The following is a 212,501-nucleotide window of genomic DNA, read 5'->3' on the forward strand; positions in this document are numbered from 1 at the left end:
GAGGCCGGACCCGACCGGCGCTCGCCGCCCGGGCCGTCCACTGCCTCTGACTGATCGACCTGACTGGTCACTGCCGCGGACCTCCTCGAAGGGGAGCCAGCAGCGGGCGTGAGCCGTGTGCCCCGTCCGCCTGGCGCACCAAGGGAATCCTAAGCGGGCAGAGCACCGGTGGAAGGGAACTCGCGAAGACCGCCACCGCGGGTTGACGGGCCGGTCAGGACTCCAGATACGCCAGCACCGCGAGAACCCGCCGGTGATCCTCCTGGCTCGGACCCAAACGCAATTTCTGGAAGATGTTCGACACATGCTTCTCGACCGCACCGTCGGACACCACCAGTTGCTTGGCTATCGCCGCGTTGGTCCGGCCCTCCGCCATCAGCCCCAGCACCTCGCGCTCACGGGGCGTCAGGTTCGCCAGCGTGTCCACCTGCCGGCTGCGGCTCAGCAACTGCTGCACCACCTCCGGGTCCAGCGCCGTACCGCCCTCCGCGACCCGGGTCACCGCATCCACGAACTCCCGCACCTCGGCGACCCGGTCCTTCAGCAGGTACCCCACCCCGCGGGTCGAACCCGCCAGCAGCTCACCCGCGTACTGCTCCTCCACGTGCTGCGACAGCACCAGCACACCCAGCTGCGGGTGCCGCTTGCGCAACTCCACACACGCCCGCACCCCCTCATCGGTGTGCGTCGGCGGCATCCGCACATCCGCCACCACCACATCCGGCAACGAGCCCTCCCCGTGCAGGCCGTCCACCGCCCGCAACAGCGCCTCCCCGTCACCGACCCCCGCCACGACCTCCATCCCCCGGTCCGTCAGCAACCGCGTCAGCCCCTCCCGGAGCAGCACGGAATCCTCGGCGATCACCACACGCAACATGAGACGAACCCTAGCGGGCGCAAAGGCCGGCGGGCGCGAAAGCTGGCGGGTGCGAATCCAGGGGCGCGTGGGGGTACCTCCCGGCCCGCCAGGGCTGGGGGAGAACTGCGCGACAAGCGCCGACGCAACGGTCAGGTCGCGTCCACATGCAAGCCATTGTCCCGCGTCGCGATCTTGCGGTGGGGCGCCTCCCGCTTCGGAGCCGCTACATCGTGCGGATGGCCACCGTGTCGCACAGATCCTGCAACGCCGCCTTCGCCGGCCCGTCCGGCAGCGGGCCCAGCAGCGCCCGTGCCTCCTCGGCGTAGCGCAGCGTCTCGCGGCGGGCCCGCTCCAGCGCCGGGTGCCGGCGCAGCAGGCGCAGCGCTTCCGCGTGGGCGGCGTCGTCGGACGCCAGATCGGTGTCGAGGAGCTCGCGCAGCCGGACGTCCTCGGGGTCGGCCGGGTCTACGGGCATCTGACGCAGCAGCAGGACCGGCAGCGTGGGGACGCCTTCGCGCAGGTCGGTGCCGGGGGTCTTGCCGGACTCGTCGCCGTCGCTGGCGATGTCGAGGACGTCGTCGGCGAGCTGGAACGCCGTGCCGATCCGCTCGCCGTACTGGGTGAGCAGGTCGACGATCCACGGTTCGGCGCCGGCCATCAGCGCGCCGAAGCGGCAGGAGACGGCGATCAGCGAGCCGGTCTTGCCGGACAGCACGTCCAGGTAGTGGCTCAGCGGGTCGTCCTCGGGGCTCGGCCCGACGGTCTCCAGGATCTGGCCGGTGACCAGCCGTTCGAACGCGTCGGCCTGGACCCGGACGGCGTCGGGGCCGAGGCCGGAGAGCACCTGGGAGGCGCGGGAGAACAGGAAGTCGCCGGTGAGGATGGCGACCGAGTTGTCCCAGCGGCTGTTGGCGCTGGGCGCGCCGCGCCGCACGGGGGCCTCGTCCATCACGTCGTCGTGGTACAGCGTCGCGAGGTGGGTCAGTTCGACCACCACCGCGGACGGCACCACCCCGGGCGCGCCGGGGTCGCCGAACTGGGCGGCGAGCATCACCAGCAGCGGCCTGAACCGCTTCCCCCCGGCCTCGATGAGGTGGCTGGCGGTCACCGTGATGAAGGGCACGTCGCACTTGACGGCCTCGATCAGGGCGGCCTCCACGGCCTCCATCCCGGCCTGGACGTCGCGGGTCAGATCGCGGTCCTGCACGCTCAGCCCGAAGGGCCCCACGACGGTCACGCTGACCACTCCTGTCCCTGGTCGATCCAGCGGGCCGGTCCCTCAGCGCCGCCGATGCACATACAAGGCAGCGTATCCGGTCCCGAGTGGATCACTGCACGGGCATGGGCCCTTCCGCCGCTGGTGGCGGGGCCGGGGCGGTGCCGGGCGCAGGGAGCGCAGGTCAGCGCGGAACGATCCGGGTGAGGTCGAGTTCGACCGGGAACGGCACGGCGGTGATCAACTTGCCGTGGTGCACAGCCACTCCCGGCGCGGGGGCGTACACCCCGGTCTCCTCGTCCAGGTGGAACTCGTAGACCACGGGGTCGCCGTCCTCGCCGCGCTCGACCCGCCAGAAGAACGGGATCCCCGCCTCGGCGTACATTCCGGGCTTACGGAAGCGGTCGTCGCTGCGCGAACCGTGGGAGACCACCTCGACGGCCAGCGCGACGGCCGAAACGGGGACGCACTCCAGGGTGAAGAAGTCGAGCCCGCGGCGGTCGAAGACGATCGCGTCGGGCTTGGGCACGTTGTAGGGGTCGACCATGACGCAGCGTTCGGAATTGGCTTCGTACGGATCGTGCCGAGCGAGCTCGAGTGCCACGTACAGCTTGTCCCGCACGGAATCGTGCCACTGCTTGGTCATACCGCGGACCACGATCGCCCCATCCACCAGCTCGAACTCGAAGGGCAGATCGAGGTCCTTGACCTGGTCGTAGGTCCAGCCTCCCGAGGGCGGGGACGTCCAGTCGATCGGTTCGGCAGTCATGGTCACCTCCTGTGCCCAGTTTATGAGCCGACCCTATGGCGGCCAATGGCTGCCGAATCGGTTCACCGTCGCGTCGTTCACCCTCCGAACAGCAGTCCGGCCCCCGCCGGGTGGTGGCGGGGGCCGGATCGCGAAGCGGAAGGTCAGCGGATGAAGACCGAGGCCTTGGTGGCCAGGTCGAGGAAGTACTGCGGGAGCAGGCCCAGGCCCAGGGTGACCAGGACGCCGAAGGCGATGGTGGTGGCGGTGAGGGCGCTGGGGACGGCGACCGCGGGGCCGGAGGGCTGGGGGTCGGAGAAGAACATCAGGACGATGACGCGGATGTAGAAGAAGGCGGCGATCGCGGAGGACAGCACACCGACGATGACCAGCGGGGTGGCTCCGCCACCCGCCGCGGCCTGGAAGACGGCGAACTTGCCGGTGAAGCCGGAGGTGAGCGGGATGCCCGCGAAGGCCAGCAGGAACAGGGCGAACACCGCGGCGAGCAGCGGCGAGCGGCGGCCCAGTCCGGCCCAGTGGGACAGGTGGGTGGCTTCGCCCTTGGAATCGCGCACCAGGGTGACCACGGCGAACGCGCCGAGGGTGACGAAGGAGTAGGCCAGCAGGTAGAAGAGGACGGCCGCGACGCCGCGCCGGTCGGTGGCGATCAGGCCGGTGAGGATGAAGCCGGCGTGCGCGACCGAGGAGTAGGCGAGCAGGCGCTTCACGTCCTGCTGGGTGACGGCCAGGATCGCGCCGACCACCATGGTGAGGATCGCCACGCCCCACAGGACGGGCCGCCAGTCCCAGCGGATGCCGGGGAAGGCGACGTAGAACAGCCGCAGTGTCGCGCCGAACGCGGCGGTCTTGGTGGCGGCGGCCATGAACCCGGTGACGGGGGTGGGCGCGCCCTGGTAGACGTCCGGCGTCCAGGAGTGGAACGGCACCGCGCCGACCTTGAACAGCAGGCCGACGGCGAGCATGGCCAGGCCGATCAGCAGCAGCGCGTCGTTCCGGGTGGTGACGGCGAGTGCGGGGGTGACGGGGGCGACGCCGGAGACCACGTCGGCGATCTCGCCGAGCCGGAGGGTGCCCGCGTAGCCGTACAGCAGGGCGGTGCCGAACAGGAAGAACGCGGAGGCGAAGGCGCCGAGCAGGAAGTACTTGACGGCGGCCTCCTGCGAGAGCAGGCGGCGGCGCCGGGCGATCGCGCACATCAAGTACAGCGGCAGGGACAGCACTTCGAGTGCCACGAACATGGTCAGCAGGTCGTTGGAGGCGGGGAAGAGCAGCATGCCGCCGACCGCGAACAGGGTGAGCGGGTAGATCTCGGTGGTCCGCAGGCCCTCGCGGGTGGCCTCGCGTTCCTGCTCGCCGCCGGGGACGGCGGCGGCCTGCGCGGTGAACGCGTCGATCCGGTGGCCGTTGATGCGTGGCTCCAGGCGGCCCTCGGCGTAGGTGAGGACGGCGAGGACGGCGGTCAGCAGGATGACGCCCTGCAGGAACAGCGCGGGGCCGTCGATGGCGACCGAGCCCATCGCCAACAGCCCGGCCCTGGTGGAGGCGTGGCCCTGGGCGGCGAGCACCACCACGGCGACGAACCCGCCGACCAGGCCGACCAGGGAGATGCCCAGCTGGGCGGAGGCGCGCAGCCGGCGCGGCAGGAACGCCTCGGCCAGGACGCCGGCCAGGGCGGCGCCGAACACCACGAGCATCGGCGAGAGTTGGCCGTACTCGATGTGCGGGGCGGGGATGCTCGGACTGTTGCCGCCGGCGGCGGCCAGCGCGTGGGTGGCGATCACTTCTGCTCACCTCCGTTGGTGGCGGCCACCGGGTGGGCGGGCGCGGGATCGATCCGGTGGACCTGGCTGAGGGTGTCGTTGACGGCCGGGTTCACCATCCTGGTGAGCGGCTGCGGGTAGACGCCGAGCAGCAGGGTGAGGGCCACCAGCGGGGCGACGACGGCGAGTTCACGGGCCTTCAGGTCGGGCATGCCCTGCACGGAGTCCTTCACCGGGCCGGTCATGGTGCGCTGGTACAGCATCAACGCGTACAGCGCGGCCAGCACGATGCCGAAGGTGGCGATGATGCCGATCACCGGGTAGCGGGTGAACGTGCCGACCAGGACCAGGAATTCACTGACGAACGGGGCCATCCCGGGCAGTGACAGGGTGGCGAGTCCGCCGATCAGGAACGTCCCGGCCAGCACGGGGGCGACCTTCTGCACGCCGCCGTAGTCGGCGATCAGGCGCGAGCCGCGGCGGGAGATCAGGAAGCCCGCGACCAGCATCCACGCGGCGGTGGAGATGCCGTGGTTGACCATGTAGAGGGTGGCGCCGGACTGACCCTGGCTGGTCATCGCGAAGATGCCCATGATGATGAACCCGAAGTGCGAGATGGACGCGTAGGCGACCAGCCGCTTGATGTCCTTCTGTGCGATCGCGACCAGCGCGCCGTAGACGATGCCGATCAGCGACAGCACCAGGATCGCCGGGGCGAAGGTCTTCGAGGCGTCCGGGAACAGGCCGAGGCAGAACCGGAGCATCGCGAAGGTGCCGACCTTGTCGACAACTGCCGTGATCAGCACGGCGGTTCCGGCGGTGGACTCCCCCATCGCGTTCGGCAGCCAGGTGTGCAGCGGCCACATCGGGGCCTTCACCGCGAAGGCGAAGAAGAAGCCGAGGAACAGCGCGCGCTGCGCGGTCGGGTCGATCACCAGCTTGCCGGAGGAGATCGCGTCGGTCAGCGCGGGCAGGCTGAACGTCGCCAGACCCTGGTCCGCGGCCACCACGTACAGGCCGATCACGGCGGCCAGCATGACCAGCCCGCCGAGCAGGTTGTACAGCAGGAACTTGACTGCCGCGTAGGAACGTTGGCGGGCCGACTCCGGTCCGCCGGCCCGGTCGCCGAAGCCGCCGATCAGGAAGTACATCGGGATCAGCATGGCTTCGAAGAACACGTAGAACACGAACACGTCGGTGGCCAGGAAGGACACCAGCACCATCGCCTCGACGGCGAGGATCAGGGCGAAGAAGCCCTGGGTGCGGCGCTTGGACTCGAAGGAGCCCTCGGGCGCCGCCGGGTCCGCGTCGTGCCAGCCGGCCAGCATCACCAGCGGCACCAGCACGGCGGTGAGCAGGGCCAGCACGGTGCCGATGCCGTCCGCGCCGAGCGAGAAGTTGATCCCGAAGGACCTGATCCAGCTGTAGGACTCGGTCAACTGGTAACGGGGGCCGTCGGGTTCGAAGGAGGCGGCGACCGCGATCGCCAGGCCCAGGGTGGCCGCCGAGACGGCGAGCGCGACGGCCTTGGTGGTGCGCCGCCGGGACTCGCTGGTGCCGGCCGGGAGGGCAGCGGTGAGCACTGCTCCGGCGGCCGGGACGGCACAGGTGGCGGAGAGGAGGTAGCTCATCAGACCGACCTCATCAGGAGAGTGGAGGCGACCAGCACCAGCGTGCCGCCGAACATGGAGAGCGCGTACGTCCGGACGTATCCGGTCTGGATCCGGCGCAGCCGGCCGGACAGGCCGCCGATGGCGGCGGCCAGGCCGTTGACGAAGCCGTCCAGGCCCCTGCTGTCGAACCAGACCAGGGTGGCGGCGAGCGCCGAGCCGGGCCGGACCAGGACGGCGTGGTTGAAGTCGTCCTGCAGCAGGTCACGGCGGGCGGCCCGGGTGAGCAGCGAGCCGACCGGCGGCTGCACCGGGACGGGGCTGCGGCCGTACATCAGCCAGGCCAGGCCGACGCCGGCCAGCATGCACACGGTGGTGAGCGCGGTGACGACGATCGGCGCGAGCGGGGAGTGGCCCTCCTCGTGGCCGGTGACGGGCTCCAGCCAGTGCAGGAAGGAGCTGCCGAAGGCGAACAGTCCGCCGGCGAACACCGAGCCGAAGGCCAGCACGGTCATCGGGATGGTCATGGTCTTCGGCGACTCGTGCGGGTGCGGCTCGTTGCCGTCCGCGTCGGGCTGCCAGCGCTTCTCGCCGAAGAAGGTCAGCACCATCACCCGGGTCATGTAGAACGCGGTGACGGCCGCGCCGGTCAGGGCGCACAGGCCGAGGATCCAGCCCTCGGTGCCGCCCTTCGCGAACGCCGCCTCGATGATCTTGTCCTTGGAGAAGAAGCCGGACAGACCGGGGAAGCCGATGATCGCCAGGTAGCCGAGGCCGAAGGTGGCGAAGGTGACCGGCATGTACTTCCGCAGGCCGCCGTAGTGCCGCATGTTCACCTCGTCGTTCATGCCGTGCATGACCGACCCGGCGCCGAGGAACAGCCCGGCCTTGAAGAAGCCGTGGGTGACCAGGTGCATGATCGCGAAGGCGTAGCCGATCGGGCCGAGGCCGGCCGCCATGATCATGTAGCCGATCTGCGACATGGTCGAGCCGGCCAGCGCCTTCTTGATGTCGTCCTTCGCGCAACCGACGATCGCACCGAACAGCAGCGTCACCGCGCCGACCACCACGACGACCAGCTGCGCGTCGGGGGCCAGGTCGAAGATCGCCGCGGAGCGGGTGATCAGGTAGACGCCGGCGGTGACCATGGTGGCGGCGTGGATCAGCGCGGAGACCGGGGTCGGACCCTCCATCGCGTCGCCCAGCCAGGACTGCAGCGGCACCTGGGCGGACTTGCCGCAGGCGGCGAGCAGCAGCATCAGCGCGATCGCGGTGAGCTTGCCCTGGCTCGCCTCGTCCGCCGCGCCGAACACCGGGCCGAAGGTGAACGAGCCGAACTCCGCGAACATCAGCATGATCGCGATGGACAGGCCCATGTCGCCGACCCGGTTGACGATGAACGCCTTCTTGGCGGCCGTCGCGGCGCTCGGCTTGTGCTGCCAGAACCCGATCAGCAGGTACGACGCGAGACCCACGCCCTCCCAACCGAGGTACAGCAGAAGGTAGTTGTCGGCCAGCACCAGGATCAGCATGGCGGCCAGGAACAGGTTCAGGTAGCCGAAGAACCGGCGGCGGCGCTCGTCGTGCGCCATGTAACCCACCGAGTACAGGTGGATCAGGCTGCCGACGCCGGTGATCAACAGCACGAAGGTGATGGACAGTTGGTCGAGCTGGAAGGCGATGTCGGCCCGGAAGCCGTCCACCGGGATCCAGGTGTACAGCCGCTCGATCACGGCCCGGTGCGCGGTGTCGCGGCCGAGCATGTCCGCGAACAGGGCGAGGCCGAAGGCGAAGGACAGCGCCGCGAGTGCGGTCGCGATCCAGTGCCCGAACCGGTCCAGGGCCCGTCCGCCGAGCAGCAGCAGGGCAGCGCCGGCCAGCGGCGCCGCGACCAGCAGCGGAATGAGAGAGTTCACTGAAGGGCCCTCCGCCTACAGCTTCATCAGGTTGCTGTCGTCGACCGAAGCGGAGTGCCTGGTCCGGAAGATGGCGATGATGATGGCGAGGCCGACCACGACCTCGGCCGCCGCGACCACCATGGTGAAGAACGCGAGGATCTGGCCGTCCAGGTTGCCGTGCAGCCGGGAGAAGGTGACCAGCGCCAGGTTCGAGGCGTTCAGCATCAGCTCCACGCACATGAACAGCACGATCGCGTTGCGCCGGATCAGCACGCCGGAGGCGCCGATGGTGAACAGCAGCGCGGCGAGGTACAGGTAGTTGACCGGGTTCACTCCGCCTCCTCCTTGGTCGGGGTCGGCACGGTCTCCAGCGCCTGGCGGGGTCCGGTGACCTTCGGACGGGCGGAGGACGGCCGGCCGAGCCAGTCGGCGGTGCTCTCCTCCAGCTCGGCCATCCGCTCCAGCATCTCCTGGCTGACGTCGCGGATCTGGCCGCGCTCGCGCAGGGTGCCCATCACCGAGTCCTCGGCGACGGTGCCGTCGGGCAGCAGCGCCGGGACGTCCACCGCGTTGTGCCGGGCGTACACGCCGGGGGCGGGCAGCGGCGGCACCTGGATGTTGTCCTTGACGCGCTGCGCGGCGAGTTGACGCTGCGTCAGGCGCTCGCGGATCCGCTCGCGGTGGGTCAGCACCATCGCGCCGATCGCCGCGGTGATCAGCAGCGCGCCCGTCACCTCGAACGCCCAGACGTACTTGGTGAAGATCAGCTTCGCCAGGCCCTGCACGTTGCCCTCGGCGTTCGCCTCGGACAGGCCGGTGAAGTGCGACAGCTTCGCGTTCGCCAGGCCGGCGATCAGCAGCACGCCGAAGCCCACGCCGCACAGCACGGCGGCGATCCGCTGGCCCTTCAGCTGCTCCTTCAACGAGTCCGCCGAGGAGACGCCGACCAGCATCACCACGAACAGGAACAGCATCATGATCGCGCCGGTGTACACCACGATCTGCACCACGCCCAGGAACACCGCGCCCTGCGCCAGGTAGCAGACCGCCAGCGACAGCATGGTGGCGGCCAGGCAGAGCGCCGAATGCACCGCCTTCTTCATCAGCAGCATGCCGAGCGCCCCGCCGACCGCGATCACGGCCAGCACCCAGAACTGCACGGCCTCGCCGGTGGAGGTCATGACTGCGCCTCCTTGTCGCGCGCGTGCTTCTCCTGCTGCACGGTGCCCGGCGCGGCGCCGGTGATCTCGCCCCGGTAGTAGGCGCCCTCGTCGGCGCCGGGGTAGATCGCGTGCGGCGAGTCGACCATGCCCTCGGTCAGCCCGACCAGCAGCTGCTCCTTGGTGAAGATCAGGTCCTGCCGGGTGGAGTCGGCGAGCTCGTACTCGTTGGTCATGGTGAGCGCCCGGGTCGGGCAGGCCTCGATGCACAGCCCGCACAGGATGCAGCGGGCGTAGTTGATCTGGTAGACCGCGCCGTAGCGTTCGCCGGGCGAGTACCGCTCCTCGTCGCGGTTGTCGGCGCCCTCGACGTAGATCGCGTCGGCCGGGCAGGCCCAGGCGCACAGCTCGCAGCCGATGCACTTCTCCAGGCCGTCCGGGTGCCGGTTCAGCTGGTGGCGGCCGTGGAAGCGTGGAGCGGTGGGCTTCTTGTACTCCGGGTACTGCTCGGTGAGCCGCTTCTTGAACATGGCCTTGAAGGTCACGCCGAAGCCGGCGGCCGGCCCGAGGACCGACTTCTCCGAGGATTCGTCAGACATGGTGGGGCTCAGCTCCCTTCGGAATGGTCGGCCCCGTTGAGGGCGTCCTGGAGTTGCGGGTTCCGGCGACGGCGGCGCGGGACGGGCGGCAGTTCCTGACCGGGCAGCGGCGGCACCGGGTAGCCGCCGGCCATCGGGTCGAACGCCTCGGGCGGGGCGGCGGCGGGCGGCTCCGCGGGCTTCCTCCGGACCACGTCCGCCACCAGCGCGATCAGCAGGATCGCCGCCAGCGGGGCGCCCACGTACAGCAGCACCTTGGTGAAGTCGTAGCCCTCGTTGCGCAGCGCCCGCACCGCGGACACCATCACCAGCCACACCAGGGAGACCGGGATCAGCACCTTCCAGCCGAGCCTCATGAACTGGTCGTAGCGCAGCCGGGGCAGCGTGCCGCGCAGCCAGATGAAGAAGAACAGCAGCAGCTGGATCTTCAGCACGATCCACAGCATCGGCCACCAGCCGTGGTTGGCGCCCTCCCAGAAGGTGGAGATCGGCCACGGGGCCCGCCAGCCGCCGAGGAACAGCGTCGAGGCGACCGCCGAGACGGTGACCATGTTGACGTACTCGGCCAGCATGAACATCGCGAACTTCAGCGAGGAGTACTCGGTGTTGAAGCCGCCGACCAGCTCGCCCTCGGCCTCCGGGAGGTCGAACGGGGCGCGGTTGGTCTCGCCGACCATGGCGATGATGTAGACGATGAAGGACACCGGCAGCAGCACCGCGAACCAGGTCGGCTGCTGCGAGGAGACGATCTCCGAGGTCGACATCGAGCCCGAGTAGATGAACACCGCCGCGAACGACAGGCCCATCGCGATCTCGTAGCTGATCATCTGGGCGGACGAGCGGATACCGCCGAGCAGCGGGTACGTCGAGCCGGACGACCAGCCCGCCAGCACGATGCCGTAGATGCCCACCGAGGCGGTGGCCAGGATGTACAGCAGCGCGATCGGCAGGTCGGTGAGCTGGAGCGGGGTGCGGGTGCCGAAGATCGACACCTCGTTGCCGGCCGGGCCGAACGGGATCACCGCGAACGCCATGAACGCGGGGATCGCCGCGACGATCGGCGCCAGCAGGTAGACCGCCTTGTCGGCGCCCTTGACCACCAGGTCTTCCTTCAGCGCCAGCTTCACACCGTCGGCCAGCGACTGGAGCAGCCCCCACGGCCCGTGCCGGTTGGGGCCGATCCGCAGCTGCATCCAGGCGACGACCTTGCGCTCCCAGACGATCGCGATCAGCACCGTCAGCACCAGGAAGGCGAAGCAGAACACCGCCTTCAGCAGCACCAGCCACCACGGGTCGCGGCCGAAGTAGCCGAGGGTGTCGTACGCGGCAGCGACCATCCTGGGCTGCTCCGCGGCAAGACTCAGCATGATTCCTCCGCCGGGGCGATGGTGACCAGGTGGCCGAGCGTGGTGCCGAGCGTGCGGTGCACGCCGCCGCCGGGCGTCGAGTTGAGCGGCAGCCAGACCGTGCGGTCCGGCATCGCGTCGGTGACCTCCAGCGGCAGGGTCAGCGACCCGGCCGGGCCGGAGACCCGCAGCAGCGCGCCAGTGGCGCCGATCTCGGCGGCCGTGGCGGCGGACAGCCGGGCCACCACCGGGTGCCGGGTGCCGGCCAGGTGCTCGTCGCCGTCCTGCAGCGAGCCGTTGTCGAGCAGCATCCGGTGCCCGGCCAGCACGGCCTGCCCGGTGACGGGGCGGGGCAGCGCGGCGGGGTGCGCGGCGGGCTCGGCCGGGCGGTCGCCCTGCCAGGGGGCGAAACGGTCCAGCTCCAGCCGGGCCGCCCGGACGTCGGGCAGGCCGATCGGCCGCTCCAGCGCGTCCGCGACCATCGACAGCACCCGGACGTCCGCGTGCAGGTGCCGGCCCATCAGCTGGTCGGGCTTGATGGCCGGTTCGAACATCCGCACCCGGCCCTCCCAGTCCAGGAAGGTGCCGGCCTTCTCGGCGACGGCGGCGACCGGCAGCACCACATCGGCGTGCGCCGTCACGGCGGACGGGCGCAGCTCCAGCGAGAGCACGAACTCCGCGCGCTCCAGGGCCTGTTCGGCGAGCGCCGGATCCGGCAGGTCGTCCAGGCCGACGCCGCCGATCACCAGCGCGTCCAGCTCGCCCTCGGCGGCGGCGGCCAGGATCCGGCCGGTGTCCCGGCCGGGGGCGGCGGGCAGCTCGTCGACGCCCCAGTGCGCGGCGGCCTCGGCGCGGGCGGCGGGCACCTCGACGGCCCGGCCGCCGGGCAGCAGCCCGGGCAGGACGCCCGACTCGACCGCGCCGCGCTCGCCGGCCCGGCGCGGCACCCAGGCGAGCTTCGCCCCGGTGGTGTGCGCCAGGCGCAGCGCGGCGGTCAGGCCGCCGGCGGTCTGGGCGAGCCGTTCGCCGACCAGGATCACCGCGCCCGGGGAGCGCAGCGCGTCGGCGCAGCGTCCCGCGTCGTCGGCGAGCACCTCGTCGCCCGCGAGCGCGCCGAGCCACTCGGCCTCGGTGCCGGGGGCGGCGGGCAGCAGCGCGCCGTGCAGCTTGGCGAGGCCGCGGCTGGCGTGCGAGGCGATCGAGAACACCCGCAGCCCGCTCGCCCGGTTGGCCTTGCGCAGCCGCAGGAAGACGATCGGCACCTCCTCCTCGGCCTCGAGTCCGGCCAGCAGCACGGCCGGTGCGGCCTCCAGCTCGCGGTACGTCACGCCGCCGCCGTCCACGTCCGTGCCGTGCCCGGCGACGACCGCGGCCAGGAACTCGGCCTCCTCGCCGCTGTGCGGGCGGGCCCGGAAGTCGACGTCGTTGGTGCCGAGCGCGAGCCGCGCGAACTTGCCCCAGCCGTAGGCGTCCTCGACGGTGACCCGGCCACCGGCCAGCGCCGCGGCCCGCTTGCCGCGCAGCCCCTCGGCGGCCTTGGCGAGCGCCTCCGGCCAGGACACGGCGACGAGTTCGCCGTCCTGGCGGACCATCGGCGAGGTGAAACGGTCCCGCTGCTGGGCGTAGCGGAACGCGAACCGGCCCTTGTCGCAGTCCCACTCCTCGTTGACCTCCGGCTCGTTGCCGGCCAGCCGCCGCAGCACCTTGCCGCGCCGGTGGTCGGTGCGCTGCCCGCAGCCCGCCGAGCAGTGCTCGCACACGGACGGGGAGGACACCAGGTCGAACGGGCGGGAGCGGAACCGGTAGGCGGCGGAGGTGAGCGCGCCGACCGGGCAGATCTGGATGGTGTTGCCGGAGAAGTACGAGTCCAGCGGCTGGTCCACGCCGGTGCCGACCTGCTGGAGCGCGCCGCGCTCGACCAGGTCGATGAACGGGTCACCGGCGATCTGCTGCGAGAACCGGGTGCAGCGCGCGCACAGCACGCACCGCTCCCGGTCCAGCAGCACCTGGGTGGAGAGCGGGATCGGCTTCTCGTACGTCCGCTTGACCCCCTCGAACCGGGACTCCGCGTCGCCGGTGGACATCGCCTGGTTCTGCAGCGGGCACTCGCCGCCCTTGTCGCAGACCGGGCAGTCCAGCGGGTGGTTGATCAGCAGCAGTTCCATCACGCCGCGCTGCGCCTTCTCGGCGACCGGCGAGGACAGCTGGGTGCGCACCACCATGCCCTCGGCGACCGGGATGGTGCAGGAGGCGACCGGCTTGCGCTGCCCCTCGACCTCCACGATGCACTGGCGGCACGCCCCGGCGGGGTCGAGCAGCGGGTGGTCGCAGAAGCGCGGGATCTGGGTGCCGATCTGCTCGGCGGCGCGGATCACCAACGTGCCCTTGGGGACGCTGACTTCGACGCCGTCGATGGTGAGCGTGACCAGCTCGGTCCGGGTGGACGAAGGCTCTGTGACCGTCACGCGTGCACCTCCCTCTCGGTGGCGGACTCGTGGACGGAGGCCTGGTCGGCCCAGACGGTGGAGGCCGCCGGGTCGAACGGGCAGCGGTGCTCGTTGATGTGCTGCTCGTACTCGGCGCGGAAGTGCTGCAGCGAGGAGACGATCGGGCTGGCGGCGCCGTCGCCCAGCGCGCAGAAGGACTTGCCGTTGATGTTGTCGGCGATGTCCAGCAGCTTCTCCAGGTCGCCGGGCACGCCCTGGCCGGCCTCGATCCGCTTCAGCAGCTGGACCAGCCAGTAGGTGCCCTCCCGGCAGGGGGTGCACTTGCCGCAGGACTCGTGGGCGTAGAACTCGGTCCACCGGGTGACCGCCCGCACCACGCAGGTGGTCTCGTCGAACACCTGCAGGGCCTTGGTGCCGAGCATCGAGCCGGCCGCGCCGACGCCCTCGTAGTCGAGCGGGACGTCGAGGTGCTCGTCGGTGAACATCGGGGTGGACGAGCCGCCCGGCGTCCAGAACTTGAGCCGGTGCCCGGACCGGACGCCGCCGGACATCTCCAGCAGCTGGCGGAGCGTGATGCCGAGCGGGGCCTCGTACTGGCCGGGGTTGGTGACGTGCCCGGACAGCGAGTACAGCGTGAAGCCGGGCGACTTCTCGGTGCCCAGCGACTTGAACCAGTCCTTGCCGCGGGCCAGGATCGGCGGCACCGAGGCGATCGACTCGACGTTGTTGACCACCGTCGGGCAGGCGTACAGGCCGGCGATCGCCGGGAACGGCGGGCGCAGCCGGGGCTGGCCGCGGCGGCCCTCCAGCGAGTCCAGCAGCGCGGTCTCCTCGCCGCAGATGTACGCGCCGGCGCCCGCGTGCACGGTGATGTCCAGGTCGATGCCCTCGCCGAGGGCGTCCTTGCCGAGGAACCCGGCCCGGTACGCCTCGGCGACGGCGGCGTGGAGGCGGCGCAGCACCGGAACGACCTCGCCACGCAGGTAGATGAAGGCGTGGTTGCAGCGGATCGCGTACGAGGCGATCGCCATGCCCTCGATCAGTGCGTGCGGGTTGGCGAACAGCAGCGGAATGTCCTTGCAGGTGCCCGGCTCGGACTCGTCGGCGTTGACCACCAGGTAGTGCGGTTTGCCGTCGTTCTGCGGGATGAACTGCCACTTCATGCCGGTGGGGAAGCCGGCGCCGCCGCGGCCGCGCAGGCCGGAGTCCTTGACCAGGGCGATCACGTCGTCCGGGGCCATCGCCAGGGCGGCCCGCAGGCCGTCGTAGCCGCCGTGCCGGCGGTAGGTTTCGAGCGTCCAGGGGCGGTGGTCGTCCCAGGACGCGGAGAGGACGGGGGAGAGCAGCTTCTCGGCCGGCTCGGCGGAGGTCATCACGCTTCCGTCCCTTCGTGCCGGGGGGAGACCACCTTGGCGCCCGGGGTGCCGGGCAGTGCCTCGCCCTTGGCCAGCCGCAGGCCGGCCAGCGAGGGCGCGCCGCCGGCGCCGGACTCGTCGACCGCGCCCTCGCGTTCGTCGGCGAAGCCGGCCAGGATCCGGGAGGTCTCCTTGAACGAACAGAGCTTCGCGCCGCGGGTCGGCCGGACTTCCTCGCCCGCGCGCAGCCGGTCCACCAACTCCCGTGCGGATTCCGGGGTTTGGTTGTCGAAGAACTCCCAGTTCACCATCACCACGGGCGCGTAGTCGCAGGCCGCGTTGCACTCGATCCGCTCGATCGAGATCGCGCCGTCCTCGGTGGTGCGGTTGTTCTCGATCTCCAGGTGCTGCTTCAGCTCGTCGAAGATCTGGTCGCCGCCGAGCACCGCGCACAGCGTGTTGGTGCACACCCCGACGTGGTACTCGCCGGCCGGGCGGCGCCGGTACATGGTGTAGAAGGTGGCGACCGCGGTGACCTCGGCGGTGGTGAGGTCCAACTGCTCGGCGCAGAACCGGATTCCGGTCGCCGAGACGTAGCCCTCCTCGGCCTGCACCAGGTGCAGCAGCGGCAGCAGCGCGGAGCGGGAGTGCGGGTAACGGGCGATCAGTTCGGCGGCGTCGGCGGCCAGCCGCTGCTCCACCTCCGGCGGGTAGGGCTTGGCCGGCAGCGCCGGCAGTCCGAGTTCTGTGCTGCTCACCGGTCCACGCCTCCCATCACCGGGTCGATCCCGGCCACTGCCACGATCACGTCGGCCACCTGGCCGCCCTCGCACATCGCCGCCATCGTCTGCAGGTTGGTGAACGACGGGTCGCGGAAGTGCACCCGGTAGGGCCGGGTGCCGCCGTCGCTGACCACGTGCACCCCGAGCTCGCCCTTGGGCGACTCCACGGCCGCGTACGCCTGGCCGACCGGCACCTTGAAGCCCTCGGTGACCAGCTTGAAGTGGTGGATCAGGGCCTCCATCGAGGTGCCCATGATCTTCCGGATGTGGTCCAGCGAGTTGCCCATGCCGTCGGGGCCGACGGCGAGTTGGGCGGGCCAGGCGATCTTCTTGTCGGCGACCATCACCGGTCCGGGCTTCAGCCGGTCCAGGCACTGCTCGACGATCCGCAGCGACTGCTTCATCTCCTCCAGGCGGATGACGAACCGCCCGTAGGAGTCGCAGCTGTCGGCCGTCGCGACGTCGAACTCGTAGTTCTCGTACCCGCAGTACGGGTCGGTCTTGCGCAGGTCGTGCGGCAGCCCGGTGGAGCGCAGGACCGGGCCGGTGGCGCCGAGCGCCAGGCAGCCGGGCAGGTCGAGGAAGCCGACGTCGACCAGGCGGGCCTTGAACACCGGGTTGTCGGTGGCGAGTTTGTCGTACTCGTGCATCCGGGAGCGGAGCAGCTTGACGCCTTCGCGGATCTTGTCGACCGCGCCGGGCGGCAGGTCCTGGGCCAGCCCGCCGGGGCGGACGTAGGCGTGGTTCATCCGCAGGCCGGTGACCAGCTCGAAGATGTCCAGGACGACCTCGCGGTCGCGGAAGCCGTAGATCATCAGGGTGGTGGAGCCGATCTCCATACCGCCGGTGGCGAGCGCCACCAGGTGCGAGGAGATCCGATTCAGCTCCATCATCAACACCCGGATCACGGACGCCCGTTCGGGGATGTCGGCGGTGATCCCGAGGAGCTTCTCCACGGCCAGGCAGTAGGCGGTCTCGTTGTACAGCGGAGTGAGGTAGTCCATCCGCGTCACGAACGTGGTGCCCTGCACCCAGTTGCGGAACTCCATGTTCTTCTCGATGCCGGTGTGCAGGTAACCGATGCCGCAGCGGGCCTCGGTGACCGTCTCACCGTCGATCTCCAGGATCAGCCGCAGCACACCGTGGGTGGACGGGTGCTGCGGGCCCATGTTGACGATGATCCGCTCGTCGTCGGCGCCCGCGACGGCCTCGGCGACCTCGCCCCAGTCGCCACCGGTGACGGTGAACACCCGTCCTTCGGTGGTCTCCCTGGAGCCCGCTTCGTAGTGTGTGCTGCTCATCAGGTGTACGACCTCCGCTGGTCGGGCGCCGGGATCTGGGCGCCCTTGTACTCGACGGGAATGCCTCCGAGCGGGTAGTCCTTGCGCTGCGGGTGCCCCAGCCAGTCGTCCGGCATCATGATCCGGGTGAGCGCCGGGTGGCCCTCGAAGACCAGGCCGAAGAAGTCGTAGGTCTCCCGCTCGTGCCAGTCGTTGGTCGGGTAGACGCTCACCACCGAGGGGATCCGCGGGTCCGCGTCGGGCGCGGTCACCTCGATCCGGATCAGCCGGCCGTGGGTGATCGAACGCAGGTGGTAGACCGCGTGCAGCTCCCGGCCCACCTCGCTCGGGTAGTGCACACCGCTGACGCCCAGGCACAGTTCGAACCGCAGCGCCGGGTCGTCGCGCAGGATCCGCACCGCCTTCAGCAGGTGCTCGCGGGCGACGTGGAAGGTCAGTTCGCCGCGGTCCACGACGGTCTTCTCGATCACCTCGTCCACGTCGAGGCCCTGCTCCTCCAGCGCGCCCTCGAACTCGTCCGCCACCTCGTCGAAGTAGCCTCCGTACGGGCGCTCGCTCGGGCCGGGCAGCACGATCGGGGCGTTCAGCCCGCCGAAACCCGAGGTGTCGCCGGTGCCGTGCGCACCGAACATCCCCTGCCGGGTGCCGACCACCTCGACCGGGATCTCCCGCCTGGTCGCCGGAACCTCGGCCTTCTCGTTCTCGGCCTTCTCGTTCTCGGCCTTGCCCTGCTCGCTCATCGCAGCAGCCCCCGCATCTCACTGGTCGGGGTGGCCTGCAGCGCGAGGCGCTCGGCCTCCTCCTCGGCCCGGCGGCGGTTCACGCCGAGCTTCTCGTGCTGGATCTTGTCGTGCAGCTTGAGGATCGCGTCCAGCAGCATCTCCGGGCGGGGCGGGCAGCCCGGCAGGTAGATGTCCACGGGGACGATGTGATCGACGCCCTGGACGATCGCGTAGTTGTTGAACATGCCGCCGGAGGAGGCGCACACGCCCATCGAGATGACCCACTTGGGGTTCGGCATCTGGTCGTACACCTGGCGCAGCACCGGGGCCATCTTCTGGCTGACCCGGCCGGCCACGATCATCAGGTCGGCCTGCCGCGGCGAACCGCGGAACACCTCCATGCCGAACCGGGCCAGGTCGTAACGGCCCGCGCCGGTGGTCATCATCTCGATCGCGCAGCAGGCGAGCCCGAAGGTGGCCGGGAAGACCGAAGCCTTCCGCACCCAGCCCGCGGCGGCCTCCACGCTGGTGAGCAGAAAGCCGCTCGGCAGCTTCTCCTCGATACCCATCAGTTCCCTCTCAATGCCTTCGAGTCCGGTGGCTTGTCCGCCAGTTCACAAGCGACGCAGCACAAACGGGGTCGGGGGTCAGTCCCACTCCAGGCCGCCGCGGCGCCACACGTAGGCGTAGGCGACGAACACGGTGGCGATGAACAGGAGCATCTCGACCAGCCCGAAGATCCCCAGGGCGTCGAAGCTGACCGCCCACGGGTAGAGGAAGACGATCTCGATGTCGAAGACGATGAACAGCATCGCCGTCAGGTAGTACTTGATCGGGAACCGACCGCCGCCCACGGGCTGCGGGGTCGGTTCGATGCCGCACTCGTACGCCTCCAACTTGGCCCGGTTGTAGCGCTTCGGGCCGGTGAGCGAGGCCATCACGACGGAGCCGACCGCGAACGCCGCGGCGATGGCACCGAGTACGAGGATCGGCGCGTAGGCATTCATAGCCCCCGCTCCCTCCGTCCAGTCGTCCTTGACTGCAGATCGGAACCACCAGGTCACCAGCGGTGAACCGATGATCCACTTCGTGAGATCCGGCTCCATGTGAGGCAGTTCACAAAGCCAGGTAGGAGCGCATCCTATGCCTGTCCGCTTGTGATCTGCGACACGCAGTTCCCGACGATCTTTGTGACCTTCGCCACCCGACGAACCCGCACGGAGCAGGATGGGGCACCACTGTTCGACCCAGAGCAGGCAATTGGCCACATACAGTCGCAACCCACCGCGAAGCGACCGCTGTTTGACCACGGCCTATATCAATTCTGCGGCGGAACAAGCAAATTTCGGAGTGATCGCGTTTACGTGATAGAGGACCTCACCCGCCAGGTGGACCCCGCACGGCACCCGCTTGACCCTTCATTCACAAGCTCCCGAGCACCCCCGCCCCCCGACGGCGCCAGCAGCCCCCCGGCACGCGAAACGGCGGCGGGCAGGCGATCTCCGCCTGCCCGCCGCCGTTGTTCGGCAGCCTCCCGGATCAGGCCCGGGGTGCGACCTTCGCGAGGCCGTTGATGATGCGGTCGGCGGCGTCGCCGCCGGTGGGGTCGGTGAGGTTGGCGAGGAGCTTGAGGACGAACTTCATCAGGACCGGGTGGGTGAGGCCCCGCTCGGCGGCGATGCGCATGACGCGGTCGTTGCCGATGAGCTTCACGAACGCGCGGCCGAGGGTGTAGTAGCCGCCGTAGGTGTCCTTGAGGATCTGCGGGTAGCGGGCCAGCGCCCGCTCGCGGCCCTCGGGGGTGATGCGGGCCATGGCCTGGACGATGACGCCGGCGGCGAGCTGGCCGGATTCCATCGCATAGGCGATGCCCTCGCCGTTGAACGGGTTGACCATGCCGCCGGCGTCGCCGACCAGCAGCAGGCCCCGGGTGTAGTGCGGCTGGCGGTTGAAGGCCATCGGCAGGGCCGCGCCGCGGATCGGCTCGGTCATGTTCTCCGGCGTGTAGCCCCACTCCTCGGGCATGCCGGCGCACCAGCTCTTCAGCACCTCGCGCCAGTTCAGGTCACCGAACGCCGGCGAGGAGTTGAGGATGCCGAGGCCGACGTTGGAGGTGCCGTCGCCCATGCCGAAGATCCAGCCGTAGCCGGGCAGCAGCTTCTTCTGCCCGCCGCGGGTGTCCCACAGCTCCAGCCAGGACTCCAGGTAGTCGTCGTCGTGCCGGGGCGAGGTGAAGTACGTCCGGTAGGCGACGCCCATCGGCCGGGACTCGATCCGGTGCAGGCCCATGGCCAGCGACAGCCGGGTGGAGTTGCCGTCGGCGGCGACCACCAGCGGGGCGTGGAAGGCGACTTCACGCTTCTCCGGGCCGAGCTTGGCGGTGACGCCGGTGATTCGGCCGGTGCGGTCCTGGATCGGGCCGCTGACGTTGCAGTTCTCGTACAGCCGGGCGCCGGCCTTCTGCGCCTGACGGGCCAGCAGTTCGTCGAAGTCGGCGCGCTTGCGGACCAGTCCGTAGTCGGGGAACGAGGCCAGCTCCGGCCAGTCCAGCTCCAGCCGGACGCCGCCGCCGATGATCCGCAGGCCCTTGTTGCGCAGCCAGCCGTTCTCGGCGGACACGTCGATGCCCATGTCCACCAGCTGCTTGACGGCGCGCGGCGTCAGGCCGTCACCGCACACCTTCTCGCGCGGGAACTCGGTCTTCTCCAGCAGCAGCACGTCCAGGCCCGCCTGGGCCAGCCAGTACGCGGTGGTGGAGCCGGCCGGACCGGCCCCGACCACGATGACGTCGGCGGTGGACTCCACGGCGGTCTCGGTCATTCGGCTCTCTCCTGAGCGCGTCGGGGTCACGGATGGTCGGGTCCGGACCCTCCGTCAACGGAAACGGAAACGGAGTCGGAGCGCCGAACCCTCGCAGTCTACGGGGCCTTGAAGCCGCGGTGGAGGGCCACGATGCCGCCGGTCAGGTTGCGCCAGGCCACCTTCGTCCAGCCGACCTGCTGCAACTCGGCGGCCAGCGACGGCTGGTCGGGCCAGGACCGGATCGACTCGGCGAGGTAGACGTACGCCTCCGGGTTCGAGGACACCTTGGTGGCCACCGGCGGCAGCGCCCGCATCAGGTACTCGGTGTACACGGTGCGGAACGGCGTCCAGGTCGGGGTGGAGAACTCGCAGATCACCAGCTTGCCACCGGGCTTGGTGACCCGGAGCATCTCGCGCATCGCGCCCTGGTGGTCCTGCACGTTGCGCAGCGCGAAGGAGATCGTCACCGCGTCGAACGACTCGTCCGCGAACGGCAGCCGGGTCGCGTCGCCCGCGGTCAGCGCCAGTTCGGGGTGGCGGCTCTTGCCCTCGGTCAGCATCCCGATCGAGAAGTCGCACGGCACGACGTCCGCACCGGCCTCCAGGAACGGCAGCGAGGAGGTACCGGTGCCCGCACCGAGGTCCAGGATGCGCTGGCCCGCCACGGCCTCCACCGCATCGGCCACCGCGCGGCGCCACAGCCGGGCCTGGCCCAGCGAGAGCACGTCGTTGGTGCGGTCGTACTTGGCCGCGACGTCGTCGAACATGGCGGCGACATCGTGCGGCTGCTTGTCCAGATGGGCTCGGGTCACGCCCCCATTCTTAACCCAGCCCCCGGACGACCGTCACCCGGGCTCACCGCAGCGCGCGGCGGCCCCCCTTGCGGCGCCGACGCGAGCGCTTGCCCTGGGTCAACGCGGGCATCCCCTCCGCCGCGAACGCCACCGTGAACCCGGCCGCCTCGCCCCGCCCGTCCGCCGGGTACGCCCGCTTCAGCCGCCGGATCCGGTACAGGCACAGCAGGCACAGCAGCACCGCCACCGGCACACTCGTCTGCGCCAACCCGACACCCACCGGCTGCGGATAGCGCTTCCCGCACACCCGCACCGCACCCGCGTCGTCCGCCGCCCGCTCCAGGCAGATCGAATCGCCGAGCTTCGCGTCCTCCGGCAGCCACAGGTCCGCGGCGGTCAGCTTCCGCCCGTCCGCGAGATAACTCACCTGGCTGTACGTCCCGCTGCCGCCCGGCAGTTGGGTCACCGTGCCCTCGACCCGCACCGGATGCGCGTTGATCCGGTCCGCCTGGTCCGCCTGTCGCCACCCCAGCAGACACATCGTGACGGCCACCACCGCGCTCAGCACCGCCCCCACGTACCACCCCCGGCCGGACCTGGTCCGCGGACGATCGGAGGTGGCGGGTCGCATGCGTCCTGTTCCTGGCTCGGCGAAGTACTGAACCGGGATCGTAGCCGCTGGTGGGCCATCAGGTCACGATGCGTCAGGATTTGCGACCGACGACCAGGGAAATGCTTCACCGCCTGCGGTGGAGCAGCCGCCCGCCCAGCACCGTCGCCAGACACCTCGTCCCCGACTCCACACCCTCGACGGTGCGGGCGTCGAACACCGCGAAGTCCGCCGCCCCACCCACCGCCAACGGCCGGTGCACCGCCGCCGCCGGCGACTGCCCCGCCAGCGGCGACAGCTCCCCCGGCGCCCCGTCACCCGCGATCTCGTGCAAGCCGGACCGCGCCACGGCGGTCCGCACCGACGGCCGGTCGAACGGGCCCGTCAGGGCTGTCGCCCCGAACCCGAGCATCCGCTGGAGCCCACGACGGGCACTCCCGCCCCACCGTTCCTCACTCAGCTCCCCGGACGGCAGCAGCGGCCGGTCCCCCAACTCCTCGCGCGGGTCCGGATGGTAGGCGCTCTCCAGCAGCCAGCGACCGTGCCGGTTGACCAGCCCGGGCACCAGCACGCCGCCCCACTCACGGACCCGCGCCGGCCCCTGGGCCAGCTCGGCGAACGGCCCGATCGCGGCCACGGTCGTCCCGTCGACCAGCACCGCCCCGTCCAGGATCGGCGGGGCAGTGGGATCGGCCAGCACCAGACCGGCCCGATGCAGCGTCAGCACGGAGTGGTCAGTTCGTGGCCAGGATGGTCAGCTCGGGGTGCGCCGTCCCGCCCTCGATCGCGGTGGAGGCGATGTGCGAGGCGACCCGCGGGTCCACCGGGTCGTTGGCCGGGTCGTCGAGGACGCGCAGGTGCTGGTAGGTGGTGGAGCGCTGGGCGGGCACCCGGCCGGCCGTCCGGATCAGGTGGATCAGCTCGTGCAGGTTGGAGCGGTGCTTGGCGCCGGCCGCGGAGACCACGTTCTCCTCCAGCATCACCGAGCCGAGGTCGTCCGCGCCGTAGTGCAGCGACAGCTGGCCGGCCTCCTTGCCGGTGGTCAGCCAGGAGCCCTGGATGTGGGCGACGTTGTCGAGGAACAGGCGGGCGATGGCGATCATCCGCAGGTACTCGAACACCGTGGCCTGGGTCGAGCCCTTCAGGTGGTTGTTCTGCGGCTGGTAGGTGTAGGGGATGAAGGCCCGGAAGCCGCCGGTGCGGTCCTGCACGTCGCGGATCATCCGCAGGTGCTCGATCCGCTCGGCGTTGGTCTCGCCGGTGCCCATCAGCATGGTGGAGGTGGACTCGACACCGAGGCGGTGCGCGGTCTCCATGATCTCCAGCCAGCGTTCGCCGGACTCCTTCAGCGGGGCGATCGCCTTGCGCGGCCGCTCCGGCAGCAGCTCGGCGCCGGCGCCCGCGAACGAGTCCAGGCCGGCCGCGTGGATCCGGGTGATCGCCTCCTCGATGGAGACGCCGGAGATCTTCGCCATGTGCTCGACCTCGGAGGCGCCCAGCGAGTGGATCACCAGCTCCGGGAAGCGCTCCTTGATCGCGGAGAAGTTCTTCTCGTAGTACTCGACGCCGTACTCGGGGTGGTGCCCGCCCTGGAACATGATCTGGGTGCCGCCCAGCTCGACGGTCTCCGCGCAGCGGCGCAGCACCTCGTCGAGCTCCCGCGACCAGCCCTTGTCGCTCTTCGGCGGGACGTAGAACGCGCAGAACTTGCACGCCGTCACACAGACGTTGGTGTAGTTGATGTTCCGTTCGATGATGTACGTGGCGATGTGCTCCACGCCCGCGTACCGCCGCCGGCGCACCGCGTCGGCGGCCGCGCCGAGCGCGTGCAGCGGGGCCGAACGGTACAGCTCCAGCGCCTCTTCGGCGGTGATCCGACCGCCCTCGGCCGCACGGTCCAGAACGGCCTGCAGCTGGGCGGCGGAAAGGTTCTGCTCGGACACCTGGCGGGCCTGCTTTCATCGTCGAAGGGGCGTCCCGCTCAGCCTACGCCAGGGCATTTCCGCCCCTTCCCAGCCCCGCTACTGCTTCAGCAGGTCCCCTTCCGGGTCGCTGCCGAGCTGCGCCCCGGTGACCGTCAGGCGCAGGCCCGCGCCGTTGTCCAGCACGGTGTACGTCTGCTTCTCCGACACCACGCCGCACCCGGACTGCGGACCGTCCAGCCGCTCCTGCAAGGTGATCGTCCGGGCCTCGACGGTCACCAGGGTCAGCACCCCGCGGCAGACCGTACTGCTGAACGCCGAGGCGTTGCTGGTCCGCCCGACGTCCTCACCGACCTTCCCGGCGGTGAAGGTGGCGGTGAAGGTGGACGGCAGCGGAACGACCTTGGTGGTGATGGTGCCCTTCCAGGTGCCGAGGAACGCGTCCGGAAGCGTTTTCCCGTCGGTGCGCGCGTCCTGCGCGGAACCCCTGTCGGACTGCCAGGGCAGCTTCCCGCTCACGGCCAGAGCGCCGTACAGCGCCCCCAGCAGCACCGCCCCGGCCGCCACCGCCTCCCACACCCGGCGCCGGCCGGGCGTCACCACCCTCGTCACGGCGTCCGGCCCGCCGTCCAGCGCGGTGGGCACCCGATCCGCGACGGCGGGCATCGCGGGCCCGCCGCCGGGCGCGCCGTCGGCCTCCAGGTCGAGCAGTTCGACGGCCGCGCGGCCGACCGCGGCGGCCAGCGGGCCGGGCAGCCAGGTCTCGGGGCCGACGGCGGCGGCGCCGGGGGCGAGCCGGGCGCGCAGTTCGGCGGGGGTGGGCCGGCGGTCCGGGTCCTTGGCCAGGCAGGCGGTCACGATCTCGCGCAACTCTCCGTCCAGGCCGCGCAGCTCCGGTTCCTCGTGGAGCACCCGGTAGAGCAGGACGGCGGCGCTGACGCCCTCGCCGAACGGGGCGGTGCCGGTGGCGGCGAAGGCGAGCAGGGCGCCCAGCGAGAAGATGTCGCCGGCCGGTCCGACCGGCGAACCGGCGGCCTGCTCGGGCGACATGAAGCCGGGCGAGCCGACCACGTACCCGCTGTGGGTGAGCGAGGCGGCGGCGTCCAGCGCCCGGGCCACGCCGAAGTCGATCAGCCGGGGTCCGTCCAAGGTGAGCAGGACGTTGGACGGTTTGACGTCCCGGTGCACCAGGCCCAGCGCGTGCACCTGTTCCAGGGCTTCGGCCAGCCAGGCGCCGAGGGCGTGCACGGAGGCGGTCGGCAGCGGGCCGCCGGTGTGCACGGCGGCGCCGAGCGAGGGGCCGGCGATGTAGCCGGTGGCGACCCAGGGGCGGGGGCCTTCGGTGTCGGCGTCCAGGACGGGCGCGGTCCACCGGCCGCCGACCCGGCGGGCGGCGGCCACCTCCTGGCGGAACCTGGCCCGGAACTCCGGGTCGTCGGCCAGTTCGGGGCGGACGGCCTTGACCGCCACGGTCCGCCCGCCCGCCGTCCGGCCCAGGTACACCCGCCCCATGCCGCCGGCGCCGAGCCGCCGCAGCAGCCGGTGGTCGCCGATCGTCAACGGGTCGTCAGCCGTCAGCAGCTCCATGACCGTTCCCCCTCCGGCACCGGCCGCCGCCCCTCGACGCCCCCGCCCGAACCGGTCCGATCATCCCAAAATGACGGGCGGTCCGGGGCGCCAATTCTCAGGCGGGCACGGCAGGTTGTGCCACCGCCGGTTCCAGCAGCCGGATCGCCACGTCCGGCGCGAAGCCGCTGTCGTGCGCGACCCGGCGGGCGAACTCGGCCAGGCCCGCCAACTGGCGCTCGCCCAGCGAGAAGTCCAGCGCCTCGCTGAAGTACCGCTCCAGCAGCGGCGCGTCGAACTCCTCCCAGCGGGCGGCCTGTTCGGCCACCTTGGCGGCCTCGGTCAGCGAGAGGTCGCGGGACTCCAGGAACGCCCGGTGCACGGCGGCGGTCAGCTCCGGATGCCGTTCGGCGTACTCGCGGCGGGCGGCCCAGACCGCGAAGACGAAGGGCAGGCCGGTCCACTCCTTCCACATCGCGCCGAGGTCGTGCACGGCCAGCCCCCGCCGGGGGGCCTGCTCCAGCGAGGCACGCAACGCGGGGTCGCCGATCAGCACGGCGGCGTCGGCCTCGGCGAGCATCGCGTCCAGGTCGGGCGGGCAGCTGAAGTACTCGGGACGCACCCCTTCGCGCTCCTCCAGCAGCAGCCGGGCCAGCCGGACGGAGGTGCGGCTGGTCGAGCCGAGCGCGACCCTGCGGCCACCCAACTGGTCCAACGGGAGCTTGCTGACGATCACGCAGGACATCACCGGCCCGTCGCTGCCCACCGCGATGTCGGGGAGGACCACCAGCCGGTCGGCGTTGCGCAGGTACTCCACGCAGGTGATCGGGCCGAGGTCGAGTTCGCCGGCCACCAGCCGGTCGCTCAGCTTCTCCGGGGTGTCCTTGGTGAGGTCGAGGTCGAGCAGGTTCCCCGTGCGCGCCAGCCCCCAGTAGAGGGGGAGACAGTTGAGGAACTGAATGTGTCCGACCCGCGGCCTGACCGCGGCCACCGGCCGTTCGGCGTCCCGACTGCTCACCGTGTACTCCCTTGCCGTTGGTGCTCTCCCGGCAGGGTATGCCCGCCGCTCAGAGGGGCCCGCACCCGGTGCCCGACACACCGTTCGGGGGCCCTCCGACACGCTCTCCGACACCGTCCTTGGCCCCTGGTCGGGGCCGCCACCGCGTGCTACCGTTCACACCAGTTGCAGTTTGATTCCCCTTGCAGTACTTGGAGCCTGCGGAGCATGTAACCGCAGGCTTTTTGTAATTTTTCAGCAGTATCAGGCATCAATTGAGCATTGATTGAGCACTGTGCGAAAAACTCCGGGCTCGTCCGGAGGCAGGGCGATCAGCGCAGCGGACCCGGGCGCCACAAGGTGTGGTGTCCACTACGTCCCTTGCAAGGAGAACGGTATGGCGACCGGAACCGTCAAGTGGTTCAACGCCGAGAAGGGCTTCGGCTTCATCGCCCAGGAGGGCGGCGGCCCCGACGTCTTCGTCCACTACTCCGCCATCAACGCGACCGGCTTCCGCTCGCTGGAGGAGAACCAGGCGGTCAGCTTCGACGTCACCCAGGGCCCGAAGGGCCCGCAGGCCGAGAACGTCGTCGCTATCTGACATCTCTGCACTTCTGATCGCTCACGGCCCCTCGGGTCCGTATGAGTAGAAGTCCCCAAGGGGGCCCGCCCACCGGCGGGCCCCCTGCCTTTTACCCTCGCGCATTTCCCGGCCGGCCGTTCCGTCCGCATTCCGGACGCATTTCCGGAGAATCCCCCGGCCGTCAAGGCACGGCCCCCACTCTGTGTCCCGCACCGCGGCCCGGCGGAGGGATCATCGAGACATGCACCACCTCCGATCCGCCCACCGGGCCCTCGACCGCGCGCTGCGCCGGATCGGCATCGACACCTACCTCCTGCTGCTGCTCGGCACCGTCCTGCTGGCCACCGTGCTGCCCGCCCGGGGCGCCGCCGCGAGCACCGTCTCCGGCGCCGTGCACCTCGCCGTCGGCCTGCTGTTCTTCCTGTACGGCGCCCGGCTCTCCCCGCAGGAGGCGCTGGCCGGCGCCCGGCACTGGCGGCTGCACCTGCTGATCCTGGGCTGCACCTTCGTGCTGTTCCCGCTGCTCGGCGAGGCCACCCGGCTGCTGCCCGACGCGGTGCTGCCGCCGGAGCTGTTCACCGGCGTCCTGTTCCTCACCCTGCTGCCGTCCACCGTGCAGTCCTCGATCGCGTTCACCTCGATCGCCGGCGGCAACGTGGCCGCCGCGATCTGCGCCGCGACCTTCTCCAGCCTGCTGGGCATCGTGCTGACCCCGCTGCTCGCCGCCTGGCTGCTCTCCGGCGCGTCGGGCGTCACGGTGGACGGCAGCCAGGTGCTGGACGTGGTGCTGCAACTGCTGGTCCCGTTCGCCGCTGGCCAGCTGCTGCGCCGCTGGGTCGGGCCGTGGATCGTCCGGCACCGGCTGGTGACGCGGCTGGTGGACCGGGGTTCGATCCTGCTGATCGTCTACAGCGCGTTCGGCGAGGGCGTCCGCGAGGGCATCTGGGGCCGGGTCACGGTGGGGCAGCTGCTGGCACTGGTGGCACTGTCGTCGGTGCTGCTGGCCACCGTCCTCGGCTTCACCCGCGTGGCCTCCCGGCGGCTCGGCTTCTCCCGCCCGGACCGGATCACCATCCAGTTCTGCGGCTCCAAGAAGTCCCTGGCCAACGGCCTGCCGCTGGCCGTCATCCTGTTCCCGGCCGGCTCGGTCGGGCTGACGGTGCTGCCACTGATGCTGTTCCACCAGATCCAGCTGATGGTCTGCACCGTGCTCGCCCAGCGCTGGGCCCGGCATATCCCTGACGCACCGTCAGCGACTACGCTGCACGGGTGACTTCACTGCCCGACTCCCCGCAGACCCGGGTCGGCGCCGCCGAACGGGACACCGCCGCCGAACGCCTCCAGCAGGCGTACGCCGAGGAGCGGATCACCCACGAGGAGATGGAGCAGCGCCTGCAGCAGGCGCTCACCGCCACCACCCGCGCCGAACTCGACCTGGTCACCGCGGACCTGCCTGCGGACCGGCCGGCCGCCGCCGACACCGCCACCCTCACCGCCGGCGGCGGCCGGATCGTCCGCCGCGGCGCCTGGCGGGTGCCCCGCTTCCTGAAGGTCGCCTCCGCCTTCGGCAAGATCCGGCTCGACCTGTCGCACGCGATCATCGAGCACCCGGTGATCGACATCGAGCTCGGCCTGGGCTTCGGCCGCGCCACCATCACCGTCCCGCACCACGCCACCGTCGACCTGGACGGCGTCCAGGGCGGCTGGAAGGGAACCCGCTACCGCCCGCCGCGCCACGCCACCCCGGGCGGCCCGCACATCCGCATCACCGGCACCTCCGGCTTCGGCCGTCTGCGCGTCCGCCACGCCCGCCGCCGCTGACCGGCGGCGGGCCGCTCAGAGCCGGCCGCGCTGCACTGCCCTGATGCCCGCCTCGAACCGGCTGGCGGCATTCAGCCGCTCCATGCGGGCCGTCGTACGGTCGGCCTCACGCTACTGACCGGTCCGCCGTACCCCAAGCGCTCTCACTCCAACGAGCGACGGCCCGCACCCCCCGAGAAGGGGTGCGGGCCGTCGGGCAGAAAGCCGCGTCAGGCGGCGGCCGGAACCGCGGTCGGGTGGTCCTCGGCGAGGAGGTCACCGGTGGGGCGGTTGTAGGCGGTGAGGTCGAGGGTCTTCTCGCGGGCCGAGACCAGGATCGGGACGACGACCTGACCGGCCACGTTGGTGGCGGTGCGCATCATGTCGAGGATCGGGTCGATGGCCAGCAGCAGGCCGACGCCCTCCAGCGGGAGGCCCAGGGTGGAGAGGGTCAGGGTGAGCATCACGATCGCGCCGGTCAGGCCGGCGGTGGCCGCCGAGCCGATCACCGAGACGAAGGCGATCAGCAGGTAGTCCTTGATGCCGAGGTCGATGCCGTACACCTGGGCCACGAAGATCGCGGCGAGCGACGGGTAGATCGCGGCGCAGCCGTCCATTTTGGTGGTGGCGCCGAACGGCGCGGCGAACGAGGCGTACTCGGACGGAACGCCGAGGCGCTCGGTGACGCGGCGGGTGACCGGCAGGGTGCCGACGGAGGAGCGGGAGACGAAGGCCAGCTGGATCGCGGGCCAGGCGCCCTTGAAGAAGTTCAGCGGGTTGAGGCCGCCGACGAAGCGCAGCAGCAGCGAGTAGACGCCGAACATGACGATCGCGCAGCCGACGTAGACGTCGATGGTCAGGGTGGTGAAGGGCTTGAGCAGGTCCCAGCCGTAGAGCGCGACGGCCTTGCCGATCAGGCCGATGGTGCCGAGCGGGGCGAGCCGGATGACCCACCACAGCGCGGTCTGGACGAGTTCGAGCACGGTCTCGGAGAGCTGGCGGACCGGGGCGGCCTTGTCGCCGAGCTTGAGGATGGCCGCGCCGACGACCACGCCGAGGAAGACGATCTGGAGGACGTTCACCTTCAGGAAGGCGTCGGCGATGTTGGTCGGGATGATGCCGGTCAGGAAGTCGATCCAGCTGCCGCCCTTCTCCACGCCCTTGACGCCGGCGGTGGAGATGTTCGCGCCCTTGCCGGGGTCGGTGAGCAGGCCGAGGCCGAGGCCGACGGCGACCGCGATCAGCGAGGTGGCGAGGAACCAGAACAGCGTGCGGGCGGCCAGCCGGGCGGCGTTGGTGACGTTCCGCAGGTTGGCGACCGAGACGATGATCGCGGTGAAGACCAGCGGCGGGACGGCCAGCTTGAGCAGCTGGACGAAGGTCTTGCCGACGGTGTCGAGGGTGGTCTTCAGCCACGATATGTCGCCGGACCGGGCGATCCAGCCGAGCAGCAGGCCGAGGACGAGGCCGCCGACGATCTGGACCCAGAACGGGGTGCGTCGGATGCGTCCCAGCAGGCTGGGCGCGGGCGCGGGCGCGGTGGACATGGGTGTGCGACTCCGGTGAGGTGCGGGGGTTCGGGGTGGGGGGGCGGAGGCGGCGGCACGCCGGACGCGGGCCGGGTGGGGAGACCCGGGGAGCCGACAGCGGAGCTGTCGGCGCGTCAGGAGCGGCGTGCCGCCCGCATACAGCCGCCGGAGCGACAGCGGCACGGGCCGTCCACGGCGCCGGGCAGACGCGGGCAGCGGGACATGAGCGGGGTGCTCGTCCCGGTCTGGCGCGCGGCGTCTGCGGTGGTCATGCCCCGTAGATTAGCAACAAACCTTTGAGATGTTCAAAGTACTTGTTTGAGATCGTTCCCGAACCATCCGCCCCTGACGGACCATCAGCCCGAACGCCCCACACCGGGCAGCTTTGACGCCCTTCCAGTTATACGTATAACTTGAGGCTTCACCGAGACCCCGCGAGAAGGACGCCCATGGGCTACGCCGCACTGCTCCGCGCCCCGTACGTCACCCGGCTGCTGGTCGGCACCCTGATCGGGCGGCTGCCCGCCGGCATGACCGCGCTGGTGATCGCCCTCGCCCTGCGCGAGGCCGGCACCCCGTACAGCCGGATCGGCCTGGCCACCGCCGCGTACGCGATCGCCGCCGCGATCGGCGGCCCCGTCCTCGGCCGGATCGTCGACCTCACCGGCCAGCCCCGCGTCCTGCTCGCCTCCGCCACCCTGGCCGGCGGCGGCTACGCGCTGCTCGCACTCGCCCCGGGCTCCCCCGTCGCCGCCCCGCTCGGCGCCGCGATCGCCGGCCTGTGCATGCCCCCGCTGGAACCCTGCCTGCGCTCGCTGTGGCCCGACGTCGTCGAGGAGGAGCAGCTCGACACCGCCTACGCCTTCGACTCCGCCTCCCAGCAGGTGCTGTACGTGGCCGGGCCGCTCGCCGTCGCCGGGCTCGCCGCCGCGTTCTCGCCGTCCACAGCCCTGTGGACGGCCGCCGTGCTCGGCCTGCTCGGCTCGCTGGTGGTCGCCACCACCGCCCCCGCCCGCCACTGGCAGGCCCCGCCGCGCGCCGCGTCCGCCGGACTGCTCGGTCCGCTGCGCTCCCCCGGGCTGGTCCTGCTGCTGCTCGGCCTGGCCGGCACCGGCTGGGCGGTCGGCGCGCAGAACGTGCTGTTCATCGCCTACGCCGAACGGCACCCGGGCGCCCTGCCCGGCGGCGCCGGCACCCTGCTGGCACTGGCCGCACTGGCCGGCCTGCTCGGTGCGCTCGGCTACGGCGCGGCCACCTGGAAGGCCGACACCGCCACCCGCACCTGGGTGCTCGCCCTCGGCATGGCGCTCGGCTACCTGCCGCTGCTGCTCCTGCCCGGCCCGCTGCCGATGGCCGCGCTCGCCTTCCTCTCCGGCCTCGGCCTGGCCCCGCTGCTGGCCGCCGCGTTCGTCCTGGTCGCCGAACTCGCCCCGGCCGGCACCGTCACCGAGGCGTTCGCCTGGCTGATCACCCTGTTCGCCACCGGCAACGCGGCCGGCTACGCGGTCTCCGGCGCACTGGTCGACACCTCGCTGCACGCCGTCGCGCTCTGCGCCGTGGCCGGCTCCGCCCTCGGCGGCCTGCTGCTGCTCGCCACCCGCTCCCGGCTGCGGGCCCCGCTCGCCCTGGCCGCCTAAGGACCGAAACCGCTGGCCCGCCCCGCCCGCGGACTGCTTGGATGCGCTATGACGCGCATCCAGCTGCCCGCGGGCTACACGGTCTCCACCGATCCGGCACTCCTCGACCGGGAGGCGGTGCACCGATGGCTCTCCGAGGACTCTTACTGGGCGCTCGGACGGCCCCGCGAGAAGCAGGACCGGGCGATCGAGCACTCGCTCAACTTCGGCCTGTACGAGGACGCCACCGGCACCCAGCTGGGGTACGCCCGGGTGGTCACCGACCACGCCACCTTCGCCTGGCTGTGCGACGTGTACATCGCCCCGCCGGCCCGCGGCCTGGGCCTTGGCACCGCGCTCACCGCCGCCGTCCGCGACGAGCTGGCCGGACTCGGTCTGCGCCGCCTGCTGCTGGCCACCCGGGACGCCCACGAGGTGTACGCCAAGGTCGGGTTCGCCCCGCTCGCCCTGCCGGAGAAGTGGATGCTGCTAGGCGAGCAGTGACCGGGCTCAGGCCGGGGCGGTGGACCGCCGCACCACCAGCGAGGTCGCCAACGGGGCGGCCGGCGGCGGCAGTTCACCGCCCAGCAGGGCCACCAGGGTGGCCAGGCCGGTCCGGCCGAGCTGCTCCCCCGGCAGATCGACGGTGGTCAGCGGCGGGCTGAGCAGCTCCGCGACCGGAATGTTGTCCATGCCGACCACCGACAGGTCGCCGGGAATCCGCAGCCCCAGCTCGTCGGCCGCCTGGTACAGCCCGGACGCCACCACGTCGTCGTCGCACACCACGGCACGCGGCCGGTCCGGCCCGGCCAGCAGCTCCCGGGCCGCCCGCGCCGCCTCCCGGCTGCCCTCGTTCAGACTGACCGCCCGCTCCTGCACGGCCAACTCCGCGGCCGCCGCCGCGAACGCCGCCTGCCGGACCCGGAAGGTGTACGCGGAGTGCACCGACCGCAGGTAGCCGATCCGCCGGTGGCCCAGCGCCGCCAGGTGATCGACGGCGGCCCGCATGCCCGCGGTCAGGTCCAGCTCGACGGTGGGACGGCCGGGGTTGGCCGCCGGGTCGGCGTCCAGGAACACCGCCGCGGTGTCGGCGGGCAGAGCGCCGAGTTGCTTGTCGTCCGGGGAACAGATCAGCAGACCGTCGAAACGGCCCGCGGCGGCGGCCTCGGCGAGCGTCGCCGCGTCCCAACCGCTGGAGACCACCACCGAGAGGCCGTGCCGGGCCGCCTCCTCGTGCACACCGGTCAGCACCCGGCCGAAGAACGGACCGAGCAGGTTCGGCACCGCCAGCAGCACCATCCCGCTGCGGCCCAACCGCAACTGCCGGCCGGCCGCCTGCGGGCGATAGCCCAGCTCCCGGGCAGCATCGGTGATCCGCTGCCGGGTGGCGTCCGAGACCCGGTGCCCGGCGCTGCCGGAGAACACCAGCGAGACCGTCGCCTGCGACACCCCCGCCAGCCGGGCCACGTCCCGCCCGGTCGGCCGCCGCCGCGCCCCCTCGCCGGACCCCGAGTCCGACACGCCCGTCAGCCGGCCTGCGCCTGCCGGGCGGCAGCGGCCCGGGCCGCTTCGTCCGCGTCGTCCTCGGCAGCGTCCCGGGCGACCGAACGGGCCTTGCGGCTCTCGATCCGGTTGGCGATCTGCGCCGACATCTCGTCCCGCTGCTTGCTCAGCACCACATAACTGATCGCCGACGAGGCCACCATCGCCATGGCGACCAGCAGGATCAGCCCGAGGTCGCCGACCACCGGAACCACCCCGAAATGCGCCAGCAGCAGCCCCACCAGCAAGCACGCCAGAAAGATGCTCGCCCGCAGCGAGGTGTAGCGGAGCGTCGCGTTGATCTTGCTGCTCACCGGGGATCGTCCTTCACTGCCGGGTCGCGCCGGGAAGCGCGAGGGGGTAATGGCCCTCCCAGTGAAGCACGACCTCACACCCTCGAGGTTCCAGGGGAGCCCCGCAGGAGCACGCAGCACCCCACCGCCACCGCACACAGCCCGCCCGCCGCGTACCAGGTCGCGTCGTAGTTCCCGAAGCTGTCGCGGGCCAGGCCCGCCAACCCGGCCACCATCGCCGCGCCGATCTGGTGCGCCGCCAGCACCCACCCGAAAACGATCGGCGCATCCGCCCCGAAGTACCGGCGGCACAGCGCAACGGTCGGCGGCACGGTCGCCACCCAGTCGAGGCCGTAGAAGACGACGAAGGCGAGTATCGGCGGCCGCAGGCTCTCCCCGAACAGCGAGGGCAGCAGCACCAGCGACAGACCCCGCAGACCGTAGTAGGCAATCAGCAGCCGGGTCGAGTCGAACCGGTCGGTGAACCACCCGCTGGCAATCGTCCCGACCACGTCGAAGATCCCGATCAGGGCGAGCAGCGAGGCCCCGGTGGTGACGGGCATGCCGTGGTCGTGGGCGGCGGGGATGAAGTGGGTACCGACCAGACCGGCGGTGGTCGCACCGCAGATCGCGAAGGACGCCGCGAGCAGCCAGAACGCCCGGCTGCGGGTGGCCTCGCGCAGCACCCGCAGCGAGCGGGCGATCGCCGAGCCGTCGACCACCGGCGGTGCGGGCGCCTCGGTGGCCCCGTACGGCAGCAGGCCGAGATCCGCGGGGCGTTCGCGCATCAGCACCAGGACGGGGACGGCGACGGCAGTGGCGGCGAGCGAGATGACCACCACCGCGGTCCGCCAGCCCTGGTGTTCGACCAACGCGGCCAGTACCGGCATGAAGATCAGGTTGCCCGCCGCGCCGGCGGCGGTGAGCACGCCGGTGACCAGGCCCTGCCTGGCCTGGAACCAGCGTCCGGAGATGGTGGTGGCGAACGCGCCCGCCATCGAGCCGCTGCCGAGGCCGACCAGGACGCCCCAGCAGAGGATCAGTTGCCAGGCCGCGGTCATCAGGACGGTGAGCCCGGCGCCGACCGAGATCGTCAGCAGCGCGCAGACCACCACCAGGCGGACGCCGAAGCGGTCCATCAGGGCGGCCGCGAAGGGGGCGGTGAGGCCGTAGAGGGTGAGGTTGACGGAGACGGCGCTGGAGATGGTGGCGTGCGACCAGCCGAACTCGTTGTGCAGGGCGTCCATCATCAGGCCGGGCGCGGAGCGGAATCCGGCGGAGCCGACCAGGACGACCAGCGAGACGGCGGCGACGATCCAGCCGTAGTGCAGGCGCGGGGCGGGCCGTGGCGGGGCCGGGTCGGCGACGGGTGTGGTGGTGAGTTCGTTCACCCGCCGAGTCTGCGGTTCCGGGCCCCGCCGCCACGACGGGGTTTGCTGCCATCTCCCGTCGAGATCCTGACGCGTCAGTGGCCGCCGGCGACCGGTCCGGCGTCGGGGACCCGGCGCAGGCCGCGGATGGGCGGGCTGAGCAGCAGCGCGGCGGCGGTCAGCACGGTGACCACGCCGCCGACCACCAGGACGTGCTGTGCGCCGAAGGCCTGCATGGCGGGTCCGGCCAGGGCGGAACCGAGCGGGAACATGCAGACGGAGCCGGCCACTTCGTACGCGTGGATGCGGTTGAGCACCTCGCCCGGCACCTGGGTCTGCACGCTGGTGGCCCACATGACGCCCCAGAAGCTGATGCCGATGCCGGAGATCAGCTGGGCCGTGCCGATGGCCGGCCAGGGCAGGTCGAAGGCGAGCGCGAACTGCTGGAGCGGGAAGACCAGGAGGGCGAGCGCGCCGGCCGCGAGCGGGCGGGCGGGCTTGAGCCGGATCGCGATCAGGCCGCCGATCACGGTGCCGGCGCCGAACATGCCGTTCAGGATGCCGAACACGGTGGCGCCGTGAGCGGGCACCATCAGCGAGCCGAGCAGCGGGGTGAGCGGGCCCCAGGAGAGCACCGTGAAGATCATCCAGATCAGGATGACGCCCCACATCCAGCTGCGGGAGCGGAATTCGTGCCAGCCCTCGACCAGGTTCCGCCACAGGCTGTCGCCGGGCGGCGGGGCGGGGACGGGGCCGAGCCGCAGGGCCAGCAGCGAGCCGGCGCTGATCGCGTACATCAGGCCGGCGATGACCATCACCCAGCCGGTGGAGGCGGCGGCGAGCAGGCCGGCCAGCGGCGGCCCGGCCAGGGTGGTGAGCGCCTCGGAGATGCGCAGGATGCCGTTGGCGCCCTGCACGTCGCGGGCCACCAGCGGGACGGTGGAGGCGGCGCCGGGCTGGAACATGGCGGCGGCGGTGCCGGCCAGCGCGAGCAGCAGGTACAGCTGCCAGATCTCGTCGATGCCGCGGAAGAACAGCACCGCGAGCAGCACCCGGGTGGTGAGGTTGAGCAGGTCGGCGAAGATCATCAGCCGGCGGGCGGTGAACCGGTCCGCGAGGACGCCGCCGACCAGCACCAGGCCGGCGAACGGGGCGAGCAGGAAGGCCATCGCGTAGCCGACCGTGGAGGGCGAGTGGCCGGTGGTGAGGAGTCCGGTGGTGACGGCCACGGGGAGCATCGCGTCGCTCAGCAGGCCGGCCGAGCGGGCGGTGAAGTAGAGCCGGAAATTGCCCGACCAGATGGCGGGCCCGGTGGGGGTACTGACGCGCAGGGTGGGGGCGGCGTCGAGTTCTGGTGCGGTCACGACCCACAGTTTTGGTGTAGACCACCGCCGGTTTCCAGTGCTTTTGGATCACGATGCGGCGTCCGAGCGGCAACTGACCGGACGACAGCTCGCCGCGCGCGCCCCGAGCACGGCACGGCGGGCTGTCGTCCGGGTCTGCGTCCGGGCCCTGAAGCCGTGACGCCCGGCGTCCCGATCTCGCCGAGGTTCCGGGCGGATGCGGCCAACGACCCCCTGAGTGTCGGCACCGCCCGGGCTCCCTCGGCGTCCCCTCGCAACGGAACGCCGCACCCAAGAGTGATCAGTCGGATACGTCACGTCAATGGGTTGTCCGAAATTCAGATGGATCACCGGGAGCGCGGAGAGCGCACGCGTGGCGCGCCCGGACCCGCCGTCAGGCGTTCAGCGCGCCGTGACGACCGGCTGCTCCGCCCGCTCGGACACCGCGGCCACCGGGCCGATCTCGCACCACACCCGCTTGCCTGAGCCGTCCGGGTACCAGCCCCAGCGCTCGCACAGCAGCTCCACCAGCTCCAGGCCGCGCCCGTTGGTGGCCTCCGCGTCGGCCCCGGCGTGCCGGGGGGCGGGGGCGGCGCAGCTGGCGTCCGCGACCTCCACCCGGACCCCCGGCGGGGCGTCCGGGCCGGCCGGCATCAACAGGCGCAGCACCGCCGGACAGCCGGTGTGCACCACCGCGTTGGTGACCAGTTCGGAGACCACCAGCACCAGTGTCTCGGCGACCGGCGAGTCCGGGTCGAGCCCCCCGGCCTCCAACCGGGCGCGCACCCAGCGCCGGGCCCGTGAGACCTCCGCCGGGTCCGCCTGGACCGCCAGCTGTACCTGAAGTACCTGCACCGTTCCACCACCCGCACTCGGTATTCGGCCCGCTTGATCCCGCCGGTCCGGTCGGCCGCGCCTCACGGAGGCCGCCGATCCGTACTGCCCATGGCATCGACACGAATACGCCCCAGAATGATTCCGGGACCAGGTCGCAGCAAGCGCTTCGGGCATATTCCAGCGTTCGGGGGATGTCTCGGTGCATACTGTCCCGCTCACCCTGCCGGGGTTCGCACGACCGGTCGGCGGCACCGCCGCCGCGGGTAACCCCGACCGTACTCCCCACGCCCCGTCACCACCGGGCCGCCACGAGCGAACCACCCTTCCTACAAATGTCCAGCGCTCCTCGAACGCCGGGCATGTCGTCAGGCGAACACCACGGTCCGGGTGCCGTTCAGCAGCACCCGCCGCTCGCTGTGCCACTTCACCGCGCGGGCCAGCGCCTGGCACTCGACGTCCCGGCCGAGCGCCACCAGCTGCTCCGGCGTCACGTCGTGGGTGACCCGGGCGACCTCCTGCTCGATGATCGGGCCCTCGTCCAGGTCGGCGGTGACGTAGTGCGCGGTCGCACCGATCAGCTTCACGCCCCGGGCGTGCGCCTGGTGGTAGGGGCGCGCGCCCTTGAAGCTCGGCAGGAACGAGTGGTGGATGTTGATCACCCGGCCGGACAGTTCCTTGCACAGCCCGTCCGACAGCACCTGCATGTAGCGGGCCAGCACCACCAGTTCGACCCGCTCCCGCTCGACCAGGTCGAGCAGCTGCTGCTCGGCCTGCGCCTTGGTGTCCTTGGTGACCGGTACGTAGTGGAACGGGACACCGTAGGACTCGGTCAGCGCCCGGAAGTCGGTGTGGTTGGACACCACACCGACGATGTCCACCGGCAGCGCCCCGATCCGGGTCCGGAACAGCAGGTCGTTCAGGCAGTGCCCGAACTTCGAGACCAGCAGCAGCACCCGCATCCGCTCCGCGGACTCGTGGATCTGCCAGTCCATCCGGAACGAGGCGCCGACCGCCGCGAACGACGCCCGCAGCTTCTCCGCCGTCACCGGCTGCTCGGCCGTGAAGTGCACCCGCATGAAGAACAGCCCGGTACCGGCGTCGCCGAACTGCTGGCTGTCGATGATGTTGCAGCCCGTCATGAACAGATAGCTGGAGACCGCGTGCACGATGCCCTGCTTGTCGGGACAGGACAGCGTGAGAGCGTACTGGGAGTGGGCAGTCTCTTCCATGTCGCGGGGTCCCGTTTCTCGGCTCTGGTGCGGACGGATCGCCCAGCCTGGCACAAATCCGCCCGCCGCGCGGCCACCGCCCGCCACCCGAGACCGCGCGGCACCCCCACCGCTCAGCGGTGCGCGGTCAGTTGCCGCACCTCGGCCGGCGTGGACGGCGGCAGGTCCGGATCCGTACCGTCGTTGACGGCCAGCCGATAGTGCGCCTCACGCGCCGCCCGCACCGCCTCCGGCCAGTCCGGGTGCCCGAGGTAGACGGCCGCCGGGGCGTCCTCGCCGACCTGGTGCACGATCCGCAGCACCCGCAGCACCGCCGCGTCCACCGCGACCGCCTCCGCGGAATCCCGGAACACCGAACCCACGTACTTCTCCGCCGACCAGCGATCCAGCCAGCTGTCCTCGACCAGCCGGTACACCGCGTCGCCGGGATCCCCGTAGTCGCCCTGTCCGTCCAGCCAGGCCGACTGCTGGAAGCCGGGGTCGGAGAGCATGTGCAACGCCGAACGGATCCGGGCGCGCCAGCGCCACCAAGGCAGGTCAGTCAGGGGCATGACGCCCATCGTGCTGGAGCGGCCGCCCGTTCGAGAAGAGTTTCGGGCAGAACGGTACGGAGAATCCACGCTGTCGGACACGGGAGATGATCGTACGTTCCCAGGCCGGTCGGCCTCCACACGCGTCGTCATCACACCCGCGCACTCCGTGTTCCTCCCCCGTTGGCGGACCGTTCACATCGCGTCCCTCTCACCGTGCGCGGGCCGCACCACCCTGGACCCGCCGAACCTGCGCAACGAAGCACGGGTCAGTCCCCGCAGCATGTCCAGGGAGGAACAGAGCACCATGACGCGGACCGGAACCCCCCACCCGAGACCCGCCGTCAGCGGCCGCCACCACCACCGCACCACCGGCGCCCTCGCCGCCGGCCTGGTGCTGCCCGCCCTGCTCTCCGCCACCGCGTGCGGCGGCCCGGCCGCAGCCGACGCCACCGACCGGGACGTCACTGTGATGACCTTCGCCCCGTCCGGCACCGGCGCCGCCGACCGGCCCGGCATGACGGCCCTCGCCGAAGCCATCGGCCGCGACCTGAACGCGCACGGCGGCCTGAACGGCCGCAAGGTCCACATCCTCACCTGCAACGAACACGACACCACCGAGGGCGCCACCGCCTGCGCCAACCAGGCCGCCGACGCGCACGCCGTCGCCGTGGTCGGCTCCGCCAGCCAGTACGGCGGCAACTTCATCCCCGTCCTGGAAGCCGCCGGCATCCCCTTCATCGGCGGCTACGGCCTCTCCACCCCCGAGTTCAGCAGCCCGCTGTCCTACCCCGTCAACGGCGGCACCCCCGCCCTGGTCGCGGGCAGCGGCCGCCAGCTGATCGAGGCCGGCTGCAAGCAGATCGCCCTGATCCGCCCCGACAGCCGGGCCGGTGACGCCCTGGTCAACTACCTCGGCACCGCCGTCAAGCAGACCGGCATCAAAATCACCGACGTCAAGGCCCCCGAGAAGTCCAACGACTACTCCCCCTACGCCCGGCGGGCCATCGGCGACGACCGGCCCGGCAACTGCGTGCTCTCCGCGCTCGGCGCCGAACCCACCGCCAACCTGCTCGACCCCTACCGCCGGGCCAACCCGAAGAACACCCAACTCGCCTCGGTCATCGGCTCGTTCCAGCAGTCCGTGGTCGACTCCACCGGCGGCGACAACGGCCCGCTGCGCGGCGCGTACGCCACCGGCTGGTTCCCCGCCGAGAGTTCCCCCGTCTGGGACAACCTGCGCGCCACCGCCCGCACCTACGGCAACGGCACCACCATCGACGTCACCGACCCCGGCGTCCAGACCACCTGGGTCGCCTACACCGTCCTGCGCCAGGCCGCCGGCCGCATCGACCCCTCCCGGCCACTCACCGCGAAGGCCCTCCAGACCGTCCTCGACAGCGGCGACCCCATCGACACCGGCGGCACCACCCCACCCCTCAGCTGGGGCGTCACCAGCATGCTCCCCACCGCCGACTCCCCCCGCCTGGTGAACACCTCCGTCACCTTCCAACAGGTCCAGAACGGCCGCCTGGTCGAAAAGCACCAGGGCTTCACCAACGTCCGCACCATCCTCGCAGGCTAGGAGAAGCAAGCAGGCGGGTGCGAAACCAGGGGCGCGTGGGGGTACCTCCCGGCCCGCCAGGGCTGGGGGAGAACTGCGCGAAGGGGAACGCACCCAACCGCAAGATCGCAACGCAGACAATGACTTGCCATTGATCGCGACCTTACGGACCGGCGAGCGCTTGTCGCGCAGTTCCCCGCGCCCCTGATCTCGCACCCGCCAGCTCGCGCAGCTCCCCGCGCCCCTGCTACAGCTCCGTCGCGCCCTTCTCCGGCAGCCCCGTCTTCGACGCGATCGCGCTCCACAGCTTCGACGCCTGCTCCTTCGCCGTCGTCGCGGAGCCACTCGCCGTGTTGCCGTTGCGGTAGTGGTCGTTGTCCTTCGCCTTGCCCCCGTCGCAACCCGCGACCATGTCCCCGGCCCACAGGGCGTATTCGGAGTCGGCGGTGGAGGACGCCTGCCACGCCTTCTGCAGTTGCTCCACCAGCTTGCCACCGTCGGTGAGCTGGTCCACCTTCAGGTCGCCGAGCTTCTTCAGCAGGTCCTGCCGCTGCGCGGCGGCCGCCGTCAGCGCGGCCTGCGCGTCCGGCAGACCCTGGCACTTGCCCACGGCCGTCACCGCGTTGACCACCGAGGTGCGGCTGGCACTCGCGGTGCCGAGCAGGTCGGACATCGCCTGCGCCTGCGCCTTCACCTCCGGCCCGACCGCGCCGTCCCCGCCGCCGCCACCACCGGCCGGCGCGGACGCCGACTGGCTGCTCGAACTCTTGGCCTTGGCCTGGTTCTTCTTGGAGTCGTCGCCGCCGCCACCGCCGCTGGCGAACACACCGATCAGCACCGCGATCACCGCGACACCGGCCACGCCCGCACCGATCAGCACCTTGGTGTTGGGCTTGCGACCGCCCCCGTTCGCCGACCCGCCGCGCCCGGGCTCCGGCGCCGCCTGGTACGGCTGCTGCGCCTGCGGCTGCTGCGGGACCGCACCGTACGCGCCGCCGTAGCTCGGCTGCGCGGGGGCGGGCGACGGGTACTGCTGCTGCCCGCCGAACGTCCCTCCGGCGTAGCCCTGTTGCGGGAATCCGATCTGGGTCGGCGCGTTCGGCGCGGCCGCCACGGACGGGTCGCCCGTCGGGTAGGGCGGCAGGTACTGGGTGGCCCCGGCGTCGCCCTGCGGAGCACCCGGCGCGGCGGGGGCGGCCTGCTGCGGCGCGCCCCAGTACTCGGGGCTGCCGCTCTGCCCCAGCGGCGGGACGGACTGCTGCTGCGGAACGGGGCTCGGCGGCTGCGGCTGGGCATACGGGGGCTGCGAGGCGGCCTGCACCGGGGTACCGGTGCCCTGACCGTCCGTGGCGGGCTCCGGCCGGAACAGGTCGTCCAGATTGAAGTCGCCGGATTTCGGATACGAGCGGCGCTGGCTCAACGCGATTACCTCACCTGTGCACGGCACCGGGATCCCGGGCCTTTCGGTTGCCCCGCCGGGTTGCTGACGACGGACCACAACTGCGAGGCCACGCTACCGGTTCACCGGCACAGGTGACTACGTGGGCTGCTGTTCTGTGCTATTGCTTCACGAAGCCCAGTCGCCTCACCTGTACCGGCCCGCCCCGCCCACCTGCTACGCGGCCTCCCCGTCCATCCGGGCGTGGAACTCGCGGACCGCCCGGTGGCTCCGGTACGGCTCCAGTCGGCTGCGGAAGTCGTCCAGGTACTCCACGCCCCGGTTCGAGCGCAGCCCGCTGAGCAGCCGGACCGCCTCGGTGCCGGTCTCGCAGGCGCGTTCCAGGTCGCGCTGCTGGAGCTGGGCGGTGGCGAGCAGCACCAGGTCGACGGCGCGCCGGCGGACCCGGTGCGCGGGGTGCAGTTCGAGCGCGGTGCGGGCGTAGTGCTCGGCCCGCTCGCCCTGCTGGAGGTCCCGGTGGCAGTGCGCCAACTCGTCGGCCAGGTAGGCCTCGTCGAAGTGCACGATCCAGTCCGGGTCGTCGGCGGGGTTGCGGCGCTCCATCGCGGCGAGCGCCTTCGCGGCGACCGCCTCGCAGGCGTACGCGTCGCCGAGCAGGGCGTGGCCGCGGGCCTCGGCGGCGTAGAACATCGCCATCGCGGTGGGGGTGGCCACCGCGCGGGCGCCTTCCTGGGCGGCGCGGGCGAGTTGGGCGATCTCCCGGGGGTTGCCGAGGGTCGCGGCGAGGTGGCTCATCGAGGCGGCCAGCACGTAGCCGCCGTAGCCGCGGTCGTCGGCGGCCTGGGCGAGGCGCAGCGCCTGGATGTAGTAGCGCTGGGCGAGGCCGGACTGGCCGGTGTCGACCGCCATGTAGCCGGCCAGTTCGGTCAGCCGGGCTACGGCGCCGAAGAGTTGACGGCCCGTCTCGTCGCGGTAGGAGCCGCCGAGGAAGCCGGAGACCACGCTGTTGAGGTAGTGCACCACGACGGGGCGGACGTGGCCGCTGCCGAACCGGTGGTCGAGGTCGACCAGCATCTGGGTGGTGGCGCGGATCGCCGCCACGTCGGCCAGGCCGACCCGGGTGCCGCCGGTGCGGGCGACCACCGGGTCGGGCGGGGTGATCAGCCAGTCCCGGCTGGGTTCGACCAGGGCGGAGGCGGCGACGGTGGTGCCGGCCAGGAAGTCGCGCTTGCCGACGTCGCTGCGCCACAGCTCACAGATCTGCTCCAGCGCGGTGGCCAGGCTGGGCGCGAACTGGAGTCCGACGGCGGAGCTGAGGCTCTTGCCGTCGGCCATGCCGATCTCGTCCACGGTGACGCCGCGGCCGAGCTTGCGGCCGAGGGCCTCGGCGATGACGGCGGGCGCCTGCCCGCGTGGTTGTTGCCCGCGCAGCCAGCGGGCGACGGACGTCTTGTCGTATCGCAGGTCGAGCCCGTGTTCGGCTCCGCAGAGGTTGACCCGGCGGGCCAGGCCCGCGTTGGAGCAGCCTGCCTCCTGGATCAGCTGCTGCAGACGCTCGTTCGGCTCTCGTGCGACGAGTGGTCTCGCGGCCATGGGATTTTTCCGCCTCCCCAACGCCGTCCGGACCCGACCGGAGGGCGACGACTGTGCAACACCATGCGGAATACCCACGGTGACGTACCCACTCCCCACGCGCCCTGCTGAATGCCCCTGTGCGCCCCCACTGCGCCCGTTACCGCCCCTCTCGCAACGGGGGGTTCCGACCAGGATCACCGTCCCGGGTGACAACGCGCGCCCCGTTCGAATCGTTCGTCGGCGGCCCGTAACCCCCACTCACGGACGGTAGTTGTGCTCCACGTGGACAACGCCTCCCAAGCCCCCGAACCCGACCCGACGTCACTGCTGGCCGAAGCCGTCCGCTGTGCCGAGGTCCGCCACTGGGAGGTGGTCCCCGGGGCATGGCTGGTCGACGACGGTCGCACCCGCTGCTCCTGCGGCGATCCGCGCTGCGCACTCCCCGGCGCACACCCCGTCGGCGCGGACTGGGGGCTGCTGGCCAGTGTCGGATCGGCGGTGGTCCGCGGGTGGTGGACGGAGCAGCCGCAGGCGTCGATCCTGCTGCCCACCGGCCGGGCGTTCGACGTGCTGGACGTGCCGGAGGTGGCGGGCTGCCTGGCGATGGCCCGGATGGAGCGGATGGGGCTGCAGCTCGGCCCGGTGGTCTCGGTGCCGGCCGCGGCGGGGCGGCGCGGCCGGCGGCTGCACTTCCTGGTGCTGCCCGGCGCGGTCGCCAAGCTGCCGGAGCTGCTGCGGCAGATCGGCTGCACCCCGGACGGACTGGACCTGGTGGCACGCGGCGAGGGCGACTGGGTGGTGGCCCCGCCGTCCCGGTTCGGCGGGCACGCGTCCGCGCTGTGGGCCAGGCCGCCGACGGCGCAGAACCGGTGGCTGCCGGACGCGGTGGAGCTGGTCAGCCCGCTGGCGTACGCCTGCCGGCGCGACCCGTCGGCCCCGCGCCCCGTCCTGCGGGAGGCCGCCGCGGTGCACTGAGCGGGCCCGCGGTGAGCCCGGGTGCCGCGCCGCCGGGCGTTCGGAGCGCGATCTTCCGGAAATGAGTCGTCATACCCGCAGGTCAGCGGGACAAGCCAACCGATCGGGTGACAGCGCTCAAGGATTGGCCGCGGCGACCGAGGGGATCATCCTCAGCGTCGGCACGGGGTCGATGGAGCGGAAGGAGCGGGCGGGCCGAGAGCGTGGGGGACTGCCGGGAGGGCGTTCGGTCGGGGAAGCCGAGTGCGGCAGCGGGAGGGAACCGGAGGGGATCAGGGAGGGAGTCGGGGGAGGGAGGGCGCGAGGGGCCCGGTGCGGGGACACCGGGCCCCGAAGCGTGCGCCGAGGCCCCGGGAGCGGCGCCCGTCGGCTACGGCTGGGCGACGAACACGTGCGCGGCGATCTCCTTGCCGAGCTCGGCAGCGCCGTCGCCGGTGCCGACCACCACACCACCGGCCGCCGGGGCCACCCGCACCGTCGCGCCGGGGCGGACGCCCGCGCGGCGCAGGGTGCGCATCAGCTCGCCGTCGGTCTGGATCGGCTCGCCGATCCGCCGCACCACCACGTCCGCGCCGTCCTTGCCGGCCACCGACTCCAGCGTCACCAGCCCGGCGTCGAAGCCCTCGCCCTCGGCCTTGGTGTCGCCGAGCTCGTCCAGGCCCGGGATCGGGTTGCCGTACGGGGACTGGGTGGGGTGGCCGAGCATGGCGAGCACCTTGCGCTCGACCGTCTCGCTCATCACGTGCTCCCAGCGGCAGGCCTCCTCGTGGACCTGCTCCCACTCCAGGCCGATCACGTCCACCAGCAGGCACTCGGCGATGCGGTGCTTGCGCATCACCCGCACCGCCAGCCGACGGCCCTCCACGGTCAGTTCGAGGTGCCGGTCCTCGGCGACCTGGAGCAGGCCGTCGCGTTCCATCCGGCCCACCGTCTGGCTCACCGTCGGGCCGGACTGCTCCAGCCGCTCGGCGATCCGGGCACGCATCGGGGTGATGCCTTCTTCCTCCAGCTCCAGGATGGTGCGGAGGTACATCTCAGTGGTGTCGATCAGCCCTGACATCGCCCCTGGCTCCGTTCTTCGGTGTCCTCACCGCCAATTCTGACGTACGGAGATGACAACCCGGTGCGCTGCGCGGTTGTGCCCGGGCCTGCGCGGGCCCGGTGCAGGCACCGGAGCGCCCCGCCCGACGGTTGACAGCCGGGCGCGGCAGGGGCCACCGTGCACGCCGTAGCTTTCCCCACGCGGCCCGGCCCCCGGACCGCCCGCGCGCTCGGACGGAGCACGAGATGACCGAACTGGTCGGCCGGTACCTGGACGCCGCCGTGGCCCACCTGGAGCGGATCCGCGCCGAGGAGGGCGAGAACATCGACGCCGCCGCCGAGCTGCTGGCCGAGGCGGTCGAGCACGGCCGGCGGATCTTCACCTTCGGCGCCGGGCACTCCTCGCTGGCCGCCCAGGACGTGGTCTACCGGGCCGGCGGCCTGGTGGTGATGAACCTGCTCAACGTGCCCGGCATGACCGGCGTGAACGTGATGCCCGCACACCTGGGCAGCGCGCTGGAGCGGGTCTCCGGGCTGGCCACCACCACCCTCGACCTGACGCCCGCGCGCAGCGGCGACCTGCTGTTCCTGATCTCGCTGTCCGGCCGCCAGGTGATGCCGGTCGAACTCGCCCGGCACGCCCGCGACCGCGGCCTGAAGGTGATCGGCGTGACCTCCCTGGCGTATCCCGCCGCAGTGAGCTCCAACCACCCGTCCGGCACCTACCTCAAGGACAACTGCGACCTGGTGCTGGACAGCAAGATCGCCCCCGGCGACGGCGAACTCGACCACCCCGGCGCGGGCACCCCGTTCGGCTCGGTCTCCACCATCGTCACCAGCGCGCTGATGCAGTCCGTGATGGCCGCCGCCACCGCCAAGCTCGCCGACCGCGGCATCACCCCGCCGCTGTTCCGCTCCGGCAACGTGGACGGCGGCACCGAATGGAACAACAAGGTGATCGCCGACAACGCGGAGCGCGTCCTCTACGCCTGGTGACCGCCCGCCGGACCGCCCCGCGCCCCCGGCGCAACCCCGCGCATTCGGCCAACTCCGGTGCCGGTCGCGTAAGTTCGACCGACACTGGGAAGGACTCCCGAGACCGGTGAGACGGCGCTGCGGGGGCAAACATGGCAACTGGAGCGGGGCGTTCGATCGGCTTCGTACGGGAGCAGGACCTGCTGCCGCGGCTGTTCTGGGCCGCCGACGGCGCGTCCCTCCAGGGGCAGGCCCGGGCAGTGGCGCTGTCCCGCTGGGAGCTGCTGCTACTGGTCGGCGCGGCCTTCGCCGGCTCCGCCGACGGCCCGCTGTGGGCCTGGCTCGCCGCCGTCGCCTACCTCGGCGCGCTGTTCATCGCCGTCACCGTCGCCTGGCAGAACCCGCAGCGGCTCTGGTACGACGGCCGGGCGGTCGCCGAGTCGGTGAAAACCCTGGTGTGGAAGTACGCGGTGCGCGCCGACTCCTACCAGCCGCCACCACGCAAACTCCCCGACGCCGAACGCCTCTACGACATCCAACTCGCGGGCATCCTCAGCGAGTTCGACACCAACCGGGTCACCCCGGGAGTCGCCGAGGAACTGCGCACCTGGCGCGCCCCGGCCCGGCACCCGCAGATCACCGAAACCATGGAACGGCTGCGCGACCAGCCACTGACCGTCCGCCGCGAGATCTACCTGCGCGAACGGGTGCACAGCCAGCGCGAGTGGTACCAGGCCAAGGCCATCCAGTGCCGCAACGCCACCCGCCGGGTCGGCCGACTCGCCATCGTGCTGCCCGCCGCCGGCCTGCTGCTCGCCGTCCTGCGCGCACTCGGCCAATTCAGCTTCGACGCACTCGGCGCGATCTCCGCCGTCGCCGCCTCCATCTCGGCCTGGGCCCAGCTGCGCCAGTACCGCCCACAGGCCGCCGCCTACACCCTCGCCGCCGCCGAACTCTCCAAGGTCGAAGCCCAGTTGGCGGCCGTCGACCTGTCCGCCCCGGACGCCGAGGAGAACTGGGCGAGGCTCGCCCGGGACGCCGAGGACGCCATCTCCCGGGAACACACCACCTGGCAGGCGCGCCGCGAAGTGCGCAGCCTGGACATCCCCAGCTGACCTGGAGGCACCGCGTGGCCACCCGCAGGATCGACACACCGGACGGGGGCATCCTCGCGGTGGAGATGTCCGGAGACCCCTCCGGCAGGCCGGTGTTCCTGCTCCACGGCACCCCCGGCAGCCGGGTCGGCCCCGCCCCGCGCAGCGCCGTCCTGGCCCGAATGCGGGTCCGGCTGATCTCCTTCGACCGCCCCGGCTACGGCGAGTCCACCCGACTGCCCGGCCGCCGGGTCCGCGCCGCCGCCGACGACGTCACCACCATCGCCGACGCCCTCGGCCTCGACCACTTCGCCGTGGTCGGCCGCTCCGGCGGCGGCCCGCACGCGCTCGCCTGCGCCGCCCTGCTCCCCGACCGCGTGGTCCGGGCCGCCACCCAGGTGTCCCTCGCCCCGCGCCACGCGGACGGCCTCGACTGGTTCGCCGGCATGACCCCCTCCAACGAACGCGCCTACCGCCAGGCCGAGTTGGGCCAACCCCGGATCGCCGGCCCGTTCCAGGTCCGCTCCCAGGTGATCCGCCGCGACCCCGCCCAACTCATCCGCAACCTGGTCCCCGAACTCACCCCACCGGACCGCACCGTCGTCGCCGACATCGGCATCCGCCGGATGCTCCAGTCCACCTACCGCCAGGCCTTCCGCTACGGCGCCGACGGCTGGATCGACGACGTCCTCGCCTTCATCACCGACTGGGGCTTCGCCGTCGACTCCATCCGCATCCCGGTCCGCATCTGGCACGGCGCGGACGACAAGTTCTCCCCGGTCGGCCACTCCGGCTGGCTCGCCGACCACATCCCGGGCGCACAGCTCTACCTGGAGCCGGGCGCGGCACACTTCGGGTCCCTGAAAGAGATGACGGACGCGATCCGCTGGGCCGCGAGCAGCTAAACAGAGATGCGCTGACAGGGGCGCGGGGAACTGTGAGGGTGCGAAACCGGGGGCGCGGGGAACTGCGCGCAGCGGAAGGCACCCACCCGCAAGATCGCGACGCAGGACAATGACCTGCACGTGATCGCGACCTTGCGGACGTGGTGAGCGCTTGTCGCGCAGTTCCCCGCGCCCCTGTTTTCGCGCCCACCTGTTTTCGCGCCCCTCGGCTTGCGCAGCCTAGAGCGGTTGCGGCTCCAGGTCCCGGTTGCTGCGCTGCCAGCTGCGGGCCGCGACGACGGACGGGTGCTCCTCGCCGAAGAGTTCGACGAGCGCCGCGACCGCCTGCATCCGCAGGCTCTCCGCCTCGCTGCGCCGTCCGGCCGCGCGGAGGGTGATGGCGAGGTTGGCCTGGCAGATCAGGGTGTCGGGGTGGGTGGCCCCGTAGCGGGCGGCGAGGCCGTCGTACGCGCTGCGGCCGAGCTGTTCGGCCTCGTCGAGCTGCCGGTTCTCGGCGAGCGCGTTGGCGAAGTTGATGACGGCGTTGAGGGTGAAGGGGTGGTCGGCGCCGAGCACCCGGCTGAGTCCGTCGACGGCGGAGCGGCCGTGCTGGACGGCGCCCTCGGTGTCGCCGGAGCCGCGCAGGTAGATGCCGAGGTTGTTCTCGCAGGCGAAGGTGAAGGGGTGTTCGTCGCCGAGCAGCCGCCGGTGGCCCTCGTAGGCGTCGGTGGCGATGTCGCGGGCGGTCTCCTTGTCGCCGGCGGCGCTGAAGTCCGCGGCGAGGTTGAGCCGGCAGGCGAGTGCGTCGGGGAATTCGGGGCCGTACAGGTCGACGTACCGTTCGTAGGTGCGTTCGGTGAGTTCGCGGGCTTCGGCGTACTGTCCGGCGCGGCGCAGTGAGACGGCGAGCGACTTCGCGTTGCGCAGTTCTTCGGGCAGGCCGGAGGCGTCGACCGCGGCGAAGGTCTCGGTGACTTCGCGGAGCAGTTCCGCGGAGCCCTTGTAGTCGCCCATTTCGCGCAGGTCGCGGGCCAGGTTGGACTTGGAGCTGAGGGTGTAGGGGTGGCGGGCGCCGAGGACTGCGGAGCGGCGTTCGACGGTGTCCTGGTCGAGGTCGCGGGCGGCGACGCTGTTGCCGACCAGGCGGTGGTCGATGGCGAGGTTGTTGGCGACGGAGAGGGTGCGCGGGTCGTCCTCGCCGAAGAGTTCGATGAACTGGTTGTAGGTGTCCTGGTCGAGGATGAGGGCTTCCTGGAAGCGGTTGAGGTACCGCAGGTCGGCGGCCATCGAGTTGGCGGTCATCAGGGCGTACGGGTGGTGTTCGCCGAGGAGTTCGCGCTGGCCGTCCAGGGTTTCCTGGTTGAGCGCCAGGGAGTCGTTGTAGAAGCCCTGGGAGCGCAGCACGTTGGCGACCTGGAAGCGCAGGCTGTAGATCTGCCGCCGCCACAGGCGCTGTTCGCCGGCGTCGGTCTCGGCCTCGGCCCGGGCGGTCCAGCTGATGTCGAGCTGGCGGCCGAGTTGCAGGGCCTGGTCGAGGTCCACGCGCTTCCACAGGTAGCGGACGCGGTCGATGAGCATCTCGCGGACGTCCTTCTCGTCGCAGTCCTGTGCGCGGGACGGCGAGAGGTGCGGCCAGATGGCTTCCAGGGTGGGCCAGTTGGCGGGGTCGTCGGTGTCGCCGCGGGAGGGGCGGGCGTTGACCAGGATGCGGTGCACCTGGTGCATGGCGAGGTTGCGCTCGGCCTCGTTCATGCCGCTGCGGACGACGGCCTGGACCAGCCGGTGGACCTGGAAGGAGTCGGAGCCGGCGTCGGTCTTGGCGAGGGCGTAGCGGCTGACGGCGCGCAGCACCTTGCCGAGCAGGAAGGTGTCGGTGAGTTCCTCGTCGTAGGGGTAGAGCGCGAGGCGCATCTGCTCGGAGAAGAAGAACTGCTTGAGCGAGATCGGCTCGGGGGCGAAGAACGCGCACAGCTCCAGCAGCCGGACGGCGGCGGGGGACTGTTCGCGCAGCCGGGTGATGGAGACGTTCCAGGTGAGGCCGACGGGCGTGGGGTAGTCGACGGGGGTCTCGCCGGCGGCGAGCACCTTGGTGGCCTCGGCCTTGAGCTGGTTGACGTAGGTGTCTACGGGGGTGCGGGTGGTCTCCAGCCAGGCGGCGGCGACCTCGACGGCGAGCGGGAGGTCGCCGACGGCCTCGGCGACCCGGTCGGCGTCGGCGCGGGTCAGGCCGCGGACCCGCCGGGTGAGGTGGTCGACGGACTCGGTGCGGTCGAAGACGTCGACGTTGAGCACGCCGGCCTGCCCGGACCAGCCCTGGTTGCGGGAGGTGACCAGGATGTGGCCGGGACCGTCGGGGAAGAACCGGCGGATCTCGCCGGGCTCGTCGGCGTTGTCGAAGATCAGCAGCCAGTTGGGTGTGGGCAGCCCCTGGCGGAGCGCGTCACGCGCGGACTGGGCGGCCTCGTTGACGTTCTCACCGACCCGCAGGCCGAGTCGGCCCGCGAGTTCGGCGAGGCCGACGGCGACGTTCTCGCTCTGCTCCGCGTCGATCCACCACACCAGGTCGTAGTGCGACATGTAGCGGTGCGCGTACTCCAGCGCGACCTGGGTCTTGCCGACGCCGCCGAGGCCGTACAGGGTCTGCGGCGGCGGAAGCACGGCGGTGGTGCCACCGGCGAGTTGGGCGCGCAGGTCGTCGAGAACCTTGACCCGGCCGGTGAACGAGTGGTTGCGCTGCGGTACTTCCCAGTAGGTGGGCTTGGTGCCGGGGAATCGGGGCGCGCCGGGGGTGCGGTCGGGCAGCTCGGTCTCGCTGCGGCCGAGGGCGCGCAGCAGGACAGTGGCGGCAGCCTGTTCGTCACGCCCGATCAGATCCACCGGATTGCGGCTGTTGTAGGGCGCGTTGAGCCGCACGTCCGAGACCCGGACGGGGATGAGCTGGCGGCGGGCGCCGGCCGGGTCGGCGAGCACGGTGCGGTCCCACAGCGCCTGGGCCTGCGGCGACTGCAGGTAGGCGGCGGACAGCAGGGCGACGGTGCGGTACGCGGAGTCGATGCCGCGGCCGGTGGCCTCGCGCGGGTTGGCGCCTGCGCCGAGGTCGCGCGGCACGACGCGGTAACCGGCGTCGGTGAGCAGCGCGGAGATCCAGTCCGCCCAGGCGCGGTCCTCGGGCACGTAGCTGAGGTACAGGTCGGCGGGGGCGGTGGGGCGGCGGCGGGCGAAGCCGTCGAGGTGGCGCAGCCGCAGGTCCTCGGGCATCGGCGGGAGTCCGGCGACCCGGCCCTGGGTGATCTCCCGGGTGAGGCGTTCGTTGGCGGCGAGCATGGAGCCGGGCAGGCCGGGCTGGTCGCCGAACGGGGCGAGGATCTCCTCGTACGCGTAGAACGGCCGGTAGGGGATCTCGACGCCGGCCCAGTAGCGGGCCAGGTCGGGTTCGCCGAAGCCGGCGGGCAGTCCGCCGAACTTGATCCGGGCGAGCGCCCGGCCCGCGTCGGCCTTCTCCTTCTCGCCCTCGTCGATGCGCATCGGTACGGGCAGGATGCGGATGTCGCGGTCGCCGTAGCGGTCCTCGATGACCCGGGCGATCCGGGAGGAGCCGTCGATGGACTGGTCGCTGAGGGTGAAGCAGACCACCAGGTCGTCGGGCATCTCGACGGTGCAGATGTCGGCGGTGTCGGTGAGTCCGGTGCGGCTGTCGATCAGCACGTAGTCGTACCGGCGCTTCATGTCGGCGCGCAGCGACTGGATGAAGCGCCGGCCCTGGTAACGCTCGTAGAGCAGATCCCAGTCGAGGCGGGTGACGGAGTAGTCGCGGTTCTGCTGGCCGGCCGGGACGAGGTCGATGCGGCCGCCGCCGGGGAAGTGCGGCCAGGCGAGGGAGAGCGCGTGCGGGTGGATCCGGGCGAAGTCCTCGATCCAGTCGGGGTCGCGTTCGACCGGGCGCCGGGCCTCTTCGAGGTAGTCGGCGAACAGGTCCATGATGCCGGTGGTGGCGCCGACGATCTCGGGGTTGAGGAACGGCCGGAAGAACTGGCTCAGCCCGGGGGCTTCCAGGTCCCAGTCGACGACCAGCACCCGGTAGCCGTTGGCGGCCATGATCCAGGCGGTGTTGGCCAGCGCCATGGTGCGGCCGGTGCCGCCCTTGTACGAGTAGAAGGTGACGATCCGTCCGTGGCGGTTCTCCACGGTGGCGTCGCGGCGGCGCGCCTGGATCTGCGGGCCCTTCGCCGGCCTCTCGGTCATGACGTTCCCTCCCCCGGGCCCTTGGTGCCCGTCGTGGTTCCCGCACGCCGTGCCGCCGAACGGAGTTCCGACCGTCCGGCGTCCTGCTGTCGCCCGCTCCCGCTCCGGGGGCGGCCTATGGTCCGATGCTGGGTCTGCGGTCCGTGGGCCCGTCGTCGTCGGGCCGGTCGCGGTAGTGCTGTTCGTGGGCGGTGCAGGCGCGCATGACGGCGCGTTCCATCTCGCCGCGGAACTCCTCCAGGCTGCCGGGGGCGCCGGCCGCGGCGTCGTCGCGCAGGCTGGGCTTCTGCAGGGCGCCGCGGCTGACGGCCAGCACGCTGTCGCCGAGTTCGTTGAGCATCCGTTCGTGGTCGCGGCTCTGCTGGTCCTCGCGGTTCCAGGGTTCGATGATGGCCACCGAGCCGAGGTTGCGCCGGTCCAGCCGGCGCACCGCCTCGACCCGCCGCCCGTCCAGGAACGCCCACCGGTCGACCAGCAGCACGCACGGCGCGGACGGGCGTTCGCCGGTCAGCAGTTGCTCCGATTCCTCCTCGAACTCCCGTACGGTGGGCTGGAATCCCATGTTCCTGGCGACGTCGGCGGCGTCCTGCGCGAGTGGCCGGGTGGAGTCCGGCCGGAACGGCTGCCAGTCGGTGCGCTGTTCGCCGTACCAGGCGCCGGAGCGGTTGGGCGGCAGTTCGGGCTGGTTGTAGGAGAACACCGAGATCCGGACCTTGTCGGCGACGTCCGGCGGATCGAAGGCGGACGGCTGGGACTCGAAGTCGAAGACCTGCCCGGCCGGGATGACGGTCTGTTCGGCGACGTCGACGATCCGCTGGGCGAGCCGCCACACCGCCGTGTGGTACTGCGAACTGAACGTGGTGATCTTCATCAGCGCGTACAGCCCCTCGGCGGCGTAGTCGTCGCCGAAACTGTCGTGGTTGAACTGCAGTTCGCCGGCCACCCGGGGCAGCGGATAGTGGTCCATCGGCACCCACAGCGCCGGCACTATCCCGGTCATCCGCTCGGCCGTCGGGCGACGCTGGTAGACCGACCTGCGGGTGAACAGGTGCCACTCCCGGCCGCACGCCTCGGACTTGAAGTAGCGCGGTGAGTACAGGGGCACGAACACCCGGCAGCTGGCGAGCTCCCGCGACAGCCGCTCGGCCCACTTCTGCCCCTGGTGCATGGACCGGTCCATGAACCCGATCGGATGCCCGGCCGGCAGGTCGGTGATCTGAAGTATCGCCTCGCACAGGTCCTGATAGAGCTTCGCCACCCAGAGGTTCGGATCCGCCGCACCTCTGGAGTTCACCCGCGGGGTGTGCGCGTAGCTGAGGAAGAAGTACGGCCTCGGTGCTTCCTTCCCCCGGCCCGCTGGGCTGTTCACACGCGCCTCCCCCGAGCCCGCCTGCCACCTGTTCCCCGAAAGGGACTCAAGTGTAGGAACGGCGGCCGTCCAAATGGAATAGGGCCTTGATCCGATGCCCCGTCAACTCTGCCCGCTCCTGAACCAGTTGTCCGCGAGATCGACCGCTTCGCGGATCGGCATCAGGTAGCAGTGCGCGTCGCCGAGCGGCCCGGACTCCAGCACCCCGCCGAGCCCGCCGGCCAGCACCCGGCCCATCGCCGGGAAGTGCTCGTCCTGCAGCCGAAGTCCGGTGAAGGTCCGCCAGCGCCGCTCACCGGACGGGGTGCGCACCACGCACCGGTACTGCTGCGACTGCCGGCCCGGCTGCCAGTACTCGAGCAGGTGAAGCGGGGTGCAGCACCACACCGGGACGCCGATCATCAGGCACCGCGCACCGCCTCGGTAGAGCCGGCCGGCGGGCGAGTCCTCGCCGAGGTGACTGCGCCACAGGTGGCGTTCCGTCAGCTGCCGGGCGCGCGGACCGATCGCGGCGAAGGAGGTCTGGGGGTGCCGGCTGCGCAGCGCCCCGGGCAGCAGCCGCACCTCCTCGGCGAGGCGCCCCATGGTGGGCGAGGCGGGGGTGGTGACAGCGTCCCAGGCGGGCATGGCGGCATGGTATTTGCGCAGTTCGGCGGGGGTGAGACCGGCGGTGGCGGCCCGGTAGTAGGAGGAGGTGCGGGAGTTCTCGGGTGTAGCGGTGTACACGACCAGCGTGCCGTCCGCCCCGAGCGCCTCCCGGAGCGCCCGTACCACCCCGGATGCGCCCTCCGCGACCTGGCCGACCGACCGTAGCGAGGCCTGCACCAGCAGCGTCTCCCCCGGCCGGATGCCGAGTTTGTCGAGGTCCCCGACGAGTTCGGCAACGGAGTACAACGGAACCTCCCACAGCCACGGGTCGAAGCCGCCAACCCTATCGGCCGGGTCGGCCGAATCCCGGTCCGGGATTCGCCGTTCGACGTCCGGTGGTGCGCCGGTTCCCGGATTTTGACGATGAGTTCACTCGGCCGGAGCCGGTTCAGTGCGGCCCCGCGACCGCCTCGCGGGCCTGCCACTGGGCCAGGTTCTCGGCGGCGGCTTCCCGGGCCGCAGTCTCGGCGGCGGCGCCGACGGGGACGGCGAGCCAGGGCTCCACGGCGGTCCGCATCCGGTCGGTGAAGCGGGTGCCGAGGGGGGTGAGGGCTCCGGAGTCGGCGAGAGTGGCGATCGAGGCGGCGGTGTGTGCCCGCCAGGTCGCGAGTTGGACCCGGGCGTGCTGGGCGGGGCCGTTGCGCAGCCCCTCGTAGGCCCGCACCCGGGTGACCCAGAACTCGGTCACCGCGAGGTGCGCGTACGTGCCCTGGAACAGGCCCTCCAGCGGGCGCGGATCGGGCCGCCACGGGGCGTGGAACAGCCGCTCGTCGGTCCGGTCGTAGAGGTCGTGGAAGTCCAGCACCGCGCCCAGTTTGACGTGCTGGAACTCGTGCGCGATCAGCAGCGCGAGGGTGGGGGCGGTGGCGGGCCGGGCGATGCCGACCGCGCCGAACGCCTGCCGGGCGGCGGCGGACACGTCGCGGCCCGCCGGGCCGGGCCGCAGCGGGGTGAGGGTGGACAGGCCGACCCGGATGCCGGGCGCGTAGCCGGGCAGGTCGCGGCCGATCAGTTCCCAGGCCTCGCGCAGCGCCCCGGCCCAGGCCAGGTACTCGGCGTCCGGCAGCCGGTCCTCGACCGGCCACTGGTGGCTGTCGCGCTGCGGATCGGTGTCCTCCAGCACGGGCGTCCAGCCGTCGGCGAGCGCGATCCGCCGCACCGGCTGCCAGTGCGCGTCGGCGGGGGTGTCCGGGCCGATCCGGCGGCCGCCGACGGTGAATCCCTCCGCATCACCGGTCACGACGCTCTCGCCCGCGCCGCCGACCAGCGCCCGCCCGAGGGTGGGCAGGTGGACGGCTCCGCCGCGCACCGGCAGCGGCAGCTCGAAGGCCCGCCCGGCACGCACCGCAGCGGCGGCGGCCACCTCGGCCATCCCGCCGAGGTCGGCGCGCGCGGCGTCGCCCTGCAGGTAGCGCACCGCCCAGGCCCGGGTGTACGGGTGGGCGAGCACCGCGTCCAGCGCCGGGGTGTCGCCGGCGTCCAGCGAGGTGACCAGCGCCCAGGCCGGGGAGGCCGCCCCGACGGCGGCCACCAGCCGCCGGGTGAGGCCGAGTTGGGCGCGGGCCAGGGCCCGGACGGTGTCGGCGCCGCCGTACCCGGCGGCGAGTTCGTCGAGCTGGCCGTCGGTCAGCGTGGCGCCGGGCGTGTCCTGGACGGGGAGGACAACGGCGGGGGCCATCCGGTCGCGGATGGTGGTGATCAGTCGCATCAGGTCACCGCAGTAGACGGAGGGATTACGGAAGCCGGAGCCGTCGCCCCGGTAGCGGTGGGCGTACAGGCCGCCGCCGCACGAGCGGACCACGGGGCAACCGCGGCACTGCTCGGCGAGCCCGGCCAGCCCGGACTGCCGTTCGACCATGCCGGGGTGCGCGGCGACCTGGTCCAGGGTGTGCTCGAACACCGTGAACCCGGTCTCCGGGGCCCCGTCGTAGGCGGTCTTCAGGCTGTCGGCCTGCTCGAAGCTGCCGTCGGTCTCCACCACCACCAGGTCGGCGGGGTCGAGGCCGAGCGACTCGGTGAGGCTGGAACGGCCGCGCAGCGTGCGGTGCACCGAGTCGAAGGTGCGCACCGGAACGGGTCGGCCGAGTTCCTCCCAGCGCCGGTAGACCGCCAACAACCAGTCGGCGTAAGGGGTTTCGCCGAGTCCGTCGGGGCGTTTCGGCGGCTGGTCCCAGGTGGCGTGCGGGAGGAGGAAGTCCACCCGGGGCGGTTCCAGGGCGACCAGCGCGTCCAGCACCGCGACGGGGTCGTTCTCCACGTCGATGGTGCACAGCAGGCCGGCGTACAGGTGCCGGTAGGCGGGGCGGCGCAGCAGTTCGACGGCGGCGAGCACCTTGGCGTGGCTGCTGCGGCCGTCGGCGAAGCGACGGTGCCGGTCATTGGCGGCCTTGTCGCCGTCCAGCGAGATGCCGACCTTGATGCCGTGGGTGGCGAACAGGTCGAGGAAGCGGGGGGAGAGCAGCACGCCGTTGGTGTGGATGCGCAGGTCGAGGACGCAGTCGGCGGGCAGGGCGGCGCGCAGCAGTTCGGCGGCGCGGCCGAGCAGGGCGGGCCCGGCGAGCAGCGGTTCGCCGCCGTGCAGCACCACGTGGACGGCGGGGAGCCGGTGGGTGCGGGCGTGTTCGGCGATCCGCTCGGCAGTGCGTGCGAGCACTGTCTCGTTGGTGGCGCGGGCCTTGCCGCGCCAACTGGTATCGGCGTGTTCGTACACATAGCAGTGGTCGCAGGCAAGATCACAACGGGCGTGCATCTTGATCACGTACTGCGAGAACGGCACCAGCGGGCGCGGCACGGGAATCGGGGTGACGTCGCGTCGTCTGCGCTCGGTCGACCGGTTCAGATGGAGGAGTTGAAGGCGGCGACGGCCACCTGGCCGGACTCACCGCCAGGGAGGGCGCGATAGAGCTCGGCGGTGAGCTCTTCGACACCGATGGAGGCCAGAGCTGCCAGCGAGGGAGCAGACTCCTCGACGCGCGCGCTGTCGGCGGGCTTGGTGGCGGCGACCATGATGACTCGTTTCTGCGCCTGTCGGCGCGAGACAGGCCTCGGCGTCCTGTGCCGAGAATTTCACCCGGAGCGACTGTAACGCCGCTACCCACGTTTCAGTGGTCCAAACCACTAGTTTTTTAGCCCGTCAGAGGGGCAGGTTACTCCACCTGGTTGACTTACGGGGCAGCAAACTTGACACTCCGTCAGGGGCAGAGCCGCTCCACCCGCCAGCCGCCGCCCTCGCCCTCCAGGGCGACGAAGCGGAGGCGGTCGTGGAGGCGGTTCTCGCGGCCCTGCCAGAACTCGACGGTGCGCGGGACGACGCGGTAGCCGCCCCAGAACGGGGGGACGGGGACGCCCTCGCCCTCGGGGTAGCGGGCGGCCAGGTCGGCGTAGCGCTGTTCCAGCACCTCGCGGCCGGCCACCGGGCTGGACTGTTCGCTGGCCCAGGCGCCGAGCTGGGAGCCGTGCGGGCGGGTGCGGAAGTAGGCGGCGGTCTCGTCCCGGCCGACCTTCTCCACCCGGCCGCCGATCACCACCTGGCGGGCCAGCCCGATCCACGGGAAGAGCAGGGAGGCGTTCGGGTTGGCGGCCAGGTCGGTGCCCTTGCGGGAGCCGTAGTTGGTGAAGAACACGAAGCCGCGCGGGTCGTAGCCCTTGAGCAGCACGGTGCGCGAGGACGGCAGGCCGTCGGCGTCGGCGGTGGAGACCACCATCGCGTTGGGCTCCACCACGCCCGCCTCGACGGCCTCGTGGAACCAGCGGGCGAACTGCCGGAACGGGTCCCCGGCCAGCTGGTCCTCGGCCAGGCCCTCGTGCTGGTAATGCTTGCGCATCACGGTCAGGTCCGGCACGGGCCGCTCCTCGGCCGGCGTGGACAGGGCGCTCGGGTGACTGTGGCGTTCCGCGGTAGGCACGCCAACATCATCCCGTACGACAAGCGCCGGGCGCCGCTACGTCCACGCAAACACCCGGGGACATGGCGGCGCACCGCCAAAGCCCGGCGAATCGTCCGGTTTGCGGCGGAGTGCCCAGGAAATCCGCCGGCAGCACCGGGGCGGGCGGGGGTTCGAGTGGCGTCTGGGGGAAACATCACCGTCGTGGTGTATGGCGCAATGCACTCCGTGCCTGCCACTCTGACACCGAGTGCCAACCCACCATCGGTCACCGGCGTGCCGCCCCACCACGGCCGCACGTCGTGTCGGATCACTGAAGGAGCCGTTCTACATGTCGGACTTCGTACCCGGCCTTGAGGGTGTCGTCGCCTTCGAGAGCGAGATCGCCGAACCCGACCGCGAGGGCGGCGCGCTGCGCTACCGCGGGGTGGACATCGAGGACCTGGTCGGCCAGGTCTCCTTCGGTCACGTCTGGGGCCTGCTGGTGGACGGCCGGTTCGCCCCGGGGCTGCCCGCCGCCGAGCCGTTCCCGATCCCGGTCCACTCCGGCGACATCCGGGTCGACGTGCAGTCGGCGCTCGCCATGCTCGCCCCGGTCTGGGGCCTCAAGCCGCTGCTGGACATCTCCGCCGAGCAGGCCCGCGACGACCTCGCCCGGGCTGCCGTGATGGCGCTGTCCTACGTCGCCCAGTCCGCCCGCGGCCAGGGCCTGCCGATGGTCCCGCAGCGTGAGATCGACAAGGCCGAGACCATCGTCGAGCGGTTCATGATCCGCTGGCGCGGCGAGCCGGACCCGAAGCACGTCAAGGCCGTCGACGCCTACTGGACGTCCGCCGCCGAGCACGGCATGAACGCCTCCACCTTCACCGCCCGGGTGATCGCCTCCACCGGCGCCGACGTCGCCGCCGCGCTGTCCGGCGCGGTCGGCGCGATGTCCGGCCCGCTGCACGGCGGCGCCCCGTCCCGGGTGCTCGGCATGATCGAGGAGATCGAGCGCACCGGCGACGCGGTCGGCTACGTGAAGAAGGCCCTCGACAAGGGCGAGCGCCTGATGGGCTTCGGCCACCGCGTCTACCGCGCCGAGGACCCGCGCGCCCGGGTGCTGCGCCGCACCGCCAAGGAGCTCGGCGCGCCGCGCTTCGAGATCGCCGAGGCGCTGGAGAAGGCCGCGCTGGAGGAGCTGCACAACCGCCGCCCCGACCGCGTGCTGGCCACCAACGTCGAGTTCTGGGCCGCCATCATGCTGGACTTCGCCGAGGTCCCGGCGCACATGTTCACCTCGATGTTCACCTGCGCCCGCACCGCCGGCTGGTCGGCGCACATCCTGGAGCAGAAGCGCACCGGCCGCCTGGTCCGCCCGGCCGCCCGCTACATCGGCCCCGGCAGCCGTAAGCCGCAGGAGATCGAGGGCTGGGACCAGATCGCCCACTGACACCCGATCAGGTGAACGCCTGACGGGCCATCAGCACCCGTGACACCGCCACCGGGCGTGCGTACCACCCCTGACCAGGGGCGGCGCGCGCTCCGGTGAGCGCTGTCCGGTGCCGCGAAGATCACGTCTCAGCGGCCGGACGGCCGTACAGCCGGGCAATTCGGGGCGATAGGGTGCGGGTGTGGCTCAGATTCAGATCCCCGCCGACAATCTGCCCAACGACGGCCGCTTCGGCTGCGGCCCCTCCAAGGTGCGCCCCGAGGCCTTGAGTGCCCTCGCCGCCACCGGAACCTCCCTGCTGGGCACCTCCCACCGTCAGGCCCCGGTCAAGAACATCGTCAAGCGTGTCCGCCAGGGCGTCGCCGAGCTGTTCTCGCTGCCCGAGGGCTACGAGGTCGTGCTCGGCAACGGTGGCTCCACCGCGTTCTGGGACATCGCCGCGTTCGGCCTGGTGCGCGAGAAGTCGCAGCACCTGAACTTCGGCGAGTTCTCCTCCAAGTTCGCCTCCTCCGTGAAGGCCGCCCCGTGGCTGGCCGAACCGACCGTCATCAAGACCGAGCCGGGCACCCACCCGCTGCCGGTCGCCGAGGCGGGCGTGGACGTCTACGCGCTCACCCACAACGAGACCTCCACCGGTGTCGCCATGCCGATCCGCCGCCCCGAGGGCGCGGACGCCGGCTCGCTGGTGCTGGTCGACGCCACCTCCGGCGCCGGCGGCCTGCCCGTCGACATCCGCGAGACGGACGTCTACTACTTCGCCCCGCAGAAGTCCTTCGCCTCCGAGGGCGGCCTGTGGCTGGCCACCTTCTCCCCGGCCGCCCTGGAGCGCGCCGCGGAGATCGCCGGCTCCGGCCGGTACATCCCGCCGTTCTTCGACCTGCCGACCGCGATCGACAACTCCTCGAAGGACCAGACGTACAACACCCCGGCCCTCTCCACCCTCTTCCTGCTGGCCGACCAGCTGGAGTGGATGAACGGCCAGGGCGGTCTGGACTGGGCGGTGGCCCGTACCGCCGAGTCCTCCTCGATCCTGTACGCGTGGGCCGAGAAGTCCTCCTACGCGCAGCCCTTCGTCGCCAAGGCGGAGGAGCGCTCGCAGGTCGTCGGCACCATCGACTTCGACGAGTCGGTGGACGCCGCCGCGGTCGCCAAGGCACTGCGTGCCAACGGCATCGTGGACACCGAGCCGTACCGCAAGCTCGGCCGCAACCAGCTGCGCATCGCGATGTTCCCGGCGATCGACCCGGCGGACGTCGAGAAGCTCACCGGCGCGATCGACTACGTGGTCGAGCACCTGAACGACTGACCCCCGCCCGCTCGAAGGCCCCGGTCCACGGACCGGGGCCTTCGTCGTACCGCCACACCGTTCCCGGCCCACCCTGCGGACCAGCCGCCCGCCGACGAGGGGCCGGGGCTACTTCTGCACGAGGGCGCTGATGATCACTACGGCGAGCAGCAGGACGAACGCGCCGGTCACGATCCGCATACGGGTCTTCGGGTCCACGCTTCGAGACTAGTCGGTCGCCCGAGCTACCCCTGCTCCGGCCCCTCGTTCGCCGGCTGGGCGCGGCCTCGGTACTCGCGCTGCCGGAAGACCGTCGGGGCGACGCCGACGCGGCGGGTGAACAGGCGGGTGAAGTACGCCGGGTCCTGGTAGCCGACCCGGCGGGACACCGTGGAGACGGGCAGTTCGCTGGCCGCCAGCAGGTGCTTGGCCTCGTTCAGGCGGACGGTGAGCAGGTACTCCTTGGGGCTGGTCGCGCCCTGTGCGCGCACCGCGCGGCGCAGTTCCTCCACGCCCATGCCGACCCGCCGGGCGTGCTCGGCCACCGACAGCGGCAGGCACGCGTCCCGGCGCAGCACCTCCATCACCGGCGCACCCTCCGGACCCAGGTCGGCCCGGTGCCGGTGCAGCTCCACCAGCAGCTCGTGGACCGCCGCCGACGCCTCCGGGCCGGCCGTCGGACCGCCCCGGCGGCAGACCGCGGCGATCCCGGCGATCACCCGCAGCGCGGTCTCCGCGGAGTCCAGCGGCACCACCTCGGCCTCCGGCAGCAGCCCCAGCTCGGCGTACCCGGCGGTGCCCGCGCCGGTGAAGTCCACGAAGGACTCCGCCCAGCCGTCCGCGCCCGGCCCGTAGTGGTGCGGCACCCCCGGCCGCAGCCACAGCACCGCCGGCGCCACCACCGGCAACCGCCGGCCGCCCGGCAGCGCGTACCAGCCGTGCCCCGAGCCGACCACCACCGCCACCCAGTGGTCCAGCACCCGTGGCCCGACCACCGGCAGCCGCCCGCGCTGCAGGCCCACGCCCAGGCACGCCAGGCCGGTGCCCAACTGCGCCGGCCCCGGCGTCAGGTAGTGCCACCAGCGCTCCATCGTCCTCCGTCCCCGGTCGTCTCCCGGACAAGTCCAACACGCCGCCCGGCTTTGTCCATGGTCCGGGCCGATGCCTTCTTGCAGGCTAGGAGGCATGCTCACCTACGACTCGACCGGCTTCCGCCTCGACGGCCGCCCGCTGCGCATCCTCTCCGGCGCGATGCACTACTTCCGCACCCGCCCCGAGCAGTGGCCCGCCCGCCTCGCCACGCTGCGCGCGATGGGGCTGAACACCGTCGAGACGTACGTGCCGTGGAACCTGCACGAGCCCTCCCCCGGCCGCTTCGAGCGCCTGGACGAACTCGGCGCGTTCCTCGACGAGGCACACCGCCAGGGCCTGTGGACGATCGTCCGGCCCGGCCCGTACATCTGCGCCGAGTGGGACAACGGCGGGCTGCCCGGCTGGCTGACCGCCAAGGTCGGACGCCGGGCCCGCACCAGCGACCCCGAGTACCTGGCCGCGGTCGACGCGTTCTTCGACGTGCTGCTGCCGCAGGTCGTCGAACGCCAGTGGGGGCGGCCCGGCGGCACCGTGCTGATGGTGCAGGTCGAGAACGAGTACGGCTCCTTCGGCAGCGACCGGACCTACCTCGACCACCTGGCCCGCGGCCTGCGCGAACGCGGCATCACCGTCCCGCTGTTCACCTCCGACGGCCCCGAGGACCACATGCTCGGCGGCGGCACCGTCCCCGGCATCCTGGCCACCGTCAACTTCGGCTCCGACCCCGAAGCCGCGTTCGAGACGCTGCGCCGCCACCGCCCCGAGGACCCGCCGTTCTGCATGGAGTTCTGGAACGGCTGGTTCGACCACTGGGCCAAGCCGCACCACACCCGCGACGCCGCCGACGCCGCCGACTCGCTGCGCCGCATCCTCGCCGCCGGCGGCTCCGTCAACCTGTACATGGCCCACGGCGGCACCAACTTCGGCACCACGGCCGGCGCCAACCACGAGGACGCCCCGTTCAACTCCACCGACTGGACGTACTCCCCGTACCAGCCGACCACCACCTCCTACGACTACGACGCCGCCCTCGACGAACGCGGCCTGCCCACCCCCAAGTTCCACGCCTTCCGGCGAGTCATCGCCGACTTCGCGGCCGAAAACCCGTCGCTGGTCCACTACTTGGACGACCGGGTGGCCGAACTGCCGTCCGCAACACCCGTGTTGAGCGGACGCGAGGTCGCGCTCACCGAGATCGCCGAGCTGCCGTTCGGGGACGCCGTCGCCTCCCCCGTGCCGCCACTGTTCGAGGAACTCGGGCTGGAGCACGGCCTGGTCCGCTACACCGCGGCAGTGCCCGCGATCAGCGACACCCAGCCGCTCACCGTCGAAGGCCTGCGCGACCGGGCCGCGCTCCGGATCGCCGGCAAGCACGCCGCCTCCCTCGAACGCGGCGTCCCCGCGCCGCCCGTCACCGCGACGGGCGGCGACCAGGTCACCCTGCTCGTCGAATCGCTCGGCCGGGTCAACTACGGCCCGCAGGTCGGCGAAACCAAGGGCATCACCGGCGTCCGCCACGAACGCCAGTACCTGCACGGCTGGCACGCCCAGCCGCTGGCGCTCGACCCGCAGCCCGCTGCCGCGTACGCCCCCGGCGAGCCCGGCCCGGAGCTGCTCGTCCGCGGCACCTTCGACCTGGACACCACCGGCGACACCTTCCTCGCCGTCCCCGAGGGCGACCACGGCTACCTGTGGATCAACGGCTTCCTCCTCGGCCGCTACGACCGCCAGGGCCCCCAGGTCACCCTCTACTGCCCGCAGCCGCTGCTCCGCGAGGGCACCAACACGCTCACCCTGCTGGAACTGGGGCAGACGGCGCCCTCCCGCATCGAGCTGCGGGAGGCACCCGAGCTGGGGTGACAGCAGGCGGGCGCGAGAACCGGGGCGCGCGCCCGCCGGCCGTCACCCCCGCAACGGCCACTCCTTCACCACGGTGTACCGCGCCGGTCCGAACCCCGTCTCGCTGCGCATCAGATGGATCCGCCCGGCCTCCCACTCCGTCCCCCGGAAGCGATCCATCGCGGCCGCCATCCCGCGCATCCCGCTCGCCCCGAAACGGCTGCGGGCGAGGGTGAGGTGCGGGTGGAAGGGGTGGTCGTCCGTGATGTCGAGTGCGTCGCGGACGGCGTCGGCGAGCCGTCGCAGGGCATGCGTCTCGCCCGTCACGCCGCACCAGAGCACCCGGTCGCCGAACGTCCCACCGCCGGCCAGCCGCAGGCGGTGTCTCGGGTGCGACGCCGCGACCTCCGCCAACTTGTCCGAAAGCAGCGGCACTTCGTCCGCCGGAACCTCCCCCAGGAAGGCCAGCGTGAGGTGCCACCCGGCACTCCCGCTCCAGCGCAGCCGGTCGGCACCGGGGAGCTCTCGCAGGGAGGATGCCGCGTCGGCGAGTTCCTGGATGGCGCGGGCCGGCGGGTTCACGGCGACGAAGAGCCTCATCCCGCCATCGTGCCCTACCGCCCGGCGGCCGCCACCGGATAGAAAGGAGGTCATGCGCATCCGCACCGGAGGTCCTGACTCCGCTCCCGCCCTGCTCTCTCTCATCGACGGCGCGGTCGCCTGGCTGACCGCGCAGGGCCGTACCGGGCAGTGGGGGGCGGTGCCGTGGTCGCAGCGTCCGGAGTCGGTGGCCCGGGCCGAGCAGGCGTGTCGCGAGCAGTTGGTGCGGGTCGCCGAGCGGTCGGGGGGCGGGGGCGACGCGCTGGGCATGTGCATCCTCTCGGAGGAAGCCCCGTCGTACGCCCCGCCGGTGCCGGAGCGGGAGCTGTACGTGCACTGGCTGGTCACCGACCGCGTGCACAGCGGTTCCGGCATCGGCTCCGCACTGATCGCGGACGCCCTGCGGGAGGCCCGGGCCCGCGGCATCGACCTGCTGCGGGTGGACTGCTACGCGGGCGGCGACGGCCGGCTGGTCGAGCAGTACGAGCGGCTCGGGTTCACCCGGACCGCCACGTTCACCGTCGACCGGCCGGCCGGCCCGTGGCCGGGCCAGGTGCTGGAGCAGCGCGTCCCGCAGGACTAGCAGGCCGTCGCCAGGTCGCTCTTCTGCACCACCGAGAACACCCGGCCGCGGGCCCGCACCGGGTGCAGGTCGAACCTGAGCCGCAGGCCGCTGATCCGGCCGAGCACCAGGGCCACCACACCGGCGGCTGCGGCGGAGACCAGTCCGCAGGCGAGCAGGCCGAGGCGGGGGCCGTATTCGGCGGTGATCCAGCCGACCAGCGGGGCGCCGATCGGGGTGCCGCCGGTGAAGACCAGGACCAGCAGGCCCATGACCCGGCCGCGCATCTCGGGGTCGGTGCCGAGCTGGAGCGCCGAGTTGACCGAGGTGTTGAAGGTCAGGCCGAAGATGCCGATCAGGGTCAGCAGCAGCGCGAACGTCCAGTAGCCGGGCGCGAACGCGGCCGTGATCTCCAGCGCGCCGAACGCCAGCGCCGCGAACACCAGGCGGCGCAGCCGGGGCGCGCCGCGCCGTGCGGCGAGCAGGGCGCCGGTGAGCGACCCGACCGCCATCGCGGTGTTGAGCAGGCCGTACCCGCCCGCGCCGACGTGGAAGGTGTCATGGGCGAAGCCGGAGAGCAGGGTCGGGAAGTTGAACCCGAAGGTGCCGATGAACCCGGCGAGCACCATCGGCCAGAGCAGCTCGGGGCGTTCCCGGACGTAGCTCAGGCCCTCGCGGAGCTGGCCGCGTTCGCGGGCGATCCGCTCGACGGGGCGCAGTTCGCTGCTGCGCATGGCGAGCAGGCCGCCGATGACCGCGGCGAAGGACAGCGCGTTGACGGCGAACGCCCAGCCGCTGCCGACCGCGGCGATCAGCGCGCCGGCCACGGCGGGGCCGACCAGCCGGGCGGTCTGGAAGTTGGCGGCGTTCAGGCTGACCGCGTTGGCCAGGTCCTTGGCGGGCACCATCTCGCTGACGAAGGCCTGCCGGGTCGGGTTGTCGACCACCGTGACCAGGCCGAGCAGCAGCGCGAACAGGTAGACCGCGACGGGCGTGACGGTGCCGGTGATGGTGAGCAGGGCGAGGCCGGCGGCGAGCAGGCCCATCGCGCCCTGGGTGGCGATCAGCAGGCGGCGCTTGGGCAGCCGGTCGGCGAGGACGCCGCCCCACAGGCCGAGCAGCAGCATGGGCAGGAACTGCATGGCGGTGGTGATGCCGACCGCGAAGGGGCTGCCGGTGAGGCTGAGGACCAGCCAGTCCTGGGCGATGCGCTGCATCCAGGTGCCGGTGTTCGAGACCACCTGACCGGCGAAGTAGTACCGGTAGTTGCGGATGCGCAGGGACGAGAACATCCCTCCCGGGCGGGTGAACCGGCCCGGCGAAGCGGCGGGGATCTCCGCCGCGGTGCGTTCCTCGGGGTCGTCGTCGCCGCTGCCCGGCAGGCCCGTGGGAGCGGGCGCCTGGCTCTGCGCGGCGGGGGCGCCGGTGGGCGCGGGTTCGGTGGCGGCCGTCTCGTCGGCGAACGGCTCGTCGGCGCGCTGCCCGGCGGGGCGGGCGCTGATGCGTCGGGGGTCGGTTCGGAGGTCGGTGCGGATGGTCGCGGTGCGGATCGTGGCGGCGCGTGCGGCCGGCGGTGTCACAGTGGTCTCCCCTCGACGCGCCGCGGCCGTTTCGACGGCCGCGGCGCGGTGTGTGGCGCTGGTGGATGCTGCGGTGATGCGGTTCTCCTTCGTTCGCCCTGAGACGGTCGGCCTGTCGGCTTACAGGTGGGCCAGTTTGTAGAGCACGGGCGCGGCTGCCTTCAGCCGTTCCCACTCCTCCTCGTCGAGGCCCTCGGCGAGCTCCGCCAGCCAGGCGTTGCGCCGCCTGCGGGACTCGTTGAGGATCTGCTCGGCCTGTTCGGTACTGCTGACCACCACCTGCCGGCGGTCCTCGGGGTGCGGCTCGCGCCGCACCAGGCCCTTCTCCTCCAGCATCGCGATGATCCTGGTCATGGAGGGCGGCTGGACGTGCTCCTTGCGCGCCAGCTCACCGGGCGTCGCCTTCCCACAACGGGCAAGCGTGCCGAGCACCCCCATCTCGGTGGGGCTCAGCGACTCCTCGACCCGCTGGTGTCGCAACCGCCGGGCCAAGCGCATCGCGGACGACCTCAGCTGGCTTACCGCCACCAGGTCGTCCTCGGACATCTCGGGCATGTCCTTAGCCTACGTCATTACCAAGGCTAAAGAAAATTGATTTCGATCACCCGGCCGGCCGCGCTCCCCCGGGGGGTTCAGTCCGCGCTGAGCTGAAAGCCCAGGCGGCCGAAGCGGAGGCGGTCGCCCGGGCGGACGACGGTACCGCCGGCCAGGCGGCGGTCGTTGACGAAGGTGCCGTTGCTGGAGCCCAGGTCGTAGAGCACCCAGTCGCCGCCCTCGAAGCGCAGTTCGGCGTGACGGCGGGAGACCGTCGCATCACCGAGGCGCAGGCCGGAGCCGGTCATCCGGCCGATCAGCAGGCGGCCGACGGCCGGAGCGGGGAGCTGGAGGCGGGTGAGCTGTTCGGCGTGCCAGGTCTGCCGCAGCCGGACGTTGAGCGCGGAGACCTTGGCGACGGTGCGCAGCAGCAGCCGGGAGACCGGGCCGTAGGTGCGCAAATCGCCGACCACCTCGGCGAGTTCGGCGCGGCTGCGGGCGGTGAGGACCAGTTCCATCCGGCGGATGAAGGTGTCGTGGGAGAGCCGGCCACTGCCGACGCCGTCCCGCAGCACTTCCAGCGCGCTGTCCCGCTCGCCCTGCGAGGGGCGGGCCAGCTCGGTGCCGAACTCCTGAGCGCTCATGGCGCGATTGTCGGCCGCCCGGGGCGCGGCTGTCCAGCGTGCGGCGCGCCCCTGACCGGCGCAATCCCCAACTGTGCCCGCACTGCTGCCTTTTCGGCGAATTCCCGGTCAACTCGCCTGCCCGGCAACGCCGTCCTGGCAGGATCCGGTGCAGCACGATCCGCCGCGCGAGGGAGCACCGCCATGCCCGTCATCGCCGTGACCGGACACATGGGCCTCACCCCGGCCACCGCCCGCGCGGTGCGCGCCGCCCTCGACGCCCAACTCGCGCCTTACCCGGCCGGGGAGTTGACGGGTCTTTCGTGTCTCGCCCCGGGCGCGGACACGCTCTTCGCGGACGCCGTCCTGGCCCGCGGCGGACGCCTGATCGCCGTACTGCCGGGCCCGGCCTACCCCGGCCCGCAGGCCGCGGCCGCCGAAGCCGACTTCGTCCGCCTGCGCGCCGCCGCCGACCGGGTGCTGACACTGCCCGCAGCCGTGATCGACGACGCCGCCTACGTCGCCGCCAATGCCGAACTGCTGGCGCTGGCCGACGAGTTGATCGCAGTCTGGGACGGCAGGCCGGGCAACGGCCCGGGCGGGACGGCCGACATGGTCGCCGCCGCCCGGGCCGCCGGGGTGCCGGTGCACGTGCTCTGGCCGCCCGGATCGGCCCGCACGAGCAGCTGAACCGCCCGAAGACGGCAGCCGAACTGCCCTACGGCTCCAGCCGGTTCGGGCCGCGGAACAGGAAGACCGCGTCCCGGATCGACGGCAACCCGAGAGCCAGCATCAGCACCCGGCCGAGGCCCAGGCCGAAGCCGCCGTGCGGGGGCATCCCGTAGCGGAAGCAGTCCAGGTAGCGGCCGAGCGGGCCCTCGGGGCTCGCGTCCATGCCCTTCTCCCGGGCCTGCGCGACGAGTTGGCCGTGCCGGTGCTCGCGCTGGGCGCCGGTGGTGATCTCCACGCCCTTCCACAGCAGGTCGAAGGAGTCGGTGACGGTCGGGTCGTCGGCGGGCCGCAGGTGGTAGAACGGCCGCACCGAGGCCGGGAACCGGGTGACGAACACGAACTCGTGCCCGCTCTCCTCGGCCACCAGCGCGCTGAGCAGCCGCTCGCCCTCCGGGTCCAAGTCCTCCCGGACGCCTTCCTGGTCCCAGCCGGCGGCCCGCAGTTTCGCCACCGCCTGCGCCATCGTCAGCCGGGGGAAGGGGAGTTCGGGCACCACGACGCGGGTGTTCCGGTGCTGCTCGATCTGCTCGCCGTGCCGTTCGGCGACCCGGGCCAGCACCCGGCGCAGCATCCGCTCCTGGAAGGACATCACGTCCTCGACGCTGTCGATCCAGGCCAACTCGACGTCCACGCCGGTGAATTCGGTGGCATGCCGGGAGGTGAACGAGGGCTCGGCGCGGAACACCGGGCCGATCTCGAAGACCCGGTCGATGCCACTGGCGATCGCCATCTGCTTGTAGAACTGCGGCGACTGCGCCAGGTACGCCGTCCGGTCGAAGTACCCGACCTTGAACACCTCGGCGCCCGACTCTGAGGCCGTGCCCATCAGTTTCGGCGTGTGCAGCTCGGTGAAGCCCTCCTCGGCCGCGAGCTCCCGCATCGCCTGCTCGACGGTGGTCTGCACCTCGAACACCAGCCGCCGCCCGGGGCGCCGCAAGTCCAGAAAACGCCAGTTCAGCCGCTGTTCCGGGCCGGTCTCCGCGCTGATCGGCAGGCCCGGCTCGGCGGCCGACACCACCTCGATCCGCTCCGGCACGATCTCCAGCCCGCCGAGCTTCACCACCGGGTTGGCGACCACCTTCCCGGTGATCTCCACCGCCGACTCCGGCGTCAACCCCCGCAGCACCTCGTCGAGCCGGTCTCCGCCACCCCCGCGCCGGTGGGTCACCTGCACCATCCCGGTGTGGTCCCGCACCACCACGAACTGCATCCTGCTCTGCAGCCGCAGCGTGTTCACCCACCCCTTGACCGTCACCGTCCGGTCCAGTGCGGACGGCAACTCGCCGACGAGGGTACGTACCATGATCAGCAACTCCCTGGGTTGCGGACGCGTTGTTCGCGCCACGAATAGAGCGGTAAACAGCCGCCCGAGGACGCGCCCACCGTAGCGGCCCGCCCACCTGCGACACCTCCGGTTTTCCGCCGCACTCACCCCCGCCTCGGGCCTACGATGGCCCGACTCGACTGCGGCCAGGGGGAGTTGACGGTCGATCGCAGACGCGTACGCACCTGGGGAGGTCCGTCCGATGGACGAGGACGCGTGGGAGCGGCCGGTGGCACGGGCGCAGTCCCTGGAGGGGCTGCTCAACCTGGCCGGCCCGCTGATCGAGATCGCGACGCTGCCCCGGGCGCAGACGCCCGTCCGGCAGCTGCTGGTGTACGACCCGCTCGACCGGCCGGCCGGGCGCGGGGACCTGCTGGTCGCCGTCGGCGTGGACCCGCACACCGCGGCGGCCGAGAAGCTGCTGCGCGACGCCGGGGCGGCCAAAGTGGCGGGCGTGGTGCTGCGCGAGGCCCGCGACGGCGGACGGAAGCAGGAGCTGCGGGCGGTCGCCGAACAGGCCGGAACGGCACTGCTGTTCCGCACCGCCTGGGTGGACTGGCCACGGGTGATCACCACCCTGCGGGCCGCCGCCGCCACCGGTCCCGTCCCCGGCAGCGCCAACGTGCCGCTCGGCGACCTGGGCGGACTGGCCCGCCTGATCGCCGTCCAGGTGCGGGGCGCGGTGACCATCGAGGACCCGGACTCCCGGGTCCTCGCGCACTACGCCGAGAGCGCCGACCTCGACCCGATCCGGATCCGCACCGTCACCACCGGCCAAGTCCCCGAGGAACGGCAGCAGGCGATGTCCGAGGGCGGCTTCTTCAAGGAACTCTGGTCCACGGACCGGGTGTTGCACCGCCGCGCCGAGGGCGACGTGCCGGAGCGGCTGGTCCTGGCCGTGCAGGCCGGCGGCGAACGCCTCGGCTCGATCTGGGTCGCCGCCCTGTCCGGCCAGCAGCTCCCGGACGGCGCCGCCGAGGCCCTGCAGGTCGCCGCCCAACTCGCCGCCGCCCACCTGCTGCACCACCGCTCCCGCCACCACGGCCGCAGCGAACTGCTCACCGAGGCCGCCCGCTCGGTCCTGGACGGCCGCGGCTCCGGCGCCCTGCTCGCCCGGCACAGCGGCATGCCCGCCGACGGCCACTGCGCCGTCCTCGCCGTCGGTGTGGCCGGCCCGCTCGACGACGACCTGCGGGTCCGGCTGGAACGGCTCGCCGGCTGGCACCCCGCCGGCCCCGGCCGCAGCTCCCTGCTGCTCCCCTCCGAGCGCGGCGTCCTGATCCTGCTGGCCGGCCTCGCCCCCGACCTGCCCACCGCCGAACTCCAGGTCGCCGACTTCGGCCGCCGGCTGGCCGCCGACCTGTCGGCCCGTCTGAAGACCCGCGCACTGGCCGGCCTCGGCCCCGTCCAGGACCGCCTCGACCACGCCTCCCGCTCCCGCGAATCCGCCGAACTCGCCCTCAGCGGGCTGCTGTTCGGCCGCGCCGAACTCGGCTGCGCCACCGTCGACGAGGTCGCCGACGCGGTGGCCCTGCGGCACATCGTCGAGACCCTGCGCGAGCTCCCGCTCCCGGTCCGCACCTCGGTGTCCCGGCTGGTCGCGCACGCCGACCAGAAGGGCGACCGCGCCCCGCTGGACGCGCTGCGCGCCTACCTCGACCACTCCCGCGAACTCGGCCGGGCCGCCGACACCCTGGGCGTGGCCCGCACCACCTTCGCCAACCGCTTCCACAACAAGGTCCTCAAGATCTCCGGCCTGGACGTCGACAACCCCGACGCCCGCCTGCTCGCCCACCTCCAACTCCGGCTGCTCGACCACGACCCCACCGCGCCCTGACACCGCGCCGGGCCACGAAACCGGTGCCCGGACGCGGCTTCCGCCGGACTCCCCGGCACCCGGCACCCGCCCGCACCCACCGGGCCGCCGACCGACGTCCGGAATCCCGGCCCCCGCTCCGACGCAGGCCCGGACCATCGCACCGTGCGCACGGCCACCGGCCCCACGCCGGGGCGCCCTGCCCGTGTCCTGACACCGGACCAGGCCGTCGAACCGGTGCCCGGACGCCGGTCTGCCCCCGTCTCCCCCGTCATCCGGCGGCCCGCACCCACCCGGGCCGCCCCGGCCGCCGCCCCGCACCGACCCCGGCCGAACCGTCGCACCCCGCGGTGCGCGCGGCCCACCCCGCCCGCCGAAACCCGGCGCGGCGGGCACGGACACGGCGGCACCCCGAACCGCACGCTGGAACCACGGCCCGGAACGCCACCCGGCCCGGTCCCCTTCCTGCCGACCTCGCGCGGAGCGTGCCCCATGACCGACCACCAGCCCCTGATCGGCGCCGAGCGCCGCGAACTCGTCCTCCGCGCGGCCGTCCGGCGCGGCCTGCTCGACCCGGAGGACACCCCGCTCGCCGCCTTCCTCGACCTCGACGCCGTCACCGCGACGGTGGCCGCGCTGCACGCCGCGTTCCCCGCCCGGCTCGACGTGCTGCACGCCTTCGCCGCCAAGGCCAACCCGCTCGGACCGGTGCTGCGCCGACTGCGCGGCCTCGGCATGGGCTGCGAGGTCGCCAGCCCCGGCGAGTTCGCGCAGGCCCTGGCGGCCGGCTTCGCGCCGGACCGGATCGTGCTCGACTCCCCCGCCAAGACCCGCCGCGAACTGGCCCTCGCGCTGGACCTCGGCGTCGCCGTCAACATCGACAACTGGCAGGAACTCACCCGCGTCGACGACCTGCTCACGCACCGCCCCACCACCTCCCGGATCGGCGTCCGGGTCAACCCGCAGGTCGGCGGCGGCAGCATCGCGGCGATGAGCACCGCGACCGCCACCTCCAAGTTCGGCATCCCGCTCGCCGACCCCGGCAACGTGGAGCGGCTGATCGACGCCTTCCGGGCCCGCCCCTGGCTGACCTGGCTGCACTGCCACATCGGCTCGCAGGGCGTCGAGCTGTCCCGGATGGCGGCCGGCGTCGGCGCGACCGTCGACCTCGCCGAACGCATCAACCACGAGCTCGGCCGCCGCCAGGTCACCGGCATCGACCTCGGCGGCGGCCTCCCCGTCAACTTCACCGACGACCGGATCGCACCCGGCTGGGACACGTACGTCGCCGAACTGCGCCGGCACGCCCCCGCGCTCTTCGACGGCGGCTACCGGCTGGTCACCGAGTTCGGCCGCTCCGTGCTCGCCAAGTCCGGCTTCCTCGCCTCCTCCATCGAGTACACCAAGACGGCCGGCGGCCGGGCCATCGCCGTCAGCCACGCCGGCGCCCAGGTCGCCACCCGCACCGTCTTCATGCCCGACAGCTGGCCACTGCGCATCAGCGCCCACACGCCCTCCGGCGCCACCAAGCACGGCACCCTCGTCCCCCAGGACATCGCCGGCCCCTGCTGCTTCGCCGGCGACCTGGTCGCCCGCGCCCACCCGCTGCCCCTCCTGGAACCGGGCGACCTGGTCTGCCTCCTCGACACCGGCGCGTACTACGCCTCCCACCACTTCAGCTACAACTCCCTCCCCGAACCCCCCGTGTACGGCGCCCGCACCGACACCTCCGGCGCCATCCACTTCGAAACCCTGCGCCCCGCCCAATCCATCGACAACCTGGTCACCCGCACCACCGCCTGACCCGCGCTGCCCCGCCCGGAACAACGACAACGGCCCTCCCCCGCAGCACTCGCGGGGAAGGGCCGTCGGGCGACCTGAGGTCAGAGCAGGCCGAGGGCCGGCATCAGGTAGTAGAAGGCGAAGACCGCGGCGACCGCGTACATCGGTACGGGGACGGTGCGGGCGCGGCCGGCGACCACGCGGAGGAGGCAGAAGGCGATGAAGCCGAAGCCGATGCCGTTGGTGATGGAAGCGGTTAACAGCTTGGGTAGGGTCTTGGCATGGCTACCTTCTCTCCTCGCCGCTTCGCCGGCCGCACCGAGCTGGACATAGACCCTGACCAGCTGGTTTGGATTCTCTACGCCCGTGAGTCGGAGGACTCCGAAGGTACAGGCGAGCAGGTCGAGAACCAGATGGTGGACCTGCGCGAAGAGGTCACCGGCATCGGTGGCCGGGTTCGGCGCGAGGAGCTGGAGAACGACACCTCCGCCTTCAAGAAGAAGCGCATCCGTCTCCCCGACGGCACCTTCGTCTACCGGGTGGTCCGTCCCAAGTGGGACTCGATCATCGCCGACCTGCGCCGGGGTGAGGGTAACGCGCTCGCCGTTTCCAACATCGACCGAGGCATGCGCGACCCCCGCGACCTCGAAGACCTGATCGACCTGGTCGAACGGCACGGCGTCTTCGTCATCTCGGTGACCGGGTTCCTCGACCTCACCACGGACGCGGGAATCGCCATGGCCCGCAACGAGGTGAACCAGCGCAACCTTGAGTCCCGGAACACCTCTCGCCGCATCTCCAACGGCAAGCGCAAGGCCGCCTTGAAGGGGCGGAACTCAGGCGGAGCGAATCGCCCCTATGGCTGGGAGGACGACAAGAAGACTCTCCGCCCGGCCGAGCACAAGAACATCCTCGAAGCCATTGAGAAGGTGCGGCAGAGGAAGAAGACGTCCACGGTCATCACGGAGTGGAACGGGCGCGGAGAGCTGACCGTGACCGGAAAGCGCTGGCTGACGAGGACGCTGGAGCAGATCCTCACGAACCCCCGCCTGTACGGCGCGAAGACGTACAAGGGCGAAGTCCTGTACGACGCGAACGGCGACTACGTGCGCGGCGACTGGGAGCCGGCCACCACGAAGGAGGTGTTCGACAGCATCCAACCGCTACTCCCCACCCCCGGCCCCCGGGTCAACCCCCGAGACGGCCGAGGCCACACCACCAAGTACCTGCTGTCCCCCTTCGTGCGCTGCGGCAAGTGCACCGCCCGGATGCGCGGCGGCGTCCGCGACGGCGGACACGTCTACTGGTGCCGCTCGAAGAACAACGGCGGGTGCGGAGGGTGCTCCCGTCGTGGAGCCGAAGTAGACCGCTACATCACCGAGTTGGTGATTCAGGACCATGAGCGCGCATCCCTCCGCGCGGTCGAGCAGCTTCCCCCGTGGGAGAAGGACGAGGATCTGCGGATCGTCCGCCAGAAGATCAGCGAGTCACAGGAGCAGTACCGCGCCAACAACATCAGCGGCGCCAGCTACTTTCCACTGCTGGCCGAACTGGAGGCGGACGAGCGGAAGTTGAAGAACGAACGGCAGCGGCACGAGGCTGCCCGAGCCCTCCAAATGGAGGCGATTCCCAACCTCCGCCAGCAGTGGGCCGACCCGGACTTCGCACTTGAACAGCGGCAGGCCGCCGTCGGACAGAGTCTGGTCGCGGTCGTGATCCATCCGACCGGCCCCGGAAGCCGGGTGTTCGACCCAAGCAAGATCGAACCCATCTGGAAGGAGCACCCGGCCGAACAGGGTGGTGCCTGACTGCACGATGAAGTGGCGGACCGCAGAGGAGTGCGGTCCACCACTTGCCTCGAGCCCACAAAAGCTCGCCATGGCCCTCGCGAGCACCCACAAGAAATTACGAGAATTTCACAGTCAATTTTCCCGCAACATACCTTGCCGCATCGCGAATATCCATCTCCTGGATTTCAGATCCGCAGCGAATGATGCACGGCCTGCTTTCGATCGGCCGAATCACAATCTCATCAGGGAACCGGCCATCATTTGCCTCGGCGTGGAGAAACTTGTGAATCGATGCCGGGCTGGGATCCCTAACGGACAGAAAGATCGACGGATACTCGGACTTCCTCCCCATCAATTCGCAATAGGTGTGACTATTGAATCCGAACCACAAAAGCCATTCGGGGCGACGCGATTCATTGAATACTTTGAGGAACCAAGAGTTCCCCTCCGAGTGAAGATCTGCAAGGAGCGAGAACGACCGAACATCCGGATACCCTTGCTCGGCAGAACTCCACCCCTTGCCAGAAAGTTCACGGTCAAGTGCGGCCATGAATGCAGATACAAGAGGCTTCCACATATCCAGCTTATTCTGCCAAGATGTCAACAAGCGACCTTGCACGATGTCGCGAATATAGTTGGCTGCACTCATGGACCTGACAGTGCGGCGGAGGATCTGGACGAATAGATCGTAGAGCGGGAGGATATCGCCTTCATCGCTCGCTGCCAGGCAGTCATAGTACTGACCTCGGTCAGCGCTAGACCTGACGAGCAATGGCGGGTACGAGTTTTGCGCCAGCGCCATGTTTGCAAGCAGCCTCGCCATTCGACCATTTCCATCCTCGAATGGGTGGATATGGGTAAGCCAGGCATGCACGACGGTAGCAATCAGAGCCGGATCGGCATCAGTGCCAGACCACCAATCGCACAAATCCCCCATGGCGCGCTGGGTATCCCAGTGGGGAGTAGTCTTGTGGGTCGTTCCCCCGATTTCATTATCCCCACTCTTATACTTCCCCGCATAATGCTCTCCCGCAGTTATCAGACCATGAAGCGCGCGCACCTCAAACTGTCGCGGAGTCGCACCCTGTTCGGCCCAGCTATCCGCAATCTCGTGAGCTTTATAGAGCCCTAGAGCCTGAAAAACACGAGGATCACTTCGGACAGATTCCACAATCGTGGCAGTTGGCTGGTTTAGCAGCTCACGGTGCGTCGCCACAACTTCTCGAACCTGATCTGCTGACCATTGATACCCTTCGATCATGTTGCTCTCGGCAACCAGATCGGCACGAACGGCATCAAGGTAAGGCTTAAGCAAATCATCCGCCTCCCTCTGAATCCGGTCCTGAACTTCAATTGCCTTAGTTCGAGCCAGGGATGATCTATTCTCAACAATCACAAGCCGCGATATTGCATTCGCTTCTTCTGGGATCAGATAAGGAGTTCCGGAGAGGGCAGAGTTCACGTCCGAGGTCATGCCCCGCATGCTACGGGTTCTGGGCAGAGGCCGCCGAGGAATGGTCAAACTCCCTAATATCTGCAATAGTCATCCGCCCCTCATGCCGGCCACCATCCCAAGGTGCGGAAGCTCTTGAGTCTCCCGCTAGTGCCCAATTGGGTTCACGACACTGCCAGGCCGTAGATCATGGCCACCTGCCGCCGCCACTCGGCCGACCGCTCCGGGGCGCGCTTGAGGTGTTCGCGCGCCCATTCCTCCGGGCTGGGCATTGGCGGCCGACCACCAGGTTTGGCCCTCTGCTCAGACTTCACGCCGCTTCCCCCTCCCGCTTGAGGCGCAGAGTGGCGGCGCGGTTGTCGCGGACGGTTTGGGCGAGCAGTTCTTCGCCGGGGGTGTAACCGGTGGCGAGGAAGCGCCAGTCGGAGACAACGAGGGTGGTGTCGGGATCGACGGCCGGGAGGCCGGCGCGGATGCGGGCCTGTTCGGCCTGCCAGGTGCGGCGCACGTCCCGGAGGGTGCCGAGGGTAGTGGAGTAGCGGCGGGACTTAGTGGAGAAGTGGCCGCGGAAGCCGAGCATGTGAGCCCACTTGGTGAGCTTGAGATCGGCGAAGTCAGTGACGCGGCGGCCGAGGTCCCAACAGGTGCGGATCATCTGGCGAACGTGCGCGGCAACCTTGAGGTCGGCGATGGGCTCGGCCAGGCCGGTGCCGTCGCAGGAGCGACATTCGGTGTCACCGTCGTCGGTGGGGATGCGTCCGCGCCCCTTGCACGGGGAGCAGTAGAGGGGGCGGTCGACGGTGCCGGTGCCCTCCGCGGACTTGGTGGCGTACTTGGCGACGTAGCCAGCCACGGCGGCGTCCGTGAGCGGGGTGTCGTCGCGGTCGTCCGCGTCGGGTCGGCGGATCACCCGTACGTCGAGCTGGGCGCCCCAGCGAAGGACGCGTTCGCCGATGGAGTCGCCAGTCACGGTGACGGCCACCTTGGCGGCAGCGGAGCGGACCGCGTCGGTGAGGAGGTCGGTGGTGGCCCAGGCCGGGGGCGCGGTGGTGGAGCCTTCCGGGCCGTCGAGGCGGACGATGGCGTGGAAGTGGACCAGGCCGCGCTTCTGGAACTCGGCAACCTTGGCGAAGGAGACGCGGCAGTGGTCGCGCAGTTCCTTGAGCGAGAGGCCGGCGGCGTGGGCGACTTCGCGCCGCAGGTAGGTGGTGAGGCGGGCCCAGAGGGCTCCGGCGTGCGCATTGAAAAGAACGGCCCCGGCGTAGTCGTACGTGGCCGGGTCGATCGGGGTGCCGAGGGCGGGGTGCTCGGCGGGGTGGAGGACGCCGCAGCGGCAGGGGACGAGCTTGCCGGTGCGGGTGGTGGGCCGGTTGTGGACGGGGCCGAAGGAAGGGGCGGTGAGGGTGACGAAGACGCGGGGGTGGGTGCGGACGGCATCCGGGGTGCCCTTGCCACCGGCGAGGCCCGCCCGGATCAGCTGGTAGGTGTCGGCCGCGTAGACACGGGAGCAGGAGGGGCAACGGGTGGAGCGGCGGTTCCCGCAGGCGACGAGGGTTCGGCCGAGGGGTTCAGCGGTGCTGGAGTACTGCCGGAGCAGTTCGCCGCTGGTGGTGTCGAACGTCGAGGTGCTGCCGACGAGTTGGATGGGCCGGGTGCAGCCGGCCAGACGCTCGACGGTGGCTTCGATGCGGTCGAAGTCGTCACGGTTGGCGAGGTGGATCAGGTCCCGGGCGGCCGTCGAGGCGACCGCGCGCAGGTCGAGGAGGTCGGGGTATGCGGTCATGGGTTCTGTCCTTCCGGGCAGCGCGGTGAGGCATGGGGGTGCCGTCGCGCCGACCACGAGGGGTGTGGTGTTCGCGGTCGGCGCGAGGCGGAGTGGTGGTGCGTCAGGCCGGGACGGCGGCCAGGTGGGTGTGGACGGCGTCGGCGAGAGTGGCGGGAACGCCGAGGCGGACGCGCAGTTCGGCCGGGGTGATCACGGTGCCGGTGCGGACGTGGTGGTCGTCGGCAATGCGGCGTCCGGCCGCGAGGAGCGGTGCCGGAACGCTCGGCAGGGCCGTGGGCACCAGGACCGGGGCGGGTTCCGGATCAGGTTCGCTGTCCGGCGCGAGTGCGGGTTCGGCGTCCGGGCCGGTCAGGTCAGCGGCCGGAGGCAGCGGCGGTGTGGGCCCCTGCTCGGGTTCGGTGCTGTTTGCAGGGGTGCGGGGTTCAACGGCCGGGGCGGGTTCCGCCGGGGACGCGGCGGGTACGGGGACGGGCCGATCGAGGACGGCGGGCGGGACGGGACGGAGGTCAGGAGCAACATCCTTGCTGAGACAAGTGGTTGGGCTGGCGAGGTGGTGCAGGAGGTCAGGGCCGACAACTCCCCAGCCGAGGAGAAGAACGGGGGCGACGGCATCGAGGGCAGCCCGTCCGATGTGGCCGGTGAGGAGGGGATCGGCAATGTTGAGGGCGACGGTGAGCAGGCCGCACAGGTGCATCAGCCGCTTGGCCGAGGCGAGTTGGGCCGGGCCGGTGCCGGTCAGGATGAGGTGGTGGAGGGCGACGAGGAGGCCGACGACGGACAGATCCACCATCGGGGCGATCAGGGGCGCGATCGGGCGTGGGATGCCCAGGCGGAGGGCGAGGGCCCAGACGTTGCCGAAGGAGAAGACGAAGGCCAGGGCGGCGATGACCGCCATCACCACCGTGACCGTGACGCGGGTGAACGCTCCCGGGCCGGCCAGACCGGGCGTGGCAAAGGTGGTGGCGGGCATCGCCAACTTTCCTCTCTGCTCTGCACATTGGTGCCACGGTGGTCAGGCGGTGGTGTCGAAGTCGGTGTCCTTGAACAGGCCATCCTTGAACAGGCCCGGTCCGGCCTGGAGGGTCAGCAGCTCGAAGGGGTCGGCCGTCAGGTGCGCGGAGGCTTCGGCGACGCGGGCGACGTGGTCGGGCTCGACGTAAGGCACCCGGATGCGGGTGAAGCCTTCGTGGCCCTGCCGGACCATGGACGCGACGCCGACGAAGCCGGGGCCCTGCATCGTGACGGGGTTGGCGTCGGGCCAGTTGCGGATGTCCTCACCGAGGGCGGCCACCGCGGCTTCGGTGGTCTTCTGGGCGAAGGACAGCGAGACCGGGCACACGTCGCGGATGAAGGTGGGGATGGCGTCGCCGGTCGCCTTCTGGGTGGCCAGGACGACCACGATGCCCACCGAGCGGCCCTTCTTGACCAGGTCTTCGACCAAGCGCGCGTTGTCGGCCGCGAGCTGGGCAAGGCGCTTGGTGGTGGAGTCGGAGCCCTTGTACTCGCGGAAGTAGGTGTGCGCTTCGTCGACCACCAGGACGACCAACGGCCATTCCGCGCTGGGGCCCTTGGACCACATGTTGGTGGTGCCCAGCAGCCGGCGGATCGAGGAGGAGCGTGCGCGCCGCAGCTTCACCAGGCGGCGGAAGAGCTTGTTAGCGGCTTCCAGGTCGTCACCGACGAAGGCGAACAGGCGGTTCACGACGTCGGCGTAGTCGCCTTCGTGCGCCTCTGACACCTTGCCATCGGCCACGGCGAACTGGACGGCGCCGGAGGGTGCGAGACGGGAGATCAGGCCGTTGATCAGCGAGGTCTTGCCGTAGCCGGGCAGGCCGGCCACACACACGCCGGGCACGTTGGACATGCGCAGGACGGAGGCGAGGGCGTACTCGTCGATGCCCAGGTCCCATACAGACAGGTCCGCCGGGGGCTTGCCGTCGGGCGTGAAGGCGTAGGGCTCGAAAAGGGGTTCACGGCGTACGGCGCGGATGCGGAGCTTGCCGGGGCCGTCCGGGTTCACGGAGACGCGGGTGCAGGCCCAGGCGTCCGCGAGGTGGTCGGCGCGCTTCTGGAACTCCTCCAGCCCGATCTTCGGCACCGTCTTCACGGTGACCGTGACGCCGTACGGGTCAGGCTTGGTGGAGAGGCTCGGGGTGAGGATGCGGGGTTCGGGCTTCTTGTCCCCGCTGGCGAGGGACTGGAGGAAGGTGGGTGTGCGGTCGGGGGTGACGAGCCCCAGGTTGCGGGCCAGGCGCGGCCAGGTGCGGCGCATACGGGCGGCCTGCCGAATCGAGCGGCGTGTCTCCTTGTCGGCGGACAGGAAGCGCACACCGATCACGATCAGCCAGCCGAGCAGGCCGAGGACGACGACCGCGGCAGCGTAGGGCAGCCACAGCATTGCGTCGAGCGGGCCGGTGGTGGCCATCGACGGGGCGGCGATCACGAGGTGGGGTCCTTGGGGAGGTAGAGGAAGCGGAAGAGGGCTTGGCGCAGGTTCAGCAGGTCCGGGCCGGAGGTGATCGGCGGGTAGCCGTGGGCTTCCAGCACCTTGGCGTCGTCGAAGAGCAGGCCAAGCGCGAAGCGGGGGTCGCCATCCGGGGCCGGGAGCGGATACACGGCCGGGTCGGCGGCCGGGGCCGGGCCCGTGGAGGAGAAGTCCACGGGCCCGACGATCCGGGCGGGGCGGGTGCCGGTCACGAGGCGACGGGCTCAGCGCTCTTGGCGGCCGACTTCGACGCCGGGGCCGCCGGGGCGGCGGGAACCAGGGCCTCAGCCCGGTACGCCACGCCGTTGCTGACCTGGCCGTTGAAGAGGTTCGCCCACGGGGTGGCGATCAGGCCGACCGGGCGCACGATCGCACCGGGCACGAGGCCGGCGTCGAGACCGGGCTCCGGCACGGTCACCTTGATCAGCTGAGCGGTGGCCTCGAACGTCTCCAGGAGCTGGACCGTGTAGAGGGTCGCGCCGGTCTCGCGGTCGGTGGCGACCTGCCCGGTGGCGGCGTCGGCCAGCTTCGGCACGGGCGGGACGGCGACCATGTGGGTCGTGCCGGTCAGGTCGGGGCGGATGGTGATACGGGCCATGGAGGACTCCAGGGGTGGGTGGTGGAGGGGCCGGAGAAGACCGACCCTGCTAGACCGCTAAGCGGTGCTAGGTCATTTGTAGCACTAGTGAGACTGTCACTGTCAAGCAGAGCTAGCAGTGTTGGTCCATGAATATGCCGATCGAAGGGAAATTTCGAATGAGACAGAGCTTGGGTGTGCTAGCGGGGGCTACCCTTGGGAGCATGAGCCGCAGTAACGATGAGGAGCGGGCGCCGTATCAGAAGGCCGCCGACGCCATGCGCCAGGACATCGCCGAGGGGCGCTTGAAGGCCGGCGACAAGCTGTACGCCCTCTCGGAGATCGAGAAGCGGTTCGGCATCGCCAACATGACTGCCCGCAGTGCGGTCCGAGTCCTGCGCGAAGAAGGACTCGTCTATGCCGTGCAGGGCGTCGGCACCTTCGTGCGCGCCACGCCTCAGCCGGAGCTCACTGCCAAGCAGGTTGAAACGGCCGGCGGAACCGTCGAGGTATCCGCCGCTGACTTCGCCAAGATCGTTGATCTCGTCACCGGGCTCGAAGCCCAGTTGCAGCAGCTTCGGGAAGAGCAGCAGCAGTTCCGTCAGCAGCTCGCTCGATTTGAGAAAAACGCTCGTTGAGTCGAGCCATCTCCTCGTTGAGATCGGCCAGCTGACCACCGAGCCGCGCCAGCGTTTCGAGCAGTCCCCCGATTGCGCCGTTCATTGGAATCCCTTCCCCCGCATGTCGTTCGTTTTCGGTGGCCCCACTCAACCCGCCGGAACTCACCGCTTTTCTCACCAGCCGGCCCGACCGCGCGTAACGGTTGCGTATCGGGTGCCGGTGAGAAGACTGGTGAGTTTCCAGCCGGCCTGGTGCGGCCGGTGAGAACGGCCACGCAGGCCGGTGAGTTCGGGTGCCGGGCTGGTGAGTTCCCGCACTCAACACCCCAACCCTTGGCGGATTCCTTGGCGCGGAAGCCCTGTTGGGCAACGAATCGGTAACTCCCCCCGGCAAGGTTGGCCATCAAGGTTTCGCTTGGCGGCCCACCAAGGTGAGACAGCCCCGCAGGTGAGCGACCGCCGAGATTCACGCCAGCCACCCTGGCAGCGGCCGGCATCCCCAGACGCCCTCCGAGGCTGCTTGACCCTGCATGAGGACACGTCCCGTCAGGTCCGCACGCCCCGGGGGCCCGATAAGAACCCAACCGCAAGGTGGCGGACGATTCAAACCGGGAAACCTGGAAGTCTTTTCCGGATAGAACAGCTATGAGAGATGACAGGCACCAACCGGAATCGCCGAGCAGGGCGGGTGAGCAAGTCTGGTGGCGCACATCACAGCACAGATGCAACAGTTTCCCCACCGGCCCTTCGTCTCGTCGGCCCCGACCTGCTCGGGTACATCCATCCTGACGGCCGGCCATTTCCTTGAGTGGGAGATATGACAGGTGGTAATCGCCCCTTGCACGGTAAGACGTTCGCATAAAAACCACCCGCTTCCAGAAGGCTCGAAAAATTTCCCTGTGGCGTGCACCACACACTCGGCACCACCACTTCGGCTGGCCGGACTCGGGACACGATGCCGCCATTCCGCGGTTGGGTTCGGCCGGAGATTCCTGGTAGAAGCCGTCCCGCTCGCGGTAGGACCATCCAGCCACGCACAGCCTGTGGACAGACTTCCCGGATCTCATACCCGTACCCGACATGGCCGGTTCCTCCCTGTTCGTCCCACCAGTCCGCACCGTCACAACCAGAGGCCCGAAATCCGGTGCCGGTGTGACAAGTCGGCCGAACTTTCTTCCGACCGCGCACCACCTTCGCCCCGCAGCAGCCCGACGCATCGAGCCGATCTTGTGGTAGGCCGCCACAGCGGCCAGACGGCTCGTACGGGCCATAGAGGTGCCGCAAGCGCAATCGGTGTGACACCCAACCGGCAGCCGTCGAAACAGCCTGCGGCGGAGGGGAGGGCGAAGCGGACCACGGCCGCGCGAGTGGACCGAGGTCGGGGCATGCGAAGGGCACGCGAAGAAGGGCACTGCGGATTTCCTGGTGCAGGCGGCGGATCAGTGCAGCAGCAGCCAGGAAGTTGCACGGCCGGCAGAGAGCGGCCAGAAGCAGGATGACGAAGCGGGCAGGGGGAGCGTGTTCAAAGTTTCATTACTGGATCAAGGCGGCCCGCCAGAGGCGGGCCGCGCGCCGCCGCGTTTCCGCCCGCCGCTCCTGTCTCCGCCCCGCTATGGGCGGCCCCGCTGGCGGCGCTAGGAACGGGAGGCGGTCGGTCGGCCAGGACGACCCCGGACAGGCGGTCCGGCCCCACGGGGCCCGGGTCACGGCCGATGGTTGCCCGCCGTTCGTTCGGGCCCCCCGCTGCCCGATTGTCCGGGGCGGTCGGAACCCGTCAAGCCCGCACCGCTCGCCGCCGTCGCCCCGTGCAGGTCCGTACGCGCGGCCTTGACCGAACCCGCCCGCCCCTACGACTCGGCAGCTATCGGGGGGCCCGACCGAAGTGGCGCCCCGTGTGCCGCTGCCACAGCTCCGCCCGTGATCAGGTCGGCTCCCCCGTGGCGAAGCAACGGCGGAAGCCGGCGTCGGCGTCGCGTTGAAGTCAGAAGCCCCCGTGGTCCGAGGTTCTCGGGCCGCGGGGGCTTCCTTGCTGCCACGCCTGTCACTGCCGGGTCAGACGTCGCCGAACTCGCCGACCTTGACGGCCGCGACGAAGGAGTTGAAGGCGGCCCGGGAGAAGACCAGTGCTGGCCCCGCCGGGTCCTTGGAGTCGCGTACAGGCATGTGCGTGGCAGACGCGTCGGGGGCGATTTCAATGCAGTTGCCGCCGCCACCGCTGTAACTGCTCTTCACCCACCGACTCATCGTCAGGTCAATGGTCTGCATGAAAGTCCTTCCCGAACCGCCCTGAACTTGGCCAGTGAGGCCGTAGTGGATAGGGACTCCACCTGGAGCTGATGGTAGTCCTCGACCAAGCCTGACACGGCGTCACGTCTGCGCTCGACGTAGCCGCGAAGCTGGGACTCCACATAGCCCACGGCCACTCCGCCGGGGAGGGTCAACAGGACGGTGGGAAGCCGAAACGATCGGTACTCGGCCATCTCGAACGGCGCGACCTGCAAGGTGATGTTCGGGCGGCCGGCCAGGGCCTCCAAGTGCTCCAGTTGCTCGGTCATGACTTCCCGGCCCCCGATCGGCCGGAGCAGGCAACTCTCGTCCATGACGATGTGGACTCTCGGCTCCGGCGCCCGGGTGAGGATCTCTTGCCGCTGGAGCAGGAACTTGACCCGCTCGTCGGCCTGATCCTGAGTGATCCGCCCGCGCTTCACGCCTGCGGCTTCGAACGCGGTGGCGTAGGCGGGCGTCTGCAACAAGCCCGGCACGACTCCCAGCTCGAAGGCGCACAGTCGGAGGCACCGGGCCTCGGCCTCGACGAACTCGGGGAAGCCCTCCAGGAGGCTGGCGTTGTTGTACTGCCGCCACAGCACCTGGAACCTCTCGCCGGCCCCGAATACTTCGTCGGCCTTGACCGCGAAGTTAAAACTGATCGGCTTCTTCCCTCTTTCGATGTACGAGATCAAGCCGCCCGAGCAGTGCATGCGGTCAGCCAGGTCGGTCTGCGCCCACCCTCGCCCCCTCCGCGACCTGCGAAGTTCCTCCCCGAAGCGCAAAGCAGGAGATGACGAACCGTCAACTTCTGTGAGGTCTTTCATCGTTGCCCCCCTTAACTCGCCGATCCATGAACGGACAAGACCTAGCGATCGTAGTTCCCCGCGCCCATCCTGGTTACACACCGGCGAGAGATAGGAAGCAGACGGTGACCGACAGACCTGCGCTCAAACGCGGCGACCACGTCACGTACGGCCCCGGCGAGGTGGCCCTGGAACTCATGGACGTACGAGGCGGCTTCGTCTACCTGCGTCCCCTGGCTGGCGGCACCGAGTTGGAGGTGCCCCGCAACCAGGTGCACCTGGCCGACGAAGCCGCGTAGGCCGCTGGGCCGACGGTGCGAGGCAGGGAAAGCCCTTCCGTCGCCTTCCTGCGAGACCGAAGCCGGCACCTTAACCGCTCAACTGATCCACACGACCATGGAACTGGGGTTGCGATGACAACGGGCACGGACCACGACACGGTAGAACGGGACTACAAGGCAGACCCGGAAGACGTGCGCATCGGTACTCACGTCGCGTTCCTGGTGGGGCCCGAGCAGCCCGAGGACGGTGACGCGGCCCAGGAACCGCGGCTCGTCCTGGTCTACAAGGCGGAGCTGGACCCCCCGCGTTGGGGTCTCCCGGGTGGTAGCTGGGGCGCGTACCCGGACGAGACGCCCGTCGACACCGCCGCCCGGCACCTGGGGGTGCGGCTGGGGGTTCGGTCGGACAGGTACCCGACCGTGCTCGGCAACGACTGGGTGCCGGCGGACCGCTACCCGCCGGGGCTCAACATCATCTTCGACGGGGGCACCATCACGCCCACCGAGGCGGCGCTGATGCGACCCATGCCCGGGAGCGCGTACGGGGAGGTGAAGTTCGTGCCGGTGAGCGAGATCTTCGAGGCGGAGCTCAATGACCCGGAGAAGCTCCGAATCATCCAGGCGCTGCGAGTGCTGACGGCCGGACGCGGCTTCGCCATGACCGTTCACGGCGTCCCCATCCCGACGCCGGCGCACCGGGCGCTGTAGCGCCCCCTTGAACTGCCCGCTTCGGCTGCCGAAGCGGGTGAGCAGCCCCGCTCGGCCTGGAAAACCGAGTGCTCGTCGCCCTTCTGCGAGCGACGGGGCCGTCAGCCCGGTTTACGGTTCCCGGGTCAGCGGCTGAGGAGAAGTCGGCTGCCTGCTCTGCCCCACCTGGCACCCGGGTGCCCCCCGTGTCAGGAGTGGAACGGCCGGTCCGCCGACCAGCAGAGCTGTGGGTGCTGTCCCACTGTCGCACCGGTGTCCGTCGTGCACGGAGACGGCCGTCCACTTTTGCAGCAGAGGGAAGGACGGCCGTTGCGGCAGCACCCACAGCCACCACGAGAATCCGCCTCGCCCAGGCGGTCACCGGACCAGTCACGGGGGACTGGTCCGGGAGCAACTGCCCGCCCCGGGGGCAAGGTGAGGTCATGACCGGGGCGGGCAACTATCGAGTCAGGATTGGAGTGAGAGTGAGCACCGACCGTCGAGCGCTCAGGGACAGCGCGGTGGCCGTAGTCCTGGGCGCGGGCCCCACGGTGCCGGCCGTTCTGCTCACCATTTCGGACCCCGACCACTCCCGCCGGTGGCTGTGGACGTGCGGTGCCGTGCTGGTCGCTCTGCTCGGAGCGGCGTTCGGCTCCGACTGGCTCACCTGGTGGCGCAGCCGGCACGACCGCGCTGTGCGGAGGCGGGGTGCGGTCACGTGCAAGGACGCCGTCCGGGGACGGATCGCACCGTGATCGCTGCTGAACTACCGGACCTCATAGAGGTGTTCGAGACGAGCATCCTCCCCCCAGTGCCGGCCGGACTGCCGTGGGCCCCGGGCTGGTGCTACCGGTGCCACTTGGTGCGTGACGTCGCACCAGCCGGAACGATGGTCACGAGACAGGGAATTGAGCTGGAACTCGGCCTCTGCCGCTGGCACTGGGCAGAGACGGAGCGGGACATGCTCGCCGTTGTCGAACACCACCGTTTCCCCACCTTGCGTGATCAGTTCGGCCGACTCGCCCGCTGGGCCGGAACCCTGACTCGCCTTCGCTCTTGATCTCCCGGAGCGCTCCTGCACGGTCCGGGCTTTCCCGCCGGCCCCAACAGGCATACGGCGGACGGGTGCGCCCAACACGCACCGGCGGTCGCCCTGGCTGCGGGACCAGGGCGACCGCTCCCGAATCCCGGCGGACGAGCCCAAGTTCGGCCGGGCCGCACACCCCGCCCTGGGCACGTGTCAGCTCCGTGCTCAGGGCGGACTCAGCCGCATCCCCCACTGCGGCGGTTGCTTCGAGCGTCTCCACTTCCCGGTGGAGGCGATCCCCACGACTTCTGTGTCGGTCGGTGGGGACGCTCGCCGGTCTTCGGGCGTGTGACTCCTCCCGCTTGCCGGGAGGGTCTGGTCCTGCGAGACCACTGAACCGTTCGTGTTAGACCGACCCAACAACCGAAAGGGCGAAAACGCCATGAAGGTGATGGACAACCGGTACTCGCCGGGGATGCGCAAGTGGAACCTTCGCTTCGGAATCACCTCCCGCTGCAACATCCGCTGCCAGTACTGCCTGCCCGAGGGCAAGCAGGGCGTCATCGTCCAGCCGTCCCTAGAAGAGGCCATCGAAGTCCTCCAGGCCGCACACGACATCGGGTTCACCCGCATCCACTACACGGGCGGCGAGCCGACCGTGCGCCGCGACTTCGTGGACCTGCTCCGGGCCGGGAAGGAGATCGGCTTCACGCAGCAAATCGTCACCACCAACGGCTACCGGCTGCACCACATCATCGAGGAGGCCATCGACGCCGGCCTCACCCGGGCGATCGTCAGCATCGACACCCTCGACGAGCAGCGAAACCTGTTCATCACCCGCCGCGGCTTCCACAGCGACACGCTCCGGAGCATCGAACGTTCCGTCGAGCTGCTGCCCACGCTCACCAAGATCTCGTGCGTCACCATGCGCGACACCCTGCACGAGCTGCCGGCCTTCATCGAGTACGCCCGCGAACTCAACAACCGCGGTGGGGAAGGGCAGTTGGCGATCAAGCTGAACCAGTTCTTCCCGTCGAACCCGGCCCAGCTCGGCGCCGAGGGCGAAGCGTTCTGGAAGAACCAGTTCGTGGAGGAGTCGGCCATCCTCGAATCGCTCGCCAAGGCCGGGGAGCTCCACCCGGTGCGCCGCGAGGGGATCGAGGGCGACAACCCCAGTTACAACTACTACGAGATCGGCGACACCGGGGTGAAGGTCGCCGTCCTGGCGATGTTCTCCTGGGACTACCCGTGCGGGGGCTGCTGGAAGCTCCGCATCAGCCCCAACGGCATGACGACGGTGTGCATCAGCCAGAAGAACCCGCCCGTCCTGTGGGGGATGAGCCTCGACGAGAAGCGGGAGACCTTCAAGCGTTTGACGGGCTACCGCGACAGCGAGCAGTTCGACATCGACAACCCCAACCGCAAGCACTACCGCGACCAGCTCGGCGAACTGCGCTTCGACAAGGTCGTCGGCGAGCAGAAGAGCATCGCGCACTTCCGCACCATCCTCACCCGTGAGCAGATGGAAGGCGGTATGACGGCGTGACCACCGGGCTGGAGCGCCTGTGCTTCGGTACCTCCACCTTCGTGGCAGGCCGCCTGTTCCCGCAGAAGGACTCGGGCCCCGGGATGGCCGCACTGTGCACGGCGCTCCAGTCCGGCGTCCGGCTGATCCACTCGAACCCCAACCTCAACACCCAGTGGGCCGTCCGCGAGGTGCTGGAGGGGATCGGGCCGGTCGAGGGACTCCGCCATCTCGTCAAGGCCGAGTGCCCGTTGCACGGCGACCTCGAAGCCCGTGTCCAGTCCGCCATCGAGGTCACCACCGGCCGACTCGGCATTCCCCGGATCGGCGCGCTCGTTCTCGAAATCGACCTCAAGCGCACCGAACGCACCGACCAGCTCCACCGGCCGCGAGCGCTCAGCGGCTTCTTCCGCCACGGCGCACGTGTGGCCTTCGCGTCCGGCCGGGTGGACGCGGTGTACGCATACTGCCACGGTCCCCAGGAGCTGGCCGCCGCGCTCAGGGTGGAGGCGATCGGTGCCGTCGCCGCGCAGTACCACCTCACCTCACCGTGGGCCCGCACACACCTCGCCCAGGTGGAGAAGGCCGGCAAGGCGTTCGTCGGCATGTCGCCGCTCAACCGCGGAGCGCTGGTGAACGCGTTCGCTCCCACAATCCGAGCACGGCTCCGGCCGTTGACGTGGGCACTGAGCGAACCGCGCATCGCCGCCCTCGCGGTGACCATGTCCACCCCCGACCACGTCAACGAGGTGATCGACACTGTCCTCAACTCGGAACGATCAAGGTCCTGTTCTTCCTACACTGGCCGCACCGGAATCCCAAGGAGAGAACTCCCGTGATTGACATTGCCCTGTTGCGAACCGACCCCGACCTCGTGCGTCGTACCGCACGGGCGAAGGGCTCCGACGTCAACGTTGACCGCCTGATCGAGGTGGACTCCGAACTCCGTCACGAGCAGACCAAGGCCGAGGAACTGCGTTCGCAGCAGAAGAAGCTGGGCAAGGGCACCGACATCGAGGCGGCCCGCGACCTCAAGAGCCGGGTCCAGGCCGCCCACGACCGCGTCCGCGACCTCCAGGCCGAGCGCGACGACCTGTGGGTTCGCGTGCCGAACATCTTCCCGGACGACACCCCTTTGGGTGACGACGACGAGGGCAACGTCGAGCTTCGGAGCGTCGGAGCCCCGGAGCCGACCGATGAGGCCCGCGCCCACGAGGTGATCGGCGAGCGTCTGGGCATCTTCGACCTCAAGCGCGCCGCCGAGGTCGCCGGGTCCGGCTTCTACTACTGGAAGGGAGACGGCGCGCGCCTCGCGTGGGCGATGTTCTCCTACGTCCAGGATCTGCTGGTGCAGCGCGGCTTCTCCCCGATGATGACCCCGCTGATGGCGCGCGAGCGCACGTTCTTTGGCACCGGCTTCCTGCCGTTCTTCGAGGACCAGCTCTACCGGGTGCAGGGCACCGACCTCTCCCTGATCGGCACCACCGAGCAGACCCTGATCGGCTTCTACGGCGACACCATCCTCGACCCCGAGGAGCTGCCGATCCAGGTCGCCGCGTTCTCCCCGTGCTTCCGCACCGAGGCCGGCGCGGCGGGCCGGACCAACCGCGGTGGCTTCCGCGCGCACCAGTTCCACAAGGTCGAGCAGATCGTGCTGTGCCACCCGGACCAGTCCGAGCACTGGCTCAACGAGTGCCAGCGCAACGTGGAGGACATCCTCGACGGCCTCGAACTCCCGTACCGCGTCGTGCGCGTGTGCCTCGGAGACATGGGCGCGCCCACGTACAAGAAGTACGACACCGAGGCGTGGTTCCCGTCCTTCGGCCTGTACCGCGAGACGCACTCGAACTCGAACCTGTGGGACTACCAGTCCCGCCGCTTCAAGATCCGGTTCAAGGACGGCGACGGCAAGACCGTGCTCCCGCACACCATCTCGTCCACCGGCATCACCGACCGCGCCGCCCTGGCCATCCTGGAGAACCACGTCCAGGCCGACGGCACGATCTACATCCCCAAGGCGCTCCGGCCCTACATGGGCGGACAGGAATGGATCGGCAGGCGGGATTGACCCTGACGCTGGGGATGAACTTCGGCACCCACGACGCGGCGGCGGCCATCGTTCACAACGGAACGGTGGTCGCCGCCGTCGAAGAGGAGCGCCTCAACCGGATCAAGAACACCAAGGTGTTCCCCGCGCGCGCGATCCAGGCGTGTCTGGACCTGGCGGGCGCCAGCGCCGACGACCTCGACCAGGTGGCTTTGTTCGTGGACCCGAAGCTCCACCTGCTCCTGGCCCCCTCCAACCTCCGCCACGGCACGCCGGCGTCCATCGGATCCCTGTTCTCCGACCTCGACAAGTACCGCAAGCGCCGCCGGTTGCCGGCCACCATCCGCAGCAGCGGTCTCCTACCGAAGAACCTGCCGCTGATACCCGTGCCCCACCACCAGGCGCACGCGGCCAGCGCGTACCACGTCTCCCCCTTCGACAACGCACTCGTCGTCACGCTCGACGGCCGCGGCGAGTACGAGACCGCCGCCATCTTCGACGGCATCGACGGAAAACTGATCCGTCGTCACCACATCACCTACCCGCACTCGTTCGGCTACCTGTACAGCGCACTCACCCGCTACCTGGGGTTCCGGCCGCAGAGCGACGAGTACAAGGTGATGGGCCTGGCCGCGTACGGCAGCGGCACCTACCGCGAACGGCTCGCCCGGCTGGCCCACTTCGACACCTCGGCCGGCCGCTTACGCCTGGACCTGCGCTACTTCGACCACCACCGCAGGCCCAGCGCCCAACGAACCCTGTACAGCGGCAACTTGGTCGAACTCCTCGGCCCACCGCGGAACCCCGGCGACGAGATCACCGACCGGCACCGCGACGTCGCCCACGCCCTCCAGCACCTCCACGAGCAGCTGGTGAGCGCCTACATCGCCCACGCCCAACGACTGGTGCCACGCAGAACGCTCTGTCTCGCCGGGGGCGTAGCCCTCAACTGCGTCGCCAACGCCGCGGTCATCAACTCCGGACGCTTCGACCAGGTCTTCATCCAGCCCGCAGCCGGCGACGCCGGGACGTCCATCGGTGCCGCGCTGGTCGCGGGTGCGTACAAGGAGCGCCGACCACTCCAAAATGCCTTCCTTGGCCCGGAGTTCGGCACCAAGGCCATCGAGAAGGCCCTCAGCGGCCTTCCAGCGGGCCGCTACGAGGTACGACGGACCACCGACCCCCATCGGGAGGCCGCAAGGCTGCTGCACGCCGAGCAGGTGATCGGCTGGTTCCAGGGCCGCATGGAGTTCGGACCCCGCGCACTCGGCGCCCGCAGCATCCTCACTTCACCCCGCTCGGCCGAGACCGCAGTGCGGATCAACGCCATGATCAAGCAGCGCGAGGCATTCCGCCCCTTCGCGCCGGCGGTCCTGGCCGAGCACGCCGACGAGTACTTCGACCTGTCCCCGGCCGGAGCGCTGGTGTACCCGTACATGCTCGCCACGGCCCCTGTCCGCCCGCGCCGACACGGGGAGATTCCGGCGATCGTCCACGCCGACGGGTCCGCCCGTATGCAGACAGTTGAGCGGACCGGCAACCCCGACCTCTGGAAGGTCATCCAGGAGTACCGCCAGCTGTCTGACCTGCCGGTCGTACTCAACACGTCGTTCAACGGGGCCGACGAGCCGATCGTCTGCACTCCGGACGACGCGGTCAACACATTCGTGAGATGCGGATTGGATGGTCTTGTTATCGGACCATTCGTGGCCACGCCGCACAGTCCATAAAAGGGGATCCGATAGTGCTTTCTGGAGGATGTCAGGCCAGGCGGATTGGTAGATTCCGCATGTTCATGGGCTCGGGAGCTGGATACCACTCCCGAGCTCCATCCGAAAGACCCGACCGGGCCGGGGCGCTTCACCCCTCGCTATGCGCAGGCGGTTACGGCATTCGCCTGTCCGCAACGGCCCACCACTTGCTGAAGATGAGGATCATGGTCCCCATCCAAAAGAACGACAGCGACGACCAGAGGACCAGCTGCGCTCCGACCCGGAACAGCGCGAGTCCCATCAGGAACCCGGCAGCGCCGACCCCGGACACCGCGTAGCCCCACCGCATGACAAATCGGGCCCGGGGCCCGATGGGGTGCCGTACGGGCGCGGAGACGACCGCGACCAAGGTCAGCAGTTGCATGAACGCGAAGCCGACGACAATCACTTCGCCGCCTTTCTCTCGTACGCCCGAGGGCGACAGTACGCCGCAGGGAAGTCCTGGGCCCTGCGGCGTACCAACCAATCTGTCTACTCAGCTACCGTTAGGCGTCACCGTAGGACGTGAACGAGGTGGCCTTGTCGTTAGCATCCCATCCGACGAAGGAGTTGTGGGTGGGGTCCGAGAAGAAGTTGTCACGGGCAGGCTCGAACCACAGCCGCTGGCCGCCAGGACCCCAGACCTCCACCACCGTCTTCAAGCTGGTGTTGACCCAGCCAGAGGCCTGATAGCTGAAGTTCCAGGTGTCCAGCGTCTGCTCGTAGGGGTAGTGGTCCTTCCACTGCAGTCGCCGACCACCCCAGTCGCTGTCCTGGTACAGGCAGTACCACTGATCGGTCCACCCGTAGGGGCACTTCTGGTACTGGCACGTGCCTGTGTCGTAGCAGGTTCCACTCGCCACCAGATCGACCTCTCCGGCCGCCGCCGGCCGCCGCGCGGCGTTGGGCCCAAGGGCCTTCGCACTCGTCAAGGACGCCTGCTTCTGTCCGGGAACTGGAAACTCCATGACGACGTTTCCACCATTCCAGGAGATCTCGGTAGCACTGATCTGAGTGCCTCCCGGAGACTTCCGGAGCTGGTCGTCGATCTGCGCCTGGAGCTCTGCGGCTTGAGCGACCGTCATCCCCGACACCTCAGCGCGGGCGTCGGACTGCGCCATGACGTAGGACGCGGGCTTCGGGGGTGCGGCCTGTGCCGCACCGGTGGCCGCCCCCGCCAGAAGCAGGATCGACGACGCGAGCGTTAAGAGCTTTCGCATACTTTCCACCTCGTTTGTCCGGCCAGCAACAGGGCGGCAAACAACCCCTCGAACTGTTCGCAAAACCCAGTTGCTGGTGCTCTGTCAACTGCGGCCAAGCATTTCATCAGCAGCAAACTCGGGCAGAACATTTGAGCGAAACTTGAGCTACTGAGGATGTTCGGCGAAATGATCACTGCTCGATCGGCGTAGACCGGAATTGCGGGTCCTGGTAGCGAAGAGGCGCGAATTCCCTGGTGGGAGAGGAACGTCGAGATCGCATCTGTGGAAACCGGAACCTTTACCTGGGGCGCCTGCATTGCCGCGCTGGCCGTCCCGCACCACACCGTCGGCTGTTGCCGCCCACTGCTGCCGGATCGGCACCCCGAAACGCTCCCCCCACGCTCGGCCCGTTCCGCCAAGCGTGTTGGTGGTGTGTTGGTCATGGGATCGAGGCTTGGCGCATCGTCTGGCCTGCGATGCCGAATGTGCGGCAACTATGCCGTACCCGCCCACAACGAAGGTGGCCCTGCGCTCCGAAGAGTGCAGGGCCACCTCTGGCCGTTCAGCGCGGTCAGAGCAGACCGAACGCGGGCATCAGGTAGTAGAAGGCGAAGACACCAGCCACGGCGTACAGCGCAGGCTGCACCTCGCGCCCGCAACCTGCGACGACGCGCAGGATGCAGAAGGTGATGAACCCAATACCCAAGCCGTTGGTGATTATCGAGAAGACCCTCAGCAGCCTTCCAGCGGGCCGCTACAAGGTGCGACGTACCACCGAGACCCCGCCAGGAGGCGGCGAAGCTGCTGGACGCCGAGCAAATGACCGGCTGGTTCCAGGGCCTCATGGAGTTCGGGCCCCGCGCGCTCGGAGCCCGCAGCATCCTTGCCTCGCCACGGCACCCGTATGTCCACACCGGCGCGAGGAGATCCCGGCGATCGTCCATGCCGACGGGTCTGCGCGGGTGCAGACGGTCGAGCAGGCCAGCAGCGTCGGTCTCTGGGAGGTCATCCAGAAGTACTGCCGGCTGTCGGGCTTGCCTGTGGTGCTCAACACGTCGTTCAACGGGGCCGACGAGCCGATCGTCCGCACGCCAGCCGCGCGGTGAACTCCTTTGTCGGGTGCGGGTTGGATGCCTCGATCATCAGAGGATTCGCGGTTCGTCCACTCCCAGGAGGGCGCTGCTAACGCTTCGGGGCCCTTCCCAGTTGCAGGGAAGGCCCCGAAGCGTCCCAGGTCAGTGCTGGGCGTTGGCACTCGGCGTGGTGTTCAGCCTCGACTGCACGGCCTCGGCCACACTCTGTGCGGCCAGTTCAGGATCTTCGTGCTCCCACACCCGAATGACAAGCCATCCAGCGCCACGCAGCGCCTCGTTGGTCTCAGCGTCACGGGCCTGATTCCCGGAGATCTTCTCTTGCCAGAACGCCGCGCCCTTCTTAGCGGGGCGAAGGTGTTCTGGGCACCCATGCCAGTAACAGCCATCGACGAAGACAGCGACGCGCGCCTTGGTGAAAACCACGTCGGCCGTACGGCGGAGCTCCGGCAGGGGCCTTGCTCCCACGCGATACCGCAAACCACGTTTGTGGAGTGCGGACCGCAACAGCATCTCGGGCTTCGTGTCCCGTCCCTTGTTGGCGGCCATGACGGCGTGGGAGGCGGGGGAGGACGCCCACGAGCCGGGCGGAAGGACTTCGGTGGTGACATAACCGGCGGCACGAGCCATCTCCCACGCTTGTGCGAGGTTCGCGGCGCGGGTGGCGGCGTCCACCTCGCCGACGTACCGCTCCCGGGTGTCGCCTTCCTGCGACCACCGCAGGTAGGCCCTGATGCGGCGGGTTCTGCGGTATACACGCAGAGCGATGGACGCACGCGCGTATCGGCCCTCACCGATTTCGACCGCACGTGTGAGGCGGCTGCCGGCGGCTCGGTCCTGTTCAGCCGCCCGCGTGTCCCTGGTTATCCCCGGCTTGGGCTTCCACGCCCGATCGGGGGGCATCTGATCGTTCCAACGCCCCTGCCGACCGCTCGCGGCTTCGGTCACTTCCGCTTCTCCGGGACCGACTTGAGGGCGTCGGCGACAGCCTTGGAGAAGGCCATCCCGAGCTTGACGGGCACAGCGTTCCCCAGCTGCCGCATCTTCTCTCCCCGCGGCCCGGCGAGAATCCAACGGTCCGGGAACGTCATAACTCGCGCAGTCTCACGTACGGTCATGTATCGGTAGCCAGTCCCGCCGCCGAAGTTGGCGAAGTCGACGTCGTCGAGCTTCATGACGGATTCCCCACCCGGAACACCGTGCACGCCCGCCTTCACGGTCTTCGCCGGCCGGTCCAGGAGGTTCGGAGTGTGCCCGGCGTACATACGTGCGCCAGGCCAGCCGATGTGGTCCGGGATGCCTCCAACGATGATCTTGTTCTTAACCGCTTCCTCGGAAACCGGAGGGAGCGGACTTCCCTCGTTCTCGTCGATTCCCGCGATCGCGTCACGCAGGGTACGCCACGGATCGAGCTTCAGCTTCTCCTTGACCTTCTCGTTCTCGCAGTCGAGTTCGGGAAGGTTGTCGATGACGCGCTTGCGAGCGGCGGCGTCCACCTTATGCCGGTCCCAGTAAGGTCCGCCCTCACGCATGGAGTGGATCATCGACTCCTCGGAGTGCGTAGGCTTGGGCATGAAATCAGCCCAGTCGATTTCGAGGTCAGCACGGAACGCGACGATGATGACTCGGTTCCGGATCTGAGGAACGCCGTAGTCAGCCGCGTTAACCTCCATCTCCTTGACTACATAGCGCTGCGACAGCTCGACAGAGTCGTTGGCGATCATCTTTTCAAGGACGTCGCTGTGCTCTTCCCATGTGGCGCCCTTTTCACGCTTGACGAATGGCAGGCGCATCTCGTTCAAGATGTATTCGAAGTAGGGCCTGAAAGACGGTCGGAGAAGGCCGCGCACGTTCTCGCAGATGACCGCCTTCGGCTTCAGCTCGCGGATGGCGCGGAACATCTCGGGAAACATGTTTCGCTCGTCCTCCATGCCCTTGTGGGCGCCCCCCAGACTGAAGGGCTGGCACGGCGGTCCGCCAGCGAGGACATCCACCTCGTCCTTGACATGGTCAGTGAAGTTGATGATCTCGCGCACATCGCCGGGGACGAGCGGCCAACGCTTCTCCGGCTCGCTGGGGTCCGGCGGGTTGTTCCGCAGAGACTCACAGGCTCGCGGGGCGTACTCGTTCACCAGGAGCGGGCGGAAGCCCGCGGCGTGCACAGCCATGGCGAGTCCGCCGCCGCCAGCAAACAGCTCGACGCAGGTCCCCACATCTTGGCGTTCTTCTCGCAGCTCAGGCATGGGAAAAGTGTACCGCGGACTTGGCGATCATCAAGCACATTTCACGAATGTTCGCAACTCGCGCCTCTCTCCCAACGGTTAAGGTGATCGCGATCACTCGCCCGAAGGGAGCCAGGTCGTGTCACCGGAGAACCACGCCGAGTTCAAACTGAGCATCACGCAGGCACTCGGCGATCAGCTGGCTACGGCGCTGAGGGGGTTGAGTCCGGCGCCCCTGACCGAGGAGAACATCGACCGCCTCCCGGACCACAAGGGGGTGTATCAGCTCTACCAGCACGGCGATCCCGTGTACATCGGCAAGGCTGACGTTGCTCTTGGCCAGAGGCTGAGGAAGCATTTCAAGAAGCTCAGCGGCAGAGAGAAAATCCACTTGGAGTGGATGACCTTCACGGCCCTGTCCGTGGATGAGGATTTTGCGGCCGTCGCTCCGGAAAAGCTTCTCATCGATAAGTTCCAGGGCGAGGGTCAGGCGCCCTGGAATGAGAATGGCTTCGGAATCAATGACCCGGGAGTCGAGCGCGATACTACACTCTACTCGGATGATCACTTCGATCGACTGTATCCGGCCAATCTTGATTGGGTGATACGCGATTTCGCTCCGGGCGTTCACAGTCTGGGCTCAGTCTTGAAGCACGCCAAGGCCGCACTTCCCTACACCTTCAGGTATGCATATAACCGCAACAAAACTGAAAGCGCGTACTATGACCGATACGAAGTGGTCATCGAGCAGTCGGAGATGACGGCAAATGACTTCTTTCGCTTCGTGAGTGCCCAGCTGCCGGAGCCGTGGCGAGTAATGGTGCTCCCTGGATACGCCGTCATGTATCCGAAGGAAAAGCTGGAATCCAAAAGTGCGCGGAAGTATTTTATTGCTGGAAATGAATTGCCGGGCGGGCTAATTGGCTAAAGATTGATGGGCGGCTTGGATGCGTCCCTTCGGGCCGCCCGTCGCGGTTTTGTGATTCGGGAAGCGGGGATGGTGCCGAGGCGGTCGGCCTAGAAGTCCTCCATGACCTGCTGGAGGGCGCGGGGTATCGACGGTGGGCTGAGCAGGAGCGTGACGGGAACACCCACACCCGCCCACAACGAAGGTGGCCCTGCGCTCCGAAGAGTGCAGGGCCACCTCTGGCCGTTCAGCGCGGTCAGAGCAGACCGAGCGCGGGCATCAGGTAGTAGAAGCCGAAGACACCGGCCACGGCGTACAGCGCAGGCTGCACTTCGCGCCCGCGACCTGCGACGACGCGCAGGATGCAGAAGGTGATGAACCCAATGCCCAAGCCGTTAGTGATCGAGTAGGTGAACGGCATCATCACGATGGTGAGGAAGGCCGGCATGGCGATGGTGTAGTCGCTCCAGTCGATCTCCTTGATGGAGTTCGCCAGGATCAGGAAACCGACGGTGACCAGCGCGGGGGTGGCGGCCTGGGCCGGGACCATGGTCGCCAGGGGGGTGAGGAAGAGGGCGACCATGAAGAGCGCGCCGGTGACGACGGAGGCGAAGCCGGTGCGGGCGCCCTCGCCGACGCCGGCGGTGGACTCGACGAAGCAGGTGTTCGCGGAGGAGGAGGTCGCGCCGCCGGCCGCGGTGGCGATGCCGTCGATCATCAGCACCTTGTTGATGCCGGGCAGGTCGCCCTTCTCGTCGAGCAGGTGGGCCTCGTCGGCGACGCCGAGGATGGTGCCCATCGCGTCGAAGAAGCAGCTCATCAGCACGGTGAAGACGAACAGGATGCCGGTCAGCACACCGACCTTGGAGAAGCCGCCGAACAGGCTGACCTGGCCGACCAGGCCGAAGTCGGGGGTGGCGACGGGGTTGCCGGGCCAGGCCGGGACGGTGAGGCCCCAGTGCTCGGGGGCCAGGTTCGCGAACTGCTGGACGATCACGGCGACGGCGGTCATCACGGCGATCGAGATCAGGATCGCGCCGGGCACCTTGCGCACGACCAGCGCCATGGTGAGCAGCAGGCCGGCGATGAAGATCAGGACCGGCCAGCCGTGCAGGTGGCCGCCCACGCCGAGCTGCAGCGGGACGGTGGTGTGGGCGACGTCCGGGATGCGGGAGACGAAGCCGGAGTCGACCAGGCCGACCAGGGCGATGAACAGGCCGATACCGATGGCGATGGCCTTGCGCAGCCCGAGCGGGACGGCGTTCATGACGCGCTCGCGCAGACCGGTGGCGACCAGCAGCATGATCGCGACACCGGCCAGCACCACCATGCCCATGGCGTCGGGCCAGGTCATCTTGGGGGCGAGCTGGAGCGCCACGATGGTGTTGACACCCAGGCCCGCGGCGAGACCGATCGGGACGTTGCCGATGACGCCCATCAGCAGGGTGGTCAGACCGGCGGTGAGCGCGGTCGCGGTGACCAGCTGGGCGCTGTTGAGGTGGGTGCCGTTCATGTCCGTGGCCGAGGCCAGGATGATCGGGTTGAGTACCAGGATGTACGCCATGGTGAAGAACGTGGCGACACCACCGCGGATCTCACGGGGCAGCGTGGAGCCGCGCTCGGAGATTCTGAAGAAACGGTCCAGCGCGCCCGACGAGGGCTGCGGCGCGTGCTGGGTGGGCTCGGGCGACGCGGTGGTCGACTGGGCCTGAGACATTCGGGCGTCCTCGATCGGGTGAGGCAAGGGTGGGGGGAGTGTCAAGTATGGCGATCCCCGTCGTGGACGCGCCATCTTCGCGCGTAGAGCGAGGCCCTTACGGCCAGCATCGATCGAATACGAAAGACCGGCCACGCCCCGCCCCACCGGACGGCCCGCCGGACCCGCGCCACCCGACCGGGCCCGCCCCGTAGGCTAGGCGCATGCCCAAGACCGCGCTGCGCTCCGCTCCCCCGCCGCTAGAGGCGAACGACGTCGCCATCGTCGGCACCGGCACGGTGCTGTGGTTCGTCGGTTTCGTGGCGCTGCTGCCGTTCCAGAGCTGGCTGTCCGACCACGGCCACGGCAGCTGGCCGTGGATCTGCCTGTCCGGCGGCCTGCTCGGTCTGATCGGCCTGAAGTACTGCCGGGCCCGCCGGGACGCGATCCGCCGCGCCCGCGCCGCCGAGTCGGCGGAGAACTCCGACCAGAAGGTGTGACGCTCCACTCGTCCGGCACGAAACGGCCGAGGCAGGGCGCCCCGCCCAAATCACCCACCTAGAGTCGGTGCCATGACGCACCCAGCGGAAGGCACCGCCCCTGCGAGCCCCGGCGCGCACCCCTCCGGCGCGGGCGGGTCGTACCAACCCGGCCTGACGACGGCCGAGGTCGCGGAGCGGATCGCCCGCGGGCAGGTCAACGACGTGCCGGCGCGCTCCAGCCGCTCGGTGCGGGAGATCGTCCGGGCCAATGTGTTCACCCGGTTCAACGCGATCATCGGCGTGATGTTCGGCATCATCCTGGTGGCCGGACCGATCCAGGACGGCCTGTTCGGCCTGGTCATCGTCGCCAACACGGCGATCGGCATCGTGCAGGAGCTGCGCGCCAAGAAGACCCTGGACAGCCTGGCGCTGATCGGCGAGGCCCGCCCGCAGGTGCGGCGCGACGGCGCGGCCGTCCAGGTCGCCACCGGCGAGATCGTGCTGGACGACACCGTGCTGCTCGGCATCGGCGACAAGGTCGTGGTGGACGGCACGGTCACCGAGGCGGACGGCCTGGAGATCGACGAGTCGCTGCTGACCGGCGAGCCGGACCCGGTGCACAAGCACCCGGGCGACCACGTGATGTCGGGCTCGTTCGTGGTGGCCGGCGCGGGCGCGTTCACCGCGACCAAGGTCGGCCGGGAGGCGTACGCCGCCAAGCTCGCCGAGGAGGCCAGCAAGTTCACGCTGGTCAAGTCGGAGCTGCGCACCGGCATCGACCAGATCCTGCGGATCATCACGTACCTGCTGATCCCGACCGCGCTGGGCCTGATCGTCAGCCAGCTCGCGGTGCAGCGCCACGACTGGCAGGAGGCCGTCCGGCGGATGGTGGCCGGCATCGTGCCGATGGTCCCGGAGGGCCTGGTGCTGCTGACCTCGGTGGCCTTCGCGATCGGCGTGATCCGGCTGGGCCGCAAGCAGTGCCTGGTGCAGGAGCTGCCCGCGATCGAGGGCCTGGCCCGGGTCGACACGGTCTGCCTGGACAAGACCGGCACCCTCACCGAGGGCGGCATGGACCTGATCGACCTGCGCCCGATCGGTGCCGCGGACAAGGCCCGCCTCGCCGAGGCACTCGGCGCGATCGGCGCGGCCGACACCCGGCCGAACCCGAGCATGCAGGCCGTCATCGAGGCGTACGGGCCGCCGGAGGAGGGCCGCTGGCGGGTGCTGGAGGCGATCCCGTTCTCCTCGGCCCGCAAGTGGAGCGGCGTGCAGCTGCTGGAGCCGGGCGGCGGCGAGGGCAGCTGGCTGCTGGGCGCCCCCGACGTCCTGCTGCCGGCCGGGCACCCGGCGCTGGCCGAGGTCGACGAGCTCGGCGCGAAGGGCCTGCGGGTGCTGCTGCTGGGCCGCAGCCCGCTGCCGCTGGACGACCCCGACCCGGCGGCGCAGCTGGAACCGCTCGCCCTGCTGGTGCTCCAGCAGCGGGTGCGCGAGGACGCCGCCGACACGCTGCGCTACTTCCGCTCGCAGGACGTCCGGGCGAAGGTGATCTCCGGCGACAGCGCGGTGTCGGTCGGCGCGGTCGCCGCCCACCTGGGCCTGCCCGGCGCGGAGACCGCGACCGACGCCCGCAAGCTGCCCGCCGACCCCGAGCAGCTGGCCGAGGTCGCCGATCGCACCGCGGTGTTCGGCCGGGTCACCCCGCAGCAGAAGCGGGCGCTGGTCGGTGCCCTGCAGTCGAAGGGCCACACGGTGGCGATGACCGGCGACGGCGTGAACGACGTGCTGGCGCTGAAGGACGCGGACATCGGCGTGGCGATGGGCACCGGCTCGGACGCCACCCGGGCGGTCGCACAGATCGTGCTGCTGGACGACCGGTTCGCCACCCTGCCGTCGGTGGTCGCCGAGGGCCGCCGGGTGATCGGCAACATCGAGCGGGTGGCCGGGCTGTTCCTGGTGAAGACCGTCTACTCGGTGCTGCTGGCCCTGCTGGTGGTGTTCACCCAGGTCCCGTACCCGTTCCTGCCCCGCCACTCGACGGTGCTGTCCTCGCTGACCATCGGCATCCCGGCGTTCTTCCTGGCTCTGGCGCCGAACAACGAGCGGGCCCGGACCGGCTTCGTGCGGCGGGTGCTGCGCCTCGCGGTCCCGGGCGGCCTGATCTGCGGCACCGCCACCTTCGTCGCCTACGCGCTGGCCCGCGCCGACCACGCCACGGAGCTGAAGGCGGACACCTCGGTCGCCACCCTGACGCTGTTCATCTCCGCGATCTGGGTGCTGGCGATCGTCGCCCGCCCGTACACCTGGTGGCGGCTGCTGCTGATCGGCGCCATGTCCGGCGCGTTCGCGCTGGTGCTGGTGGTGCCGTGGCTGTCCGACTTCTTCCAGCTCCAGCTGGTCGGCTGGCGCGACCCGCTGATCGGCGTGGCGATCGCGGGCGTCGCCGGGTGCCTGCTGGAGATCACCTCGCGGGTGTTCGTGGAACGGAAGGAGGCCCACCCGGCGTAGGCCTCCCTCCCGCTCGGCGTCACTCGTAGTCGCGCGCCGCCAGCAGCTCGTAGGCCCGGTCGGGTTCGGTGAGCGCGGCGAGGATCTCGAACCGGCGGTGCCACTGCTGGACGGACCAGGCGAGGCCGGCGGCCAGGCCCTCGGGGGTCGAGGCGTGCAGCAGGCCGGGCACCGGCGGGACCTCGAACTCGTCGGCCTCGTCGGCCTCGTCCATGTCCTCGGGGTCGTAGGGCAGTTCGGGCGCGGTGGCGGCCGGGTCCCAGCGCCAGTCCACCCGGGCGTCCTCGCCGTCGGGGCCGACGACCAGCAGTTCCTCGTGCTCCTCGTACACGACCGGGCAGCCGGGGAGCAGCTCGCGGACCACGGCGGGAGTCCGGTGCAGGGTGCCCTCGGAGAGCACCCGGCCGCCGGCCACCTCGCTGGCCAGCGAGACGTGCAGCCGCTCCGCCAGGGCGGGGGCGAGCGCAGGGTGGACCGGCAGCACCGGGTGGTCGTGCAGCAGCTCGACCAGGTCGGGGGCGTCGGCGACGACCGCGGCGGTGGCGTCGACGATCACCGTGCGATCGTCCCGGCGTCCGGTGCCGTCGTCCAGCGGGGCCAGCGCCCGCACCACGTCCAGGGCCTCCACCCGCTCGGCCGGGAGCGCGGCCAACGCGCTGTAGATGCCGTGCAGTTGGCGGTGGGTGACCTCGGACAGCGGGTCGGTGAGGCGGTCGATCAGCTCCTCGGGGCCGTGCGGTTCGGCGAGCAGCGCGGCCAGCGTGGTGCGCACCCCGAGCGCGTGCAGGAACTGCGGGTCCAGATTCGTCCGGGCCTCGTCGTACAGACCGCGCAGCAGCGGGTCGGCGCCGGCCGCGCGCAGGCCGGCGGGCTCCCGGCCGTCCAGCACGGGGTGGTCGCGCAGCCACCAGGCGGTGTACGGCGGCAGGTCGGTGTAGGTGCCGTCGGGCAGCAGGGTGCGCACCGGCGTCACCACGGCGTCCCGGTACGGCGGTTGGGCGAGCAGCGCGAGCGCCTCGGGCCAGGCGTCGTCGGCGACCAGGTCGAGGTCGCGGACGGCGAGCAGTTCGGCGGCCACCGGCGGGACGCCCAACTCCCCGGCGTCGTCGGCGTGCAGGGCCTCCAGGGCGTCCTCGCACCAGTCGGCGAGGCCGTCGGGCGCCTCGTCGATCAGGCCGGTGGGGGCGCCGCCGGCCGCGCGGTCGGCGGGGGCGGTGGGGTCGAGGCGCTCCAGGTCGTCGGGGTCGAGCACGACGTCCTCGGCGCGCACCAGGGTGAACGCGGTGAGCACCCCGGCCGCGGCCAGCACCTCCGGGCCCCAGCGCTCCAGCAGGTCCTCGTCCACGAACGCGGCCTCGTCCTCGCCCGCGAGGTGCGCCAACGGGCTTTCGGGAAGCAGCAGTTCGCCCGCGCGGGCGAGTTCGCCCTCGTCGTCGGGCAGCGCCAGCCGGGCCAGCCACGGGTACTCGCCCGGGGCCGGCGCGGCCGCCTTCACCACCGCCAGGACGGCGTCCGCGAGATCCACCGCGGCGTCGTAGTCGTCCTCGCCGAGTTCCAGCGAACGAGCAACCGCGGCGCGCAGTTCGGGGGTCTCCAGCAGGCCGGCGGGGGTGGCGGTGGCGGCGCCGAGCTTGGCCAGCAGCGGGTGCGCGGCCTCGGGGTGCGCGAGGCGCAGGTCGAGCAGGTCCAGGGCATCGGCCAGCGACTCGGGGTAGCCCTCGAAGCCGGCCCAGTCGGCGGCGTCGGACGGCAGCAGCACCCGGCGCGGGCCCGTCACCGTGCGGCCGTCGGCCAGCGGGACGGGCAGCGCGCCGAGCGCCTCCGGGTCGGCCCCGGCCAGTGCCGCGTACAGGCCCCGCCACCACGCGGGGTCGCGCTCCAGGCCGCCCAGCTGGTCGACCACCTCGGCCAGCGGGACCCGGCGCACCCGCAGCGTGCGCAGCTCGGTACGGCGCTCCAGACCGGCCGGCAGCAGGCCGGGGAAGATCGGGGCGAGCGCCTCCACCACCGAGTGGTCGGCACCCTCCAGTACCAGCGCGTCACGCGGGCGCAGCGCGGGGGTGCCCTCCTCGGTGCCGCGCGGGTGCGGCAGGAACGGCGTGCCGGGCAGGCGGTCCAGGATCGCGGTGCGCAGCGCGTTGTCGAGCGCACTCCCGCCGAGCGGGGACGGCACCAGGTCCAGCGAGTGCGCGTCGGCACCGCGGGCGCGCAGCAGCTCGGCATAGGCCTCGGCGGCGCGCTCGACCAGGAAGTCGGTCAGGGCGCCGGCCGCGACGTGCCGACGGGTCGGGTCCAGCGGGAACGAGGCGATCAGCAGCGCGGGCACCCCGAGCGGCTCGTCACTCGGCGTCGGGGCGTGCACCACGGCGGCAGTACCCGGCCGCTGCGGCCGGCCCTCCCCGTCCACCGGCACGGCCCAGGTCAGCGTCCACTGCGGCCGGGCCCGCTCCTCGGTGGTGCGATCGGCCAGCAACTCCGCCGACGCCGTGCCGGACGCGCTGACGATCTGCCAGCCGGTGCTGCGCTCCCCGTCGGTGACGGTGACGGTCGGCAACTGCTCCGGCCGCGGCGCCCGCTCGCTACGGGTCAGCGTGCGCACGCCCTCGGTGGTCTCCACCACCACCTCGGCCAGACCTGGCAGCGTCAGCAGCAACGCGTCGTCGATCGCCGCCAGCAGCCGACCCGTCAGGTCCTCGGCGGCACTGTCCCGCAGCGGCAGCACCACCACGGTGTCATAGCCCTCCGGGGCCTGCCCCTGCGCCGGGAACGGCAGCCGCAACAGCGGCACATGCCCCTCCCGGCGCGTCAACTCCTCGGCCAGCTCCGGCCGTTCCTCGACCAGCGCCCGAGCCTCGCCGAGCGACCACCGCACCCCACCGGGGTGGCTCAGCACCGCCGGCTCGTCACTGACGGCCAGCACCGCGGCGAAACCCACCCCGAAACGGCCCACCACCGGCTGCTCGTCCCCGCGCTTCGCGGACGCCCGCAACGTCGACAGCGACTCCACCGCCGCGGCATCCAACGGCGCACCCGTATTGGCCGCCGCCAGCACCCCGTCCCGCAAGGTCAGCCGAAGGCGCCCCGCGACACCCGCACGGGCCGCCGCATCGGCGGCGTTCTGCGCGAGCTCGACGATCAGCCGGTCCCGGTACCCACCGAGCGCGAGCTCCTCCTCGGCATTCGCGTCCTCCCGGAATCTGGCCGGCGCGGCCGTCCACGCAGCCAGCACGGTGTGCCGCAGCCGAGCCGTGTCGAACACATCCGGCCCCTCGGGGGACGCCGCACTGCCGATGATCCGAGACTCCACGTGCCGAGCCGCCCTTCGCGTGGTCTGCGTACGAGTCGGCATTCTGCCAGGGGCCAATGACGGCAAGAGCCACAACCAGGGAGCACCACCAAGGGCGCGGGGAACTGCGCGAAGCGGAAGGCGCCCCACCGCAAGATCGCGACGCAGGACAACGACCTGCACTTGCTCGCGACCTCACGGACGGGCCTGCGCCTGTCGCGCAGTTCTCCCCCAGCCCTGGCGGGCCGGGAGGTACCCCCACGCGCCCCCGGTCTCGCGCCCGCCCGCTTTCGCGCCCAGCCCCTACGAGTGCCCGAGCTCCTCCGCGGGAGCGTCCGGCTCGACGGAGCCCGAGTCGCGGTCCGGGTGGATGTGCAGTGGTTCGACCACCGTCTCGTCGAGGATCAGCTCGGAGGGCACCGGCGGAGCCGGCAGCACCGCGGCCTCGGAGTGCGCCCCGCAGCCGTACGCGAGCGAGACGACCTGCCCGTCGGCGGGGCTGAACTCGTTGCCGCAGACCCCGAAGGCCTGCCCGAGCGAGCCCCCGATCGGGATCAGGAAGCCGCAGGTGCTGCAGGAGGCCGGCGCGGACTGCGCCATCGGTGTCTGCGGCCCGAACGCGGTCTCCCAGCGTTCGGCGGCCTGGTGCAGGCCCATCCGGGAGAGCACGCGGGGGCGGCCCAGGCCCAGCTCGTCGGCCACGGCACCGATCTCGGCGCGGGCCGGCGGCGGCTGGATCCCGGCCTCGGTGATCACCAGGTCTTCCTCGGCGGCTTCGACCAGCGCCGAGTTGGGGGCGGGCTCGTCCTCGCCGGTCCAGCCGGGTTCGAGGCGCAGGTCGTCCGCGCCGGTGGGCAGCAGGTCGCCGGGGCCGAGGTCGCCGGGCAGCAGGCGCTCGCTCCACGGCACCCACTGGGGGGCGAGGACGGCGTCGGGGCCGGGCAGCAGGGCGATCTCGTCGAGGGTGACGTTCTTGGCGCGCGGGGCGCGGGCCACGGTCACCGCCCAGTGCCAGCCCCGGTAGGCGGGGTCGAGGCACTCGAAGGTGTGGGTGACCAGGCGCTCGGCGTCCGCGTTGGCCTTCAGGTGGGAGCCGACGACGGACTGTCCGACGCTCTCCACGGCTGCCTGGCGGGCGAGATCGACGGCCTCGGCACAGAGCCGGTCAGGGGTACGGCTTCGCATCGCAGCACTCACGGCGTCGGTTCTCTCCCAGTCCTGTCATCCTGCGGTCTGTCCCGAGACGGCCCCCGCATGGGCGGGCTCGCGCCGGTTGCCGCTGCCACGTCGCCAGAGCAACCCCCGCTGACGCGGGACCGATCCATTCTGCTCGACCGGGGACCGCTCCGTGGCCGGGCCGCGCCGCCCCGGTCGGCCACCCCCTGCGCAGGCCGGGCAGGCGCGTAGTGCAGGCTACCCGCCGGTCGGCGGTGGAGCACAGTCCGGGGCCGTGGCCGCGGGCGCGCCGTGCCGCGGGCAATCACTCGTACGGCGTGTGTTTGTCGGGCAGGATGGGCTTGTGGCGGAGGAGAACCCGCCGCAGCACGGACTGCGCCCCGGGCAGGACGAGAACCGGCCGGAGCCGTCGAACGCGCCGCGGCAGCATCCCGTAGCCCCCGGCGAGCCGGAGGCGGACGAGCCGCGCCCGACCGCCCATCAGGACGGGCCGGAGCCGCCGACGGTGAAGCCGCGCGGCGTGTGGGCGCGGGGCGCGTCGGCGGCGGGGGTGCGCACGGGGCGGGTGGTGCAGGGCACGGGGCGGCGGATCCGGCGGGCGACGTCCGCGGAGGGCGCGGGCGAGTCGGGCCTGGCGAAGCTGATCGAGCTGCACGCGCTGAATTCGTTCGGCGACATGCTGATCACGGTGGCGCTGGCGTCGACCATCTTCTTCTCGGTGCCGACCGGTGAGGCCCGCGGCCGGGTGGCGCTCTACCTGGTGATCACGATGGCGCCGTTCGCGGTGCTGGCCCCGGTGATCGGGCCGCTGCTGGACCGGCTGCCGAACGGCCGGCGTTCCGCGATGGCGATGGCGATGCTGGCCCGGGCGGTGCTGGCCTGGGTGATGGCGGGTCTGGTGCCCGGCGGCGGGCTGGCCCTGTATCCGGCGGCGCTGGGTGTGCTGGTGGCGTCGAAGGCGTACGGGGTGGTGCGCAGCGTGGTGGTACCGCGGCTGCTGCCGGCCCAGTTGTCGTTGGTGAAGGCGAACTCGCGGGTCACGCTGGCGGGCCTGGTGGCGACGCTGGTGGCGGGCGGGGTGGGCGGGTTGCTGCACCTGATCGGGCCGGACTGGCCGCTGCGCGGGGCGTTCGTGGTGTTCGTGATCGGCACCCTGATGGCCTTTCATCTGCCGCACCAGGTGGACTCGGCGAAGGGCGAGCAGCGGGCGGAGCTGCTCGCGGAGCCGTCCGAGCCGCGCCCGAAGGGGGTGCTGCGGGCGGTCGGGCCGTCGGTGATCATGGCGTTGCGCGGGGTGGCGGGGCTGCGCTGGCTGGTCGGGTTCCTGGTGATGTTCCTGGCGTTCCTGATCCGCAAGAACCCGCCGGGCGGGCTGCCGGAGACGGTGGCGCTGGGCATTGTCGCGGCGGCGGCGGGCCTGGGCAACGCGCTGGGGTCGGTGCTGGGTTCGTGGCTGCGCACCCGCGGCTCCGAGCTGACGGTGACGGTGATGCTGCTGCTGGCGACGCTGGCGGCGGGCGCGGCGGCGCTCTGGTACGGCATCGTGACGGTGGCGGTGGTGGCGGCGACGGCGGGCATGGCGGCGTCGCTGGCGAAGCTGGCGCTGGACGCGCTGATCCAGCGGGACGTGCCGGAGGCGGTGCGCACCTCGGCGTTCGCCCGCTCGGAGACGGCGCTTCAACTGAGCTGGGTGGTGGGCGGCGTGGTGGGCATCTCGCTGCCGTTGAACGCGGTGCTGGGGCTGTCGCTGGCGGCGGGGGTGACGGCGCTGATGCTGGTGTGGACGTTCCGGTCGCTGCTGCGGATCGGGCCGCGCCGGTCGGCGGCGCGTCCGCGCGTGGCGTAACCTCGCGCGACTCGGCCACCCCGCTGTCATGTGATCACCGAAGGCGAGTAGCCTCTTGCGCATGAGCCTCAGCACCAGCGTCACCGCCGGACTTGCAGCCGCCACCGTCGTCGGTGCCGGCCTCGTCGGTTTCGGCGTCTTCCAGGCCGTGGACAACGGCAAGCCGCCCAAGAACGAGGCCACGCTGGTCGTCGGCACCTCGTCGGTCCAGGCGGAACCGACCTGCTTCAACGGCGGCAAGGCGATCTCCGACTCCGAGCTCGCCAAGTGCGCCCAGCAGGCCTCGAAGGACTCCGAGCAGAAGAAGCTCACCAACCTGGACGTGCGTGCGAGCGACCGGGTCGGCGTCGGTGTGCCGAAGGACCTGGCGGACAAGGGCTGGTACGCGTTCACCGGCTCGGGCCAGAACCGGACGCCGATCATCACCGGCGCCACCGGCCTGACCTACTCGGGTTCGGTGTCGGCCTCCGGTCTGATGACCAGTGACGACGTGACCATGGTGACGGTCGCGGCGGTCGACAAGGACACCAACGAGTACTACGCGGTGTGGTTCTTCAACCTGAACAACCAGAAGAGCTGACTTACCGGTCGATGACCGCTGAGCGCGACGACGAGCAGTCCGGCCCCGCCGCCGGACTGCTCGTCGTCGTTGCCGTGCCCGCGGAGGCCGAGGCGGTCCGCCGGGGTCTGGGCGAGGACGCGCCGGTCGAGGTGCTGGCGGCGGGTGTCGGCCCGGCCGCCGCGGCGGCCGGTACGGCGGTGGCGCTGGCCCGCGGCCGGTTCCGGCTGGTGCTGTCGGCGGGCATCGCGGGCGGTTTCGCGCCCGCCGCGCCGATCGGGTCGCTGGTGGTGGCGGACGCCCTGGTGGCGGCCGACCTGGGCGCCGAGACCCCGGAGGGCTTCGCCGACGTCACCGAGCTGGGCTTCGGCACGGTGCGGCACGAGGTTCCGGGCGGCGTGGTGGAGCTGCTCGCGGCGGCCAGCGGCGGGGCGGTCGGCGAGGTGCTGACGGTCTCCACGGTGACGGGTTCGGCCTCGCGCGCCGCGCAGCTGAGGGCGCGTCACCCGCAGGCGCTGGCCGAGGCCATGGAGGGGTTCGGGGTGGCCGAGGCGGCCGCCCGTTTCGGGCTCGCGGCGGGGGAGCTGCGGGCCGTGTCCAACACCGTCGGGCCGCGCGACCGTGCGGCGTGGCGGATCGGTGAGGCGCTGGCTGCCCTGGAGCGGGCCTTCGCGGCGCTGCCGGTGTCCCGCCTGCTCCAGGAGGTCTGACCGATGGCCGAGCCGCTGAGTGTCGCCTACTCGCCCTGCCCGAACGACACTTTCGTCTTCCACGCCTGGGCGCACGGCCGGGTCGCGGGCGCGGACGCGCCCGAGGTGCGGTTCGCGGACATCGACATCACCAACGGGCTGGCCGAGCGCGGCGAACTGGACGTCCTGAAGATCTCCTACGGCCAACTGCCGTGGGTACTGGACGAGTACGCGCTGCTGCCGTGCGGCGGGGCGCTCGGCCGGGGCTGCGGACCGCTGGTGCTGACCGCCGGGCCCATCGACGCGGCCGGGCTGGCCGGGAAGCGGGTGGCGGTGCCGAGCGAGCGCTCGACCGCGTACCTGCTGTTCCGGCTGTGGGCGGCCGAGGCGGTACCGGGCGGGTTCGGCGAGATCGTGGTGCTGCCGTTCCACGAGATCATGCCGGCCGTACGGGACGGCCGGGTGGACGCCGGCCTGGTGATCCACGAGGCCCGGTTCACGTACCAGCAGTACGGGCTGCACTGCCTGGCCGACATGGGTGAGGCCTGGGAGGCGGCGACCGGGCTGCCGATCCCGTTGGGCGCGATCGTGGCCCGGCGCTCGCTGGGCGCGGAACGGCTGCGCGAACTCGCCGCCACCGTGCGCTCCTCGGTGCGGCAGGCCTGGGCGGACCCGGCGGCCTCCCGGGAGTACGTGCTGGCGCACGCCCAGGAGATGGACCCGGCCGTCGCCGAGCAGCACATCGGGCTGTACGTCAACGAGTTCACCGCCGACCTCGGCGAGGACGGCTACGCGGCGGTGCGCGGCCTGCTCACCCGGGCCGCCGAACAGGGACTCGTCCCCGCCGTCGACCCGGGCGCGCTGGCCTTCCCCTGACGGGGAGTGCGGCCGCTCAGACGTCGAACTGGTCGGCGATCGCGCGCAGCACCATGGCGATCTTCTGCCCCTCCGGCTTGCTCGGGTAGCGGCCGCGCTGGAGGCCCGGCAGCACGCTGTCCAGCTTGGTGATCAGATCCTGCACGATCGGGGCCATGTCGTCGGCGCTCTTGCGCTGGTTCACGGCCACCGACGGCAGCGCGTCCAGCAGCGTCACACTCATCGCCTGGTCGCCGCGGTGGCCCGCGGCGATGCCGAACTCCACGCGCTGCCCCGGCCTCAGGGTGGTGACGCCCGCGGGCAGCGCCTTGGTGTGGACGAAGACCTCGCCGCCGTCGTCGCGCGACAGGAAGCCGTAGCCCTTCGTCTCGTTGAACCACTTGACCTGGCCGGTGGGCATCTCGAAAAGTCCTCGGTGTCGGGTGCGAGCGACCTCGTCGGGTCGCGGATGGATGTACGGCTCGGCTGCCAGAACGGGCCGCCGGGGCCACTCAGTGCGGCAATGATCCCTCAGCGTGCGCCTCAGCGGCGACGGGATTCCGGACCGGGGTGCGGCCGTGCCTCGCGCCTGTCGCGCCCTCCATCGGTCCACACCCCCCATCGGGCTCCGGGCGGGCATCCGGGACCTGTCCCGATGGACCAGCCGCTGGTCCGCCCGCGCGATGGCTGCATACCCGGCCCCGACGAGGGTCGAAACTCTTTGCGCGCACCGAGTTGCGCGCTGTGACGCCGGGCCGGTCAGACGGGGTCGGTCAGGTGCCCGCCGAGCCAGCCGAGCGAGGCCGGGAGCATCCGCGACCAGGTGTTGAAGTTGTGCCCGCCGGTGTCCAGGGTGATCGCGTTGACGGTGGTCGCGGTGCCCTTGGCGGCGGCCCGGAACCGCTCCGTCTCGGAGAAGTAGTCGCCGTCACCCTCGCGGCTGCCGCCGACCAGCAGCGCGGTGCCCGGCGCCGGCAGGTGTGCCAGGCGCCAGTTCAGGTCGGCCTCCTCGCGGCGCTGCTGGTCGCCACCGAACAGGTCGCCGGTGGTCGGGTCCTCGGCCGCCTTGTAGTAGCCGGACAGCGACACCGCCGCGGAGAACACGTCCGGGTGCCGCATCGCCAGCTTCAGCGCGCAGTACCCACCGGTGGAGTTGCCGATCACCCCCAGGCTGCCGGGGCCCTCCGCGATCCGGTACGAGGAACGCAGCGCGGCCGGCACGTCGGCGCTGAAGTAGCGGTCGGACTGCGGGCCGCCCGGCACGTCCTCGCACTCGGTGTCGCGGGGCATCGCCGGGGACGGACGCATCAGCACCAGGACCGTCGGCTTGGCCTTGCCCTCGGTGCTGAGCTTCAGCTGCACCGCCGGGTAGTTCAGCTTGGTGATCAGGTTCTTGGCGTCGCCGGGGAAGCCGGTGATGGCGATCGCCGCCGGGAAGTGCTTGTCCTGGAAGGCGGGCTGGAAGTACTGCGGCGGCAGGTACACATAGCCCTCGGTGGACAGGCCGGTGGCCGCGCCGGGCAGCCGGACCTTCTCCAGCCGGCCGACCTGCGCCGGGTCGCGGCCCAGCGCGCCGGTGTCGCGGACGTTCTCCGAGCTGATCTTCTCCACACCCTTGGTGCGGCCGAGCAACTGGTTCTGGATGGTCACCGGACCTTCGTCGTTGGTGCCCAGCAGGTCGGCCCAGCTGCTGTAGAAGGCGAAGTAGTTGTTGGCCACCAGACCCAGCGTGCACATCACGGCAAGCTGAGTGCCGAGGATGGTGGCCAGCCGGCCCAGCACCGCCTTCCAGCTCTGCCTGGCCAGCCGGGGCCACAGCCAGACGGTGCCCGCGACCATCAGCGCGGAGAAAAGTGCCGACAGCGCAAGCACTTTGTGACTGGTCAGACCCATATCCCCGCGCGACCTCACTCCCCGCCGTTTTCCCCCGAAGGATCAGGATGCCTGAGAGTTTCCTGGGAACCCTGAGCGTTCAGGTGGAGCGCGAACCGCCGCGCCCCCGCCGATCGGCGGGGGGCGTACGTGGGAAACTGGCACAAAGACCGCACGAAGGAGTGCAGAAGTGGCCCGTCAGTCCCGCGATGCCGGTGACACCCTGGTCCGCGTCGGCGGAGTGGTGTTCATCCTCGGCACGCTCGCCGTCATCGCGACCTTCGTGCCGTACGTCCTCGACCTGCCGCGCCTGCCGTCCATCGCCTGGGGGCTGTCCATGCTGATGCCGCTCGGGCTGCTGGTGACGCTGGTCGGACTGTTCGCCACCGCCCGCGCCGAGTCCCGCCGGCGGCGCGCCGCCCGGGAGGCCGCGGCCGCACGCTGACCCGCCGCCCGGGAGGCCGCGGCCGCCCGGTGACCCGCCGTCAGGCCAGGTGTGCGGACAGCCAGTCGGGGAACTCGGTGAGGTCGCGCAGCACCACGTCCGCGCCCGCCGCGGCCAGTTCGGCGGCGCTGTACGGGCCGGTGGCCACGCCCACCGCGACGGCCTCGGCGGCCCGGGCACCCCGGATGTCGCCCAGGTGATCGCCGACGTAGACGTTCGCGCCGTGCGCGCGCAGCGCCTCGCCCTTGCCCTCCGCCCACAGATCGCCGAGCAGCACGTCCACCTCCAGCCCGATGCCGTCCAGGTGCCGGCGCGCGTTCGGCTCCCACTTGCCGGTGATCACCAGCACCCGGCCGCCGACCGCCCGCACCGCCGCGACCGCCGCCAGCGCGCCGGGCAGCTCCAGCGAGCCGGGCACCGCGTGCTCCACGTACAGCTCCCGGTAGCGGTCCACCATCGCGTCCAGCTGCTCCGGCGGGAACCAGTGCGCCAGCTCCTGCGCCAGCGGCGGCCCCAGCCGGCTCACCGCCAGCCCGGAGTCGATGAAGGTGCCGGTCTCGGCGGAGAGCACGTCGTAGGTGTCCTTGATGCCCGGGCGGGTGTCGAGGAGTGTCATGTCGAGGTCGAAGCCGACGGTCAGAGCCATGCGATCCAGCCTAACCAGCCACGATTTCCCCCCGGAAAAGCCGGACGAGCAGCCACAATATGGACATACCGCTGAAGTCCGACCCGTGCCGCCGGAGGTCCCTGGTGCCGCCCCCGTTCTCCCGCCGCGCCGCCCTCGCCGGGCTCGGCGCCGCCCTGCTCACCGGCTGCGGCCCGCATCCGGCGCCCGCCGGGCCGCCGCCGCAGACCGCCGACGGCTCGGCGCCGCCCTCGCCCACGCCCAGCCCGACGCCCAGCCCGACGCCGAGCGTCACCGTCAACGGCGCGGACGGGGCAGTCACCGTCCCCGGCGGGGCGACCCGGGTGATCGCCCTGGACACCGCCGAACTGGACTCCGCGATCACCCTCGGCATCCCGCCCGTCGGCGCCGCCAAGTCCCCGCTCGACCCCGGCCTGCCCGACTACTGGCCGGCCTCCTGGCTGGCCCGGATCACCGTGGTCGGCGACATCGGCGGCCCGCCCGTCCCGGCGGCCATCGCCCGCCTGCGCCCGCAGCTGATCCTCTCCAACCGCACCCGCGACGCCGCCCACCTGGACACCCTGCGCGGCCTCGCCCCGACCGTGCTCACCCAGACCACCGGCGCGCCCTGGAAGGAGAACTTCCAACTGCACGCCGCCGCCCTCTACCGCCACGAACAGGCCGCCGCCGTGGTCGGCGCCTACGCCCGCCACCTCGACCAGGCCACCAGGGCGATCGCCTCCGCCGGCCTCGCCGGGCAGCGCATCAGCCTGGTCCGGTTCGTCGAGGACTCCCCCACCGTCCACCTGTACGCCCGGCAGAACTTCCCCGGCAGCGTCCTCACCGACCTCGGTCTGCCCCGGCCCGACCCGCAGAACACCGACCAGTTCGCCCTCGAAACCACCCCCGACCAGCTCTCCCACGCCGACGGCGACCTCCTGCTCTACTCCGGCCACGGCCACCCCGACCGCAACGGCCTCAACGCCACCCTCGCCTCCCCCGCCTGGCAGTCCCTCGGCGCCGTCCGCGCCCACCGGGCCTTCCCCGTCAACGACCAGCTCTGGTTCCAGGGCATCGGCTACACCGGCGCGCACTTCCTGATCGCCGAACTCCTCCACCTGCTCGGCGCCAGCTGAGACGGCCCGCCGGTACGACACACCGCCGGGGAACCGGACGCCGACGGATCACCGCGCAGGACTCCCCGACGGTCGGCCCACCGAGTGGGGCCCGGAACCCGGCCGCGGCAACCCTCGACGGCACGCCTCGCGCTACGCCTTGCGCCGGCGCAGCGTCACCGCCAGCAGGAACAGCGCCGTCAGCACCGCCGCCACCCGCAGGACGTCCGGGGCGGCGGCCCAGGTGGCGTGGCCGGCGTCGGTGCCGGGGGACAGCGGGGTGCCCCAACGGCCCTTCTCGCGGCCCCAGTTCCATATCGTCAGACCGGTCACCGTGATCAGCGGGATGCCCAGCACGGCGAACTTCTTCAGCAGGTCGGAGAGTCCGCTCGACAGGTACGCCAGGCCCCAGCCCAGCAGCATCGCCAGCAGCGAACCCGTCACCGCGCCGCCGAGCAGCACCGCCGCGCCGAGCAGCAGCAGTGGCGCGGGCCGCCGGGCCCCGCCGCCGGCCGCCGGGGCGGTGGCGGGTGCGGGCTCCGGAGCAGGAACCGGTTGCGGCTTGCCGAGGAGGAAGCGCAGGGCACGCACCGCCAGGCCCGGGCGCGGCTCGGCCGGGGCCGGCGGCTCGGGTTCGGGCTCCGGCTCCGGTTCGGGCTCGGGCTCGGCCTTCGGCTCCTCCGCCGGCAGGTCGAAGTACACCTCGGTCCAGCCGGGGAACACCGAGGTGACGTCGGCGCGGCCACGCCCCTCCGCCCAGTGCGCGGCCCGGTCCACCTCGTCCTGGGACGGCCCGGCCGGCAGCTCGAACTCGACGGGGGGCGGCACCGGCTTGTCGAACTCGACGCGGCGCTGCGGCGGAGGTGTCACCGGCATCGGCGGCGCCGACGGGACGGCCGCCACCGGCGGCGGCTCGGCCGCCGGCGCGGGCACGTACACGCTGTCCCCGCCGTCCGAGCCGTCCGCCGACCCGCCCTCGCGCCACCACGAGCCGCCCGCCATCGCCCCGCCACCCGCCCTCACGTCGTACATCCCGCCGCATCGAGACGGTACCCACCCGCGGCCGCCCGAAGCGAGCCCCGTCCAGTGGACGCCGACGCCCCGCCGGGCCCGGACCGCCCCGGTTTCGCCGGGAGTTCTTCCGCCGTTCTGGGCCTCGGACGGGGGCGTTGACTAGGCTGGACCGGATGACCGCACCGCAGAGCGCGCCGCGCACCACCCGCGCAAGCGCCCCCCGCACGCTGGCCGAGGAACTCCGCGGCCGGGAGGACGACGCTGTCGCGGCGCTGCTCCGGGCCCGCCCCGACCTGCTGAACCCGGTGCCGACCGACCTCACCCAGCTGTCCGCCCGGCTCTCCAGCCGGGCGTCCGTGCTGCGCGCGCTGGAGCGGCTCGACCGCTTCACCCTGCAGACCGCCGAGGCGCTGGCCGCCGCCCCCGAGGGCGCTTCCGAGACCGTCGTGCGCAACCTGCTGGCCGGGCCGGCCCGGGTCAAGCCGCACCCCGGTGCCGACCCGGTGGACCGCGCAGCCGTCACCGCCGCGCTCCCCGGCGCACTCGCCCGGCTGCGCGAACAGGCCCTGATCTGGGGCCCGGACTCGGCGCTGCGGCTGGTCCTCGCCGTCCGCGAGGCACTCGCCCCGAGCGCCACCAACCCGGGCCGCACCGGTCTCGGCCCGACCCTCGCCGAGGCCACCGTCGGCATGTCGCCCGCCCGCCTCCAGCAGCTGCTGGCCGGCGCCGGACTGCCGCCCACCCCCGACCCGGTCACCGCCGTCGCCGCGCTCACCGCCCTGCTCGGCGACCGCAAGCGCCTGACCGCGCTGCTCGACCAGGCCCCGCCCGCCGCCCTCGGCCTGCTGGAACGCCTGGTCTGGGGGCCGCCCACCGGCACCGTCCCGGACGCCGCCCGGCAGGTCACCGCCGACGACGCGCACAGCCCCGTCGAGTGGCTGCTCGCCCGCGGCCTGCTGCTGCCCTCCAGCCCCACCTCGGTGGTGCTGCCCCGCGAACTCGCCCTGCACCTGCGCGGCGGCCGCACCCACCGCGCCGTCGAACCGGCCCCGCCCGCCGTCGCCCCCGTCGTCACCCGCGACCCCGCACTCGTCGACCGCACCGCCGCCGGACAGGCCGCCACCGCCGTACGGACCCTCGAAGAGCTGCTCGAAGCCTGGGGCCTCACCCCGCCGCCCACCCTGCGGGCCGGCGGCCTCGGCGTCCGCGACCTCAAGCGCGCCGCCGCACTCCTGGAATGCTCCGAGTCCGACGCCGCGTTCTGGCTCGAACTCGCCTACACCGCAGGGCTGTTGGCCCCCGACGGCGAGATCGACGAAGTGTGGGCGCCGACCCCCGCGTACGACCAGTGGCGACAGCAGGACACCGCCGAACGCTGGACCCTGCTCGCCCGGACCTGGCTCACCGCCACCCGGGTCGGCCGCCTGACCGGCACCCCCGACGGCAAGGGCCGGCCGCGCGCCGCCCTCGGCCCCGAACTCGACCGCACCCTCGCCCCGTCCGTCCGCCGCGCCACCCTCACCCGGCTCGCCGAACAGCCCCCCGGCACCGCCGCCGGGGCCGACGCCCTGCTGCCCGCCCTGCGCTGGCACCGCCCGCTGCGCGGCGGCCCCACCGGCCCCGACGGCCGCGACCTGCGCGAGACGCTCACCGACTGGACCCTGCACGAGGCCGAACTGCTCGGCATCACCGGCCGCGGCGCACTCGCCGCCCCCGCCCGCGCCCTGCTCGCCGGCACCGACCCCACCGGCGTCCTCGCCCCGCTGCTGCCCGAACCCCTCGACCACGTCATCCTGCAGCCCGACCTCACGGCGATCGCCCCGGGCCCGCTGCTCACCCCGCTCGCCCAGACACTCGCGCTCTGCGCCGACATCGAGTCCAAGGGCGGCGCGACCGTCTACCGCTTCACCCCCGACAGCATCCGCCGCGCCCTCGACGCCGGACGCACCGCCGCCGACCTGCAGGGCTTCCTCGCCCAGCACTCCCGCACACCCGTCCCGCAGCCGCTCGCCTACCTGATCGACGACATCGCCCGCCGCCACGGCATCCTGCGGGTCGGCGCCGCGTCCTCCTACCTGCGCTGCGACGACCCCCGCCTGCTCGGCGAAGTCCTCGCCGACCGGCGCGCCGCGGAACTGCGCCTACGGCTGCTCGCCCCCACCGTGCTCGCCGCGCAGGCCCCGCCGGACACCCTGCTCACCGTGCTGCGCACCATGGGCTACGCGCCCGCCGCGGAGTCCGCCGAGGGCGACGTGGTGATCACCCGCCCCGACGCCCGCCGCACCCCGCCACGCACCGCCCCCACCCCCGTCCCCGACGGCCCCGCCCGCCCCGACGACACCCTGCTCACCGCCGCCGTCCGCGCCATCCGGGCCGGCGACCGCGCCGCGACCGCCCCCCGCAAGGACGCCGTCGCCGGCCCCGCGAGCGCGGCCGTCCCGCGCACCGCAGCCGCCGATACCCTCGCCTCCCTGCAGACCGCGGTCCTCCTCGGCGAACGCATGTGGATCGGCTACATCAACGCGGAGGGCCTCTCCTCGCAGCGCGTCATCGACCCGGTCAAGGTCGAGGGCGGCTTCGTCACCGCCTACGACCACCTCACCGACGAAGTCCGCACCTTCGCCCTCCACCGCATCACCGGCGTGGCCGAGGTCGACGACTAGGGCCTGTCCGGCCGATCTTGTCGGATCAGCGCGCGGCTCCCCCAGCCCTTGGGGGCTGGGAGGTACCCCCATTTCGCGCCCGGCTGGGCGTGCCGCCGGAACGTCCTCGTACTGGGTGTACTTGGATGTTTCGGCGGTGCGTCCGTGGGGGCACCTCCCAGCCCGCCAGGGCTGGGGGTGGGGGCACCTCCCGGCCCGCCAGGGCTGGGGGCGGATGATCCGGCGTCGCGCGCCCGGCAAGATCGGCCGGACAGGCCCTAGGCAGGCGAGGCGCGTGGGGGTACCTCCACGCCCTGGCGGTACCCCCACGCGCCCCTGGCCGTACTCACTTCTTGGCGTGCTGCTTCGCGTCCTCTTCCGCCTTCTGCTTCTTCGCCTCTTCCATGATCGCGTGCGGGTCCGGCATCTTCGGCTCCACGCCGGTCAGCAGGCCGGTGCCGGTGAAGGCGAGGGTGCCGAGCAGGCCGCCGGGCTGGCCGACGTCGGCGACCTGGTCGAGGGCCGGGGTCTCGCCGGCGGCGCTTGCGGGCGTCGCCCCGAGGGTGGTGGCGAGGGCGGCGCCGGAAAGCGCGAGGCCGGCCAGGAATCGGTTGCGCATGGTCATGGCCTGCCCAACGAGCCGGCCGCGTGGGAGTCACTGTTGCGGGAGGCCGGGCTCCGCTTGGCGATCCGGACGGGCTGTCCCACGGGTCGCGGTTAGACTGCGGAACGGCCGGGGGTGGGAGGGTCCACCCGCGCCGGAACCGGGCCTTCGCCGGCCCCCGACAGGACCGGAGCCGTGACCACTTCCCCCGCTGTGCAGCCCCCCGTCGCCCGTGCGGCGACCGGCCGCGTGTTCGGGGTCCGGCTGACCCGCCGGAGCCGGACGGCCCTGTTCACGCTGCTGAGTTTCGCGGCCTGTCTGGCGCTGGGCGTCCAGCAGTGGACGTCGCTCCAGTTGGGCGGCTTCGACCTCGGGATCTTCGACCAGGGCGTACGCGGCTACGCGCATTTCGGGCTGCCGGTGTCAACGCTGAAGAGCGTGCACCACGAGTTCCCCCCGGACTTTTCCCTGCTGGGCGACCACTTCTCGCCGGTACTGGCACTGCTCGCCCCGCTGTACTGGGTGTGGGACGACCCGCGGATGCTGCTGGTCGGGCAGGCGGCGCTGTTCGCGGCGGGCGTTCCGCTGGTGCGCCGGATCGCGAGCCGGGCGTTCGCGGGTGCCGACGCGCGGGTCCGTACCCGGGTGATGGACGTCGCGGCGCTGGTGTACGGGCTGGGCTGGCCGCTGCTGATCTCCTCACGCAGCGGGTTCCACGAGGTGGGGTTCGCCGTCCCGCTGTTCCTGCTGCTGTTCGAACGGGCGGGGGCGCGGCGTTGGGGCGCGGCGGCGCTCGCGGCGCTGCTGCTGTGCGCGACCAAGGAGGACCTGGGGCTGGCGGTCGGCGCGTTCGGCGCGGTGCTGCTGTGGCGCGAGCGCGGCGGCACGGACCGGTGGGCGAAGGTGCTGGGCTGGGCGTTGCTGGTGGGCGGTCCGCTGGCCAGCGCGGTGGAGATCGCCTACCTGATTCCGGCGATGGGCGGCGCACCCGGCTACTACTGGAACTACGGGCAGCTCGGTGCGGACGGCGGCGAGGCGCTGCGGCACGTGCTCGGCAACCCGTGGCTGCTGGTGGACTCGGCGTTCTCCAGCCCGCTGAAGCCGATGCTGCTCGGCTGGCTGGTGCTCACCACGGCGGCTCTGCCGTTCCGTTCGGCGACCTCGCTGGTCGCGCTGCCGCTGCTCGCGGAACGGATCCTGTCCGACAATCCGAACCACTGGTCGATCGCCCGGCACTACGACGCGTTCCTGTGGCCGATTCTGGTCACCGCCGCGATCGAGACCCTGGGCGTGCTGTGGGCGCGCGGGCAGCACCGGCAGGCCCGCGCGCTGGGCGCCACCGCCGCCGTCCTCTCGCTCACCGCCGCGGCCACCCTCGGTCTCTACCACCTGGCCGTCCCGTACGAGTGGCAGCCGAAGGCCTCGCCGGCGGCGCTGGCCCGGGCGGCGAAGCTGATCCCGGACGGCGCCACCGTGGAGGCCGACAACCAGGTCGCGCCGCGTCTGACCAACCGCACCCACGTGATGCTGGCCGACGGCACCCCGCGCGGCCAGGAGTACGTGATCCTGCGCTACACCCAGCGCGCCTTCCCGTTCCAGAAGGACCCGGACCAGGCCGCCTACCGCACCTTCCTGCTCGCCCACGGCTACCAGGAACTCTTCGACCAGGACGGCGTCACCCTCCTCCGCCACACCGACCCCGCCCCCGTCCCCGGCACCCACCTCCCCGGCCCCGGCTCCACCCCGTACCAGGAGATCATCCCCCCGGACGTCGGCCACAACTTCTTCCTCGGCTGACCGACTCGGGTCCCGGTGCGTCAGACGCCGCGCGCGTCCCGCAGTAAGTCCACCAACTCGTCGACGTTCGTCCACGGATTGGTGCGATGGGCGTCCTCGCTACGTGCCCGAAGTCGGCCGGCACGCTCCCGCGCGTTCATATACCGCTCGTCGCCCGGGCCGCGGAGGCCGACGTAGTCCAAGTGCTTCCGCTGGGCGCTGTAGCCGCACACGCCGGACTTCTCCAGGGCGGTCTGCGCGGCCGCAGTCGTCTGGTAGGACGTCAAGTTGTGGAGGTGCAGCAGGAGCCAGAACTCGAAGCACGGATTGGTCAAGGCCACTTTGACGCCTGCTCGCCGAGCCAGCACGAGTGCCTCGTCAAGTGACGGGTGTGCTTTGGGTGCCTCCACGTCCACCACACACCAGACCTCGTCGTAGGCCGTGTACCGGTCGGCGGCTGTGAACGGGGCCCGGTCCTTGTGGCTGATCGCCGCTCGGACCAGGGACTTCGGCTCGCCATGGTCCGCGCCCAGGCATATTGTCACGGGAAGTGACTTGAGATCGCTCCTGAGCCCCTTGAAGTACATGGACTCCGTGCACTCGCCCTCGCAGTAGATCAGGAACCGGCGCTGCTCGGCACGCGTGCTCTTCCCTCTCTGGAGCGACTTGCCGCGCCTCATGAGTTCCTGCCGGCGACGACGTTTCGCCCGATTTCACCCAGCAACTCGTCGTCCAGGGCCGGAACGGCACCGTATCGCCCGGAAAGATAGCGTTTTTCCAGATTCTCGACGGAATCTCGCACATGGAAGTCCGTCAGCGGGAAAATCTTGGTCGAGAGTGTTTCGTGACCCTTCTCGGTGAACCAGACCTGATCGCGGTAGAGCTCCGTTCGCACGTTCCTCCCCAGCAACGCAGCCTCGTGGGTGCTGAAAATGAGCTGCGCCCCAGTCCGATTCACTTCGGGTGACTGGAACATCCCGACCAGTGCGTCCACGAGGTACGGGTGCAGGCGCGCGTCGAGCTCATCCACGCAGAGGACCGATCCTGTGGACAAGGCACCGAGGACCGGCCCGATCAGCCCGATCCAGGTCTTCGTCCCGCTCGACTCCTCGTTCAGATCCAACGGGAAGACGCCGCCGTCCGCCCGGTGCTCCACACGCACTGTGTGCAGGCCCGGAGACTCGACCCGGACCCGGTCGCCCAAAACGTCCCGCATGACCTGACGGAGCCGTTGGTACTCGTCCATCACGGATTCATCGGGTTCCTCGACCGCCAGTCCGGAGACCCCGAGGTCTGCATACCTCAGCAGCTGCATGACGGGCGACGAACTGTCGTCGCCCGCTTCTTCGAGCAGCAGCCGGACAGTGCTGTCCATCCGCGCTCGGTAGTTTCTGTCGGTTGCCAGTCGCAGACCCGATCGGAACCACCGGAAGATCTCCCCCAGCTGGGCATGGTTCTGGGCAGCAGCGACGGAAAGGTAGAGGCTGTTCGGACGCAACAGCTCGGAGATGATCTTCTTTCGCCCGGTGAGCGAGCGCCCGAACGCGACGGTGCAGTCCGCTTTACGTTCGTACAGACGATTGGCCTTGCGCTCCGGATAGTAGTAGAGCCACTCTTCCAGGATCTTCTCGTCGTCGACGGAGAAGCCGAACTCGTGACGGACCCCGTTCACCACAAAGTCCACGCTGAAGGTCGATGGCCAGGACGCGGTGTCGGGACGCAGGACGAAAGGACGGCGAGGTACGCCGCCTTCTGGGTCCCAGCTCCGGAAGGACGAGAGGACAGCCGAACGCATCCAGCCGATGGCGTCGATGACATTCGACTTGCCCGAAGCATTCGTTCCGTAGATGGCAGCCACCGGAACCACGCGGAGGCCGCCGGCCCCGTCGACGCCACGCTCCGCCCGTTCGGGGTGACGATCCGCCGCGATCAGGGAGAGTTCTTGCTCATCACGCAGTGAAGCATGGTTGGCCACTCGAAACCGCAACAGCACGGCAACCTCCACATGCATCTGGGCATGCTTTGTAGATGCCTCTCACGTCAAAACGTGACGATACAAGCTCTCTGAGTGCATCTCTAGGGGGTTCACCCGTACGCGGACACTCAGTGCTGACAAATACGCCGAATCATCCGTGCGACCGGCCTCGCGCGATGGGGCACACTGGAGGTTTGGCCCGCGCGGAAGGGGATGCACAGGCGTGAACGGACCGCTGATCGTGCAGAGCGACAAGACGCTGCTGTTGGAGATCGACCATCCGCAGGCGGCGGAGTGCCGGCGGGTGATCGCGCCGTTCGCGGAGTTGGAGCGGGCGCCGGAGCACATTCACACGTACCGGGTGACGCCGCTGGGGCTGTGGAACGCGCGGGCGGCGGGGCACGACGCCGAGCAGGTGGTGGACGCGCTGGTGACGTACTCGCGCTACCCGGTGCCGCACGCGCTGCTGGTGGACGTGGCGGACACCATGGCGCGGTACGGGCGGCTGCAGTTGCAGAAGCACCCGGTGCACGGGCTGGTGCTGTCCACCACGGACCGGCCGGTACTGGAGGAGGTGCTGCGGTCGAAGAAGGTCGCACCGCTGGTGGGGGCCCGGGTGGACCCGGACACGGTGGTGGTGCACCCGTCGGAGCGCGGGCAGATCAAGCAGGTGCTGCTGAAGCTGGGCTGGCCGGCCGAGGACCACGCCGGGTACGTGGACGGCGAGTCGCACCCGATCCACCTGGAGGAGGACGGCTGGCAGCTGCGCCCGTACCAGCGGCACGCGGTGGACGGGTTCTGGCACGGCGGCTCCGGCGTGGTGGTGCTGCCGTGCGGCGCCGGCAAGACGCTGGTGGGCGCGGCGGCGATGGCGGAGGCCAAGTCGACCACGCTGATCCTGGTGACCAACACCGTCTCGGCCCGGCAGTGGAAGCACGAGCTGGTCAAGCGGACCTCGCTGACCGAGGACGAGATCGGCGAGTACAGCGGCACCCGCAAGGAGATCCGCCCGGTGACCATCGCCACGTACCAGGTGATGACCACCAAGCGGAAGGGCGTGTACCCGCACCTGGAGCTGTTCGACGCCCGCAACTGGGGCCTGGTGGTCTACGACGAGGTGCACCTGCTGCCCGCGCCGGTGTTCAAGTTCACCGCCGACCTGCAGGCCCGCCGCCGGCTCGGTCTGACGGCGACGCTGGTGCGTGAGGACGGCCGCGAGGGCGACGTGTTCTCGCTGATCGGCCCGAAGCGCTTCGACGCCCCGTGGAAGGAGATCGAGGCACAGGGCTACATCGCGCCCGCCGACTGCTGCGAGGTACGGGTGACGCTGTCCGACTCGGAGCGGCTGATGTACGCGACCGCCGAGCCGGAGGAGAAGTACCGGTTCTGTTCGACCACGGTGACCAAGCGCCGGGTGGTGGAGCGGCTGGTGGAGAAGCACAAGGGCGACCAGACGCTGATCATCGGTCAGTACATCGACCAGCTGGACGAGTTGGGCGAGGCGCTGAACGCCCCGGTGATCAAGGGTGAGACCTCGAACGCGCAGCGCGAGAAGCTGTTCGAGGCGTTCCGGTCGAAGGAGATCAGCGTGCTGGTGGTCTCCAAGGTCGCGAATTTCTCGATCGACCTGCCGGAGGCCACGGTGGCCATCCAGGTGTCGGGCACCTTCGGCTCCCGTCAGGAGGAGGCGCAGCGGCTGGGCCGGGTGCTGCGCCCGAAGGCGGACGGGCACGCGGCGCACTTCTACTCGGTGGTCGCCCGGGACACCGTGGACCAGGACTTCGCGGCGCACCGCCAGCGTTTCCTGGCCGAGCAGGGCTACGCGTACCGGATCGTCGACGCGGACGACCTGTAGGCGCGGTTAGAGCTTGACGCCGTCGCGGCCCAGGAAGAGGACGCGCGCGGCGGTGTCGAGCACGATGCCGACGTTGCGGACGACGGCGGCCACCGGGCCCCGGCGGCGCTCCGAGACGCCGTGGGCGCCGTTGACCTGCGGGTTCATTCGTTCGTTCGTCATGTCTCCATGGTGCGTGCGGATCCGGGCGGCAGGCATCAGCCGAAAGGCCGTACCTGTCGGGCGGTTGGTCGTCCTGGAGGCGTACCGACCCCTACGCCCGTCAGGGGGTGATCCCCCAGGGGCGAAGGCCGGGTCGTCCCCGGGAATTGGATTCGCACCCGGACGGCGCCGGGTCTAGGATCGTCCGTCTGCCCCTCCCGAACCGTGGTGCCGCGTCGGCAGCCGTGGGAGGTACCGGCCGCTCGGAAACCGGCCGGTGTCCTTCACCGTGAGCCAAGACGAGTCCGCCGCCCCTGGATGCCGGGCGGCCGGGAAGGTCCGCCGTGCACTCCCCCACTCCCACCGACACGTTCGCCGCCACCGATCCGCTGGGCCGCGAACGCTCCCACCTGGCCGCCTCCCGGGCCGCACTGAAGGCGATGCGCGAGGACGTCGAGGCGCTCGACCTGCGTGACGTCACCGGCACCTGGGTGTCCTCGCTGGTGCTGCAGAAGCAGATCGACGAGCGCATCAAGGCGCTGGCCGACCTCGCGCACACGCCGCTGTTCTTCGGCCGCCTGGACTACCTGCACGCGATCAGCGAGGCCGACTCCGAGGGCAGCGGCGGCGAGCGGTTCTACATCGGCCGCCGGCACGTCCACGACGCCGACGGCGACCCGATGGTGATCGACTGGCGCGCCCCGGTCTCCCAGCCGTTCTACCGGGCCAGCCGCAAGGACCCGATGGACGTCGAGAAGCGCCGCCGATTCGGCTACACCGGTGGCGAGTTGACGGCCTACGAGGACGAGAACCTGTCCGACCCGGACGAGGGCGACAGCCGCTCCGCGCTGCTGGCCGCGGAGATCGAGAAGCCCCGCGTCGGCCCGATGCGCGACATCGTCGCCACCATCCAGCCCGAGCAGGACGAGATCGTCCGCGCCGACATCACCGGCACCGTCTGCGTCCAGGGCGCCCCCGGCACCGGGAAGACCGCCGTCGGCCTGCACCGTGTCGCCTACCTGCTGTACGCGCACCGCGAGCGGCTCGCCCGCACCGGCACCCTGGTGGTCGGCCCGAACCGGTCCTTCCTCCAGTACATCGAGCAAGTCCTGCCCGCGCTCGGCGAGTTGGACGTCGCCCAGGCCACCGTGCAGGAGCTCGTCGGCCACGTCGAGGTGCGCGGCACCGACACCGCCGACGCCGCCCGGATCAAGGGCGACGCCCGAATGGCCCAGGTGCTGCGCAACGCGGTGCGGGCCGGCATCACCCTGCCCACCGAACCCTGCGTGGTGGTCCGCGGCTCCCGCCGCTGGCGCGTGCCCGCGTACGAACTCGAGGAGATCGTCCGCGAGTTGATGGACCGCGAGATCCGCTACGGGGCTGCCGCCGAGGCCCTCCCGCAGCGGATCTCGCACGCCGTGCTGGTCAAGATGGAACAGGGCGGCGAGGCCCCCGACGACCGGGTGCAGGACGCGGTGGCCCGCAACGCCGCCGTGAAGGCCGTCGTCAAAGCCTGCTGGCCGGCCGTCGACCCGGTGAAGCTGGTGCACCGCCTGCTGGCCGACGCCGAGTTCCTGGCCACCGCCGCCGACGGCATCCTGGACGCCGACGAACAGGCCACCATCCGGTGGGCCAAGGCGCCGCGCTCCGCCCGCACCGCACCGTGGTCCGCCGCCGACGCCGTCCTGATCGACGAGACCGCCGACCTGGTCCACCGCACCCCCTCGCTCGGCCACGTGGTCGTCGACGAGGCCCAGGACCTCTCCCCCATGCAGTACCGGGCCGTCGGCCGCCGCTGCACCACCGGCTCCGCGACCGTCCTCGGCGACCTCGCCCAGGGCACCACCCCCTGGGCGACCGCCAGCTGGCAGGAAGCCCTGCACCACCTCGGCAAGGACGGCGCGCACATCGAGGAACTCACCCAGGGCTTCCGCGTCCCCGGCGAGGTCATCGCCTACGCCTCCCGCCTCCTCCCCGCGATCGCCCCCGGCCTGGCCCCCGCGACCTCCGTCCGCGACACCCCCGGTTCCCTGACCATCCGCCACGTCCCCTCCGGGCGGGACGAATCCGTCCTCGCCGCCTGCCAGGACGCCCTCCGGCACGAGGGCTCCGTCGGCCTGATCGCCGCCGACGCCCGCATCCCCGCCCTCGCGGAGACGCTCAGCGCCGCGGGGCTGCCCTGGCTGGAGCCCGGCACCGAGACCACCGCCGACGCCCGCCTCACCCTCGTCCCGGCCTCCCTCGCCAAGGGCCTCGAATACGACTACGTCGTCCTCGACGAACCCGCCGCGATCATCACCGGCGAACCCGACCACCGCACCGGCCTGCGCCGCCTCTACGTGTCACTGACCCGCGCGGTGTCCGGCCTGACGGTGCTCCACACGGACCCGCTGCCGGAGGAGCTGGGCTAGGCAGGGGCGCGAGACAGGGGACGCGAACGCAGGTGGGCGCGAAGACAGGGGCGCGGGGAACTGCGCGCAGCGGAGGCACCCACCCGCAAGATCGCGACGCAGGACAATGACCTGCACTTGATCGCGACCTTGCGGACGTGGCCTGCGCTTGTCGCGCAGTTCCCCGCGCCCCTCTCTGCGCACCTCACTACTCCCCGATGAGCTCCCGCCACTGCACGACCTTCGTCGCGTCCACCGCCCCGGCCCAGCCGCCCAGGCGCACCGCCCCACCGATGTGGAAGGCGTCGAAGCCCGCCGCGCGCAACTCGGGGACGTGTGCGGCGCGCAGGCCGCCGCCGACGAGGATCTGCTGGCGGTAGCCGGGTTCGCCGGACTTGGCGAGTTCGCCGAGGAGGACCTCCCGGCCCGCGTCCACGCCGGCCGGGTCGCCGGAGGTGAGGAAGGTGTCGAGCCCGGGCAGCTCGGCGACGGCGGCGCGGACCTCGGAGCGGTCGGTGCTGTGGTCGATGGCCCGGTGGAAGGTCCAGCGGCAGCCGGTGACGGCGTCGGCGACGGCGCGGGTCGCGTCGAGGTCGATCGCGCCGTCGGGGGTGAGGAAGCCGAAGACGAACTCCTCCGCGCCCTCGGCCCGCAGCGCGGCGGTCCGGGCCAGCAGTACGTCGAGGTCGCCGGGGGTGAAGCCGTCGCGGATGCGGAGCATGACCCGCAGCGGCAGCGAAACGGCGGCGCGGATCGCGGCGAAGTCCTGGACGGTGGGGGTGAGCCCGTCGGCGGCCATGTCGGTGACCAGTTCGAGGCGGTCCGCGCCGCCCGACTCGGCAGCCCTGGCGTCCTGGGGGGTCAGCGCGATCACTTCGAACATTGGTCTAGACATGTCCGACAGCCTGCCACATCGGCCCGCCCCGGGCGACCCCCCTCGGCCGTTCGGCCCCGCGCCCTCTCCCCGTTCGCTCCCCGTCGGCGCCCCGTTCGCCCGTCTCCCTCCCCGTTCGCCCGCCTCCCTCCCCGTTCAGCCCAGCCGGGGCGCGACCTGACGCCCCGCCGGCCGGACGGAGCCGAGCAGTCGGAACGCCAGCAGCAGCGCCAGCGCCGTCCCGAACGCGTACGGCGCGGCCCGCCACACCCCGCCGAGCTGCTCCCAGAGCGAGAACAGGCTGAACCCGGCGGTCAGCGGCAGCAGCGCGACGCCGAATGCGGCGGGCAGCAGCCGGTCGCGGGCGGCGAACAGCATCAGCAGCGGCGGGAGCAGCAGCAGCGCGACGGGCCACCAACCGTCCATCAGGTAGCGGGTGTCGTAGCTGCCCTGGGCCCGGGTCACGGCGAATCCGGCGGCCGCGCCGGCCAGGACCAGCAGCCGGTCGGCCCGGCCGCGGGAGTCGCCCGGCCCGGTCGGTGCGAGGGCCAGCAGCAGGCCCCCCAGCAGGTAGGGCATCAGGACGACGGCGGAGTAGAGGAAGAACCAGCCGCTGCCGGGCTTCGGGCCGAACAGGTCCAGCGCGGCGTACCCGATCCGGACGACGCCGAGCAGCGCCACCACGGCGCCGAGCAGCCGGACGGCCCGCCAGGCGCCGAACGCGGCGGCGGCGGCCAGCAGCAGCGGGACGACGACGAGGCCCAGCACGGCGAGGTTCTCCACCAGTCGGGCCCACGGCACGGCCGTTCCGGCCCGGGCGGCGTCGGTGATCCCGAACTCCCGCCAGTCGCCGGTGCCGGGCAGGGTGCCGAGGCCGAGCAGGGTGCCGGCCAGCAGCGGGGCGGCGGCGACCAGCAGGCGGCCGGGGAGCGCGGTCTCGGTCAGGCCGGTGCGTAGCCGCAGGCCGTAGCCGGCGAGGTCGAGTGCCTCGCGGGCGGTGGCGAGGCGGCCGGAGCCGGCGGTGGTGTCGGCGAACACCTCGGCGAGTTCGGCGCCCCGGTCGCGGCGGTAGCGGGCGGGGTAGAGCGCGAGGGCGGTGCGCAGCGCCAGGTTCATGCGGTGGCCCCCCGGGGACGGGCGGCGCCGCCGAGACGGCGCTGCGCCTCGGCGGCGACGGTGCGCAGCCGTTCGGCCTCGGTGGCCAGGACGTCCCGGCCGGTGCCGGTGAGGGCGTAGGTGCGGCGGGCCCGGCCGTCGACGATCTCCTCGGCGGCGACCTCGATCAGGCCCTGCTGGAGCAGCCGGTCGAGGGCGCCGTACAGGGTTCCGGTGCGGAGCCTGACCCGCCCCCCGGAGATCGCTTCGACCTCCTGGATCAGCGCGTATCCGTGCCGGGGGGCGTCCGCGAGGGCGGTGAGCAGCAGCAGGGTGGGTTCCTGCATGGCGCGTTCAGTCATACGACTACATATATCGCCGACCTTCCTATCCCCGCCATCCGGATCCGCTCCGCCCTGCGGGGTCGTCCCGGCGCAGCGCGCCGAGCAGGCCGGCCAGCACCGGCAGCCCCAGGGCGAACAGCGCCAGGGTGGCCCACGGGATGTCGGCGGTGTTCAGCACGGCGGGCGCGCCCATCACCCCGGTCACCCGGGAGCGCAGCAGGGCGTAGGCGGGGACGAAGCCGCTGACGGTGCCGAGCAGGGCGCCGAGCAGGGAGATCAGTCCGGCCTGGAGTCCGGCGACGGTGCGCCGGGTGCGCGGCCGGGCGCCGATCGCGGACAGCAGGACGCGTTCGCGGCGGGCGTCGTCGGCGGCCAGCGCGGTGGAGACCACGGCCGCGCCGAGCACCACCAGGGCGGCGAAGCCGCTGAGCGCGACCCGCACCACGCTGTCCTGCGGCCGGAAGCCGCGCTCCACCCCGAACTCGGAGTGCGGGGCGAGCCGGGCGACGGTGGCGGCGGCCCGCTGTTCGGCCCGGTCGGGGACGGGCGTGGTGGGCAGCCAGATCGCCCCGGCCGGCGTGACCTTCAGGCCGAGTCCGCGGATCGTCTCGGGCGCGATCACCAGCGGCGCGTAGCGCTGCGCGGCGGGCCGCTCGACCAGGACGGCCTCGACGGTGACGTCCTTGGCCTCCATGCCGTTGCCCAGCATCCGCAGCACCGCCTTGCCGTCGTGCAGGTAGGACGGGTCGGTGACCACGGCCTTCCCGGCGAGCAGCGCCGTCTCGGCGGCCGGGTCGCGCACCGCCAGCAGGTTGTGCAGCACCGGGACGTCGCCGACCACGGCCGGCCTGGTGACGCGCTGGCCGTAGCGCTGCCCGCCCTCCGCGTACACCACGCTGGAGCAGCCCTCGCAGAACACGTACTGGGCCTCGTACAGGTCGGCCCGCTCGCCGAGGTCCGGCAGGTCCTGGACCAGGGCCGTGCGCAGCTGCGGCAGGGCGTCGGTGTCGCCGTGCACGGTGAGCCGGACGGCGCCGACGGGCTGTTCCAGCCGGTAGGAGGCGCGGTCCTGGGCCTCGGCGCCGGCGGTGTGCACGCCGACCGCGACGGCTCCGGCGACGGCGGCCAGCACGGCGGCGACGGCGGGCCCGGTGCGGGAGCGGTGCCGGGCGGTGTCGCGCAGCGCGAGCCGCGGGCCGACGGGCAGCAGGCGGGCGAGCCGGCCGAGCAGGGCGAGCAGCAGCGGGGTGAACAGCAGCAGGCCGAGTTCGGCGAGCGTCGCGCCGCCCAGCACCGCCAGGGTGCGTATCGACAGTCCGGCGACCACCGGCATCCCGCCGGTCGGGGCGACCACCGCGCCGTACAGCGCGAGCCCGCTGCCGAGCAGCACGACGACCAGGCCGAGCAGCGGCGTCCAGCGGGCGGAGCGGCGCACCGGGTCACGGTCCGTCAGGCCGTCGAGCACCTCGCGGCGTCCGGCCTGCAGGGCGGGCAGCAGCGCGGCCAGCAGGGCGGTGACCACGCCGACGGCGGCGATCGCCAGCAGGTCGGACGGGTTCAGGGTGAGCTGCCCGAACCGGCTGCCGCCCCACTCCTCGATCCGGGTGCGCAGCACGGCGACCAGGGCGGCGCCGACCACGGTGCCGAGGACCGCGCCGGCCGCGCCGAGCACCAGGCCGCCGCCGAGCACCACGGCCCGGACGTGCCCGGGGCGACCGCCGGCCGCGCCGAGCAGGGCGAGTTGGCGGCGGGCCCGCCGGGCGCCGACCGCGAAGGCGGGGCCGGCCAGCAGCGCGACCTCCAGCAGGGCCATCGCGGCGGTGGTGGCGACCGTCATCAACCGGCGCTCGCGGGCGTCCTGGGCGCCGACGGCCTCCTGCCCGGCCAGCACCTCGGCCGGCGGGTGCGCGGCGACCTGACGGCTCGCCAGGGTGTAGCCGTAGCGGTTGAGTTCGCGCACCTGCTCCCAGCCGAGCTGCGCCCCGGCGGACAGCCGGACCAGCCAGGCGGCCTTGCCGGCGGCGGCCTGTTCGGCACTCGGGTTCTGCGGGGCGAGCCCGGCGACGACCTGAGCGGCGTCCAGCTGCTGGTACAACTCGCCGGGGCGGGCGACCAGTTCGGACTTGTTCAGGTCACCGGGGAGCTCGACGGTGCCGGTCAGTGTGAACGGGGTGGACTCCAGGCCGCGGACGGTGACCCGGTCGCCGATCCGCAGGCCGGTGCCGGTGAGGAACGCCCGGGTGGCAGCGGCCTCGTGGGCGGCGGCGGGAGCCCGGCCGGAGACCAGGTTCAGCCGGCCCTGCCAGAGCTCGCCGGTCAGATCGGCCTCGAAGGTGTCGACGGGAGCCAGGCCGTCCTTGGTCTGCACGGCCGCCACCGGGCCGGTGCGGGCGGGGATCAAGGTGCTGCCCTTGGGGAGCAACTCGCCGAGCAGCGCGGTCGGTTCGGTGGCGGCGGCGCGCTTCTGCTCGGGCGTCTCGTTGCCGGGGCGCAGTGGCAGGGTGCGGACGCCGTCGGCCGGGAACACCGACTGCTCGATGCTCCGGCCCGGGTCGTAGGCGCCGATCAGCGCGTCGGAGCGGCCCATCAGCCGGTCGGAGCGCTCGGCGGCGGTGAGCTGTCCGCTGCGGTGCACCACGTCCACGCCGGTCGCGCCGAGCACCGGCAGCGCGATCATCGCGACCACCAGGGCGCTGCGGCCCTTGGCCCGCCAGGCGTCGCGGCGCGCCATCCGCAGCACCGCCCGCCAGGCGCTCATCGGCCGGCCCCGGTGCGCTGCGCGGCCTCCCGCAGGTACCGGCCGTCCCGGAGGAACACCACCCGGTCCGCCCAGGCCGCGTGGGTGGCGTCGTGAGTGACCATCATGGCGGCGGCTCCGGCGTCGCAGCGCGAACGCAGCACCTGGAGCACGGCCTCGCCGGTGGCGGAGTCGAGCGCGCCGGTCGGCTCGTCGGCGAGCACCAGGCGGCGTTCACCCGCCAGCGCCCGGCCGATCGCCACCCGCTGCTGCTGGCCGCCGGACATGTCCTCCGGGAAACGGTCGGCGAGTTGGGCGATGCCCAGTTCCTCCAGTGCGGCCAGCGCCTCCGCGCGGGCGGTCCGGGCGGAGACGCCGTCGAGTTCGCGCGGCAGCGAGATGTTCTCGGCGGCGGTCAGCGACGGAATCAGGTTGTACGACTGGAACACGTAGCCGACCGAACGGCGGCGCACATCGGCCAACCCGGCCCGGCTCAGGCCCTCCAGCGGGGTGCCCTCGACCAGCACCCGGCCGACCGACGGGCGGTCCAGGCCGCCGGCCAGCGCGAGCAACGTGGACTTCCCGGAGCCGGACGGCCCCATCACGGCCAGGAACTCCCCGGCGCGCACCTCCAGGTCGATCGGATGCAGGGCGTGCACCTGGGCCTCGCCCCGGCCGTGCACCCGCCCGACTCCCTCCAGGCGCAGCACGGCCTGCGCGCTCGATCCGGTCATGACTCCCCCTCGGAACAGCGGAACGTCTTGCATACCGAGTATGTATAGCCTTCGCGCGACGACTACTCAAGTCTGCGTCATAAGTCGGTGAACTACCTATAGTGTGGGTCACATCCGGGCCACCTCCGGCAGGGAGCAGAATGACCGTCATGACCGCATCGCTGTCCGAGCGCTGGCACGCCCTGCTCACCCGCTGCGGCGCCACCGTCAACCCGGAGCCGTACGCCCGCGACCTGCTCGCCCGCTGGGCCGAACCGCAGCGCCGCTACCACACCACCGACCACCTGCGGGCCGTCCTGGACCGGATCGACGAACTCGCCGACCACGCCGAGGACCCGGACGCCGTCCGGCTGGCCGCCTGGTTCCATGACGCCGTCTACCGGCCCGACCGTTCCGAGAACGAGGAACGCAGCGCCGCCCTCGCCTGCCGCGCCCTGCGCGAGGCGGGCCTGCCCGAATCCCTGGTCCACGAGGTCGCCCGCCTGGTCCGGCTCACCCTCACCCACCACCCCGCACCCGGCGACCACAACGGCGAAGTCCTCTGCGACGCCGACCTCGCCGTCCTCGGCTCACCCCCCGACCGCTACGCGGCTTACACCGCCGCCATCCGCGAGGAATACTCCTTCGTCCCCCCGGACGCCTTCCGCGAGGGCCGCACCGCGATCCTCCACCACCTCCTCGCCCTCCCCGCCCTCTACCGCACCCCCGAGGCCCACACCCGCTACGACGCGCAAGCGCGAGCGAACATGCAGGCCGAACTCAGGGAGCTGGGGGGCTGAAAACAGGGGGCGCAAAAGCAGGTGGGCGCGAAAACAGGTGGGCGCGAGAGCAGGTGGGCGCGAAAACAGGGGCGCGTGGGGGTACCTCCCGGCCCGCTAGGGCTGGGGGAGAACTGCGCGAAGCGGAAGGCGCCCACCAGCCAGATCGCGACGCAGGACAGTCACTTGCACTTGATCGCGACCTTGCGGACGGGCTTGCGCTTGTCACGCAGTTCTCCCCGCGCCCCCGGTGTCGCGCCCGCCTGCGTTCGCACCCTCTCGTGCCCCCCTACTCTCACTCCAGCGAACCCACCGCCGCGACGACCATCCCCTTCTTGCCGCACACCCAGTGCGGATCCGCCCCCAACTCCGGCTCCACGCCGAGCGCGTGCGGGTCGTCCTCCGCCGCGCACGCGGAACAGAGCGGCCAGCGCCCGTACGACTCCAGCAGCGCGTCCTGTACGTCCTGGGCGATCAGCCCGAGCACGAACTCGCAGCCGTCGGGCCACTGTTCGAGCCACCAGCGGCGGTGGGTGACGGCGTCCTCGACCAGCGAGACGATCGCGGCGTCGGCGACGTCACGCGCGGTGAGGTCGGCGAGGATCAGTGCGCGGGCGTTGTGCAGGGCGGCTTCGATCTGGGGGCTGGCCATCCGCCCATTGTCCCAAACCGCCGCGACAAGCAGGAACGCCGCGAGGGCGGCCTCCCGAAGGAGACCGCCCTCACGGCGTGAGAACGACGGATCCGTCCGAAGGGCCGGATCAGAAGTCCATGTCACCGCCCGGCATGCCGCCGCCGGCGGCCGCAGCGGCCTTCTCCGGCTTGTCGGCGATGACGGCCTCGGTGGTGAGGAACAGCGCCGCGATGGAGGCGGCGTTCTGCAGGGCGGAGCGGGTGACCTTGGCGGGGTCGATGATGCCGGAGGCGATCAGGTCGACGTACTCGTTGGTCGCGGCGTTCAGGCCGTGGCCGGCGGGCAGGTTGCGGACCTTCTCGACCACGACGCCGCCCTCGAGGCCGGCGTTGGTGGCGATCTGCTTGATCGGGGCTTCCAGGGCCACGCGGACGATGTTGGCGCCGGTGGCCTCGTCGCCGTCCAGCTCCAGCTTCTCGAACGCGACACCGGCCTGCAGCAGGGCGACGCCACCACCGGCGACGATGCCCTCCTCGACGGCGGCCTTGGCGTTGCGCACCGCGTCCTCGATGCGGTGCTTGCGCTCCTTGAGCTCGACCTCGGTGGCCGCGCCGGCCTTGATGACGGCCACGCCGCCGGCCAGCTTGGCGAGGCGCTCCTGGAGCTTCTCGCGGTCGTAGTCCGAGTCGGAGTTCTCGATCTCGGCGCGGATCTGGTTGACGCGACCGGCAACCTGGTCGCTGTCGCCGCCGCCGTCGACGATGGTGGTCTCGTCCTTGGTGATGACGACCTTGCGGGCGGTGCCCAGCAGGTCCAGGCCGGCGTTCTCGAGCTTGAGGCCGACCTCCTCGGAGATCACGGTGCCGCCGGTCAGGATGGCGATGTCGCCCAGCATGGCCTTGCGGCGGTCGCCGAAGCCCGGGGCCTTGACGGCGACGGACTTGAAGGTGCCGCGGATCTTGTTCACGACCAGGGTCGACAGGGCCTCGCCCTCGACGTCCTCGGCGATGATGACGAGCGGCTTGCCGCTCTGCATGACCTTCTCCAGCAGCGGGAGCAGGTCCTTGACCGAGGAGATCTTGGAGTTGGCGATGAGGATGTACGGGTCCTCGAAGCTCGCCTCCATGCGCTCCAGGTCGGTGGCGAAGTAGGCGGAGATGTAGCCCTTGTCGAAGCGCATGCCCTCGGTGAGCTCGAGCTCCAGGCCGAAGGTGTTGCTCTCCTCGACGGTGATGACGCCTTCCTTGCCGACCTTGTCCATGGCCTCGGCGATGAGCTCGCCGATCTGGGTGTCGGCGGCCGAGATGGAGGCGGTGGAGGCGATCTGCTCCTTGGTCTCCACGTCCTTGGCCTGGGCCAGCAGCTGGTCGGAGACGGCGGCGACGGCCTTCTCGATGCCGCGCTTCAGGGCCATCGGGTTGGCGCCGGCGGCGACGTTGCGCAGACCCTCGCGGACGAGCGCCTGGGCCAGCACGGTGGCGGTGGTGGTGCCGTCACCCGCGACGTCGTCGGTCTTCTTGGCGACCTCCTTGACGAGCTCGGCACCGATCTTCTCGTACGGGTCCTCGAGCTCGATCTCCTTGGCGATGGAGACACCGTCGTTGGTGATGGTGGGGGCACCCCACTTCTTCTCCAGAACGACGTTGCGACCCTTGGGGCCGAGCGTGACCTTCACGGCGTCGGCAAGCTGGTTCATGCCACGCTCAAGGCCGCGGCGGGCTTCCTCGTCAAAGGCGATGATCTTGGCCATTAGAAGTGGTCCTCCGGGACACGGTCGACTGCTCGGACCAAGGGGGTGCCCGCGACGGACGGCCCAGGAGAGCGCGGGTCCTGTCCCCGCCGCTTCCGGGGCCTCACCGGCCCGGTCCGTTGTCACTCTCACGCTGTGAGTGCTAACGCCAATGATTAGCACTCGGGGGTGTCGAGTGCAAGCCCATTCGGCGCCCTCCGACAGCCCTCCCGGGAAACCCGCAGGCCGGACCGGAGAACGCCGACAGGCCCGACCCCGGACGCGTCGCGCCGGGGCCGGACCTGCCGGGTCGTACCTGTCGTGGGTGCGGTCTACCGGGCCGTCAGGCGCCGGCGGCGCGGACCATGTCGGCCTGCGGACCCTTCTGACCCTGCGAGATCTCGAACTCGACCCGCTGGCCCTCTTCCAGGGTGCGGTAGCCGTCCATCTGGATCGCGCTGTAGTGGACGAACACGTCCGCTCCACCGTCGACCGCGATGAAGCCGTAGCCCTTCTCGGCGTTGAACCACTTGACGGTGCCCTGAGCCATTCCGAACTCCCCTTGTGCTGTGCTGGCCCTTCAGAGATCCGCGGGACGCGGACCCGGAGGTCTGGAAGGCCGGCCTGTGGGGACTCCCCCCCGTACGGCGCAGCCTCTGTCGCGGCTGAATGTATCCGGATATGCGCCCTCTGCAACAGGGCCTAATTTTGCGGAAACTCCGCGCCCGGCAGGGGATATGACGGGGCGAAAGGTATGCAGGGCGACAATTGCCACCGGACATAACGGACGCGTCCCCGCAAATCGCCGGAAGAATTCTGACGGCGGCCTGACAGGCCGAGCGGCGAACGGTCCGGCGCAGGTCTCGGAGCGCGGGACGGGACGGGGCCGGCGCGAGGTGCGGCGCGGGGAAAAACGAGGATTGGAACGGGCCGTATCGGGGAACGGCTCCACCGGCACTCTACTCCCCCGCAAAGGCGGGAATTCCAGCGGCCCGCCGGGTCGGAATCACGGCTGCCCGCACGCCCTCGGCCGATGCGCCGAGCCGCCGCCGGGCGGCTCGGAAATCGAATTCCGAGCGCGCGCCCGACGGCGGCGGAGCGAATGCGCGGGGCGGCGTCAGCAGCCGCCGGCCACCGCCGGAATGATCGACACCGAGGCGCCGTCCTTGATCTCGGTCTCCAGACCGTCCGCGAAGCGCACGTCGTCGTCGTTGACGTACACGTTCACGAAGCGGCGCAGCTTGCCGGTGTCGTCCAGCAGGCGGGCGGCGATGCCGGTGTGGTTGGCCTCCAGGTCCGCGACGACGGCGGCCAGGGTGGCGCCCTCGGCGGTCACCTCGGCGGCGCCGCCGGTGTAGGTGCGGAGGATGGTGGGGATGCGGACGGTGGCGCTCATGGGGTTGGCTCCTCGAAGAACTTGGGGGGTCGGGCCGGGAGGGTTCAGGCGGAGGCGAGACCGGCGGCGCGGAAGGACTCCAGCGTCGGGCGGATCACGGCGGTCATGCCGGAGTCGGCGACCGCGTCGAGGGTCTTCAGGCCGTCCCCGGTGTTGATCGCGACGGTCTCCTTGCCCGGGTCGAGCTGCCCGGTCTCGACCAGCTTCTTCAGCACGCCGATGGTGACGCCGCCCGCGGTCTCGGCGAAGATGCCCTCGGTGCGGGCCAGCAGCTTGATCGCCTCGACCACCTGGGCGTCGGTGACGTCCTCGACGGCGCCGCCGGTGCGGCGGGCGATGTCGAGCACGTACGGGCCGTCGGCGGGGTTGCCGATCGCCAGCGACTTGGCGATGGTGTCCGGCTTGACCGGCTTGATCACGTCGCGGCCGGCCTTGAACGCGGCGGAGACCGGGGAGCAGCCCTCGGCCTGGGCGCCGAAGATCCGGTACGGGCGGTCCTCGACCAGGCCGAGCTTGATCAGCTCCTGCAGGCCCTTGTCGATCTTGGTGAGCTGGGAGCCGGAGGCGATCGGGATGACGATCTGCTCGGGCAGCCGCCAGCCGAGCTGCTCGCAGATCTCGAACGCCAGGGTCTTGGAGCCCTCGCCGTAGTACGGGCGCAGGTTGACGTTGACGAAGCCCCAGCCCTCGCCGGCCGGGTCGCCGATCAGCTCCGAGCAGAACCGGTTCACGTCGTCGTAGTTGCCGTCGATGCCGACCAGCTCGCCGCCGTACACAGCGGCCATCACGACCTTGCCCTGCTCCAGGTCGTGCGGGATGAACACGCAGGACTTGAAGCCGGCCCGGGCCGCGGCGGCGCCCACCGCGCCCGCCAGGTTACCGGTGGACGAGCAGGACAGCGTGGTGAAGTCGAAGGCGCGGGCGGCCTCGATCGCGCAGGCCACCACCCGGTCCTTGAACGAGTGGGTGGGGTTGCCGGAGTCGTCCTTGATGTGCAGCTGCGCGGTGAAGCCCAGCTCGCGGCCCAGGTTGTCGGCCTTCACCAGCGGGGTCCAGCCCGGGTTCAGGTTCGGCTTGCCCGCGACGTCGGCCGGGACGGGCAGCAGCGGGGCGTAGCGCCAGATCGACGCCGGGCCGGCCTCGATCCGCTTGCGCAGCTCCTCGGCGTCGTGGCCGGCGTAGTCGTAGGCGACCTCCAGCGGGCCGAAGCACTCCAGGCACGCGAAGCTCGGGCCGAGCGGGAAGCGGGTGCCGCACTCGCGACAGGACAGTGCGGTGGCCGGACCGAGATCGACGGCGGCAGCTGCGGGGGTGTCAACAGCCATGGTGGCGAGGCCCTTTCTCCTCATCTTCCCCGGGACGCGGTCGCGCCCGGGCCGGAATTGGCACCTGTCCCGCCGGGCCCTGCGAGGCCGCGCGAGAAGGTTGCCGGGACGTCAACGGGCCGTTCCCTCAGTCCCTCTGGATGAGCTCTGTGAAGTTGTGGTCGTACGCTGCGAGCGACCCCGGCGTGCGAAGGTCCGAGCGCAGTACGAAGACTGTAACGGAAGGCCGGTGCAGTCCAACCTCACCGTCCGACACCCGAGACAGACCGAGACAGGGAGCGAGATCTTGGCCGAGCAGCCCGAGCCCGGGGTCCTGCCGGAAGTGGCCGACTGGCTGCGCCGCCGGTCCTGGACGGCCGCCGACCGGCCGCTCGACCGGCTGCTCGCCGCCAAGCACGCCGCCGGCCCGGCCGGCACCGTCAGCGTGGTGCTGCCCGCCCTGGACGAGGAACCCACCGTCGGCGAGATCGTCAGCACGATCCGCACCGAGCTGATGGAACGCGTCCCGCTGGTCGACGAACTGCTGGTGGTCGACTCCGGCTCGGTGGACGGCACCGCCGCCGCCGCGGCCGCCGCCGGCGCCCGGGTGGTGCACCGCGACGCCATCCTGCCCCGGCTGCCCGCCGCCCCCGGCAAGGGCGAGGTGCTGTGGCGCGCACTGCTCGCCAGCAGCGGCGCGATCGTCTGCTACATCGACGCCGACCTGCGCGAGTTCGACCCGGCATTCGTCTCCGGCATCGTCGGCCCGCTGCTCACCGACCCCGCCCTGCACCTGGTCAAGGCCATGTACGACCGCCCCTTCGAGGCCGACGGCGCCATCGTCCCGGCCGGCGGCGGCCGGGTCACCGAACTGGTCGCCCGCCCGCTGCTCAACCTGCACTGGCCGCAGCTGGCCGGCTTCGTCCAGCCGCTCGGCGGCGAGTACGCGGCCCGCCGCAGCCTGCTGGAGCGGCTGCCCTTCCCGACCGGCTACGGCGTCGAACTCGGCCTGCTGGTCGACGCGTTGGAGCTGGTCGGGCTGGACGCGCTGGCCCAGGTCGACGTCGGCGTCCGGCACCACCGCCACCAGGACGGCCAGGCCCTCGGCCGGATGGCCGCCACCATCTACCGCACCGCCCTGGAACGCCTCGACCGCGCCCACCGCCTGAAGGCCGACGACGACCTGGTCCGCCCCCTGCTCACCCAGTACACCCGCACCACGGACGGCTTCACCCCCCGCACCCACCCCGTGCCGGCCACCGAACGCCCGCCGATGATCACCGTCCCGGAGTACCGCAACCGCTGACCGCGACCGCACGCCCGTCCCGGCGAACGGCATCCACCTGCCCGATCAGCCGGCCGCCGTGGTGGCCCTCGGTGCCGCCGCTGCCCGACCACGGCCCGGCCCGCCCGTTCCCGGAGGGCTGACCCCACTGTTCACCCGGCGCGAGCCGTGCCGGGTGGTTTGGTCCGCTGGTCGCACGGCAAGGTTGGCTGTATGGCCGATCACGCGTCCGAACGCCCCAAGCAGTCCGGAACCGCCCCGATCCTGGTGGCCTCCAACCGCGGCCCGGTGTCCTTCCGCACGGAGGACGACGGCGCGCTGAGCCTCCGCAGAGGCGGCGGCGGCCTGGTCTCCGGGCTCTCCGCGATCGACGACCCGAACGCCGTCTGGGTCTGCGCCGCCCTCTCCGCCGCCGACCGCACCGCCGCCCGGCAGGCCCCCGACGGACGCCTCGACCGGGCCGGCCACGACGTCGGCGGACAGGCCGTCCGGATGCTGGACATCGACCCGGAGACCTTCGCCCGCGCCTACAACGGCGTCGCCAACTCCACCCTGTGGTTCGTCCACCACCTGCTGTACGACACCCCCACCAAACCCGTCTTCGACGACCGCTTCCGCACCGAATGGGCCGCCTACCGGGCCTACAACACCGCCTTCGCCGAGGCCCTCGCCGCCGAAGCCGCCCCCGGCGCCGCCGTCCTGGTGCAGGACTACCACCTCTCCCTGGCCCCCGCGCTGCTCCGCGAACTCCGCCCCGACCTGCGCATCGGCCACTTCTCGCACACCCCCTGGGCCCCGCCCGACTACTACCGGCTGCTGCCCGACGACGTCGCCGCCGAGGTCCTCCGCGGCATCCTCGGCGCCGACCGCGCCGCCTTCCTCACCCGCCGCTGGGCGCTCGCCTTCGCCGACTGCTGCGAAACCGTCCTCGGCGCGGGCATCGACCGCGACGCCCTCACCGTCACGCACGCCGGCCGCACCACCCGGCTCGGCGTCCACGGCCTCGGCGCCGACGCCGCGTTCCTGCGCGAACGCGCCCACCGGCCCGACGTCGACGAACGCCTCGCCGCCCTGCGCGAAGCCGTCGGCCACCGGCGCACCATCGTCCGGGTCGACCGCACCGAACTCAGCAAGAACATCGTCCGCGGCCTGCTCGCCTACCGGCACCTGCTGCGCACCCGTCCCGAATGGCTCGGCCGGGTCGTCCACGTCGCCTTCGCCTACCCCTCGCGCACCGACCTCGTCGAATACCGCGAGTACACCGCCGCCGTGCAGCGGATCGCCGAAGAGATCAACAGCGAATTCGCCACCGCCGACTGGCAACCGCTGATCCTGCACGTCGAGGACGACTTCCCCCGCTCCCTCGCCGCCTACCGGCTCGCCGACGTCGCCCTGGTCAACCCCGTCCGCGACGGCATGAACCTGGTCGCCAAGGAAGTCCCCGTCGTCTCCGACCACGGCTGCGCCCTGGTCCTGTCCCGGGAGGCCGGCGCCCACGCGGAACTCGCCGACGACGCGATCACCATCAACCCCTTCGACATCGTCGCCACCGCCGAGGCCCTGGCCCAGGCCCTCGCCATGCCCCCCACCGACCGCACCGCCCGCACCAAGCGCCTGGCGGCCGCGGCGACAGCGCTGCCGCCCCAGCAGTGGTTCCTGGACCAGCTCCACGCGTTGTGAGCAAGCCCAGGGAGCCGAGCACCACTGGGGTGCCGGGGCCTGCGCGGAGGCGAACCCAGGGCCGTGCTCACGCACCCAATCGCTGTGCCAGCTCGTTGAGCAGGTCCACCACCCCCGCGGGCCCCGCCACCACCAGGTCCGCGCGCTCGGCCAGTTCCCGGACGGGGGGCTCGCCGGTGACGGGGCCGCTGCAGACGAGGAGGCCGGGGTGGCCCTGCGCCCGGCGCTCGGCGACAGCCTCGTACGCGGCGATGTCACCGAGATCGTCGCCGGCGAACAGCACCGGCCCGGCCTCCCGTTCGGCGAGGAACCTCCGGAGAGCGACGCCCTTGTCGACCCCGGGCGGGCGCAGCTCCAGCACCATCCGCCCGGGTTCGACCACCAGCCCGTGCCGCTGGGCGAGTTCGGCCAACGGCGCGCGCAGCCGCTCCAGCTCGCCGGAGGGGTCGTCCGCGCGCCGGGTGTGCACCGCCAGCGCCCGCCCCTTGTCCTCCACGAAGACACCCTCGGCCGCCTTCAACTCCTCCAGCAGCACTGGCAGTTCACCCCGAACAGCCGCAACGCCCAACGGGGCCGGCGCCGCGGTGACAGCGCCCGTGCGCGCGTCCCAGCGCTCCGCGCCGTAGTGGCCGAGGACGGTCAGGTGCTCCAGGCCGGGAGTGGCGGCGAAGCCGCCGTACCCGGCGGCGGTCGCGGCGGGTCGGCCGGTGACGATGACGACCGAGCCGACCAGCGGGGCGAGTGCGGTGAGGGCGGGGACGACGCCGGGGTGGGCGCGGGCCAGTTCGGGGTCGGCGACGATCGGAGCGAGTGTGCCGTCGAAGTCGAGTCCCACGACCGCGGAGCCCGGGTCGGCGAGCAGGCCCGCCAGTCCGGACCGCCCTGCCTGGGACGTGATCTGCTCAGCAATTCCCATGGCCCCGACGCTACCGGGCGCAGGCCGCCGACGGGCCCCGATCGCGTCACTGCCGGGCGTCGCGCCGCCCCTGCCGCACCCGCCGCAGCCGGTTGACCAGGACGGGTGCGTGGGCGAGTGCCTCCGGCCGGTCGAGCAGGGCGTTGAGCAGCTGGTAGTAGCGGGTGGCGGAGATGCCGAGTTCCTGCCGGATCGCCTGTTCCTTGGCGCCGGCGGTCCGCCACCCGCGTGCTTCCAGTTCGAGTACCGCCCGGTCGCGGTCGGTCAGTTCGGCCATGTGTCCAGGCTAGACACCGCAGCCGTCAGCCCCCGGCCGGGCACCGCGGCCGTCAGCCCTTGCGGGCCCGCGACGCCTCCGCCGTGGCGGCGGACTGGAGGTCGCCGAGCACGTCCGAGGAGCCGGCCCGCACGGCCTCGCCTATGCGCTGCTTGAGCATGCTGTTGACCTTGTCCCAGGACGGGTCGCCGAGCGGGTAGAAGCTCGCGCTCGGCAGCGCGTTGAGGAACTCGTTGAGGTCCTTGTGCGCGGGGTTGGCGGACATGTCCTCAAGGGTGTCCTGGGTGACGGGCAGCATGTTGTACTGCTCGTCGAACTTGAGGGTGTTCTCCTTCGCGTAGGCGAAGTCGAGGAACTTCTTGATCTCCGCCCGGTGGCCGTTCGCCTTGAACGCCATCACCCAGTCGGCGACGCCCAGCGTCGAGGGCTTGATGCCGGTGTCCTTGCGCGGGATCGTGGCGGTGCCGTACTGGATGTGCCCCGCGACGGCCTTGCTGATCAGCCCGGGGTGGCCGTTGAGCATGGCGGTCTTGCCGGCCGCGAAGTCAGCGAACGCGGTCTTGCGGTCGACCTTGGCCGGGTCGTCGTAGGTGAGGTGCTTCTCGACCAGGTTGGTGCGCAGCCAGGAGAAGGTGGCGCGGTTCGCCGCGCTGTCGATGGTGTAGTTGCCGATGCTGTCGGCGAGTCCGCCGCCGCCGCTCATCGTCCAGATCATCGCCTCGCCCTGGGCCTCCTCGGGGCCGAGCGGCAGCGCGTACGGGGTGACGCCGGGGACCTTGGCCTTGATCTGTTCGGCGGCGCGGCGCACGTCGTCCCAGGTGGTGGGCGGGTTGGTGATGCCGGCCTTGGCGAAGATCTCCTTGTTGTAGAAGAAGACCCGGCTGGAGGAGATGAACGGGATGCCGTACTGGCTGCCGAGCACCTGGCCGGCCTTGGCGAAGGAGTCGAGCAGGTTGACCTGGGTGCGGTTGGAGAGCACGTCGCCGGCCGGGTAGAGGCGGTTGGCGACGACCTGGTCCGCGTAGCCGCCGGTCTGCGCGATGTCGGGGGTCTTGCCCTTCGCGATCAGGTCGGCGAGGTGCTTGTCGATGTCGTTCCAACTGACCACATCGACCTTGATCTTGATGCCGGAGTTGGCCGCCTCGAAGCGGCGGGCCAGATCGTTCCAGTAGATCGAGCTGGAGTTGGTCTCGTTGTCGCCGTAGTCGGCTGCGACCAGATTGAGCGTGACACCCCCCGACATGTCCAGGACTCCGCAGCCGGTGAGCAGCAGGGATCCGACGATGGGCAGGGGGAGCAGCGCTGATCGCTTCACAGATGGACCGCCTTCATAAGGGTTACAGCGTGACCCTGACAGGCGTCCGGCGGCCCGGTCCAGGCCTGCTGGAACGGAGTTAACGAAGTGTCACATCCAGTTGCGCTCAGTGTGACGGTCCATCAGAAACTGTCCGAATAGCGGACGCTCACGCCTTGAGAACGGTGACCCGTGCGTCGGCGAAGGCGGCCGCCACCGGGTCGGCGACCTGGTCGTCGGTGACCAGGATGTCCACCCGGTCCAGGCCGCAGATCCGGGCGAAGGCGCGGTGGCCCAGCTTGGAGGAGTCGGCGGCGACCACCACCCGGCGGGCCCGCTCGGCGAGCAGCCGGTTGACCGCCGCCTCGCCCTCGTGGTGGGCGGTGGCGCCGTGTTCGGCGTCGATCGCGTCCACGCCCAGCACGGTGGTGTCCAGGGTGAGTTCGCCGAGCACCTGGGCGGCCAGCGGGCCGATCAGCTCGTAGGACTGCGGTCGGGCGACGCCGCCGGTGACCACGATCTTCACCTGTGGACGGACCGTCAGTTCGTTGGCGATGTTGAGCGCGTTGGTGACCACAGTGAGGCTCTGGCCGTTCTCGGGGTGCTCGGCCAGGTCGGGCCGGACGGCGAGGGCGCGGGCCACCTCGGTGGTGGTGGTGCCGCCGTTCAGGCCGACCACCTCGCCGGGCGCGATCAGGCCGGCCACCAGGGCGCCGATCCGCTGCTTGGCGTCGGCGTTGCGGGCGGTCTTGTAGCGCAGCGGCAGATCATAGGAGACGCTGTGCGCCACCGCGCCGCCCCGGGTGCGGGTGACCATCTGCTGACGGGACAGCTGGTCGAGGTCGCGCCGGATGGTCGCGGCCGAGACGTCCAGCGCGCCGGCCGCCTCCTCGACGTCCAGCTTGCCGTGCTCGGCCAGCAGTTCCAGCAGCGCGTTCCACCGTTCGTACCTGGACACCGTTCCGCTCCTTCCGCGCTCGCCACCGCGCGCCCCGCGGCCCGGTCGGGAAAGCTTCGCACAACCCGGTCACGGCGGATGCATTGCGCGATGCTGCGCGAAAAGGCTATAAAACAATCAGATTTGCGCACGCGCTCACTCGGCTGCAGGAATGCAGCCGCCCGGTGACAGCCGAAGGAGTCCGCACCATGCCGCACCCGTCCCTGACCGGCGAGGAGATCGCCACCCAGCCCGAGAACTGGCGCACCGCCGCGGCGCTGGCGGCGAGCGGCCCGGCCGGCCTGCCGCAGCGCGGCGAGCGCGTGGCCGTGGTCGGCTGCGGCACCTCGTGGTTCATGGCGCAGGCGTACGCCGCGCTGCGCGAGGCCGGCGGCCACGGCGAGACCGACGCCTTCGCCGCCTCCGAGTTTCCGCACGGGCGCCGCTACGACCGGGTGCTGGCGATCACCCGCTCCGGCACCACCACCGAGGTGCTGCGGCTGCTCGCCGACACCGACCTGCCGAGCACCGCGATCACCGCCTGCCCCGACCAGCCGGTCGCCGCGGACGCCGGGCACCTGATCGACCTGGGCTTCGCCGACGAGCGCTCGGTGGTGCAGACCCGCTTCGCCACCACCGTGCTGGCCCTGCTCCGCGCCCACCTGGAGCTGGAGGAGGCCCGCCCGGTGGGCGTCGCCACCGTCGCCGAGGCCGCCGCGGACGCCGAGCGCGCCGTCGCCTGGGAGGTGCCGCAGGAGCTGGTCGAGCTGGAACAGATCTCCTTCCTCGGCGCGGGCTGGACCAACGGCCTGGCCCAGGAGGCCGGCCTGAAGATGCGCGAGGCCGCGCTGGCCTGGACCGAGGCGTACCCGGCGATGGAGTACCGGCACGGTCCGATCTCGATCACCGCTCCGGGCCGCGCCACCTGGGCCTTCGGCGCCCTCCCGGCCGGACTGGCGGACGAGGTGGCGGCGGTCGGCGGCCTGCTGGTGGCCGGCTCCGGCGCGGGCGGCCTGGACCCGCTGGCCGACCTGGTCCGGGTGCACAAGCTGGCCGTCGCGCTGGCCGCGCACCGCGGTCTGAACCCGGACGAACCGCGCAACCTGACCCGTTCGATCATCCTGGCCTGACCGTCCGCCCGGGCCCGGCAAAACCCCCAGGAGTCGGCATAGCGCGACAAAGCTCACCTCTCAGGACCAGACCAATCGAGCAACTGGACTAGACCTCTTCGACCTGGCCAAGGGAAACTGTCCCCCGTGAAGCACGTCATCGCACTTGATGTAGGCGGCACCGGCATGAAGGCCGCGCTGGTCGCCCAGGACGGCTCCGTGCTGTACGAGGCACGCCGACCGACCGGGCGGGAGCACGGCACCGACGCCGTCGTCGCCACCATCCTCGACTTCGCCGCCGACCTGGCGCAGGAGGGCCGCACCCGGTTCGGTGCCGCCCCCCTCGCGGCAGGCGTCGCCGTGCCGGGAACGATCGACGAGAAGAACGGGATCGCGGTCTTCTCCGCCAACCTCGGCTGGCGGGACCTGCCGATGCGCAGGCTGCTCGGCGAGCGCCTCGGCAACATCCCGGTCGCCCTCGGCCACGACGTCCGCTCCGGCGGGCTCGCCGAGGGCCGGATCGGGGCCGGTCGGGGAGTCGACCGCTTCCTGTTCATCGCGCTCGGCACCGGTATCGCCGGCGCGATCGGCATCCACGGCGCCATCGAGGCCGGCGCCCACGGCTACGGCGGCGAGATCGGGCACGTGGTGGTCCGCCCCGGCGGCCCGCAGTGCGGCTGCGGCGCCCGCGGCTGCCTGGAGACCCTGGCCTCCGCCTCCGCGGTGTCCCGGGCCTGGGCCGAGGCCACCGGCGACCCGGAGGCCGACGCCGCCGCCTGCGCGCTGGCCGTCGAGGCCGGCGACCCGGCGGCCCTGGTGGTCTGGCAGAACGCGGTGGACGCGCTCGCCGACGGCATCGTGGTGGCGCAGAGCCTGCTCGACCCGTCGACGGTGATCGTCGGCGGCGGGCTGGCGGAGGCCGGTGACACCCTCTTCACACCGCTGCGCGCGGCGGTGACCGAGCGCCTGACCTTCCAGATGCCCCCGAAGGTCGTTCCGGCCATGCTCAAAGACACCGCCGCGTCCCTGGGCGCCGGTTTGCTCGCCTGGGATCTGCTCTCCATGGAGGTGACCGCGTGACCGCGGACCGAACTGCACTGGCCGGAGCCCGACTTGTCGTCCCCGGCGGGGTGATCGAAGGCGGCCGGCTCACGGTCGTGGGCCCGCGCATCGCGGACCTCGGCGGCGAGCGGGCGCCCGGCGACCTCGACCTGACCGGTTGCACCGTCGTCCCCGGCTTCGTCGACCTGCACGTGCACGGCGGCGGCGGCGCCTCGTACGCGTCCGGCGTCGCCGAGGAGGCGCTCACCGCCGCCCGCACGCACCTGGAGCACGGCACCACCACGACGATGGCCTCCACCGTCACCGGCGAGATCGACGAGGTCTGCCGCCAGGCGGCCGTGCTCTCCGAACTCGTCGAGGACGGCGTCCTGGCCGGCATCCACTTCGAGGGCCCGTTCATCTCCCCGGGCCGGTGCGGCGCCCACCGCCCCGACCTGCTGCGCGACCCCGACCCGGCGCTGGTGCGCAAGCTCGCCGACGCCGCCCGCGGCCACGCGAAGATGTTCACCCTCGCCCCGGAGCTGCCCGGCGGCCTGGAGTCCGTCCGGATGCTCGCCGACCAGGGCATCATCGCCGCCGTCGGCCACACCGACTCCGACTACGCGGTCACCCTGGAGGCGATCGACGCCGGAGCCACCGTCGCCACCCACCTGTTCAACGCGATGCCGGGCATCCAGCACCGCGCCCCCGGCCCGATCGTCGCGCTGCTGGAGGACGAGCGGGTCACCGTCGAGCTGATCAACGACGGGATCCACCTGCACCCCTCGGTGCTCGAACTCGCCTACGGCACGGCCGGCGCCGAACGGGTCGCGCTGATCACCGACGCGATGGGCGCGGCCGGCATGGGCGACGGCCTGTACCCGCTGGGCCCGCTCCAGGTCCGGGTCGAGAACGGCGTCGCCCGCCTGGTCGAGGGCGGCTCCATCGCCGGCTCCACCCTCACCCTGGACGTCGCCTTCCGGCGCGCCGTCACCGTGCTCGGTCTGTCCCTGAACCAGGCCGTCACCTCGCTGTCCACCGTCCCGGCCCGGCTGATGGGCCTGGCCGACACCCTCGGCACCCTGGAGGCAGGCAAGAACGCCGACCTGGTCGTCCTCGACTCCGACACCTACGAGCTCGCCGCGGTGATGCGCCGCGGCGAGTGGATCGTCGGCGCGGACCGCTTCACCAGGGCCGGCAACCCGGCCTGACCCGGCACCGCCCGCAAGGGCGGGTCCGCACGGAGGGTGAGCAGCGGAAACCTGCGCCTCGTTGCTCACCCCACCCGGGAGACCCCCTTGCCGCTCGCCGCTACCTCCGACCTGCTCGCCTCCGCCGCCGCCGACCGGCGCGGACTGCCCGCCTTCAACGTGATCACCTTGGAGCACGCCGAGGCGATCGCCGCCGGCGCCGAAGCCGCCGGCACGCCCGTCGTGCTCCAGCTCAGCCAGAACGCGATCGCCTACCGCGGCGGCCGCCTGCTGCCGATCGCCCGGGCCTGCGCGGAGATCGCCGCCGCCGCCCGCGTGCCCGTCTCTCTGCACCTCGACCACTGCGAGGATCTCGACCTGCTGCGCGCGGCCCCCGCCGCCGGGTTCTCCTCGGCGATGTTCGACGCCTCCGCGCTGCCGCACGACGAGAACGTCAAGGCCACCGCCGAGGCCGCCGCCTGGGCGCACCGCCACGGCCTGCATCTGGAGGCCGAACTCGGCAGGGTCGGCGGCAAGGACGGCGAACCGCCGCTGTCCGCGCACGCTCCCGGCGCCCGCACCGACCCGGCGGAGGCCGCCCGCTACGTCGCCGACACCGCCGTGGACGCGCTGGCCGTCGCCGTCGGCTCCTCGCACGCGATGACCTCGCGCACCGCCGACCTCGACCTCGCCCTGATCCGCGAACTGACCGCCGCCGTCCCCGTCCCGCTGGTCCTGCACGGCAGCTCCGGCGTCCCCGACGAGCAGCTCACGGCGGCGGTCGCGGCCGGCATGGTGAAGATCAACATCGGTACGGCGCTCAACCTGGCCTTGACCTCCGCCGTCCGCGACCACCTGGCGGCCCACCCCAACGCCACCGACCCGCGCAGGTACCTCACCGCCGCCCGCGACGCGATGGCCCGCACCGTCGAGCAGCTGGCCCGGGTGGTCACCGGCCGCTGACACGCCGACGGGGGCACCGGGGAAGCTCTCCCGGCGCCCCCGTCGCGGTGATCACTTGGTGGGGTAGGTGTTGACCGACATCGGCGTCACCGCGACCTGGTCGAGCAGCACGGTGCCCGCGCCGGCCGGCAGGGTGACGGTGATGGTGTTGGCACCGGCCTGCAGGTCCGGCCATATGTTGGTGCTGTACCAGGACTGGTTCGGGTCCTGGCCCTGGCTCTTCGAGTAGTTCTTGAAGGTCACGCCGCCCTGGTGCTCCTTGCCGTTCACCAGGACCTGCGCGGGCTGGTCGGCGCCGGTGTTGTTGAAGTGCAGCCAGACCTTGGTCCGCCCGGCGGTGTCCCAGTTGACCGTCCAGGTGAACGACGAACCGCCCTGCAGCGTCAGGTACTTGCCGTCCGCGGAGACGGCGCCCTTGACGGCGGAGTCGGTGCTCGCACCCTGCGCCTGCAGCTTGGAGGCGTCGCCGAGCGGCTCGTTCGCGGCACTCGGGCTGGGCGCGGGGCTGGACGGCGCCGACGAGCTGGGCCCGGCCGGGGCGGACGGGCTGTGCGTGGTGCCGGCGGCCTGGTTCTTGCCGCCGTCCGGGTCGCCGGTGGACAGCGCGACGCCCGCGCCGATGGCGATCGCGGCGACCACCGCGACGGCGCCGATCACGGCGGCCTTGCCGCGCCCGGCCGGCCGGTCCTCGCCGGGCCGGGGCCGGGAGCGCTCGGCGTACCGGGACTGGTGCGGCAGCGCGGCGGTCTCCTGCCCGGGCGCGGCCTGCGGGTGGCCGGGGCCGCCGGGCGGCGGGGCCTGCGGGTGGACGGGGCGTTCGCCGTAGTTGGCGCGGCCGACCTCCATCGGGCGGCTGTAGCCGGTCCGGGGCCGCTCGGGCGCGGGCTGCTCGCCCTCGGCGGGGCGGTAGAGGTACGCGAACGGGTCGTCCTCGTCCGCGCCGTCGTTGCTGCCGGCCGTCGTCACGGTCAACTCCCCAGGACTGGATGCTCTCGTACCCAGGGCACCCTACCTGCCGTCCTTGACGGCGGCGTAAGCGGTTCAGCCCGCCCGGCGGTGCGAGCGCTCGCCGCGCGAGCCGCGGGCCGCGCTGCCGCGGGTGCGCTTCTCGTCGTACATCCGCTCGTCCGCGGAGTGCAGGACCTCGTCGATGCTCATGCCGCAGCCGGCCCAGCCGATGCCCAGGCTGACGCCGACCCGCACGGCCCGGTTGTCGATCCGCATCGGCGGCAGGATGGCGCTGCGCAGCCGCCCGGCGAGCTCCTTGGCCTCCTCGCGGCCGATGCCGTCGGCCAGCACCACGAACTCGTCGCCGCTCATCCGGGCCACCGTGTCGCCCTCCCGGACGACCTGCAGGAGCCGGCGGGCGATCTCGATCAGCACGGCGTCGCCGGCGTTGTGGCCGTAGCGGTCGTTGACCAGTTTGAAGCCGTCGAGGTCGCAGTAGAGGACGGCGAGCCCCTTGTCGGCGCCGGGGCGGCGGTGACCGTGCCAGAGTTCGCCGGCCGGCAGGTCGGCGGGGACGACGGCGTGCGCATGGTGCGCGGGGGCGCCGTCCTCGCCGAACACCTCGCCGGACGCGAAGGCCTCCCGGTCGCGTCCCAGGGCACTGTCGGGGGGCGCGTAGCCGTGCGCGAGGGTGACGGGGCCGACGGGCACCTGCGGGCCGTCCTGGACGGCGTGGCCGGGCGGCAGCGCCTGCCCGTGCGGGCCGGGGGCGGGCAGCGGGGGGCGGGAACAGAGCCGGCGGGCCAGCCGGGCCCGCAGTTCGGCGCCGTTGGGCAGGCCGGTGAGGGCGTCGTGACTGGCCCGGTGGGCGAGCTGCAGCTCGTGCCGCTTGCGCTCCTCGATGTCCTCGACGTGGGTGAGCAGGAAGCTGGGCCCCTCGGTGGCGTCGGCGACCACCGAGTTGCGCAGGCACACCCACTGGTAGCCGCCGTCACGGCGGGACAGCCGCAGCTCGGCCCGGCCGCCCTCGGCGCTGGTGCGCAGCAGCAGCTCCAGGTCGTCGGGGTGGACCAGGTCGACGAAACGCTGCTGGCGCAGGGTGGCCCGGGGGCGGCCGAGCAGGCGGCACAGGGCGTCGTTGACCCGGGTGAGCTGGCCGGTGCCGTCGCCGTGGAGTTCGGTGATGGCCATGCCGCTGGGGGCGTACTCGAAGGCCTGCCGGAAGGATTCCTCACTGGCCCGCAGGGCCTGCTGCTCCTTCTCCAGCCGGGCCAGGGCGCGCTGCATCTCGGCCCGCAGCCGGGCGTTGCCGATGGCTATGGAGGCCTGGAGGGAGAACATCTCCAGCGCTTCGCGGGTCCAGGCGCCGGGGCGTTTGCCGCTGCGCGGGCGGTCCACCGAGAGGATGCCGAGCAGGTCGCCGCCGGCGCTGTACATGGGGGCAAGCAGCACGTCGGCGGGGTGCCAGTCGTTGTCGTAGACGGGCATCGGGCCGTCGCCGGTCCAGGTGGGGATGTCGGTGCCGATGGCCCAGCCGCGGTCGTGCGGGATGAAGCGCAGGGTGCCCCAGTGGTCGGCGACCTGGAGCATCCGGTCCCAGGACTCGCGCGAGCCGACCTGGCCGAGCAGGACGGCGGGGCCGCCGAAGGTGCTCTCCTCGATCTCCCAGACGGCGGCGACCACCAGGTCGCCGTCGGGCCGCACCAGGCTGACCGCTGCGGCGTCGAATCCGAGCCCGTGGACCGCTCCCTCGACGACCGCCTGCAGGGTTCCCGCCAGGCTCCGGGCAGCGTTGAGGTCCGCCACGACCCGGTGCAAGGTGCGGAGGGTCGCGAGGCGGACGTAGGGCTCCGACTCGGCTTCCATGCGGGGGCTCCCCGGCTGCTTCGGATGGTCTTGAAAGGTTGTCGTCCGATTGCCAGAAGAACTGAATCACAGCGAGCACTCCGATAGGCACGCTCGGTCAGCAATAGGCTGTCAGTGTGACTCAAATCACATAATGATGAAGTGATGATCGTATTCGGAAACGGCAGGGAACGACAGGACGCCCGGCAGGCGACTTCCAGCGGCGCGCCGCCCGCGCGCTCGGCCCAGCGACCGACCCGGCCTACGACCAGGGCCCGATACCGGCACGCGCGCCCGGCGACTACCGTGCGGTACGTGTACAGCTCCCCGCAGTCCCCCACCTCCCCCTCCGCTCCCGCCCCGGTCGCGGAGGCCGGCGCCACTCCCGAGGAGTTCCGCGCCGCCCTCGGCCAACTGGCGGCCGGCGTCTCGCTGGTGACCGTGCACGACCCCGAGGAGGACGAGGACGCCGGCATGACCGCCACCTCGTTCCTGTCGGTGTCGCTGGAGCCGCCGCTGGTGCTGATCTCGGTGCGCGAGGACTCCCGGATGGACGACCTGCTCACCCGGGCCGAGACCTGGGCGGTGTCGCTGCTCGGCGAGGAGCACCGCACGCTGGCCTCCCGGTTCGCCATGAAGGGCCGGCTCAGCGACCGCCTGCTGTTCGCCGACGCCGCCTGGCAGCGCGGCCCGCACTCCGGCGCCCCGCTGATCGACGGCGCGCTCGCCACCGTCGAGTGCCGCACCGAGCGGCGCATCCCGGCCGGCGACCACACCCTGGTGCTCGGCCGCGTGCTGGCCGCGCGGGTGCCCGCCCCGGCCGCGAAACCACTGGTGTACTTCCGGGCCGGCTACCGCCACCTGGGCTGACCGGCCGTCACTCCGGCTTGATCCGGCCGCGCCCCTGCTTCAGCGTGGCCCGGTGCCGCTTGTTCTCCAGCCGCCGCTCCACCATGCCCCGGCTCGGCTTGGTGGCCCGCCGGGCCTTCGGCGGCGGCGCGGTGGCCTCACCGAGCAGCGAGGCCAGCCGGGCGGCCGCGACCTCGCGGTTGCGCCACTGCGAGCGGTGCTCGGAGGCGCGCACCACCAGCACCCCGTCGACCAGCCGGGAGGCCAGCCGCTCCAGGGCGCGGTCCTTCCACACCGGCGGCAGCGCCTCGGAGGCCGCCAAGTCCCAGCGCAGCTCGACCTTGCTGTCCGAGGTGTTGACGTGCTGGCCGCCGGGGCCGGAGGAACGGGAGAAGCGCCAGACGAGCTCGGCGTCGGGGACGACCACCGAACCCCGTACGCGCACGGGCTCAGTCATGCCGCCATCATCCCGCCCGGGCCCGGCGGCCGTCACCTGGTTAACCCGGCACAATGGCGGGCGTGATCGAGCTCGGCTACTCCCTGTCCAACCGCTTCCCCGACCCCCCGCAGACCGACTACCGCACCGCGCCCGTCCGCGCGCTGCGGCACGACCTGTTCGCCGGGGACGTCTACCTGGAGACCGACGACGGCGCCGGCGTGGAAACCCGCTGGGGCTGGGTGCCGGTGCTGGACTTCGCCTGGGCGCTGTGCGACATCGTCGAGCGCCTGGACGAGGACCCGCGCGGCAGCCGGGAGGCCCGGGTGCGCACCGAGGACCTGGACTTCACCCAGAACACCGAACTGCTGCGCTTCGCCCGCCGGTTCGGCTGGGTGGAGATCACCGCCACCTGGCGCCCCGAGGACGAGCCGCTGGTGGTCCGGCACGCCGAACTGCGCCGGGAGTCCCGGGACTTCCTGCAGGACGTGCTGGCCGACCTGACCGAGCTGCACGAGGACCTGGCCGACAATCCGAACACCTGGACCGTGCAGGGCCGGTACCCGAGAATCTGAGCCAACGTCGGGCGGCCGATCGGGGGAGAAATCCGTCCGTCCACCAAGCAGCGGAACCAATGGCCGCTCATCCCGCGTTCTCAGGGCAAAACCGACCGAAGGGACACCACAGACCATGCCCGTGAGCCTCTCCAAGGGTGGCAACGTCTCGCTGACCAAGGAGGCCCCCGGCCTGACCGCGGTCACCGTCGGCCTCGGCTGGGACGTGCGCACCACCACCGGCACCGAGTTCGACCTGGATGCCAGCGCGATCGTGCTGAACGGCGAGGGCCGGGTCTACTCCGACCGCCACTTCGTCTTCTTCAACAACACCAGCACCCCGGACAGCACCGTCGTCCACACCGGCGACAACCGCACCGGCGAGGGCGCCGGCGACGACGAGGCCATCAACGTCAACCTGGCCGCGCTGCCCGCCGACGTCACCCGGATCGCCTTCCCGGTGTCGATCTACGACGGCAACAACCGCGGCCAGAGCTTCGGCCAGGTCCGCAACGCCTACATCCGGGTGCTCAACCAGGCCGGCGGCGCCGAGATCGCCCGCTACGACCTGTCGGAGGACGCCGCCACCGAGACCGCCATGGTCTTCGGCGAGCTCTACCGCAACGGCGCCGAGTGGAAGTTCCGCGCCATCGGCCAGGGCTACGCCTCCGGCCTGGCCGGCATCGCCCAGGACTTCGGCGTCAACGTCTGAGCTCCCCGCAGCACGTGAAAAGGGCCCCCGCTCCGTCCGGAGCGGGGGCCCTCTCGCGTCCTCAGGAGCGGCCGGCCCGCAGCTCCGGCAGGTCCAGCACCTCGGTCTCGTCGTGCGCGGTCAGATCGACCACCTCGCCGGGCTCGGTGTCGGACTCCGCGTGCTGATGGCTCGGCGACTGCTCCACCGCGCGGTGCGCGGGCTGCCCGGCGTCCACCGGAGCGGCGTCCAGCACCGCGTAGCGCTCGCTGTCGGCCACCGCCTCGTCGCCCACCACGTCCGCCAGGTCACCGACCGCCGGGGCCGGCGCGGCCGCCCGCAGCGCGGCCCGGGCGGTGCCCGGCCGGCCGAAGAAGCTGAACGCCGCCGCCCGCGGCCGCTGCGGGGCCACCGGGGCCGTCTGCTCGCCGTCCTGCGGGCGCGCCGCGGGCAGCGCCGGGCCGACCGGGCGCAGCGCCGCCGAACCGGTGGCCGGCACCGGCTCCGGCATCCGCGGCCGCAACTCGACCTGGGCCCGCTCGTCGACCACGCGACGCGCCTCGGCCGCCGCCGCCTGCCGCTCCAGGTGCCGCAGCGCGGCCTGCGCGCGGACGAACGCGGCCGGGGTGGCCGGGTGCTTGGGACGGGTCGCCTCCAGCGCCCGGCGGGCCGCCTCGGCCTCCTTCAGCGCCTGCTCGGCGACCAGCACGGCACGCTCGCGCAGCAGCCGGGCGATCTCGGTCTCCGCCTTCGCCAGCCGGGACTTCTCCGCGGTCAGCCGCCGCCCGAAGCGGGTGGCCCGCTCCTCGGCGACCTCGGCCGCGTACTCGGCCTCGGCGATCTGCTCCTCGTAGCTCTCCTCGGCGCGCAGCCGGCGCACCATGGCCACCTCGGCGGCGGCCCGGGCGGCCCGGTCGCGCTGCCGCAGCACCAGCGCCAGGCCGACCACCGCGACCACCGCGGCGACCCCGACCGAACGGGCCACGATCTGATCCGGACTGGCCACCAGCGCGGCCACCGCCGCGACCACGAGCACACCGGAGGCGACCGGTGGCAGCGACCGGCTCAGAACGGAGGAATGACGGTGGCGTCCGCGAGACATGGCTAGAAACTAGCGTGCGAGTCGAGGCGCTGTCAGCCTCGGCCCCCATTCCGCCCTTGACACGCCGACAGAAACACGGGACGCGTACGTCCCACCACGCAGCGCGACCGGATCCGGCGCGAAGTTCAGCGCGAGGACGCGGCCGTGCCGCGCGGGTGGTCCGGGTCGTCGTGGTCCTCGGGGAGCTTGCAGATGTGCTGCAGCCACAGCGCCACCGCGATCACCGCCGCACCGGCCAGCACCGAGAACAGCGCCGTCCCGGCCTGCGCCCGCCGGGCGGGGACTTCCAGCGAGCCGAGCAGGAACACCCCGACGCCCGCGTACACCCCGGTCACCACCGCCGACACCAGCGCGCTGGCCTGGCCCAGCACCAGCGCCCGCGCCGCGTGCAGCGGATCGACCCGCTTCGCGTCCGGCTGCCGCTCCCGGATCGCCTTCAGCCGGGACCGCAGCGAGATCGCCACGGCCAGCAGCACCATGGCGATCGCCGCCAGCACGAACGGCGCGTACGCGGGCACCCCGGGCAGCGTGCCCAGCGAGTCCCACAGCCGGGCGCCGCCCCAGGACAGCAGCCCCGTGATGGCGACGATGCCGAGCAGCAGGCGGAGACGGAGCGGCTTCACGCGGACGGGCTTCCTTCCCAGTGGTTCGACCCGGCCTTCACGGCCCGGGGGTCCGGCGGGTCACGGCGACCAGCCCACCGTACCGGCCGGGCCGCACCCGCAGGGAGCTACGCCCGCACCCCGCCGGAAGTTCCCGGACCACTCACTCCGGCAGTCGCAGCTGCAGGTCGGAGCGCAGCCGCACGCCCTGGCCCTCGGCCCCGCCGAGGCCCGCCAGCAGCTCCGCGACCGGCCCGTGCCCGGGCACCTCGGCCTTCGGGTCGGCGTCCTGCCAGGGCGCCAGCACGAACGCCCGCTCGTGGGCCCGCGGGTGCGGCAGGGTCAGCTGCGGGTCGTCGCTGACCACGCCCTCGTAGGTGAGGATGTCGACGTCCAGGGTGCGGGCCCCCCAGCGGACGGTGCGTACCCGTCCGAACGCGTCCTCCACGGCGTTGGCCCGCTCCAGCAGGTCCCGCGGCGGCAGCGAGGTGCGCAGCACCGCGACGGCGTTGAAGTAGGCGGGCTGGTCGGCGGGCCCGCCGACGGCGTCCGTCTCGTACACCGCGGACACCGCGGTCACCCGCACGCCGGGAGTGTCCTCCAGCGCGTCGACCGCGCCCTGCAGGGTCTCCAGGCGGTTGCCCAGGTTGCTGCCGAGCGCGACCGCGGCGGTCCGCGACTCGTGCAGGGTGGACTCCACGCGGTCCACCTTGCCCTGCAGGTCGAACGTGGTCGGCGTGGCGGTCGGGTCTGTGGTGGCCATGAGAGTTCCCTCCACTCGGGCTCCACCGGGCGCCATCAGGCGCGGCCCCGGCGGATCGTGATGGTGACGTCGTCGAACGGGACGGTGATCGGGGCATCGGGCTTGTGCACGACGACCTCGACCTCCTCGACCACCTCGTGCCGCAGGCACTGGTCGGCGATCCGCTGGGCCAGCGTCTCGATCAGGTCGACCGGGTCGCCCGCGATGATCGCGGTGACCTCCTCCGCGATCACGCCGTAGTGCGCGGTGCGGGTCAGATCGTCACTCTCGGCCGCCGGACGGGTGTCCAGGAACAGCGTCAGATCGACGACGAAGGTCTGGCCCTCGATCCGCTCCCGTTCGAACACGCCGTGGTGGCCGCGGGCACGGAGCCCACGCAGGGTGACGCGGTCCAGCACAAGAATCACTGCTCCCAGCTGACGGCCCCGCCGAAGCGGGGACCGGCGGGCACCGTCGCCCGCCGCCCCTCGAATCTACCTTCGAGTGCCGACCGCCCCGGACCGCCTCCCCGGCCGCCCACCCGATCGGACCGGCCACCGCGGCCCTTGACGGACGGCTCTCATTCCTCTTCGTCGTCCTCGTCGTCGCCACTGGTCAGCACCGGCGAACCGTGGTGCGACCACAGCTTCCAGCCGCCCGCGGTACGCCGGAACAGGTTCGTCGAGACGACCTTCCCGCCGACCAGCGGCCCCAGCTCGCCCTCCTCCTCGGGCTCCCCGCCGGACAGGATGTTCTCCGTGCAGGTGACCAGTGCCACATCGCCCTGCACGTCCACCTCCACATCCGTCAGGAAGAACTGGATGTACTCGGTGTTCGCCATGATCAGCATGTACGAACGCGTCACCTGGGCCCGGCCCACCAGCGCCGGCCAGCCCGGGTGCACACAGAACACCCCGCCCTTGTCGTCCGCCTCGCCCGGGCCCAGCCAGATCGACTCGACGGCCTCCAGGTCCCCGTTCTCCAGGGCCTCGTACAGCGCCTGATTGGCCGCCAGCACGGCTTCCTCGTCCGGTTCCAGCGCCGCCGCCCGATCGTTGCCGCTCACTGCCTCCGCCACGCCTACCCCCTCTGCTCCGCCTGCTCCCAGGCCGCGACGACTCGTACGGCGTCAGCCGTGCCGGACACGTCATGCACCCGCACCGCCCAGGCACCCGCCTTCGCCGACAGCACCGAGACCGCCGCCGTGGCGTCGTCCCGCTGCCGCGCCGGGCGCAGCTCCCCGGTTTCCGGGTTGGCGAGCAGCGTACCCAGGAAGCGCTTGCGCGAAGCCGCGACCAGCACCGGCCGCCCGAGCGCCGTCAGCGCGTCCAGCCGGCCCAGCAGCGCCCAGTTGTGCTCACTCGTCTTGGCGAACCCCAGGCCCGGGTCCAGGATCAGCTGATCCTCCTTCACCCCCGCCGCGAGCAGATCCTCCACCCGGACGGTCAGCTCCCGCACCACGTCCGCGACCACGTCCTCGTACACCGCCTGCGCGTACATGTCCGCCGACTGCCCGCGCCAGTGCATCACCACGAACGGCGCGCCGGTCTCGGCGACCACCCGGGCCATCTCCGCATCCGCGAGTCCTCCGGACACGTCGTTGACGATCTTCGCGCCCGCCTCCACCGCGGCCCGCGCCACACCCGCCCGCATGGTGTCCACCGAGACCACCACCCCCGCCCGGGCCAGCTCGGTCACCACCGGCACCACCCGGCGCAGCTCCTCCGCCTCCGTCACCCGCAACGCCCCCGGCCGGGTCGACTCCCCACCCACATCCACCAGGTCCGCCCCCTGCGCCACCAGCTCCAGCCCATGCGCGATCGCCTTCGCCGGATCCAGCCACATCCCCCCGTCCGAGAACGAATCCGGCGTGACGTTCACCACCCCCATCACCGCACAACGGTCAAGGACGGGCAGGCCAGGGAGGTTTTCGCTCATACGACCCATTATCGACGCTCGGGGTACGGGCAGGCGGGCGCGAAAACTGTGCGGGCACGAACCCAGGGGCGCGGAAACGGCAGCGGGTGCGAACCCAGGGGCGCGGGGAACTGCGCGAGGCGGAAGGCACCCACCCGCAAGATCGCGACGCAGGACAATGACCTGCACGTGATCGCGCCCTTGCGGACGTGGGGAGCGCTTGTCGCGCAGTTCCCCGCGCCCCTGTTTTCGCACCCAACCGCTCGCGCGAGTCTCCCCGCGCCCCTGTTTTCGCACCCAACCGCTCGCGCGAGTCTCCCCGCGCCCTGGTTGTTCTCCCTACGCCGCCTGGCCCAGCTGAGCCGGAGCCTCCGGCATGAGCCCCTGCCGCTGGCGCTTGCGCCCGAATCGCGGCATGCCCAGCGTGATGAACGCCTCCGCCTGCATCACGGCGAACCCGATCCGCGGCAGGTCCCGGGTCTGCTTGTAGACCAGGAAGCGGGGCTCCCAGGTGGGCTGGAACTTCGCGTTGAACTTGTACAGCGACTCGATCTGGAACCAGCGCGACAGGAACACCAGCAGTCCGCGCCAGGCCCGCAGCACCGGCCCGGCGCCGATCCGCTCGCCGCGGGCCAGCGCCGAGCGGAACATCGCGAAGTTCAGCGAGACCCGCCGGATGCCCATCGCGCCGACCTCCTGCAGGGCGGCGACGATCAGCAGCTCGTTGAGGCCGGGGTCGGCCTCCCGGTCGCGGCGCATCAGTTCCAGCGAGATGCCGTCCGCACCCCACGGGACGAAGTGCAGCACCGCCTTCAGGTCCTCGCCGCCGGAACCGTCCTCGGGGGCCTTGTGCGCCGTGACGACCACGCACTCGTCGTCGCTCGGGTCGCCGAAGCGGCCGAGCGCCATGGAGAAGCCGCGTTCGGTGTCGGTGCCGCGCCAGCGGGCCGCCGCGTCGGCGATCTGCCGCTTCTCCTCCAGGGTGAGGTCGCCGACCCGGCGGACCTTGCAGGAGTAGCCGTTGCGTTCGATCCGCTTGACCATCTGGCGGACGTTGCGCATGGCGCGGCCGGAGAGCGAGAAGGTGGAGGTGTCGACGATGGCCTCGTCGCCGAGTTCGAGCGCGTCCAGGTCGGCCTCGCGGGTCCAGACCTCGCCGCCGACCTCGGAGCAGCCGCAGACGGCGGGCACCCAGGCGTGTTCGCGGGCAGTGGCCATGAAGACCTTGATCGCGCCGGGCCAGGCCTCGACGTCGCCGACCGGGTCGCCGGAGGCGAGCATCACGCCGGAGACCACCCGGTAGGAGATCGCGGCCTTGCCGGTGGGCGAGAACAGCACGCTCTTGTCGCGGCGCAGCGCGAAGTAGCCGAGCGAGTCGCGCTTGCCGTGCCGGGCGAGCAGGTCGCGGAGCTTGAGCTCGTCCTCGGGGGTGAGCTCGGGTTCGGGCTTCTCGGGGCGCAGCGCCAGGTACGCGGTGGTGAGCGCGGTGACCAGGCCGAGCGCGCCGAGCGAGTAGCCGACCAGGTCGCTGATCCGGTCGCTGGTGTAGTGGATCGGGCCCTCGAAGCCGAACAGGCCGTAGCCGACGTGCTCCAGCCGCTGGTACAGCGACGGGTCGCCGATCTCGTACTTCCACCGGACGGAGACGATGGCCAGACCGATCAGCACCGAGACGACGCCGAGCACGACGAAGTTGAGCACCGCGCGCCAGCGGGTACGCGGGTCGGCCTTGGCGTAGAACTCGCGCTGGTGGATCAGCATCACCACGAACAGCGCCAGCGAGATCACGGCCTGGACGAACTGGTGCCAGCGCAGCATGTGGAGCGCGGCGCCGATCGGCAGCAGCACGCACACGGCGCGCCAGGCGCGCCGCTTGCGGCGGCGCAGCGCGTGCGCGAGCAGCACCAGCAGCATGCCGACCATCAGGGTGCCGGCGGCGGCGAGCGTGGTGGTGCCGCCGGGCAGCTGGCCGGCCCAGGTGTGCACCCGGGTGGCCCGGAACCTGGGGAAGACCGCCGAGGTGATGTTGATCAGGCCGATCGCCAGACAGGCGTATCCGACCGCGCCCGGCAGCCATTGCCTCGGTACGGCGGATGCCTGGGACCGGAGCGTCTGCAGTCCCCGCCGGCGGGGCTGGTCGGACGTGGTCTCAGCAGACACGGGAGCGCTCATGGGAACCCAGCCTAGAGGCACCCGGGTGCTGCTCGCGCACCCCGGGAGCCGGGTTGTGATGAACCTTCATGACTGTTCCTTTTTCTGGCAATCCGCACGTCAAGAGGGGGCCACCGGACGGATGAAGGGTCCCGCCCGGGGGCCCGGTTCGAACGGCTGCACTCATCGGACCGGGGGACGCGGCGGGTACCACCGATGCCGCACCTGTGGCCGCCGGCACGGCGGTTCGGCGCGATTCCAACACGTGGACGCCGCATTCTAGGGCGACGGTTCCCGTTCGTGCAGTCATCCGGTCGTACTGGTTTCCGACGCTCGGTCAGACTACCCCCACTCGCACCCGACGGACCGTCAAACAACGTTGACCGAGCGGGAGTCGAGGAGGGCCGGAAGGCATGGAGCTGACCAGTCGGACACTGATGTACGTGCTGATCGTGGTGGGCGCGGCGGCCCTGGCGGCCACCCTCTGGCTGTGGCCGCGGCTCTCCCGGCAGCGACCGCTGCCGGTACTGGGGCGACTGGGCCTGTTGACCGTCACTCAAGCGGCGGCGCTGTCGGTGCTGCTGCTGTCCGTGAACAACGCGTACGGCTTCTACACCTCCTGGGACGACCTGCTGAACCCCGGAAAGGCCGCCCCGTTGGCGCTGAACTCCGGGCGCACCCCCGGCGCAGCCCCGGAGACCGACAAGCTGGTGCAGCCGACCACCGACGGCGGGCTGGAGACGGTCAAGGACGTACTGCCGGCCGGACCGCCCGAACAGGTCGGCCGGGTCGACTCGGTGAAACTGACCGGCACCGAGTCCGGCCTGTCCGATCAGATGTTCGTCTATCTGCCACCCGAGTACTTCAACCCCCGCTACAACCGCCAGCACTTCCCGGTGCTGGTCGCGCTGGCCGGCTACCCCGGCCCGACGCTGCACCTGGTCGAGAACCTCCAGCTGCCGCAGACCGCCGCCGAACTGCAGCGCACCGGCCAGATGGCCCCCACCGTGATCGTGATGGCCCGCCCCACCGTCGCCCCGCCGCGGGACACCGAGTGCGTGGACGTCGCCGGCGGGCCGAAGACCGAGACCTGGTTCGTCAAGGACGTGCCGGCCGCGCTGCGCTCCGCCTACCGGGTGGGCCGCACGGCGGAGTCCTGGGGCGTGTTCGGCTACTCCACCGGCGGATCCTGCGCGCTGCGGCTGGCGATGCGCCACCCCGACGTGTACCGGAACGCGGCCGGGATGCACCCGGACTACACCGTGCCGAACGACCGCTGGACCGACGGCGACCTGTTCGGCGGCGACGCGGAGGCGGCCAAGCAGGCCGACCTGAACTGGCGGCTGAAGAACCTGCCCGCCCCGGCCGCGACCCTGCTGGTGGTCTCGACCCACGCCGAGGACGACTACCCGGCGACCGAGAAGTTCCTCAGCGCCGCGAAACAGGCGGCCGGCGACCACCCGGAGTTCCTGATCGACTCCCTGCTGCTGCCGGACGGCGGCCACACCTTCGACACCTGGCGCCGCGAACTGCCGGCCACCCTGGAGTGGCTCAGCGACCACCTCGCACCCCCGCAGGACCGCGAACCGCGGCCCTGACGGGGGCACCCCTCGCCGTCCGTTATCGCCCGATGATGAGGCTCATCGCCTCGGCGCGGGTGGCGGAGTCGCGCAGCTGCCCGCGCACCGCCGAGGTGACGGTGGTGGCGCCGGGCTTGCGGATGCCGCGCATCGACATGCACATGTGCTCGCACTCGATCACCACGATGGCGCCGCGCGGCTCCAGGATGCGCATCAGCGCGTCCGCGACCTGGCTGGTGAGCCGCTCCTGCACCTGGGGGCGGCGGGCGAACACGTCGACCAGCCGGGCCAGCTTGGACAGGCCGGTGATCTTGCCGCTCACCGCGGGGATGTAGCCGACGTGCGCGACACCGCGGAACGGGACCAGGTGGTGCTCGCAGGTGGAGTACACCTCGATGTCCTTGACCAGCACCATCTCGTCGTGACCGAGGTCGAAGGTGGTGGTGAGCACGTCCTCCGGCTGCTGCCACAGGCCCGCGAATATCTCCCGGTAGGCGCGCGCGACCCGGGCCGGGGTCTCCAGCAGGCCCTCGCGGTCCGGGTCCTCACCGACGGCGATGAGCAGTTCGCGAACCGCGTTCTCGGCCCGCTTCTGGTCGAACTCGCCGACGGGGAACTCACCGTCGAGCGTCACCGGATCGATCATGCGTGCGTGCCTCGCTGCTCGTCAAAGGGGGAAACAGTTTCCGTGCAGCACGAATGCCGCGCCTCCAGGGTACAAACCCCGGAAACGCGGCATCCATTCCGAACAGGTGCTCGGTCGGTCAGCTCTCGACCTGGCCGCCGTCGGCCGGCGGCAGCTTCACGGTGTCGACCGGGCTGTCGTTGCCGGAGACGGCGCCGTTGCTCAGCGCCAGCTCCTTCGGCGACTGCACCGGCGGCCGGGTGGACGGGGTGCGGCGGGCCGAGCCGGTCCACGCCGGGCGCGGGGGACGCTTGATGACCGGAGCGAAGACCTCGGCGATCTGCTCCTTGTTCAGCGTCTCCTTCTCCAGCAGTTCGAGGACCAGGTTGTCGAGCACGTCGCGGTTCTCGACCAGGATCTCCCAGGCCTCGTTGTGCGCGGTCTCGATCAGCTTCTTGACCTCCTCGTCCACCAGCCCGGCGATCTCCTCGGAGTAGTCGCGCTGGTGGGCCATCTCACGGCCCAGGAAGGGCTCGGAGTCGGAGGAGCCGAACTTGATCGCACCCAGGCGCTCGCTCATGCCGTACTGGGTGACCATGGCCCGCGCGGTGGCGGTGGCCTTCTCGATGTCGTTCGAGGCGCCGGTGGTCGGGTCGTGGAAGACCAGTTCCTCCGCCGCCCGGCCGCCCAGCATGTAGGCGAGCTGGTCGAGCATCTCGTTGCGGGTGGTCGAGTACTTGTCCTCGTCCGGCAGCACCATGGTGTAGCCGAGCGCGCGGCCCCGGGACAGGATGGTGATCTTGTGCACCGGGTCGGAGTAGTTGCAGGCCGCCGCGACCAGGGCGTGACCGCCCTCGTGGTACGCGGTGATCTTCTTCTCCTTGTCGGACATGATCCGCGAGCGCTTCTGCGGACCGGCCACGACGCGGTCGATCGCCTCGTCCAGCACGTTGTTGTCGATCAGCTTGAGGTCCGAGCGGGCGGTGAGCAGCGCGGCCTCGTTCAGCACGTTCGACAGGTCGGCACCGGTGAAGCCGGGGGTGCGCTTGGCGACGGCCGACAGGTCGACGTCCGGCGCGATCGGCTTGCCCTTCTGGTGCACCTTGAGGATGTCCAGCCGGCCCTGGAGGTCCGGGCGGTCGACGGCGATCTGCCGGTCGAAGCGGCCGGGGCGCAGCAGCGCCGGGTCCAGGATGTCGGGGCGGTTGGTGGCGGCGATCAGGATGACGCCGCCCTTGACGTCGAAGCCGTCCATCTCGACCAGCAGCTGGTTGAGGGTCTGCTCGCGCTCGTCGTGACCGCCGCCGAGACCCGCACCGCGGTGCCGGCCGACGGCGTCGATCTCGTCGACGAAGATGATCGCCGGGGCGTTGGCCTTGGCCTGCTCGAACAGGTCGCGGACCCGGCTGGCGCCGACACCGACGAACATCTCGACGAAGTCCGAGCCGGAGATCGAGTAGAACGGGACACCCGCCTCGCCCGCGACGGCGCGCGCCAGCAGGGTCTTGCCGGTACCGGGCGGGCCGTACAGCAGCACGCCCTTGGGGATCTTCGCGCCGACCGCCTGGAACTTGGCCGGCTCCTGCAGGAACTCCTTGATCTCGTGGAGCTCCTCGACGGCCTCGTCGGCACCCGCGACGTCCGCGAAGGTGGTCTTCGGGGTGTCCTTGGTGAGCAGCTTGGCCTTGGACTTGCCGAACTGCATGACCCGGGAGCCGCCGCCCTGCATCTGGTTCATCAGGAACAGGAAGACCACGACGATGATCACGATCGGCAGCATCGAGAACAGCAGGCTGACGAAGGTCGACTGCTTCTCGGGGCTGACCGTGTAGCCGTCCGGGATCTGCCCGCCGGCGTACTTGGTCTGGAGGTTCCTGGCCAGGTCGGCGGCCTGAACGTCGCCGGTGTAGGAGGCCTGGAAGCGGCTGCCGGACGGCGACTTGCCGTTGGCGCCCGGCTTCAGCTTCTGGTTGTCCTGGAGCTGGATCTTGATGAGGTTCGAGTCACCGGTGGTGAGCTGCGCCGACTTCACCTGGTTGCTGTCGATCGCGCTGATGATCTGACCGGTGTCCGCAGTCTTGTAGCCGCTCGAGTCCGAGACGAGCTCCATCAACGCGAACACGGCGAGGGCGGCCAGCACGACCCACATGATCGGCGCACGGAAGTATCGCTTGACGTCCATCCATGCGGGGCGTCACCGCCCCGTCCCTCCTGCCATTCAACGGGCGCTGGTCGGCCGTGGGCCGCGGCGCATCCGATATGTGCTCGTCAGACGAGCTGTTGATTGGACCGTACCGCAGCGGGCCCCGCTCACGACGGGATCACACCACGGTGCGACCTATTTTCCTACCCCCGCACAACGGGTGGGAACAGGGCACTGTTCCCACCGGTCGTCCGATCGGTTCAGCCCCCGTAGACGTGCGGGGCCAGGGTGCCGATGAACGGCAGGTTGCGCAGCTTCTCCGCGTAGTCCAGGCCGTAGCCGACCACGAACTCGTTGGGGATGTCGAAGCCGACGTACTCGACGTCGATCTCCACCTTGGCGGCGTCCGGCTTGCGCAGCAGGGTGCACACCTTCAGCGAGGCCGGGCCGCGCGAACCGAGGTTGCCGAGCAGCCAGGACAGCGTCAGGCCGGAGTCGATGATGTCCTCGACGATCAGCACGTCGCGGCCGGCGATGTCGGTGTCCAGGTCCTTCAGGATGCGCACCACGCCCGAGGACTTGGTACCCATGCCGTAGGAGGAGACGGCCATCCAGTCCATGGTCACCTGACTGTGCAGGGCCCGGGCCAGGTCCGCCATCACCATGACGGCGCCCTTGAGGACGCCGACCAGCAGAAGGTCCTTCCCGGCGTAGTCCTGGTCGATCCGCGCGGCCAGCTCCACCAGCTTGGCGTCGATCTCGTCCTTGCTGATGAGCACCTTCGCGAGGTCTGCGCCCATGTCGTTCTGGTCCACCGGGGATACGTCCTCAAACGTTCGGGGTCTGGGTTCGGCGGCGGCGGTACGACTGGTTCGTGCTCAGTCGCCCTGCCGCCGAAACACCAGCGTGCCACACCGGCGCACGGCTTCGACGCCCCCGGGTAGGTGCAGGGGGCCCTGGCCGCGCCAGCCGGTGACCAGCGAGTCCACGGTTTCCAGGTGGCGGGCGAACAGGTCGCCGGCCGGGCAGCCCGCGCGCAGGGCGGCGCGACGCAGTACCCGGCGGCGCACCGCGGGGGGCAGTTCGGAGAGCTTGCCCACGTCGAGGGCACCGTCGGGGCCGCGCAGGTCCTGCTCGGCGAGGGCCGCCCACTGGTCCAGTGCGTCCGCGTCGTCGCGGAACAGCCGGGCGGTGCGGGCCAGTGCCTCCACCACGCCGCCGCCGAGGTGCTTCTCCAGCACCGGCAGCACCTCGTGGCGGACCCGGGAGCGGGTGTAGGCCGGGTCGGCGTTGTGCGGGTCGTCCCAGACGGGGATGGACTGCGCGGTGCACGCCTGCCGGGTGGCGGCCCGGTCGAGCTCCAGCAGCGGGCGGCGGTAGCGGCCCTTCTGCGCGGGCATCCCGGCCAGCGAACGGGCACCGGAGCCTCGGGCCAGGCCCAGCAGCACCGTCTCGGCCTGGTCGTCGCGGGTGTGGCCGAGCAGCACGGCGAGCGCGCCGTGGCGTTCGGCGGCGGAGTCCAGCGCGGCGTAACGGGCCTCCCGGGCGGCGTTCTCCGGGCCGCCCTCGCGGCCGACATGGACCGCGACCGCCTCCACCGGGTCCAGACCCAGCTCGCGCAGCCGGACGGCGACCTGTTCGGCGCGTTCCGCGGAGCCGTCCTGCAGGCCGTGATCGACGGTGACGGCGCCGACCCGCAGGCCGAGCTTGGGGGCCTCGAAAGCGGTGGCGGTGGCCAGGGCCATCGAGTCGGCGCCGCCGGATACCGCGACCAGCACCAGCGGGGAACCGGGGGCGGCCGGGGTGCGGGGCAGGCCGGAGGGGTGGCGGCGGGCATTGCCGATCAGCGTGCCGGGCACCGTCGCGGTGGTGGCCAGAGCCGGCAGCGGGGCGGACTGCGCCGGCGGCGCGGTGCGGGGGGCGCGCACCGGCTCGCTCGGACTGACGCCCGCCTCGGCGGCGAGCTCGGCGAGGGTACGGCGGACGGCGAGGCGTATCGCCGCGACAGCGGGGTGTGGGCCCATGGTTGGCACTCCTTGGCGGAGGGGGGTTACGTCGGCCGCCTGTCAGCTCTCTGTCACCAGGCGCTCACAGATGGTCGCAGAATCCGGCCACCGCCCACGCCCCCCGCGCCAACGGCGGATCCACGGTCCCACGTACGGGTGAATGGAGAAACGTTACGTCTGCCGCCAGGTGTACGACTCGCCCGGTTGACCGTCCACCGCGGGCCGCACCTGACGCCCGCCCGAGGGTCCCGGGCGGGCGGCTCAGCCGACCACCCGGGCCACCCAGGACGCCGGGTCGTGGATCTCGTCCTTGGTGGGCAGCGTGTTCGGCGAGGTCCACACCCGGTTGAAGCCGTCCATCCCGGCCCGCTCCACCACGCCGCGGACGAACACCGCGCCGTCCTGGTACTGGCGCAGCTTGGCGTCCATGCCGAGCAGCCGGCGCAGCACCAGGTCGAGCCGGCCACTGCCGCGGTCGCGGCGGCGCTGGAACTTCTCCCGGATCTCCGCCACCGAGGGCACCACGGCCGGGCCTACGCCGTCCATCACCACGTCGGCGTGGCCCTCCAGCAGCGACATCACCGCGGTCAGCCGGGCCAGGATCTCCCGCTGCGCGGGCGTCTGCACCAGGTCGGTGAGGCTGCCCGCGGTGGAGCCGTTGCCGCGGCCGCCGAAGCCCGGCAGGCCGCCGAGCGCCTCGCGCAGCCGGTCCAGCAGGGCCGAGGGGTCGACGTCGGTCTGGGCCAGGAACTCCTGCACCTCGGACTGGATGTGGTCGCGCAGCCAGGGCACCGCGGTGAACTGGGTGCGGTGGGTCTCCTCGTGCAGGCACACCCAGAGCCGGAAGTCGTGCGGGGCGACGTCGAGTTCGCGCTCCACGTGGACGATGTTCGGCGCCACTAGCAGCAGCCGCCCGGGTGGCGTCGCCAGGCCCCGGCGCGGCTGGTCGAACAGGCCCTCGGGGCTGTCGGGAGCGGTGGGCAGCCCGGCCGGAGCGAAGGTCTCGTACTGGCCGAGCACCTTCGCCGACAGGAACGCCAGCACCGCGCCGACCTCCACGCCGGTGGCCTTGGCGCCCACCGAACCGACCGCAGCGGTGCCCGGGCTCTCCTGGCGGCGGGCGGCCAGCCGGTCGGTCAGCGGGCGGACCACGGTGCGGAAGCCCGCCACGTTGGCCCGCACCCAGCCGGGCCGGTCGACCACCAGCACCGGGGTGCCGGGGGTGCCCTCGCCCAGCCCCATCCGGGTGAACTCGCGCACGTGCCGCTCGGCCTCGACGGCGTGCCGGCGCAGTTCGGAGACCACCGCGCGGGCCTCCTCCCGGCCGACCCGGGGCCCGGGCCGGGCCAGGCGCACGGCGGTCGCCACCGCGAGATCCCAGTCGACCATCTCCGCACCGCTGTTCGCGCTCGTCATGCCCTCACGGTACGTGCTCGCCCCCGCCCGGGGGAGACAACCGGGTCGGCCGATCCGCCCCGGTCGGCCCGCTGACGCCGGGTCAGCGGGCCGACGGCGCGTCACCCGGCCCGGGTCAGCAACCGCAGGCGGCGATCTTCGCGACGATCCGGTCGACCGCGGCGCGGGCCGCGGTCGGGTCGGCGCCGGTGCGGGTCATCAGCGCGAACGCCAGCACCCGGCCGTCGGCGTCGACCACGGTGCCGGCCAGCGTGTTGACGCCCTGCAGGGTGCCGGTCTTGGCACGCACGACGCCGGCCGCCTCGCCGGCCCCGGACTTGGCGCCGAACCGGCCGGCCAGGGTGCCGGTGAAGCCCGCGACCGGCAGGCCGGTGATCACCGGGCGCAGCTCCGGGTGCTGCGGGGAGGCGGCCTCGGCGAGCAGCTTCACCAGGGTGAGCGGCGGGATCAGGTTGGCCTTGGCCAGGCCACTGCCGTCGGTGATCAGCACGCCGGTCAGCGGCACCCCGAGCTTGCCGAGCTCGGCGGTGACGGCGCTCGCGGCGCCCTCGAAGCCGGCGGGCTGCTTGGCGGCGAGCGCGGCCTGCCGGGCGATGGCCTCGGCGAGCTGGTTGTCGGAGGCGGTGAGCATCCGCTCCACCAGCCGTCCGATCTCCGGCGACTCCACCCGGGCCAGCTCCTTGGCCCCGGCGGGGGCGGTGGCCTGGCCGGCCTTGTTCTGGACGGTGACGCCTTCGGCCTTCAGGAGGTTCGCGAAGGTCTCGGCGGCCTGCCCGGCCGGGTCGAACACCCGGGCCGGGGCCTCGTCGGGCGAGCGCGGGTCGATCCGGCCCTCGTCGACCATCAGCGGGGTGACCGCGGCGATGTTCATCGCGTCGTGGTCCTTGTGCAGCAGCGGGCCGCTGTACAGCGAGGTGTCGTAGGACAGCTTGACGCTCGTGGTGCCGGCCGCCTTCAGCGCGGCGGCGGTGCGGCGGGCCAGCTCGGCGACCGAGGCGGGCGCGCTGTCCGCGTCCACCGGGGCGCCTCCGATCCGGATCTGGTCGATGGGCAGCGCCGTCAGGGTGGGGTCGCCGCCGCCGACCAGGGTGATCTCGCCGGGGGTGGCGCCCTGCACCACGGTGGTGGCGATCCGGTGGCCGGCCGGCAGCAGCGCCAGGGCGGCGACCGCGGTGGCCAGCTTGGTGGTGGAGGCGGGCGTGGCCGGGGTGTTCTCCTGCGCGCCGAACAACAACTCGCCGGTGGCGGCGTCGGCGACCGCGAAGTTCAGGGTGCCCAGCGACTTGTCCTGGACGGTGGCACCGAGCGCCCCGCGCAGCCCGTTGCCGGTCGGCGGGTGGCTGTCGCCGGCGTCCCCGGCGGACAGCACCGGGCCCTTGACCGGGACGGCGCGCTGCCGGTTCCCGCGTCGGTCCTGCTTGCCGCGCCCCGGCCCGTCCCCGCCCTGGCGGTGCCCGTCGTCGGCGTGTTTGCCGTGCCCGTCCGAACGGCTGGCGCCCGGCGAGGGCTGGGCCAGCGCCGGGTCGGCGACCGTCAGCACCCCCGCGGCCAGTGCCACCCCCAGGACCCCGACGAGCGCCGTCCTGCGCCCGCGCCCCACCCCTGACCCTGATCTCACGGACCGGCCCCTTTCCCGAGCACTCCCTGCCGTAGGAGACACTTGGATTCTGTCAGTCCCCACCCTTGGAGGAAGCGTTGGAGTTCGACGTCCTGATCGAGATCCCGAAGGGCTCGCGCAACAAGTACGAGGTCGACCATGAGACCGGTCGGCTCCGTCTGGACCGCATGCTCTTCACCTCGACCCGCTACCCGGCCGACTACGGCTACGTCGAGGGCACCCTCGCGGACGACGGCGACCCGCTGGACGCGCTGGTCATCCTGGATGAGCCGACCTTCCCCGGCTGCCTGATCAAGTGCCGCGCCATCGGCATGTTCCAGATGACCGACGAGGCCGGCGGCGACGACAAGCTGCTGTGCGTCCCGGCGACCGACCCGCGCTGGTCGCACCTGCAGGACATCCAGGACGTGTCGGAGTTCGACCGTCTGGAGATCCAGCACTTCTTCGAGGTCTACAAGGACCTGGAGCCCGGCAAGTCCGTCCAGGGCGCCGACTGGGTCGGCCGGGCCGAGGCCGAGGCCGAGGTCGAGGCTTCGATCAAGCGCCTCCAGGAGCAGGGCGGCCACTGAGCCGCCACGCCCTTCGGGGCGGCCCGCAGTGCCCGCGCGAGGGGCGGGAGTCCGGTGTTGGACTCCCGCCCCTCACGCGTTCCCGGCGGTCGGTCAGCCGTCGTTGTCGTCGAGCCGGAACCCGACCTTCAGGCCGACCTGGAAGTGCTTGATCGCGCCGTCCTCGATGTGGCCGCGGATCTGCACCACCTCGAACCAGTCGAGGTTGCGCAGGGTGCGGTCGGCGCGGGCGATGCCGTTGCGGATGGCGGCGTCCACCCCTTCGTGCGAGGAGCCGACGATCTCGGTGACCCGGTAGGTGTGGTCGGACATGCAGGTACTCCCTGTGCGGCGGTGGCGGGCGCTCCCCCGCCGTCCACCGTGCACCAGGGCGCCGGAAGGGGCATCCCGGCTTCGCCCGACGGGGCGTCAGAACGCCGCGCGGACCTCGCCGACCACCGCGCCGCCACCGTGCAGCGGAGCGGACGCGATCCGCTCCAGCACCGGGTCCTGGAGGCCGAGGCGGCGCAACGCGGCGGCCAGCACCGGGCCGCGGGCGCGCTCCGCGCCGTCCTCGATCTTGAAGGCCAGGGCGCGGCCATCGGCCAGTGCGACCACCTGGACGGCCTCCGCGCCCATCTTGGACAGCGCGCCGGGCACCGCCCGCATCAGCCAGGTGTCGGCCCGGCGGGTGCCGGCCACGTACTCGGGGTGGGCGCGCATCGCGTCGGCCACCCGGCGCTGCTCGGTGCCGGGCTCGGCCATCACCAGGGCGCGGTAGCCGCGGGCCAGGCCGGTCAGCGAGACGGCCAGCAGCGGGGCGCCGCAGCCGTCGGTGCCGGTGTGCACGGCCGGCTCGCCGGCGGTCTCCTCCAGCGCGGTGCGGGCCAGGCGCTGGATCGGGTGCTCGGGGTCGAGGTAGGAGGCCAGGTCCCAGCCGTTGGCGGCGCAGGCGGCCAGCCAGCCGGCGTGCTTGCCGGAGCAGTCCATCAGGATCGGCGCCCGCTCCCCGCCGGAGCGCAGCAGCTCCTCCGCCTCGACCTCGTCCAGCGGCAGTTCGGCGGGGGTGCGCAGGGCGACCTCGGTGAGGCCGGCGTCGGCCAGGATCCGGCGCACCCCGGCCCGGTGGAAGGGCTCCGCGGAGTGGCTGGAGGCGGCCAGCGCGAGCTGCTCGCCATGCAGCTCCAGGCCGGCCCGCAGGGTCGCCATCGCCTGGAAGGGCTTGGCGGTGGAGCGCGGGTAGACCGGCTGCTCGGGGGTGCCCAGCGTGTACGCGACGGTGCCGTCGGCGTCGAGCAGGACCAGCGAACCGCGATGGCGGCCCTCGGTGAAGCCGGAGCGTATGACCTCGGCGAGGGCGGGCAGGACGGACTGCGACACGGGCGGTCTCCAGGACGTGCGGTGCGGTGAGGGTGGGTGGGCCCCGGTCGCGTCCCGACCGCTCAGCCTCCGCCGAGCAGGTCCTCGACCCGGGCCTCCCCCTCACGGTACCTGCGGGTGATTTCCGCCCCGCAGTCGTCCGCGGTGCGCTGCAGCGTCTGGCGGCGGCCGGACACCTCGCGCTCGTGCTCGGCCAGCCGTTCGACGGCGGCCAGCAGGTCGGCGGTGGCGTGCGCGCCGAGGTCGGCCAGTTGCACGTCGCCCATCAGGGCGTCCGCCTCCAGCCGGTAGCGCTCGCCGCGGGGCGGGCCGAGGGTCAGGTGCCGGGCCGGGCGGCGGGTGGTGGACGGGGCGTCCGCCAGGATCGCGGGCAGCCGGTCGAGCAGCGCGCACTGCGCCTCGCTGGCGCCGGCCAACGGGATCTCCCGGCGCTGGAGTTCGGCCCGCAGGATGTCCATCCGGCCGTGCAGCAGGCGGCGCAGGTACGACAGGTCGGCCTCCTGCTCCAGGGCGTCCCGGCGCAGCACCCGCAGTTCCTCCAGGGCCAGGCCCGCCAGCCCGTCGAGCGCGCTCACGTCCATCAATCCGACCACCTGCCGTAGTACCTGTGCCCGCCGATCGCACGGCCGCCCGCCACTCAGGGTTCCCCCCGGCGGGCGATGCCACTCGTGCGGGTGACGCGGTTCGCCGGGACGACGGACGCCCCCTCGGGGCCCGGATGGCCCCGGGCCGTCGGACAGCGTGCCATTCCGGGCCCCGGCGCCGCACGCCCGAGTACCCGGATGGCCCCCTGGCGAACACCCCTGGCTAGTACGAAGAATCCGCGCCATGGGTTCACCTGCACCGATCGGGGCGCACCGCATGCGACCCCGGCGTGCAACCGGAGGGTGCGCGCCCCCTGGGTGGACGTGCGGGCACAATGGGCGGCATGCGAGCAGTGGTGCAGCGGGTCGCCGAGGCGGCCGTGACGGTGGACGGCGAGACGGTCGGCGCGATCGAGGGGCCCGGCCTGTGCGTCCTGGTCGGCGCCACCCACGAGGACACTCCGGCGCAGGCCGCCCAACTGGCCCGCAAACTGTGGACGCTGCGGCTGTTCCCCGGCAGCCCCGAGCAGTCCTGCTCGGAGCTCGGCGCCCCGCTGCTGGTGATCAGCCAGTTCACCCTGTACGGAGACGCCCGCAAGGGCCGCCGCCCCACCTGGAACGCCGCCGCCCCCGGCCCGGTCGCCGAACCGCTGGTGGACGCCGTGGTGGCCGAACTCCGCGCCTTGGGCGCGAAGGTGGAGACCGGGCGGTTCGGTGCCGACATGAAGGTGTCGCTGGTGAACGACGGGCCGTTCACCGTCCTGCTGGAGGTCTGAGACCGGTCAGGCCGGGACGATCACGTCCTGGCTGCCGGGCACGCCGTCGGCCAGCAGCACCGCGTCGACCGGGGTGTTGCGCTTGACCAGGGCCAGCGCGACCGGGCCGAGCTCATGGTGGCGGGCCGAGGAGGTGACGAAGCCGACCGGCCGGTCCTGGCCCTCGACGCGGACCTCGGCCCCGTGCCCGGGCAGCTTCTCCTCGGTGCCGTCCAGGTGCAGGAAGACCAGCCGGCGCGGCGGGCGGCCCAGGTTGTGCACCCGGGCGACCGTCTCCTGGCCGCGGTAGCAGCCCTTGTGCAGGTGCACCGCGCTGCCCAGCCAGTCCACCTCGTGCGGGATGGTGCGGTGATCGGTCTCGAAACCCAGGCGCGGCCGGTGCCCCTCGATCCGCAGCGCCTCGTACGCCCACACGCCCGCGGCCGGGCCGAACCCGGCTGCGGCCTCGGCGAGTTCGGCGCGCGGCAGGAACAGGTCACGGCCCCACGGGAGTTCGCGCACCGCCGCGGCCCGGTCGGCGGGGACGGTGGAGCCGGCCGGCAGGAACACCACGGCGTAGTCGGCGGTGGCGTCGGTGACTTCGGCCCGGTTCCAGAACTTCATCGACTCCAGGTACGTCACCAGCGCGGGCGCGGTACCGGGCTCAACGTGGATCCAGGTGGTGGCACCGTCGTCGACCAGGTACAGCGCGTGCTCGACGTGCCCGTGCGGGGACAGCACCAGTGCCTCGGTGGCCTGCCCCGGCGGCAGTTCGCTGACGTGCTGGGTGAGCAACAGGTGCAGCCAGCTCAGCCGGTCCGGCCCGGTGACGGTGATCACGCCGCGGTGCGACAGGTCGGTGAAGCCGCGCCCGGCGGCCAGTTCGCGCTGCTCGCGGAACAGGTCGCCGTAGTGGGCGGCGACCCCTTCGTCGGGACCTTCGGCGGCGACGGCGCCGGGCAGCGCAAGCAGCGGGCTCTTCATACCGGCCAGCTTACGGCTGCGGGTGCTCCAGCTTGGCGGTGCAGTCCGCGCAGCGGCCGAAGATGGCGAAGTGCTTCAGATCGGTGTCGAAGCCGTGCTCGGTGCGCAGGCTCTCGATCAGCGGCGCGGCGATCGCGGTGTCGGTCTCGGAGACCTGGTCGCAGTCCCGGCAGACCAGGTGCAGGTGGGTGTGCCGACCCGCCAGGTGGTAGGTGGGCGCGCCGTGCCCGAGGTGGGCGTGCGAGACCAGACCGAGCTCTTCCAGGAGCTCCAGCGTCCGGTACACGGTGGAGATGTTGACGCCACTGGCGGTGCGGCGGACCTGCGCCAGGATCTCGTCCGGGGTGGCGTGGTCGAGTACGTCGACAGCCTCCAGCACCAGCTGGCGCTGCGGGGTCAACCGGTAGCCGCGCTCGCGCAGGTCGGCCTTCCAGTCGGTGGTGTCGGTGTTCGCCACGGTGTCCCTGCCCGTTGAGAGGTCGTGCCGACCAGTGTAGGGACCGACCGCCGGGTCGGTCCCCCACTCGTCCGTGCCCGTCCGCTCAGCGGAAGAACGCGATCCCGTCGTCCGGGAGGTCGTTGACGTCCTTGACCAGCTGCGCCGGGTTGAGCACCTTCTTCAGCTGCGCCGACATGTACGGCCGCAGCGGCACCTGGGGGGCGGCCTTCTCGCCGACCCACAGCAGCTCGTCCTTGACCAGGCCGAACAGGCGCTTGCCGCCGCTGTACGGGGCCGCGCCCTCGATCCGGGCGACGGCGTCGGTGGCCAGGTCGATCTGCGGCTTGCCGTCGTGCAGCTTGCCGTACCAGATCTCCACGGTGCCGTCGTCGCGCACCGAGGAGACCTCGATCTCGCGCTCGCCGCTGGTCCCGTGCTGGTTGCTGGTGACGCGCCAGAAGGCGTGCTCCATCTCCAGCGGGCGGACCTTCTCGCCCTGCTCGTCCAGCACCCAGGTACGGGAGCGGAACTCCAGGAAGGGTCGTCCGTCGTGGCGGAAGACGATCTCCTGGCCGAAGTTGCACTTCTCGCTGCCGGGGAAGTCGTGGACGCCCGCGCCCTCCCAGGTACCGAGGAGGAAGGCGAGCGGGACGACGTCCCGGTGGAGGTCGGAAGGAATCTCGATCATGGTCCTGGCTGCTGTCGTCGGACGGTTACCTGGTCAACCGTACGGCAGAGCTCAGCGCTGGCCCTGGTAGAGCTTCATGACCGAGAAGATGGCGAACCAGGTGATCAGCACGGCCACCAGAACCAGGACACTTTCGAAGAAGATCTCAAGACCGGACACGGTGTGCTCCCAGGGGCGGGTTCGACGGAGGAACGGGGCTTTCCACTACGCCCGGGAGTCTATCGGGCGCCCCCTGCGGCCGTAGTCTCTGGGGCATGTCGAAGAAGCTGGTCATCAAGGTCACCGCCGGTGCGGACGCGCCGGAGCGCTGCTCACAGGCCTTCACGGTCGCCTCGGTCGCGGCCGCCAGCGGCGTGCCGGTCTCGCTCTGGCTCACCGGCGAGTCCTCGTGGTTCGCGCTGCCCGGCAGGGCCGCCGAGTTCGAACTGCCGCACGCCGCACCGCTGCCCGACCTGCTGGAGGTGATCCTCGCCGCCGGCACCGTCACCCTGTGCACCCAGTGCGCGGCGCGCCGGGACATCGGCCAGGCGGACGTCATCGAGGGCGTGCGGATCGCCGGCGCGCAGGTGTTCCTGTCCGAGGTGATGGCGGACGACGCGCAGGCGCTCGTCTACTGATCCACTACCGGCCCTCCGGGGGCTCCCGGTCCGGCCGGTCGCGGTCGTGGCCGGGCTGCTCCCAGTGCGGATCGTCCCAACGGGGGTCGTCCCAGCGCGGGTCGTCCGGGCGCCGGTCGTCCGGCCCCGGATCGCCCGGGCGCGGATTGGCCCACAGGTCCTCGGGCGGTTCGCGGTCCGGCCGGTCCCGGTCGTGGCCGCGCTGCTCCCAGTGCGGGTCGTCCCAGCGCGGGTCGTTCCACCAGTCGTCGTCCTTGTCGCGCCGGTTGGCGAGGACGGCGGCCAGTGGCGGTATCACCATGGCGAGCACGCACATGCCGATGGCGGCGCCGACCGAGTAGAAACGCACCACGCCCCAGGCGAGGACGAACAGCCCCAGGCAGACGCCCATCATCACGAAGTAGCGCACATGCCGCCGGTGTGCCTGCACCCCTCCAGGGTAGGCCGAGGGCCCCGGCCGTCAGAAGACGGCCGGGGCCCTCACCGCGGTCCTCAGACCGCGATCGCGACCTCGGTGAACTCGCCCTGGGTGGCGACCACCTGGCGGTCCACGGTGGCGCCGGGCACCAGGGCCCGCAGGGTCCACTTGCCCGGGCGGGCGAAGAACCGGAACTGCCCGGTCGCCGAGGTGGGCACCTCGGCGGTGAACTCGCCGTTCTCGTCCAGCAGCCGCACGTAGCCGTTGACCGGCTCCTCGTTGCGGGTCACCGAACCCTGGATGATCGTCTCGTTCGCCACGTCAACTCCTGCCAGGTCCGGGCCGCCGGCCTTCGCACCGCACATGTCTGTTCTCCCTCTTCCTTGCTTCGCGCGAGCCGGGACTCAGTTGCCGAGCTCGATCGGCACGCCGACCAGGCTGCCGTACTCGGTCCACGAGCCGTCGTAGTTCTTGACGTTCTGCTGGCCGAGCAGCTCGTGCAGGACGAACCAGGTGAGCGCGGAGCGCTCGCCGATCCGGCAGTAGGCGATGGTGTCGGTGGCCAGGTCGACGCCCTCGGCCTCGTAGAGCGCCTTCAGCTCGTCGTCGCTCTTGAAGGTGCCGTCGTCGTTGGCGTTCTTCGCCCACGGGATGTTCTTGGCGCTCGGCACGTGGCCGGGGCGCTGCGACTGCTCCTGCGGGAGGTGCGCCGGGGCGAGCAGCTTGCCGGAGAACTCGTCGGGCGAGCGGACGTCGACCAGGTTCAGGGTGCCGATCGCGTCGATCACCTCGTCTCGGAAGGCGCGGATCGAGGAGTCGGCCGGCTGCGCGGTGTACTGGGTGGCGGCCCGCTCGGGCTGCTCGACGACCAGCTCGCGGGAGTCGAGCTCCCACTTCTTGCGGCCGCCGTCCAGCAGGCGGACGTCGCCGTGGCCGTACAGCTTGAAGTACCAGTAGGCGTAGGAGGCGAACCAGTTGTTGTTGCCGCCGTACAGCACCACGGTGTCCTCGTTGGCGATGCCCTTGGCGGACAGCAGCGCCTCGAAGCCGGCCTGGTCGATGAAGTCACGGCGGACCGGGTCCTGCAGGTCCTTCTTCCAGTCGATCCGGACCGCGTTGCGGATGTGGTTCTTGTCGTAGGCGGCGGTGTCTTCGTCCACCTCGACGATGACGACCTTCGGGTCGTCCAGGTGGGCCTGGACCCAGTCGGCATCGACCAGGACGTCGCTGCGGCTCATGTGCTGTTTCTCCATCCGGGGGCGGTTGGCGGAAGGCTGCTGGAGGTTCTCCCGGGCCGCGTTGTCCGCACGCCTGTCCGCATGGTGGGACGGCGTGAGGTGCGGCAGAGCCGGGTGATTCGATCGTGAGGTGTGCTCGTCGTCCCCGACGCGCCGGTGCGCAACTGCTACCGGTTCGCGGCGTCGGGACGGGGAAGGGCTTGCCGTGACTGGGGTCAGGACCGCCCGGTCAGCGCATGCGACACAGGCAGCTCGACACGCGGCAGTGGTCTACCGCCCGCCGCTTTGTGAGGTCCGCCTGTCGCTTCATGACGACGATGCTAGGGACTCCCAAGGGGCGCTGTCATCATCGTGTCGAATGCTGAGACCAGATCGCTCGGACTCTGAGATTTACCGGCTTTCCGCTACCTGCCGCCGGGCCCGGACCCCGCGCGGGGGCCGGGCGAAGCGGTGCTGCAGAGAGTTTTCCCGGCCGTGCTGGACAGCGCGTCTCGCCCACCGGACAGACCCGGGGGCCTCAGCGCCCCAGCGAGGTGCCTGGGGCGACGGTGAAGCGCAACCGCACCCCGCCCGCCTCCGGGGTGGCCTCGGCCAGCGACAGTCCCTTGGGCAGCGCGGTCAGGTGGTACCGCTGGGGCTTCAGCCGGTCGCCCGCGAGGCCCTTCAACGCCGAGGCCGCGCCGGTCAGTTGGAGATTGTCGACGACCAGGTCGTTGCCCTCGCTGTGCAGCTTGCCCTCGATCCCGCCGCCGGGCACCCCGGCCTTCACCATGCCGGGCCCGGCGTACTCCAGGCCGAGCAGGCCGCTGCCGCTCATGAATTTGGCGAGCTCCTTGTACTCGACCACGCCCTGGCCGTCGCCGTGCCCGACCGTCACACCCCGGTAGGAGTCGGTGAACTTCACCTGCGACAGGCTGGCCCGGAACGAGTGCACCGTCACCTTCTCCTTGCCGTCGGTGACGGTCATCCCGTCCGAGGAGAGGCTGACCTGGTCGAGCTCGCCCGCCACCGCGCTGGTCAGGAAGGGGATGTCGCCGATCTCGACGTCCGGCTTGCCGGTCAGCCAGCCGGAGGAGACCGCGGCGTCGGCGGCCTGGTCCTCCGCCACCCCCACGGCCACCCGGTCGGCGGCGACCAGCAGGGCGCCCACGACCCCCAGGCCGATCAGCAGTTTCACCGCGCCACGCATCGCTTCCCCCTGAAACGGTCCGACCGGGCCGCTCCGTTGACGAACCGGCCCCGAAGACAGGACGATCGCACGGATCCCCGGGTTCCGGCGCGGCACTCGGGCAAATGCGCGCTCAGCCCCCGGCGAACGGCGGCAGCACCTCCACCGTGCCGCCCTCGGTCAGCGGCACCGCGGCGTGCTCCCGGCCGCCCACCGGATCGCCGTCCACCAGGAACGAGCACATCGTCAGCACCCGCAGCAGCTCCGGCCGCCCGGCGTGCGCGGCGCGCACCGCGGTCAGCGCCTCGGCCAGGGTGGCGGCCAGGTACGGCTCCTCGGCCCGGCCCGCCGCGGACTTGGCGGCGGCCCAGTAGCGGACCGTCCCACTCACCCGTACAGGTGAATCCGGCGTGGGACGGGCATCGGCGGTCGCGGTCACGGCAACCCCTCTCGGTGGTCCTCGCCCGGTACGGCGGCCGGCCCGGTGCGGCCCCCATCATCGCCCCCGGCCCCCGCCGTCGGGCAAACCTCCCAGGTCATCACGGGAGCGCAAGGTGTCGTACCTCACCCGTTCCGGGGCCACTCGCGGGCCCGTGCGCCGCTTGAGCCACTCCCGGCCGCGCGGGCGGTCGGCTATCCTCGATTCCGTAAGGGATCCGGGCAGAGTCGCCCCCGGGTCCTTTTGTGCTTTCAGGACGCCAGTAGGACGTTCTTGCGAACGGTGCCCCACCCGCACCGGCCGCCAGGTCGTCCCCACCGCCGACCGCACGACGACGTGCCGGCCGCCGGCGGACAGAGCGGAGGGCAGGCCGATGGACGAGGCACCAGTGGGACGCCGGGGGTTGCGGGACCCCCGGACGGCCACCGCCCCGTCCACCGCCGCCCCCTCCGGGCTGTCGGCGCTCCCCCACCCTGTACCGCGCCCGCCGTTCCCCCCGGCGGCCGCGACCGCGACGACCCGGAAAGGGGACTAACCGGGTATGAGTTCACTGCTCCTGCTGACCAACGCCCTGCAACCCTCCGCCGAGGTGCTGCCCGCCCTCGGCCTGCTGCTGCACAGCGTCCGGGTGGCCCCCGCCGAGGGGTCCGCCCTGGTCGACACTCCGAGCGCCGACGTGATCCTGGTCGACGGGCGCCGCGACCTGCCGCAGATCCGCAGCCTGTGCCAGCTGCTGCGGTCCACCGGCATCGGCAGCCCGCTGATCCTGGTGGTCACCGAGGGCGGCCTGGCCGCCGTCACCGCCGACTGGGGCATCGACGACGTGCTGCTGGACACCGCCGGGCCGGCCGAGGTCGAGGCCCGGCTGCGGCTCGCCCTCGGCCGGCTCCAGGTGGCCGCCGACGACTCCCCGATGGAGATCCGCAACGGCGAGCTGTCGGTCGACGAGGCCACCTACTCCGCCAGGCTCAAGGGCCGCGTCCTCGACCTCACCTTCAAGGAGTTCGAGCTGCTCAAGTACCTGGCCCAGCACCCCGGGCGGGTGTTCACCCGGGCCCAGCTGCTCCAGGAGGTGTGGGGCTACGACTACTTCGGCGGCACCCGCACCGTGGACGTCCACGTGCGCCGGCTGCGGGCCAAACTCGGCGTCGAGAACGAGCAGTTGATCGGCACCGTCCGCAACGTCGGCTACCGCTTCGTGGTCCCGGAGCGGGCCGACAAGAGCGCCGACCGGGCCGAGCCGGGCAGAGCCGCGGCCCGCCGCGGACGCTGACCGGCCGTCGGACGGGCCGGGCGGCGCCACCCCTCGCCCGGCTTGCCCGGATCGGTCCGGTTCGGCCCGAAAAGCACCCCGTCCCACCGGGCAAGACCCCGGCAAGAGGCACCTGACCACACGCGTAGACTCCCCCCGTGGCCAAGGTGACGCGCGACGATGTAGCCCGACTGGCTGGGACCTCGACCGCGGTCGTCAGCTATGTGATCAACAACGGTCCCCGCCCGGTCGCCCCGGCGACCCGGGAGAAGGTGCTGGCCGCGATCGAGCAGCTCGGGTACCGCCCGAACTCCGTCGCCCAGGCGATGGCCTCCCGGCGCACCAACCTGATCGGCATGGTCGTCCCCGACGCCCGGCAGCCCTTCTTCGCGGAGATGGCGCACGCCGTGGAACGCGCCGCCTCCGAGCGCGGCAAGCTCGTGCTGATCGGCAACTCCGACTACGTCGACGACCGCGAGGTGCACTACGTCCGCGCCTTCCTCGGCATGCGGGTCTCCGGCCTGATCCTGGTCAGCCAGGGCCCCTCGCAGCGCGCCGCCGAGGAGTTCGCCGCCATGGAGGGCGCCAAGGTGGTGCTGCTGCACCGCCGCCCCGAGGCGATCGACGACGTCGCCGTGGTCACCGACGACGTCGGCGGCTCCGAACTGGTCGTCCGTCACCTGCTCGAAGTGCACGGTCACCCGTACGTGGCGTGCTTCGGCGGCCCGGTCGAATCTCCCGCCCCCGGTGACCCGGTCATCGACCACGTGGCCGGCTGGGAACTCGCCATGGCCGCGCACGGCCTGCCCACCGAGCCGTACCTGATCGACGCCCCGTTCCACCGCTACGGCGCCTACCAGGTCGCGCTGGACCTGCTCGCCTCCGACCGGCGGCCGCCCGCGATCTTCTGCTCCACCGACGACCAGGCCATCGGCGTGCTGCGGGCCGCCCGCGAACTCGGTCTGAAGGTCGGCGAGGACCTCGCGGTGGCCGGCTTCGACGACATCCCGGAGGCCGGGTTCGCCGACCCGCCGCTCACCACCGTCGCCTCCGACCGGGACGCGATGGCCCGGGCCGCCGTCGACCTGGTCCTCGACGACTCGCTGATGGTGCCCGGCAGCGACACCGAACGGGTCCGCAAGTTCCCGTCCCGGCTGGTCGTACGGCGTTCCTGCGGCTGCTCCGGCGAAACCGGCTGAACCCCGAAACCTGACTTCTGGGGCCTGACCAGGCTTTATGAGAAGCTGACGAGCTTCTCGGGGAACTCGAACCGCCCTCTCATCGAACGTTCATGAAGCGGGCGGAACGTCGTCTCCATGAGCGACCAGCACCGCAGCACCCACGAGCCCCACCCCCAGGACGGCGGCGCGGGCTGGCTCCCGCCGACGCCGCCCGCCGACCTCTCCGGCCCCGATCTGCCGCCGCCGCCCCGCGGGCACCGCGCCCGGCGCGGCCTGCTGAGGAGCCGCCTCGTCCTGGCCACCGCCGTCGCCACGGTGGCCGCCCTGCTCGGCGGCGTCACCGGCGGCGTCCTGGTGAGCGAGCGGGACAGCTCCGCCCGCACCGCCGCGGACAGCGCCCTGGTCCGCCCGGTGGCCGCCAATGCCGACGGCAGCGCCAACGTCTCGGCGATCGCCGCCGCGCTCTCCCCCGCCGTCGTGCAGATCACCGTCAAGACCGGCAGCGGCACCGCGACCGGCACCGGCGTGATCCTCACCGCCGACGGACAGATCCTCACCAACTACCACGTCATCTCCGGCGCGGTGAACGGCGGCCGGGCCACCGTCACCTTCCACGACGGCCGGACCGCCTCCGCCACCGTCACCGGCACCGACAAGGCCCTGGACACCGCCGTCATCACCGCCTCCGGCGTCAGCGGCCTCACCACCGCCGTGCTCGGCGACTCCGACGCCACCGCCGTCGGCGACCCCGTCGTCGCCATCGGCAACCCGGAGGGCCTCACCGGCACCGTCACCTCCGGCATCATCTCCGCCAAGAACCGCCCCGTCACCGTCCAGGTCGACGAGGGCACCACCCGCGGGAACGGCGGCTTCGGCCTCCCCAACCTGCCCGGCCTGCACGGCTCCACCGGCGCCACCGGCTCCGACACCGCCACCTACCAGGCGCTGCAGACCGACGCCGCCCTCAACCCCGGCAACTCCGGCGGCCCGCTGATCAACGCCGCCGGCCAGGTCATCGGCCTCAACTCGGCCATGTACTCCGCGAGCGGCTCCGGTTCCACCGGCGGCACCGAAGCCGGCAGCGTCGGCCTCGGCTTCGCCATCCCGATCAACAGCGTCAAGCACGTGCTGCCGCAGCTGCAGGCCGGCAAGAACCTCTGACACCCGCCGGTTCCGTCCCCGAGCGACGGACAATGGCCACGACCGCACCGGACTGAGAAAGGGCCCCGCGCCGATGACTCCCCCCGCCGACGACCGCACCCCTGCCGAGGCCCCGGGCGCCGGCGCCCGCGTCCTCGTGGTCGACGACGAACCCGCCCTGCGCGACGCGCTGGAATCCAGCCTCGCCTTCGAGGGCTACCAGGTCACCACCGCCACCGACGGCCACGAGGCGCTCACCGCCGTCGAACGCGACCGCCCCGACCTGGTCCTGCTCGACATCATGATGCCGCGCATGGACGGCCTCACCGCCGTCCGCCGGATGCGCTCGCGCGGCGACACCGTCCCCGTCCTGATGCTCACCGCGCGGGACGCCGTCGGCGACCGCGTCACCGGACTCGACGTCGGCGCCGACGACTACCTCGCCAAGCCCTTCGAACTCGACGAACTCCTCGCCCGGGTCCGCGCCCTGCTCCGCCGCAACGCCCTCGCCACCGAGGCCGCCGCCCGCACCGCCACCGACGGGAACGGCGGCGAGGTGCTCGCCTTCGCCGACCTGCGGATGAACACCGCCACCCGCGAGGTCACCCGGGCCGGCACCACCATCGAACTCACCCGCACCGAATTCATGCTGCTGGAGATGTTCCTCTCCCACCCGCGCCAGGTGCTCACCCGGGAACAGATCCTCAAGGCCGTCTGGGGCTTCGACTTCGAGCCCTCCTCCAACTCGCTCGACGTCTACGTCATGTACCTGCGCCGCAAGACCGAACAGCACGGCATGCCCCGCATCATCCAGACCGTCCGCGGCGTCGGCTACGCGCTGCGCACCGCCACCAGCGGCGCCGCGGCGTGAAGCCGATCGGCCGGTTCACGGGGTGGTTCCGCAGCAGATCCCTGCGGAGCCGACTGGCCATGCTCACGGCTGCCGCGGTGGCGGTGGCCATCGCGGTGGTGGCGGCGGCCAGTTGGCTGCTGGTCCGCGAGCGGCTCTACCAGGAGCTGCACGACACCCTCGCCGCCGCACCCCGGAGCCCGGTGGCGCCGCCCGACCGGGGGCAGCTGCACTGCGGCGCGACCCCGGCCGAGGCGCTGGCGAACGTCCCCGCCGGGGGCACTGGCCGGTTCGGCCCGCAGAAGTACGACTTCCAGTACGTCCTGCCCGACGGCACCGTCTGCCTGACCGGCGATGCCACCCGGGCCATCCAGGTGGTGCCGGGCGACACCACGCCGCTGCCCAGGAACACCCAGGCGGACTACCGCACCGGCCACTACACCGACAGCGACGACCGCGCGCAGGTGCGGCGTACCAACTCCTCGGTCCTGGTGGGCAAGTTCCAGCAGCCGCAGCCCGCTGTCCTGCTGACCGCCCTGCCCACCGACGGGGTGCAGCGTTCGCTCAGCTCCCTCGCCCTGCTGATGACCGCCGTCGCCGGCCTCGGCGTCCTCGGGGCCGGTGTGGCCGGACGCGTCGTCGCCCGGTCCGCGCTCAAGCCGGTCGACCAACTCACCGACGCCGTCGAGCACATCGCCCGCACCGAAGAAGTCGGCGCCACCATCCCCGTCAACGGCAGCGACGAGATCGCCCGGCTCTCCACCTCGTTCAACTCGATGTCCACCGCCCTCGCCAACTCCCGCGAGCGGCAGACCCGCCTGATCGCCGACGCCGGGCACGAACTCCGCACCCCGCTCACCTCCCTGCGTACCAACGTCGACCTGCTGATCCGGTCCGATGCGCAGGGCCGGGCGCTGCCGCCGGAGACCAGGGCGCGGATGCTGGGCAACATGAAGGCGCAGATGCAGGAGCTGACGGTGCTGATCGGCGACCTGCTGCAGCTCTCCCGCCCGGACACCCCGAACCCGGAGGCGGTGCGCACCGTGGTGCCGTTCCACGAGACGGTGGAGCGGGCGCTGGAGCGGGGGCGGCTGCGCGGGCCGGCGCTGACCTTCACCACCGAGGTCAACCCCTGGTACGTGCACGGCGATCCGGCCGCGCTCGAACGCGCGGTGATCAACCTGCTGGACAACGCGGTGAAGTACTCGCCGCCGTCCGGCACCGTCGAAGTACGCCTGCGCGCGGGCCGGTTGACGGTCCGCGACCACGGCCCGGGCATCCCGGCCGAGGAACTCCCGTTCGTCTTCGACCGGTTCTGGCGCTCCCCGTCCTCCCGCCAACTCCCGGGCTCGGGACTGGGATTGTCCATCGTCGCGCAGACCGTCCGGGACACCGGCGGCCAGGTCTCGCTGGGGCCCGCGGCGGACGGCGGCCCGGGAGCGCAGGCGGTGATGGTGCTGCCGGGGCAGCCGGACGACCCGCGCTGAACACGCCGGAGGGCGGAGCACCGAAGTGCCCCGCCCTCCGCGACGACTGACTCGTCAGCCGGTCTGGCCGGCCTTGATGACCTTGATCCGGTTCTGGGCCGGCGCGGTGATCGGGGCGGTGGCGGAGCTGTGGTTGCTCAGGTACGTGTTGAAGACGTCCAGGTCGGACGGACCGTCGACCTTGTCGGTACCGGCCGCGAAGGCCGGGAAGCCGTCGCCGCCACCGGCCAGGAACTCGTTGGCGGCGACCCGGTACTTGGCGTTCGGGTCCACGGGGGCGCCGTTCAGGCGGACCGATTCGAGGACCACGCGGTCCGCGCCGGCCTTGTTCAGGTCCAGCGTGTAGGCGAGGTTGCCGGAGATCTGCAGGATCTTCGGGGCGGCCGTGTTGGAGCCGGAGACCTGCTGCTGCAGGACCTGGATCAGCTGGGCGCCGGTGAGGGTCTTGACCTTCATCATGTTGGTGAACGGCTGGACGGTGAACGCCTCGCCGTAGGTCACCACCCCGTCGCCCTCACCGCCGGACGCCTTGTAGACCAGGTCCGAGCGGATGCCGCCGGGGTTCATGAAGGCGACCTGCGCGCCGCCCTTGTCGGCGGGCGCGAGACCGTCCAGCTGCGCGTCGGCGATCAGGTCGCCGAGCGGCTTCTCCAGGGCGCTGGAGCCGCGGCCGTTGATGTCGGCGCTGATCCAGCCGACGGGGCGGTTGGCGATCGGCGCGGCCAGCGCGCTGTACCGCTTTATCAGGTCGTTCAGGTCGCCCGCCGCGTCGGTGCGGCGCACCACGTGGTTGGCGGCGGTCACCGACGGGCGGACGATGGTGCCGTTGCGCTTGTCCAGCTTGAGGTCGATCTCGGTGTACAGGCGGCCGAACGAGGCGGCGCTGGTGACCGAGCGGGGCACGCCGTTCGGGTCCGGGATCATGCAGGCGTACGAGTTGTGGGTGTGGCCGGTGACGATCGCGCCGACCGCCGGGTCGAGGCGCTTGGCGATGTCCACGATCGGGCCGGAGACGCCGGAGCCGCCCGCGCCGCAGTCGTAGTTGTAGACGCTGCTGGCCGGGAAGCCGCCCTCGTGGATCAGCGCGACCACCGAGTTGACGCCCTTGCGCTTCAGCTCCGCGGTGTACTTGTTGATCGTCTCGACCTCGTTGCCGAACTTGAGGCCCTGCACGCCGGCGGCGGTGACGATGTTCGGGGTGCCCTCCAGGGTCACGCCGATGAAGCCGACCTTCACGCCGCGGACGTTCTTCACCCAGTACGGCTTGAGCAGCGGCTTGCCGGTCTTCTCGTTGGTGACGTTGGCCGCCAGGTACGGGAAGTCGGCGCCCTCGAAGGTCCGGCCCTCCTCGTAGCAGCCGTCGGTCGGGTGGCAGCCGCCGTTCTGCATGCGCAGCAGCTCGGCCGAGCCCTCGTCGAACTCGTGGTTGCCCACCGAGGTGACGTCGAGGCCGATCTTGTTCATCGCCTCGATGGTCGGCTCGTCGTGGAACAGGCCGGAGACCAGCGGGCTGGCGCCGATCAGGTCACCGGCTGCCACGGTGATGCTGTTCGGGTGGCCCTGGCGGGCGTCCCGCAGCGCGGTGGCCAGGTACGCGACGCCACCCGCGGGGGTGGGCGGATCGAGGGGCTTGCCGGTGGCCGGGTCGATCTCGTTGATGGTGCCGGACGAGCCCGCCGGCGGCTCCAGGTTGCCGTGCAGGTCGTTGATGGCGAGGAGCTGCAGGTCCTCGAACTTCGGCTTGTCCTGGCCGTGCCCGTGGGCCTCGGCGGTGGCCGGAAGGGCCATCGAGCCGATGAGGGCAGCAGCCGCGGCGACCGCGAGCGCGGTCCTGCGGCGGCCGGTGGAACCGGATATGGGCATGAAGGTCCCCTGCACCGTCGGGGCCGCGACGGACGGCGGCCTGGCGTTGTATCGGGGAGCAGCCTAGGGTCCACGCGCGTAGCTGTCAGGAACCCTGGGGTAACGAGCTGGTATCCGAAGCCTGACGAATCCTCCGCTGACCCCGGCTCAGCCCCCGTGCGAAGGTCAGATCCTGGGCTGGGACGCCAGCTGCTGCTCGGCCCGTTCCCGCTCGGCCATCGCATCCTCGGTCATCGCGCGGTCGGTGTACACCAGCGGACGCTCGGCCTCGGTGATGATGTGCTTGACCACCTGCACATTGCCGTTGACGTCCCACACCGCGATGCCCGGCGACAGCGTCGGAATGATCTCCACCGCCCAACGCGGCAGGCCCAGCACCCGACCGGTGGCCCTGGCCTCCTCCGCCTTCTGCATGTAGATGGTGCGGGTGGAGGCCATCTTCAGGATCGCCGAGGCCTCCTTCGCCGCCGCCCCGTCCACCACGTCCGACAGGTGGTGCACCACGGCCACGAAGGACAGACCCAGCCGCCGCCCGAACTTCAGCAGCCGCTGGAACAGCTGCGCCACGAACGGGCTGTTGATGATGTGCCAGGCCTCCTCGACCAGGAAGATCCGCTTCACCCGGTCCGGCCGCAGCCAGGTGTGCTCCAGCCACACCCCGACGATCGCCATCAGGATCGGCATCGCGATCGAGTTCCGGTCGATGTGCGAGAGGTCGAAGACGATCAGCGGCGCGTCCAGGTCGATGCCCGCCGAGGTCGGGCCGTCGAACATGCCGCGCAGGTCACCGTCGACCAGCCGGTCCAGCACCAGCGCCACGTCCAGGCCCCAGGACTGCACCTCGCCGACCTCCACGCCCAGCGACTCCACCGCCGACAGGTCGGGGCTGCGCAGCGTGTCGATGATGTCGTTCAGCACCGGCTGACGGTCCTTCACCGTGGCGTGCACGTACGCGTGCGCGGCCTTCAGCGCGAAACCGGCCCGCTCCTCCAGCGAGCGGCCCATCGCCACCTCGATGATGGTGCGCAGCAGCGACAGCTGACCGGTGGTGGTGATCGCCGGGTCCAGCGGGTTCAGCTTCACCCCGCCGTCCCGGGCCGCCATCGGGTCCAGCCGGATGGACTTTATCCCCAGCGCGTTGGCGATCAGGTTCCACTCGCCGACGCCGTCCTCGCCCTGCGCGTCCAGCACCACCACCTGGCGGTCGCGGAACCTCAACTGCCGCAGCACGTACGTCTTCTCCAGCGCCGACTTGCCGTTGCCGGACTCCCCCAGCACCAGCCAGTGCGGGGCCGGCAACTGCTGGCCGTACAGCTGGAACGGGTCGTAGACGTAACCCTTGCCGCTGTACACCTCGCGGCCGATGATCACCCCGGAGTCGCCCAGGCCGGGCGCCGCCGTCGGCAGGTACACCGCCTGCGCCTGGCCGCTGGAGGTGCGCACCGGCAGCCGGGTGGTCTCCACCCGGCCGAACAGGGCGCTGGCGAAGGCGTCGGTGAGATTGCCGATCATGAGCGGGCCTCCGGGAGGGTCAGCGGCGGATGCCGGTGGCGAACGGCAGGGTGTTGGCGAACGCCCGGTGGTGCTCGCGGTCGCACCACTCCAGCTTCAGGTAGCTCTTGCCCGCCGAGGCGCGGATGGTCCGCTTGTCCCGGGCCAGCGCCTCCGGGCTGCGCGAGGACACCGTCAGGTAGCCCACCAGGTTCACCCCGGCCGCGCCGGACGCCAGGTCGTCGCCACGCTGGTCCACCCGGCCGGTGTGCGCCAGGTCGCGCGGGTCCACCGTGCGGTTCATCTTCGCCGCCCGGCTGGCCTCCGCCTCGTCGTTGGTCTTCTCGGTGAGCATCCGCTCGATCGCCACGTCGGTCGGCTCCAGGTCCATGGTGACCGCGACCGTCCGGATCACGTCCGGGGTGTGCACCAGCAGCGGCGCCAGGAAGTTCACCCCGACCGGGGTCAGCGGCCACTCCTTGATCCACGCGGTGGCGTGGCACCACGGCTCCCGGGTCGCCGACTCCCGGGTCTTCGCCGTCAGGTACTGCGGGTGCGTGGCATCCAGCTCGGCCGGCCAGGCGTTGCGCCGGCTCATCGCCTGGATGTGGTCGATCGGGTGGTCCGGGTCGTACATCGAGTGGATCAGCGACGCCAGCCGGGCCTGCCCCAGCGGCTGCCGCACCCGGATGTCCGCCTCCGCCAACCGGGCGCAGATGTCCGTCAGTTCACGCGCCATCACGGTCGCCAGACCGTCATCGCCACGATCCCGCTTGCCCTCGTCCCGCCCGTACGCGGTACGCCCCATCGCGTGCGCCTCGGACGCCAGGTCGCGGGTGTACTGCATGCACGCCACCAGGTACGCCCGGTGCTGCTCCGAGGAGGTCGACACCATCGACTGCAACTGGTCGTAGCTCTCCTGCAGCCAGCGCGGTGCCGAGTGGTCGCCGCGCCGCTCCACGTCCTTGGCGTGCGCGTCCGGGTCGGCCGGCAGAGTACGGGCCAGGATCTGCAGGCGCGTCACGAAGCCGTCGCCGTTGGCCACATGCTTCAGCAGGGTGCCGAACCGGTCGACCAGCGCCTCCTGGTCCTCCGAGTCGCGCAGGCCCACACCCGGGCCCTCGATCTCGATCGCCGCCGTCACCGTGCGCCGCTCCAGATGCATCAGCACCGTGACCTCGTCCGGCCCGAACGGCGCCGTCAGCCAGCGCAGCCGCCCCACCCCCGGCGGCGGACCGACCTCCACCTCGCGCCCGTCCAACCGCGTCCCGGCCTCGTGCACGTCCGGCTTCCACACCGCCCGGCCGCTGCGCACCGTACGCCGGTACGTCCGGTTGATCTCCACCCACTTGTAGAACGTCCGCCGCCGGTACGGCACGTACACCGCCATGATCGCCAGCAGCGGGAAGCCCACCAGGCCGGCCAGCCGCAGCGTCAGGATCGGCACCCCGAGACCCCACAGCATGCCCAGGCCCGCGCCGGCGATGATCAGCACGATCTCGCCGGTCTCCCGGTTGCGCCCGATCGGCGCGTTCGGACGCGCCTTGCCGATCAGGTAGCTGCGGCGCTGCTGGGCATAAGGCTGGGCGTACTGGGTGCCGTACTGGCCGAACTGTTCGCTGCTCATCTACCCGTCACCCTCCCTTCGGGTTGTTGACCGGGGCCTGGGACTGCGGGGGCGACACGGCCGCCCGACCGGGGTTGGCGGGCCGGGACGCGTGCGCGGCGATACCCGGGGCCACCCCGCCACCGCCACCCGCACCCGGGGAGCCGCCCCCGCCCTGCGGGCCGCCACGCGAACCGTGCGTCGAAATACCCTGCTTCACGAAGTTCGCCGGGCCGTTGATCATCGCACTGCCCGCCTGCACCGCACTCGCCCGGGCCCGTCGCATCGCCAGCAGCTCGTCACCGAAGCCCGGCACGAACCGGTACACCGCGGCGCTCGCGAAGATCGACAGGAACAGGATCGCCAGCCCGCTCAGCACCCGCGCGAAGTCGTCGTCCGCGCCCGCACCGGTCGCCACCGCACCCGCCAGGCCCAGGATGATCACGATGATCGGCTTCGCCAGATCGATCGCCAGCATCATCGCCGCCCACCGGCGCACGTGCTTCCACAGCTGCTTGTCCACCAGCCCCGCGTACACCGCCGTCCCCAACAGCGCACCCACGTACAGCATCGCCGCCCGGATCACCAGCTCGATCCACAGCACCGCCGCGGCCAGCACCGCCACCAGCGACACGATGATCAGGATCAGCGGGCCACCGCCCATGCTGCCCTTGTCCAAGGTGTCCGCGAACCCGCCCAGATACGTACCGGTGTCGGACTTCGTCCCCGCCGCGATCGCATCCGTCAGCCCGTCGGTGACCGTCACCACCGTGTACAGGATCAGCGGCGTGAACGCCGAGGCGATCACCGTCAGCCACAGGAACCCGACCGCCTCGCCGAACGCCTGCCCCAGCGCCGCACCGCGCACCGCCCGCTTCGTCACCGCCAGCAGCCACAGCACCAGCGTGACCACCGTCGACACCGCGAACACCACCGCGTACTGCTGCAGGAACGCCGCGTTGGTGAAATCGACCTTCGTCGTCCCGTCGATCGCCCCCGCCAACTGCCGCACCACCCAGGCCGCCGCCTGCGCACACCCCTTCGCCAACGACCCCAGCGGGTCCGTCACCGAGGAGACCGCGTCCCCGCCGACCACCTGCGCCCCGGGGGGAGCGCACAACTTGTCGGCACCCGGCACCGGAACGTCCACCTTGCAGGACGGCTGGGCACTGGGAGAGGGGTCGGCGGTGGCCACCCGGGCCACCGCGAGCATCGCCATCTGGAACGCGGCACTCGCACCCGCCAAGGCTGCGACTCGGCGGCCGAAGCCTCTGCCCGATCCGTCAGCGCGCATAACGGAAACCTCCGAACTGCTGGACGGCATCCGTAATCTCCTCCGAGGTCGCGGCCTGTTGGTCAGCGGGCAACGGGGCCGGGCCTGCCTTCCGGCTGAAGTCGATGAGCTTCCAGTCGCTGCCGGTCCAGCGCAGCGTGACATTGAGCGTGTACCAGTTCTCGGTGACCGGGATGGTCGAGGCCTCGCCGGTCAGTCCCACCAGCGAGTTGCACCACACATCCACCTTCGTCCCGGTGTCCGAGTAGGTCGCCAGGTTGGTGCCGACCGGAACGGTGCGGCTGATGAACGTGAGGCCCTTGGGCACTTTGCCCTGGGCGTCGAGCCCGTACCGCGCGTTGGTCTCCGGGGAGAACGCCTGGTCCAGGCGGGACTGGAGGGTGGCGAGGACGGTGGGGTCGGCGAGGGTGGCGAGGACGGTGTGGCGGGTGTCGGGGCGGAACATGTCGGTGGAGCCGAGCGCGACCGCGTAGTTGGCGGCGGCGGACTGCGCCCCCTGGTCGGTGTGGGGGTAGCCGGTGGCGATGCCGTTGGTGGTGGTGGTGACGGGCTGTTGGCCGGTCGCGGCGGTGTGGTCGGCGGCGGGGGCGGTCCCGCCGCGGGCCTGGTCGCCGGAGGTCGCGGCGGGGGTGCGGCCGGGTACGGCCTTGTCCCGGTTGGCGATGGCGACGGCGATCACCAGCAGGGTGACGACGCCGAGGATGGTCAGGAGGGTGCGAAGGGGCCGGGCCTGGCGGCCGGCCACGGGGGCGGTCTGTTCGGCGACCGGTAGCCGCGTACGGGTGTGCGGCTGGTCGTCGGACAACGGCACGGGGGCCCTCCTGGTGCGGCGTCACCGCGTCGGGGACGCGGCGGCGTGACGGGTGTTCTCGGTGTCGGCGCGCGGAACGTGGATCTGCGCGAGGGGGGACTGGAGTTGTCCGATCGTCAGATCGCCATGCCGTACACAATGGTGAACAGGGTGCCGAGCGAACCGATGATGAACACGCCGGTCAGGCCGGCGATGATCAGCCCCTTGCCCTGCTCGGCGCTGAACGTGTCGCGCATCGCGGTGGCGCCGATCCGCTGCTTGGCGGCGCCCCAGATCGCGATGCCCAGGCAGACCAGGATGGCGACGGCCATCACGACCTGGACCATCACGCGGGCCGAGGAGCCGAGCGAGGCGAACGGGCCCCAGTCGGGGGCGATGCCGCCGATGATGGTGTCGATGCCGGCCTTCTTGGGCGGGTCCTCCGCCAGGTACCCGATCACTGTGCTGTCCACGTTCAGGTTCATCCCATCTCACCGCCCGATCAGGAAAATTCAAGGCCCCGGACCACGGTCGAGCGAAGGGGCAGGTCCTATTCTTGGCCAGATCTGACGTCGACTTGGCTGCTTCTCGCGGATTGCTCGTGGTAACCGGACGTCTGAGCCAGGATGTCCGGTAGTCCGAGGATACTGCCCGCCCTTGGTATCTGTGATGATTGCACCGGGCAATAACGCAACAGGACATGGCTGCTGACGAACCGTCGGGATGGTGCGGGATGGTGCTCCGGAAGGCTCGGCTCGCTGGTGCCGCGACCGCGGTGGTGGCCATCGGGTTCGTCGGGGTGGTGACGCTGGGGACGTACGCGGCCAGCGGGGCGCCGGAGCGCGCCGGTGAACTGACGCTGTCCGGTGGGACGGTGCCCGCGCAGTACCGGGCGCAGATCCAGAAGTGGGGCGCCCTGTGCCCGGAGATCTCGGCGCCGATGCTGGCCGCGCAGCTGTACCAGGAGAGCGGTTTCGACCCGACGGCGAAGAGCCCGGCGAAGGCGTACGGGATGGCCCAGTTCCTGGAGGGGACGTGGGCGTCGTACGGGACGGACGGCAACGGCGACGGCAAGTCGGACATCTGGAACCCGGACGACGCGATCGCCTCCGCCGCCACCTACGACTGTGCGCTGGCCCGGGATGTGGCCAAGGTGCCCGGGGACAAGCAGGCCAACATGCTGGCCGCGTACAACGCCGGGCCGTACGCGGTGATCCAGTACCACGGGGTGCCTCCGTACAAGGAGACCCAGGGGTACGTGAAGAGCATCCAGTCGCTGGCGAAGTCGTTCACCGCGCCGCCGAAGGCGGGGGCGCAGTTGGCGCTCTCCAAGGAGGCGGCGGGGGCGATCTACTTCGCGCAGAGCAAGCTCGGCATCGACTACATGTGGGGTGGCACCGGGCAGACCTGGGAGGACGGGCGGTTCGACTGCTCGGGCCTGACCCAGGCGGCGTTCAGGAGTGTGGGCATCGAGCTGCCCCGGGTGGCCAACGACCAGTGGTACAGCGGGCCGCACCCGTCCCGGGACCAGCTCCGGCCCGGCGACCTGGTGTTCTTCGCCAATGACCTGGAGGACCCGCGCACCATCCACCACGTGGGCCTCTATGTCGGCGGCGGCTACATGATCGACGCCCCGCACACCGGCGCCAAGGTGCGCTACGACAAGATCGACCAGCGGGACTACATCGGGGCGACCCGGGTCACCCCGGACGGCGCGGCCGCGCTGCCCGCCCGGAACAAGAACGACGGCACCATCACGGCGGGTCAAGGACCGGTAAAGAGCTGACGGGCCGTCCGCTCGGCATGTGCATGCGGGGTGGACGGTGAGTCAAGTTTGCATAACAGCACGTTTCGGCGGAACCCCGAGTGGCCCGGATCGCGTTGACTCAGGAGGCTGCCGGACGTCCGCACCCGGCCGCACGGATCGGGAACCACTGCGGAAATGCGGACAGGGAGGTGCGGCGTGGCCACGCTGCTCGCCGATGCGGGAGCCGGTTCGGGCGACCCCGACCTCGGCCTGCTCAAGGCAGTCAACAGCCTGGCCGCCGACGCGCCCGGCTGGCTGGACTCACTGGTCGCCTGGACCGCCGAGTACGGCATCCTGCTGGGCCTGGCCGCGATCGGACTGACCGCCTGGCTGAGCGCCCGCCGCCGCCCCGACGCGCCGGTCGCCGTCGCCGGGGTGCTGTGGGCGCCCATCGCGGTGGCCATCGCCGAGCTCGCCAACCTGCCGATCTCGGCCATCGTCGACCGGCCCCGCCCGTTCGTCGACCACCCCGAGATCGACGTGCTGGTGCCCGGCAAGGAGGACACCCTCTCCTTCGTCAGCGACCACTCCGCGATGTCCATGGGCATCGCCGTCGCGCTGTTCCTGGTCAACCGCAAACTCGGGGTGGCCGCCGGCGCGCTCGCCCTGCTGCAGGGCTTCTGCCGGATGTACGTGGGCGTGCACTACCCGACGGACGTGATCGGCGGCTACGCGCTGGCCACCGCCGTGGTGCTGCTGCTCGCGCCGATCGCGATGGCCGTGCTGGTGCCGCTGTGCCATGCGCTCTCCCGGACGGCGCTGCGACCGCTGGTGGTGGCCAAGGCCCCGGCGGCGGCCGGTGGTCGGCGCCGCTCGGCCGGGCAGGCCGGCGGCCGGACGAGCCGCTCGGGCCGGCGTGCCGACCGCGACCGGGAGTCCGACCTGGCGGCCTGACCGCCGCGGGAAGGCCCGGTCAGTCGGTCGGCTCCGGGTCGGTCAGGTGCTCGGCCGCGTCCCGCCGGGCCCGGTCGCGGGAGCGCCGCCCGGGCGCGAACCAGCCGCAGTCGCACTGGGCGAAGCAGAAGGAGCCGCGCTCCACCACCTCGGGTCGATGGTCGCTGCGCGCTGCCACGCCGGTCGTCTCCGGCTGCCGGTCTGCCACGTCCTTCACGGTAGCCGTCTCCTGTCACACGCCGGTACGTGTTCGGCGAAGGGTCAGTCGCGCGTAACCTTCCGGACCCCAACTCGTTTGCCTGGCAGGCGCGCTGTCCATCCGGGGCGGCTGCCGGCCGGGTCGTCCGGGGCCAGGGGGTTGTCGAAGACGTGAAGAAGCTCTACCGGGCCGCTGCCGCGGCCGCGCTCGCCGGCGTGCTGACCGCCTGCACCGGCGGTGGGCAGAACCAGGACAGCTCCACCGACCGGCTGTCCGCCGACCCGCTGACCGCGGTGCGCTCCGCCGCCGACATCACCGGCCGCACCGGCTCGGCGCACGCGTCCACCGAGCTGAGCACCGAGTCCGCCGAGAAGAAGACGGTGTTCCACGGCACCGGCGGCTACGACTACGTGAAGCGGCTGGGCCGGCTGGAGATCGACGTCCCGTCCGGGGCCGCCACCAGCGGGAGGATCGTCGAGGTGGTGCTGCCCGGCACGGTCTACCTGCAGAACAGCGGCGCCAAGATCCCCGAGGGCAAGTGGGTCAAGCTGGACGTCCGCCAGCTCCCGGACGGCAACCTGGTGAGCTCGGGCGCCACCGACCCGGCGTCCGCCGCGGGCGCGCTGCGCGGCGCGCAGAACGCCGAGCTGGTCGGTGCAGAGACGGTGAACGGCGTGGAGCTGAAGCACTACAAGGGCACCCTGGACTTGGTGAAGGCCGCCGACGCGACCGGCGGCCGCGGCGCGGACGGCCTGCGGATGGCCGGGCAGACCTTCACGGTCAAGGAAGTCCCGTACGAGGTCTGGCTGGACGGCCAGGGCCGGCTGCACAAGGTGGTGGAGAACTTCACCTTCGCCGGGGTGGCCGGCTCCACCGCCGCGAAGGACCAGGTGAAGGTGGTCTCCACGCTGTCGCTGACCGACTTCGGCAAGCCGGTGGAGGCCGCCGAGCCGTCCGCCGCCGACCTCTGGTCGATGCCGGCCTCGCCCTCCCCGAAGTGACCGTCCCACCCGTTTCGGACACCAGAGATGGCCCGTCCGTGCCATGTGGCCAGGCCTCCCGCTGCCTACGCTGGTACGGGGGCGGGTCGGCACGGACGGGGCGCGGAAGGGGTGGAGGCCAATGGCAACCGGGGAGAGCGGCACCGGCGGCCACGACAGCACCGCGCTGGACGAGATCGACCTGGCCGGTGAGCTGATGATCGCCGCCTCGGCCAGCCGCGCCGAGCGGCTGGCCGCCGAGCAGATCGACCAGGTACTGCTGCGCAGGGACGACGAACAGCCGGCCGACACGGACGGCTGAACGGACGTCAGGAGTCAGGGCGTCAGGTGCGGAGCAGTCGCGCGATGGCCGCGCTGGCCTCGGAGACCTTGGCGTTCAGCTCCTCACCGCCGTCCTCCGCGGCGGCGGCGGCCGCCACGCAGTGCGCCAGGTGCTCCTCCAGCAGGACCAGGGCGAAGGACTGCAGCGCCTTGGTCGAGGCGGAGACCTGGGTGAGGATGTCGATGCAGTAGACATCCTCGTCAACCATCCGCTGCAGGCCGCGGATCTGACCCTCGATCCGGCGCAGTCGCTTCAGGTGTGCTTCCTTGTCGCTGCTGTAACCGTGCGGCCCGGCGCCCTGCGCCGCTCCGTGGCACGCCGGTGCGATGTCGGTGCTGGGGGTGTCGATGGTGGTCATCCCGGTCCGCCCTCTTGGTTTCGGTACTCGGCCCTCCCCCAGCCTTCGGCCGGGAGGTACCCCCAGTCTCCAACATCCGGCGCCGGTCCGGTGTTCCGCCGTCCGGGCGTCAGGGCACAGATCCCCGTGCAGAGCGGGAGCAAACCGGCGTGTCGTGGGCCACACTTAGGGCGCGCGTCGGCAGCCCCGTGCCCGGACATGGCGGACGTGCGCCTAGCATCGTCAAGTACCGACCCCGCACATCGGAGATTTCCGTGCGTTTTAGCCTGACCCCGAAGGAGACGAGCTTCTACGACATGTTCGCCGCCGCGGCGGAGAACCTTGTCGTCGGATCGAAGCTCCTGCTGGAACTACTGGGCTCGGACGTGTCCGCCCGCGCGGAGATCGTCGAGCGCATGCGCGCCGCCGAGCACGCCGGGGACGACACCACCCATGCGATCTTCCACCAGCTGAACTCCTCCTTCATCACGCCGTTCGACCGGGAGGACATCTACGCCCTGGCGTCCTCGCTGGACGACATCATGGACTTCATGGAGGAGGCCGTCGACCTGGTCGTGCTGTACGACATCGAGACCCTCCCGAAGGGCATCGAGCAGCAGATCGAGGTGCTGGCCCGGGCCGCCGAGCTGACCGCCGAGGCGATGCCCAACCTGCGGTCGATGTCGAACCTCACCGAGTACTGGATCGAGGTCAACCGGCTGGAGAACCAGGCGGACCAGATCCACCGCAAGCTGCTGGCCCACCTGTTCTCCGGCCAGTACGACGCGATCGAGGTGCTGAAGCTCAAGCAGGTCGTGGACGTCCTCGAAGAGGCCGCCGACGCGTTCGAGCACGTGGCCAACACGGTGGAGACCATCGCCGTCAAGGAGTCCTGAGCTCCGTGGACATGGCAGCACTGATCGTCGTCATCGGCGTCGCTTTCTTCTTCACTTACACGAACGGCTTCCACGACTCCGCGAACGCGATCGCCACCTCGGTCTCCACCCGGGCGCTGACCCCCAGGGCGGCGCTGGCGATGGCCGCGGTGATGAACCTGGCGGGCGCCTTCCTCGGCAGCGGGGTGGCGAAGACCGTCTCCAAGGGGATCATCGAGACCCCGACCGGTTCCCAGGGCATGGCGATCCTGTTCGCCGGCCTGGTCGGCGCGATCGCCTGGAACCTGGTGACCTGGTACTTCGGCCTGCCGTCCTCCTCCTCGCACGCCCTGTTCGGCGGCCTGGTGGGCGCGGCGCTGGCGGGCGGTACCGAGGTGATCTGGCACGGGGTGGTCGAGAAGATCATCCTTCCGATGATCATTTCGCCGATCGTCGGCCTGGTCGGCGGCTTCCTGGTGATGCTGGCGATCCTGTGGATCTTCCGGAAGGCCAACCCGCACAAGGCCAAGCGCAACTTCCGGGTGGCGCAGACCGCCTCGGCGGCCGCGATGGCGCTGGCGCACGGCCTGCAGGACGCCCAGAAGACCATGGGCATCGTGGTGATGGCGCTGACCATCTCCGGCCACCAGTCCGGCAACGGCATCCCGATCTGGGTGAAGCTCTCCTGCGCCACGATGCTCTCGCTGGGCACCTACGCGGGCGGCTGGCGGATCATGCGCACCCTCGGCCGGAAGATCATCGAGCTGGACCCGCCGCAGGGCTTCGCCGCCGAGGCCACCGCCTCCACGGTCATGTACATCACCTCGTTCGTCTACGCGGCGCCGATCTCCACCACCCACGTGATCACCTCGGCGATCATGGGTGTGGGCGCCACCAAGCGGGTCCGGGCAGTCCGCTGGGGCGTGGCGAAGAACATCGTGATGGGCTGGTTCATCACCATGCCGGCGGCGGCGATCGTGGCCGCCGCGATGTACGGACTGGTCGACCTGCTCATCCTCTGACCGCACGTCCGTACCGCGGCAGAGCGGAAGGGCCCGCCCCCACAGCACGGGGGCGGGCCCTTCTTCGGCTCCGCGGCGGCACCGCCATGCAGCACCGCGGAGCAGCTGGTGCGCTCCGCCGCCGGAGGGCGGCGGAGCCGGTCAGCCGAAGCGGCCGGAGATGTAGTCCTCGGTGGCCTGCACCGACGGGTTGGAGAAGATCCGCTGGGTGTCGTCCAGCTCGATCAGCTTGCCGGGCTGGCCGACGCCCGCCAGGTTGAAGAACGCGGTGCGGTCGGAGACGCGCGCCGCCTGCTGCATGTTGTGGGTCACGATCACGATGGTGAACTGCGACTTCAGCTCACCGATCAGGTCCTCGATGGCGAGGGTGGAGATCGGGTCGAGGGCCGAGCAGGGCTCGTCCATCAGCAGCACCTCGGGCTCGACCGCGATCGCCCGGGCGATGCACAGGCGCTGCTGCTGGCCGCCGGACAGGCCCGCGCCGGGCTTGTTCAGACGGTCCTTGACCTCCTTCCAGAGGTTGGCGCCCTGCAGGGACTTCTCCACCACGCCGTCCAGGACGGACTTCTTCTTCACGCCGGCCAGCCGCAGGCCGGCCACCACGTTGTCGTAGATCGACATGGTGGGGAACGGGTTGGGCCGCTGGAACACCATGCCGACCGAGCGGCGGACGGCGACCGGGTCGACGTTCGAGCCGTACAGGTTCTCGTCGTCGAGCATCACCTTGCCCTCGACCCGGGCGCCGGGGATCACCTCGTGCATCCGGTTGAGGGTGCGCAGGAAGGTGGACTTGCCGCAGCCGGAGGGGCCGATGAACGCCGTCACCGAGCGGGGCTCGATGGTCATCGAGATGTCCTCGATGGCGCGGGTGGAGCCGTAGTACGCGGACAGTCCGCTGACGTCGATGCGCTTGGCCATGATCTTTCGTCTTCTCTCGTCTGTTCGTACGTCAGTCGGGGTCAGCGTCCGCCCTTGGGCGCGCGCCAGCGGGCGATGCCTCGGGCGATGAGGTTGAGCCCCATCACGAAGGCGATCAGCACCAGCGCCGCGCCCCAGGCGCGCGAGTAGCCGAAGTCGTTGTTGACCTGCGAGTACTGCTGCCAGATGTAGAGCGGCAGGGACTGCTGAGGTCCGTTGAACGGGTCGCTGTTGATGAAGTCGGCGCCGAACACCAGCATCATCACGGGGGCGGTCTCACCGGTGATGCGGGCGACCGCCAGCATCACACCGGTGGTGATTCCGCCGATGGCCGTCGGGAGGACGATCCGCAGGATGGTCTTCCAGCGCGGCACGCCGAGCGCGTACGAGGCTTCCCGCAGCTCGTTCGGGACGAGCTTGAGCATCTCCTCGGTCGAGCGGACCACGACCGGCATCATCAGGATCGCCAGCGCGAGGCTGCCGGAGAAGCCCGAGTACTGGAAGCCGAGGAGGATGTTCCAGAGCGAGAGGATGAACAGACCGGCGACGACCGACGGGATGCCCGTCATCACGTCGACGAAGAAGGTGACCGCCTTGGCGAGCCGGCCGCGGCCGTACTCCACCAGGTAGACGGCGGTGAGCAGGCCGATCGGTGCGGCGATCAGGGTGGCCAGCAGGACCTGCTCGATGGTGCCGATGATGGCGTGGTAGATGCCGCCGTCCGGGCTGAGGGTGGCGACGACGCCCTTCATCGAGTGGCTGAGGAACTCGGGGCTGATCGCCCCGATGCCCTGCTGCACGGTGTAGAAGGTCAGCGAGACCAGCGGCACCACGGCGCAGATGAAGGCGACCCACACCAGCGAGGTGGCGAAGCGGTCCTTGGCCTGCCGGCGGCCCTCCACCGAGGCGGAGACGGCGTAGCTGGCGACCAGGAAGAGCAGGGCGGAGATCAGGCCCCACTGCAGGTGGCTCTTCAGTCCGGCGACGGCGCCGAAGCCGCAGCCGAGGAGGATCGCGGCCACGGCGATCCCGGCGGGCGCCCAGCGGGGCAGCCGGGCCGCGGTCAGCCGGTGGCTGAGCTGCGGAGCGGTGGCGTCGGTGACGGTGGTGACGGTACTCACGCGGCGGCCCCCGAGTACTCCTTGCGGCGGGCGATGATGACGCGGGCGGCACCGTTCACCAGCAGGGTGATCACGAACAGGACGAGACCGGAGGCCATCAGGGCGTCCCGGCCGAGCGGCTGGGCCTCGTTGAACTTCAGCGCGATGTTCTCCGCGAAGGTGCCGCCGCCCGGGTCGAGCAGGTGCAGCGACAGCTTGCTGTTGGTGGACAGCACGGTGGCGACCGCGATGGTCTCGCCGAGCGCGCGGCCCAGGCCCAGCATGGACGCGGAGATGATGCCGGGGCGGCCGAACGGCAGCACCGCGGTGCGGACCATCTCCCAGCGGGTCGCGCCCAGCGCGAGCGCCGCCTCCTCGTGCATCCGCGGGACCTGCCGGAACACCTCGCGGGTGACCGCGGTGATGATCGGCAGCACCATGATCGCCAGCAGGATGCCGACGGTGAACAGGTTGCGCGGCAGGACGCCGGCGCTGGACTGGTCGAAGATGTACGTCCAGCCGAGGTACTGGTCCATCCAACTGGTCAGGCCGTCCATGTGCGGGACCAGGAACAGCACGCCCCACAGGCCGTAGACGATCGACGGGACGGCGGCCAGCAGGTCCACCAGGTAGGCGAACGGCTGGGCGATCCGGCGCGGCGCGTAGTGCGAGATGAACAGCGCGATGCCGACCGCGACCGGGACCGCGATGAGCATCGCGATGAGGGCGCTGACCAGGGTGCCGAAGGCGAGCACGGCGATGCCGAACACCGGTGTCGCGGCGTCCGGCGTCCACTCGAAGGTGGTGAGGAAGTTGCCCTCGTTCTTGCCCAGGGCCAGGGCCGAGCGGTAGGCCAGGAAGCCTGCGATGGCGGCCATGATGACCAGCAGCAGGACGCCCGCACCGCGGGAGAGGTTGAAGAACACGGCGTCACCGCGACGGCTGTCGCGGCGTCGTGGGGTCCGTCCCCGCGCGTCGGCGGGGGAGGAAGAAGTCATGATCGTTTACTCCGGTCTGGCGGCGCTGCCCCGCGGAGGGCGGCACCTTGGCGGCGGTGCCCCGGACGTTCTGATGGTGGGTGTTACGGGTGGTGCGGTGGGCGCAAGGCCCGGCCGGGCAACCCCTCCCCCTCCTTCGGGGGCCGCCCGGCCGGGCGTCGCTCAGCCTCAGGCGAGGGCGTCGATCTGGGTCTTGACCTTGCCGGCGAGCTCCTTCGGCAGCGGCACGTAGCCGACCGCACCGATGGCCTGCTGGCCCGCGTCGCTGACGGTGTAGTTCAGGAAGGACTTCAGGGCCGGCAGGGTGTCGGCCTTGTTGCCCTTGTCGCAGACGATCTCGTAGGTGACCAGGGTCAGCGGGTAGGCACCCTCGGCCTTGGTCGCGTAGTCGATGTCCAGCGCCATGTCCGCGCCGGTGCCGGTGATCTTGGCGTTGGCCAGCGTGGTGGCGGCGTTGGCGGCGTTGGCCTCGACCGGCTTGGAGGCACCGGTGGCGATGGCGGCGCTGTTCAGCTTGTTGGTCTGGGCGTAGGACAGCTCGACGTAGGAGATCGAGTTCTTGGCCTGCTTGACCTGGGCCACGACACCGGCGGAGCCGTTCGCGGACTGGCCGCCCTGGCCGGACCAGCTCTTGGCGGCCGGGTACTTCCAGTTGCCGCCGCCGGCCTTGGCCAGGTAGGCGGTCAGGTTCTGGGTGGTGCCGGAGTCCTCCGAGCGGTGGATCGCCTGGATGTCGGCGGCCGGGAGGTTGACGCCCGGGTTCAGGGCGGCGATCTCCGGGGCGTTCCACTTGGTGATCTGCGAGTCGAAGATCTTCGCCAGGGTCGGGGCGTCCAGGGTCAGCTTGTCGACACCCTCGACGTTGAAGACGATCGAGATCAGGCCACCGACCATCGGCAGGTCGATGCCCTGGCCACCGGTGCAGACGGCCTTCGAGGCCTCGATCTCGGTCGCCTTGAGGGCACCGTCGGAACCCGCGAAAGCGATCTTGCCCTGGTTGAACTGGGTGACACCCGCGCCGGAGCCGCCGCCGCTGTAGGTCAGGCTGGTGCTGGAGCAGGCGCCGCTGTAGGCGGCCTTCCAGACCTCGATCGCCGGGGTCTGCGCGGTCGAACCGGCCGCCAGCAGCTGGCCGCCCTTGTCGGAGCAGGCGATCTTGGCGGCCGGGGCACCGGCGGACGAGCCGCCCGCGTCGGGCTTGGAGTTGTCGTCCGTGCCGCAGGCCGACAGCGACAGCGTGGAGACGAGCGCGACGGCACCGATGGCGAGGGCCTTGGAGCGGCCGTTCCGCAGGTTCACAGGGTGTCCCTTTCTGAGGCAATACCGGTCTCCGAGTGACCGGATTTGCTGTGGTCCGGGGCCCTTCCGGCCCTCCGGTAATCCCGAAGTTAGGCAGGACAGGTGACGCGTCAGCCCGTCACAAATGAACGGGGAGTGAACCTCGGACGGATGTCAGGAAACCTTGGCCAGTAGTAACGGTTGCGTCACAGGTCGGGCGCGGGCAGATCACCCGTCCCGGCAGGGCGGACCCCCGAACCGAGCGGGGCCGGGCGCTCAGCCGGGCAACAGCTCCAGCAGCGCGTCGATCAGCACCCGGTCACGGGGGTGCGTCAGCCGTTCCTTGGCGCGCCGCGGCGGCAGCCACTCCAGCCGGTCCACCTCCCGGTTCGGCCGGAAGGATCCGCCGGTCGGCACCGCCGCCCAGTACCTGACCTCCTTCGGGCGGCCCTGCACCAGGTAGTGCTGGGTCGGCAGCTCCGGGCCCAGCAGGCAGCGCATCCCGGTCTCCTCCCGGACCTCGCGCAGCGCCGCCGTCCGCCAGCCCTCGCCGGGGTCGAGCTTGCCCTTCGGCAGGCTCCAGTCGTCGTACTTGGGCCGGTGCACCAGCGCCACCCGCGGCTTCTTGCGGCTGCCGTCCTTGCGCAGCGGACCCGGCACCCACAGCACCGCGCCCGCCGCCAGCACCGTCGAGCGGGGCCCGGCCGCCGGGCGGCGGTCGGTGCGGGCGCCGCCCGACCGGGGGTGGGCACGGTCGGACGGCGACGGGTGATCGGGGAGCTGTGGCACGCGATCCATCCGGGTCGGGGAGCGGGGTTCAGTCCGACGGCACGGCGAACGGGCCGACCAGCCCGGACGCCACCGCCGGCCACTGGCGCCCGAAAGCGTACCGGGCGGCCTCCACGTCCAGCCGCTGATCGGCGTGCACCACACCCAGCACGTACGCCGTCGCCGGGGTGATCCGTGGCGTGCGGGCGGCCGCGGCGACCGTCGCCGCCGCGTCCGACGCCTCCTGATGGCAGCCCAACACCCGGTCCAGCTCCAGCAGTTCACCGTCCGGCGCATTGCACACCGCCAGCGCGTACCGGGCCCGCTTCACCAGGATCCGGGCCCGCAGCCACGGCGCGTCGTCCGCCGCCAGCGCCACGTCCGCCGGGTCCCCCGCACCACGCGGCACCGGCACCGTGTCCGCCGGGGCCGCACCCAGCCGGTGCAGGCCCGCCCCGGCGTACGCCTGCGCGGAGCGCTGCCAGGGCAGCCGCTCGGCCGCCGCCACCAGCGCCTCCAGCGCCGCAGCGGTGCGCGGCAGCAGCGCCACCGCCGGCTCGGCGGCGGCCTCGGGCAGCAGCGGCACCTCGCCGGCCAGCAGCGTCATCCGGTCGGCCAGCGCGTGCAGCCGGGCCGAACGCAGCTCCTGCAGCAGCGCGGTGTGCGAACGGGTCCGGGCCAGCGTCAACTGCCGTTCCAGCAGCGCCCGGGCCTTCGGCGCGCCCGGGTGGCCGGCCAGCATGCCGGCCCCGTCGGGGGCGGTGTCGGCCAGCGAGTCGACGGCGCCGAGCAACCGGTCGGAGCGGCGCCGGTAGCCCGGTTCCTGGCTGAGCAGGTCGACCAGCCAGCGCAGCTCGGTCCGCGACTCCTGCGCCCACGCCGGATCGAAGACCGGCCCGAAGGTGTGCAGCGCGCCGCCGATCCGGCGCACCGCGCGCAGCAGGTCGTCCGCGGCCTGTGCCGACGCCGGGAGCGCACCCGGTCTGGAGCCCGCCTCGCCGACCGCCTGCGGCAGGGCGCGCAGAAACACGCCCGCCTGTGCGGTCAGGTAGCCGGCAAGGACCTCCCCGGCGGTCGCGGCGCGCGCCACCGGGGCCGTCGTCGGCGCATCGGTCATGGCTGTGGCTCTCCCCGATTCCGTCCCCGGGCCTGCCCCGGGGCTGCATGCCGCCCGCGCCGGGAGGGCTCCCGGCGCGGGCGGGGTGCCGCTCAGCGTGCGGCGGCGGAGCCGCGGTTGCGGCGGCGTGAGTCGATCAGCAGGTCCTGGACGTGCCGCAGCGGGCGGCCCTCGGCGTCCTGCGCGTGGCGGATCCAGGTGCCGTCCGGGCCGAGGTGCCAGGAGTCGGTCTCGTCGGAGACGCCGAGGTCCAGCAGCCCGTTCAGTTCGGCCCGGTGCGCCGGGTCGGTGACCCGGACCAGCGCCTCGATCCGGCGGTCGAGGTTGCGGTGCATCATGTCGGCGCTGCCGATCCACACCTCGGGGTCGCCACCGTTGCCGAACACGAATATCCGGGAGTGCTCCAGGAACCGGCCGAGGATGGACCGCACCCGGACGTTCTCGCTCAGCCCGGGCACGCCCGGCCGGATCGCGCAGATGCCGCGCACCCACACGTCCACCGGCACCCCGGCCTGCGAGGCCCGGTACAGCGCGTCGATGACCACCTCGTCGACGATCGAGTTGACCTTCATCTTGACGAAGGCCGGCCGGCCGGCGCGGTGGTGCGCGATCTCCCCGTTGATCCGGGCGACCAGGCCGTCGCGCAGCCCGCGCGGCGCGGTCAGCAGCCGCCGGTACGACTCGCGGCGCGAGTAGCCGGACAGCCGGTTGAACAGGTCGGAGAGGTCCGCGCCGACCTGCGGGTCGGAGGTCAGCAGGCCCAGGTCCTCGTACAGCCGGGCGGTCTTCGGATGGTAGTTGCCGGTGCCGACGTGCGAGTACCGGCGCAGCGTCTCGCCCTCCTGCCGGACCACCAGCGACAGCTTGCAGTGCGTCTTCAGCCCGATCAGGCCGTACACCACGTGGCAGCCGGCCTCCTCCAGCTTGCGGGCCCACTTGATGTTGGCCTGCTCGTCGAAGCGCGCCTTGATCTCCACCAGGACCAGCACCTGCTTGCCGGACTCCGCGGCGTCTATCAACGCGTCCACGATCGGCGAGTCGCCGGAGGTGCGGTACAGCGTCTGCTTGATCGCCAGCACGTGCGGGTCGGCGGCGGCCTGCTCCAGGAACGCCTGCACCGAGGTGGAGAACGAGTCGTACGGGTGGTGCAGCAGCACGTCGCGCTCACGCATCGCGGCGAAGATGTCCGGTTGCGAGGCGGACTCAACGTCGATCAGGCCGCGCGCGGTGCCCGCCACGAACTTCGGGTACCGCAGCTCGGGGCGGTCCAGGTCGGCGATGCCGAACAGGCCGGTCAGGTCGAGCGGGCCGGGCAGCGGGAAGACCTCCGCCTCGGTGATGTTCAGCTCCCGCACCAGCAGGTCCAGGATGTACGGGTCGATGGACTCCTCGACCTCCAGGCGCACCGGCGGCCCGAAGCGGCGCCGCATCAGTTCCTTCTCCAGCGCCTTCAGGATGTTCTCGGTGTCGTCCTCCTCCACCTCCAGGTCCTCGTTGCGGGTGACCCGGAACGCGTGGTGGGCGAGCACCTCCATCCCCGGGAACAGCTCCTCCAGGTGGGCGCCCATCACGTCCTCCAGCGGCACGTACCGCTGCGGCGAGGCCTCCAGGAAGCGCGACAGCAGCTGCGGCACCTTCACCCGGGCGAAGTGCTTGTGCCCCGACACCGGGTTGCGGACCACCACCGCCAGGTTCAGCGACAGTCCCGATATGTACGGGAACGGGTGCGCCGGGTCCACCGCCAGCGGCGTCAGGACGGGGAAGATCTGCTGCCGGAACAGCGTGTGCAGGCGGCTCTGCTCGGTCTCCGCCAAGTCCGGCCAGCGCACCAGCTCGATGCCCTCGGCCGCGAGATCCGGCAACACCTCCTGCTGGAAGGTGGCCGCGTGGCGGGCCATCAGTTCACGCGAGCGGCGCCAGATCAGGTCCAGCACCTCGCGCGGCTGCAGCCCCGACGCCGACCGCTGGGCGACCCCGGTGGCGATCCGGCGCTTCAGCCCCGCCACCCGCACCATGAAGAACTCGTCCAGGTTGGACGCGAAGATCGCCAGGAACTTGGTGCGCTCCAGCAGCGGGATGTTCGGGTCCTCGGCGAGCTCCAGGACCCGCTCGTTGAACGCCAGCCAGCTGCGCTCACGGTCCAGGAACCGGCCCTGCGGCAGCTCCGCCTCCTCCGCGCCGCGCCCGTCCGTGCCGCCCGCCAGGAACACCGCGGGCAGCGCGGTGGCCGCCCGCACCGGCTCGGTCGGCACCGCCGAATCGGCCTTGGCCCGCGGCTCCCTCGCCGGGTCCTTGACCTTCACCTGGTCCTTGGCCTTCGCCGGGTCCTTGACCGCGGACCTACCGCCGGACCGGGGCCCGGCTTTCGCGGGCCCGGCCTTCGCGCCCGGCCGGACGGTCGGCTTCTGCTCGATGCTGGACTCGGCCGCAGCCGAATCGGAGACGGGGCGCGGGATGCTCATCTGTTCCAGCTCCTCCTGCAGGACGCGGGCCGGGCGGGACGAAGGACACGCCTCCGCTCGCTGCTCGTCCTCGTCGACCAGCGGCCACCCACCCGGCGCAGCCGGAACCGGCCCGGCCGGACGGCGGGTGGAGCGGTGACGCGGACGGGGCAATACGGACGACATTCTGTGATCTTCGCGGCGCCAATTGAATCCACGGTAAACACCGCATGGCCGGGAGGAAAGCTGAGTCCGTCACCCCTGTGGCAGTTACCGGACGGCCCCGTCCGCCCGGCACCTGCCCAGCTCCCGGCCGGCACCCGCCCGGCACCTGCCCCGCTCCCGGCCGGCACCCGCCCAGCTCCCGGCCGGCTCAGCGGCCTGCCGACGGCTCCCAGCGGTACATCAGGTCCACCTCGTGGACGGCGAAGCCCAGCCGCTCGTACACCCGGACGGCCGCGGCGTTGTCCGCGTCCACGTACAGCATCACCGTCGGCAGGCCGCGTTCCAGGATCAGGTGCCGCAGGCCCGCCGCGGTCAGCGCCTTGCCCAGACCGCCGCCCTGCTCCGCCGGGTCCACGCCCACCACGTACACCTCGCCCAGGCCGTCCGGCTGCGTCTTGGTCCAGTGGTAGCCGACCAGCCGGCCCTCGCGCTCCGCCAGGAAGAAGCCCTTCGGGTCGAACCATGGCTCGGCCATCCGCTCCGCCAGGTCCTGCTCCGTCCACGAGCCCTGCTCGGGGTGGTGGGCGAACGCCAGCGCGTTCAGCGCCAGCCAGGCCTGCTCGTCGCGGCCCGGCTCGAACGTCCGCAGCTCGACGCCGGCCGGCAGCGGAACCGGCCCCGGCGCCTCGGCGGTGCGCCGCATCTGCCGCAACTCCCGCACCAGCACCGCCCCGTGGACCTCGGCCAGGTGCCGGGCCGCCGGGAGGCCGCCGTGCGCCCAGAAGTTCAGCTCGCCGTCCGCACCGGCCAGCACCTCGCGCACCAGCGACCCGCCCAGGCCGCGGCCGCGGTCGGCCGGGGCCACCGTCAGCTCGACCGTCCCGGGCCGCTCGCCCTCGACCTGGGCGTACCCCGTGATCCGGTCGTCCGCCAGCTGCACCAGGTGCCGCACCCCCGGGCGGGGGCTGTCGGGGCGAATGCGCAGCCGGCCCGCCTCCGAGACCGCCTCCCGACCGTCCGCCCGGGCCGCCTCCGCCAGCAACTCCCGCACCGCCTCGGCCTGTTCCGCCGTCAGAACATCGACGCGTTCGACCCGGCCGTCGCCTGACGTGTTCTCAGAAGTCTGCATACTGCCGAGCGTACGTCCTCCGGCCCCCTTTCAGGAGGCCGCCTCGTCCGCGCCCACGACCGGCCAGGCCAGCAGGGCCAGCTCGGCCGTCGCCGCCAGCTCCGCCTGGTCCGCGCCGTCCCGGGCGCGCTGCGACATGCCCTGCAGCACCGCACCGAAGTACCGTGCCAGCGCGGCCGGATCCGCCTCGGGCGGCAGCTCGCCGAACCGCTGCGCGGTGGACAGCCGTTCCTCGAACGCTGCCAGGTTCGCGTCCCGCAACTCCCGCAGGAACACCGCCACTTCGTCGTCCTGGGCGGCCACATTGGTAGCCGCACTGATCACCAGGCAGCCCGCCGGATGCTCCGGGTCCGAGTAGATCCGCGCCGCCTCCCGCAGGATCCGGACGAACGCCGCCCGAACGGTCGGCTCCTCGGCGAACGCCAGCCCCACGAACTCCCCCACCGGGGACTGCTGATACCCCCGCACCACCTCGCGGAACAGCGACTCCTTGTCGCCGAACGCCGCGTACAGGCTGCCCGACTTGATCCCCATCGCCCCGGTCAACTCCCCCACCGAGGTCGCCTGGTAGCCCCGCTCCCAGAACAACCTGGTCGCCGCCGCCAGCACCGCCGCCCGGTCGAAGGCCGGCGGGCGGCCTCGTCTCGCACCTGCGCTCGTCGTCATGGCACCCATTTTAGAGCGACCACTCAAAAAGTGCGTGAGGCCATGCTACGGTCTTTCTTGAACGGTCACTCAACAAATGAGGGATGGGTCAACCACCATGTCTGCACGCGTACTTGACGGCAAGATCGCCCTGGTCACCGGTGCCTCCCGCGGCATCGGCCGTGGCATCGCCGAACGCCTCGCCCAGGACGGCGCCACCATCGCCCTCGGCTACGCCCGTGACCACGAGGCCGCCACCACCGTCCTGGAGAAGATCCGCGCCAACGGCGGCAAGGCCTTCCTGGTCCACGCCCCCCTCGGCAGCCACGGCGACGCCGCCCGCCTCTGGGAGGCCTTCGACCTGGCCGGCCGCGAGTACACCCCCGACGGTGGGCTCGACATCCTGGTCAACAACGCCGGCATCGGCCGCAGCTCCGCCCTCGCCGACCTCACCGAGGACGAGTTCGACGAGGTCTTCGCGGTCAACGTCCGTGCGCCGTTCTTCCTCACCCAGCAGGCCCTGCCCCGGCTCCGCGACGGCGGGCGCATCATCAACATCTCCAGCGGCGTCGCCCGCATCGCCATGCCCGAGATCATCGCCTACAACGCCACCAAGGGCGCCCTCGACAACTTCACCCTCAACCTCGCCGCCCAGCTCGGCCCCCGCGGCATCACCGCCAACTCCGTCCGCCCCGGCATCATCGACACCGACACCAACGCCTCCTGGCTCCGCGGCAACCCCGCCGCCCAGGCCCACGCGGCTTCCCGCTCCGCCCTCGGCCGCATCGGCCGGCCCGACGACGTCGCCGACATCGTCGCCTTCCTCGCCACCCCCCACTCCCGCTGGATCACCGGCCAGACCATCGACGCGACCGGCGGCTCGCACCTCTGACCTCCGCGCGCCGTAGTGCAGAATCACGGCGTGATCACTGAAGAACGCGCTGCGCAACTGGTCGAGGCACTGTTGGAGAGACGACGCGGAGAGGTGGCCTGGATGGCGCTGGCGCCGGAACTCGCCATTCTCCGCGTGGAGGAACACCCCCACGGCTGGCTGGTCTTCTGGCAGTCGGCGGAATTCGTCCGCACCCGGGACAGGCACACGGCCCTGATCGGCTCCGGCCCCTACCTGGTGGACCGTCAGGACGGCAGCATTCACCACATACCGACCACCACCTACGTCGGTGGCGGCTGGGAGGAGCTCTACCTCCGGCAGGTCAAACACGCCCAGGCGGACGCCGGGGCCTCCGACGAGCCGCGGACGGATCGTCGACTTCCCATCGAGACCCTTGCCGGCCCGATCCTCTGAAAGTCCGAGAATGCGAAAAAGCCCCCCGCCGTGAGGCGGGGGGCTTTCCCTGAAGAATTGTTCGGCGGCGTCCTACTCTCCCACAGGGTCCCCCCTGCAGTACCATCGGCGCTGTGAGGCTTAGCTTCCGGGTTCGGAATGTAACCGGGCGTTTCCCTCACGCTATGACCACCGAAACACTATGAAACTGTCCACCGGAGTGGGTCGTTGTTTCAGAACAACACAGTGGACGCGAGCAACTGAGGACAAGCCCTCGGCCTATTAGTACCGGTCAACTCCACCCCTCACAGGGCTTCCATATCCGGCCTATCAACCCAGTCGTCTACTGGGAGCC

General features: G+C 71.6%; 192 protein-coding genes, 2 rRNA genes, 4 pseudogenes and 1 riboswitch. Of the genes and pseudogenes, 66 read left to right on the forward strand and 132 right to left on the reverse strand.

Going from position 1 to position 212,501, the window contains the following annotated elements:
• Positions 1-214: 214 nt before the first annotated feature.
• From ACZ6R9_RS09550 to ACZ6R9_RS09665, 24 genes are all read right to left on the reverse strand, one after another.
• Complete coding sequence (locus tag ACZ6R9_RS09550) at positions 215-874, reverse strand: response regulator (protein ID WP_380479866.1); 660 nt, start codon at positions 872-874, stop codon at positions 215-217.
• A 208-nt stretch (positions 875-1,082) separates the two neighbouring features.
• Positions 1,083-2,096 carry a polyprenyl synthetase family protein gene (locus ACZ6R9_RS09555; RefSeq protein ID WP_380479475.1) on the reverse strand — a complete coding sequence of 338 codons (1,014 nt, stop codon included), beginning with the start codon at positions 2,094-2,096 and terminating at the stop codon, positions 1,083-1,085.
• A 163-nt stretch (positions 2,097-2,259) separates the two neighbouring features.
• Positions 2,260-2,844 (reverse strand): Uma2 family endonuclease, encoded by a 585-nt coding sequence (locus ACZ6R9_RS09560; protein WP_380479474.1) that lies wholly within the window; start codon positions 2,842-2,844, stop codon positions 2,260-2,262.
• 143 nt (positions 2,845-2,987) lie between these two features.
• Positions 2,988-4,625 (reverse strand): NADH-quinone oxidoreductase subunit NuoN, encoded by a 1,638-nt coding sequence (nuoN, locus tag ACZ6R9_RS09565; protein ID WP_380479471.1) that lies wholly within the window; start codon positions 4,623-4,625, stop codon positions 2,988-2,990.
• A complete protein-coding gene (locus tag ACZ6R9_RS09570) occupies positions 4,622-6,235 on the reverse strand; it encodes an NADH-quinone oxidoreductase subunit M (RefSeq protein WP_380479468.1) in 1,614 nt (537 codons plus the stop codon). The genes nuoN and ACZ6R9_RS09570 overlap by 4 nt, the downstream gene beginning before the upstream one ends.
• Complete coding sequence (gene nuoL / locus ACZ6R9_RS09575; protein WP_465537473.1) at positions 6,235-8,130, reverse strand: NADH-quinone oxidoreductase subunit L; 1,896 nt, start codon at positions 8,128-8,130, stop codon at positions 6,235-6,237. Before nuoL ends, ACZ6R9_RS09570 begins: the two co-directional genes overlap by 1 nt.
• Before the next feature lie 15 nt (positions 8,131-8,145).
• Positions 8,146-8,445, reverse strand: a complete 300-nt coding sequence (nuoK, locus tag ACZ6R9_RS09580) for an NADH-quinone oxidoreductase subunit NuoK (RefSeq protein WP_380479464.1) — start codon at positions 8,443-8,445, stop codon at positions 8,146-8,148.
• Complete coding sequence (locus tag ACZ6R9_RS09585; RefSeq protein ID WP_380479462.1) at positions 8,442-9,293, reverse strand: NADH-quinone oxidoreductase subunit J; 852 nt, start codon at positions 9,291-9,293, stop codon at positions 8,442-8,444. Before ACZ6R9_RS09585 ends, nuoK begins: the two co-directional genes overlap by 4 nt.
• Entirely contained in the window at positions 9,290-9,871 is a 582-nt protein-coding gene (nuoI, locus tag ACZ6R9_RS09590; protein WP_380479460.1) for an NADH-quinone oxidoreductase subunit NuoI, read from the reverse strand. The genes ACZ6R9_RS09585 and nuoI overlap by 4 nt, the downstream gene beginning before the upstream one ends.
• A gap of 8 nt (positions 9,872-9,879) precedes the next feature.
• Positions 9,880-11,238, reverse strand: a complete 1,359-nt coding sequence (gene nuoH, locus ACZ6R9_RS09595) for an NADH-quinone oxidoreductase subunit NuoH (protein ID WP_380479458.1) — start codon at positions 11,236-11,238, stop codon at positions 9,880-9,882.
• On the reverse strand, positions 11,232-13,682 hold the full coding sequence (locus ACZ6R9_RS09600; RefSeq protein WP_465537476.1) for an NADH-quinone oxidoreductase subunit G: 2,451 nt from the start codon (positions 13,680-13,682) through the stop codon (positions 11,232-11,234). The genes nuoH and ACZ6R9_RS09600 overlap by 7 nt, the downstream gene beginning before the upstream one ends.
• Positions 13,679-15,037, reverse strand: coding sequence for an NADH-quinone oxidoreductase subunit NuoF (gene nuoF / locus ACZ6R9_RS09605; RefSeq protein ID WP_380479455.1), 1,359 nt, complete (start codon positions 15,035-15,037; stop codon positions 13,679-13,681). Before nuoF ends, ACZ6R9_RS09600 begins: the two co-directional genes overlap by 4 nt.
• Complete coding sequence (gene nuoE, locus ACZ6R9_RS09610; protein WP_465537481.1) at positions 15,037-15,777, reverse strand: NADH-quinone oxidoreductase subunit NuoE; 741 nt, start codon at positions 15,775-15,777, stop codon at positions 15,037-15,039. The genes nuoF and nuoE overlap by 1 nt, the downstream gene beginning before the upstream one ends.
• The gene (locus ACZ6R9_RS09615) at positions 15,774-17,102 is read right to left on the reverse strand and encodes an NADH-quinone oxidoreductase subunit D (RefSeq protein WP_465537483.1); all 1,329 of its coding nucleotides are present in this window, start codon (positions 17,100-17,102) and stop codon (positions 15,774-15,776) included. The genes nuoE and ACZ6R9_RS09615 overlap by 4 nt, the downstream gene beginning before the upstream one ends.
• Complete coding sequence (locus ACZ6R9_RS09620) at positions 17,102-17,842, reverse strand: NADH-quinone oxidoreductase subunit C (protein ID WP_465537485.1); 741 nt, start codon at positions 17,840-17,842, stop codon at positions 17,102-17,104. The genes ACZ6R9_RS09615 and ACZ6R9_RS09620 overlap by 1 nt, the downstream gene beginning before the upstream one ends.
• Positions 17,839-18,393, reverse strand: coding sequence for a NuoB/complex I 20 kDa subunit family protein (locus ACZ6R9_RS09625; RefSeq protein WP_035865125.1), 555 nt, complete (start codon positions 18,391-18,393; stop codon positions 17,839-17,841). Before ACZ6R9_RS09625 ends, ACZ6R9_RS09620 begins: the two co-directional genes overlap by 4 nt.
• 78 nt (positions 18,394-18,471) lie before the next feature.
• Complete coding sequence (locus ACZ6R9_RS09630; protein WP_014137597.1) at positions 18,472-18,831, reverse strand: NADH-quinone oxidoreductase subunit A; 360 nt, start codon at positions 18,829-18,831, stop codon at positions 18,472-18,474.
• A 532-nt stretch (positions 18,832-19,363) separates the two neighbouring features.
• A complete protein-coding gene (locus ACZ6R9_RS09635; RefSeq protein ID WP_380479446.1) occupies positions 19,364-20,644 on the reverse strand; it encodes a geranylgeranyl reductase family protein in 1,281 nt (426 codons plus the stop codon).
• A 98-nt stretch (positions 20,645-20,742) separates the two neighbouring features.
• Positions 20,743-21,438, reverse strand: a complete 696-nt coding sequence (locus ACZ6R9_RS09640) for a demethylmenaquinone methyltransferase (protein WP_380479444.1) — start codon at positions 21,436-21,438, stop codon at positions 20,743-20,745.
• A 43-nt stretch (positions 21,439-21,481) separates the two neighbouring features.
• Positions 21,482-22,051, reverse strand: a complete 570-nt coding sequence (locus ACZ6R9_RS09645; RefSeq protein ID WP_380479442.1) for a hypothetical protein — start codon at positions 22,049-22,051, stop codon at positions 21,482-21,484.
• 106 nt (positions 22,052-22,157) lie between these two features.
• The gene (locus ACZ6R9_RS09650) at positions 22,158-22,757 is read right to left on the reverse strand and encodes an imidazolonepropionase-like domain-containing protein (protein ID WP_465537489.1); all 600 of its coding nucleotides are present in this window, start codon (positions 22,755-22,757) and stop codon (positions 22,158-22,160) included.
• 7 nt (positions 22,758-22,764) lie between these two features.
• Positions 22,765-23,973: a cyclic dehypoxanthinyl futalosine synthase gene (gene mqnC / locus ACZ6R9_RS09655; protein ID WP_380479436.1), complete on the reverse strand. Its 1,209-nt coding sequence runs from the start codon at positions 23,971-23,973 to the stop codon at positions 22,765-22,767.
• Between the two features lie 78 nt (positions 23,974-24,051).
• On the reverse strand, positions 24,052-25,539 hold the full coding sequence (locus tag ACZ6R9_RS09660; RefSeq protein WP_465537491.1) for a serine/threonine-protein kinase: 1,488 nt from the start codon (positions 25,537-25,539) through the stop codon (positions 24,052-24,054).
• Between the two features lie 97 nt (positions 25,540-25,636).
• The gene (locus ACZ6R9_RS09665) at positions 25,637-26,536 is read right to left on the reverse strand and encodes a menaquinone biosynthetic enzyme MqnA/MqnD family protein (RefSeq protein ID WP_380479431.1); all 900 of its coding nucleotides are present in this window, start codon (positions 26,534-26,536) and stop codon (positions 25,637-25,639) included.
• Positions 26,537-26,912: 376 nt separating this feature from the next.
• Here ACZ6R9_RS09665 and ACZ6R9_RS09670 point away from each other — a divergent pair, with 376 nt between their 5' ends.
• The 3 genes from ACZ6R9_RS09670 (at position 26,913) to ACZ6R9_RS09680 (ending at position 28,919) form a co-directional block, all read left to right on the forward strand.
• Positions 26,913-27,116 carry a cold-shock protein gene (locus ACZ6R9_RS09670; RefSeq protein WP_043915662.1) on the forward strand — a complete coding sequence of 68 codons (204 nt, stop codon included), beginning with the start codon at positions 26,913-26,915 and terminating at the stop codon, positions 27,114-27,116.
• Between the two features lie 223 nt (positions 27,117-27,339).
• Positions 27,340-28,371 (forward strand): bile acid:sodium symporter family protein, encoded by a 1,032-nt coding sequence (locus ACZ6R9_RS09675; RefSeq protein WP_465537492.1) that lies wholly within the window; start codon positions 27,340-27,342, stop codon positions 28,369-28,371.
• Positions 28,368-28,919, forward strand: coding sequence for a DUF1707 SHOCT-like domain-containing protein (locus tag ACZ6R9_RS09680; protein WP_465537493.1), 552 nt, complete (start codon positions 28,368-28,370; stop codon positions 28,917-28,919). The genes ACZ6R9_RS09675 and ACZ6R9_RS09680 overlap by 4 nt, the downstream gene beginning before the upstream one ends.
• 209 nt (positions 28,920-29,128) lie before the next feature.
• Here the strand turns inward: ACZ6R9_RS09680 and ACZ6R9_RS09685 are convergent, their stop codons facing one another.
• Entirely contained in the window at positions 29,129-30,445 is a 1,317-nt protein-coding gene (locus ACZ6R9_RS09685) for a dicarboxylate/amino acid:cation symporter (protein WP_380479425.1), read from the reverse strand.
• Positions 30,446-30,876: 431 nt separating this feature from the next.
• Here ACZ6R9_RS09685 and ACZ6R9_RS09690 point away from each other — a divergent pair, with 431 nt between their 5' ends.
• Positions 30,877-32,064, forward strand: coding sequence for an MFS transporter (locus ACZ6R9_RS09690; RefSeq protein ID WP_465537494.1), 1,188 nt, complete (start codon positions 30,877-30,879; stop codon positions 32,062-32,064).
• Positions 32,065-32,112: 48 nt separating this feature from the next.
• The gene (locus tag ACZ6R9_RS09695) at positions 32,113-32,547 is read left to right on the forward strand and encodes a GNAT family N-acetyltransferase (RefSeq protein WP_380479420.1); all 435 of its coding nucleotides are present in this window, start codon (positions 32,113-32,115) and stop codon (positions 32,545-32,547) included.
• A gap of 6 nt (positions 32,548-32,553) precedes the next feature.
• Here the strand turns inward: ACZ6R9_RS09695 and ACZ6R9_RS09700 are convergent, their stop codons facing one another.
• From ACZ6R9_RS09700 to ACZ6R9_RS09730, 7 genes are all read right to left on the reverse strand, one after another.
• Positions 32,554-33,564, reverse strand: a complete 1,011-nt coding sequence (locus ACZ6R9_RS09700; RefSeq protein WP_380479418.1) for a LacI family DNA-binding transcriptional regulator — start codon at positions 33,562-33,564, stop codon at positions 32,554-32,556.
• A gap of 5 nt (positions 33,565-33,569) precedes the next feature.
• A complete protein-coding gene (locus ACZ6R9_RS09705) occupies positions 33,570-33,899 on the reverse strand; it encodes a DUF4229 domain-containing protein (RefSeq protein WP_380479416.1) in 330 nt (109 codons plus the stop codon).
• Positions 33,900-33,973: 74 nt separating this feature from the next.
• Positions 33,974-35,269, reverse strand: coding sequence for an MFS transporter (locus tag ACZ6R9_RS09710; protein ID WP_380479414.1), 1,296 nt, complete (start codon positions 35,267-35,269; stop codon positions 33,974-33,976).
• Between the two features lie 74 nt (positions 35,270-35,343).
• Positions 35,344-36,612, reverse strand: a complete 1,269-nt coding sequence (locus tag ACZ6R9_RS09715; protein WP_465537499.1) for an MFS transporter — start codon at positions 36,610-36,612, stop codon at positions 35,344-35,346.
• A 381-nt stretch (positions 36,613-36,993) separates the two neighbouring features.
• Positions 36,994-37,446: an ATP-binding protein gene (locus ACZ6R9_RS09720; protein WP_380479410.1), complete on the reverse strand. Its 453-nt coding sequence runs from the start codon at positions 37,444-37,446 to the stop codon at positions 36,994-36,996.
• Positions 37,447-37,793: 347 nt separating this feature from the next.
• Complete coding sequence (gene purU / locus ACZ6R9_RS09725) at positions 37,794-38,657, reverse strand: formyltetrahydrofolate deformylase (RefSeq protein ID WP_465537501.1); 864 nt, start codon at positions 38,655-38,657, stop codon at positions 37,794-37,796.
• Positions 38,658-38,770: 113 nt separating this feature from the next.
• Positions 38,771-39,208: an SCO4402 family protein gene (locus tag ACZ6R9_RS09730; RefSeq protein WP_465537503.1), complete on the reverse strand. Its 438-nt coding sequence runs from the start codon at positions 39,206-39,208 to the stop codon at positions 38,771-38,773.
• Positions 39,209-39,494: 286 nt separating this feature from the next.
• On the opposite strand from ACZ6R9_RS09730, the gene ACZ6R9_RS09735 reads away from it, so the two are divergent.
• On the forward strand, positions 39,495-40,772 hold the full coding sequence (locus tag ACZ6R9_RS09735; RefSeq protein ID WP_380479403.1) for an ABC transporter substrate-binding protein: 1,278 nt from the start codon (positions 39,495-39,497) through the stop codon (positions 40,770-40,772).
• Between the two features lie 226 nt (positions 40,773-40,998).
• Here ACZ6R9_RS09735 and ACZ6R9_RS09740 read toward each other — a convergent pair whose 3' ends face one another.
• Positions 40,999-42,171, reverse strand: a complete 1,173-nt coding sequence (locus ACZ6R9_RS09740) for a hypothetical protein (RefSeq protein WP_465537506.1) — start codon at positions 42,169-42,171, stop codon at positions 40,999-41,001.
• A gap of 195 nt (positions 42,172-42,366) precedes the next feature.
• Positions 42,367-43,743, reverse strand: coding sequence for a transcriptional regulator (locus tag ACZ6R9_RS09745; protein WP_465537508.1), 1,377 nt, complete (start codon positions 43,741-43,743; stop codon positions 42,367-42,369).
• Positions 43,744-43,998: 255 nt separating this feature from the next.
• Between ACZ6R9_RS09745 and ACZ6R9_RS09750 the strand changes: the two genes are divergently transcribed.
• On the forward strand, positions 43,999-44,700 hold the full coding sequence (locus tag ACZ6R9_RS09750) for a bifunctional DNA primase/polymerase (protein WP_465537510.1): 702 nt from the start codon (positions 43,999-44,001) through the stop codon (positions 44,698-44,700).
• A gap of 370 nt (positions 44,701-45,070) precedes the next feature.
• Here ACZ6R9_RS09750 and ACZ6R9_RS09755 read toward each other — a convergent pair whose 3' ends face one another.
• On the reverse strand, positions 45,071-45,760 hold the full coding sequence (locus ACZ6R9_RS09755; RefSeq protein WP_380479394.1) for a metal-dependent transcriptional regulator: 690 nt from the start codon (positions 45,758-45,760) through the stop codon (positions 45,071-45,073).
• Positions 45,761-45,987: 227 nt separating this feature from the next.
• Between ACZ6R9_RS09755 and ACZ6R9_RS09760 the strand changes: the two genes are divergently transcribed.
• The 3 genes from ACZ6R9_RS09760 (at position 45,988) to ACZ6R9_RS09770 (ending at position 48,715) form a co-directional block, all read left to right on the forward strand.
• On the forward strand, positions 45,988-46,737 hold the full coding sequence (locus ACZ6R9_RS09760; RefSeq protein WP_465537513.1) for a sugar isomerase domain-containing protein: 750 nt from the start codon (positions 45,988-45,990) through the stop codon (positions 46,735-46,737).
• A gap of 131 nt (positions 46,738-46,868) precedes the next feature.
• Entirely contained in the window at positions 46,869-47,831 is a 963-nt protein-coding gene (locus tag ACZ6R9_RS09765; RefSeq protein WP_380479390.1) for a DUF4231 domain-containing protein, read from the forward strand.
• A gap of 65 nt (positions 47,832-47,896) precedes the next feature.
• Complete coding sequence (locus tag ACZ6R9_RS09770; protein ID WP_465537707.1) at positions 47,897-48,715, forward strand: alpha/beta fold hydrolase; 819 nt, start codon at positions 47,897-47,899, stop codon at positions 48,713-48,715.
• A 219-nt stretch (positions 48,716-48,934) separates the two neighbouring features.
• Here ACZ6R9_RS09770 and fxsT read toward each other — a convergent pair whose 3' ends face one another.
• From fxsT to pdxH, 6 genes are all read right to left on the reverse strand, one after another.
• Positions 48,935-52,936, reverse strand: a complete 4,002-nt coding sequence (fxsT, locus tag ACZ6R9_RS09775; RefSeq protein ID WP_380479388.1) for an FxSxx-COOH system tetratricopeptide repeat protein — start codon at positions 52,934-52,936, stop codon at positions 48,935-48,937.
• Positions 52,937-53,051: 115 nt separating this feature from the next.
• The gene (locus ACZ6R9_RS09780) at positions 53,052-54,305 is read right to left on the reverse strand and encodes a TIR-like protein FxsC (protein WP_380479385.1); all 1,254 of its coding nucleotides are present in this window, start codon (positions 54,303-54,305) and stop codon (positions 53,052-53,054) included.
• 102 nt (positions 54,306-54,407) lie between these two features.
• On the reverse strand, positions 54,408-55,199 hold the full coding sequence (locus ACZ6R9_RS09785; RefSeq protein ID WP_465537516.1) for an AAC(3) family N-acetyltransferase: 792 nt from the start codon (positions 55,197-55,199) through the stop codon (positions 54,408-54,410).
• Between the two features lie 142 nt (positions 55,200-55,341).
• Positions 55,342-57,702 (reverse strand): FxsB family cyclophane-forming radical SAM/SPASM peptide maturase, encoded by a 2,361-nt coding sequence (locus ACZ6R9_RS09790; protein WP_465537709.1) that lies wholly within the window; start codon positions 57,700-57,702, stop codon positions 55,342-55,344.
• An 86-nt stretch (positions 57,703-57,788) separates the two neighbouring features.
• Entirely contained in the window at positions 57,789-57,959 is a 171-nt protein-coding gene (locus ACZ6R9_RS09795) for a hypothetical protein (protein ID WP_380479380.1), read from the reverse strand.
• Between the two features lie 185 nt (positions 57,960-58,144).
• Positions 58,145-58,777, reverse strand: a complete 633-nt coding sequence (gene pdxH, locus ACZ6R9_RS09800) for a pyridoxamine 5'-phosphate oxidase (protein WP_380479860.1) — start codon at positions 58,775-58,777, stop codon at positions 58,145-58,147.
• 391 nt (positions 58,778-59,168) lie between these two features.
• On the opposite strand from pdxH, the gene ACZ6R9_RS09805 reads away from it, so the two are divergent.
• Both ACZ6R9_RS09805 and serC read left to right on the forward strand, forming a co-directional pair.
• Complete coding sequence (locus ACZ6R9_RS09805; protein ID WP_380479378.1) at positions 59,169-60,269, forward strand: citrate synthase 2; 1,101 nt, start codon at positions 59,169-59,171, stop codon at positions 60,267-60,269.
• A 181-nt stretch (positions 60,270-60,450) separates the two neighbouring features.
• Positions 60,451-61,575 carry a phosphoserine transaminase gene (gene serC / locus ACZ6R9_RS09810; protein WP_380479375.1) on the forward strand — a complete coding sequence of 375 codons (1,125 nt, stop codon included), beginning with the start codon at positions 60,451-60,453 and terminating at the stop codon, positions 61,573-61,575.
• 224 nt (positions 61,576-61,799) lie between these two features.
• On the opposite strand, the gene ACZ6R9_RS09815 is transcribed toward serC, so the two are convergent.
• Positions 61,800-62,645, reverse strand: a complete 846-nt coding sequence (locus tag ACZ6R9_RS09815; protein ID WP_380479372.1) for a helix-turn-helix transcriptional regulator — start codon at positions 62,643-62,645, stop codon at positions 61,800-61,802.
• 94 nt (positions 62,646-62,739) lie between these two features.
• Between ACZ6R9_RS09815 and ACZ6R9_RS09820 the strand changes: the two genes are divergently transcribed.
• Positions 62,740-64,506 (forward strand): glycoside hydrolase family 35 protein, encoded by a 1,767-nt coding sequence (locus ACZ6R9_RS09820; RefSeq protein ID WP_380479370.1) that lies wholly within the window; start codon positions 62,740-62,742, stop codon positions 64,504-64,506.
• Positions 64,507-64,548: 42 nt separating this feature from the next.
• Here the strand turns inward: ACZ6R9_RS09820 and thpR are convergent, their stop codons facing one another.
• Positions 64,549-65,085, reverse strand: a complete 537-nt coding sequence (gene thpR / locus ACZ6R9_RS09825; RefSeq protein WP_380479368.1) for an RNA 2',3'-cyclic phosphodiesterase — start codon at positions 65,083-65,085, stop codon at positions 64,549-64,551.
• Between the two features lie 52 nt (positions 65,086-65,137).
• Here thpR and ACZ6R9_RS09830 point away from each other — a divergent pair, with 52 nt between their 5' ends.
• Positions 65,138-65,668, forward strand: coding sequence for a GNAT family N-acetyltransferase (locus ACZ6R9_RS09830; RefSeq protein WP_380479365.1), 531 nt, complete (start codon positions 65,138-65,140; stop codon positions 65,666-65,668).
• Here the strand turns inward: ACZ6R9_RS09830 and ACZ6R9_RS09835 are convergent.
• From ACZ6R9_RS09835 to ACZ6R9_RS09845, 3 genes are all read right to left on the reverse strand, one after another.
• Positions 65,665-66,939 (reverse strand): MFS transporter, encoded by a 1,275-nt coding sequence (locus ACZ6R9_RS09835; RefSeq protein ID WP_380479858.1) that lies wholly within the window; start codon positions 66,937-66,939, stop codon positions 65,665-65,667. The genes ACZ6R9_RS09830 and ACZ6R9_RS09835 overlap by 4 nt on opposite strands.
• Before the next feature lie 408 nt (positions 66,940-67,347).
• Positions 67,348-67,782, reverse strand: coding sequence for a MarR family winged helix-turn-helix transcriptional regulator (locus ACZ6R9_RS09840; protein WP_380479363.1), 435 nt, complete (start codon positions 67,780-67,782; stop codon positions 67,348-67,350).
• Positions 67,783-67,859: 77 nt separating this feature from the next.
• Entirely contained in the window at positions 67,860-68,405 is a 546-nt protein-coding gene (locus tag ACZ6R9_RS09845) for an FHA domain-containing protein (protein WP_380479361.1), read from the reverse strand.
• 183 nt (positions 68,406-68,588) lie between these two features.
• On the opposite strand from ACZ6R9_RS09845, the gene ACZ6R9_RS09850 reads away from it, so the two are divergent.
• Positions 68,589-69,074, forward strand: a complete 486-nt coding sequence (locus ACZ6R9_RS09850; protein WP_380479358.1) for a hypothetical protein — start codon at positions 68,589-68,591, stop codon at positions 69,072-69,074.
• A gap of 28 nt (positions 69,075-69,102) precedes the next feature.
• On the opposite strand, the gene aspS is transcribed toward ACZ6R9_RS09850, so the two are convergent.
• A complete protein-coding gene (aspS, locus tag ACZ6R9_RS09855) occupies positions 69,103-70,425 on the reverse strand; it encodes an aspartate--tRNA(Asn) ligase (protein WP_465537712.1) in 1,323 nt (440 codons plus the stop codon).
• Positions 70,426-70,642: 217 nt separating this feature from the next.
• On the opposite strand from aspS, the gene ACZ6R9_RS09860 reads away from it, so the two are divergent.
• Both ACZ6R9_RS09860 and ACZ6R9_RS09865 read left to right on the forward strand, forming a co-directional pair.
• On the forward strand, positions 70,643-72,277 hold the full coding sequence (locus tag ACZ6R9_RS09860) for a helix-turn-helix domain-containing protein (protein ID WP_465537521.1): 1,635 nt from the start codon (positions 70,643-70,645) through the stop codon (positions 72,275-72,277).
• A 471-nt stretch (positions 72,278-72,748) separates the two neighbouring features.
• Positions 72,749-74,059: a type III PLP-dependent enzyme domain-containing protein gene (locus ACZ6R9_RS09865; protein ID WP_465537523.1), complete on the forward strand. Its 1,311-nt coding sequence runs from the start codon at positions 72,749-72,751 to the stop codon at positions 74,057-74,059.
• An 80-nt stretch (positions 74,060-74,139) separates the two neighbouring features.
• Here ACZ6R9_RS09865 and ACZ6R9_RS09870 read toward each other — a convergent pair.
• Positions 74,140-74,295, reverse strand: a pseudogene (locus ACZ6R9_RS09870) (NCS2 family permease); the annotation flags it as partial.
• 24 nt (positions 74,296-74,319) lie between these two features.
• Between ACZ6R9_RS09870 and ACZ6R9_RS09875 the strand changes: the two are divergent.
• The gene (locus ACZ6R9_RS09875) at positions 74,320-75,846 is read left to right on the forward strand and encodes a recombinase family protein (RefSeq protein WP_465537525.1); all 1,527 of its coding nucleotides are present in this window, start codon (positions 74,320-74,322) and stop codon (positions 75,844-75,846) included.
• Positions 75,847-75,943: 97 nt separating this feature from the next.
• On the opposite strand, the gene ACZ6R9_RS09880 is transcribed toward ACZ6R9_RS09875, so the two are convergent.
• From ACZ6R9_RS09880 to ACZ6R9_RS09905, 6 genes are all read right to left on the reverse strand, one after another.
• Positions 75,944-77,302, reverse strand: a complete 1,359-nt coding sequence (locus tag ACZ6R9_RS09880; protein ID WP_465537527.1) for a Fic family protein — start codon at positions 77,300-77,302, stop codon at positions 75,944-75,946.
• A 289-nt stretch (positions 77,303-77,591) separates the two neighbouring features.
• The gene (locus ACZ6R9_RS09885; RefSeq protein WP_465537529.1) at positions 77,592-79,064 is read right to left on the reverse strand and encodes a replication initiator; all 1,473 of its coding nucleotides are present in this window, start codon (positions 79,062-79,064) and stop codon (positions 77,592-77,594) included.
• A 103-nt stretch (positions 79,065-79,167) separates the two neighbouring features.
• Positions 79,168-80,037: a DUF2637 domain-containing protein gene (locus ACZ6R9_RS09890; RefSeq protein WP_465537531.1), complete on the reverse strand. Its 870-nt coding sequence runs from the start codon at positions 80,035-80,037 to the stop codon at positions 79,168-79,170.
• Positions 80,038-80,079: 42 nt separating this feature from the next.
• Positions 80,080-81,510, reverse strand: a complete 1,431-nt coding sequence (locus ACZ6R9_RS09895; RefSeq protein WP_465537533.1) for an FtsK/SpoIIIE domain-containing protein — start codon at positions 81,508-81,510, stop codon at positions 80,080-80,082.
• On the reverse strand, positions 81,507-81,764 hold the full coding sequence (locus tag ACZ6R9_RS09900; protein ID WP_465537535.1) for a hypothetical protein: 258 nt from the start codon (positions 81,762-81,764) through the stop codon (positions 81,507-81,509). The genes ACZ6R9_RS09895 and ACZ6R9_RS09900 overlap by 4 nt, the downstream gene beginning before the upstream one ends.
• A complete protein-coding gene (locus tag ACZ6R9_RS09905) occupies positions 81,761-82,150 on the reverse strand; it encodes an SCO3933 family regulatory protein (RefSeq protein ID WP_465537537.1) in 390 nt (129 codons plus the stop codon). Before ACZ6R9_RS09905 ends, ACZ6R9_RS09900 begins: the two co-directional genes overlap by 4 nt.
• Before the next feature lie 203 nt (positions 82,151-82,353).
• Between ACZ6R9_RS09905 and ACZ6R9_RS09910 the strand changes: the two genes are divergently transcribed.
• Complete coding sequence (locus ACZ6R9_RS09910) at positions 82,354-82,767, forward strand: GntR family transcriptional regulator (RefSeq protein WP_465537539.1); 414 nt, start codon at positions 82,354-82,356, stop codon at positions 82,765-82,767.
• Positions 82,768-84,801: 2,034 nt separating this feature from the next.
• Here ACZ6R9_RS09910 and ACZ6R9_RS09915 read toward each other — a convergent pair.
• On the reverse strand, positions 84,802-85,014 hold the full coding sequence (locus ACZ6R9_RS09915; protein WP_380479337.1) for a DUF397 domain-containing protein: 213 nt from the start codon (positions 85,012-85,014) through the stop codon (positions 84,802-84,804).
• Positions 84,996-85,841, reverse strand: coding sequence for a helix-turn-helix domain-containing protein (locus ACZ6R9_RS09920; protein ID WP_465537542.1), 846 nt, complete (start codon positions 85,839-85,841; stop codon positions 84,996-84,998). The genes ACZ6R9_RS09915 and ACZ6R9_RS09920 overlap by 19 nt, the downstream gene beginning before the upstream one ends.
• Positions 85,842-85,945: 104 nt before the next feature.
• Here ACZ6R9_RS09920 and ACZ6R9_RS09925 point away from each other — a divergent pair, with 104 nt between their 5' ends.
• The 6 genes from ACZ6R9_RS09925 (at position 85,946) to ACZ6R9_RS09950 (ending at position 93,117) form a co-directional block, all read left to right on the forward strand.
• Complete coding sequence (locus ACZ6R9_RS09925; RefSeq protein ID WP_465537544.1) at positions 85,946-86,119, forward strand: hypothetical protein; 174 nt, start codon at positions 85,946-85,948, stop codon at positions 86,117-86,119.
• A gap of 174 nt (positions 86,120-86,293) precedes the next feature.
• Positions 86,294-86,809, forward strand: a complete 516-nt coding sequence (locus ACZ6R9_RS09930) for an NUDIX hydrolase (RefSeq protein ID WP_465537546.1) — start codon at positions 86,294-86,296, stop codon at positions 86,807-86,809.
• A gap of 1,448 nt (positions 86,810-88,257) precedes the next feature.
• Positions 88,258-89,361 (forward strand): radical SAM protein, encoded by a 1,104-nt coding sequence (locus ACZ6R9_RS09935; protein WP_465537548.1) that lies wholly within the window; start codon positions 88,258-88,260, stop codon positions 89,359-89,361.
• Entirely contained in the window at positions 89,358-90,179 is an 822-nt protein-coding gene (locus ACZ6R9_RS09940; RefSeq protein WP_465537550.1) for an aldo-keto reductase family protein, read from the forward strand. The genes ACZ6R9_RS09935 and ACZ6R9_RS09940 overlap by 4 nt, the downstream gene beginning before the upstream one ends.
• Complete coding sequence (serS, locus tag ACZ6R9_RS09945; protein WP_465537552.1) at positions 90,176-91,408, forward strand: serine--tRNA ligase; 1,233 nt, start codon at positions 90,176-90,178, stop codon at positions 91,406-91,408. Before ACZ6R9_RS09940 ends, serS begins: the two co-directional genes overlap by 4 nt.
• Positions 91,405-93,117, forward strand: coding sequence for a carbamoyltransferase family protein (locus tag ACZ6R9_RS09950; protein ID WP_465537554.1), 1,713 nt, complete (start codon positions 91,405-91,407; stop codon positions 93,115-93,117). The genes serS and ACZ6R9_RS09950 overlap by 4 nt, the downstream gene beginning before the upstream one ends.
• 154 nt (positions 93,118-93,271) lie before the next feature.
• Here the strand turns inward: ACZ6R9_RS09950 and ACZ6R9_RS09955 are convergent, their stop codons facing one another.
• The 3 genes and pseudogenes from ACZ6R9_RS09955 to ACZ6R9_RS09965 all read right to left on the reverse strand — a co-directional run.
• Positions 93,272-93,547 (reverse strand): hypothetical protein, encoded by a 276-nt coding sequence (locus ACZ6R9_RS09955; protein ID WP_380479315.1) that lies wholly within the window; start codon positions 93,545-93,547, stop codon positions 93,272-93,274.
• A gap of 97 nt (positions 93,548-93,644) precedes the next feature.
• Positions 93,645-94,358, reverse strand: a complete 714-nt coding sequence (locus ACZ6R9_RS09960) for a hypothetical protein (protein ID WP_465537556.1) — start codon at positions 94,356-94,358, stop codon at positions 93,645-93,647.
• Positions 94,359-94,911: 553 nt separating this feature from the next.
• Positions 94,912-95,058 (reverse strand): annotated as a pseudogene (locus ACZ6R9_RS09965) (NCS2 family permease); the annotation flags it as partial.
• Positions 95,059-95,183: 125 nt separating this feature from the next.
• On the opposite strand from ACZ6R9_RS09965, the pseudogene ACZ6R9_RS09970 reads away from it, so the two are divergent.
• Positions 95,184-95,446: pseudogene (locus ACZ6R9_RS09970) on the forward strand (carbamoyltransferase C-terminal domain-containing protein).
• A gap of 129 nt (positions 95,447-95,575) precedes the next feature.
• On the opposite strand, the gene ACZ6R9_RS09975 reads toward ACZ6R9_RS09970, so the two are convergent.
• Together ACZ6R9_RS09975 and ACZ6R9_RS09980 are read right to left on the reverse strand one after the other, a co-directional pair.
• Positions 95,576-96,379: a very short patch repair endonuclease gene (locus tag ACZ6R9_RS09975; protein WP_465537557.1), complete on the reverse strand. Its 804-nt coding sequence runs from the start codon at positions 96,377-96,379 to the stop codon at positions 95,576-95,578.
• Positions 96,376-97,674 (reverse strand): DNA cytosine methyltransferase, encoded by a 1,299-nt coding sequence (locus ACZ6R9_RS09980; RefSeq protein WP_465537559.1) that lies wholly within the window; start codon positions 97,672-97,674, stop codon positions 96,376-96,378. The genes ACZ6R9_RS09975 and ACZ6R9_RS09980 overlap by 4 nt, the downstream gene beginning before the upstream one ends.
• 118 nt (positions 97,675-97,792) lie before the next feature.
• Here ACZ6R9_RS09980 and ACZ6R9_RS09985 point away from each other — a divergent pair, with 118 nt between their 5' ends.
• Entirely contained in the window at positions 97,793-98,581 is a 789-nt protein-coding gene (locus ACZ6R9_RS09985; RefSeq protein ID WP_465537560.1) for a GIY-YIG nuclease family protein, read from the forward strand.
• A 235-nt stretch (positions 98,582-98,816) separates the two neighbouring features.
• Here the strand turns inward: ACZ6R9_RS09985 and ACZ6R9_RS09990 are convergent, their stop codons facing one another.
• Positions 98,817-100,277, reverse strand: coding sequence for an NCS2 family permease (locus ACZ6R9_RS09990; protein ID WP_465537562.1), 1,461 nt, complete (start codon positions 100,275-100,277; stop codon positions 98,817-98,819).
• A gap of 203 nt (positions 100,278-100,480) precedes the next feature.
• On the opposite strand from ACZ6R9_RS09990, the gene ACZ6R9_RS09995 reads away from it, so the two are divergent.
• Together ACZ6R9_RS09995 and ACZ6R9_RS10000 are read left to right on the forward strand one after the other, a co-directional pair.
• Entirely contained in the window at positions 100,481-100,756 is a 276-nt protein-coding gene (locus ACZ6R9_RS09995; protein ID WP_465537563.1) for a DUF2530 domain-containing protein, read from the forward strand.
• A 72-nt stretch (positions 100,757-100,828) separates the two neighbouring features.
• Positions 100,829-103,246 carry a cation-translocating P-type ATPase gene (locus tag ACZ6R9_RS10000; protein WP_465537565.1) on the forward strand — a complete coding sequence of 806 codons (2,418 nt, stop codon included), beginning with the start codon at positions 100,829-100,831 and terminating at the stop codon, positions 103,244-103,246.
• Positions 103,247-103,265: 19 nt separating this feature from the next.
• Here the strand turns inward: ACZ6R9_RS10000 and ACZ6R9_RS10005 are convergent, their stop codons facing one another.
• Both ACZ6R9_RS10005 and ACZ6R9_RS10010 read right to left on the reverse strand, forming a co-directional pair.
• Complete coding sequence (locus ACZ6R9_RS10005) at positions 103,266-106,553, reverse strand: sacsin N-terminal ATP-binding-like domain-containing protein (protein ID WP_465537567.1); 3,288 nt, start codon at positions 106,551-106,553, stop codon at positions 103,266-103,268.
• 282 nt (positions 106,554-106,835) lie between these two features.
• Entirely contained in the window at positions 106,836-107,717 is an 882-nt protein-coding gene (locus ACZ6R9_RS10010; RefSeq protein WP_380479302.1) for a DUF3027 domain-containing protein, read from the reverse strand.
• A 496-nt stretch (positions 107,718-108,213) separates the two neighbouring features.
• Here ACZ6R9_RS10010 and ACZ6R9_RS10015 point away from each other — a divergent pair, with 496 nt between their 5' ends.
• The 4 genes from ACZ6R9_RS10015 (at position 108,214) to ACZ6R9_RS10030 (ending at position 111,678) form a co-directional block, all read left to right on the forward strand.
• On the forward strand, positions 108,214-109,554 hold the full coding sequence (locus tag ACZ6R9_RS10015; RefSeq protein WP_465537714.1) for an MFS transporter: 1,341 nt from the start codon (positions 108,214-108,216) through the stop codon (positions 109,552-109,554).
• Positions 109,555-109,615: 61 nt separating this feature from the next.
• Positions 109,616-110,134, forward strand: coding sequence for a hypothetical protein (locus ACZ6R9_RS10020; protein ID WP_380479300.1), 519 nt, complete (start codon positions 109,616-109,618; stop codon positions 110,132-110,134).
• 11 nt (positions 110,135-110,145) lie between these two features.
• A complete protein-coding gene (locus tag ACZ6R9_RS10025) occupies positions 110,146-110,823 on the forward strand; it encodes a futalosine hydrolase (RefSeq protein ID WP_465537569.1) in 678 nt (225 codons plus the stop codon).
• 3 nt (positions 110,824-110,826) lie between these two features.
• Entirely contained in the window at positions 110,827-111,678 is an 852-nt protein-coding gene (locus tag ACZ6R9_RS10030; RefSeq protein WP_465537571.1) for a 1,4-dihydroxy-6-naphthoate synthase, read from the forward strand.
• A 16-nt stretch (positions 111,679-111,694) separates the two neighbouring features.
• Here the strand turns inward: ACZ6R9_RS10030 and ACZ6R9_RS10035 are convergent, their stop codons facing one another.
• Positions 111,695-112,078 carry a cold-shock protein gene (locus ACZ6R9_RS10035; protein ID WP_380479292.1) on the reverse strand — a complete coding sequence of 128 codons (384 nt, stop codon included), beginning with the start codon at positions 112,076-112,078 and terminating at the stop codon, positions 111,695-111,697.
• A 338-nt stretch (positions 112,079-112,416) separates the two neighbouring features.
• The gene (locus tag ACZ6R9_RS10040; protein ID WP_380479289.1) at positions 112,417-113,529 is read right to left on the reverse strand and encodes an alpha/beta hydrolase; all 1,113 of its coding nucleotides are present in this window, start codon (positions 113,527-113,529) and stop codon (positions 112,417-112,419) included.
• A gap of 190 nt (positions 113,530-113,719) precedes the next feature.
• On the opposite strand from ACZ6R9_RS10040, the gene ACZ6R9_RS10045 reads away from it, so the two are divergent.
• A complete protein-coding gene (locus tag ACZ6R9_RS10045) occupies positions 113,720-113,974 on the forward strand; it encodes a hypothetical protein (RefSeq protein ID WP_380479287.1) in 255 nt (84 codons plus the stop codon).
• Positions 113,975-114,014: 40 nt separating this feature from the next.
• Here ACZ6R9_RS10045 and ACZ6R9_RS10050 read toward each other — a convergent pair whose 3' ends face one another.
• On the reverse strand, positions 114,015-114,620 hold the full coding sequence (locus tag ACZ6R9_RS10050) for an HAD family hydrolase (RefSeq protein WP_465537574.1): 606 nt from the start codon (positions 114,618-114,620) through the stop codon (positions 114,015-114,017).
• A gap of 59 nt (positions 114,621-114,679) precedes the next feature.
• Between ACZ6R9_RS10050 and ACZ6R9_RS10055 the strand changes: the two genes are divergently transcribed.
• A complete protein-coding gene (locus ACZ6R9_RS10055) occupies positions 114,680-115,735 on the forward strand; it encodes an ABC transporter substrate-binding protein (protein ID WP_465537576.1) in 1,056 nt (351 codons plus the stop codon).
• A gap of 132 nt (positions 115,736-115,867) precedes the next feature.
• On the opposite strand, the gene ACZ6R9_RS10060 is transcribed toward ACZ6R9_RS10055, so the two are convergent.
• Positions 115,868-116,746, reverse strand: a complete 879-nt coding sequence (locus tag ACZ6R9_RS10060; protein ID WP_465537578.1) for a hypothetical protein — start codon at positions 116,744-116,746, stop codon at positions 115,868-115,870.
• A gap of 155 nt (positions 116,747-116,901) precedes the next feature.
• On the opposite strand from ACZ6R9_RS10060, the gene ACZ6R9_RS10065 reads away from it, so the two are divergent.
• Entirely contained in the window at positions 116,902-119,391 is a 2,490-nt protein-coding gene (locus tag ACZ6R9_RS10065) for a helicase-associated domain-containing protein (RefSeq protein WP_465537580.1), read from the forward strand.
• A 325-nt stretch (positions 119,392-119,716) separates the two neighbouring features.
• On the opposite strand, the gene ACZ6R9_RS10070 is transcribed toward ACZ6R9_RS10065, so the two are convergent.
• Positions 119,717-119,989 carry a hypothetical protein gene (locus ACZ6R9_RS10070; protein WP_380488939.1) on the reverse strand — a complete coding sequence of 91 codons (273 nt, stop codon included), beginning with the start codon at positions 119,987-119,989 and terminating at the stop codon, positions 119,717-119,719.
• 180 nt (positions 119,990-120,169) lie between these two features.
• Here ACZ6R9_RS10070 and ACZ6R9_RS10075 point away from each other — a divergent pair, with 180 nt between their 5' ends.
• On the forward strand, positions 120,170-121,771 hold the full coding sequence (locus tag ACZ6R9_RS10075) for a DUF2079 domain-containing protein (RefSeq protein ID WP_465537582.1): 1,602 nt from the start codon (positions 120,170-120,172) through the stop codon (positions 121,769-121,771).
• 20 nt (positions 121,772-121,791) lie between these two features.
• On the opposite strand, the gene ACZ6R9_RS10080 is transcribed toward ACZ6R9_RS10075, so the two are convergent.
• A complete protein-coding gene (locus ACZ6R9_RS10080) occupies positions 121,792-122,430 on the reverse strand; it encodes an RloB family protein (RefSeq protein WP_380488941.1) in 639 nt (212 codons plus the stop codon).
• The gene (locus ACZ6R9_RS10085; RefSeq protein ID WP_380488942.1) at positions 122,427-123,761 is read right to left on the reverse strand and encodes an AAA family ATPase; all 1,335 of its coding nucleotides are present in this window, start codon (positions 123,759-123,761) and stop codon (positions 122,427-122,429) included. The genes ACZ6R9_RS10080 and ACZ6R9_RS10085 overlap by 4 nt, the downstream gene beginning before the upstream one ends.
• Before the next feature lie 187 nt (positions 123,762-123,948).
• Here ACZ6R9_RS10085 and ACZ6R9_RS10090 point away from each other — a divergent pair, with 187 nt between their 5' ends.
• Entirely contained in the window at positions 123,949-125,580 is a 1,632-nt protein-coding gene (locus tag ACZ6R9_RS10090) for a DNA repair helicase XPB (protein WP_380488943.1), read from the forward strand.
• A gap of 6 nt (positions 125,581-125,586) precedes the next feature.
• Here the strand turns inward: ACZ6R9_RS10090 and ACZ6R9_RS10095 are convergent, their stop codons facing one another.
• Positions 125,587-125,742: a hypothetical protein gene (locus ACZ6R9_RS10095; protein ID WP_380488944.1), complete on the reverse strand. Its 156-nt coding sequence runs from the start codon at positions 125,740-125,742 to the stop codon at positions 125,587-125,589.
• Positions 125,743-126,065: 323 nt separating this feature from the next.
• Here ACZ6R9_RS10095 and ACZ6R9_RS10100 point away from each other — a divergent pair, with 323 nt between their 5' ends.
• The gene (locus ACZ6R9_RS10100; protein WP_465537586.1) at positions 126,066-128,132 is read left to right on the forward strand and encodes a HelD family protein; all 2,067 of its coding nucleotides are present in this window, start codon (positions 126,066-126,068) and stop codon (positions 128,130-128,132) included.
• 187 nt (positions 128,133-128,319) lie between these two features.
• On the opposite strand, the gene ACZ6R9_RS10105 is transcribed toward ACZ6R9_RS10100, so the two are convergent.
• From ACZ6R9_RS10105 to ACZ6R9_RS10125, 5 genes are all read right to left on the reverse strand, one after another.
• Positions 128,320-129,006: a copper homeostasis protein CutC gene (locus ACZ6R9_RS10105; RefSeq protein ID WP_380488527.1), complete on the reverse strand. Its 687-nt coding sequence runs from the start codon at positions 129,004-129,006 to the stop codon at positions 128,320-128,322.
• 135 nt (positions 129,007-129,141) lie between these two features.
• Positions 129,142-130,101 (reverse strand): hypothetical protein, encoded by a 960-nt coding sequence (locus ACZ6R9_RS10110; RefSeq protein WP_465537588.1) that lies wholly within the window; start codon positions 130,099-130,101, stop codon positions 129,142-129,144.
• Complete coding sequence (locus ACZ6R9_RS10115; RefSeq protein ID WP_380488530.1) at positions 130,098-130,442, reverse strand: PadR family transcriptional regulator; 345 nt, start codon at positions 130,440-130,442, stop codon at positions 130,098-130,100. Before ACZ6R9_RS10115 ends, ACZ6R9_RS10110 begins: the two co-directional genes overlap by 4 nt.
• 25 nt (positions 130,443-130,467) lie before the next feature.
• Positions 130,468-133,182: an ABC transporter permease gene (locus ACZ6R9_RS10120; RefSeq protein WP_465537590.1), complete on the reverse strand. Its 2,715-nt coding sequence runs from the start codon at positions 133,180-133,182 to the stop codon at positions 130,468-130,470.
• Positions 133,179-133,895 (reverse strand): ABC transporter ATP-binding protein, encoded by a 717-nt coding sequence (locus tag ACZ6R9_RS10125; protein ID WP_465537592.1) that lies wholly within the window; start codon positions 133,893-133,895, stop codon positions 133,179-133,181. Before ACZ6R9_RS10125 ends, ACZ6R9_RS10120 begins: the two co-directional genes overlap by 4 nt.
• A 149-nt stretch (positions 133,896-134,044) precedes the next feature.
• Here ACZ6R9_RS10125 and ACZ6R9_RS10130 point away from each other — a divergent pair, with 149 nt between their 5' ends.
• A complete protein-coding gene (locus tag ACZ6R9_RS10130; protein WP_465537594.1) occupies positions 134,045-134,674 on the forward strand; it encodes an HD domain-containing protein in 630 nt (209 codons plus the stop codon).
• 274 nt (positions 134,675-134,948) lie between these two features.
• On the opposite strand, the gene ACZ6R9_RS10135 is transcribed toward ACZ6R9_RS10130, so the two are convergent.
• From ACZ6R9_RS10135 to thrC, 5 genes are all read right to left on the reverse strand, one after another.
• The gene (locus ACZ6R9_RS10135) at positions 134,949-135,305 is read right to left on the reverse strand and encodes a hypothetical protein (RefSeq protein ID WP_380488536.1); all 357 of its coding nucleotides are present in this window, start codon (positions 135,303-135,305) and stop codon (positions 134,949-134,951) included.
• A gap of 109 nt (positions 135,306-135,414) precedes the next feature.
• A complete protein-coding gene (gene groL / locus ACZ6R9_RS10140) occupies positions 135,415-137,037 on the reverse strand; it encodes a chaperonin GroEL (RefSeq protein WP_380366033.1) in 1,623 nt (540 codons plus the stop codon).
• A 322-nt stretch (positions 137,038-137,359) separates the two neighbouring features.
• The gene (locus ACZ6R9_RS10145; RefSeq protein ID WP_014137493.1) at positions 137,360-137,566 is read right to left on the reverse strand and encodes a cold-shock protein; all 207 of its coding nucleotides are present in this window, start codon (positions 137,564-137,566) and stop codon (positions 137,360-137,362) included.
• 567 nt (positions 137,567-138,133) lie between these two features.
• Complete coding sequence (locus ACZ6R9_RS10150) at positions 138,134-138,412, reverse strand: MoaD/ThiS family protein (protein ID WP_380488537.1); 279 nt, start codon at positions 138,410-138,412, stop codon at positions 138,134-138,136.
• Between the two features lie 44 nt (positions 138,413-138,456).
• Entirely contained in the window at positions 138,457-139,737 is a 1,281-nt protein-coding gene (gene thrC / locus ACZ6R9_RS10155; RefSeq protein WP_465537597.1) for a threonine synthase, read from the reverse strand.
• A gap of 17 nt (positions 139,738-139,754) precedes the next feature.
• Positions 139,755-139,884, reverse strand: a riboswitch (SAM riboswitch).
• Positions 139,885-140,023: 139 nt separating this feature from the next.
• On the opposite strand from thrC, the gene ACZ6R9_RS10160 reads away from it, so the two are divergent.
• Positions 140,024-141,022 carry a glucosyl-3-phosphoglycerate synthase gene (locus ACZ6R9_RS10160; RefSeq protein WP_380488539.1) on the forward strand — a complete coding sequence of 333 codons (999 nt, stop codon included), beginning with the start codon at positions 140,024-140,026 and terminating at the stop codon, positions 141,020-141,022.
• A 192-nt stretch (positions 141,023-141,214) separates the two neighbouring features.
• Positions 141,215-142,681 carry an alpha,alpha-trehalose-phosphate synthase (UDP-forming) gene (locus ACZ6R9_RS10165; RefSeq protein WP_465537600.1) on the forward strand — a complete coding sequence of 489 codons (1,467 nt, stop codon included), beginning with the start codon at positions 141,215-141,217 and terminating at the stop codon, positions 142,679-142,681.
• Between the two features lie 67 nt (positions 142,682-142,748).
• On the opposite strand, the gene otsB is transcribed toward ACZ6R9_RS10165, so the two are convergent.
• The 4 genes from otsB to ACZ6R9_RS10185 form a co-directional block, all read right to left on the reverse strand.
• A complete protein-coding gene (gene otsB, locus ACZ6R9_RS10170) occupies positions 142,749-143,597 on the reverse strand; it encodes a trehalose-phosphatase (protein WP_465537602.1) in 849 nt (282 codons plus the stop codon).
• A 46-nt stretch (positions 143,598-143,643) separates the two neighbouring features.
• Positions 143,644-143,874, reverse strand: coding sequence for a DUF3263 domain-containing protein (locus tag ACZ6R9_RS10175; protein ID WP_380488543.1), 231 nt, complete (start codon positions 143,872-143,874; stop codon positions 143,644-143,646).
• A 52-nt stretch (positions 143,875-143,926) separates the two neighbouring features.
• A complete protein-coding gene (locus tag ACZ6R9_RS10180; RefSeq protein WP_380488544.1) occupies positions 143,927-145,189 on the reverse strand; it encodes an extracellular solute-binding protein in 1,263 nt (420 codons plus the stop codon).
• A 148-nt stretch (positions 145,190-145,337) separates the two neighbouring features.
• Positions 145,338-146,126 (reverse strand): DeoR/GlpR family DNA-binding transcription regulator, encoded by a 789-nt coding sequence (locus ACZ6R9_RS10185; RefSeq protein ID WP_380488545.1) that lies wholly within the window; start codon positions 146,124-146,126, stop codon positions 145,338-145,340.
• Positions 146,127-146,314: 188 nt separating this feature from the next.
• On the opposite strand from ACZ6R9_RS10185, the gene ACZ6R9_RS10190 reads away from it, so the two are divergent.
• The 4 genes from ACZ6R9_RS10190 (at position 146,315) to ACZ6R9_RS10205 (ending at position 150,408) form a co-directional block, all read left to right on the forward strand.
• Positions 146,315-147,235, forward strand: a complete 921-nt coding sequence (locus ACZ6R9_RS10190; RefSeq protein ID WP_465537604.1) for an SIS domain-containing protein — start codon at positions 146,315-146,317, stop codon at positions 147,233-147,235.
• A 126-nt stretch (positions 147,236-147,361) separates the two neighbouring features.
• Positions 147,362-148,294 carry an ROK family protein gene (locus ACZ6R9_RS10195; RefSeq protein ID WP_465537606.1) on the forward strand — a complete coding sequence of 311 codons (933 nt, stop codon included), beginning with the start codon at positions 147,362-147,364 and terminating at the stop codon, positions 148,292-148,294.
• Positions 148,291-149,466: an N-acetylglucosamine-6-phosphate deacetylase gene (gene nagA, locus ACZ6R9_RS10200; RefSeq protein WP_380488548.1), complete on the forward strand. Its 1,176-nt coding sequence runs from the start codon at positions 148,291-148,293 to the stop codon at positions 149,464-149,466. Before ACZ6R9_RS10195 ends, nagA begins: the two co-directional genes overlap by 4 nt.
• A gap of 87 nt (positions 149,467-149,553) precedes the next feature.
• Positions 149,554-150,408 (forward strand): class II fructose-bisphosphate aldolase, encoded by an 855-nt coding sequence (locus ACZ6R9_RS10205; RefSeq protein ID WP_380488550.1) that lies wholly within the window; start codon positions 149,554-149,556, stop codon positions 150,406-150,408.
• 51 nt (positions 150,409-150,459) lie between these two features.
• On the opposite strand, the gene ACZ6R9_RS10210 is transcribed toward ACZ6R9_RS10205, so the two are convergent.
• The gene (locus ACZ6R9_RS10210; RefSeq protein WP_380488551.1) at positions 150,460-151,374 is read right to left on the reverse strand and encodes a carbohydrate-binding protein; all 915 of its coding nucleotides are present in this window, start codon (positions 151,372-151,374) and stop codon (positions 150,460-150,462) included.
• Positions 151,375-151,449: 75 nt separating this feature from the next.
• Entirely contained in the window at positions 151,450-153,222 is a 1,773-nt protein-coding gene (locus ACZ6R9_RS10215) for a GGDEF domain-containing protein (RefSeq protein WP_465537609.1), read from the reverse strand.
• Positions 153,223-153,516: 294 nt separating this feature from the next.
• Between ACZ6R9_RS10215 and ACZ6R9_RS10220 the strand changes: the two genes are divergently transcribed.
• Entirely contained in the window at positions 153,517-154,071 is a 555-nt protein-coding gene (locus tag ACZ6R9_RS10220; RefSeq protein ID WP_380488554.1) for a flavin reductase family protein, read from the forward strand.
• A 7-nt stretch (positions 154,072-154,078) separates the two neighbouring features.
• Here ACZ6R9_RS10220 and arfB read toward each other — a convergent pair whose 3' ends face one another.
• On the reverse strand, positions 154,079-154,507 hold the full coding sequence (gene arfB, locus ACZ6R9_RS10225) for an alternative ribosome rescue aminoacyl-tRNA hydrolase ArfB (RefSeq protein WP_465537612.1): 429 nt from the start codon (positions 154,505-154,507) through the stop codon (positions 154,079-154,081).
• Positions 154,508-154,569: 62 nt separating this feature from the next.
• Here arfB and ACZ6R9_RS10230 point away from each other — a divergent pair, with 62 nt between their 5' ends.
• Together ACZ6R9_RS10230 and ACZ6R9_RS10235 are read left to right on the forward strand one after the other, a co-directional pair.
• A complete protein-coding gene (locus ACZ6R9_RS10230) occupies positions 154,570-155,061 on the forward strand; it encodes a hypothetical protein (protein ID WP_465537614.1) in 492 nt (163 codons plus the stop codon).
• A gap of 115 nt (positions 155,062-155,176) precedes the next feature.
• The gene (locus ACZ6R9_RS10235) at positions 155,177-155,752 is read left to right on the forward strand and encodes a TerD family protein (protein WP_380488558.1); all 576 of its coding nucleotides are present in this window, start codon (positions 155,177-155,179) and stop codon (positions 155,750-155,752) included.
• A 61-nt stretch (positions 155,753-155,813) separates the two neighbouring features.
• On the opposite strand, the gene ACZ6R9_RS10240 is transcribed toward ACZ6R9_RS10235, so the two are convergent.
• The 7 genes from ACZ6R9_RS10240 to ACZ6R9_RS10270 form a co-directional block, all read right to left on the reverse strand.
• Positions 155,814-156,833 carry a hypothetical protein gene (locus tag ACZ6R9_RS10240; RefSeq protein ID WP_380488560.1) on the reverse strand — a complete coding sequence of 340 codons (1,020 nt, stop codon included), beginning with the start codon at positions 156,831-156,833 and terminating at the stop codon, positions 155,814-155,816.
• 125 nt (positions 156,834-156,958) lie between these two features.
• Complete coding sequence (locus ACZ6R9_RS10245; RefSeq protein WP_380488561.1) at positions 156,959-157,456, reverse strand: DUF3180 domain-containing protein; 498 nt, start codon at positions 157,454-157,456, stop codon at positions 156,959-156,961.
• A gap of 142 nt (positions 157,457-157,598) precedes the next feature.
• On the reverse strand, positions 157,599-158,234 hold the full coding sequence (gene folK, locus ACZ6R9_RS10250; RefSeq protein WP_465537617.1) for a 2-amino-4-hydroxy-6-hydroxymethyldihydropteridine diphosphokinase: 636 nt from the start codon (positions 158,232-158,234) through the stop codon (positions 157,599-157,601).
• The gene (gene folB / locus ACZ6R9_RS10255) at positions 158,234-158,593 is read right to left on the reverse strand and encodes a dihydroneopterin aldolase (RefSeq protein ID WP_380488585.1); all 360 of its coding nucleotides are present in this window, start codon (positions 158,591-158,593) and stop codon (positions 158,234-158,236) included. Before folB ends, folK begins: the two co-directional genes overlap by 1 nt.
• A gap of 164 nt (positions 158,594-158,757) precedes the next feature.
• Positions 158,758-159,255: a nuclear transport factor 2 family protein gene (locus ACZ6R9_RS10260; RefSeq protein ID WP_380488565.1), complete on the reverse strand. Its 498-nt coding sequence runs from the start codon at positions 159,253-159,255 to the stop codon at positions 158,758-158,760.
• Positions 159,256-159,257: 2 nt separating this feature from the next.
• Positions 159,258-160,124, reverse strand: coding sequence for a dihydropteroate synthase (gene folP, locus ACZ6R9_RS10265; protein ID WP_465537619.1), 867 nt, complete (start codon positions 160,122-160,124; stop codon positions 159,258-159,260).
• A gap of 309 nt (positions 160,125-160,433) precedes the next feature.
• Positions 160,434-162,266, reverse strand: a complete 1,833-nt coding sequence (locus tag ACZ6R9_RS10270) for a phosphatidylglycerol lysyltransferase domain-containing protein (protein ID WP_380488568.1) — start codon at positions 162,264-162,266, stop codon at positions 160,434-160,436.
• Positions 162,267-162,658: 392 nt separating this feature from the next.
• Here ACZ6R9_RS10270 and ACZ6R9_RS10275 point away from each other — a divergent pair, with 392 nt between their 5' ends.
• Positions 162,659-163,843, forward strand: a complete 1,185-nt coding sequence (locus ACZ6R9_RS10275; protein ID WP_380488570.1) for an alpha/beta hydrolase — start codon at positions 162,659-162,661, stop codon at positions 163,841-163,843.
• A 22-nt stretch (positions 163,844-163,865) separates the two neighbouring features.
• Here the strand turns inward: ACZ6R9_RS10275 and folE are convergent, their stop codons facing one another.
• From folE to dacB, 6 genes are all read right to left on the reverse strand, one after another.
• A complete protein-coding gene (gene folE / locus ACZ6R9_RS10280; protein WP_380488571.1) occupies positions 163,866-164,471 on the reverse strand; it encodes a GTP cyclohydrolase I FolE in 606 nt (201 codons plus the stop codon).
• A 118-nt stretch (positions 164,472-164,589) separates the two neighbouring features.
• Positions 164,590-166,632 carry an ATP-dependent zinc metalloprotease FtsH gene (gene ftsH, locus ACZ6R9_RS10285; RefSeq protein ID WP_465537623.1) on the reverse strand — a complete coding sequence of 681 codons (2,043 nt, stop codon included), beginning with the start codon at positions 166,630-166,632 and terminating at the stop codon, positions 164,590-164,592.
• A gap of 221 nt (positions 166,633-166,853) precedes the next feature.
• Positions 166,854-167,408 (reverse strand): hypoxanthine phosphoribosyltransferase, encoded by a 555-nt coding sequence (gene hpt / locus ACZ6R9_RS10290; RefSeq protein WP_035864922.1) that lies wholly within the window; start codon positions 167,406-167,408, stop codon positions 166,854-166,856.
• Positions 167,409-167,471: 63 nt separating this feature from the next.
• Positions 167,472-168,617, reverse strand: coding sequence for a tRNA lysidine(34) synthetase TilS (tilS, locus tag ACZ6R9_RS10295; protein WP_465537626.1), 1,146 nt, complete (start codon positions 168,615-168,617; stop codon positions 167,472-167,474).
• 243 nt (positions 168,618-168,860) lie between these two features.
• Positions 168,861-170,015: a zinc-dependent metalloprotease gene (locus ACZ6R9_RS10300; protein ID WP_465537628.1), complete on the reverse strand. Its 1,155-nt coding sequence runs from the start codon at positions 170,013-170,015 to the stop codon at positions 168,861-168,863.
• 115 nt (positions 170,016-170,130) lie between these two features.
• Positions 170,131-171,573, reverse strand: coding sequence for a D-alanyl-D-alanine carboxypeptidase/D-alanyl-D-alanine endopeptidase (dacB, locus tag ACZ6R9_RS10305; protein ID WP_465537630.1), 1,443 nt, complete (start codon positions 171,571-171,573; stop codon positions 170,131-170,133).
• Between the two features lie 137 nt (positions 171,574-171,710).
• Here dacB and ACZ6R9_RS10310 point away from each other — a divergent pair, with 137 nt between their 5' ends.
• Complete coding sequence (locus ACZ6R9_RS10310; RefSeq protein ID WP_100587648.1) at positions 171,711-172,202, forward strand: inorganic diphosphatase; 492 nt, start codon at positions 171,711-171,713, stop codon at positions 172,200-172,202.
• 93 nt (positions 172,203-172,295) lie between these two features.
• On the opposite strand, the gene ACZ6R9_RS10315 is transcribed toward ACZ6R9_RS10310, so the two are convergent.
• The 3 genes from ACZ6R9_RS10315 to ACZ6R9_RS10325 all read right to left on the reverse strand — a co-directional run bounded on the left by ACZ6R9_RS10315 (position 172,296) and on the right by ACZ6R9_RS10325 (position 174,142).
• Positions 172,296-172,514, reverse strand: a complete 219-nt coding sequence (locus ACZ6R9_RS10315; protein ID WP_380488578.1) for a dodecin — start codon at positions 172,512-172,514, stop codon at positions 172,296-172,298.
• 96 nt (positions 172,515-172,610) lie between these two features.
• A complete protein-coding gene (locus ACZ6R9_RS10320; protein WP_380488579.1) occupies positions 172,611-173,561 on the reverse strand; it encodes an asparaginase in 951 nt (316 codons plus the stop codon).
• 62 nt (positions 173,562-173,623) lie between these two features.
• The gene (locus tag ACZ6R9_RS10325; protein WP_380488580.1) at positions 173,624-174,142 is read right to left on the reverse strand and encodes an RsiG family protein; all 519 of its coding nucleotides are present in this window, start codon (positions 174,140-174,142) and stop codon (positions 173,624-173,626) included.
• Between the two features lie 347 nt (positions 174,143-174,489).
• On the opposite strand from ACZ6R9_RS10325, the gene dtd reads away from it, so the two are divergent.
• Positions 174,490-174,921, forward strand: coding sequence for a D-aminoacyl-tRNA deacylase (gene dtd, locus ACZ6R9_RS10330; protein ID WP_035872970.1), 432 nt, complete (start codon positions 174,490-174,492; stop codon positions 174,919-174,921).
• Between the two features lie 6 nt (positions 174,922-174,927).
• Here the strand turns inward: dtd and ygfZ are convergent, their stop codons facing one another.
• The 3 genes from ygfZ to ACZ6R9_RS10345 form a co-directional block, all read right to left on the reverse strand.
• Complete coding sequence (gene ygfZ / locus ACZ6R9_RS10335; protein WP_465537634.1) at positions 174,928-175,884, reverse strand: CAF17-like 4Fe-4S cluster assembly/insertion protein YgfZ; 957 nt, start codon at positions 175,882-175,884, stop codon at positions 174,928-174,930.
• A gap of 10 nt (positions 175,885-175,894) precedes the next feature.
• Positions 175,895-176,341: a Fur family transcriptional regulator gene (locus ACZ6R9_RS10340; RefSeq protein WP_380488582.1), complete on the reverse strand. Its 447-nt coding sequence runs from the start codon at positions 176,339-176,341 to the stop codon at positions 175,895-175,897.
• Positions 176,342-176,426: 85 nt separating this feature from the next.
• Positions 176,427-177,011 carry a heme-binding beta-barrel domain-containing protein gene (locus ACZ6R9_RS10345; protein WP_380488583.1) on the reverse strand — a complete coding sequence of 195 codons (585 nt, stop codon included), beginning with the start codon at positions 177,009-177,011 and terminating at the stop codon, positions 176,427-176,429.
• Positions 177,012-177,265: 254 nt separating this feature from the next.
• Here ACZ6R9_RS10345 and ACZ6R9_RS10350 point away from each other — a divergent pair, with 254 nt between their 5' ends.
• Entirely contained in the window at positions 177,266-177,628 is a 363-nt protein-coding gene (locus ACZ6R9_RS10350) for a DsrE family protein (RefSeq protein WP_380488584.1), read from the forward strand.
• 178 nt (positions 177,629-177,806) lie between these two features.
• Here ACZ6R9_RS10350 and ACZ6R9_RS10355 read toward each other — a convergent pair.
• From ACZ6R9_RS10355 to ACZ6R9_RS10375, 5 genes and pseudogenes are all read right to left on the reverse strand, one after another.
• Positions 177,807-178,058 (reverse strand): annotated as a pseudogene (locus ACZ6R9_RS10355) (DUF3099 domain-containing protein); the annotation flags it as partial.
• A 62-nt stretch (positions 178,059-178,120) separates the two neighbouring features.
• Positions 178,121-178,411 (reverse strand): DUF1416 domain-containing protein, encoded by a 291-nt coding sequence (locus tag ACZ6R9_RS10360; RefSeq protein ID WP_035864892.1) that lies wholly within the window; start codon positions 178,409-178,411, stop codon positions 178,121-178,123.
• 39 nt (positions 178,412-178,450) lie between these two features.
• Entirely contained in the window at positions 178,451-179,284 is an 834-nt protein-coding gene (locus ACZ6R9_RS10365) for a sulfurtransferase (RefSeq protein WP_380488710.1), read from the reverse strand.
• Between the two features lie 517 nt (positions 179,285-179,801).
• Complete coding sequence (locus ACZ6R9_RS10370; protein ID WP_380488711.1) at positions 179,802-180,473, reverse strand: LmeA family phospholipid-binding protein; 672 nt, start codon at positions 180,471-180,473, stop codon at positions 179,802-179,804.
• A 112-nt stretch (positions 180,474-180,585) separates the two neighbouring features.
• On the reverse strand, positions 180,586-180,843 hold the full coding sequence (locus ACZ6R9_RS10375; RefSeq protein ID WP_465537638.1) for a MoaD/ThiS family protein: 258 nt from the start codon (positions 180,841-180,843) through the stop codon (positions 180,586-180,588).
• 589 nt (positions 180,844-181,432) lie between these two features.
• Here ACZ6R9_RS10375 and ACZ6R9_RS10380 point away from each other — a divergent pair.
• The 5 genes from ACZ6R9_RS10380 to ACZ6R9_RS10400 all read left to right on the forward strand — a co-directional run bounded on the left by ACZ6R9_RS10380 (position 181,433) and on the right by ACZ6R9_RS10400 (position 186,801).
• A complete protein-coding gene (locus tag ACZ6R9_RS10380; RefSeq protein ID WP_465537639.1) occupies positions 181,433-182,164 on the forward strand; it encodes a winged helix-turn-helix transcriptional regulator in 732 nt (243 codons plus the stop codon).
• Positions 182,165-182,301: 137 nt separating this feature from the next.
• Entirely contained in the window at positions 182,302-183,342 is a 1,041-nt protein-coding gene (locus ACZ6R9_RS10385; protein ID WP_380488714.1) for a LacI family DNA-binding transcriptional regulator, read from the forward strand.
• A 117-nt stretch (positions 183,343-183,459) separates the two neighbouring features.
• On the forward strand, positions 183,460-184,485 hold the full coding sequence (locus tag ACZ6R9_RS10390) for a S1C family serine protease (protein ID WP_465537641.1): 1,026 nt from the start codon (positions 183,460-183,462) through the stop codon (positions 184,483-184,485).
• Positions 184,486-184,558: 73 nt separating this feature from the next.
• Positions 184,559-185,335, forward strand: a complete 777-nt coding sequence (locus ACZ6R9_RS10395; protein WP_465537643.1) for a response regulator transcription factor — start codon at positions 184,559-184,561, stop codon at positions 185,333-185,335.
• A gap of 59 nt (positions 185,336-185,394) precedes the next feature.
• Complete coding sequence (locus ACZ6R9_RS10400) at positions 185,395-186,801, forward strand: sensor histidine kinase (protein ID WP_465537645.1); 1,407 nt, start codon at positions 185,395-185,397, stop codon at positions 186,799-186,801.
• Positions 186,802-186,855: 54 nt separating this feature from the next.
• Here ACZ6R9_RS10400 and ACZ6R9_RS10405 read toward each other — a convergent pair whose 3' ends face one another.
• The 6 genes from ACZ6R9_RS10405 to ACZ6R9_RS10430 all read right to left on the reverse strand — a co-directional run bounded on the left by ACZ6R9_RS10405 (position 186,856) and on the right by ACZ6R9_RS10430 (position 194,330).
• Entirely contained in the window at positions 186,856-188,664 is a 1,809-nt protein-coding gene (locus tag ACZ6R9_RS10405) for a bifunctional metallophosphatase/5'-nucleotidase (protein WP_465537648.1), read from the reverse strand.
• Positions 188,665-188,829: 165 nt separating this feature from the next.
• Positions 188,830-190,176: an ATP-binding protein gene (locus ACZ6R9_RS10410; protein WP_380488719.1), complete on the reverse strand. Its 1,347-nt coding sequence runs from the start codon at positions 190,174-190,176 to the stop codon at positions 188,830-188,832.
• A 19-nt stretch (positions 190,177-190,195) separates the two neighbouring features.
• Positions 190,196-191,782: an SCO6880 family protein gene (locus ACZ6R9_RS10415; RefSeq protein ID WP_380488720.1), complete on the reverse strand. Its 1,587-nt coding sequence runs from the start codon at positions 191,780-191,782 to the stop codon at positions 190,196-190,198.
• A gap of 7 nt (positions 191,783-191,789) precedes the next feature.
• Positions 191,790-193,007: a hypothetical protein gene (locus ACZ6R9_RS10420; protein ID WP_465537651.1), complete on the reverse strand. Its 1,218-nt coding sequence runs from the start codon at positions 193,005-193,007 to the stop codon at positions 191,790-191,792.
• A gap of 37 nt (positions 193,008-193,044) precedes the next feature.
• Complete coding sequence (locus tag ACZ6R9_RS10425) at positions 193,045-193,866, reverse strand: hypothetical protein (RefSeq protein WP_465537653.1); 822 nt, start codon at positions 193,864-193,866, stop codon at positions 193,045-193,047.
• 116 nt (positions 193,867-193,982) lie between these two features.
• Positions 193,983-194,330 carry a hypothetical protein gene (locus ACZ6R9_RS10430; protein ID WP_380488723.1) on the reverse strand — a complete coding sequence of 116 codons (348 nt, stop codon included), beginning with the start codon at positions 194,328-194,330 and terminating at the stop codon, positions 193,983-193,985.
• Between the two features lie 248 nt (positions 194,331-194,578).
• On the opposite strand from ACZ6R9_RS10430, the gene ACZ6R9_RS10435 reads away from it, so the two are divergent.
• Positions 194,579-195,631, forward strand: coding sequence for an NlpC/P60 family protein (locus ACZ6R9_RS10435; RefSeq protein WP_380488724.1), 1,053 nt, complete (start codon positions 194,579-194,581; stop codon positions 195,629-195,631).
• A 177-nt stretch (positions 195,632-195,808) separates the two neighbouring features.
• Complete coding sequence (locus tag ACZ6R9_RS10440; RefSeq protein WP_380488725.1) at positions 195,809-196,546, forward strand: phosphatase PAP2 family protein; 738 nt, start codon at positions 195,809-195,811, stop codon at positions 196,544-196,546.
• A gap of 19 nt (positions 196,547-196,565) precedes the next feature.
• On the opposite strand, the gene ACZ6R9_RS10445 is transcribed toward ACZ6R9_RS10440, so the two are convergent.
• Positions 196,566-196,763 (reverse strand): hypothetical protein, encoded by a 198-nt coding sequence (locus ACZ6R9_RS10445; protein ID WP_380488726.1) that lies wholly within the window; start codon positions 196,761-196,763, stop codon positions 196,566-196,568.
• A gap of 152 nt (positions 196,764-196,915) precedes the next feature.
• Between ACZ6R9_RS10445 and ACZ6R9_RS10450 the strand changes: the two genes are divergently transcribed.
• Both ACZ6R9_RS10450 and ACZ6R9_RS10455 read left to right on the forward strand, forming a co-directional pair.
• Positions 196,916-197,746 (forward strand): SCO4651 family lipoprotein, encoded by an 831-nt coding sequence (locus ACZ6R9_RS10450; RefSeq protein ID WP_380488727.1) that lies wholly within the window; start codon positions 196,916-196,918, stop codon positions 197,744-197,746.
• Between the two features lie 121 nt (positions 197,747-197,867).
• Positions 197,868-198,047 (forward strand): hypothetical protein, encoded by a 180-nt coding sequence (locus ACZ6R9_RS10455; RefSeq protein ID WP_380488728.1) that lies wholly within the window; start codon positions 197,868-197,870, stop codon positions 198,045-198,047.
• A 22-nt stretch (positions 198,048-198,069) separates the two neighbouring features.
• Here the strand turns inward: ACZ6R9_RS10455 and ACZ6R9_RS10460 are convergent, their stop codons facing one another.
• Positions 198,070-198,426 (reverse strand): metal-sensitive transcriptional regulator, encoded by a 357-nt coding sequence (locus ACZ6R9_RS10460; RefSeq protein WP_380488729.1) that lies wholly within the window; start codon positions 198,424-198,426, stop codon positions 198,070-198,072.
• Between the two features lie 254 nt (positions 198,427-198,680).
• On the opposite strand from ACZ6R9_RS10460, the gene ACZ6R9_RS10465 reads away from it, so the two are divergent.
• Positions 198,681-199,301 (forward strand): DUF47 domain-containing protein, encoded by a 621-nt coding sequence (locus ACZ6R9_RS10465; RefSeq protein ID WP_380488730.1) that lies wholly within the window; start codon positions 198,681-198,683, stop codon positions 199,299-199,301.
• Between the two features lie 5 nt (positions 199,302-199,306).
• On the forward strand, positions 199,307-200,302 hold the full coding sequence (locus ACZ6R9_RS10470; protein WP_380488731.1) for an inorganic phosphate transporter: 996 nt from the start codon (positions 199,307-199,309) through the stop codon (positions 200,300-200,302).
• A 141-nt stretch (positions 200,303-200,443) separates the two neighbouring features.
• Here the strand turns inward: ACZ6R9_RS10470 and pstB are convergent, their stop codons facing one another.
• The 9 genes from pstB to ACZ6R9_RS10515 form a co-directional block, all read right to left on the reverse strand.
• On the reverse strand, positions 200,444-201,220 hold the full coding sequence (gene pstB / locus ACZ6R9_RS10475; RefSeq protein WP_380488732.1) for a phosphate ABC transporter ATP-binding protein PstB: 777 nt from the start codon (positions 201,218-201,220) through the stop codon (positions 200,444-200,446).
• Between the two features lie 41 nt (positions 201,221-201,261).
• Positions 201,262-202,341: a phosphate ABC transporter permease PstA gene (gene pstA / locus ACZ6R9_RS10480; RefSeq protein WP_465537659.1), complete on the reverse strand. Its 1,080-nt coding sequence runs from the start codon at positions 202,339-202,341 to the stop codon at positions 201,262-201,264.
• Positions 202,338-203,318, reverse strand: a complete 981-nt coding sequence (gene pstC, locus ACZ6R9_RS10485; protein ID WP_380488734.1) for a phosphate ABC transporter permease subunit PstC — start codon at positions 203,316-203,318, stop codon at positions 202,338-202,340. Before pstC ends, pstA begins: the two co-directional genes overlap by 4 nt.
• A 168-nt stretch (positions 203,319-203,486) precedes the next feature.
• Entirely contained in the window at positions 203,487-204,617 is a 1,131-nt protein-coding gene (gene pstS, locus ACZ6R9_RS10490) for a phosphate ABC transporter substrate-binding protein PstS (RefSeq protein ID WP_465537662.1), read from the reverse strand.
• A 255-nt stretch (positions 204,618-204,872) separates the two neighbouring features.
• The gene (locus ACZ6R9_RS10495) at positions 204,873-205,385 is read right to left on the reverse strand and encodes an NUDIX hydrolase (RefSeq protein WP_380488736.1); all 513 of its coding nucleotides are present in this window, start codon (positions 205,383-205,385) and stop codon (positions 204,873-204,875) included.
• 28 nt (positions 205,386-205,413) lie between these two features.
• Positions 205,414-206,481, reverse strand: coding sequence for a CHAD domain-containing protein (locus ACZ6R9_RS10500; RefSeq protein WP_380488737.1), 1,068 nt, complete (start codon positions 206,479-206,481; stop codon positions 205,414-205,416).
• Between the two features lie 92 nt (positions 206,482-206,573).
• Positions 206,574-208,943 carry an RNA degradosome polyphosphate kinase gene (locus ACZ6R9_RS10505; RefSeq protein WP_380488742.1) on the reverse strand — a complete coding sequence of 790 codons (2,370 nt, stop codon included), beginning with the start codon at positions 208,941-208,943 and terminating at the stop codon, positions 206,574-206,576.
• A gap of 352 nt (positions 208,944-209,295) precedes the next feature.
• Positions 209,296-210,216 carry a mycothiol synthase gene (gene mshD / locus ACZ6R9_RS10510; RefSeq protein ID WP_465537665.1) on the reverse strand — a complete coding sequence of 307 codons (921 nt, stop codon included), beginning with the start codon at positions 210,214-210,216 and terminating at the stop codon, positions 209,296-209,298.
• Positions 210,217-210,246: 30 nt separating this feature from the next.
• Positions 210,247-210,882: a TetR/AcrR family transcriptional regulator gene (locus ACZ6R9_RS10515; RefSeq protein WP_380488739.1), complete on the reverse strand. Its 636-nt coding sequence runs from the start codon at positions 210,880-210,882 to the stop codon at positions 210,247-210,249.
• A gap of 97 nt (positions 210,883-210,979) precedes the next feature.
• On the opposite strand from ACZ6R9_RS10515, the gene ACZ6R9_RS10520 reads away from it, so the two are divergent.
• Both ACZ6R9_RS10520 and ACZ6R9_RS10525 read left to right on the forward strand, forming a co-directional pair.
• A complete protein-coding gene (locus tag ACZ6R9_RS10520) occupies positions 210,980-211,753 on the forward strand; it encodes an SDR family NAD(P)-dependent oxidoreductase (RefSeq protein ID WP_465537667.1) in 774 nt (257 codons plus the stop codon).
• Between the two features lie 30 nt (positions 211,754-211,783).
• Complete coding sequence (locus ACZ6R9_RS10525; RefSeq protein WP_380488741.1) at positions 211,784-212,167, forward strand: YrhB domain-containing protein; 384 nt, start codon at positions 211,784-211,786, stop codon at positions 212,165-212,167.
• 59 nt (positions 212,168-212,226) lie between these two features.
• Here the strand turns inward: ACZ6R9_RS10525 and rrf are convergent.
• Together rrf and ACZ6R9_RS10535 are read right to left on the reverse strand one after the other, a co-directional pair.
• Positions 212,227-212,343: ribosomal RNA gene (rrf, locus tag ACZ6R9_RS10530) — 5S ribosomal RNA — on the reverse strand.
• A gap of 65 nt (positions 212,344-212,408) precedes the next feature.
• Positions 212,409-212,501: ribosomal RNA gene (locus ACZ6R9_RS10535) — 23S ribosomal RNA — on the reverse strand; the annotation flags it as partial.

The organism is Kitasatospora sp. NPDC048662, assembly GCF_055587065.1.

Excerpts from the sequence above, each read along its gene's own strand:
- ACZ6R9_RS09560 (WP_380479474.1), bottom strand. The coding sequence starts at position 2,844 with ATGACTGCCGAACCGATCGACTGGACGTCCCCGCCCTCGGGAGGCTGG.
- ACZ6R9_RS09570 (WP_380479468.1), bottom strand. The coding sequence starts at position 6,235 with ATGAGCTACCTCCTCTCCGCCACCTGTGCCGTCCCGGCCGCCGGAGCA.
- ACZ6R9_RS09585 (WP_380479462.1), bottom strand. The coding sequence starts at position 9,293 with ATGACCTCCACCGGCGAGGCCGTGCAGTTCTGGGTGCTGGCCGTGATC.
- nuoI (WP_380479460.1), bottom strand. The coding sequence starts at position 9,871 with ATGTCTGACGAATCCTCGGAGAAGTCGGTCCTCGGGCCGGCCGCCGGC.
- nuoH (WP_380479458.1), bottom strand. The coding sequence starts at position 11,238 with ATGCTGAGTCTTGCCGCGGAGCAGCCCAGGATGGTCGCTGCCGCGTAC.
- nuoF (WP_380479455.1), bottom strand. The coding sequence starts at position 15,037 with ATGACCTCCGCCGAGCCGGCCGAGAAGCTGCTCTCCCCCGTCCTCTCC.
- ACZ6R9_RS09615 (WP_465537483.1), bottom strand. The coding sequence starts at position 17,102 with ATGAGCAGCACACACTACGAAGCGGGCTCCAGGGAGACCACCGAAGGA.
- ACZ6R9_RS09620 (WP_465537485.1), bottom strand. The coding sequence starts at position 17,842 with ATGAGCGAGCAGGGCAAGGCCGAGAACGAGAAGGCCGAGAACGAGAAG.
- ACZ6R9_RS09625 (WP_035865125.1), bottom strand. The coding sequence starts at position 18,393 with ATGGGTATCGAGGAGAAGCTGCCGAGCGGCTTTCTGCTCACCAGCGTG.
- ACZ6R9_RS09630 (WP_014137597.1), bottom strand. The coding sequence starts at position 18,831 with ATGAATGCCTACGCGCCGATCCTCGTACTCGGTGCCATCGCCGCGGCG.
- ACZ6R9_RS09635 (WP_380479446.1), bottom strand. The coding sequence starts at position 20,644 with ATGACCGAGACCGCCGTGGAGTCCACCGCCGACGTCATCGTGGTCGGG.
- ACZ6R9_RS09645 (WP_380479442.1), bottom strand. The coding sequence starts at position 22,051 with ATGCGACCCGCCACCTCCGATCGTCCGCGGACCAGGTCCGGCCGGGGG.
- ACZ6R9_RS09660 (WP_465537491.1), bottom strand. The coding sequence starts at position 25,539 with ATGGAGCTGCTGACGGCTGACGACCCGTTGACGATCGGCGACCACCGG.
- ACZ6R9_RS09670 (WP_043915662.1), top strand. The coding sequence starts at position 26,913 with ATGGCGACCGGAACCGTCAAGTGGTTCAACGCCGAGAAGGGCTTCGGC.
- ACZ6R9_RS09675 (WP_465537492.1), top strand. The coding sequence starts at position 27,340 with ATGCACCACCTCCGATCCGCCCACCGGGCCCTCGACCGCGCGCTGCGC.
- ACZ6R9_RS09685 (WP_380479425.1), bottom strand. The coding sequence starts at position 30,445 with ATGTCCACCGCGCCCGCGCCCGCGCCCAGCCTGCTGGGACGCATCCGA.
- ACZ6R9_RS09690 (WP_465537494.1), top strand. The coding sequence starts at position 30,877 with ATGGGCTACGCCGCACTGCTCCGCGCCCCGTACGTCACCCGGCTGCTG.
- ACZ6R9_RS09695 (WP_380479420.1), top strand. The coding sequence starts at position 32,113 with ATGACGCGCATCCAGCTGCCCGCGGGCTACACGGTCTCCACCGATCCG.
- purU (WP_465537501.1), bottom strand. The coding sequence starts at position 38,657 with ATGGAAGAGACTGCCCACTCCCAGTACGCTCTCACGCTGTCCTGTCCC.
- ACZ6R9_RS09730 (WP_465537503.1), bottom strand. The coding sequence starts at position 39,208 with ATGCCCCTGACTGACCTGCCTTGGTGGCGCTGGCGCGCCCGGATCCGT.
- ACZ6R9_RS09735 (WP_380479403.1), top strand. The coding sequence starts at position 39,495 with ATGACGCGGACCGGAACCCCCCACCCGAGACCCGCCGTCAGCGGCCGC.
- ACZ6R9_RS09745 (WP_465537508.1), bottom strand. The coding sequence starts at position 43,743 with ATGGCCGCGAGACCACTCGTCGCACGAGAGCCGAACGAGCGTCTGCAG.
- ACZ6R9_RS09755 (WP_380479394.1), bottom strand. The coding sequence starts at position 45,760 with ATGTCAGGGCTGATCGACACCACTGAGATGTACCTCCGCACCATCCTG.
- ACZ6R9_RS09760 (WP_465537513.1), top strand. The coding sequence starts at position 45,988 with ATGACCGAACTGGTCGGCCGGTACCTGGACGCCGCCGTGGCCCACCTG.
- ACZ6R9_RS09765 (WP_380479390.1), top strand. The coding sequence starts at position 46,869 with ATGGCAACTGGAGCGGGGCGTTCGATCGGCTTCGTACGGGAGCAGGAC.
- ACZ6R9_RS09770 (WP_465537707.1), top strand. The coding sequence starts at position 47,897 with ATGTCCGGAGACCCCTCCGGCAGGCCGGTGTTCCTGCTCCACGGCACC.
- fxsT (WP_380479388.1), bottom strand. The coding sequence starts at position 52,936 with ATGACCGAGAGGCCGGCGAAGGGCCCGCAGATCCAGGCGCGCCGCCGC.
- ACZ6R9_RS09790 (WP_465537709.1), bottom strand. The coding sequence starts at position 57,702 with ATGCACGCCCGTTGTGATCTTGCCTGCGACCACTGCTATGTGTACGAA.
- ACZ6R9_RS09795 (WP_380479380.1), bottom strand. The coding sequence starts at position 57,959 with ATGGTCGCCGCCACCAAGCCCGCCGACAGCGCGCGCGTCGAGGAGTCT.
- pdxH (WP_380479860.1), bottom strand. The coding sequence starts at position 58,777 with ATGCGCAAGCATTACCAGCACGAGGGCCTGGCCGAGGACCAGCTGGCC.
- ACZ6R9_RS09805 (WP_380479378.1), top strand. The coding sequence starts at position 59,169 with ATGTCGGACTTCGTACCCGGCCTTGAGGGTGTCGTCGCCTTCGAGAGC.
- ACZ6R9_RS09815 (WP_380479372.1), bottom strand. The coding sequence starts at position 62,645 with ATGGAGCGCTGGTGGCACTACCTGACGCCGGGGCCGGCGCAGTTGGGC.
- ACZ6R9_RS09820 (WP_380479370.1), top strand. The coding sequence starts at position 62,740 with ATGCTCACCTACGACTCGACCGGCTTCCGCCTCGACGGCCGCCCGCTG.
- thpR (WP_380479368.1), bottom strand. The coding sequence starts at position 65,085 with ATGAGGCTCTTCGTCGCCGTGAACCCGCCGGCCCGCGCCATCCAGGAA.
- ACZ6R9_RS09830 (WP_380479365.1), top strand. The coding sequence starts at position 65,138 with ATGCGCATCCGCACCGGAGGTCCTGACTCCGCTCCCGCCCTGCTCTCT.
- ACZ6R9_RS09835 (WP_380479858.1), bottom strand. The coding sequence starts at position 66,939 with ATGTTCTCGTCCCTGCGCATCCGCAACTACCGGTACTACTTCGCCGGT.
- ACZ6R9_RS09840 (WP_380479363.1), bottom strand. The coding sequence starts at position 67,782 with ATGCCCGAGATGTCCGAGGACGACCTGGTGGCGGTAAGCCAGCTGAGG.
- ACZ6R9_RS09845 (WP_380479361.1), bottom strand. The coding sequence starts at position 68,405 with ATGAGCGCTCAGGAGTTCGGCACCGAGCTGGCCCGCCCCTCGCAGGGC.
- ACZ6R9_RS09850 (WP_380479358.1), top strand. The coding sequence starts at position 68,589 with ATGCCCGTCATCGCCGTGACCGGACACATGGGCCTCACCCCGGCCACC.
- ACZ6R9_RS09860 (WP_465537521.1), top strand. The coding sequence starts at position 70,643 with ATGGACGAGGACGCGTGGGAGCGGCCGGTGGCACGGGCGCAGTCCCTG.
- ACZ6R9_RS09865 (WP_465537523.1), top strand. The coding sequence starts at position 72,749 with ATGACCGACCACCAGCCCCTGATCGGCGCCGAGCGCCGCGAACTCGTC.
- ACZ6R9_RS09875 (WP_465537525.1), top strand. The coding sequence starts at position 74,320 with ATGGCTACCTTCTCTCCTCGCCGCTTCGCCGGCCGCACCGAGCTGGAC.
- ACZ6R9_RS09880 (WP_465537527.1), bottom strand. The coding sequence starts at position 77,302 with ATGACCTCGGACGTGAACTCTGCCCTCTCCGGAACTCCTTATCTGATC.
- ACZ6R9_RS09885 (WP_465537529.1), bottom strand. The coding sequence starts at position 79,064 with ATGACCGCATACCCCGACCTCCTCGACCTGCGCGCGGTCGCCTCGACG.
- ACZ6R9_RS09890 (WP_465537531.1), bottom strand. The coding sequence starts at position 80,037 with ATGCCCGCCACCACCTTTGCCACGCCCGGTCTGGCCGGCCCGGGAGCG.
- ACZ6R9_RS09905 (WP_465537537.1), bottom strand. The coding sequence starts at position 82,150 with ATGGCCCGTATCACCATCCGCCCCGACCTGACCGGCACGACCCACATG.
- ACZ6R9_RS09910 (WP_465537539.1), top strand. The coding sequence starts at position 82,354 with ATGAGCCGCAGTAACGATGAGGAGCGGGCGCCGTATCAGAAGGCCGCC.
- ACZ6R9_RS09915 (WP_380479337.1), bottom strand. The coding sequence starts at position 85,014 with ATGCAGACCATTGACCTGACGATGAGTCGGTGGGTGAAGAGCAGTTAC.
- ACZ6R9_RS09920 (WP_465537542.1), bottom strand. The coding sequence starts at position 85,841 with ATGAAAGACCTCACAGAAGTTGACGGTTCGTCATCTCCTGCTTTGCGC.
- ACZ6R9_RS09935 (WP_465537548.1), top strand. The coding sequence starts at position 88,258 with ATGAAGGTGATGGACAACCGGTACTCGCCGGGGATGCGCAAGTGGAAC.
- ACZ6R9_RS09960 (WP_465537556.1), bottom strand. The coding sequence starts at position 94,358 with ATGCGAAAGCTCTTAACGCTCGCGTCGTCGATCCTGCTTCTGGCGGGG.
- ACZ6R9_RS09980 (WP_465537559.1), bottom strand. The coding sequence starts at position 97,674 with ATGCCTGAGCTGCGAGAAGAACGCCAAGATGTGGGGACCTGCGTCGAG.
- ACZ6R9_RS09990 (WP_465537562.1), bottom strand. The coding sequence starts at position 100,277 with ATGTCTCAGGCCCAGTCGACCACCGCGTCGCCCGAGCCCACCCAGCAC.
- ACZ6R9_RS09995 (WP_465537563.1), top strand. The coding sequence starts at position 100,481 with ATGCCCAAGACCGCGCTGCGCTCCGCTCCCCCGCCGCTAGAGGCGAAC.
- ACZ6R9_RS10000 (WP_465537565.1), top strand. The coding sequence starts at position 100,829 with ATGACGCACCCAGCGGAAGGCACCGCCCCTGCGAGCCCCGGCGCGCAC.
- ACZ6R9_RS10010 (WP_380479302.1), bottom strand. The coding sequence starts at position 107,717 with ATGCGAAGCCGTACCCCTGACCGGCTCTGTGCCGAGGCCGTCGATCTC.
- ACZ6R9_RS10020 (WP_380479300.1), top strand. The coding sequence starts at position 109,616 with ATGAGCCTCAGCACCAGCGTCACCGCCGGACTTGCAGCCGCCACCGTC.
- ACZ6R9_RS10025 (WP_465537569.1), top strand. The coding sequence starts at position 110,146 with ATGACCGCTGAGCGCGACGACGAGCAGTCCGGCCCCGCCGCCGGACTG.
- ACZ6R9_RS10030 (WP_465537571.1), top strand. The coding sequence starts at position 110,827 with ATGGCCGAGCCGCTGAGTGTCGCCTACTCGCCCTGCCCGAACGACACT.
- ACZ6R9_RS10035 (WP_380479292.1), bottom strand. The coding sequence starts at position 112,078 with ATGCCCACCGGCCAGGTCAAGTGGTTCAACGAGACGAAGGGCTACGGC.
- ACZ6R9_RS10050 (WP_465537574.1), bottom strand. The coding sequence starts at position 114,620 with ATGGCTCTGACCGTCGGCTTCGACCTCGACATGACACTCCTCGACACC.
- ACZ6R9_RS10055 (WP_465537576.1), top strand. The coding sequence starts at position 114,680 with ATGGACATACCGCTGAAGTCCGACCCGTGCCGCCGGAGGTCCCTGGTG.
- ACZ6R9_RS10060 (WP_465537578.1), bottom strand. The coding sequence starts at position 116,746 with ATGTACGACGTGAGGGCGGGTGGCGGGGCGATGGCGGGCGGCTCGTGG.
- ACZ6R9_RS10065 (WP_465537580.1), top strand. The coding sequence starts at position 116,902 with ATGACCGCACCGCAGAGCGCGCCGCGCACCACCCGCGCAAGCGCCCCC.
- ACZ6R9_RS10070 (WP_380488939.1), bottom strand. The coding sequence starts at position 119,989 with ATGCGCAACCGATTCCTGGCCGGCCTCGCGCTTTCCGGCGCCGCCCTC.
- ACZ6R9_RS10080 (WP_380488941.1), bottom strand. The coding sequence starts at position 122,430 with ATGAGGCGCGGCAAGTCGCTCCAGAGAGGGAAGAGCACGCGTGCCGAG.
- ACZ6R9_RS10085 (WP_380488942.1), bottom strand. The coding sequence starts at position 123,761 with ATGCATGTGGAGGTTGCCGTGCTGTTGCGGTTTCGAGTGGCCAACCAT.
- ACZ6R9_RS10095 (WP_380488944.1), bottom strand. The coding sequence starts at position 125,742 with ATGACGAACGAACGAATGAACCCGCAGGTCAACGGCGCCCACGGCGTC.
- ACZ6R9_RS10105 (WP_380488527.1), bottom strand. The coding sequence starts at position 129,006 with ATGTCTAGACCAATGTTCGAAGTGATCGCGCTGACCCCCCAGGACGCC.
- ACZ6R9_RS10110 (WP_465537588.1), bottom strand. The coding sequence starts at position 130,101 with ATGAACCTGGCGCTGCGCACCGCCCTCGCGCTCTACCCCGCCCGCTAC.
- ACZ6R9_RS10115 (WP_380488530.1), bottom strand. The coding sequence starts at position 130,442 with ATGACTGAACGCGCCATGCAGGAACCCACCCTGCTGCTGCTCACCGCC.
- ACZ6R9_RS10120 (WP_465537590.1), bottom strand. The coding sequence starts at position 133,182 with ATGAGCGCCTGGCGGGCGGTGCTGCGGATGGCGCGCCGCGACGCCTGG.
- ACZ6R9_RS10125 (WP_465537592.1), bottom strand. The coding sequence starts at position 133,895 with ATGACCGGATCGAGCGCGCAGGCCGTGCTGCGCCTGGAGGGAGTCGGG.
- ACZ6R9_RS10130 (WP_465537594.1), top strand. The coding sequence starts at position 134,045 with ATGACCGCATCGCTGTCCGAGCGCTGGCACGCCCTGCTCACCCGCTGC.
- ACZ6R9_RS10135 (WP_380488536.1), bottom strand. The coding sequence starts at position 135,305 with ATGGCCAGCCCCCAGATCGAAGCCGCCCTGCACAACGCCCGCGCACTG.
- groL (WP_380366033.1), bottom strand. The coding sequence starts at position 137,037 with ATGGCCAAGATCATCGCCTTTGACGAGGAAGCCCGCCGCGGCCTTGAG.
- ACZ6R9_RS10145 (WP_014137493.1), bottom strand. The coding sequence starts at position 137,566 with ATGGCTCAGGGCACCGTCAAGTGGTTCAACGCCGAGAAGGGCTACGGC.
- ACZ6R9_RS10150 (WP_380488537.1), bottom strand. The coding sequence starts at position 138,412 with ATGAGCGCCACCGTCCGCATCCCCACCATCCTCCGCACCTACACCGGC.
- thrC (WP_465537597.1), bottom strand. The coding sequence starts at position 139,737 with ATGGCTGTTGACACCCCCGCAGCTGCCGCCGTCGATCTCGGTCCGGCC.
- ACZ6R9_RS10165 (WP_465537600.1), top strand. The coding sequence starts at position 141,215 with ATGGCCGATCACGCGTCCGAACGCCCCAAGCAGTCCGGAACCGCCCCG.
- otsB (WP_465537602.1), bottom strand. The coding sequence starts at position 143,597 with ATGGGAATTGCTGAGCAGATCACGTCCCAGGCAGGGCGGTCCGGACTG.
- ACZ6R9_RS10175 (WP_380488543.1), bottom strand. The coding sequence starts at position 143,874 with ATGGCCGAACTGACCGACCGCGACCGGGCGGTACTCGAACTGGAAGCA.
- ACZ6R9_RS10190 (WP_465537604.1), top strand. The coding sequence starts at position 146,315 with ATGCCGCACCCGTCCCTGACCGGCGAGGAGATCGCCACCCAGCCCGAG.
- ACZ6R9_RS10215 (WP_465537609.1), bottom strand. The coding sequence starts at position 153,222 with ATGGAAGCCGAGTCGGAGCCCTACGTCCGCCTCGCGACCCTCCGCACC.
- arfB (WP_465537612.1), bottom strand. The coding sequence starts at position 154,507 with ATGACTGAGCCCGTGCGCGTACGGGGTTCGGTGGTCGTCCCCGACGCC.
- ACZ6R9_RS10235 (WP_380488558.1), top strand. The coding sequence starts at position 155,177 with ATGCCCGTGAGCCTCTCCAAGGGTGGCAACGTCTCGCTGACCAAGGAG.
- ACZ6R9_RS10240 (WP_380488560.1), bottom strand. The coding sequence starts at position 156,833 with ATGTCTCGCGGACGCCACCGTCATTCCTCCGTTCTGAGCCGGTCGCTG.
- folK (WP_465537617.1), bottom strand. The coding sequence starts at position 158,234 with ATGGCGCCCGGTGGAGCCCGAGTGGAGGGAACTCTCATGGCCACCACA.
- folP (WP_465537619.1), bottom strand. The coding sequence starts at position 160,124 with ATGGGTCGTATGAGCGAAAACCTCCCTGGCCTGCCCGTCCTTGACCGT.
- ACZ6R9_RS10270 (WP_380488568.1), bottom strand. The coding sequence starts at position 162,266 with ATGAGCGCTCCCGTGTCTGCTGAGACCACGTCCGACCAGCCCCGCCGG.
- ACZ6R9_RS10275 (WP_380488570.1), top strand. The coding sequence starts at position 162,659 with ATGGAGCTGACCAGTCGGACACTGATGTACGTGCTGATCGTGGTGGGC.
- folE (WP_380488571.1), bottom strand. The coding sequence starts at position 164,471 with ATGATCGATCCGGTGACGCTCGACGGTGAGTTCCCCGTCGGCGAGTTC.
- ftsH (WP_465537623.1), bottom strand. The coding sequence starts at position 166,632 with ATGGACGTCAAGCGATACTTCCGTGCGCCGATCATGTGGGTCGTGCTG.
- tilS (WP_465537626.1), bottom strand. The coding sequence starts at position 168,617 with ATGGGCCCACACCCCGCTGTCGCGGCGATACGCCTCGCCGTCCGCCGT.
- ACZ6R9_RS10300 (WP_465537628.1), bottom strand. The coding sequence starts at position 170,015 with ATGACGAGCGCGAACAGCGGTGCGGAGATGGTCGACTGGGATCTCGCG.
- ACZ6R9_RS10315 (WP_380488578.1), bottom strand. The coding sequence starts at position 172,514 with ATGTCCGACCACACCTACCGGGTCACCGAGATCGTCGGCTCCTCGCAC.
- ACZ6R9_RS10325 (WP_380488580.1), bottom strand. The coding sequence starts at position 174,142 with ATGGACGTGAGCGCGCTCGACGGGCTGGCGGGCCTGGCCCTGGAGGAA.
- dtd (WP_035872970.1), top strand. The coding sequence starts at position 174,490 with ATGCGAGCAGTGGTGCAGCGGGTCGCCGAGGCGGCCGTGACGGTGGAC.
- ygfZ (WP_465537634.1), bottom strand. The coding sequence starts at position 175,884 with ATGAAGAGCCCGCTGCTTGCGCTGCCCGGCGCCGTCGCCGCCGAAGGT.
- ACZ6R9_RS10345 (WP_380488583.1), bottom strand. The coding sequence starts at position 177,011 with ATGATCGAGATTCCTTCCGACCTCCACCGGGACGTCGTCCCGCTCGCC.
- ACZ6R9_RS10350 (WP_380488584.1), top strand. The coding sequence starts at position 177,266 with ATGTCGAAGAAGCTGGTCATCAAGGTCACCGCCGGTGCGGACGCGCCG.
- ACZ6R9_RS10360 (WP_035864892.1), bottom strand. The coding sequence starts at position 178,411 with ATGTGCGGTGCGAAGGCCGGCGGCCCGGACCTGGCAGGAGTTGACGTG.
- ACZ6R9_RS10365 (WP_380488710.1), bottom strand. The coding sequence starts at position 179,284 with ATGAGCCGCAGCGACGTCCTGGTCGATGCCGACTGGGTCCAGGCCCAC.
- ACZ6R9_RS10370 (WP_380488711.1), bottom strand. The coding sequence starts at position 180,473 with ATGCGTGGCGCGGTGAAACTGCTGATCGGCCTGGGGGTCGTGGGCGCC.
- ACZ6R9_RS10380 (WP_465537639.1), top strand. The coding sequence starts at position 181,433 with ATGAGTTCACTGCTCCTGCTGACCAACGCCCTGCAACCCTCCGCCGAG.
- ACZ6R9_RS10390 (WP_465537641.1), top strand. The coding sequence starts at position 183,460 with ATGAGCGACCAGCACCGCAGCACCCACGAGCCCCACCCCCAGGACGGC.
- ACZ6R9_RS10395 (WP_465537643.1), top strand. The coding sequence starts at position 184,559 with ATGACTCCCCCCGCCGACGACCGCACCCCTGCCGAGGCCCCGGGCGCC.
- ACZ6R9_RS10400 (WP_465537645.1), top strand. The coding sequence starts at position 185,395 with ATGCTCACGGCTGCCGCGGTGGCGGTGGCCATCGCGGTGGTGGCGGCG.
- ACZ6R9_RS10405 (WP_465537648.1), bottom strand. The coding sequence starts at position 188,664 with ATGCCCATATCCGGTTCCACCGGCCGCCGCAGGACCGCGCTCGCGGTC.
- ACZ6R9_RS10410 (WP_380488719.1), bottom strand. The coding sequence starts at position 190,176 with ATGATCGGCAATCTCACCGACGCCTTCGCCAGCGCCCTGTTCGGCCGG.
- ACZ6R9_RS10415 (WP_380488720.1), bottom strand. The coding sequence starts at position 191,782 with ATGAGCAGCGAACAGTTCGGCCAGTACGGCACCCAGTACGCCCAGCCT.
- ACZ6R9_RS10430 (WP_380488723.1), bottom strand. The coding sequence starts at position 194,330 with ATGAACCTGAACGTGGACAGCACAGTGATCGGGTACCTGGCGGAGGAC.
- ACZ6R9_RS10435 (WP_380488724.1), top strand. The coding sequence starts at position 194,579 with ATGGTGCTCCGGAAGGCTCGGCTCGCTGGTGCCGCGACCGCGGTGGTG.
- ACZ6R9_RS10455 (WP_380488728.1), top strand. The coding sequence starts at position 197,868 with ATGGCAACCGGGGAGAGCGGCACCGGCGGCCACGACAGCACCGCGCTG.
- ACZ6R9_RS10460 (WP_380488729.1), bottom strand. The coding sequence starts at position 198,426 with ATGACCACCATCGACACCCCCAGCACCGACATCGCACCGGCGTGCCAC.
- pstB (WP_380488732.1), bottom strand. The coding sequence starts at position 201,220 with ATGGCCAAGCGCATCGACGTCAGCGGACTGTCCGCGTACTACGGCTCC.
- pstC (WP_380488734.1), bottom strand. The coding sequence starts at position 203,318 with ATGACTTCTTCCTCCCCCGCCGACGCGCGGGGACGGACCCCACGACGC.
- ACZ6R9_RS10500 (WP_380488737.1), bottom strand. The coding sequence starts at position 206,481 with ATGACCGATGCGCCGACGACGGCCCCGGTGGCGCGCGCCGCGACCGCC.
- ACZ6R9_RS10505 (WP_380488742.1), bottom strand. The coding sequence starts at position 208,943 with ATGAGCATCCCGCGCCCCGTCTCCGATTCGGCTGCGGCCGAGTCCAGC.
- mshD (WP_465537665.1), bottom strand. The coding sequence starts at position 210,216 with ATGCAGACTTCTGAGAACACGTCAGGCGACGGCCGGGTCGAACGCGTC.
- ACZ6R9_RS10515 (WP_380488739.1), bottom strand. The coding sequence starts at position 210,882 with ATGACGACGAGCGCAGGTGCGAGACGAGGCCGCCCGCCGGCCTTCGAC.
- ACZ6R9_RS10520 (WP_465537667.1), top strand. The coding sequence starts at position 210,980 with ATGTCTGCACGCGTACTTGACGGCAAGATCGCCCTGGTCACCGGTGCC.